Raw genomic sequence first — 230686 nt, forward strand, 5'->3', positions numbered from 1 at the left:
CAGTAGTCAGATTGCTGGGATATGCTTTACTCATATTGCTTTCTCGGTGCTGCGTGCTTTCTATTCGCAGCTTACACTGAGAGAGCTTTTTTACCGACTAGCTGACTTTTCAAACATCCTCTTAGGTCAGCAAAGTATTCCTGCGGCAGAAATCGAATGGATTTAATATCAATGGTGCTAGCGAGGTCAGGCAGAAATAACTCTAGAAACTCAAAAAAGAAAGTTGAGAGGAGTTCTTTGAAGAGGCGATCGTGCTCAATCGTTTTGGTCATGAATCTAGGGTAATATAAACCAGTGTCTAATCAGTTAACTTGTACTACTTCAAAGATGAAGACGTTTTCTTTTTGAAGAGAAGAGTGGTGAGAGCGAAAAGATTATGGATTCACTACTGTCTCATCGCTTGTATCGACTGATTTAATGTTCGAGCAATCTCTTGATTTCCCCTAAAGTTGAAATGAATATGATCGTGATAGAGAGTTTCAGCATTACCCATTTCATTAAACTGGGGCAAAAAATCGATGAAGGGAATTGCTGCGTTCTTTGTAAAATCTTCGAGCCTTTGTCTAGCTTTCGTCTCATAATCACGAGAGCCAGGAGTTCCAACTTCTCGTAACAAAGGAGTCATTGCTAAAAGTAATTGCCCCTGATGTTGAGCCACGAACGTTTGAATCTGTCGAATTGCTTCTAGATTGATTCCTACCCGATCGCCTTCTTCTTTTTGCCATGCCGCCAACTCTGGAATTGGCTGAGCTTTCATAGCATATCGGCTCAAGGCTTCTGAAATAGCGGACGCAGGCTGTTGATTAGGATAATTGCGATCGCGCCCCACAGGAATTGAAGTCGGCGCAACTGCAAACAAATCATCGGTATTGATCAGCAGCACTACAATTTTCGATTCAAAGCTGCCAAAGCGTTGCAAATATGCCAACTCATTTCGCGGTCCCCAAGAATTTGCCGAAGCGTTCAGTACCTCTGCTATTTCAGATCCCGCGAGACGCTCTTGCAACAAGGCAGAAATCGTATGGCGCTGATCCGTCCACCAACCGCCGTTGGCAATAGAATCACCCAACAGCAAAACGCGGAAAGTTTGCGCCGGACAGTGGGCTGTAATTGCACCACTGCGCATGGAATATTGATTAATCCCAATTTCATTGCCAAATCGTCGAGTTTGCTGATTAGGGGCAAGGAGGTAGCCAATTTGGGGATCGGCAATATACAGAAGCGGTTTACCAAAGCCAAGGAGCGATCGCAATCCTATCTCTGTGCCACCCACAGCAAGCACCAAGACCACTACCGTTCCCCCTAAGATCATCAAAACCTGACTCACACGCGTGCCCTCTCAAAATGACATTTTTAGAGTGCCCTCTCTTTTGAGATAGCCCGGCAGTCGGATAGCAACGTGTTGAGCAATACACTTTTTTTAGGACATTAGCCAAAGGGTCGAAAAGAGATTGAGCCAATTCTTTAAAGGAGACTGAAAGTATGCTGATTGACTCAAGATATTCTACTTTCGTGGCTAGAATTAAAGGGGAAAAATTCTCACCCGGTTTTATTTAAGGAGAGGAGACATGAAGTTGAACGAGGCGAATAGTTTGCCTGTGGTAGCTATCTCTGGATTCCTAATCTTGGGGTCGATCGCTTTCCTCATTTTCTGGGCATTACAAACGGCTTATGTGTAGAAACTAATTGGCTTTGGTAAGTTTCTTAATCCAAAATGGGGGCGTTTCTCAAAAGAAACGCCCCCTCAATTATGAGGAAGTGCATTGATATACTACATTTATGCTACACTTTGTAATTGCAGCATTATTTCAGCGTTTCTGAAAATTGTTCAGCAGTGCAGGAAGCCTGTTCTAGCAACAAAAAATTTTCACAAATGCGCCCCTTAGGAGGACGGTCATGGCTCAGTTTCGGCACGTGGTATATTACTACCAAAAATATTGGGCGATCGCTCTATTTAGCATCATTGCCAGCGGCTTATTTGAACTCATCGATCTGGTAGTTCCTTACGCCATTGGACAATTGCTCAACGCGCTGTCGGGGCAAACCCTTGATGCGCCCTTACAAAGCTTCATTGATCGACTAGGCGACATGGCACAGCAACCTGCCAGCCAGTCTCTGACTCTCATCGTTTTACTAGGAATTATCTTCGCCGTAACGGTAGTGCGCGCACCCATTCAACCCTGGATCGGTAACTGGTTCCACTGGGACATTGCTTTCCGCACTCGCCGGGATCATCAGCACAAGACCCTGACCAAAATACTAACGTTACCCATCGAATTTTATGATGAAAATAACGCTGGACGTATTTCCGGGCGGGTGGCAAAGGGATTGTCTAACCATACCTGGACTTATCCTGAAATTGCCGGACAGCTAATTCCTAAAGTGATCCGTGTTGTCGGTATTTTTGTGATGATTTCGTTTGTCGATTGGCGAATTGCATTGCCTTTTATCATCTCTTTTGTCGTTATTTTGACGTTCATTGTGAAAGAATTAAAGCGGTTAATTCAAAAAGAAGTGGTGCTCGATCGCTACATCGAAAATACCGAAAGTCGTACTTCAGAAATTATCAGCAACATTAAAACAGTCAAAGCATTTGCGACTGAAGCAAGTGAACTTAAGCGTCAACAGCAGCGGCTTAGCCGTGAGTTCAAGTTTGTGAACTATGTTATTCACAAAAGATATACCTGGCTGTTCTCTTGGCAAAAGCTCATGATTGAAGGATCAGTGTTTGTTGTCCTTGCCCTAACGTTATGGGCAACTGTTAAAGGACAAATTACGCTGGGTCACTTTGTCACAATCTTAACCATCTCCAGCATGGCGTACTCCGAGCTTGATCCGATTGGTGAATTAGCGTCAGTCTTTGCCCGACGATTTGCCTCAATGCAAAGTCTGCACGAGTTTTTCCAGCAGCCTAGGGGCAATGATGCAGTAGTCCTTGACCACTCCGAAGCTGTGCAAACCTATGAATTTACAGGCAAGGTGCATTTCAACCAAGTTTCCTTCGGCTACGATCGCAGCCGTCCTGTTTTACAAAACATTAACCTGCTAATCGAACCCTGCCAAACGATCGCTCTAGTCGGTCGGTCTGGCTCTGGTAAGTCAACCTTGGTTAAACTGCTATTTCGTTACTTCGAGCCTCATCAAGGACAAATTCTCATTGATGGTCAACCCATTAATGCACTTGATGTCACAGGATACCGACGGCGACTGGCGATCGTTCATCAAGAAGTAGACGTTTTCAACGGCACGCTTCTTGACAACCTGATGTATGGCAACCCTGCCGTTACCCTCACCGAAGTGCAGGAAGCCTGTAATATCGCCAGAGTAGATGAGTTTGTGCGGCAGTTGCCCAGAGGCTATCAAACTGTTGTGGGAGAACGCGGCGTACGGCTATCGGGCGGACAACGACAGCGATTAGGCATTGCCAGAGCGCTACTCATGAACCCCGATGTACTGGTCTTTGACGAAGCGACCTCTAGCTTAGACTACGAATCAGAGCGATCGATTCAACTGGCAATGCGGAGCATTCTGGGCACCCGAACGACGCTGATCATTGCTCACCGTCTTAGCACCGTCCGAGAAGCCGATAAAATCGTAGTGCTCGATCAAGGACAAATTGTAGAAATTGGTAACCACGACGAGTTGCTGACTCAAGGCGGTATTTACCATCGGCTCCATACGCTTCAAGAAACAGGCGAATTGGTGCCTTAAGGTGAAGAGGGGTATCATCTCTAGATACCCTCTTGATGACCTTCAACTGACGGCTCTCGACCGTCCACCAAACCGCTGTGAGTGTTCTACCGCCCCCGTTTCTACTGGTTCCAACAAATACTTTATTCGGAGATATCCGAATCGATATTTGCGTTTTGCTTCTCATGCTGGCTTCTTCTGCCTTTTTCTCTGGCTCTGAAACGGCTATTACTGCCCTCGATAATTTGAAATTGAAGGCACTCATTAAGGAGAAAGGCGATCCGAGTGGTATTTTTACGCTCGTATTGGAACGGCGATCGCGCTTCATCACCACGCTATTAATTGGCAACACGCTGGTTAACAACCTCTCGGCAATTATTACCAGTAATCTATTTGCAATTTGGTTTGGCAGCGGCGAGGCAGTGCTAGGAGCCACGGTCGTTGTCACGGTTTTGGTACTAATTTTTGGAGAAATTACCCCCAAGTCTTTGGCAATCAATAATGTCATGCCAATTTTTCGGGTAGTGGTGCGCCCCGTTTATTGGCTTTCCAGAATATTGTCATGGTCGGGCATGACTTACTTACTAGAGGCGATCGCTCAATCCGCCATCCGTCTCTTCCAAGGCAATGTGGTACAACCCACCGAATCGGTCAAAGACTTGCAATTGATGATCGAAATTCTCGGCGGTAAAGGTCAACTTGACCTCGATCGCCGCCAGTTGCTCAATAAAGCCCTAATGCTCGATCGCCTGACTGCTCACGATGTTGTCAAGCCTCGCGTCGATATGCAAACCATTTCCCACGAGGCAACCCTGCAAAATATGGTCGATCTCTGCTTGGAAACCGGGTATTCTCGCATTCCTGTGCAAGAGGAATCTAAAGACGAAATTATTGGTATTGTTAACCTCAAACGAGTGCTTCAAGAACTCAAGGTACTCCGCCAAGACGGGTTAACCGACGGCTCGGTTACGCGAGCGATCGACCCACCCGTTTACATTCCAGATGTAAAGCGGTTGGCTGACTTGTTGAAGGAAATGTTGCAGCAGCGGTTGCACATGGCGATCGTGGTGGATGAATACGGCGGCACCGTTGGGCTGATTACCCTTGAAGATATCTTGGAGGAACTCGTGGGCGAAATTTACGATGAAAGCGACTCGCTTGCTCGCACTCGAACCCTCAAGTGGAGCCGATCGCTGACTCGTCGGCTCACCTAAAGCGAAGGACAAACCAAGAAGACAAAAAATTATCGAGATTTTTTCGCTATGCTGTCCCCTCCTTGTGCTAACATCTTTACTTGTGGAATGAATGGGTCGATGCCCGAGTGGTTAATGGGGGCGGACTGTAAATCCGCTGGCTACGCCTACGCTGGTTCAAATCCAGCTCGGCCCATTCCACACCTTTATGTTAGGAAATTGCCCGTGTGGCTCAGTGGTAGAGCACACCCTTGGTAAGGGTGAGGTCATCAGTTCAATCCTGATCACGGGCTTAAGATGAAACGTAAATACAATAAGGACTCTATAGCTATGCTACTAGAGTTTTTTGACAGTACATTCTAGGCAACCTAGGGCAACCTAGGACAGCTTTAGCCGATCCCTACCCCTACTGTTGGTATGGATTTGGTATGGAGGTCTGGGCATGATGGCTGGAGCAAGGTCGAAGCGTGGGACGGCTGGGATTGAAAATCTAGAGGGAATGTTAAGACTGCGATGGAGCCATGAAGGTAAGCGCTATTGCCTCACGCTAGGGATGTCTGACACACGGGTTAATCGCATAGTCGCAGAATCTAAGGCGAAGACGATTGAAGGAAACCTGGCGACAGGTAACTTCGACCCCACGCGACGCAAATACCAGACCCAGCGGCAACAGCAATCAGACATTAGGATCGCTGAATTACTTCAACGCTTCACTGAACGTAAGAGCAAGCGGATACAGGGGCGATCGCTCGACAAGTTCAAGGCATTGAAGAAACCACTTGCCGAGTTGGCATTGCTGAAAGAGTAATGCCAAGAGTTTTGTCATGCAAGGGTTATACGTCCGACATACTCTAACCCAAGAAAACCTCCATGAGTGATCAGTAAAAGCATCTCGTTCCACCGTTACCATCGGCTCATTAGTCGTTGAGGGGTTTATACTGCCCAATGGTCAGTACCAGATGAGCCTTACCTCAATGGCTGACTCGGTTGATTTGGGAGTTCAGAACACCTCAGACTTTTTACGCTCAAAGACGCTCAAATCTTTAATGGGTGAAGGTTATACGCTTAAGAAAACATCGTAATAAAGACGTGCATATTAATGTTCATTAATGTATCTTTATTGTTCTTTTTAGCGTTCACAAAGCGGTCCTTTTACACTTTTATTTCCTACTTATTTTTTGCTTCACTAATTCTTCAACTTCCTAACGTTAGAGTTCAAGTCAAATTGCCCATAACTAGAGGTAGCCCCCTTTCAGAGCCTATAGATTTTACTCACTCTCTCCTCTTAATTGATCCTTATGACTAGTTCTCCCATGGTTATTCCATTCGTTGACCTTCAACTTCAGCATCAGCCTATTCAAGATCAGCTTAATCAAGCGATTCAGACTGTTATTCATCAAGGAGACTATGTTTTGGGTCAGGCTTTGAAGGAGTTTGAACTGGAGTTTGCCCAAGCCTGTGGCATTCCGTATGGCATCGGAGTTGCTTGTGGAACTGATGCGATCGCCCTTGGTTTACAAGCCTGTGGCATTGGCAAAGGTGATGAAGTGATTCTGCCTGCCAACACCTTTGTTGCCACGCTCATTGGCGTGTTGCGGAGCGGAGCCACCCCCATTTTTGTAGATTGCGATCCCAAAACTGCCCTCATTAACTTGGACACAGCAGAAAAGGTAATTACGCCAAAAACCCGCGCCCTTGTGCCTGTCCATCTCTACGGTCAAATGGTTTCTCCGCGTCGTTTACTAGAGCTTGCCAGCACCTACAATTTAGTAATTTTTGAAGATGCCGCCCAAGCCCATCTTGCCGAGCGGGAAGGCTATCGCGCCGGGTCAGTGGGAACCGCAGCCGCGTTTAGCTTTTACCCTAGCAAAAACCTGGGCGCTTTTGGAGATGGCGGCATGGTCGTCACACGGGAAGAAATTGTGGCACAAACAATGCGATCGCTCCGTAACTACGGTGCCCCTCGCAAATACTTCCACACCGACTATGGCACCAATAGCCGGTTAGACACTCTGCAAGCCGCTGTACTCAAGACGAAGCTGCCTTATCTGCATGAGTGGAATAGCGATCGCAACCGGATTGCCCAACATTACGATGCCCTCCTGCAACCTCTCGCCAGCTACGGTATCATTCCTCTCGAAAACCAAACTGGCGGTGGTCACGTCTATCATCTTTATGTCGTGCGTGTTACCGCAGACTGTTCACTAGATCGCGATGCACTCCAGGCAGGCATGACTGATTTAGGCATTCAGACTGGCATTCACTACCCCATTCCCTGTCATCTCCAACCTGCATTTCAGCCGCTAGGCTATCCCGACGGCAGCTTTCCCCACGCCGAAGCCCTTAGCCAAGGAATTCTCTCTCTTCCCCTATATCCAGGTTTAAGCAACGCCGCCATTCAACAGGTTGTTGCTAGCATCAAAGCCTTGCTAGGACTGTCTCCAGAAAAAACTCAGATCTATTCAAACACGATTACTATCCAACCTCGACCCGTTGTCGTTAATCAATAGTGCCTGCCTAGTCGCATCAATCTACGGTTCAAAAATTTCCTTCAGCCCAGGATCTTTGAAAAGACTGGGCTGATTTTTAGATGCCTGTTGTCTCCCCATTTTTTTGGGGAATTCTACGGTTGGTTCTTCTGGATTTCCTCGACCAGAACTCCGGTATTCCCATGATGCAAGTCAAATTCAAACGTTTTCCGCTCAGATACTTGCCCGAGATCACTATCCTTGGATTGCTTTTGGCGCTCTACATCCCAGTCCTGCTCCATTGGTATGACGGATGGCTTCACAAAAATATTAGTACTGAACACGAGTACTTTAGTCATGGGCTTATTGGACTACCGTTTGCGGCTTATCTAGGCTGGGGGAGGCGCGATCGCTGGCAGCGACTTCCTAACCAGACTCACTTCTCTGGTTTCATCCTTCTCCTAATCGGAATAGCGCTTTACCTCAGCAACCTTACCGATCTCGTTAACCTATCTTTGCCCATTGTGCTGGCAGGGCTATGCGTTTGGTTCAAAGGTTTACCGGGGTTTCGGCTTCAGATATTCCCTCTGGCGCTAGTTTTGCTCGCGGCTCCCAACGAAATCCCTTATCTCGTTGCGCCCTACACTTTACCGCTGCAAAAGTTTATTGCTGGAATGGCAGGTTTCATCTTGGTGCAATTTGGCATGGAGGTTCGAGTTGAACAAATTTACCTGTTTGTGAATGATCAAATTGTCGAAGTCGCGCCGTACTGTGCAGGATTAAAGATGGTGTTTACCAGTCTTTATGTGGGGTTAATGCTGCTGCAATGGACAGGAACTCAGATTTCTCGCGATCGCCTTTTGCTGTTTTTTTCAGGCATCATTACCTTGAGCGTAGCCGCCAATATTATTCGCAACACTCTCTTGAGTTTCTTTCACGGTACAGGGCAGCAGCAAGCCTTTGAATGGTTGCATGACGGTTGGGGAGGCGATCTTTATTCCACCTGCCTGTTGATTTTGCTGATTCCTCTGTTGAGAGGGGTGGAACGAATCACGGGGAATGATCAGCTAGATGAGTTTGAAGATCTTGAGGACTTAGAAGTAGACCAAGCCTAATCTTTGCCCGATCGTTTTATACAAGCCCAGTTATATAAGCCCAGTTATATAAGCCCAGTTATATAAGCCCAGTTATACAAGCCTAGCCATGATTTCCTCTCCTCCAGCCTTTTCCCGATCGCCTTTATCCAAGCTGCTGCTTGTCTTATTCGTATTGGCGATCGCTACTTTCATTACCTTTCCTAACTACTTTACGGGTCACTGGGCATGGCGAAAAGTGGCACAACTCGAAAACGTGGCAGGACTCAAAGCAATTCAAACTAACGGAGTAGCGCTCCCCGGCTGGCACACCCTAGAGCAAGGCAAATTAGAAATTGGTGGGCATAAATGGTCTGCCCAAGCGATCGTTCCGGCATCTGAAGCCAAAACCGCCACCCTTCAAGACGCAACCCTTTTGATGTTGCGCCCCCAAACTTGGCAAAGAGATATGCCCCAAGTGGACTGGGTCGATATCAACGGCGCACAGCAATGGACAGCCGATTCGATTCAATCTCTCAGGTTTACTGTTCCTAGTACTATTCCTAGCGCCGATCAACCGATTGAAATTGAAACCCGGTTTTTGCGGGGTTGGCATGGGAAAAAAACCTATGCCGTTTTGCAATGGTATGCCTGGAAAACAGGCGGCAGTTCTGCGCCAAGCTCATGGTTTTGGACAGATCAGTTCTCGCAATTGCGCGATCGCCGTCGTACCGCTTGGGTTGCCGTTAGCATTCTCATGCCCATTCAGCCATTAGGCGACATTAATACTCACAAATCCCAAGCCGAAACCCTTGGCAAACTTGTCCAATCCACGCTCACCAGCGCTTTATAAGCTGCTCAATTTTCTATGCGCCTTGCTCTTTCCTCTCTCTCAGTTCTTTCTTTAATGGGGCTTTACGCTGCTTGCCTTACCATTCCTGGCGCAATGGCTTGGACATTTTTTGCAGATATCGCAGTGGGTCAAGCAATTCCTGCCACAGAACAGGATCCCTATCTTCAACTTCTCAATGCAGCCCGACAGCGATTGATCCAACAAGAGTTACTTCATGCCGATCCATCTAATCGCGATGTTAACTCACTGCTATCTCACGAAAACTTTGACATTTACCGCTTAGGGCCCGGCGACTCTGTATATGTCAATGTCCTGCGCTTCCCTGATCTCTCTTTTCAAGGAACCCTTGATCAACAGGGCAATATGATTGTGCCATTAACAGGGGCATTATCGTTTCAAGGATTAACCGTAGAACAGGCGCGAGAACAAATTCGGACTAAGTTAGATCACTATGTCGTTAACCCGCAAGTAGATGTTATTTTAATTGCCCAAAGACCTGTTCAAGTCACGATCGCTGGAGAAGTCGTGAAACCCGGTTTTTACCCGCTGCAAGCGCCCCAACTCGCGACTGCACTGATAGCAGCCGGAGGAACAACAGGATTGGCTGATTTGCGATCGGTGAGAATTCGCCGCATTTTAGTAGATGGGTCTGTTCTAGAACAGGATATTGACCTGTTCTCACCTTTACGAGACTCTCAGTCCATTCCTAATGTTCGTTTGGCGGATGGTGATACGGTCATTATTCCGACTCTCACGGCAGCAACGAATGAAGAATATGATCGTAACCTCATTGCCCGTTCTACCCTGGCTCAGCAGCAAATTAATATTCGGGTGCTTAACCGCGCTACACCCGCCGGGGGAGCTATCGGCAGCCTTCAGATTCCTAATGGCAGCACCTTCCTGGATGCATTAACCACCATTTCTCCTGATCTCAGCAGCGCTAATCTTCGTGAAATTGCGCTTGTTCGTTTTGATGTGCAACAAGGTAAAGCAGTCAGCATTGAGCTAGATGGAAAGAAGGCAATTATGGGCGATATGTCTCAAAACCCGCGACTGGAACAGAACGATGTCATTGTGATTGGGCGCAACTTGATTGCTCGCATTACAAATACGCTCAATACTTTTACGCAGCCTTTTCGGGATGTTTTAGGGTTTCTTTTATTTTTTGATTCTTTGACCAACAGCGCCAGTAACCTTTTTCAACCCACGGGGTCTTCTTCTGAGTCTCGACGATGACGGTCAAGCCGGAGTAGCCACGGATACTTTACTCTAGCGATTTCTTGTCTTTATTTGTTCTTCTACGCATTACTTGTCCTATGGCTTCCCCCTTTATCAAACGCTATCTTCTTGCTCTCGATCGCCACAAATGGGTGGGCGTTGCGGGTTGTGCTGTCGTCATTGGGCTTTCAGGAATTACCGCATTTCTTCAAACGGCTCCCGAAAATGCATACATTACTCAGGGTATTCTAACGTACAGCGCCCCGCCCGATACTTTCTCTGCTACAGGTGCAGTCCTTAAAAAAGAAGGGCAATCCATGACCAAAGAAATGCTGTTATCAACCTTTGTTTTGGGAACAACTTCTGACCGTCTTGCAAAGCAAAATATTCAAGCTAAGCCCAAAGAAATCAAGGAAAAGGCGATCGTTTTAATTACGGGTGGAAGCAGTGGCGAACCCCTTAAGGAAGGTGAAACTGCTGCTACAGGGCCTTTGCGGATTGTTGTAACCTATAAAGATAGGAAAGAAGAAAAATCTAAGTCAGTTTCGATCGCGCTTATAGAATCAATGGTTTTACAAAGCCGTGAATTCAACCGACAGCAACTCAACGATATTATTCAAAACCTCAATCTTATCCTGCCAAAGGTGACAGGAGAACTACAGGCTGCCGAGAAGAACTTGGAAGCATATATCCGGTTGCAAGGTGCCGTAATACAGGCAGCCGAAAGCGGCAGTTTAGTCGGTGCAATTACCAGTAACCAACAGCAGCAACGAGAAATTCGTCTTAACCTGGCAGGGGTCGAAGCCCAAATCCGCAGCTTGCAATCTCGTTTAGGACTCACTCCTGACCAAGCCTATGCAGCTTCAGCCCTCAGTGCCGATCCCATCATTGCTGATTTACGTGCCAGGATTTATCAGGCGCGATCGCAAATGAGCTTACTGTCCAAAACTTTACGCCCCGACCATCCGTCTATGGTTGATTTACAAAGCCAGCTTGACTCGTTCGACCAATTGCTCCAGTCGCGGGTGGTAGAAGTGGCAGGCGGGGGAAGATTAGCAGCACCTTTAGCGGCAAGCAGTCAGATTCTTCAGGCTAGCAGCCTAGACCCTGCCCGTCAGCAGCTTGCTAGTACACTAGTGAGCTTGCAAACTCAATCAGAGACGCTGCGACAGCAATTTGGTAATTTGCTCAAAACCGAACAGGAGTTGAAGCAAGACTACTCCAATATTCCTAACAAGCAGTTGGGGCAGAAACGGCTTGAGCAACAGGTAGCATTGAAACAGGCGTTTTATGATCAAGTTCAGGCAAAGCTAGCCGATGTGACGCTGGCTCAGCAGGAAACAGTGGGCAGTTTGGTGCTGATTCAAGATCCTGAAACCGTGGCAGAGGTCAAGCCAGGAACCAGTAGCTTGGTGATTTTGATCGTGGGTAGCATGATGGGCGTGTTCATTGGTGCAGGCTTGGTGCTGTTGCTTGATGCGATCGACCCCAAAATCTACACACTAGAAGATTTGCAAAATGCCTTACGCCAGCAGGACGTACCTATTTTAGGACTATTGCCCTATTTACCCTGGGAGGAAGAGCATGTTTTACCGATTATTGAGGAAGCAGGTTCACCCTACCTAGAGCCTTTTGAACGGCTACGAAGCAATCTGCGGCGAACGACAGGCGGCGAGACACTGAAGATAGTCATGTTGACTAGCATTGTTGGTGGAGAGGGAAAAACAACGGCTGCTTACAATTTGGCGATCGCTTCTGCTCGAGCAGGCAAACGGACATTGTTGATCGAAGCCGATTTGCGATCGCCCTCCCGTGTCGCCTCCTTCGGCATAATCCTCGACCCTGACAGCTTGGTCGAACCTCTCCATTATTACGGCAACCTCAACGAATGCATCCGTCTCGTTCCCGGTATTGAAAATCTATACATTGTGCCCAGTGTCGGATCTCAGCGCCAAGCCGCCGCCGTTTTAGAATCTAGCGAAATGCGCCGCCTAATTGAAGACGGACGGGGACGATTCGATTGGGTTATTTTAGACGCGCCTCCGCTCAGCCGATGTAATGATGCTTTGCTGCTAGAGCCTTATACCGATGGAATGGTGCTGGTCACTCGCCCCGGACACACAGAGGAAAGTTTGCTGATAGAGACAGCACAGCAGTTTGTAGAGTCTGAAACAGTCCGGTTTTTAGGAGCAATTATCACTGATACAGATATTCCTATTCAGGCTCATGATTTGCTGGCAGACTCATCACTCAATTTAGAAGAAGGCTCAGAACAAGCGGTTGTAACCTGAGGGGAAGAAGACAAACCCAGCCTATGAAAAAGGACACAGTCGTGCTGTGTCCTTACAAGAAGATCTAGACTTGAATGGAGTAGGCTATCAGTTTGTATATTTCAATTTCAAAGCGGCACGTTTAGGAAGTTTTTTCAGAATCATAGAGGGCAAGACTAAGGGCCATGCCAAGGTGCCAATTGAAACAACGAGCCAAGAGGTAACATCTGACTTAGAGGTGGAATTGTCCTTGAGAAATGCGCTCAGCAAGATACCAAAAACTAATGTTGCTCCAGTGAAGTACAGTGTCATAATCTTCTCGCTCGTTATATTCGTTACTCAGTAACCTAATAAAACCATCTGAACCTGCTTTGGGCTATGGCGAAAATCGCTGAAGTTTCGAGATGACTGATTTCGGACTTCAGTATATTTACTGAAGTCCGAAGGAGCATGGCTAAAGGTGATAGTCTAACCGTTACAAGAGAAGGGGCGATCGCTCAGCTTTGCCCTGAGAAAACTGAAGTTTCAGCGAACCCAAAAGCAGCAGAGAGACGGGCGATCGATGCTTTGTGCAAGGTTTAGCCCCTTAAACCAACATCTGCAAAAAAGCTCTCGCTGTAGCACACTGACTTTAAAGCGCCTGTAGCCCTAACTCATCTCATAAATTTCCCCATTGGGCATTGTTGCGCCTTTCAAGCAAGCCCCTTCCAAATTAGCTTCCCAAAGATTGGCTTGCCGTAAGTTGGCATAGCTCAAGTCGGCTCTTGCTAAGTTTGCTCCAGCCAGGTTTGCCATGCTGAGATTAGCTTTCGTTAAGTTTGTGCCTGAAAGGTTGGCTGCTCGTAAGGTTGATTCCCGCAAATCTGCCTCATGCAAAATAGCACGAGTTAGATCAGCACTATGAAGAGTACTGCCAATCAAATTTGCGCCTACTAGGGTTGCCCGCCTTAAGTTGGCATGACTCAAATTTGCCATGCTGAGATTTGCCATGCTGAGATTTGCCATGCTGAGATTTGCATTGTAAAGCGTTGCTCCCACAAAGACAGCAAGGTTCAGCACCGCCACGCTTAAGTCTGCTTCCCGCAAATCGGCTTCTTTAAGATTGGCTTGAGTAAATGTGGCTTCTCGCAAATCAGCCTGATTTAAATCGGCGGCATAGAGATTTGCCTGACTCAAATTAGCGGTGTAAAGCTTGGCATGTTTCAAGTCTGCTTGCGTTAGGTCAGCACCTCGCAGATCTGCCAGACAGCAATCGGCATAGCTTAAGTTGGCATAGCTGAGATTCGCCTCTTTGAGAATGGCTTCACGAAGATTGGTGTTTCGCAAATTTGCCATGCTTAGGGAAGCTGCATAAAGATTTGTTCCCTGGAGTGTGGCAGACCTCAAGTTTGCCTCTCGGAGATCTGCGCCTACCATGTTAGCCAAGGTAAGATCTGCTTTTTCAAGGTTAGCAGTATAAAAAATTGCCTCTTTCAAGTGGGCATGTCTGAGGTTGGCACGACTCAGGTCTGCCATGCAAAAATCGGCATGATTAAGAGAAACTTCCCGAAGGTCAGCATTGTTCAGCACTGCCTCTCGGAGATTCATGTTAGTAAACGTGGCTTGACTCAGATCGGGGGTGATATCTGCGTGTTGTCCTCGCCAGTTATTCCAGTCAGATATCCCTCGCTCAAGCAACGTTAGATGTTCCTGATTTGCCATTGGATTGCACCTGTGCAGCCTAGTCGTGGGATTGTGGCAGCAAATGGGTTGCTGTGTGGGGAAGAGATAAGCCTCTGACAAAGGTGAATCTTGGATGATGCGGTGCAGCCAAGGACAGGAGATTAAATCTAGAGTTAGGCTTTGGCGCAGAATGCATACGGGGGTCTGTACTTACTTGGGTCTAATATTCCCATCCTGTTTAGCGAAACCTCCAAAACTCTGAGTGGGCTTGTTAAGTTGTGAACACGTTGTTTCTATTCTTTATGTAAGACAATTAGAGACACTTGATAAAGTGCCCCTAGAGAAGTGAATGATTTTTTTAGACTAATTCTGGCTGCTTTTTGAGTTCTGCGGGTTCTGCCTGAGGTTCGTCTTGGGGTAAGCCCAATATTCGTTGGTACATTTTGACGTATTCAACTGCTGATTTGTCCCAGCCAAAGTCTTGGGACATTCCCCGTTGCTGAAGTTCTCGCCATTCATCTTTGAACTGGAAGGCTTCCCAAGCTCTGACCATGCAGGTATAGAGGTCGAGAGGTTCGTAGCGATCGAAACAGTAGCCCGTTCCAGTATGCTCCGACGGCACGAAATGCTGGACTGTATCCACTAAGCCGCCTGTGCGGCGGACAATGGGAACGCAGCCATAGCGGAGGGCGAGAAGTTGACTGATGCCACATGGCTCGAACCGAGATGGCATGAGGAATGCATCGGAGCCAGCATAGATGCGGCGGGCAAGGGTATCGTTGTGCAATAGGTAGGAGGAAACGCGACCGGGGTAGCGGGAAGCTATTTGCCAGAGTTGGGTTTCGTAGTAGCGATCGCCTGTCCCTAGCACAATGAACTGAGCATCGGTGTAAGCGATGAAGCGATCCATCATTTGAATCACTAAGTCCAGCCCTTTCTGCTCGACTAAACGAGAAACCATGCCCACCAGGAATGCTTTAGAGTTGACTTCTAGCCCTAACTCCTCCTGCAACGCAATCTTATTGGCAGTGCGTTGATCAAGAGTATCGGCGGTAAAGGGTGTAATGCTGCGATCGGTGGCAGGGTTGTATAAATCGCGATCGATACCGTTTAAGATTCCGGTCAGTTTGCCGCTAATAAATGACAGCAGTCCTTCCATCTGCTCCCCATAGGCAGGGGTCTGAATTTGCTGGGCATAGGTAGGAGATACGGTCGTGACCAGATTGGCAGACTGCACCGCCGCCGCCAAGGTATTATGCCCTTGCATATACCAAGGGCACCAAGTTATCTGCTGCAAGCGCCAACGCCAAGGGCCCTGGTATGCCAAGTTATGAATCGTAAAAACAGTCGCAATGCTGGGATCTTCCTGCATCCAAACCGGAATCATGCCCGTATGCCAGTCGTGGCAATGAACAATATCAGGTTTCCAGTGGTTCCAGCAAAATTCTGCCGCACCATTAGCAAACAGAGTGAACCGCCAATCCTCGCCTTCCCCAGAATAGACGTTGCGAGGGGCAAAGGCAGGGTGCTTAAAGAGATAGAGTGGTACCTCTGCACCTAGCTTCGTTTCGTAAACGCTGAAGCTTTGGAACATGGCAGTGCCTTCCCAAACAGGTTCTTTAGACACCTTAACTTTGTCATCGACAAAGCCATAGTAGGGCATGAAGACGCGCACATCATGACCCATTGCACGTAAGACTTTGGGTAGCGCTCCCACCACATCCCCCATTCCCCCAACCTTGGCAATGGGAGCTGCTTCTGCTGCAACAAACAGAATCCGCATACTAATACCTCTGTCCCCGCGATAGATAAAACTAATGGAGCTGCCGCTCGCTAAGTCTCAATCTACAGTAAACCTGCGACAAAATATCGGCGTATTTTAGAGTGGCAATGCCATTAAGCGCCTCGTTGAACTTCAAGGAAGATAGCTTCAAGGATCTCGGTTGCGCCTTGTTGCCGTAAGCTGCGCGCGAGTTGGATGCCTAAGGCTTCGGCTTCGCTAGCAAGTCCAGTGACCGTATCTTTCACCATTTTTTGACCATCAACGCTGGCGACCAATCCGGTGAGAGTCAGAGATTCGCCGTTGATGACAGTATTGACTCCGATAGGAACTTGGCAGCCGCCCTCTAACTCACGCAGGAAGGCGCGTTCAGCATAGCAACGTTGAGCAGTGGGTTGATGTTCTAGAGCTTTGAGAATTTGTAGGACTTCTTCGTCATCGCTGCGACATTCGATGCCTAGTGCGCCTTGACCGACGGCGTGAAGGGAGATTTCAGGGGAGATGATTTGATGAACCCGGTCTGCCATATCGAGGCGCTGCAGTCCGGCGACTGCCAGAATGATGGCATCGAATTCGCCAGAGTCGAGTTTCTGGAGGCGGGTGTTGAGGTTGCCCCGAATGTCTTTGAAGGTGAAGTGGGGGTAGTGATGGCGAAGCTGTGCCAGCCTCCGTAGAGAGGACGTACCGACGATCGCCCCTGCTGGCAGAGTATCAAGCTGCTTGTCTTTATGCTTAGCATGAACCACTAACCCATCAGCCGGATCTTCGCGCTCGGTGATGCAGCCCAGCATCAGACCTGCGGGTAGGTTGGTGGGCAAATCTTTGAGGGAATGGACGGCAAAATCGGTATCGCCTTGGAGCATTCCATTTTCGAGTTCTTTGGTGAAGAGACCTTTATCGCCAATTTTGGCGAGGGGCACGTCGAGGATTTTGTCGCCCTGCGTACTCATGGTGTGGACTTCAAACTTGCGATCGCCAAAATGTTTCTGCAATTCGGCTTGCACCCAGTGAGTTTGGACTAAGGCGAGCTGACTTTTACGAGAGCCGATCCGGATGGGACGAGGAGGACTTGCGACCATTTGTAAATCAATGTTTAGAAACACTGCGAAAGGTAAATAAGCCTGGGCTTTAAGACACTTAGTCAGTCTACCTTAGTCAGGGACGTTGAGGAGACGAGGGAAAAGTTTGTAGGTTGCCAGGGTAGGATGCGCTATAACTTAAAACGTTTCCCTGCTGTACTCAGGATGCCTTTTCCTGGTTGAATGGGGATATAAAAAATCAATTTTTGTTACGGCAAGGGTAACTATGTATATTGTGCAAATCGCCTCGGAATGTGCCCCGGTCATTAAAGCGGGCGGTTTAGGAGATGTAGTTTATGGACTAAGTCGTGAGTTAGAAGCTCGCGGCAACACTGTAGAACTTGTCCTGCCAATGTACGACTGTATGAGATACGACCACATTTGGGGCATTCATACTGCGTATCAAGATTTGTGGGTGCCTTGGTACGATGGGAGGATTCATTGCACAATATATTGTGGCTGGGTTCATGGGCTACTTTGCTTTTTCATTGAGCCGCATTCTCAGGATAGTTTTTTTCACCGAGGCAAGGTTTACGGCGACTCGGATGATAATATGCGGTTTGCGTTTTTTAGCAAAGCAGCATTGGAGTTTTTGCAGCAGAGTAGTAAAAAACCTGATGTGATTCATTGTCATGACTGGCAGACCGGGTTAGTTCCAGTTTTGCTGTACGAAGTTTATCAGCATCATGGGATGGCGTATCAGCGAGTTTGTTACACCATTCACAACTTCAAGCATCAGGGAATAGCGGGTGCTGAGATGTTGGCAGCAACAGGGTTGAATAATACGGCGTACTATTTTGACTACAGCCGTCTTCAAGATAATTTTAATCCGTTTGCACTAAATTTCATGAAGGCTGGCATTGTTTATTCAAATTATGTCACGACGGTTTCGCCACACCATGCTTGGGAAGCAAGGTTTACAGAAATTGGCTATGGATTAGGGCATACCTTAGAGTTACACCAAAATAAGTTTACTGGTGTATTAAACGGGATTGACTATACGGTGTGGAATTCGGAGGCTGATCATTACATTTCTGATTCTTACACTGCTGAAAATATTGAGGGTAAGGCTAAAAATAAGAAAGCTTTGCGCGATCGCCTTCTCCTAGAAAATTCTGATAAACCGATCGTTGCTTTTATCGGTCGTTTAGATGAACAAAAGGGTGTACACCTGGTTCATCATGCTATCTACTACGTGCTTCAAAAAGGCGCACAGTTCGTCTTACTAGGTTCAGCAACTGAAGCCAGTATTAATGATGTGTTTTGGCACGAGAAACAGTATTTGAACGACAATCCTGACTGTCATTTAGAGTTGGGCTTTAACGAAGAACTATCTCACCTCATCTATGCAGGGGCAGACATGATTATTGTTCCCAGTAATTATGAACCCTGCGGATTGACGCAAATGATTGGGATGCGGTACGGCACGGTGCCAATTGTGCGGGGTGTGGGTGGACTTGTGAGTACGGTATTTGATTGGGATTATGACCCTAATCATCCGGTGGAAGAACGCAATGGGTTTGTGTTTTATCAGACTGACTTTCGTGGGTTGGAGTCGGCAATGGATCGGGCGATCGATTTGTGGAACTTTGCGCCTGAGCAGTTTGAGGCGTTGGCAATTCAGGGGATGAATTGCGATTATTCTTGGAAGCAATCGGCAGAAACCTACAGCAACATTTATGAGTTTATTCGACACAAGTAAACTGATTCATCTGGTCAGTCATCTGCTCAAACCCAACCTGAAGGGGTGCAATTAGAAAGATTTTCAACCATTGCTTGAGCCATTTGAAACAGATCAACTGCGATCGAATCTGTAGTAAATCTGAAAATATGTGGAAAGATTCTAGCTATCAGATTGAGCAGTGTATTCTGCAGAAAGATTCCACCTAAGTACCGAATTTAGGGTGTTATGCCGAGTCATTCTCTCTACTTACCTCCCATGGGATCTGAGGTGGAGACCTTCAGTCTAATAATAGTGATACGGCAAACCTATCTGTAAATACGGCAAACCTATCTGTAAGTATAATAAGGGACTGATGTATGTGCGCTACTGAAATAGCCTCAAATTCTTGTTGAGGAGTTCTTAAGATAGTGTTTACGTGATTAGGTTTAGGTTGGCTAAATTGGTAAGGTATCAGTTAGCCTGCGTCAATACCTTCCCACATTTGAGAAAGTGGGATTCTTTGCCCAGAGGTTGCCTGTTGCAAAGCTCTACGTAAACTTGCTTTTATATCTTCCACTGATGTATCGTCTGGATCTTGCTCACATTCTTCTGTCTGCTCAGAATACAAAATAATCACTCGAACAGTCCCTTGAGCCGTCAAGGGCACAGGCTCATGGAGGGAAAGATTCCCTTGTTCATCTACAACACCTGTGACTTCAACTGCCCTCACCATTACGACCTCAATCCATCTAGATTAAGAATAACTGACTCTCAACAGGATTGCATACCTTCTTCCAGCAGAAATCTAACTCATCTATGCATTTCCATAGAACTCATTCAAAATGTTACGGATTTCCTTAATACTGATATCCTCACGCTCTGACTTTGAGTAAATTGTTAAGAGTAGTACAGACGTTGGTGACTCAACCTGATATACCAAACGGTATCCAGCACTTTTACCCTTCTGGATATCCCGGTTCTTAACTCTTGTTTTGAGCACAACATAGCCTTCACCAATTCCTGTAAGGCGATCACCAACAAAATTGCCTATCTGCAATTCCTGAACCACAGCTTGAATATCAGAACGGATACTACGATAGCGCTTTGCCAAATCGCGAAGACTCTGCTGAAACTCGGGAGTTAGATCCACTCGTACAACAGATTGCTGGCTTTGTGAATTAGATGGAGGATCAAGTTCTTTATCAGGATTTTGCTCACTCTGCATAGTGCTCACTCTGGTTGATAATCAACGGCAATTGTTAACAGAAAAGCTCCTAGCCGTCTTGCTTCGATAGCAGTTAAATCACGAGGTATCACTACTTGGGCAAGAAAATCAGATCGGAGTGGAAAAGAGAGAGTTAAACCACTAGATGCCATTGTCTCAGCCCCCCGTTTCTCTGACGTTTTTGGAGCGCCCTTGCTTAAACGTTCTTGAGGAGTCACCCTTTCATTAGATGGCCTGGCACGGGATTTGCCATTTAATCTTCGTGGCTTGTATGTAGCAGGATCGTCCCGCCAGCTAACGAATTCTTGAATTGCCAGTACTACACGATTGCGGTACGTGTTAAGAGATTCAGGCGACACTGATACTGAATCATGGTTGGCTGTCCTATGCACCGCTAGATCGAGATCTACAGTGCGAATATCTCCTTCCTCAGCCTCAGATAAGTTAGCCATAAGCTTCAAGGCTGCTGAACGCCAGCCCCGAACAGTCTGAAATTTTATCAATCCTTTATCCGACACGTAGTCCAAGAATTTTAGGAAAGCTTCTTTTGAATAATTGGTACTCATGATCCTTACCAGAAACTAAAGATTAGGTGATACGCCTCATTTATATCCAATTTTTCTTAAAAGATTAAGATCAAGATCAAAAATCCGTCTTTTATCCTACAAGTCAAAGCTTGGCTCACTAGATTTCGTTCTGATCTTGTCTGACAACATAGGTATCTCCAATGTCCCGTAGCGGTCTAGCAATTCAAAGACAGCGGACGGATGAAAGCTGCTGGTGCTGAGTTTAAGGCTACTTGCTGTCGCTGACTTGAGCCGTTATGCACAATCTTTCGATAAATGCGATCGCCCTCATCCATCTAAACGTCCTCACCTAAGATCTAGATGCATGGCAACAAACCTCTGTTTCTCGGCATTACAAGACTGAACCGTTGCTTCAAAATTTGTGATATGAGCAATACTGGTAGCTAACTAGCACTTAATTGGGTCATACAGATATGGAAGTACGCGGTATTGGCACACCCCGTCTAGAGTGGGCAGGCGATTGTCTCGTCATTGGCATGTTTGAAGACGCGATCGCATTAACCGAAGATTTGGCAGAACTTGATCAAAAGCTTGTGGGCACTTTAGCAGAACTGATTGCCGAAACAGAGTTCAAGGGCAAAGAAGGCAGCAGCGCGATCGCTAGAGTCGGCGGCGGCAACCCTGTTCGCAAAGTAGCGATCGTAGGATTAGGCAAACCTGAAGCGCTCAACCTAGAAAGCTTGCGGAAAGCAACGGCAGCAGCGATTCGTTTGGGCAAGAAAGAAAAATGCAAAACCCTGGGTCTAAGTCTGCCGATGTGGAACAACGAGCCAGCGCTAACAGCACAGGCATTGGCTGAGGCGATCGAACTGACCCTGCACCAAGACACTCGCTTTAAATCTGACATAGAGAATAAAGAAATAAAGCTAGAGCAAATTGAGCTATTAGGGCTGGCTGGGCAAGAGGCTTCGATCCATCGGGCGCGGCAAATCTGCGCAGGTGTTGTTTTGGCAAGAGAGTTGGTCGCTGCTCCTGCCAACATCGTCACGCCTGCATTTATGGCTGAGACGGCAGAGGCGATCGCTCATGAATATGGACTAGAGCTAACCGTACTGGAAAAAGCTGACTGTGAGAAGCTGGGAATGGGGGCGTTTTTGGGTGTGTCTCTAGGATCGGACCTGCCGCCTAAATTTATTCATCTTGTTTATAGACCGACGGACACGCCTCGTAGAAAGGTAGCGATCGTGGGCAAAGGCGTTACTTTCGACAGTGGCGGCTTGAACATTAAGCCCACAGGCAGCGGCATCGAAATGATGAAAACCGATATGGGCGGAGCGGCTGCAACTCTAGGGGCTGCTAAAGTCGTGGGTTTGCTGAAGCCAGATGTAGAAGTCCATTTTATTAGCGCTGTGGTTGAGAACATGATCAGCGGTCGGGCAATGCATCCGGGCGATATTCTGACCGCTTCTAATGGCAAAACCATTGAGGTCAATAACACCGATGCTGAAGGTCGCCTAACATTGGCAGATGCCTTGGTGTACGCCGATCAGTTGGGGGTCGATGCGATCGTTGACTTGGCAACTTTGACCGGGGCTTGTGTTGTTGCCTTGGGCGAAAACATTGCAGGCATGTGGACTGAAGATGAAGCGATCGCTGCTCAAATCACCCAAGCTTCCAACCTTTCCGGCGAAAAGTTTTGGCGAATGCCCATGGAAGAAAAATACTTCGAGGGCTTGAAATCGGTTGTTGCCGACATGAAGAACACAGGACCTCGTCCCGGTGGAGCCATCACCGCCGCCCTATTCTTAAAGCAGTATGTGAAAGATACGCCGTGGGCGCACTTGGATGTGGCAGGACCCGTTTGGACAGATAAAGAATATGCTTACAATAACGCTGGAGCAACTGGGTTTCCGGTTCGCACCTTGGTTAACTGGGTTTTGAGTGAAGGATAGGCAGCAGTTTAAGCTGAATCAACATCTCTCAAAAATGTCATAAAAGATTCAAGAGGAGTGATACGATCTTCACTTTGGAGTCTAAAATAAGAGACTGACCAGATATTAGAACTGGTTGATAACAGTTCGCTAGCCATTCACAGGAGCAAGATTTTCAGGCATGATTAAACTGCGCTTAAAGCGGTTCGGAAAGAAATTTGAAGCGAGCTACCGCATTGTCGCCATGAACAGCGATACTCGCCGCGACGGTCGCCCCCTTGAAGAACTTGGTTTTTACAACCCCAGAACTGACGAGGTTAAATTAGATGTTCCCGGTATCATCAAGCGCCTTCAACAGGGCGCACAGCCTACCAGAACAGTGCAAAGCATTCTGCGGAAAGCCAATGTGTTTGAACAGTTGAAGGGTGAAGATACGAATTCCGTCGCAGATACGAATTCCGTCGCTTAGTCGTTTAGTTGTTCAGGTAACCGCCTTGTCAGAAACAGAAACTCCCCTCCCTCAGACCATCGTCATCAACCCCGACTACTGCGGATTAGTCACCTATTTGGTGAAGCCGTTCTTAGAATCGCCCGATTCTCTGAAAGTTGACTGCGAAATTTCGCCCCGCTCGTCGCGAGTTCTGGTGCGAGTGGCTTTTGAGGGAGAGGATAAGGGGCGGGTATTTGGACGGGGCGGGCGTAATATTCAAGCCATCCGGACGGTGTTGCAGGCGATCGCTCAGGTCGCAGGGCAAACTGCTCACCTCGAAGTTTTTGGTGGACAGCCTGAGCGTGAAGAAGGTTCAGACGATCGCAGAGATGATTGGCGACCCGACGACCGACCAGAGTCATCCTCGCCTAGAGCGGCTTCACCCCATAGTCCGCCTAAGCCGCGTCCACGTTTCAAAGAATAATGCTTGAGAATAATTTTGAGTTCCCCTCGTAGAAGGTTGAATGGGAACATCCCTCACGATTGAGTTTCCAAACCCTGATAGCGCGATCGCCATGACAGGCTTTCAGGAAGAAAATCTTAAGCTTCTGGCTCAGCAGACCGGGGCAAAGATTGTGTTGCGTGGGCAAGCGCTTGTTATTTCAGGAACCGAGAACCAGGTGGATCAGGTCGATCGGTTAGTGCGATCGCTGGAGTCTTACTGGGGACGAGGGAAAGCGGTCACCGGAGTCGATATTGTTACGGCTCGACATGCGCTCAATCATCAAAGCCAAGACGAACTTCAAGAACTTCAGCGCGATGTGATTGCACGCACTCGTCGAGGAGAGGAAATTCGAGCAAAAACTTTTAAGCAGCGGCAATATATTCAAGCCATCCGCACCCATGAAATGACTTTTTGCTCAGGTCCAGCAGGGACAGGCAAGACTTTTTTGGCAGCAGTAGTTGCCGTTCAAGCACTCATGGCTAACCAATATGAGCGGATTGTTCTAACCCGTCCGGCGGTTGAAGCTGGAGAAAAGCTAGGTTTCCTCCCTGGTGATTTGCAGCAGAAGATTGATCCTTATCTGCGTCCTCTCTACGATGCTCTGAACGAGATGATGGATGCGGAAAAAATTCCTAACCTGATGGAGCGAGGCATTATTGAGGTTGCGCCCCTAGCCTACATGCGAGGTCGGACGTTGAATAACGCCTTTGTGATTTTGGATGAGGCGCAGAATACAACGCCCTCTCAGATGAAGATGGTCTTGACTCGGCTGGGGTTTCGATCGCGTATGGTTGTAACAGGCGATACCACGCAAACTGATTTACCTTCTCATCAACAGTCGGGTCTGGCAGCAGCTAAGCGGATTTTGAAGAATGTAGATGGGATCGCCTTTTGCGAACTAACGAAAGCTGACGTGGTGCGCCATGCCTTAGTACAGCGAATTGTAGCGGCATACGAGGAGCATGAGAACCAGGACTAATTTCTGGAGATCGCCCTACTTTTGTCCTACTGGTCACAGCCCACTACTTCAACGTCAGAAACTTTTCTAGTGCCGTAGACATGGCTGGAGGCCAGCGACGAACCTGGGTCACCCAATCAATTTTCTTATAGCGTCGGTCTAACCCTACTGCCGCCACCCAGTTACTCTCTGCCTCACCCCGATCGCCACTTGCCCACAGTGCTGCAGTCAAAGCTGCTCGCATATCGGCAAAGTTAGGATATTTACGCACCAGGTTTTTCATTTGACGAATCGCTTCGCTGGTTTCACCCAGTTGGTACTGCGCTAAAGCATAGTTGGCGCGGGCAAAAACATATTGGGGTGCCATATCTACTGCTTTTTTATAGTCGGCGATCGCCTCATTCCATTGCCCTAGTCCGCCTTTAGCATTGCCCCGATTGTTGTAGGCTGCCGGATCATTCGGATCTAGTTCAAGGACGTGGTTGTAGTCGGCGATCGCTTCATCCCATTTGCCTAAACCTTCTAAAGCCGCGCCCCGATTCAGATAAGGGTCAGGAGCATTGGGCGCAAGTTCCATCGACTTTTCGTAATCGGCGATCGCAGCTTCGAGCTTGTTCTGGCTGACTCTGGCGTTGCCTCGGTTGCTCCAAACCGCAGGTTCCTCTGGAAGCTGTTGAATTAGATCACTCCAATAATCTTCAGCAGCAGCAAAGTTGCCCTTGTTCGTGGCTTCAAACGCTTTAGAACGTAAATCTTCCACTAATTCCAGATTTACCGGAGAAGTGATAGTCGGGTTGATTGCGGCAGAAGCCATAGCCTGGACAGGCAGAATACTCAACCAGGTCAAAAGAATTAAAAATATAGAGGCTAGAAATGTCATCATGCGCTTATCATGCCAGGTTTTTGAAGGCAGGACAATCAGCATTTAACTTACGAACCTAAGCTAACCCGCTGCTGCTTGACGGTTTGAATCTCCTGTAAAAGCACCTCGGTTTCTGCTTGAAGGTGAAGCAGTTCAACTTGGTGATTCGCTTGGTAGGGAAGTTTCTGAGAATTTTCTAGGGACACGCTATTTGAAGCAAACGTGGAAGCTGAGGGAGAGACAGCAGATGTAGAGAACTGCACTGTACGATCGTTAATCAAAGGTTGACTAGTCATTTTTACTTATTCACACCACGGGTTTATTCTATCTTGTTTACTCGCCTTGATTGTATTGAATCTTTAAATAGGCGATTCTGAAGTTGTGAAGGTTCTTGAACTGGCTTAATTTAAGCCAGTTTTTAGGCACCTTGGCTTAGTTAACTTGAGGAAGGGTGCGGTTATCATCAATCTGTTGGCGGATTTCGCTACTCAGTCTGTGAAGTTCGGATTGAGCGATCGCCCGTTGCTCTCCGGAGTTCAGCCATTTTAACTGTACAGTCAGATTTTCTGCCTCAGCATCTCCCAAAATTAGGCAAGCTGCTGCGCCCTTGCGATCTGCCCGCTTAAACTGTTTACCAAAAGCACTGCCGCTCAGGTCAAGTTCTGCCGAAAACCCCAGTTGTCGCAAAGTGTGGGCAATCTTTAAGGCTTGTGCCTCAGCACGATCGCCCTTCGACACCACATAAAAATCTAGCGTCGGAGCCTTGGGGGGTTGGAGTTGCTGCATCAAAATCACCAGCCGCTCTAGCCCACTTGCCCAGCCCACCGCCGGAGTTTCAGGGCCGCCCAACTCTTTCACCAATCCATCGTAACGTCCGCCTGCACAAACGGTTGCCTGTGCCCCCAGGTCATCGGATTGGATTTCAAAAACGGTGTGAGTGTAGTAATCCAGCCCACGAACTAGCTTGGCATTGATGTTGTAATCAATGCCCAAGTCGGTTAGCAACTGCTGAACTTGTTCAAACCGTTTTTGAGAGGTGGGACTGAGGTGAGCATGAATGCTCGGAACATTTTGTAGAATGTCTTGGGTTTTTTGATCCTTAGTATCCAAAATGCGCAGGGGGTTGCGAGTCAATCGATCTTGGGAGTCGGGATCAAGATCGTTCTGGTAGGGCGTGAGGAAAGCCACGAGGGCTTCACGGTATTGCAGACGATCTTGCCGATCGCCAATGGAATTAAATTCTAAACGCAAGTTCTTTAGCCCAATGGCTTTGAGTAAATCGTTGGCGATCGCAATCACCTCAGCATCGGCACGGGGATCAGCGCTCCCCAGCGCCTCAATGCCTACTTGGTGAAACTGTCGCTGCCGTCCTGCCTGAGGGCGCTCATAGCGAAACATGGGACCTGCATACCAAAGCCGTTGAATTTCGCCCTGGGCATGGAGATTATGCTGCACATAAGACCGGACTAATCCTGCTGTTCCTTCGGGTCGCAGGGTTAGCGAACGATCGCCCCGGTCTTGAAAAGTGTACATTTCTTTGCTGACCACATCAGTCGCTTCGCCAATGCCCCGCTCAAACAAATCAGTTTGCTCAAAAATAGGGGTACGAATTTCTTGATAGGTGGCTTTGCCAAAAACCTCACGGGCGATCGCTTCGATCTGTTGCCAGTACTGGATTTCGTCAGGCAAAAGGTCGCGCGTTCCGCGAGAGACTTGAATCAGACTCATGGTGCTCTTAATCTACAAAAGGCTTATTGAACGGGTTCCCAGGGGGCATAGCGATCGCCATAATAAGCCAAAATCTGCTCGACTCGACGACAAGATTCTTCATTTGCCTCCGGACCATACTGAATTGACAGCCCACCCGCTTGACTTTTAAGATACTCAAACTGCTGAGAAGTTTGGGGTAATACCTCTACCTCTACTCCTGTCACCTGCCGCAAATGAGCCTCTATTTCCCGGTAAATAGCAAGGGGCATTTGGGGCGATGACCATTGGCTAGGTGTCATAATTTATACCTCTAGCTGGGGAGAAACTGGGTGGGGAGCGATCGGTAGAGTGCAGCAGTTGACTTCATCAATGCAAACTTTACCCCATTGCAATGCCCAACGAACCAATGCCACACGATTGCTGGTTGCTGTCTTGGTCAAAATATTACTGATGTGATTATCGACAGTTCGCTTACTAATTTCTAGATCTTCAGCAATTTCCTGGTTGGTCAAGCCTGCGGATACAAGTTCAACAATTTGTAGTTCACGGGCAGAGAGATTCCCACTGACCTGAGCCTCCATCCCCGTTGTCATGTTTTCCATCTGTAATATGTATATTTACCTACCGTCTTTTACCATTCTAAAGGCATGATTGAGATAAAGGCAGTGTTAAGAAAAACGTTTCTCTACACTACTCCTTTCTCTACACTACTCTAAGTACTCGGCAAGGATTGCCTGCGGCGACCACGTTACTAGGGATATCTTGCGTTACAATGCTGCCTGCTCCAATGGTAGTGTTATTTCCAACCTTTACGCCAGGGCAAAGAATAGCACCACCGCCAATCCAAACATCATCTCCAATGGCGATCGGTGCAGCCATTTCTAATCCAGACCTTCTGGTTTCGGCATCTAAAGGATGATATGCCGTGTAAATTTGAACTCTGGGAGCTAGCAGGACGTTGCGACCAAAATAAACAGTGTTGCAATCTAAAATAATGCAGTCGTAGTTAATGTATAAATTCTCTTCTGCGTAAATGTGGCAGCCATAGTCACACTGGAAAGGGGGCTGTACTTCAAAGTTTTGACCGATCGCCCCAAAAAGAGCTTGAATAATGTCCTCTCTTTTTTTAACCTCGTCAGGGTGTGAGGTATTAAAAGCATGGAGGAGATTCTTAGCTTTTTTGTACATGCCCTTAAGTTCAGGATCAGTGGCTAAGTAGGGCTCATTTGCCAGCATTTTTTCTCGCTCTGTCTTTGCCATTTTTCTAATTCCAAAGTTGACGATCGCTGCAATTGAATTTTTAGCCAATTTCTAAGCAGTGGTTCTGTTCCACTCAATCTAACGCACTGGCAGTTCTGAGTTAGCGCCTGAATTAACCTTTCTGTATTGAGCCACCAGAAGGTTATCTTCAAGACATACCTTAACGAGTCAACGTGTTACTGTCACTGTATTGTAGGGCTTTAGTTTTTTGTATGGCATCTTATTTTTTTAACTAAAAGGAGCCTTATGCATCGGTTCCAAATTATTGCTCATACCCAAACGGGCGAATCTATTGGTTTGGTCGGTTCTACTGCTGAACTCGGATTATGGGATGTCGCCAAATGTATTCGGCTTCAAACTACTGTCGATCGCTATCCCCTGTGGTGGACGGAAGCAGAGATCGATCTTCAATATGTTTGCAGTTCGACAGGTGAGATTGCCCCTGAAACTGTTGGATACCCTGAAACCGTTGAGTATAAGTATGTGCGTTTGGGTGCAGAAGGCAGCGTGGAATGGGAGCCTTTTAGCGAACACCGCTGGATTGCGATCGCTCCTGAAAACCAGTCTCAGAATTTGGTAGTCGATGATGGTGCTTGGGGTTATTGGCAGCCCTATCCCTTTGGATATGTGGAAGCGATCGCAGAACCTGCTGCTGAAGTGCGCCCAAATCCTGACTCTAAAGGACTCAAAATTGTAGTGATTGGCAGTTCTGTGGCGTGTGGGCATAAGGCTTGGTTGTTAAACGGCTGGGTAAGCCAGTTAGGGCAGACCTTGCAGCAACAGTATGGTCATCGTCTGGTGAACGTATCAGAAGTAGGGACGAACGTTAGCAGCACGATTGCTCGGTTCGCATCAGTCGTTACACCTGAGCAACCAGATGTTGTGATCATTGCCTTATCTCTAGGCAACGAAGGGTTAGCCGATTGTCCTGCTCACCAATGGCGGGCAGTGCAACGGCGGTTTGAAAGCGGGTTGCAGCAGCTTGTAAAAATGACGCGCGAACTGGGAGCCTATCCAATTTTGGGTGGTGTTTATCCTCATGGCAACTATGCGAGCGAACACAATGAGTTACTTCAAGAAACTCATCGCCGGATGTTAGGTTGGGGCATTCCGGTGCTGGATTGGTTAGCCGCAGTAGACAACGGGCAGGGAGCCTGGAAAGTTGGCACTTCTTTTGATCCGGCACATCCCAATACAATCGGTCATCGCTTGATGTATGAGGCGATCGATCTGCGCTTATTCGAGATGAACCCAGAAGAATTGGTAAAAGAAAAACAGCGCTTTCAGCAACCTGACGAAGTATTGGTATATCAAGATAGCGAAGAGTTTCAGATCTTTGCTTACCCTCAAGAGAACCAGTTGCGAATTCGCAATGCCTCACCCTACGCTTACACCATCACGCCTACCTGGCAGTCATTGCAAACTGCACTGCAACATCAAGCTAGATTAATGTCAGGTCTTTATGTTGCAAATCATCATCAGGCAGGAGTTCTTCCTTTTTTTGCTGTGCAAGCGGATGGAGCGATCGAAACAACGATCTCTATTCCTCCGGGTGCTGACCTAGAATATAGCGCAGCGTTCAATCTCTTTTCGCCTCACAATTCACAGTTACTGTTTTATGACGGAAATTTGGGGATCTTAAAACAAGACGATAATCGCATCCGAGTCATCAATGAATCGACCAACGAATATAACATCCAGCCCATGTGGCAAGAGGTTCGCAATGCACTAAAAGCAATGCCCATGGGTGTGTACGAAGATGCGCTTGACCCTGATGTACCTTTCCGTACTTTAATGATTGGTAACGGTGGTTTGGAAAGTCGAGTTAAATCTCCACCTAGATCTGCCTTGCTGTTCCAATATAAGTGCGAGCTATCAGACATTAGCCGTGTTGCTATTCTTCCCTTAGGCGATCGCTGTGCCGTTCGCATGATGTTGTACAAGATGGAATATGATGGCCCTGCTTTCCCGTTCGATCTAACGCGCACGACTGAAATTAGTGACGTTGCCGACATGGTCGAATCCCGGTTCTATGACATGTGGAACCCGGATTTTTTAAATTACAGTGCTGATGCAGGTCGAATCTATCACCGGAAGTGGACAGGTCTATCTTTTGCCCATGAGATTGACGAAAAGGATGATCCACTCCACGATATGACTCCCGTTCATGAACGAATGCGCGATCGCTATACAGCCCGTGCTGGCAGATTTTGGTATGCAATCCAGGAGTGCGATAAGGTGCTTTTTGTGCGGACAGGCATTAGCGATCGGGGTGGCGTCATAGATCTAGTCAATAAGTTAGGAAAACAGTGCAACGGGAGACCCTTCCACCTCTTGCTCCTTTCTCCCCAATCCTCCGATGAGTTTGCGAACCTACCCCACGTATTGCACCACGACGTTGAGTTTAATCCCGATCGGATGTATGAGGACTTAGGGCATTGGAAATATTGCGCAGAGGTAATGCGCGGCATTCTAGAATCGCTAGGAGTCTCAAGCAAAAACCTGTTTTGGTGTCCGCCTAAGCTTCCAGAGGAATAACTTGATGAATGAACTGGCTCTTCCGTATCTGGACGGCGATCGTACATTATAAATCCAGCCAACCTTGCTAAAGATTGCTCTAGCCGCTTGGCATCCACATCAACCTACTTGCTAGGGGTAGGGGCTGAAGTCTATGCACTAATCAGGTGGCTGATGAAGGGGGCAACTCTTAGGGTATCTGCAAAGCGGCGCGGCAATCACTTTCCCTAAGCCTCCATCAGTTCCCTCACTGCCATTTCTAACCCTGGCAGGTAGTGTTCGACCGCATTCCAAATCTGCTCCAAGTCAATGCCGCCCAGATAATTGTGAACCAACACATTCCGAAAACCCGCCAATGCCCGCCAATCTATGCCTGGCGCTTTTGCCTTCAATTCTTCAGACAGCCGCTGGGTCGATTCCGCCATCGTTTGCAACCGTCGCAACACCGCATCCTGAACCAATGCACTTGCCATAAACTCTGCTTTGCCATTGCGAGTATAGTTCTGAATCAGGGCGACACAATCCAAAATATGCTCTAAATAGATGCGATCGGTTTTGGGAGTCATAAGGGCTTCGCTTCTGCCAACACGCTCTCTCGAATCAACGGACTAATAGCCCGCTCTGTCAGCACATCGACCTTCCGTCCTAATAAATCCTGCCAATCCATCAGCAAGCCACCTGGAAACCAAGGTGTAATTCTTTCCAGATCGTAATCAATCAAAAAATCGATGTCGCTTTCCGAGGTTTCCTCACCCCGTACCACTGACCCAAACACACGAACATTAAACGCTCCATGCTGTGCCGCAACTTGCAAAATCTCTACTCGGTTTTCCCGCAATGTGTCTAGTAACGCCATCATTTTTACCACTTCGACTTGAAAAGATCGTTAATTTAGTCTTGTTCTCGATTTCACATTCCATAGTATTTTGCACTGAAACCTACTGTTAAAGGCGCTCCATCATATATGTGACTAACAAATATACTGACTGTTGTCATCTATGGGGGTACTCCTTCTGAATGATTATGCAGAAACTTCTTATACATTATGCTAATCCAGACAGATTAGAGGGAAAGTTCCCATATCCTCTCTACCATAATCCTCCGCTCTCTACCCCGATCGCCCCTTTCATTTGCATCAAGTGTGTCCAAGTCGATGAATTTGCGGTAAAAATGCTAGAAGCTCAGAAAAAACCTGAGAGAATATCTTACTGACTGTTCCCCAACCTAGTGCGGTTTAAACTCATGCTGGAGAGAAAAAAGAAGCAAGCGGTGGTTACGGGTGTGAGCTTAACCGCACTGACACTAGGTGCAGCAATATTTGTCCTACCCACCACAGGAATGTTGCCTAAACTGCCTATAGTCGGGCAATGGTTCCAAACCTTACCCAGTTCTGTAGTCATAGAAGCTGACCCAGCCGATCGCGCCTCTAAAGTTTTAGCCGCCGCCACATTGCCAATCGTGCAGCGATCGCCCATTCTTCAAGCTGCCACCCAGCAAGGATCAGGACTCGATCGCCAGCGCGCCAAATATTTGTTAGCCAGTGATTTAATCGAGCAAGGTAAAGGCGGTGCTGCCCTTCCGCTGCTTGAGCGCCTGGAAAATAGTTACTCTGTTTTGGCTCCCTACGTTTTGATTAGACGGGCACAGGCTTACACCCAAATGGGGGAGACGGCAAAGGCTGAAGCGACCTGGCAAGCATTGGTCAAAAACTATGGGGACGATCCAGCTTCAGTAGAAGGTTTATTTGTATTAGGCAAAAAGAATCCGCAGTTTTGGAATCAGGCGATCGCCCAGTTTCCCCGTCATCCTCGCACAGTTGAAATTGCCCAAACTCGCCTTAAGCAAAATCCTAAGCAGCCTCAGCTTCTCCTCATTACTGCACAGGCGCTATATGCTCCCGATCTGGTTTCAGCGCTCGATCGCTTAAAAACCGAGTACGCAGCCCAGCTTAAGCCCGAACACTGGGAGGCGATCGGCTTTGGCTATTGGGAAAAACAAGAATACGCTAAAGCCGCCGAAGCCTATGCCAAGGCTCCTAGTACGCCGCTGACTCTTTATCGAGCGGGACGAGGAATGCAGCTAGAAGGCAAAATTACTGCCTCGGTTCTTGCTTACCAGAGGCTCCTTAAAGCGTATCCTGATGCCGACGAATCAGGAACCGCATTGTTAAAGCTAGCAGAAATGAATGCTCTGCCTGAAAATGCCGTGCCCTACCTCGATCAGGCGATTAAGCGCTTTCCCAATAATGCGGCTGAGGCACTGGCAGCTAAGTCGAATATTTTGCAAGAAATTAATAGCCCTAAGTCGTCTATTCAGGCGCGGCAGTCTGTCCTCAGCCAATATAGCTCGTCGGAAGCAGCAGCAGAAATTCGCTGGAAGCAAGCAGAGGCAAATGCTAAAAAAGGCGATGCTAGAGCGGCTTGGGAATGGGCGCGACAGTTGGCACAGGAAAATCCTAGTAGCAAACTTGCTCCTAAAGCTGCTTTTTGGGTAGGCAAGTGGGCAGCCCAAGTGGGGCGCAAGGAAGATGCCGCTGACTCTTTTCGATACGTGTTGGCAAACTATCCCGAGTCTTACTATGCTTGGCGATCGGCGGTTTACCTGGGCTGGGATGTAGGAGACTTTACCACCGTTCGCCAAAAACTCCCCCCAATTACCAAGCCTCAAGTAAACGCCACACCGCCCATTGGCTCTGCTGCCCTGCGCGAGCTTTACCAGTTGGGGCAATACCGCGACGCTTGGACGCTTTGGCAAACTGAATTTAAGAACCGCCAGCAGCCGTCTGTAACTGAGCAATTTACCGATGGATTAATGCGGCTAGGCATCAATGACAACCTGGAGGGGATTTTTATGATCTCTAACCTTGACGAGCGAGAGAAGCCAGCCGATCGCCAGGAACACGAGCAACTTCAGCAACAGCGATCGCATTGGGAGGCGTTGTATCCCTTTCCCTATGAAGCGACGATCGCTCAATGGTCGCAGCAGCGCCAAATTAATCCTCTTCTTGTAACGGGACTAATTCGTCAAGAATCGCGCTTTGAAACTAAAATCCGCTCCGTTGCCGATGCGGTTGGGTTGATGCAAATAATCCCGGATACGGCTGATTTTGTGGCTGAGCAAAACGGCATGAAAAAGTTTAACCTGGAAGACCCCAACGATAACATCAAACTTGGCACCTGGTACTTAGACTATACCCATCAGGAATACGATAATAATTCACTATTTGCGGTTGCCAGCTACAACGCAGGGCCGGGTGCCGTTGCTGGGTGGATTCAAGAGTTTGGTTTTACCGATCCTGATAAGTTTGTCACGCAAATTCCCTATCCTGAAACTCAAGGCTACGTAGAATTTGTGTTTGAAAATTACTGGAATTATTTGCGGCTTTATAACCCAGAGGTTTCGGAAAAACTTGCACAGGTTTCGCAAAAACAAGCAGTGTTAGGAAAAGCACAATAAAAACAGGTGCGATAAACTGCGAGAATGAAGTGGCTGAGCGTCTTGCGATCGCTGAGTTCATTATTTATTAAAAGTCGTATTCTTTGAAAGTTAGCTCGTGCCAAATCCTGCGATCGTCGTCTTGAATCAACAGAGTGTTTCTCTAGCCCACCGAATTAAAGCTGTTCTGCCCCATGCAGTTATTTATGGCTTGTGCGATCGCACCACCGAGGTTGATATCAGCTTTACCCAATTTGGTGAAACCCTGCGCGAACTATTTACTCACGGCACACCGATTATTGGCATTTGCGCCGCCGGAATCTTAATTCGTACCTTAGCGCCTCTACTCTCCGACAAACGACAAGAACCGACCGTTTTAGCCGTTGCCGAAGATGGTAGTGCCGTTGTTCCTCTGTTAGGAGGACTGCACGGAGTAAATGATTTAGCGCGTCAAATAGCTGTTGTTTTTGACGTATCTCCAGCTATTACTACTACAGGTGATATTCGGTTTCGGACTGCGTTACTAGATCCACCTCAAGGATATCATCTTGCTAATCCTGATCAGGCTAAATCATTTATCTCGGATCTGTTGTCTGGAGCAAGCGTAAAGATAGAAGGAATAGCACCTTGGTTGAGTAATAGTCACTTGCCGATCGCCAGTGATGGATCGTTAACAATACAAGTCACAGAGCGATCGCTGCTACCGTCCTCCAACTGTTTAATTTACCATCCGAAAACTATAGCGATCGCCCTTAATAACGCCCTTAGCCCAGATCCCGAAATTGCGATCGCCTTCATTCGTCAAAAGCTGATAGAACTTAGTCTTTCTCCGACTGCGATCGCTGCCATTTTTGCCCTCGAACTTGATGCCGGACACCCTGGAATCGCCGCGATCGCTCAAGCATTTAACGTTTCTACCCGCTTTTTTCAACCGGATCAGCCCGCCTGGACAGTCGAAACGGTAGCGATGACAGCGGTCGGGGCATCAGGTCAACTCGTCTTGAATGAGGCGGAATGCGCGATCGCCCTCGCACCTCTACCGCTCAATGTGAACGCGATCGGACGAGCACAGGGACGACTGGCGATCGTCGGGACAGGGCCCGGCAGCGCTGAGTGGATGTCGCCGCAGGTAAAAGAATTGTTGAAGTCTGCGACCGATTGGGTCGGATATAGCACGTATCTCAACTTGGTGGAACCCTTACGACAAGGACAGCAGCGCCATGAGTCCGACAATCGGGTGGAGTTAGACCGGGCGCGGCAGGCATTGGATTTGGCAGCAGAAGGGCGATCGGTGGCGTTAATTTCATCCGGTGATCCAGGCATTTACGCGATGGCAACAGCAGTTTTTGAAGTGATTGAACAAGACGCGAAACCAGAATGGCAGCGGTTAGAGATTCAGGTTGCTCCCGGCATTTCGGCAATGCAAGCGGCGGCGGCACAAGTGGGCGCACCGATTGGGCATGACTTCTGTACTATTTCCTTATCCGACATTTTGAAGCCCTGGGCAGTCATTGAACAACGCATTCTAGCTGCTGCTCAAGCCGATTTAGTGATTGCTTTTTACAACCCTATTTCCAGCCAACGAACTTGGCAATTGGCAAAAGCAAAAGAACTGCTGTTACAAGTGCGATCGCACCAAACTCCAGTCATTTTGGCGCGTAACTTGGGTAGATCGAAACAGGCGATCGTCGTCACTACGCTCGATCAATTTCAGCCTGAAACTGCGGATATGCGAACCATTATTCTAATAGGTTCAAGCAAAACCCGAATCATTCAACGCCCCTACGGAAAAGTTTGGGTCTACACGCCTCGCTGGTATGAAGGTTAAGATTTAGTCGTTCAAGTGTACTATAATTTCAAGCAGATTCGCTTTGAGGCAAAATAGAGATACGAGGCAAGAGTAGAGATATCCAATGGATTATTCCACCATGAGCCAGCGACCTTATTCCATTCCCCAAACCGATCCGCCGCTTTCTCCGCGAGAAACGCTGCCCACCATGTATGACTTGCCCAGCGAAGACCCGGAGGAACCTGGTTTGCCCGACGAATTTCACGATCTTCAGCCCCAGTTATTAAGCGCAACGCTACGTCTGCAAAATTACGCTAAAGACCAAATCTTTACAGGCACAGATTTAAACCTGTACTACGATGTCCATCATCCTTTGTGGCATAAGCGCCCCGACTGGTTTCTGGCTTTGGGTGTGCCACGGCTTTACGATGGAAAAGATTTGCGGGCTAGCTATGTGGTTTGGCAGGAAGGGGTTAATCCTTTCGTAGTAGTGGAATTGCTATCGCCTGGAACCGAGGATGAAGATTTAGGCAGATTTGCTGAATCAAATGCTGATATACCATTAGGCGAATCCATCCCCGCGCCTGACTCCAGCCCCGCGCCGTCAAATGGGCAATCGACTAAAGCTGTTCCGCCTGGAAAATGGCAGGTCTATGAACAGATTTTACGGATTCCTTACTATGTCGTCTTTAGCCGATACAACAATCGCGTCCGAGCATTTCGTCTCGTGGGCGGTCACTATCAAGAGCAAAATCTTGACACCAGCAATCCTCGCGTCTGGATTCCCGAACTAGATTTAGGTTTAGGCTTATGGGAAGGTGAGTTCGACGGCATTGAGCGATCGTGGCTGCGCTGGTACGATACTGATGGAAACTGGGTTTTAACAGAAGCAGAGCATCAGCAACAGCGAGCAGAACGCCAACGCCAACGGGCAATTCAAGAGCGACAACGGGCGGAGCAAGAGCAACAACGGGCAGAACAACAACGACAAAGGGCAGAGCAAGAGCAACAACGGGCAGAACAACAACAACAAAGGGCAGAGCAAGAGCAACAACGGGCAGAACAACAACGACAAAGGGCAGAGCAAGAGCAACAACGGGCAGAACAACAACGACAAAGGGCAGAGCAAGAGCAACAACGGGCAGATACAGCAGAAGATCAACTGAGGCAGGTGGTGATGAATTTGTTGCAAGCAAACTTATCAGTCGCTCAGGTGGCGAATATGACTGGGCTGACTGAGGATCAAGTCAGACAGATGGGTTGATGATGGCTGTCGATAAGTTTGCGTTTATGCACCAAGCTCTCGAAAAACGATCGCCCACTCAACGACGATCGCTGCAACCACTCATCCCTCAAGATGCTGTGCATATATTGCAGGAGGGGCGATCGCTCCTTAACTTTAGTAATAATGATTATTTAGGTTTATCTAAACATCCAATCTTAATCCAAACGGCTCAGGAATATATCAGTCAATATGGAACGGGTGCAACTGCCTCTCGGTTAGTAACAGGAACTTACGATATTCATGAGCAAGTTGAGCAACAGTTAGCGATGGCTTGTGGACGCGAAGCCTCACTGTTGCTCAATTCTGGATTTCAGGCAAATTCAACGATTCTACCTCTGTTGGTCGATCGCCAGTCGTTGGTATTATGCGATCGGCTAGTTCATAATAGTATTCTTCAAGGGGTTCTTTCTAGTAAAGCTAGACTTGTCCGCTACCATCATAATGACTTGCACCATCTAGAAAAATTGCTTCAACAAGCTCATCAAAAAACATATAGCCGAATCCTAATTGCTTCTGAAACAATTTTTAGTATGGACGGTGATATCAGCGATATAGAGGAACTAATTCGACTTGCAAAAGAATACAACGCTATCCTTTATATTGACGATGCCCACGCTGTTGGCGTGATGGGAATAAATGGCATGGGTTTAGCTAGTCATCGTTCTGATATTGATGTGGTCATTGGCACGTTTGGTAAGGCGTTCGGATCAGCAGGAGCTTATGTTACTTGCTCCCATGTTATTCGGGATTATTTAATTAACTTTTGTCCTGGATTTATCTATACAACGGGTTTGCCGCCCGGAACGGTAGGCGCGATCGCCGCTGCTCTCACTCTCATTCCTACGTTGAATTTAGAACGTCAACACCTCGCTCAAATCGCTGTATCTCTGCGATCGCAATTACAGCAAATCGGTTACGACACTGGAAATTCTTGCTCCCACATTATTCCGCTAATACTTGGTGATGAGGCAAAAACCCTGAGACTAGCGCAATGGCTCAAAGAACACGGAATGCTAGCGATCGCCATTCGTCCGCCCACTGTTGCCCCCGGAACAGCACGAATTCGGTTGGCATTATCAAGCGCTCACACCACGATCCAGATCAATGATTTAATTAATTGCCTGAAATTGTTTGAAGGATGAGGATGCCGACCACTATTATTGCGTATCATGGTTGGGGGTTTGACCAGACTTGCTGGCAGCCGTGGAAAGATTTATTGGCTCAACGAGGAGAAGATTTACTGATAAGCGATCGCGGCTATTTTAATTCTCCAGCCTTGCCCATTGCTGCTAATACAAACCATAGAACCATTCTTTTCGTGCATTCTTATGGGCTACATCTCTGTCCTTCTGAACAACTCCACCGTGCAGATTTATTAGTCGTTTTTAGCAGTTTCCTTTCCTTCCATCCTCAATTAGAGGCAAAAAAAAGGCGATCGCTGTTGATGCTTTCTCAGATGATGACTCAGTTTAAAGCTAATCCTCAAACTGTTCTAGAGGCATTCAGAACGAAGTGTTATCATCCTGTTTTGTGGGAGCGATCGCCTGATTCTAGCAAGGCTATTAATTCTGAATTACTACTGCATGATCTGGAGAGTTTAAGTGCTTGTTTGTTAGATGTTTCTCTTTTGAAGAAAATTCCCAAAATTCTAATTTTGCATGGTGTTCAAGACCGAATAGTTTCAGTTGAAAAAGGGCGAGAACTTTCTGCACATCTGCCCGATAATAGTCAATACATTGAAATTGAACAGGCGGGACACGGTTTGCCATTTACCCATATTGATGTCTGTTGGTCATGGCTTTGTCGAAGGTTGGGCGCAGAATGAACGATAAGTCTGAGAAACTGAAAATTGCCCAAAGTTTTGGACAAGCGGCATTAACGTACCATGCTGAAGCATCGTTACAAAAAAACTGCGCGACAAAACTTTTAGCTCTGCTGGAATCATGGGAAGTGCCTTCAGGAGTGTTGTTAGAGATAGGTTGCGGAACAGGTTTTTTAACTCAGGAATTGTGCGATCGCTTCCCTAATCACCCGTTCCAAGTCACTGATCTCTCAGCCGAGATGTTGCACTTTTGCCAAGCCCATTTACAGATCGCACCCGATCGCGCTCCAGTCTCGTTTCGGCAGATGGATGGTGAAACGCTAGAGGGTAATGAACGCTATGGATTAATTGTGGCGAATTTTGTCATTCAGTGGTTTAAGCATCCTGTAGAAAGTTTATTAGGTTGGCTAGAACGATTGAAGCCTACTGGAATTCTATGCTTAGCATTTCCAACTTGTGATTCTTTTCCAGAGTGGCGGCAGGCTTGTGAATCTCTCCAAATTCCGTTCACGGCAAATTCACTACCCAATTCTCAGTTTTTAATACAAGCGTTATCTAAGGTGTCCCAAGATTCATATTTGCAAGAGGAGATATTCTGTACAACACATCGGAACGCGAGTGATTTTTTTAGAGGGCTAAAATCTATAGGAGCTAGCGTGAATACTTCAAAACAAAAGTCATCTGTCGTTGAGATGAAGAAGTTGATTCGATATTGGGATGGTAACGTTAATAAAATGGGAGAAAATAATGTTTTACAAGTTCATCATCATGTCGCTTTTTTGTTGATTCAACGATAAATTATTACATCTGTTTTTTAGTGAATAGGCGATCGCCCCTTGTAAAATTCTATCTCTCTCCTATGCTCTTCCCTCCCCAATTTTTCATCACCGGAACCGACACTAACATCGGTAAAACCGTCGTCTCTGCTCTGCTCACTTTAGGTTTACGCTATGCCTACTGGAAGCCCGTCCAATCCGGTTTAACCCCCATCACCGACACCGAATTTATCCGCTCTGCCACAGGCTTAGATGCCTCCTACTTTATACCAGAGCGCTACCGCCTTACCCAATCGCTCTCGCCCCACGCTGCCGCAAAAATTGATAGCGTTAAGATTGCCCTCAGCGATTTTCAACTCCCCGCAACCGACAAACCCGGCTTAATCGTCGAAGGCGCTGGCGGATTAATGGTGCCCCTGAATGATCAAGATTTAATGATTGATTTAATTCGATCGCTCAACCTACCTGTGTGTCTCGTCACCCGCAGTACGCTCGGCACAATTAACCACACGTTGATGTCGATCGCTACCCTCCAGCACGCTAAAATTCCAATTCTAGGTGTCATTATTAATGGGCAAAAGAATCAAAGTAATCGAGAGGCGATCGCCCATTATGGTAAAGTTCCCATACTTGCTGAACTAGAGCCACTTGTTACCATCACCCCCGCCACCCTCAAAGTAGCATTCCAGCAATTGTTTTAAAAATGCACAGAGCATACTCTCTACTATTCGTTTCTCTATGTCTCATCCCAACATTTGGTATCCCTTCGCTCAAGCTAAAACCGAACTTGCTCCTATTAAAATTAAGTCGGCACAAGGCATTTGGCTAGAGCTAGAAGATGGCTCTAAAATCATGGATTGTATTTCAAGCTGGTGGGTTAATTTGCACGGTCATGCTCACCCTAAAATTGCCGAAGCGATTTACAAACAAGCGCAACAGTTAGAACACGTTATTTTTGCAGGATTTACCCACGATCCAGCAGAGCAATTAGCAGAGGCTTTAATCGCTAAATTACCTCCAGGTTTTAGCCGAGTTTTTTTTAGTGATAACGGCTCTACGGCGGTGGAAGTTGCGCTAAAAATGGCGTATCAATATTGGGTTAACCATAATCAAAAACGGCAGACTTTTCTTGCGTTTGAAGGCTCCTATCACGGTGATACCATAGGTGCGATGTCGGTGGGAGGGCGATCGCTGTTTTCGGATGTATATCGATCGCTGCTATTTGATGTTGAGTATCTGCCCTTTCCTGATACCTACTTTGGAGACACGCTAATTGAAGAAAAAGAAGAACGTATTTTAGAGCAACTTCGAGGAAAGATAAATCACTCTCCAGAACAATATGCAGGAATAATTGTTGAACCGCTGGTGCAAGGTGCGGGCGGAATGCGGATGTGTAGACCTGAGTTTATTCAAAACCTTAGAAAAATTGCAGATGAATTTAACACTCTATTAATATTTGATGAAGTGATGGTGGGGTTTGGGCGAACAGGAGATTGGTTTGCTTGTCGGAAAGCCAATGTTACACCTGATATCATCTGTTTGTCTAAGGGTTTAACAGGCGGCACATTACCGCTATCAGTGACAGTTTGTTCTGAGAAAATTTATGATGCATTCTACAGCGATGATCCCTTAAAAGCTTTGTATCACGGGCATAGCTATACGGCGAATCCTTTAGGCTGTGCAGTGGCACTCGCTTCGATGGAATTACTGATCGAAAATGAAACAGCTTTTCGCCAAATGGAACAACTGCACTGGACACACCTCCAGCCCTTGCTAGATCATCCTAAGCTAGAGCGTTTGCGAGTGATGGGAACTATTGCCGCGATCGATATTATTTCTGAGCAACCGGGATATTTAAACCCAATTTCGCTGCATATTCGGCAACAGGCGATCGCCCATAAACTCCTGCTGCGACCGCTTGGAAATGTCCTATACTTACTCCCGCCCTACTGCATTACCGCCGATGAATTGGCGCTTGCTTACCAGGGTATTACCGCCATTTTAGAAACGGTGTGAAACGGTATGATGTGTACCGACCTCTCCGCACAATCTCCTCAAACGATTCCCCATGGCTGATATTCGTCACGACTGGACTACCGCAGAAATCCAAGACCTTCTGCACCAACCGCTTTTAGACTTGGTTTATCGCGCCCAAACTTTGCATCGGCAATATAGCGATCGCCAAATTCAGCTTGCTACATTGCTGAGTGTCAAAACTGGTGGGTGTGCTGAAAACTGCGCCTATTGTCCCCAGTCTGCCCACTACGAAACCACTGTCCAAAAGCAGCCGACTCTGCCCGTAGCGGAAGTTTTAGCGTCTGCGCAAAAAGCCAAGGATTTAGGAGCCAGCCGCTTTTGCATGGGCTGGGCATGGCGCGAAATTCGGGACGGCGAAGCGTTCGACCAAATGCTAGAGATGGTGCAAGGTGTCAAGAAGCTGGGTCTGGAGGCGTGCGTCACGGCGGGAATGCTGAATGAATCTCAGGCGCAACGGTTGGCAGCAGCAGGCTTGACGGCATACAACCATAATTTAGATACCAGCCCCGAAAACTACGACAATATTATTACCACACGCACCTATGGCGATCGTCTCCAAACCCTCGACCATGTGCGGCAATCAGGCGTTCAGGTCTGCTGTGGCGGCATTATTGGCTTGGGTGAAACCTGGGGCGATCGCGCTCAAATGCTGCAAGTTCTCGCTACCCTGCAACCCCATCCTGAAAGCGTTCCGATTAATGCCCTCGTTGCCGTTGCCGGAACGCCCCTAGCCGATCAGCCGCCCGTTGATCCGTTTGACTTGGTGCGAATGTGCGCCACTGCCCGTATCCTCATGCCCAAAGCGCGAGTAAGGTTGAGTGCAGGGCGATCGCGGTTATCGGATGAGGCACAAGTTCTTTGTTTTTTGGCAGGGGCAAACTCAATTTTTTACGGCGATAAGCTATTAACCACAGAAAATCCAGATCAAGATAGCGATCGCCAGCTTTTAGAAAAAATTGGAGCGTTAGAAGAGCGGACTCTAGCTTCTGGGTACTCTAAATAGTTACCTAATCGAGTCCAGCAATTCCTTCCTATGGCACAAGATAATAGCTTGGCGAAAGCGCGTAATGTTGCTGCGCTCAGTGGGTTGAACGTATTTCGTGATTCTGTCGGGCGCAAGGATAAAAACGATTTCTATACCTTCACGCTCAATCGCAGCAGTAGCTTTACTCTGAACCTGTCTCAGTTGAAAAACAACGTTAATGTTGAGCTAATTCAAGCGGGTCAGACGCTTCTAAAATCTGCCAGATCTGGGAAGAAACCTGAGGCGATCGCCACCACTTTATCCGCCGGAACTTACCATATCCGGGTTTATCGCGGTCGTAACGACAGCAAATATCGTCTTCAATTAAGCGCATCGCCTATTGCCTCAGCAGTTGACTCTCCCTTATCTGATCCTAATCCGGTAGGAGGTAGCCTTGAGCCACCGCCTATTGTCCCCATTCCGCGTGTTCCCATTCCCCAATTGCTCTCAACCAGTGGATCAGAAATCGGTTCCATTGACCCTACCACTGGTATCTTTTCGCCCTTAGCAAATATCAGCACCTCGTACAACGACATTGCCTCCGCTCCGAACGGTGGGCTGTTTGGGGTTTCATCTAATTCGCTCTACCAAATTGATCCAGCGACAGGTGGGTCATCCCGTGTTGGCAGTCTGGGCACCTTCATAAACATGAATTCTCTGGCGTTTACACCCTCTAACAACCTTTATGCAGCGGGTGGATCAGGGTTCTATTTCATTAATACTGCTACTGGGACAGCTTCACTCGTTGCCAACATTCCAGGCTTCAACAGTAGTGGCGATTTGCTTTACGATGATGCCTCCGGTCGATTTTTAGCCACCTCAAATGCTCCGTTCCCAACCAAAGATTCTCTGTACTCCATCGGGCTAGGTGGTGATGCTACAGTGATTGGTAGCGTTGGGTTTGACAGCGTTTGGGGATTAGCGATCGCCAAGGGCACTCTGTACGGCTATACCTCCAACCGTCTGCAAATTATCATCAATCCCACCACTGGCATGGGAAAATTCGATCGAATGGTTACTGGAACTGTCAATCAAATCTATGGAGCGACTTAATATAGACGGTTCTACAGATACTTAGACTGATACGCTGAGTTTCACCTCGAACCGTTGCCAAGCTTCAGGTTCGAGGACTTGGGTAGAGAGTTGCTTTTGCGCCAAGAGCGATCGCAATTCATCTGCTCCACCCTCAGCTTTTAACACCGACATCAACAGCCCCTCAAACGAAATATCACCGCCCGCCGCTGTCGGCAACATTACTTGAGGTCTTAGCCATTCTGCCGCCTCAACCGCACTAGCGCTCCCCTTAATCACAGAGCCTAGCAGTGGCAGCTTGAGATCAATAATGGGCGTAATCACTATATCAACTGGAGCCACATCTTTAAGCGTAGGAGAATGATAACCATGAGGCTCATAGTAAAGCTTAGTATTCTGCGCCAAATCCGTCAGTAGATAGCCATTTTCCACTAGCGTCGGCCCTACCGGCGATCCAGGGAATGCCCGGATTTGTACCTGATCTGCCAGAGTAAATGTCTCGCCGTGAGCGATCGCCGTAACCTGCGTATAGCCCATTTTCTCAACTACTTTTGCTCCGCCGGGTGAACCCACAACAGGAATAGCGCGATCGAGTTTCTCCAATGTTGGCGGGTGCGCGTGATCGGGTAATCCTTGAGACAGTAGGATTAGATCAATGTCTTGGGGGATGGGGCGAGCGATGTTTTTTTTACCCTCAAATAGCCAGGTTAGGTTGCCGAAGCTGAGAGAACCAACCAGCCAGGGGTCTAACAAGATCCGTTTTCCACCCATTTCAATGAGCCAAGAATTGCTGTCTAGCCAGGTCAGATACATTGCATTTTCCTAAAGCGTATTTGAACATATTGTAACAATTTATAAAGTCCCAAAATTGCAGAAAGGGCGATCGATAAACTATTTACGCAAGGAAAGGAAAAGCGACTCGTAGGCAAATACTCACAAAACCCACTTAATAATTCACCTTTTTGACTAATATTTTTCATAGTTTTATGAATAGGGGGGTTACACCCCTCACCCTATTGGTGCCATAATGTGTCCTGTAGATGCACCCTGATGGTTGGGAGAGTTTGCAAACGCTCTCCCTTTTTTACACCCATTTCTAAAACATTCGCAATCTGTATTAGAAATAGGTCTGGGGTTAGGCACAATTAGCAATGCTCAACATTTATGCTAAAGAAGAATGCTTCATCTACATATCTCGTGAATCAACCGACTGTATTGAACCCGTTCTTTTCACTTTCGTACGAGCCAGCTTTAGAGAGCTTGGGCGAAGATTATGGCGATCGCGTCACTGCCGAAGCTTTTCCCCAGCATACCCTGCGGTTTCGCAACGATGACATTTTTCCTATCCTGGGGCTAGACCCACAGAAGGTTACTGATGATCATTTTACCGAAGCCTTTGGCGCTTTTGCCGGATCGCAGCCCTGCCTTGCCCTCCGCTACCACGGCTATCAGTTTGGGGATTATAACCCTCAACTAGGCGACGGACGAGGATTTCTGTATGGGCAAGTGCGGGGCACAGATGGCGAATTGTACGACTTTGGCACCAAAGGTTCGGGCAGAACGCCCTACTCACGGGGTGGCGATGGGCGGCTAACGTTGAAAGGAGGAGTGCGGGAAGTGCTGGCGGCTGAAATGCTGTACCGCTTGGGGGTGAGAACTTCTCGGTGTCTTAGTCTAGTGGAGACAGGGGAAGGACTTTGGCGGGGAGATGAACCTTCGCCAACTCGCTCTTCAGTCATGGTAAGGTTTTCGCGATCGCACATTCGCTTTGGCACCTTTGAGCGACTGCATTATTTGGGGCGAAAAGATCTGATTAAAACGCTGTTAGATCACGTCATTAAGTATTACTATCCGCATCTGTTGAACAAGGATGATTCCTACGTTCGCTTCTATGCCGAGCTAGTCATGCGCGTTGCAGAACTGGCTGCCCAGTGGATGTCGGTTGGGTTTTGTCATGCCGTTTTGAATACCGACAATATGTCCATTACGGGCGAAAGCTTTGACTATGGCCCCTACGCTTTTATTAACCAATACGATCCACAATTCACTGCTGCCTATTTCGACTATTACGGACGGTACTGCTATGGCAACCAGCCCGGAGTATGCGTTTGGAATTTGCAAATGTTGCAAGTTCCCCTGAAAGCGGTTATTGACCCGATGGAAATGGAGTCGGCTTTGGCAGGGTTTTATTCGCATTTTCAAACGGTTTATCGGCAGCGCATGTTAAGTAAGCTAGGGCTTGAGATTGGCTTTGATGCGGTGTCTGAGGCGATCGCGGATGGGTTGTTGAAGCGAACGTTGCAGCTTTTGGGGGAAAGCAAGGCAGGGTATCACGACTTTTTTATGAGTTTAAGGGAGCAGTTTTCAGCAAGTTGGCGAGAGGATGAGGGAAAGATTTTTGAGCAAATTACTGGGACTTTAAGTGGAGACACTAGTTCTTTTGAGCAATGGCGATCGCTTTATTACCAAGTCTTAAATAGTCTGCCACCCAATGAAATGGAGGCGATTGCTCACCGACTAGCCCAGCATAATCCTACAACGGTGTTGATTAGACCGGAGATTGAAGCGGTGTGGGAGGCGATCGCCCAGGAAGACAATTGGCAACCGTTTCAAGATCTTTTGAGCCGGATTAAGCGATCGGTTGTGGAGTAGTGAAGACCTGATGCGATCGAAGTTCTCTGGTTGTGGTTAGATTCTGCGTTCATAGGTTCGCTGTAATGTCCTTGAATTTGGCATATTTTTCTGGAAAGTTATGCCACTTCTTGGTCTGTATTAGTCTGGCTTTCTAGGTACAAGGTGTGAGCGCTAAAGTCTTGTTCGTGGAGCCATTGCACACCGCCAAAGAAGGGTTTGACCTGTTTAAAGTATTGAATATTCTTCAGCTCTACAAAGATCCCTTTTTCTAAATAGGGACTAACATCGAAGCATTTTACCTCACCATTATCGAAGAATAGCCGTAGTGTGAAATCTGATAATGGTTCAACCTGTATAACTTTTGGAGACATAGGTTTGTTTCCTCCTAGCGCAATGGATCTACTCTAAACACTTGTTGTCCTTCAACTGCTAATTGCCAGTTTGCTATAAGTTCGTCTTGATGAATTTCAATCCATGCTTGAACTAACTTGAGTTTTGAGCTACGGATTTTCCCCTCTAGAAGATTGCCTTCTGGAATCGCCAATACTGCTTCGTCTTCTTGATATTTAACATGGATATGAGGCGTGTGATGCTTTTGGTTGTCAAAGTAGTACATCAAAACGACTATGCCATAAAACATAGAAATAACTGGCATGAGGAAAGAGCTAGAAAGCTTCTGAATCATACTCTATCAAACAGAAGGCTGGCGATCGCTACTCCATGATTTTACAGTGTCCTCAATTCCTGAAGAATGGCTTGGGTAAAGGGATGGTTAGAGAGGCGATCGCTCAGCAGCTAGCGCAACATAATCCCACAACGGTGCTAAGTTAGACCGGAGATTGAAGCAGTGTGGGAGGCGATCGCCCAGGAAGATAACTGGCAACCGTTTCAAGATCTTTTGAGCCGGATTAAGCGATCGATCATGTCGCCATAGCGATCGTCCTCTGCTTCAACGGCTCACATTCAGCCAATCTAACAGTAGCGTTATCTGTTGTGACTGCCGTTCTGACTTGCGGTAAGCTAACCAGATTGAGTTTGTGACGGCTTTAGTGGGCTGCAAAACCAACGTTAATTGGCGATCGCTAATCCACTCTGTGCAGAGATAGTCGGGTAGAATACTGTAGCCAAGTCCTTGGGCGATCGCTTCTCGAATACTGCGCAAATCTGGAATGATAAACTGAGGATTAACATCCAATCGCCTACCAAAAACGACGCGCCAAAACCGCCGAATAATGGGTAAATCTTCGCTGTAGGCGATCCAAGCTTTGGATCTGAGCCATTGTTCAAGAGCCGTCAAATCCATCTGCGTTGGATCTAGTGACTGGGGAACTACTGCGGTAGGAGGTCCGATTAGCCAAAAGTGCTCTTCAAAAATAAGCTGATATTCTAACTCTGGTTTGGCAATTTTTTGAGTGGCGATCGCACAATCAATCTGCTTGGCTAACAGTTGCTCAATCAGATCTTGCACCAGTCCAAACTGCGTTACTAATAAAGTATTTTCCAACTTCGGCAAACGTTCTAAAACATATTCACTAAAAAATTCCGTCGGCGTACCTAACCGAATCATCAAAGGCGCATCGGCGAAAGTTGCTTTAGTCGGAATCGATTCTAAGGCTTCGATCGCCGCCACCACGCGAGTATACAAACGCTTTCCTGCTTCAGTAGGCAGCATCCGTCGGGGCATCCGTTGAAATAGCACCATTCCTAGGGTCGATTCCAGCGCGGCAATATGCTGGCTTACAGCAGGTTGTGTCAGATGCAAGGCTTTCGCAGCGCCCGACACGGTTCCCACCCGATACACATCCACAAAGCTACGATACCATTCCAAATTAACCATAAATATATTTATAGAAAAGTGCAGTGTTCATTATTTGTATTTTAGATAGATTGCTTTTAGCATGAAGTTATTGAGCAAAGAAACGTCAAGCGATTTGCAAAAACTGTCTTCTACTGGAGTTTTTATCATGTCTCAGAAAGTTCTAATTGTTCTGACCAGCCACAATACACTGGGCGACACAGGCAAAGAAACCGGATTTTACCTATCAGAAGTTAGCCATCCGGTTGAGGTTTTCGATCGCGCAGGCTTAACGGTTGAATACGTCAGCCCTAAAGGTGGAAAAGCACCTATGACTGGCAGCGATCGCACTGATCCAATTAATGCAGCATTCCTCGACAATCCTGAAAAAATGGCGCAGGTCGAAAATACCCTGCATCCTACTCAAATTAATCCATCGGAGTATGCCGCAATTTTCTACGCAGGTGGACATGGCACCATGTGGGATTTTCCTGGGAATGGTGATCTTGCTCGGATTGCTGCCACCATCTATGAGCAGGGCGGCATCGTAGGCGCTGTCTGTCATGGCCCTGCTGGATTGGTCAATATTCAACTCTCAAACCAGGAATATTTAGTGGATGGAAAGACCGTTTCTGGCTTTACTAATGAGGAAGAGGCAGCAGTTGGATTGACCACAGTAGTACCGTTTCTGCTAGAGACAATGCTGATAGATCGCGGAGCAACGGTAGAAAAAGCGCCGAATTTTCAGGCAAAAACTGTAGTAAGCGATCGCTTAGTAACAGGACAAAATCCGGCATCCGCAGCAGGTGTGGGTGAACAGATCGTTGCGCTGTTGAAGCAAAAAATCTTCTAACCTTTGGACTTCCGCTTCCGTATAGATCAAGAGATACCTTATTCTCGAAGCTGCCCCATTCCAACCGTTCTAGCCTTACTGTCACTAGCGATCGCCCCTCCATATTCCAGAGTAATACGCTGATTAAACGATCGGCTGACTGCAAAGTGATGAGTACGGGAATGCTATTGAGAATTCCTTCGCATTGATTTTCTATGGTTGCGGTTAATGTCACTGTTTGTTGTCTTGCCTATGTCATGGGGTTGTTACTCACAGGGCTGCCCTGGAAGGTTTTGGGGTTACCTGTGGGCGCAGTGATCATGCTGTTGCTAGGCGCGATTGCCTCAACATATCTGCACAGAATAGGCATAAAGCCACGCACTTGGCTGCTGGCAGGACTATGTGGATGTTTAGCAGTTTTATACTTTCATGGACAATTGCCGCAGCCTGGTCAAAATGACATTAGCCGCCTGGTCAATTCGACAGAAGAGGCACAAGTGTTTACGGTTGAAGGAAAGATTGCCTCTTCGCCCCGAGTCACTCGGAGCCAGCGAGTGCAGTTTGAGTTAGATACGGATTTGGCGACAGGTCAGGTTGGTGAGGGAATAAAGCTCTCGCAGGTGAGTGGAAAGGTGTATGTAACAGTGCCGCGATCGCAAGATTCTCAACTTTATCCTGGGCGAACGGTTCGCATTCAAGGCTCGCTCTACAAACCCAACACAGCCAGCAATCCGGGTGGGTTCAACTTTCAGCAATACTTAGCGCAACAGGGAATTTTTGCTGGATTGAACGGTAAAGAAATTAGCTTTCCAGAGCGGGGAGATTCTGCGCCCTTTCTATGGACAATTCAACAGCGCATTATTCAGTCGCAAGCTTTTTTGATTAATGCAGATGTGGGGCATTTGATTAGCGCCATGGTGATGGGGCGTGGAGGCGTTGATATTGCCTACGAGATTCAAGATCAATTTGCTCGGGTGGGCTTGGCTCATGCGTTGGCAGCATCAGGAACACAGGTGTCTCTACTAGCAGGCATTGTGTTGGCGTTAACTCAAGGACTCAATCGTTGGCTGCGGCTAGGAATTGGGTTAGGAATTTTGGCGATGTATGTGGGATTAACAGGAATTGAGCCTTCGGTAATGCGAGCGGCGCTAATGGGAGCCGTGGTTTTTTTAGCCGTTACGCTAGAGCGTCAGGTTAAGCCGTTATCGCTGTTACTGATGGTGGCAACATTATTGTTGCTGTGGAACCCGATCTGGATTTGGAGTCTAGGCTTTCAGTTAAGTTTTTTGGCAACTTTGGGATTAGTGGTGACTGTGCCGAAGTTAACGCAGTGGTTAGACTGGGTGCCCACCCGAATTACACCTTTAATTGCCGTCCCGATCGCCGCTTATCTCTGGACGCTTCCTTTACAACTTTCTGTTTTCGGTGTGGTTTCGCCCTACTGTATCTTGATCAACATTTTCAGCAGCTTGTTGATCACGCTCATCAGTGTAGGCGGCATGATTAGCGCTTTGTTAGCCCTCATTCATCCGGTTGCAGGAAGTGTTTCAGCGTGGCTCGTGCATTTTCCAGCAGTAGCGTTTCTTAAAATTGCCGAACTGGGCGATCGCCTTCCAGGGAATGCGTTTGCTGTTGGCACAATCAGCCCAGTGCAGGTTCTATTACTGTATGGAATATATTTGCTGGTTTGGTGGCAGCCTCAGTGTAGAAAACAGGCATGGCTTGCTGGAATCATTGGGCTGGGAATCGTTGCGGTACCCGTGGCGTATCTGACAACTCACTTGTCTCAGGTCACAATCTTATCTACGTCTAAAGAGCCTGTTATGGTGCTGCGAGATCAGGGCAAAGTGGGGTTGATTAATGTGGGCAGTGAGTCGGATTTACGCTTTACGGTGCTACCGTTTCTAAAGCAACAGGGGATCAATAGCGTTGATTGGGCGATCGCCCCCCGTTTACAAGCATCTGACACTAATTGTTGGAAGCAAATGGTCGAAGGTATTCCAATTCGCATGTTTTACCCTGTTCCTACAGCAAAACCTAAAGCGATCGCAGAATTCACAACGGCTTACCGAGCCTTACAAAAACAAATTGAAGCGCGTCAAGGTATCGCCTTACAATTATCGAGCCAGCAGAAAATTCAATCAGGCGCAATCACGGCTCAATTGATCAGCAATAACCCGGCAATTCTACAAATTCAGGCATATCAGCAAACCTGGCTGTTGCTTAATCATGGGTCTAACAATGAGCGTGTCATTAACCGCTTGCCTCGTGCTGACGTGTTGTGGTGGTCGGGAGAGGCTTTACGTGCAGAACTATTAGAGCAGGTGCAACCCAAAGTGGCGATCGCTTCTACCCACTCCCTTCCGGTTGAAACACAAACCTGGTTCAAAGCCCATCCAGCTATTACTCTCTACCAAACGGGTCAAGATGGTGCAGTTCAATGGACACCTCAGAATGGATTTAAAGCGACGATAGAAGCAAGACTCTAAATCTACAACTAAATTGAGGTCGAACTAGCTTAAAGTTGAAACTCCCTCATGATCTTGCCTGTCGTTAAGACATTAACCTATTAACTACAACCTATCACCTACAGACTACTGCTTATGATTGACCAGGCTCAATAGCTTTAGCATTGCCTCTTTCGAGGGCTTCACCTTAAGATAAAAGCGCAAAGGCTCGGCAACACAAATTCCATTAATCTCTACATCTACCGCTCCGCTGACATTCATGACCGCAGCCACTAATTTAATGAGAAACTGCTGACTAAGGATATTGCCAAGCAGCACCACTACTGTGCCACGTTGAGCAATCTTCAAATTCTCTAACTCATCAGGTTCAAAAGTTTTGCTAAATTCTAGGGCAACTCGTTTCGCAAGCCCATCATGATCATACTCACCATTCAACCCAATTCGTTCGGGCGGAATGGCTCTAAACAACTGTGGAACAGGCTGACTGATAAACATTCCTTCGCACAGAGTTGGAAGAATACTGGCTGAGAAATCTCGGCGATCGTCTGCTTGAGTGGATACCGTTACTGGATCTATCGTCAAAACTGCCTCCTTCCACCCCTGACAGCTTAAAAAGTTAATGGGGTTCATAAACTTTTTGCAAGGAGTTGATAATGTTTCTATGAAGCTACAGCCAATCTAGCATACAAAAGTGTTTCCGACACTACACGGATCACTTAGACACTAAGGGATTTTAGCAGGGTTTTTTGAGTGTCTTTAAGCACTCAGTAAGTAATAATACACAGAAAACTCCTGATATACAAGACATTCAAAGAACTAGCTAAAGTAGCTCAACTCCTGCACAGAAAAATTACAAGTTCACTTAAAAATGAAAGCATGAAAAAAGATACAAACTTTCTCCGTGTTTTCCGATCGTCCATAGGCATAATTTTATTGAGCTAGGCGTGAATTGAGCCATCTGGCATAATTAGCCCCGCCAAATTTGCGCCTGTCAGCTTCACCATTAGCTTGTCCGACACTCCTACCCTTGCGCCGCGCAGATCGGCTCCGCGTAAGTCGGCTCCGCTTAAGTCGGCTCCGATTAAGTTGGCACCTTGCAAATTTGCGTGGCTAAGGTTGGCTTCGAGTAAATTTGCCCTAAATAAGTTAGCCCCAGTCAAATTTGCCCCTGTCAGATTGATACGATGCAAAAAAGCATCGCTGAGATTAGCATTGTGGAGATTGGCATGGCTAAGGTTACGGCTCGACAAGTCTTTCTCTTTGAGGTCGGCGCCTACTAAATTGGCACCGCTGAGGTCAGGAGGCTGAGGGCGCGGTGTAGCTTGGGGCGATGGAGACGAGTTCCAGGATGCTTGATCGCGCGGGGCGCTTTGGGGAGGCTGGCTGGGGCGCGCACTACTTTGGGCAGATGAACTGTGAGCAGATGAACCGTTTGTAGAATTATGACTGCTTTGGTTTTTGTGAGCTTGGGCAGAACCGCCATTTTGCGAAGGTCCATTTTTAGAGGAGCCTTTCTGAGACGCATCGCCATAGGCAGGTCGAGGGGGCGATTGATAATAGTGGTAGCGAGGCGGAACCGTATGCTTTCCAGATGATGACGGTGGTGACTGAGGTGACGGTGGTGACTGAGGTGACTGCGCAGACGATTGGGGCTGAGCCTTAGGCTGAGTAGTTTGAGGCTGTGTCCTGGGAGAAGCAGCGCTGGCCGCTTTACGATTGGCAATATGCGATCGCAAATGATCCCGCGCTTGGTTCAGTTCTTGCAGCTTCTCGTGAGCTTTTTCTTGAAGCCGAGGATTGTCCTTGGGAAGGCGATCGGGATGCCAAATAAAAGCCAAGTCCCGATATGCCTGGTTAACCTCGTCCAACGAGGCACCAAGCTCTAAACCCAAGACTTTGTAGTAGCGTTCTAAATCACTCATCTACAAAAAATAGCCCACAGTTGTTTACTAACAGCTAAAAAAGAACTCAAGATTCATTTTTACTAACGATCTCTCTCCATGCTACAAGGCTACTCGAACCCCTGATCTGCTGAGATGCTAAAGAATTACTAGGAAATTCCTATAATGAGCATAGCTTCATTGCTGCAAACGCCCGCCTAACGCCAACCAAGGCTGATTCTCATGTCATTACAAATCTGTCTAAATCTCCTCGACAGAAGTGTCATTTCAGAACTAGACTGATATATTCATCAAACTTTTGTACAGCAACGCATACAGAAGAAACCCAAGAAATATTATGACTAAAGTCTTCCCTTTGCCCTCCCCCAGTGCCGTGCTGACCCAACCTGGGTTACCATCTCAAATTCAGACGGTAACTCAGGCAACAGGTGCATACGCACTGATTGATAGCTTGAGACGACATGGTGTTAAGCATATTTTTGGCTACCCTGGTGGTGCCATTCTGCCAATATATGATGAGCTATATCGGGCAGAGTCGGCGGGCTTTGTGAAGCATATTTTAGTCAGGCATGAGCAAGGAGCAGCCCATGCAGCCGATGGTTATGCGCGGGCGACAGGGCAGGTAGGAGTGTGCTTTGGGACTTCGGGACCAGGAGCAACTAACCTGGTGACAGGTATTGCCACCGCTCAGATGGACTCGATCCCCATGGTGATTATTACGGGGCAGGTTGGGCGGGCTTCGATCGGCAGCGATGCGTTTCAAGAGACGGATATCTATGGTATTACGTTGCCCATCGTCAAGCATTCTTATGTGGTGCGTGACCCAAAAGATATGGCGCGGATCGTGGCAGAAGCGTTTCACATTGCTGCTACGGGACGACCAGGGCCAGTTTTGATTGATGTTCCTAAAGATGTAGGACTAGAAAAATTTGATTATGTGCCAGTTGAACCGGGAACAGCGAAGTTACCTGGGTATCGCCCTACTGTAAAGGGCAATCCCCGGCAAGTCGTGCAGGCTTTAAAGTTGATTCGACAGGCGCGCCGACCTTTGTTATACGCCGGGGGTGGAGCGATCGCCGCTGGTGCCCACGCCGAAATCAAAGAGCTAGCGGAGCGCTACAACATTCCGGTTACCACGACCCTCATGGGCATTGGCGCGTTTGATGAACACCATCCTCTTGCCGTGGGCATGTTGGGAATGCACGGCACAGCATACGCTAACTTTGCCGTTACTGAATGCGACTTACTGATTGCAGTCGGCGCACGATTTGATGATCGGGTAACTGGAAAACTGGATGAATTTGCCGCTCGTGCAAAAGTCATTCACATCGACATTGATCCCGCAGAGGTTGGCAAAAACCGCATACCTGATGTGCCTATTGTGGGCGATGTCCGACGAGTGCTGACGGATTTATTGCAGCATGATGCTAAAAGCGACAGCGCCGCTAGTTCCACTCAAACTCAGGATTGGCTGCAAAGAATCGCTCGCTGGAAAGTCGATTATCCTCTGGTGGCACCTAGCTATCCAGGCGTGTTGTCTCCCCAGGAAGTCATCGTTGAAATTGGTCGGCAGGCTCCCCACGCTTGCTACACGACAGACGTAGGGCAGCACCAAATGTGGTCGGCACAGTTCCTCAAGAATGGCCCTCGTCGCTGGATTTCGAGTGCAGGTTTAGGGACAATGGGCTTTGGGATGCCTGCGGCAATGGGTGCAAAGGTTGCGCTTCCTGATGAACAAGTGATTTGTATTAGCGGTGATGCTAGTTTTCAGATGAACCTTCAAGAGTTGGGTACGTTGGCGCAGTACGGCATTAACGTCAAAACTATGATTATCAACAATGGTTGGCAGGGCATGGTGCGCCAGTGGCAGGAAGCGTTTTATGGAGAGCGCTACTCTTCGTCGAACATGGAGCCGTCAATGCCTGACTTTGTGATGCTGGCACAGGCGTATGGCATTAAGGGGATGCTGGTGAAAACGCGGGAAGAGTTGGCAGGGGCGATCGCTGAAATGCTAGCTCATGAGGGCCCTGTGCTGATGGATGTCCAAGTGAAGCGCGACGAAAATTGTTATCCTATGGTCGTTCCGGGTAAGAGTAATGCCCAAATGGTAGGGTTACCCAAGCTGCTAGAGCCGGAAAATCCCAAAGCTCTAACGAATTGTGGCAACTGTGGCGCTGAGAATCAGCCAGGCAATAAGTTTTGCCCAGAGTGTGGAACAAAACTCTAAAGCACTGAGATAAATCCATCTTAAAGCTCTTCTTTGTCTGCGCAGGGAAGGGCTTTAACTGTTGATGCGCTCTACGAAGTAATAAGGCTGTGCATAATAATAAGTCTCAGGTTTAGAACGGAAGCACTCTACATTAGGCAGTGGTTTCCAACAAAATTTGCTGCCATGAGTTAGGGCTTCTTTGGCTAATGTATAAGACTTCAAACCCAACCACTTTACCCTCAGCGTTGTAATCCAATATGATTCCATCACTAACTTCTTCAGACTCGACGATCGCAGAATCATCGAGTCTTAGATACAATGCATCGTTTTCTTTGTGGACAATCAGTTTCATTTCACTCTCCGATCAAAGAAGATTGTTACTACCCGTTTTGGGGTTAGGTAAGGATTCACAACAACCCGTAACCATCGATTACCAAAGTTTTGGATACGTTTAAGGTAGTGAGTATTACCATGAGGATCAGCAAAGGGTAAAAGTCTTTCAGGGTCAGTGAGTGCTTCTTCTATCCATAATTCTAGAATATTGCGCTCTTGCATTTGGTGACGGGCATGTACAGAGAGTTCAAATTCAGGGAATACAGACATGGCTCACGATCGACTTGTTTACCGTGAGGATGACGGATGAAATCTAAGTATAGCGATCGTCCTGCATTATGGATGTTTCTCAAGTGCTGCTAAGAGTTTCTGAATCTTTGAATCTGTCTATATAAAATTGTGGATATGCTAACGGACTTAATATAATGAAAATGATTTTTTTCAATATCGGTTGGATGGAACACTATCAAGGAATCACTTCTACTGAATCCTCTTGATGGAGGGGCAAGTTTCCTGATGAAAATGGGTATGGCTATGAAATCTTTAACTTTCTACCTTTTAGCGATTATATGTATGGTTACGTTCAACCTTCTGGAAAGGGTGACTACTTTGAGCGGACAATTAACATTGATAACCTAGATGCGCCAAAGCATGATGTTGTAAACGATGTATTATCTGTTTGGCTAGCAAGTCATCCAGACAAAAGTGGTACGCGAGTTATAGGTTGGTACAAAAGCTCGACCGTTTATCGGAAGCACCAGCCATCTCCCAACGGCTCTAATAGAACCTTTAAAGATTCCACATCCTCCTTTGGTTATTGTGTGACAGCAAAGGCAGAAAATTGTGTCTGCTTACCCATAGAGGAAAGAACTATTCGAGTTCCAAGAATGGTAAAGGGCGGTGGCGGTTTAGGACGATCAAACGTTTGGTTTGCTGACGGTCAGAAAGAAATTACTCTAAATTGTCGCAAAGAAGTAGAAGAGTTAGTTTTGCAGTATCAAACCTCAGAAATAACCCAGTTAAGTAACATTCGGCAAGAAATGGAGCAAGGAGATTTCTTTAACACTGAGACTTTAAAAGACGCAAGAGAGCGAGTGTTAATCTCTATAGTTCGTCGTCAAGGGCAAAGCCAATTTCGTCAGCAACTTCTTAGAGTTTATAAAGGGAAATGTGCTATTTTGGGCAATGATGTGGAACAAGCCTTAGAGGCAGCACATATTATTCCTTATTGCGGACTCGAAACAAACACCACTTCTAACGGATTATTGCTGAGAGCAGATCTTCATACTTTATTTGATCTCAACCTAATCACCATAGATCCGCAGACTATGAAAGTTTTAATTGCACCTAAATTAACGTGAGTTCGGGTTAAGCCAGAAGCTGGAAAGCTTGCAAAATCTAGCATTAGATCGTTTGTTGGGTAACATTCTATTTGCAATAAGCCTTGCTATTGAGAATACCCTCAATTATTGAGTTTGTTGATAATGCTTTTAGAGGGTATGTGGAGCTAAGCAACGCAAAATCAAGGCTTTCAGCGATTTCTTATTCCGAACTCACGTTAAATTAATGCAAACGCAGTGTCGGGCTTTTTCTAAAAAAGAAATAACCCTTCCTGAAAGCGAAACCAACAGACCTGATAAAACGGTAATGGAAAAACATTATGCTCAGTGCGAGTGGACGAAATAAAAATACTTCTTTTCATCGTTTCGACTTTGCATCCGTTATTACTTGGTAGCCACTAAAACTATTTCTAATGCTATGATGCCCTTGAACTTTTGTGTTGAGGCAAGCTGGAATGACGTCTACCTACACGCCAGAAGAAGCAAAAAAGGTCATTAAAGCCGTTACATTGAGCGGTATTGCAGTCGCCATAGCCGATATGGGTATTGTGTCTACTGCCATTGAAGCCACTGCTTTAGCCAAAGAGGTTGCGGGTGTGGCTAAAAAGTATCCTAACAACACCATCGTTCAAGGTGTGTTTTCTGATGAAGCCATTAAAACTTTCTCTCCTGGTGAACCTCCTAAAGACTTGACACCTGATAATGCAGCGGAACAAGCGATCGCTGCAATTACCGATGCCCTTACCACTTTAGAAACCAAAGCAACACCTGAAGAAATCAGTGAGTACAAGCAGTTTATTTATTCGGCAGCCGAACATGTTGCCAATGCAGCAGGCAGCGGTTTGTTTGGCAGAGGTAATCCTAAAGTGAGTGATACTGAGGCAGCAGTTCTAACGAAGCTGAAGGGCGCTTTGAGCATCTAAACTGTTATTCTCAAATGTTTTTCCTTGGACACTCACTCTGCATTTGATTTTCTCATAAAGCAATTAATAATGGCACCCTGTTCATTGAGCAAGGTGCCATTATCTATATCTCAAGACCTGAGTTTTCACTTTGAAGAGACGATCGCCCCCACAATAATACTTTTGCACAATTTAGGAACGGCTTTCGCGCGATTTAGGAACGCATTATTTTCTAAATACGCTGGTCCAAGAGGCAAGAGGTTGACAAGTTATATCGCCTTCTTGAGAAGCGTTTGCACCGCTGTCCATCGCCCGAATTTTAATAGATAGTAAATATCCTAGTTCCAAAACCCATAGTTTGAGGGAAGGTTATCCCAGTTGCAGCATCATGAAAAATTTGATGGATAGCGATCGCCTCTTAGCTCAGCCCTACTGTTTCATTGCCAAAGAAATCGACATCATTTACTCATCAAATCGTACCAGCTTAACCTTTACTCATGACATGACTTCATCTATTGCCCTTGCCGATCTGCAAACCATTACATGCCATGGCTTTACTTATCCTGTAGCACTCACAAATTGCATTGCCTTCAAAAGCTCCCCTACTTTGAGACAGCAGTCTATACCAGAACCCTTGCTACCTCGATCGCCACATCGGGAAAGGCAAGAGGGTTAATAATCCCTGTCGTGAATTCCTGTCGAGATTGATATTTCCCATCCACAGGATCACGAAACACGATAAGGATATTTTTCTTGAGGTTGTTCACCCAGTACTCAGAAATACCCGCTACTGCATAGATGTCAGCCTTGATTCCCAAATCCTTGTCTAGGCTGCTATTGGAATACTCTATGACCCAAAAAACGTTTTCTGGGTAAGGGTGATGAGTTCTGTATTCCTTTCCTAGTCGCTGCACAACTGCAATGTCTGGCTCTGGCTCTGAGCCACTAGGGAGTGTAATTGGTTTTGCCGGACGCACCTGTGCCCGATCGCCTAGTAGCCTCGTCAAATATTCGCCCATGTCGGTAGAACCGTGAGCATGGGGCATTCCTTCTGGGGACATTTCGACAACGACTCCGTTCAATAGTTCGACATGGCAATCGTCCCAAATCCCCACGTCAACCATGCGGTGATATTGCTCAAGGGTGATTTTTACGGGGACGAGTTCGGGCGTGGTGGGTTGCTGCAACGTCTGGGTCATGGCTACACCTCAAGAGGGTATTTCGATCCTACTTGAGATGTAGCATAACCCCAAGGTTACCTAGCTTGCTCTCTTGCATTTCTGGTTGCTGGGTAAGGTCGCCTGGTAAGCCTCGATCGCCCTCATGTAGGTAGCCCAATCATGCCGATTCACCATCCAATCCTCAATTAGTTCTTTGTTGTAGAGGATTTTCTGGACGGGCTGAACAAAATGAATGCCCAAATAACTAGTGGTCTGCCCTGTAACGGCTTAAGGTTCGGTCTGTGACTTGTAGGAGTGAGCAGGTTTCCGTTTTGCTATGGAACGGGCACTCTGCTTTCAGTGTCGTCGCCTCTACTGCGTTGAGAGAGTCATATTGGCGCCATTTGGTACTTTGTTCACCACTACAACGCATCCTTACCTGTTTAGGACTACCCGAGAAAGATACTTCAATGAACGTTAATCTACACGTCTTTATTACGCTTTTTTCTTAGGTAAAACTTAAAAAAGATACGATATTACCCACTCGGGGAATACCCTGAAGTTCACTGCATTGCTATGGTTTAAAAGCCACTCATTCAGAGAAAAGAAAGGAATTCCTGATTTTTGACGAAGAGTGATGGTTCCCGGAACCAATGCCAAGCTGTCCTCTAAACTGAGTTTGCGTCCTGCTAGGTATAAGGAAATCGATCATCAGTATTTGGTGCTGCTTTACTCATGATCCCTGATTCTGGCGGAGAGGTAAATAGATGTTCTAGATGCAGCTTGGCATTTAAACTGAGTTAGGAGTGAAAATAAGTTGTGCAAAAAAAGGGTAGATAGAATGCCGAGACTTCATGCGTTTCGCGTAGGCGCGGTAAACTGTTGGGGTTGATTTGGCGCTGGTGCGGTATGGTGACGTTCTTGTTGGAAGTTGGAACAGAGGAATTGCCTGCAAGTTTTGTAGGTTCGGCTTTGGAGCAATGGCGATCGCGCATTCCTGCCAGTCTCAGCGATTTGTTTTTGGTGTCAGAATCCATAGAGCTATACGCTACACCCCGACGACTAGCAGTGGTAATCAAAGGTTTGCCTGCGCAACAGCCCGATCGAGAAGAAGAAGTTAAGGGTCCTTCAGCGCAAGCGGCATTCAAAGAAGGTAAGCCAACGAAAGCAGCAGAAGGCTTTGCCCGATCGCGCAATGTTGATGTCAGCGCCTTTGAGATTCGGAGTACCGACAAGGGCGAGTTTGTTTTTGTTAACCAAAAGGTTTCAGGTCGCCCGACCGCCGAAATTTTGATAGAACTGATTCCACAATGGATTTTTGGGCTGGAAGGTAAGCGGTTTATGCGTTGGGGTGATGGCGATTTGCGGTTTCCACGCCCCATTCGGTGGCTGGTGACGTTGCTTGATGACCTCGTGTTACCCATTACATTGGTCAATGGATCAGAAAGTTTTACAAGCGATCGCCTTTCCTATGGGCACCGAGTTCTTCATCCATCGCCTCTTTTAATTCCCCATGCGGCTGAATATGTTGCCTGTCTCAAAGCTGCCTCGGTTGAAGTTGACCCGGCTTTGCGGGAAGCAACCATTGCAGAGCAGGTACAGGCTACGGCTCAGACCGTGGGGGGATACGCTGCTATTTCTCCTAGTCTGCTTGAGGAAGTTCGGGATTTGGTAGAGTTTCCGAGTGCAGTCATCGGGCAATTTGACCCGGAGTTTTTGGATCTGCCGACTGAGGTCATTATTACGGAGATGGAAAGCCATCAGCGGTATTTCCCAGTGCTGAAGGCTGAAGGTTCTTCAGAGCTACTGCCCTACTTTATTACGATCTCTAATGGTGACCCGGCTAAAGCAGATGTCATTTCAACAGGTAATGAACGGGTAATTCGGGCGCGACTATCAGATGGAAAATACTTTTTTGATCTCGATCGCAAGCAGCCTCTTGAAAGCTATCTGCCTCGGCTGGACAAGGTAACTTTTCAAGAAGATTTAGGATCAGTACGAGATAAGGTCGATCGCATCCTCACTATTTCTTGCGTAATTGCCGATCAGCTTCAAGTGACTGCGGCAGAGAAAAGCATTATTGAGCGATCGGCTCTTCTCTGTAAAGCTGATCTGGTGACTCAAATGGTAGGTGAGTTTCCTGAGCTTCAAGGCGTTATGGGACAAAAATATGCGATTCATGAGCCGCCTGCTGTCGCTACCGCAATCTTTGAACATTATTTGCCTCGTGGTGCGGGCGATCGCCTGCCCCAAACGTTAGCAGGTCAAGTCGTAGGGTTGGCAGATCGACTGGATACGCTGGTCGGCATCTTTAGTTTAGGAATGTTGCCCACAGGTTCGTCTGATCCCTTTGCGCTACGACGGGCGGCAAATGGGATGGTGAATGTCATGTGGGCAGCAAATTTATCATTAAACTTGTCTCAACTGCTCCAGCAGGTTTGTGACACTGCTCAACAGGCTGTTCAAAAGAAAACAACGGCATCCTTACAGGAACAGCTTCAGGAATTCTTCTTGCAACGGGTACGAACGCTGTTGCAAGAACAAGGAGTTGATTATGACTTGGTCAATGCGGTGCTAGGGGAGAATGATGCAGAGTACGCTCAGCGAACGCTACAAGACTTGCTAGATGTACGCGATCGTGCCTTGTTTTTGCAATCTATCCGAAAAAACCAAATCATCGATCGCATTTATGAAACTGTGAACCGGGCATCCCGCTTGGCAGTACAAGGAGATTTAGAGACAACTCAGCTTGATCCTACCGCTGTGATTCGTCCTGACTTATTTAAGCAGCCTTCTGAGCAAGCACTCTATGAGGCGCTGATCGATCTCGTTCCGCAAACTGAGGGAGCGCGATCGCAGCGCAACTATCAACAGCTTGTTGAGGCATTGGCGCAGGTTGCACCGACAGTCAGCAATTTCTTTGACGGGGCACAGAGTGTGATGGTGATGGATGCAGACTTAGAAGTGAGACAAAATCGGTTGAATTTGTTGGGATTACTGCGGAACCATGCGCGGGTGCTGGCAGACTTTGGGGCGATCGTGAAACCATAGAAAATCGTGAAGCCATAGAAAAAGGGCTTGGCGATGCCAAGCCTCCAGCCTATTTCAACAGAACCTCAATAACGATCAATGAGAAGAAGTGAAAGCCTTATCAGTGTTTCCAAACTTGAATCGGATTGCCTAGCGATCGCCGTTAGCACCAGGCTCATCATCATAGTGTTGAGGACGTTATAGTGTTGAGGACGTTGCGCGATCGCACTAACCCACCATAAAAGAAGGCAAGTCCAGAGTCATGGGCAAAGGGCTGCGAAAATTAATACGAACGCCGTGTCGCCGCTATTAATCGGTAGGATAGGGGGTGTCCCAGTCTGCAACTCTGTAATTTGATTATGGCTGCCTACGTCATTGGTCTTGGAAAATCTGGAATTGCTGCGGCTCGGTTGCTTAAGCAACAAGGGTTTGAGGTTATAGTCAGCGATCGCAACGCCAAAGCTCTAAATTCAATTGAACAAGACCTAGCTGCTGAAGGAATTAGGGTGGAATTGGGACAGACCTTCGAGCCTAATCCGACGACCATGCAGCAAATTATAGTTAGCCCTGGGGTGCCCTGGGATCTCCCGGGCTTGGTTAAGGCAAGAGAGCAAGGCATTGAGACATTGGGCGAAATGGAGTTGGCATGGCGGACACTTCAAAATAGTTGCGAGGGGTCGCTTTACCCTATACCTTGGGTGGGCATCACAGGCACAAACGGCAAAACCACGACAACGGCACTGATTGCAGCAATTTTTCAGGCAGCGGGATTACAAGCTCCGGCTTGTGGCAATATTGGCTATGCGGCTTGTGAAGTTGCTCTTAAGAAGCAACCCGACTGGGTAATTGCCGAACTCAGCAGCTATCAAATTGAGTCGGCAGCAAGCCTTGCCCCCAAGATTGGCGTGTGGACGACGTTTACGCCTGACCACCTCAGTCGGCACAAAACCTTAGAGAATTACTATCGTATCAAGGCGCATTTGCTGCAAAATTCTGAGCATCAAATCCTTAATGGGGATGATCCGTATCTTCGGAGCAAGGCTGACCAATGGCGGAGGGCTTGCTGGACGAACGTGACCGGAAAAGACAATCTCTTAGGAGAGGTTGAGCAGGGCGCTTATATTGAAGATGGCTGGGCGATCGCTCAAGGTGAGGCAATTGTTCCAGTAGCAGCGCTGCGAATGGTAGGGGCGCACAATCAGCAGAATTTGTTGTTGGCGGTTTTGGTAGCGCGGATTGCTGGAATAAAAAAGGAAGCGATCGCCCAAGCCGTCCTGAATTTTCCTGGAGTTGCCCATCGATTAGAGTCCATTTGCACCTGGAACGGCATCGACTTTATCAACGACAGCAAAGCGACTAACTATGACGCGGCTGAGGTCGGTTTATCTGCGGTGGACGCACCCGTTATTTTAATAGCGGGTGGCGAGGCAAAGGATGGCGATGATACGGGCTGGCTCCGCAGTATTCATGCTAAAGCTGCTCAAGTTTTGCTAATTGGCAGTGCTGCTCAAGCTTTTGCGGCACGCTTAGAGCAAGTAGGTTACGCCCAATACGAAATCGTAGAAACAATGGATCAGGCGGTTAAGCGAGGGGCAGAACTAGGGCAGAAGTTGGGAGCAAAGGTGATATTGCTTTCGCCTGCCTGTGCCAGTTTTGACCAATATGCCAATTTTGAACAGCGCGGGGATCATTTTCGACAGTTGTGTTTAGAGACGCTAAAACAGTATTAATCGGGTTGACCGGGGAGAAGGTCATTGATGGGATCACGAATAGGGTCACTATTTTCACTGTTTAATAAAGTTTGGACAAAATCATACATTTCTGGCTCCGATCGCCCTTCCATTTGCAAGTCCTTCAAAGCAATTAGCCCTTGCGCCAGTTCAGGAGCACTTTTTTTGTAGGTGTTATGGGCAACGACCAAATCCATAAAGACCTCCCGCTCAATTTGCAGACGGCTGGCATCTTCTGCCAAGTGAGAAGCATAGGCAATCGCATCTGCCTGATATTTCAGTAAAAAGATCAGGGCATTACTCATTTCTTGGAGCGGCTGTTGCAGTTTACGAGTATCTAATTCAAGGCGATCGAAACCCACTTGTCCATCAATCCGAAGTTCAACTATTGGCTTAAGGGTCGGGTCAATTTTGCCTTGGGCAATGGCTGCCTGAACAAGATCGATCGCCCCCAGTTCTACTTCTTCTAAGCTTTCTGTTCCACGCAGTGTCAGCTTTAGCCGAACAATCGATCGCTGTTGATAATCTTGTTTAAGTTCTGCCTGCACCGTACCTCGACTAATCTCAACCAAGTAAACGCCCCGGTCAAAACCTGCCTCTTCTACACTGTTTGCCTCCGTCGAACCCGGATTAAAAATCCAGCCCTCGACTTCATAGTTCTTATGAATGTGCCCTAGCGCCAAATAATTGACCCCAGCTGCTTTGAGCGGAGCGACATCGGCATAGCGCAAGGCTCCTTGGTAACGAGAAATTTGTCCTTCCATGCCGTGATGGAACATCAAAATGTTGGGATGCGGCGTGGGCGGCAGTTGAGCGATCGCCTCGGCAATTTGTTCGATCGCTTTAGGAGCAGTAGAGCCATACCAGTAAGAACCCAGCACTCGCACACCGCAATCAAGATCAATATATCCACCTCGCTCACCATCCCAAGGAAAGTAGAACGGCTCACCTGTCGCGGTGTCTCCAGGTTCTAGTAATATCAGCAGACCCCAAGATGCTAGATAGCGTAACCAACTGGTTTTTGTCCCGTAGGGGCGGTTATCATGATTACCCTCGATCGCCAGTACCGGGATGCCAGCTTGCTTAAGGGCTTGCAATGCCAACTGCGCTTGGTTCAGTGTGGCAGGTTGAATATTGCGATGTTCAAATAGATCGCCAGCAATCAAAACAAAATCGACTTGGGGAGCGATCGCATACTTTTCTAGAGCATCGTTAAATGCGTAATAAAAATCTTGGGTGCGCTCCTTGCTGTCATAGCGATCGAACCCTAAATGAATATCAGCCAAGTGAAGGAAGCGTGGCATAGTACAAATACACTAAACTTTAGCTATTGTATGCCATGGATAGCAACCCATTCACGATTGCCCGAACTCGGCTTGCAATGCCTCGTCATTTTCATCAGCGATCGTAGCCACAATCGTAATATTCCGCGATACTTCCGTCGGACTTAACTCTGCTAAGGTTCGCTGGGCACAAACTACCACCTGATCTTCCGAAATCGCAAACCGAGCCTCAAACGTGCTCGACCAGTTCATTTCCATCAGCTTACGCAAAAGCTGCGCTTCGTTTTTGACGGGTAGTTTCAGGACGGCTGCCCAAATCATTAACTCGTCTTCTTCCTGAGTGCCTGCAAGCTGAACAAAAACCTCAACACTGCCATACTTAAATTTCCAGACATAGCCCGGCTCTACATGGCTGACCATGGCGCTTCGGTCTTCTTGAAGGCTAGAAATAACCGTCTCAATAATTTCTACATAGCTTGGAGTGCTTTCGGTTGTAGGAGCGCTGTCAATGTTGTAGGAAGTCATGGGGATCTCTTCGGTTCAGATTGCCTTCCCTAATTTAGCGCTTGTCTGGGCAATGGACATCGCTTTGACAATAAATTTAGGAGTGAAAACCAAGGATGAAGAAAGAACGCCAATGCAAACACAAAGTAAATCCTAGAAGCGACCCTCTTTCCAACCTGTTCGATCGCTCAACCCAACTCCCCATACCCACGTTGCAAACAATAATCTGCTCACCATCTCGCCAAGTCTGTCTGCTCCGACGGGCGTTGAGTTTCACAAGTGGGTAGACTTGTAGATTTTCGTTACACTAATTCATATCCTGTTACTGCTTTAGTCGTTCCCCTACTCGCAATTTATGGCTGACACTCTCACAAAGCTGGCGTATCAAACTTTTCAACAGAGTAAGAGTTATTTTGGACTGGCTCATAAAACTCTTACAACTCAGGTGATGAATCTGGTTTCACCTACAAACTACAAAACTGAACCACTGCCAACCGAGACGCTGTTATTGCTACAAAGTCGACTCAACAAGCTCATTGAGCAAGATTGGCAAGATTCAGAGCAAGGCGTTTATCCATCTGAACTACTGTTCGACAATCCTTGGGAAGACTTTTTTCGCTACTATCCCATGGTTTGGATCGACACAACTCAGACTTGGGAGCGGATTCGAGAAAAGCGCTACCAAGAATTTTCTCCCACTATCAAAACTGACGGATATCCCAAATACTATCTGCAAAACTTTCATTACCAAACGGATGGCTATTTGAGCGATCGCTCTGCTAACCTCTACGACTTACAAGTCGAAATCCTCTTCAATGGTTCAGCCGATGCCATGCGCCGTAGAATTCTGGCTCCTCTTAAGCGAGGCTTAGAAGGCAAGGCCCAGCCAAGAGTACTAGACATTGCTTGCGGCACAGGTCGGACGCTAAAAATGCTGCGTGGCGCATTGCCCAACGCTTCTCTCTACGGCGTTGACTTATCTCCTGCTTATCTTCGCAAGGCAAACCAGTCGCTGTCCGAGGTGTCCGGTGAACTGCCGCAGCTTTTACAAGCAAATGCCGAGGAGTTACCTTACTTAGATGGCTACTTTCAAGCCGTTAGCAACGTGTTTATGTTTCACGAGCTACCTCCTGAAGCCCGTCAGCGAGTGATTGAGCAGTGCTACCGGGTGTTACAACCTGGGGGCGTTTTTGTCATTTGCGACTCTATTCAAGAAGCTGATTCGCCAGAATTTGCACCCATGATGCGAAACTTCCCCACAATGTTTCATGAGCCTTATTACCGTAACTACACCACCGACAATTTAGTAGAGCGATTGGAGCAGGCTGGCTTTGTTTCAGTAGAAACTGAGGTGCATTTTGTCAGCAAGTATTGGGTGGCACGGAAGCCCGCCTAAGGGTTTGCTCAGTTTCTACCAAGATTCATAGGGTAAAACAAAAACGCTGATGAGGGTCTTTAGCAAAAAGGGCACCATCAGCGTTTTTTTCAACGGGCTTAACCTATATCTATCCAACCCTTAATCCATCCAACCCTTAATCCATCCAACCCTTAGTCCATCCAACCAATGTCTATTTCGGAAATCTGCCCTTCCCTTTCCGACGACATAGGGGGAGGAGAACCGGGCTGAGTAGGATGCCGAAAAATTTTGCGGAGCTCAGATTCGTGCTGAGTTTTGTGAGCTACTGCGGCTGGCTCAATTTGTAAAGTTGATTTTGGTTCGGGTTGGGGCACAGCAGCAGACGTATGAATAGGGGCGATCGCTGTCAATGGCTTAGCGTTGACTTCAGATAATTTGAGAATCATTTGCTTTGCTTCTGCTAGCTCTACCTTGAGATGCTCAGCTTGCTTAACTTCTGTTTGTAGCTTCTTTATGAGGCTATCTTTGGCTTCTAAGTCTGCTTTAAGGTCATTAATTTGCTTTAAAAGAATAGAATCCTTGGGTTGAACCGCGTCTAAAGTTGCTTTTAAATCCGAAACTGTGGCTTCTAACCCAACGATTTTCTCCAAAGGAGCCTCTTTTTCAGTTTTAGCTGATGAATTTGGTGAATCTGTTGAACCCGTAGACCGTCTCCTAACCATATCTCCTCCATTCCCAAAGACAGACTAAGGCTTTTAGACGCATCAATGGGATAGACGCAAAGCATTTGTCTCTCATTAAACTTACCATCTTCAGGTGCTTCGTAGGTGTCCCCAAACAGGCTTAAGATGAATTTGAGTTTTTTGGATTTATCTATCGTGGATCAGTTGATTGTTCAAGTGAAACTGCTAATGCGTAGGTGTTTCGCCCTTGGGCTTTAGCTTGATAGAGGGCACGATCTGCTGCGGTAATCAGTGATTCTGGTGGCTGCTGCAAGTTAGGGATTTGGCTACTGATGCCTAGACTCAGGGTGACATTAGAACTGACCGTAGACTGGGCATGAGGTATTTCTAGATGGCAGATTTCTATTTGAATTAGCTGTGCAATGTGAATTGCCCCTTTAAGACTGACATTAGGGAGAATGATAGCGAACTCCTCGCCGCCGTAGCGCGTCACCAAGTCCGCTGCACGTTTCATTACGCGATGCATTGCTTGGGCGATGTCTTTTAGACAAACATCTCCAGCTTGATGACCATAGTGATCGTTATAGCGTTTGAAGTAGTCAATGTCACACAAGATGAGAGAAAGCGGCTCTTGATCTCTGGCAAGGCGCTGCCATTCTTGGCGGAGGTGTAAATCAAAGTGACGACGATTTGCGATCGCGGTCACACTGTCGAAATAAGCAACATACTGCAACTCCTGGTTCACGTCTTCTATGGCTTGTTTTGCCTGTGCCAGTTCGATCGCTTGTCTCTGAAGCTGTTGGTTTTGCTGCTGGAGTTGCTGCGTGAGTGCTTGAATGCGTAAATGGGTTGTAATTCGGGCAAGTAATTCCTCGCGCTGAATCGGCTTAGTTACATAATCCACTGCGCCTACTTCAAATCCTTTAACCTTATCTTCAGTGTCTGACAAAGCCGACATAAAAATTACAGGAATAGCGCAAGTTCTCTCGTTCAGCTTGAGCCGTCGACAGGTTTCAAAGCCGTCCATATTGGGCATCAAGACATCAAGTAAAATCAGGTGCGGTTGGGCATCTTGTGCTCGCTTTAAGCCACTGTTACCGTCTTGAGCCACCAGAACTTTGAAACCTTTTTCTTCTAACGAATAGACTGCAAAACTTAGGTTATCAGGGTTGTCATCAATAATGAGAACCGTGGAAGGAGAAGGAGAAGGCAAGCCGGGGTCAAGCGGGAAGGATGGCTGATTCACAGGCTTCTCTCCGGATAGAGATATCTTTCAACTAGAGGGGCGATCGCCTGCTCTAAGAACTCTTGTACTGAGTCTTTAATCTTACTCGCAAATGAAATACAGCGATCGTTTTGCTGTCCGGGATAGATTGCCCGTTTTTGAATGTTTTGCCTACTGCTCAACATGGCTAATCTAGACAAACTCTCTACAACCTGAGCCGCTAAAGGACAAAACGATTGCGTAGAAAAATGAGTGGGCAGCACTATCGAAGCAACAACCTTGAGAAAAATCTGCTCAAGCCAAAAGATTGATCCCTTGTCGCATCCGCTGGCATGTTGGAGCTTGCTGCTAGAAGGTTTTACCCCTTGCTGTCTCATGACCATGCTCAGGCAAGAATGTTCTGAGCAAACACACGGCTCAGCTTGATCCGGCTCAGTAAGATTGATGATATGACCCAGAAAATTGAGCAAGACTTGGGATAAGACTATCTTCCTAGCGCATATTTCAGTAGACAAACTAGAGAAAATCTTACTCTGGAAGCGCATGGCTTTTTCGATCGCCCGCATTTGAGTAGCAATTATTATATCATCCGCAAAAGTCCGCCGATGAGCAGCGCCAAGAGCAGTGCCAGGATAGATTTCGAGTCTACAGGCTTCAGTTCTAAATATCTCAACGTCGTTAAGCAGCTTCTGCAAATGTAAGCCGAATGGATGAAGAATGCAAAAACTATCAGTTCGGCACTTGAGTATGTCGTCTTTCTCAGACATATCCTTACCAACTCCATGGCGTTCGGTATTGAAATTGAGCCGATAGTTGGGATACTTAATAAATTGCCCCATCTACTAAAAATTTGGAATGACTCAAACTGATTCAGGCTCAAGACGGGTCTTCATCTGTGGTTCTGCACTGAGGGGTCAACCTGATCACCAAAATCTTCAAGCGGCTCAGTTCATCCGCGAAACCAAGACTAGACCGCTCTATCGCTTCCATGCTGTTGCCGATGGCTGGCATCCTGCCATTTACGCAGTCGCAGAAGGAGGGATGTCTATCCCTGGAGAAGTTTATGAACTGACAATGGAACAATATGATCATTTGATTACTACAGAACCGCCCAATATGTATCCTGGCAATATTGTCTTGGAGGATGGTGAAACTGTGACGGCAATTCTTTACCCACGTGCCTTAGTGGAACAATACAACTGGCCCGATATTTCTCACTATGGTGGCTGGGCAGCTTATAAAAAAGCTGTAGCGTTGCTCTAAGCTTAAAGCAGAATGACTTTAGTTGGCTGGACTAGGGGAATCGTGTGAGATTGTAAGAAATTGATTTTACCCACTTCCAACGCTTGGAACATAACACTTGCGAATTTATGATAATGAGAAGAAACATAAGCATTACTTTTGTTCCTAGCTTTTCTCTAGCCCCTTTCGAGCAACGAACAGACATCATTCAGTATGGTTAAAACCATTTGCATTCGTGGCTTTTCCCACGCCTATGAGTTATCAGAACCGACTGACTCTCCTACTGTTTTAGTATTTGTCCATGGTTGGCTTCTCAGTCGTGCTTACTGGCAGCCCGTCATTGAGCGGTTGTCATCCCGGTTTCAATGTCTCTCCTACGATCTGCGGGGGTTTGGTGAGTCTCAGCCTGGAAGCGCAGAGGCAAAATCTGTAGCATCAATGGAGAGAACGATCGCCTCCGAAGCACCCCAAGAAGTCACCACTGTTCCCAGAGTTGCATCGCCCCCTTGCTCCCCATACGCAACCGTAGACCCTACATCATCGTTGCTGCCTACCGAATCCTTTGCTTATTCGCCAGCCGCCTATGCCCAAGACCTTACTTCTCTCTTACACAACCTCAATATCACTCGCGCTTGGTTAATTGGTCACTCTTTGGGCGGAGCGATCGCGCTTTGGGCGGCTGATCAAGCGCCAGGCACAATATTAGGCGTTATCTGCATCAACGCTGGAGGCGGTATCTACATTAAAAAAGAATTTGAGAAGTTTCGGGCGGCAGGTCAACAAATTATCAAGTTTCGCCCTCAGTGGCTTGCTTCCATACCGCTTTTAGACTTGGTGTTAACTGGGGCGCTGGCTCAGATGAGCGTTACCCAACCCCTAACCCGGTTGTGGGGCAAGCAACGTCTGTTAGATTTGCTCAGCGCTCATCCTGAAGCGGCGATCGGTGCCCTACTCGAATCTACTACTGAAACCGAGGTTCACCTGTTACCACAAGTTGTAGCCCGCCTTCAGCAGCCTGTCCATTTCATTGCGGGCGTTAATGACACGGTCATGGAGCCAAAATATGTGCGTCATCTTGCTAGTTTCCACGCCTCTTTTGAATGCTGCGGCAGCAATGTGACTCACATTGCAAACTGTGGACATTTAGCAATGCTAGAGCAACCTGAAACCGTTGCTGACGAGATTTGGCGAATTTTAGCAATGCATCAAGCTTGATTTTCTTTGATATTTCTTCCTAATGTGTCTCACTGTTGATATAACCGCATCACCTCAGAAATTGCCAATCTTGACTGTGCCCCTAGTGTCAACGCTGAAGTGTGTCCACGGTTAAGGTGGTCGGCAGCGGCGCAAGCAATCATGGCAGCATTGTCGCTACAAAATTGAAGGGGCGGAAACAGTACGCGAATATTGTGTGGAGCCGCCGCCGCTTGTAGCTGCTGCCGTAGCCCACTATTAGCCGCCACACCACCGCCTACAGCGATCGCCGTAAACCCATAGTCTAAAGCACAGGCGATCGCCCGTTTCGTCAGCGATCGCGCCACCGTCTCTTGAAAGCTTGCCGCCAAATCATTTACGGGTAGAGGCTCACCCGTCTGCTCTAGCTTTTGAACTAATCGCAAGGTCGCTGTCTTCAACCCACTAAAACTAGAGTCATAGCGGTGATAGCCTCCTTCTGGCAAAGATACCTGACCTTCGGGCAGTGGGAATGCATGGCGATCGCCTGCCCTCGCCAGCCGATCGATGACCGGGCCACCCGGATACCCTAAGTGCATCAGCCGCGCCACTTTATCAAAGGCTTCTCCGGCTGCATCATCGCGGGTTTGCCCCAAAATCTTGTATTCTCCACAATCCTTGACTTCAATCAAGCTCGTATGTCCGCCCGATACCAACAAACACAAAAAAGGCGGCTTTAGATCGGGTGTGCTGAGGTATGAGGCGTAAATATGTCCTTCCAGGTGATGAATGCCCAAAAAAGGCTTTTGGTGCACCATGGCAAGAGTTTTACCTGCGGTCAGCCCGACCAGTAGTGCCCCTACAAGTCCAGGGGCACAAGTAGCGGCAATCCCGTCAATGTCTGCCCAGCTTAATTGGGCTTGCTGAAAGGCTTGGGCGATCGCCCCATTGACCGTTTCCACATGCTGCCGCGAAGCCACTTCCGGCACCACGCCGCCATACTGCTGATGGATTTCAATCTGCGACGAAACGATGTTGCTGAGGATCTGGCGATCGTCTAATTCTGGGTCATGACGAACAATTGCCACCGCAGTTTCATCACAGCTTGTTTCAATGGCTAAGACCGTTGACATGGGAGAGGGTATCAAGAAACGTAAAGATCTTTTAACAGCCTATCTTGTAGGGGCTACTCCTGAGGGTATTATTGCTCTGATAGTCCAAATTTCTTGTACAGATAACTTCAATTTTTGTACGAAAAACTTTGTTTTGTAAAATATGGGAAACAACTCCATGCGAAGATTGTTTGCTCTGATCCTGCTCATGGGTCTTTGGCTCAACTTTGTTCCTCCTGCTGCTGCCGATGTCGCCGGATTAACACCCTGTAATGAGTCCAAAGCCTTCCTGCAGCGTGCCGCGAACGCCCCCAAAACGCCTCAAGCTAAAGCTCGTTTCGAGTCCTATGGTCAACAAGCTCTCTGTGGCACCGAAGGTCTACCTCATTTGATCGTAGACGGTCGGCTTAGTCACGCAGGCGACTTTACTATCCCAAGCCTTCTCTTCCTGTACATTGCAGGCTGGATTGGCTGGGTAGGTCGTGCTTATGTCATTTCGGTTCGGGGTGACAAGAATCCTGAACTGAGCGAAGTGATCATTGATGTTCCTCGCGCCATCAGAATTATGTTGACTGGCTTTACTTGGCCCCTCGCCGCCTTCGGAGAGTACACATCGGGCAAGCTAACTGCGAAGAATGATGAGATTACTGTTTCACCCCGCTAGGCTCAAAAGTCTGCCGTTCACTCTTGGAGTATGTCTATGCAGTATTTTGTGAAATATCTTTCCACTGCCCCAGTGCTGGCAACCGTTTGGATGATTATCACTGCCGGAATTTTGATTGAATTCAATCGATTTTTCCCTGATCTATTATTCCATCCTCTTCCTTAAGAGGCGATCGCGTTAGGGCTAGAAAGCTCTTATCCCAACCTACAAGAGAGAGGCAGACTAAACTCTAGTCTGCCTCTCTCTTGCTTTCTGTAGATCTATTACAAAAGAAACTCTGAGAACCTTTGCCTGGTTCTTCAAGATATAAGCTGCTTAAATGCTCTAGAGGCAGAAAAATCATCCGTAATATTACAGAAGAATTTACAATATCTTCATAGCTACACGTATCCAAAAATATAAGTAGAGTTACGGCAAATAGCTCTATACGTTTGATACTTGCATTCTCCCTAGAATTCTCTGAGAAAATTGCCAAAGCTTTTGAAATCAGGAAATCGCGCTAAAAAACTCTCTTATCTCATCACTTTTATCTGCTTCTTTTAGTCAAATCTCTCCATACTTGCTCTGAGCTATAAAGCGTTCTAAGAGAAAACTAGGTCATTATTTATACTAATTTTGATGAAGTTGGTGCATCCTACTGAGGCATGTAGTTTTTGGGCTGCTTACGTTGGATTTAGCTAAATATTAATGGCTAGTTCCAAGTGAACAGCTCTGATAAATGAACAAACGAATTGGCTACTTTATTCCAGAGTTTCCGGGACAAACTCATATTTTTTTTTGGCGCGAGATTCAGGTTCTTGAGAGCATGGGCATTCAGGTCGATATTATCTCTACCCAACCTCCTGCTGCTAACCTTATGTCTCATACATGGGCTAAGGCAGCTCAGCGCCGAACCACTTATCTAACCCCACCGACCCTTTGTAATTTTTTGGGCATGGGGCTAGCGCTCGTTCAAGGCGGGCTGAAGTCATGGCTTACTTGTTTACAGATAATTCAACAGGCAAAAGATTTATCTGTCGCTGACAAACTGCGTCTATTTGCCTTCATGCTGGTCGGGGCAGAGGTATCTTACATTGCTAAGCAACAGCAGTGGCAGCATTTGCACGTTCACTCTTGTGCAAACTCAGCAAATATAGCCCTGTTTTCTTCTCTTATTTCTGGGCTGCCTTACAGCATCACGCTTCATGGTCCGCTTGAGGATTATGGTTCTAACCAAGCTCAGAAGTGGTCTAAAGCTAAGTTTGGAATTGTCATTACACAAAAGCTTTACGAAGAAGTTCACCAGTTGCTTGCAGATAATCTTCCGGAACAAGTAGCGATCGCCCCTATGGGAGTGAATGCTTCCGTTTTCCAACGCACTCATCCCTATCTACCTTGGGATAAACAAACAAATTTCCGAATTTTTAGCTGTGGACGGCTTAATCACTGTAAAGGACATGCTGATTTAATTGAAGCGATCGCCCTTCTTCGTCAACAAGGCATCCCAGCAACACTAGAAATTGCTGGAGAAGATGAACAGGGTGGAACCGGATATCGTAAAGAACTAGAATCTTTAATTCAGCGTCTTAATCTAGCAGATTCAGTTCGCCTTCTCGGAGCTACTTCAGAAGAGACTATCAAAACCAGCCTCGAAAACGCTCACATATTTGCTTTGGCTAGTCTACACGAACCGCTTGGTGTTGCCATTATGGAGGCGATGGCAATGGAAGTGCCTGTTGTTGTGACTGGGTCAGGTGGGGTAAAAGAGCTAATTGAACAGGGTGTAGATGGATTATTAGTTGAGCCACAAGCACCGCCGCAATTGGCAGATGCCATTCTAAAGTTGTTGGTCGATCGCCAACTCGCTCAACAACTTGGAACCGCAGGTCGAGTAAAAGTTATCCAGCAGTTTCATAGCAAACGCAGTGCAGAAACATTGGTAAATCTGATTTGGGCACCTTCAGAGTTCGATTCTCAGGAGGTTAAAGTACCAGTTGGCATTCGTAGTAGATAACTATGACTTCGAGGAGCCGTTACAGAGGGCGGCGATCGCCGCCCTCTGTGCTTCTGTAAACTCAGCCCCTTACTTGTACTCAATTAATTGGTTTCGTTGTCCTAACAGACGATTCCAATGAAATTTGATCTGACCGACTAAATTTGGAAACTTACCCACTACGCATGAACCTGCGTAAAGCAGAGAATCCTGAGTGCCCCAACCTCGTTGCCGACCATAGCAAAAAATCCGAAAAGCAATCAAGGGATAAGCAGCAAACAAAAGTAAACTCCATCCCCCTGTCAACTTGGCACCACCCAGAGCCAGCAAAGGGACTAGCCCACCCCAAGTCCAAATGCTGCGGCTCTCCTTGACCCAATATCGTTCTGGGTCGCGTCCATGCAGCCAAGCTCCTTCTGCATAGGCATGACCTGCCCGCAAAACCCGCTTCCACCACTGGTCAAACCGCATCATATCCGCATCATGCAGAGTCATTTCAGCATCCACCCGGACGATCTTCCACCCTTGCTGCCGCAACCTTAGACATAGCTCAGGCTCTTCCCCAGCAATCAAGTTTGAAGCAAAGCCCAGAGCCTGCTGAAATGCAGCCACGCGGTACATGGCATCACCGCCGCAGGCATCTGCCTCGCCAATAGGCGTATCCCATTCTAAGTCGCACAGGCGGTTATAAGGCGATCGCTCTGGAAACCTCTCTCGCCTTCGACCACAGACTGCTGCAACTTCTAAATGAGCTTCTAATTCTTGTTGTGCTTGGTCGAGCCAACCTGCAACAATTTCACAGTCTCCATCTACAAACTGAACAAACTTGAGATCCGGTGTCATTTCCAGAAGGCGTGAGAATCCAGCGTTGCGGGCTCGTGCCGCCGTAAATGATAGCGATAGATCAAGCTCTACAACTTCGACTTGAAGCGATCGTGCCAGTTCTACACTGCCATCTGTCGAGCCAGAGTCTACATAAACAATGGTAGAAATCTTGCCAAGGGCAGACTTCAAGCACACTTCCAGCCGTCGCCCCTCATTTCGACCAATTGCTACAAGCCCGACCTGTGCCAAAGTCTCTATCTCCTGTCTATTGATGGGACTGTATCACATAGCCAAGTAAGCTAGTTTGCCGCCTATAAAAGTTAAACTAATTAAGCAACACCTTTTCAAAGACAACACCATCTCCATAGTTACGTGCCGCTAATGAAATTTCATCTAAAGCAGAAGACTTGTCCATACTTCGCCGCTCACCAATAAACTGACTACTTCAGATCTCTAGAGAGCTAACGGTTCTTCCACCAAAGATTCGTGCAAGGCAGGCTGTTGCTGATCCCAGTAATCTGGCTTCATAGGCGATCGTCCTACCATCCAATCGTAAACCTCTAGCATTTTTCGAGCCTTTGCTTCCCAAGAATAATACTTTAGAGCATGTTGATGGGCTGCCAGCCCCAACTGAGAAATCCGCTCAGGATTCTCAACCAGTTGCTCTAGCGCTTCCGTGTAGCTTTGTACCAATTGGTTCAGATCACCCATCGGAACCTTAACTCCCCGGTCTGAATCAATGAAAACACCAGGACCACCATAATCTACCACCACACAGGCTAACCCAGAAGCCATCGCCTCAACTACAACTCCTCCTCCCAGTTCGCGAATTGAGGGAAAGGCGAAAATGTCCGCCTGCTGCATTACAGTTGGAAACTCACTATAAGGGACACTATCAACAAACTCAACACAGTCAGAGAGACTATGCTCTTCTACAATTTTGTCCAACCTAGGACGTTCAGGTCCATCACCAATAATGACTAGTTTGTGTTTTTGCAGTATTGGGCTAGCTGCAAACGCCTTAACAACCACCTCTGGAAGCTTATAAGGCACTAACCTACCTGCAAACAATATCGTTAAGCGCTCACGCCCACTCCGATCTGATAAACCAAACATACTGGGTTCATAGCCAGTATCAGGAAAATTAATTACTTTTGTCCTAGATTCGACAGGTAAATCGTTGATGGTATGGGCATGGGCAGCCAAGATACCTGCTGAATGTTTATAAGTAGAACGATGGTAGGGAAGAAACTTGGAAAACCCTCTTAAGTAAGTCATCCACTCTCGCTCTCGCAAGAGTTCATTCCTAAAAAATTTAGGCCAGGGTAAAGCGCCATTCAAAGGACCCACCAGAAAAGGAACAGGGCAGCGCTCTGCCATGAAACTAGGTAAAGTCGGCGACATTGGGGTAATGCGATGAACCATGTCAAAATGACCATTCTTCAAGTCATTCTTAAAGTGGTTCCAAACTGCCGATTCAAATACTAAATAGCTTGGATAATCCATCGCCATTTGAGTTGTCCAAGCAGAATCTTTACCGCCTCGAATGAGCCATGACAATTGAGAGAGCGGAGCGGCAAACCATTCGGTATCTAGGTAAACGATCTTAGCGTTTCCAATGCCCTTCCGATCGATATTCGGCTTGTTCCGAATTTGGGTCACGACGGTCACATCTGCATACTTGGACATCGTACAAGCAAATTTGTGCGCCAGAATAGGAAGAGACGGCCAGTCCGGATTACAGTAATCAGCCAGCAGTAAAACGCGTATTTTAGGACAATCTTGACTGTTCTCAAAATTATTTGGCTTCATTTCTGTATCCGTCATGTATTAAGCCCTCTTAAACTAGTAAGCTCCAGCAATAAATTGAACAGCTACTGCACCCACTACTTGATTAGATGTTCAGCAAACTAAGACTGGAATCTATCACTAGAAGATGAATTCCTTTGTTGCCTCATCAGTACCTGCGTCATAGATCCCGTAATCTTTATAACTATTATCCCCAAATGCAGAATGCTTGCGCTATGCCAGTAGATGATTTCATACAAAGCTCATGTTTCCCACGATTCTGATTAAAGTTTTGAAGAACGATACGGCTGCATGTCCTAGAGATTTCTACATTAAAAAACTGTAAGTCAACTTGATTTACCCTTATTACGCTCTTTCTGCTATTGTTCTTTATTCTGGTTATTCAAAATGAAAGCTTGGCATAATTCTTTGTTAAAAAGCGGCGCTTAGCTTAATTTACTTGCATCCCTACCTTGTTATATCAGCAGAGTATCAAGAATAAACCCGACGGTAGTATTCTTGATACTCTGCTGATAACAAAGGTTGCCACCAATCCTGGTGGTTCAGGTACCATTGAACCGTGCGGCGTAGACCACCTTCTACAGTTTCTGCTGGGGTCCAGCCTAGTTCAGTCCGAATTTTTGTGGCATCAATGGCATAACGGCGATCGTGTCCCAGACGATCTTTGACAAAGGTGATTAGGCTCTGCGCTGGGCGAACAGGCATCTCTGGAGCCATCTCATTCATGAGTTCACAGAGCATTTCCACAAGCTCAATGTTTTTGACCTCATTATTGCCACCAATGTTATATGTCTCACCCGGCGTACCTTTGTGGATTACTGCCTCTACTGCACTACAGTGGTCTCCTACATAGAGCCAGTCTCTAATGTTTTGCCCATCTCCATAAACTGGGAGTGGTTTTCCCATTAAAATGTTGATGCAGATGAGCGGAATCAACTTTTCTGGGAAGTGATAAGGACCATAGTTGTTGGAACAATTGGTCATTAGGGTAGGTAAGCCGTAGGTGTGATAATATGCCCGAACTAAATGGTCGCTTCCTGCTTTGGAGGCAGAGTAAGGGCTATTGGGGGCATAGGGAGTTTTTTCACTAAAACCTGGTTCATCTGGCTCTAGGCTGCCGTAAACTTCATCTGTAGAGATGTGGTGAAATCGATAGGTATCAGGCTGTTCTGCCAACATCCAATGTTGCCGAAAAGCTTCCAAGAGGGTAAAGGTTCCGACCACATTGGTTTGAACGAAAGCACCGGGCCCCAAAATGGAACGATCGACATGAGATTCGGCTGCAAAGTGAACGAGTAGATCGATCGCCTCTTCCTTTAACAAAGTATCGACTAGAAGACGATCGCAGATATCGCCTTGAACAAATCGTAAGTTCGCCTTGCCTTCTAAATCAGCTAGGGTTTGTCGATCGCCTGCATAGGTTAAGGCATCTAAAACAACAATGCGATCGCCAGGGTATTGACTGTACCAGTGGTGCACAAAATTGGAGCCAATAAAACCAGCTCCTCCAGTCACCAGAAGCTTACGGAGTTCTCTAGACATAGTTCGGCTCCTAACCTTAATTCAATTCAATTTGACAATCATCGCCAATCATAAAGCGCAATGCTTTAGGACGGCGGGGAGCTTCTTTAATATGGGCACGTTGACCAATGACACTATCAACAATGCGCTGATGAATCGCGTCGATTTTAGCACCTTGTAAAATCACACTATGCTCTAGGTCTGCCTGAATCAAGGTGACTTGATCGGCAACGCTGGTGTAAGGGCCAATAAAGCAGTTCTCTAGATGGCAGTCCTCCCCAATAATTACGGGACCCCGAATCGTGCAGTTGATAACCTTTGAGCCTTGCCCAATCTGTACCCGTCCAATGATTTGACTTTGGGCATCAACATCGCCCTGAACTTGATGTTGCAAACACGTATCCAAAATGACTCGATTGGCTTCTAGAAGGTCATCTTTCTTGCCGGTATCCAGCCACCAGCCATGAATCTGACGCGCCTCGACTGCTTTGTTCTGCTCAATTAGTGATTGAATTGCATCTGTGATTTCTAGTTCGCCCCGTGCAGAGGGGTGAATAGAAGCGATCGCATCGTGAATCGTAGTCGCAAAAATATAGATTCCGACCAACGCTAGGTTAGAAGGCGGAACCTTCGGTTTTTCTACCAGTTGTAAAAGCTTTCCATTCTCATCCACCTTAGCTACCCCGAACGCGCTAGGGTTTGCAACTGGACAAAGGAGCGTGAGTGCATCTAAATGATGGTCTCGAAAGGCTTCAATAAAAAGCGCTAAGTCGCTTTGAACCAGGTTATCGCCGAGATACATCACAAAAGGCGAGTCTTCTAAAAAGGTCTGAGCCACTTTAACCGCGTGGGCAAGTCCGGCTGGCTTATCTTGCAAAATGTAAGTAATCTGAGCCCCAAAGCGATCGCCATTTCCAGTTTGGGCTTTGACTTCTTCACCTGTTTCTGGGCTAATAATAATTCCAATTTCGGTGATGCCCGCTTCTACAATGGATTCGATACCGTACCAAAGAATAGGCTTATTAGCAACGGGAACAAGCTGCTTTGCACCTGTATGAGTTAAAGGGCGAAGCCGAGTACCTTTACCACCTGCGAGGATAATTGCTTTCATGAGGGTTGTGAATAAAATTCAGTGAGCATTTGTCTAAGTGCTTGTCGCCAGTGAATTGGGAAAGCTTCTAAAACCGTCGATATTTTTTGACACGAAAGCACTGAATAAGCTGGACGGATTGCCGGAGTGGGGTAATCTTGAGTCGTGATCGGGACAACACGATCACACTTTAGTGAAACCCCTAAAGCTCTAGCTTCTTCAAAAATCGCCACTGCAAAATCGTACCAACTGGCAACGCCACTATTGGTAAAGTGATAGATCCCAGTTGGAACGTCATTTTCAAGCGGACTCAGGAAATGAGTCGAAAGTGTGGCGATCGCCCTAGCAATATCAGAGGCGCTGGTTGGAGAGCCAATCTGATCAGCCACTACCCGCACCTCATCACGCTCAGCCCCCAGTCGTAACATTGTTTTAGCAAAATTGCCTTTACCCCGAGTTCCATAGACCCAAGCCGTTCTAAGAATCGCGTAAGGAAGCTCTGAGGACTGGGCATAAACCTGCGAAATCCCTGCTTCGCCTGCAAGCTTAGTTTTTCCATAAACGCTCACAGGATTCGGAACATCATTTTCAAGATAAGGCGTATTTTTGTGTCCATCAAACACATAATCCGTCGAAATATGAATTAAAGAAGCCCCGATCTGTTGAGCTTCCTCCGCCATCACAATTGGAGCTTCTGCATTGATTGCTGCTGCCAGATCCGGCTCTGATTCAGCCTTGTCAACCGCCGTGTAAGCTGCGGCATTAATAATTAAGCTAGGTTGAACGTCACAAATCATTCGACGAATCAGATCCGCCTGGGATAAGTCAAGACTTTCATGCCCAACACTCGTAATTTTACCGATGTTAGCTAAAGTTCGCTGTAGTTCTTGCCCTACTTGCCCCATCTTTCCAATGAGTAAAATGTCTTTCACCCAAACACCTCAAATGCCGAATACGTACCGCTTATCCTACAAAAATACCCAACTTTGAAAATCCTACACGCGAATATCCTATCCGACGCTTATGAAATATTACAGGAGCGCCGATACTGCCTTCACTTATTCTTTACGGTTTAGTGCTCTGATGAGCGATCGCATGAAGCCCTTGCAGTCACCTGTGATTCATGGGTTCTAATTATTGGTTGAGTTTTGCTCCATCAATATCTCGCTCTGTACGCACCCATTTGGTCTGAGGGTTGACGATAAAGTTCAAGTAGAGTGGTAACTTCCAAAGAATGTAAAACGGCACGACCAGTAAAGATAGTATTGGCAAATCTCGTCCAAACTTTGCCCAAGCGCTCAAGACTGAAATCAAAATCAAGCCTCCCTCTAACGCTAGAAAAGCCATCAAGGAGCCCGTGGAAATTCCAAATGCTCCAGCGAGCAACGTCATGATCAGTCCTAAAGTCCATAGCGTGACGAGCAAAGATAACGGTGGAATACATAAGTCAAAGGCGATCGCCACTAAATCAATTCGCCGTTGCTGAATTGCAGCTTGCAATAATCGAGGAATCTGGGTGAGCGCAGTCTTAAGGTGACCCTGCTCCCAGCGAGTTCTTTGGCTTTTAGCAGCCCGTTCTTGCTGGGGTAAAATTCCATGTACTCTCGCATCGGCGCAAAAGCTAGTGGGGTATCCCGCAATAATGAGATCAACTGCAAGCTGCATATCTTCGACAATATTGCTACTAGCTAGCTTTGCACCTCGAAGCACAGACCAAGGAAATGCCATGCCAGTTCCAGTCAACAGACAGGGAAACCCCAACTTCTCTAAACCCAAGGGACGCACCTGGTTCTTGACCAAGAAGGCTAAAGCTGACACTGAGTCTTTAGGAGTGGGCTGGCTCGGTCGATCCATTAAATAAACTGCTTGAACAGGCTGATTTATCGCGATCGCCTGTTGGGAAATCCGCGCTACAGTCCCTTCTTCAACCCGACAATCTGCATCAACCAAAACCACTACTTCTGGCGGATCAAGCTCCAAAAAATTTATTCCGTAGTCAAGGGCATAGCCTTTCCCTAGTCGCTGTAGGTCATGTCGCTCAATAACAACAGCGCCAACTTCTTTCGCGATCGCTGCTGTATCGTCACTACAATTATCGGCAATCACTACTAGCCTGTCTTGAGGCGAAAGCTGAGGCAGTAGCTTTTCTAACACTAAACGAATCCCTCCTGCTTCATCATGCGCTGGCATCAGCACAGCAATTCGGGGAGTGGGTTGGACGCTCGAGTCGGCAAAGCCTGTAATTTTAGGTGCGCCAAAAATTGCCGCCATACACTCTAAAAATAGAGCGACTACAGGAATAGCAAGAAGTAGCGCGATCGCCAACAGGGCAGAGTAGACCAAAAAAATTACGAACTGGCTAACTGACAAAGCTCTACACCCTTCTTGAGTAAATCGGTTGCTTCAAATCTACCATTGCTTCCGAGAGGTATCTATGTAGATCTTTACCCAAAAGCGTTAAATCTTCATGAACTCCGTATCAGTATGTTCTTCAGACTCCTTAGTGGAAAGATCTTGTATCTGAAAATATCTGGGTAGGGAAATCCGATCTCGCATCATTAGAACCCTGGATAAAATGAAAACGATCGCGCGGCTTATGTCACCTTAAGCTTTAAGCGATCTAAGCTTTGATTCAATAGACCCTTCATTCTTTACTAAACTACAGACCTTATGGCAACTATTCTGGAACAAGGCAACATCAGCATCCATACCGAAAATATTTTCCCTATTATTAAAAAGTGGCTCTACTCAGATCATGAAATCTTTCTGAGAGAGCTAATTTCTAACGCCGTTGATGCCATCCAGAAAATGAAGATGGTGTCGTTCTCAGGTGAGTTTTCAGGCGAGTTGGGCGAACCCGAAGTAAAAATCACCGTTGATAAAGATAATAAGAAGCTGTCAATTACTGATAATGGTATTGGTATGACGGCTGATGAAGTTAAGCAATACATTAATCAAGTCGCATTTTCTAGCGCCGAAGAATTCGTCCAGAAGTATAAGGACAGTAGCGATCGCCAAATTATTGGGCATTTCGGTTTAGGCTTCTACTCCGCCTTCATGGTGGCAACTCAGGTTGAAATTGATACTCTTTCTTACCAAGGAGGCGCTCAGGCAGTCCATTGGTCTTGCGATGGCTCCACTCAATTTGAACTCAGCGATTCTGCCCGAACCGAGCGGGGCACTACAGTCACTCTCACCCTCCAAGACGAAGAACTAGAATACCTAGAGGATCATCGGATCAAGCAGCTTGTCAAAACTTACTGCGACTTTTTGCCCTTCCCCATCAAGCTTGAAGCAGAGCAAATTAACAAGCAAAAAGCTCCCTGGAAAGAATCTGCCAGCAATCTTACTTCGGAAGATTACCTGGAGTTCTACCGCTACCTTCATCCCTTTCAAGAAGAGCCTTTGCTTTGGGTACATTTGAACACTGACTACCCTTTCGTGGTCAACGGCATCCTTTACTTTCCTAAGCTTAAGCCTGATGTAGATGTTACTAAAGGACAAATTAAACTATTCTGCAATCAGGTTTTTGTTAGCGACAACTGCGAAGAAGTTATCCCGCGCTTCCTGCTGCCTTTACGTGGCGTAGTTGATAGCACCGACATTCCTTTGAATGTCTCTCGTAGCTTTTTGCAAAACGATCGCACCGTTCGCCGCATTGCCGACTACATTGCCAAGAAAGTGGGCGATCGCCTCAAAGAACTCTACCGCGACGATCGCACCCAATATATTCGCTGTTGGCAAGACCTCAGCACCTTCGTCAAATTCGGCTCCATGAACGACGACAAGTTCAAAAAGCAAGTCGAAGACATCCTCATTTATCGCACCACTGCCGATCTCAGCGTTCCTAGTGATGCCACGGTAGAAGTCCAACCTGTTGAAGGCGATGCATGGCAGGAAGTTGCTTCTAGCCCCGACAACTCCCTAGACGGCAAATCCTATACGACCCTGAATGAGTATTTAGAGCGCAACAAAACTCGTCACGAAAATCGGGTTTACTACTGCACCGATGCAGCCTCCCAAACCACCTATGTAGAACTTCACAAGAGCCAAGGCTTAGAAGTCCTATTTATGGACTCCTTCATCGACAGCCACTTCATCAGCTTTTTGGAGCAAGAACACTCAGACGTGAAGTTCTCGCGGGTCGATTCCGATTTAGACGAAACCCTCATCGACAAAGATAAAGCCACCGAAATTGTTGACCCTACTACTAACAAAACTCGTAGCGAGCAAATCAAGGATCTGTTTGAAAAATCCTTGGGCAAACCTAGAGTTACCATTCGGACTGAGGCACTTAAGTCTGATGATGCTCAAACATCTCCTCCGGCGATCGTGCTGCTGCCCGAAGCACTTCGACGAATGCAAGAAATGAACGCCCTGATCATGCAGCAAATGGTGGAATTCCCTGAAGAGCATACTCTTCTAGTCAATACTTCCCACCCGCTGATTCAAAACCTCGTCAACCTCAATCAGGGCAGCATCATTGCAGAAGGCGGACAATCACCTTCTGCCGAATTGGCAACGCTCATCTGTCAGCATGTCTATGATTTGGCACTGATTGCTCAAAAAGGTTTTGATGCAGACAGCATGAAGTCTTTTGTAGAACGCTCTAATCAAGTGTTAACCCGCCTAACACAATAGGAGGCTGATGCGGCAGTTTGACCCAGCAGCCCACAGCCATTTTCAAACTTATGGAGCAAAGTCTCTCATCACCCTATATAATGATGGACTGTGACCAAGCACCCCAAGTAATTTTTATGGCTAAATGTTGTGACCTCACGGGTAAACAGGCAAACAATGCCTATGCCGTTTCCCACTCTCACCGACGCACCAAGAAGGTTCAAGAAGCAAATCTTCAAGTTAAGCGCGTTTGGTGGGCGCAAGGCAAACGCTGGGTCAAGCTACGCATTTCCACCAAAGCAATCAAGACTCTAGAGCGTAAAGGTCTTGATGCAATGGCAAAGGAAGCAGGCATTGACCTCAGAAAATATTAATCCTTGCAGCATTTGCACGAATTTAATTTTCTGGGTAATACACAAGCGGAGGAAGCCTTAAGGGTTTGCTCCGCTTTTTTTAATCTAGCTTTTTACCAAGGGTTAACGGTAGCCCTATTGCTTATCTACGTATTTGATAGAGAAGTAAAGGAATCTTTTTTTACATCGATCTGGCGATCGCATGATTGTTTTCCTAATCAAGCTGGGCATCCTAAATTCGATAGGTCTACCAAGAAACAAACCAGGATTTTCCTGTTTGGCTCTAATGTCAACTTCCCAGCTATTCCGTTTGATAGGAAGACAGCGATATGTCAACGCCCAGAATCATCAGAGCCGCTCAAACGCTTCTCAATCAAATCAGCCGAATGGCTCGATCCTTCACTAAAGGATTGATCAGTTGGCTCCTGCGCAGTTTACTGGTACTGGGTAGACAGCCGCGCTGGGCAAAAGCCGGGTTCGTCTTGCCTACCACAATTCTGCTGCTGCTGGTCGTCACCTTGACGGTTGGGGCGATCGGTTTTCGCACGTTCACTAGAACTCAACAAACTATTGGTGAACGCCAGCAACGAGTCATTTACAACGCTGCTACTCCCGCCCTTGACCGAGCTAAGGCAAAGCTAGAATTTCTTTTTGATGTCAACCGTGATCCGCGTGGAAGGGTTGCTGCCCCTGAAAAGGATCTTTTTCATATGATGCTAAACGATGGGGTCGGAGTGGCAGTTCATCCGAGCGGCATTGATCCTTACACCTTTACAGACAGCAATGCAGCCCTAAATGAAAGCCGTCTCGACATTAATGGGGGCGGCGCGGACAATGCTTGGAAATATAGAGCCGACACCAACGGAGACGGGACGCTAGACGCAACTATTGCTTACTCTATTATTTTTCAAACGCCTGCACCTGCAAATATAGGCGAGTTAAAAGACACACGAGACACTGGGGGAGCAGCCAATCGAGCCGCCAAACTCCAAATTCGTAATACTCCGTTAAGCAATGCTACTCAGATCAGTAGTTGTAGACCTTCAACGGGTGAAAATGTAGGCGTTCCTAGTACTGACGGTCAAGGCTGGTTCAAAGATCCAGTCAATACGACTATCCTTCGTAAGAATTTTCAGGTCGATGTTTACGTTCTGCCAGATAACCCCAATGGCGCAATTGCCACCATAGAATTTCAACAAGATCGGCAGGCTAACCAAGGCTTTAAGTGGGCAGCCTGGTTCCGTAATGACCTAGAAATCTTTCCTGGTCCTACGTTCAATTGGAACGGTGCTATGCACAGCGAGGGAAGCTTCTTTGTTAATGGTCCCTTTAAAGGCTACATGATTAGCTCGATCGCATCTTGCCTTTATACCCAAGACGCTTCTGAAATTACCACTAGCAACTCTGAGGGCGATGTCGCTCAAGGCATACCTGCCTTCCAAGGACAATTTCTAGCTGGTACCGTTAGAGACAATAGCTTTGGAGGCTCGCCTAGTTTTGACCTTTGGAACGGTTCTAACATTATGCCTGTGCGCAATAGTGAGATGTCGCCAGGTAAAGATTCTGTTTTAGAGCGAAACGGCTTGAAACCTGCTGACTTTGCACTAGACCCAGTGAAGCTGCATACAGACGACATCTCTGTGAGCCGCAAGCCTTCTATTGCCAATCCTGCTAGTGAGAGAGATCCCAACTGGAAAAACAGAGAGCTAAACCAGAAAAAGCGGATGTACAATCTGGCTCAGGACACCCCTTACGTAGATGACACCTTCCGAGCTGACAACCGCTGGGGGCCTAAACCGCGTTGGGGCCCGGAAAGAGAGCGGATTCCAGCTCTGTCCATGGGTACTCCAATTGTTGGGAAAGTAGAATTGACAGGCGATGACCCGCCTCCAGGTGGAGATAGTACGAACATAGGACTAGACGGTTACTGGGAACGTCGTGCTCGTCGAGAAGGGCTGCGCCTTATTGTAGGTCAGCGGCTGGAACTAGGCGACCCGGCTGGATGGGGTGGCCCTGGAGAAACACCTCTCAACCCAGCCTATGGAATTGACCCTAATGATGGGGCATTCGGGGCTAGTAAAGAGCCTTTACGTCCTTGGTCTGGATGTGCTGGCAGTAACACTCCCCGCTGCAATGAGGCACGCCAGAGAAAAACTCTATGGGATAACCTGGCATCTGTACAAGCTACAGCCGTCTATCATGCTGTTGGTGACGCGGGTGGCAATCTAGATTTTCCCCTTGCCTGCATTGCTACCACGGTGCATCCTGGCACGGCTGGCACCCTTGATAAAAGCGGCACGTTTGAAAACCTGGCGTATGGCTTGCCCGCCAATGCTATTGCGCCTTACACGAGTGCAGCTCAGCCTCTTATTATTAGCGACTTTTTCCGAGGCAGAGGAACCAATGGGTGGGAATATAAAGTGCCTTCCCTCACAGACTTCACCACTTCCACTAGCCCCTTACGAACGGCGCTCCGAAACCTTGCACAGTTTGCTGGTGATCCTCGGGGTGGCACACCGTCCTTTCCACCGCCACCAGAAACCTCGCCCACCACTGCTCCTTATCCAGTGATGTCAATGTGGGGAGACTTTTCAATGCTGCGGCGGGTCATTAACCGGATGGAAGGGAGTGGAATTTCCTATGATGCACTTAGCCCTGCTGATAAGACTACTCTGCATACAGCAGGTTGCACCTTGGGGATGTTGGCATACAACATTGATTACTTAGAGAAGCTTCCTAAAGTTAATGGCGCACCTAGCGAGGACACACTGACTACAAGATTAGGAGGTGCGGCGCTTGACTTACTCGGAACGACTAATACTCCCCTTACGATCGATCCTCTTGGTGATGACAAGAAAGGACTAAGAGGCTATATCCGGCTCATTGATGCTGCCACTAACGACGCTATTCCTGATACCGACCTCAGAATTGCCAAGATCAAACTTGCTGTTCCCGAAATCAGTCGTCTCCAAAGCGATTACATGAGGAAGATGGCTACAGATTCTGGGGCATCTAATAATCCAGAAACCTATGTTCGTTTGATGGAACGTTGGCGTGATAGATTGCTCCCAGTAGATCCTGAACGCGACAAGCTCACCAGAGCTATTTATCTCGCTCAGCTTTTAATCACTAGAGAGCAAGTTGCGCGCGATCGCACCTATGGTTTCTTTGGTACTTATGGTTCACTAAATCCCGATCCGCTCCCATCATCCCCACTTGGAGAATGTGAGGCTTGGAGCGATCCTACCACCTTAGACGAACTGAGACGACTTTGTTCTTCTCGCCCTCGGTATCCTATCCTCTATTCCCTTTTTCCTGCTAGGCTAACTAGCCTCCCCCCTGCCACTGCCACTATTGATACATGGTATTCTTCACCCTCTGGTTTTCAAAATCATGGGGATATCAGATCAGATCGTCCTCTAAACCAGCAATGGAACGTGCGAGGATCAGACGGCGACGACAGCTATATTAGATTCACGGCAAATGCTTCAGCCGAGTACAAGGTAGTTAAACCCGAACTTGTTGCAACCCTTCCTCGCGGAACACAAGGCATGGGAAGCTCCGAAGCTTGGAAACTCCCTGCTGTTGCTGCCACCGATGGCACAACGCCCAATAACAACAGTCAAAACCTGATTAAGGTTTGCGCTACAAGTCCTTGCTCTCAGCCTCAAAGTATTGCTAGACGGGCACCTGCAATGTCGGCTTCTCGATATCGAGTTCCCTTCAAGGATGCAAGTTTATATAGCGGTCGAGAACTTATGAGTGTGCGCACTCTCGATCTAGATCTGGATCTCATGCGAACCAGTACTACTCCTGCTGGTGACTTCTGGTTGCCCAAGAGTGGCATCGTTTACGCTTTCCGCGAAGACGCTGTTTCTGAAGCCCATATTGCTAGACCTAAACAAGGGAACTGGGCAACCTGCGCCAGTGATGCAGCATTACAGGCTGGTTCTCTGCAAAATGATGATAACTGCCGAATGCGCACTAGCGATAGTTACGACGCTAACTTTGATCCTCCTCTTAGCCCGCTAGGTATTACACCTAAACCTGTAGATTTCTTTGCTGATCCCGATCGCCGCCCTCATGGGTTCCGGCTTCGCAATGGCGTTACCGTCAGACGTACAGGAGACAATGGCATAGGGTTATCGTTTATTACAGACAACCCCGCCTATGTTCAAGGGCCCTTTAATTTGCATCAAACCTTTGGTGCAACCGAAACAGAAGGAGGCAGTGGGTTAGAAGAGTTCATTACGCCTGCACAAAGACTAAACACCGCTGACTTCAGCAATTTTTATACCCGGGACACTCTCGACAACACTCAATTCTCCATTCCCACTGCTGACCAGTGGCGACCCAGCGAAGTTCTAGCCGATGCCGTAACGCCATTATCCAGCAACTTCTGTGACGGCAGTATAGAAGATAGCTTCATGACTGCTAGCAATGGATCTTATGTCAATGTGAGTCAACGGTATGGCTGTAGTAACAGTGACAATGAGACCTCCTACGGTAACCAACCTCGCTTAACAGACTCGGTCACCAGTGCAAACGGGGTGAGATGGATGCGCTCTAACGTTATAGATAGCCTATGGGCTGCATTTGACACAGGTAGCAACAAAGCAATTGAAGGAGAATCTCCGATTTTCATTCATCCCCAAGGTAACCCTATGACTATTAGCCCCCCTGGTGACTATAGAGGCGCTTATAGCACCATTGCTGCGGGTCGTAGTCGGATTGATGGTGTTGATGGGACTCAGATGAACATGATTATGATCAGCGGCATTGTGCCTTCGCGCGAGGGGCAATCCTATGGTGGTTTACACAACTTCCCTCGCTTCCTAGAGAATTGGTCAGGCAAAAAACTGTTCCTCTCCGGCGCATTCCTACAGCTAAACTTCAGTACCTACGCAACTGCCCCCTTTGATCAACAAAACTGGCAACCTGGTGAGGCTGCTCCAACTACCGGAACTGGAAGTAATGAATGGATCAGTTACTACCATGCTCCCAACCGTATTTGGGGCTATGACGTGGGTCTTCAGTATGCCCCTGCTGGTCCAGTTGCTCGAAGGTTCAAAGCTTCTGTGCCTGCTCGCAGCGAGTTCTACAGTGAGCCTGCCGCGAACGATCCTTACATCAAAAATCTCTGTCTCAGCATCTCAACGAACTGCTCATAACTTACCTTTGTAGAAGAATCTGAATCATGTCTTCACCCCTTTTCATTTTGCGAGAACTCATATGGATGAGACGAACTACCGTGGCAACGTCTCAAGTGCGCCTGCCAAAATCTTCAGAGCAGGGACTAACTTTACTAGAGTGTTTGATGGCGGTCATGGTCATCGGATTAACTATGGCAATGATTACGCCGCCTCTTGTCATTGCCGCTGCCACACGAGTACAAAACAGACAAGCAGAGCAGGCTATGCAAATTGCTCAAGGCGAGGTTGATCGGGTACGAGCCACACTTGCCAGAGAAAATGGTCAAAATCTAACTCTTGCTCGCCTACCTGCGATCGCCACAGGTAGCGGCAACCTAGAAGCCGTTCCTCCTCCTGCTCGACCTTCAACCAGTTCTCCTCTGAAGTCTTCCGCAGAAACCTGTGGCACAAATTACAACAATGGTCAGCAAGTTGCAGTTAATCAGGGGTTGAGAGTCGATGTGGATGGAGACTGCAAGGCTGATTTCTTTATGCAGACTTTTCGGACAGAAGGAACGATCAGAGGTTCTGCACTTACTCCATCTGATTTTCACCTAGGTGTTCGTGTGTATTCAATTTTGGCGGCAAAAGCTTCACCAGACCCTTTAGAAACTAAACCTGCTTCTTTACAAATAGTCGGCGGCGAGGGTAATCGCAGAACTCGTCCGTTAGCAGTTTTTTATACTCCTTTCTCCCAGAGTGATCAGGGCAATGCACTTTGCTCGTATCACCAACCGTCAGCGCAGACAGGGGCATTAAGCGCTTCTTGCAACTAGGTTTAAGGAACACTTTGGTAAAACTTTGACTGAGTATTAGGCTTTAAAGCAAATGGCTAAACGTAAACTGTTATCTCGGTTTCAACGATTTTGGTTTTCTTCTCGTCGTAGAAACAGTATCAAAGGCTTTACGCTTTTGGAATTGCTGGTGACGACGGCGATCGCTGGAGGCATTGTTTCGGGCTTATTGTTCATTGTGGTTCAATTAATGAGCGTTGACCAACGTGAATCGGCACAGTCTACAACTCAGCAGGAAATGCAGCTTGCGTTGAACTACATCAGTACAGAAATGAGGGATGCGGTCTACGTCTACACTGGCAAGGTACTGGCACCAGAAAATCCACCAAGTACTCCACCTCGTCGGAATGGCCAAAGCCTCATGGATTTTCTCCCTACTAGCCTGAGTACGAACAGCTTTCCGGTGATCGCGTTTTGGAAGCAACAGCCCTTTCCTGATGCAATCAAACTTGCTTGTGCTGGAAGCACGCCCCCCGCAGGAGTTTCTTGCAGCAACGGAAGTTCTTACGCTTTGGTTGTTTACTCACTCAGTACACATGATCCCGATGATACTTGGAAAGGAAATGCTCGAATTACTCGCTATGCCCTGACAGAGTTTAGTTCTACAGGTGCATCGACAGTAGGCTATGTCAATCCAGGAGTTTATAACAATAACTTTGATACTTGGCCTTACGGCACAAATGAAACTGGATTAGTCAATCTTCAAACGGCTCGTCCTAGCAGTGTCACACCTGCTGCGTTGGTTGACTTTGTAGATAACGCTGGATCGGCTGGAGCGTGTCCTAATGCAACAACGACAGGTGTGAGCTATGATATCTCGCCTAAGGCAGGTGTTCGGAGTTTCTATGCTTGCGTCAACGATCGCCAAACCCTTGGAGACAGCCAGGATGTCTTGATTTACTTGCGAGGCAATGTTGCGGGTAGACCTGGCGCTTCCCTTGCTTCTCCCTTCCTACCGACTTTGGAGACGCGGGTTTTAAGTCGGGGTGTGTTAGGAAGGGTGCCCACCAATTAAGTTACTTGATTTATGCATTTGAGGCATGATGAATAGACTACCGCTGAATAGACTACTGCTGAAGCGTTTAGATGATAGTGGTTTCACGTTAATTGAACTATTGGTGGTGGTGGCGATGGTAGGCATTTTGGCGGCGATCGCTGCCCCAAGTTGGCTGTCTTTTTTGAATGGTCGTCGGGTAAGCACTGTCAATGACGAGATTCTACAAGCGCTGAGACAGGCTCAATCACAGTCCGTTCGCACTAAGCGGAGTCAAACCGTCGTTTTTAATACTGCTGCTAATCCACCCACGATTACGGTACTAGGAGCAACCACTGTTTTAGGAAACGGTGCCCTAAAACCTGGTATGGCAGGAATGGCGATCGTCAATGGTGCCACTAGCCTCAACTGCCCAACCACGTCTTGCATTGAGTTCAATGCAAATGGCAGCATTGTTAATAGCATTGGCGCGCAGGGTATTAAAATTGCGGTGACGGCTCCTCCGGCTAGTGGTTCAAAACGTTGTGTCATTGTAGAAACGATTTTGGGGGCAATGCGGACAGCTAAAGATACAGCTTGTAATTAATTAACGAATAATTTAGTCAACAAAACGGCGTTGCTAAACGAGAGTATGAATCCCTTCAAAGCCTCTTTCCTTCAGGAAAGGGTTTGGGGAGAGGTCTCGCTCACTGCGTTGTAAAAACCTAACCCCTTCCCTGAGAGGGCAGGGGGACACGAGTTTCACGCAATTCAGCAATGCCGTGATTTGTTCTTATTTAGTAGCTAAATTGGAGTGTTACAGAGGTTTGGACTTCTTGTTCGTCACCGACTACTGGCGTTGGAGTCGGGGCATCTGCAACTCTAGCTGCTAATGCTTCGCTTCGGTAGAATACAGGCGGTGGAGGCGTTGAACCATTTACTTGAATGCTAACGACTTCTTTGCGGGCGAGTCCTAAGGCGCTTAATGCTGCATCGGCTTGGGCTTGGGCATCTTGGGTTGCCTCTCGGATGGCTTGACGCTGGGCAGTGGCGATCGCGGCTTCATCGGCAATAAAGCTCACGCCATCAATTCGAGTTGCGCCTGCCTTGACGGCATCATCCATAATTGTGCCTGCCCGATCGGTGGGGACTTGGAAGCTAATGCTATTGGTAGCAGTGTAGCCAACAATTTTTTGTTCGCCATTGTTGCTGTAATCATAGCGAGGGTTGAGAGAAATACCGGTTGTTTGCAGCTTAGAAACATTGCGCGATCGCACCAATTCAACAACTGTTGCCGATCGCCGAGCGGCTTCTTGCTGAACTTTTTCTGCGGTATCCCCTTGCACTTCAACACCAAGCTGAACGCGAGATAAAGTAGTGGGAACCATTTCTGTACCTTGACCTGTGACCGTTAAGGTTCTCAGCATTTGTTGTTCTGCCATTGCTGGATTTACCATTGTTAGAGTTAGGAACCCGACGAAAAGAGGGAGAGCCGCGAAAACGCCAATTGAGCGTTTTGAAGACATTAGAGATTTCATAGAGAACTCCTCACAAAGAATTGCATTATTAATGAGTAATGGATAGGACTGAATGGTATCCTGATGCTCCTAATCTGGCATCTCTAAACTGTCTAGCAGAATAGGTTACCGTTTTAGAAACGTACTCCTTATATCGACTGACCCGCAATTCTTATGCCTCCTCAGACTCGTAAACAATTTGGTCAACATTGGTTAAAGAGCGAGGCGGCTCTGGATGCAATTGTGACAGCAGCGGGGATTAAAAAGGGCGATCGCGTTCTTGAAATTGGGCCCGGTACAGGGATTTTGACTCGGCGGCTATTACCTTTAGCGCAAGCTGTTCTGGCAGTGGAAATTGATCGCGACTTATGTAGATTGTTGGTTGAGCAGTTGGGCAAGCGAAATAATTTTCTGTTGCTTCAGGGCGATTTTTTGACGATGAATTTAGCCGATACGCTAGAAAGTTTTCCTAACTTTCAAAATCCTAATAAGGTAGTTGCCAATATTCCATACAATATTACGGGGCCAATTTTAGAGAAGCTGCTAGGGGCGATCGCCCTGCCTAATCCCAGTCCCTTTGATTGCATTGTGCTGTTGGTGCAAAAGGAAGTGGCAGAGCGATTATCTGCGCGTCCTAGCTCCAGGGCTTTTGGTGGTCTTTCGGTACGGGTACAGTATTTAGCAGACTGCGAGTGGATTTGTGAGGTTCCAGCAAGAGCATTTCAGCCACCGCCAAAGGTTGATTCGGCAGTCGTGCGGCTAACGCCTCGCCCTACTGCGCCACCCGCAAATGATCCGAAACGCTTAGATGCTTTGGTAAAGATGGGGTTTGCGACAAAGCGGAAGATGCTGCGAAATAACTTAACTAGTGTGGTGGAGCGCGATCGCCTTGCCCAACTTTTAGAAGAATTGAGTCTAAACTCTCAAGTTAGGGCAGAAGATTTGAGCGTGGCGAATTGGGTAGCGCTTAGTAACCGATTAAATCAAACTGAATTAAATCAAGTCGATTAAATCAAAATATGCACTCTTATTCTCTGATTGCCCCAGCCAAGATTAATTTGTACTTAGAAATCATTGGCGATCGCCCTGATGGTTACCATGAGTTGGCGATGCTGCTGCAAAGCATTGACTTAGCAGATCGGATTACCTTGCGCCCCAATGGCATTCAAACGATTCGAGTTCACTGCGATGATCCACAGGTTCCACTTGATGAAAGTAATCTGGCTTACCAAGCGGCAGCGCTGATGGCGGAACAGTTTTCAGAAGCTTACGGCCGTTATGGGGGAGTGGAAATTTCGATTCAGAAACGAATTCCTATTGGAGCAGGGTTGGCAGGTGGCTCGACGGATGCAGCGGCGGTGCTAGTAGGGTTGAACTTGATGTGGAGCTTGGGGCTAACGCAATCGGAGCTTCAAGAGTTAGGAGGAAGGCTAGGTTCTGATGTGCCGTTTTGTATTGTAGGAGGAACGGCGATCGCGACGGGGCGGGGTGAGCAGCTATCGTCGCTTCGCAGTTTAGACAATCTCTATGCCGTTTTAGCCAAATATCGAAATTTGCCTATTTCGACAGCGTGGGCATACAAAACCTATCGTCAGCAGTTTAAAAATACCTATGCCGCGCTCAACAATTTGGTAGAACGGAAACAGCGTGTGCATTCAGGCTCTATGGTGGCGGCGATCGCCTGTCAGGATAGTCAGCGAATTGGGCAGCTGTTGCACAATGATTTGGAGAAGGTTGTTCTGCCCGCACATCCCCAAGTTGCTGAACTACGAGATAAGCTTAGGCAACTTGAGACGCTGGGAGTGATGATGTCGGGTTCGGGGTCAACGGTGTTTGCGTTGATAGAATCACAGTTTCGAGCAGAGCGAGTTCGGCAGGAATTACGAGATCTGTTGCCCGATCCAAATTTAGAGATGTGGACAACACGGCTAATCAATATGGGAATCCAGGTAGTTCCATAGGGTTCAGATCTATCAGATGAAATCACACTCGCCCCCGAAAAGATCAGCAAGGAAAGGAATCTTTAAAAAAGAAATTAGGATAGTCATGGCAACTTCAACTCCAACCGAAAATTTAGTTCCTGCTACGCCCAGCCGCAAATCTACGCCATTGCGGTGTTTTATAGGGGCTTTGATTTCGGCAAGTTTGGCGATCGCGCTCTATTCTCTCACTGCATCTATTACTCATGCGTTTGCAGCGCAACCGCTCCCCAGGGGTAGTGTCGCTACTGCCAATATTGCCGTTGCAGTGCGCACTTTAGTTGTGGGCATGAGTACGCTGGGTACCACAATTTTTGCCATTTCGACGTTAGGTTTACTGGCACTAGGGATTCAACTGGTAATCTTGAATCTGCGTTCTGGGGCAAAGTTAGATGAATCAGCATAAGGCAATGTAAACCAAAATGTAGATCCTTCTCCAGGAGCACTGCTCACGCCAATTTCGCCGCCATGGGCGGAGATAATTTGGCGACACAAGTATAGTCCTAAACCAATGCCAGGAGAGCGAGAGTTACGGCGGGTATAGCGGTCAAACAAAAAATCACAATCTTCTGCTGCAATGCCACTACCATTGTCTTGAACGCTACATCGAATGGTGGTAGGTTCTAGGAGGGCTTGAACGGTAATAGTAATGCCTTGAAGGTTATGGTTTAAAGCGTTAGTGATTAGGTTCTCGAAGACTCGTCGAAGTTGAACGGGGTCGGCGCTGAAGGTGGGAAAGGTTGGAGAAACTAAGCAGATAAGGGTGGCTTGACTGACCGTAATGAGTGGGGTGAGATCTAGGATGATCTGGGGAACGAGTCTGCCCAGGTGGATGGATTCGTGGTGGAGTTCCATGCCTTGAATTTCGTTGTAATGAGCATCTAGCAACGAGTTGAGAAGACGAAGCTGGCGATCGCTTCCTTCTATCATTCGGGTAACAACAGAGCGAGAGATTGTCACAGAATCTTCAGAGTGACTGAGGATATCTTTGAGGACTAGCAGTGAACCCATGAGGGGAGTACGCAGGTCGTGGGAAACGGCATGGAGGAAGTTGTCTTTAAGCTGGCTGAGTTCCTCCAGTTCCTGCATTTTTTGTTGAAGTTGGGCAGTTCGTTCTTCGACTTGCTGTTCTAAGTTGGCATTGAGCCGTTGGATTTGTTGGTAAAGTTCAGCGAGTGCGGCTTCAGCAACTTTGCGATCGCTAATATCTGTTTCAACGCTGGTAACGATCCAGCAATTAGCAGTTTGGTCACGGCGAGAAGTAATCGCAGAAGAGATCCAGCAGAGAGAGCCATCCTTGTGGAAAAAGCGGTACTCAACGGTTATAGGCGTGATGCCTTGAGAGAGTTTCTGGTAAGCGGGGAAAATAATGCGTTCTAAGTCGTCGGGATGAATGCGCGATCGCCAGAGATCTTTGTTCTCTAGAAGTTCTTGCGGTGGGTAGCCAAATACGCGCTCACAGCCTGCGGAACGGTAGTCATATTCCCATGTGCCTTCAGTAGAAATGCGAAAGCTGGTAATGGAGGCGATCGCGCTATTGACAACATCTTTTAACTTTGCCTCGGACTGCTGCTGAGCTTCTTTCGCTTGCTCAAGCTTACGCACCAGTTGGGCAAGTTCTTGATTAACAGACTGAATTTTGAACCTGTGAGCTTCTAGCTGCTGATCTTTTTCATAGCTTGCCACGGCTTCGCTGACGATTAAGCTTAAATCTTGAAGTTGCCACGGCTTAGCAATGTAACGGTAGAGCTTGGCATCGCGGATGGCATTGCTAACACCGTCTAAGTCTGCCTGTCCACTGAGCATAATAGTCAGGGTTTTGGGCGATCGCTGATGAATCTGTTTTAACAACTCATCGCCCTTCAGCCCTGGCATCAAATAGTCTGCTAGAACCAGAGCAACCTCAGCGCCTGTCTTCTGAAGCTCATTCATCAGATCAAGTGCCTCTTGCCCACCTGCCGCCGTTTCGATAAGACAATGGCTGCCCAAAACCTCTTTCAGCACAATTCGCAGGCTTTCTAAGGCGAGGGGCTCATCATCAACACAAATAATGACAGGCTTATGCATAATGGCGATCGCGATTTCCACTGCTGTGGACAATTGCCTACTCTCATCCTACCCAACCCTAATGCAAATGGAAAATCAAGAGGGTGAGATGAAGCTACGATACTTGCGCGATCGCTAAAAGCCGCTCTGCTACTGTTGCCAGAACTGGAAGGACTGATAGTCGATTGCCCTGCCTCACCACCAAAAGTTCTTCGGGGGTAAAGGTTTGGCGGAGGGCATCTAGGGTAATGATCTCGGCAAACATTTGGTCAAACTCTATGGCTACTGTTTGCCAACGAGGAGCAGTAGGAGATGATTTGGGATCGAAGTATTTGCTGGTCGCTTCAAACTGGCTAGGGTCGATGATTCTGGCTTCTGCTACTTTTGCCAAACCGACAATACCTGGAGGGATTGTGTTGGAGTGGTAGTAAAAGATGCGATCGCCGGGCTGCATTTCCCGAAGAAAGTTACGAGCTTGGTAGTTACGAACGCCATCCCAAATCGTGGTGCGATCGCGCCTTAAATCGGCAATGCCATAGACATCGGGTTCCGATTTCATGAGCCAATAGTTCATGAGTGTTCTGTATCAGAGTTTCCTGTATCAGAGTTTTCCGTATCAGAGTTTAAAAAAATACGGGTAGGGTTTTCTTCGGGTGCAAGGGAATCTTCAGGAGAATCTTTAGGAGTCGGATGCTCAGAGGGTTGGGCGATCGCGGCAAGGTCGCTGCGAGGAATATCTTCCTCCCCTGATTCATCTTGTTCCATTGCAGGCAACTGCCGCCGAATTTGGATTTTGTCGAGACGAGGACCTTCAGCAGTTTCTACCGTCATTTCACAGCCGTTGTAAAGAAATTGTTCCCCGATCACTGGGATTTTCTGCATTTGAAAAATCAAAAAGCCGCCTAGCGTCTGGTACTCATCAGCTAGCGGTAAATCTAGAGTTAGAAACTCATTGACTTCTTCTAAGTTCATCTGGGCTTGCACCAGGAAGGTTTGGTCATCGATCATTTGGACGCTAGGTTCGGCAGGGCTTTCTTCACGCGCTTCTCCAATAATTTCGGCAACCAGGTCTTTTAGCGTGACTAATCCTGCTGTGCCACCAAACTCGTCAATGACTATGACCATTGCTTGTCCACGCTGCTGCATGAAGCTCAGTAGCTCGTTGAGCGGCATGTACTCAGTGACGAATTGGGCAGGTCGAATCCAGGGGTGAATGAGACTGTCTAAGGTTAAAACGCCTTGAACTAGCGGCTCTGCCAATTCTTTGAAGTAAATGATTCCCAAAATTTCATCCAGCGATTCGCCCATGACGGGATAGCGAGAATGACCAGATTCGGCGATTTCATGGAGCAGATCTTGAAAAGTCGCTTCTCTAGAAATTGCCATGAGGCTAGTCCGGGGAACCATGACTTCGCGGGCAGTGACTTCAGCAAATTCTAGAACGTTGGTGAGCAGTTCGCGTTCTTCTTGTTCAAGCTCCGGTGACTCAGAAGTTGTACTAATAATGAGTTGGAGTTCTTCGGGTGTGACCCGGTTATACCAGCCTTGACCAGTGTATTGAATGCCGACTAAGCGCAACAACAGGCGAGTGGACTGGTTTAAGCCCCAAATGAAAGGATTAAAGAACCGAGCGATCGCCAAGCTAGGCGTGCCCAAAAACCGAGCGATTTGCTCAGGATAAAGCAGGGCAAGGGACTTGGGGCAAAGTTCGCCCAACACAATTTGTAGGTAAGCGATCAGGGCAAACGCGGCAGGAATGGCGATCGAGTGAGAGAGAGTTTGGCGAGTTGCTAACGGTAACGGCAGCTTTTGAAATAGCGTTGTCAGCAGCACTGCCATTGTGCTTTCTCCAATCCAACCCAGCGCTAGGCTAGACAATGTAATGCCCAATTGGGTAGTAGAGAGCAGACGACCCAAACCTTGTTGTAAGTGCTGAACCGTTTTTGCCTGAACGTCTCCAACTGCTGCTAGTTGATTGATGCGCGATCGTCGTACCGAAACAATCGAAAATTCAGCTGTGACAAAAAAGGCATTAATGGTAATCAAGAGAAATACTGCAAACAGTCGCATAAACACATCCGACCCAGTTAGGGGAGGCAGTGTATCAGGGGCGATCGCGCCAACGAGGAAAAGAGACGGCATCACTTCTCCACTGGAATGCCCGACAACCGCAGTTGGACTTGCTGCTCAGGATAATCTGTTAGCGACAGAGACAAGCTTTGAGCCCCATCCAACAAGTTTAGCGGCACAGTAATTGTCCCTTTATCGGGTTCGCCATTAGGAGCCAACTCTTCAGGTAGACCTTGAGCAGAGGCACTTAATAACCGCCCTTGGTCGTTGGTAATTTCCATAGAGCTATAAAGAAACTGCACCGCTTTAGCGCTGTTATTCTGCATACTGATGTCCAGCACTAAGGAAGCACCCTGTTTACGAACTGCCTGCACGCCTAACGTCACCGCTCGGCTTTCAGCAAATAAAGGCAACCCAGATGCAGCATTAGTTTTGGGGCTAGCCTTAGCAGGCTCTGTCTTATCTGCTGTGTCTAAACTGGCGGTTCCAGCAGTGCCCCCCATCCGAGCCTTGACATTAGCGAGGATGTCACTCTCCTTTAAAAAAGCGAGACTTCCTTCCCGGCGCAAAGCCTTGCCTTGTGAATCCGTAATATTATTAATGGGGCGAGTATCGGGTTGGGTAATTCCTTTCAAGGCTTCTCTGCCTAGCTTATATCCCCAAGAAGCGCTGGTAATGCCTGCGCCCACCATCAGGGACAACAAAATTAGGGTTAAAGTTACGGTTGGATTAACTTTCACAATCTATAACGTCTAGAACTGCTTACTTATACTGCATCAGGATACAATAGGAGCCGAGCGTTGAAAAATTAAGGTTTGGTCAAAAGATTCTTTTTGAGAAACTCAAGAATCTTTCTGGGTCAAGCGCCGTTGACCGATTGGGGAGGTAGCGAACTCATAATTCGCCTTCAGGCTGGTTCGATTCCAGCACGGCGCACTAAAATTCATAAAATCTGAAGTTTGTCATCTGAAAAACGAGATTCAGAGCTAGGATAGGTCAGAATATTGAATGATCCCTTGATTCATGGGTTCTAATTCCTAGTGATATAGCCATTCTGAGCAGTTGCTCGAATTTTATGACTGATGACTTCAGCCCCGCACCAAAGCCATTTATTAATTATTGAAGATGACAAAGGACGGCGAGAATACACCCTCGATAGTCCCGTTTACTCTATTGGCAGAGATCCTAAATGTGACATCCGTTTGGTTTCTCAGTTTGTCTCGCGCCGCCATGCAACATTGGTACAACTTCCCAACGAAGATGGCAGTTGTTACTACCGCATTGTTGATGGCAATCTAAAAGGCAAGCCTAGTGCCAATGGTCTGCTGATTAATGGGCGTAAGTTTCAGGCTCATGATTTGCATGATCAGGATCGGGTGGTTTTTGGTCCACAGGTTCAAGCAATCTATTACTTGTTGAAGCGAGAAGCCATTACAACGGTTCCTCCTGATGAATACGACATTACGTTAATTAGTCCCAATATGACAGATGACCTAGAAGATCAGGAGGACGAAGACGAGGAGGAAGATGAAGAATTATAGAAGCGGCAAGAAAGTTAACCTTCACTGATGTTGTCTGGTGCTTGAGGAGGAACAGGATCGTAGCCGCCAGCATGGAAGGGATGGCAACGGGTGATGCGGCGGAGAGCAAGCCAACTTCCGCGCCTTGCCCCAAAACGGGCGATCGCTTCCACTGCATACTGTGAGCAAGTGGGCTGAAACCGACAGGTCGGCAAATAAAGCGGCGAGATCAAGGTTCGATAGCCTTTGATTAGTTTAATCAGCGCCCATTTCATGAAGTTGTAAATTTACTAAATAGCAGTTTAACAATCTTAGCCTTTTACACCGCTGCCTGCTTCAGTTGGGACGATGTAGCGCTGCATGATGCTAAAGAAAAACAAAATAGGTGCGATCGAAATGACGGAACCCGCAGCAATTAACCGCCAATCTAACGAGAAGGCTCCGGCAAGTTTGGCAACGCCTAGAGGCAGGGTGTAATACTCTGGACGATCTAAAATAATCAGTGGCCAGAGAAAGTCACTCCAAGAGCCAATAAAAACGAAGATGGCGAGAGTGACCAGTGCTGGACGGATGGAGGGCAGCATAATAAACCACCAGATTCCTAGCTCCGTGCAGCCATCGATTCGGGACGCTTCTTCGAGTTCTTTAGGAACACCTTGAAAGGCTTGGCGTAATAGAAAAATGCCAAAAGCAGAAGCGATCGCCGGGAAAATCAACCCTAAGTAGCTATTCCGTAATCCTAACTGCACCGTTAAAATATACAGCGGAATCATGACGATTTGAAAGGGAATCAGAATGGTAGAAACGACCAACGTAAAGATGAACTCACGCCCCCGAAATTCTAGACGCGCCAAGGGGTATGCCGCCAATGAACAGAATAGAAGATTGAGTCCGACGGTGAGGACTGCAACCAGCGCGCTATTAAAAAGGTACTGCCCAAAAGGATTTGACTGCCAAACCTGAACAAAGTTTTGAAAGGTAGGCTGTGCTGGAATGAGTTGAGGCGGGAAGCTAAAAATATCTTCAGTGGGAGATTTGAAGGCTGTGCTGACAAGCCAGATTAGGGGCAGAAGCATGATTAGGGCGATCGCCCCCAGCACTAAATAACGGGCTAGAGTTCCCCAGAATAATTGGATTTGTGAAGCAGGGGAGCGTTCGGGCATTGTTGAAAGTCGCTGCATTTTTAACACTACTCATTATGTCGTGATTAAGCGGTTCGAACCTGACTCAAAGAATTAGCAGCTTCGGTCGTTCATCTCAATCAGTTGTAAACTCTACATAAATCTTTGCAATTGCAGCCTCCATGCGTCGTCTCAAAAAACTGCGAGTTCTTCTGACTGTTCAAAATGCGATCGCCCTTCTCCTCTTGGTGGTTTGCCTCATTGCGGCGCGGAGATTCTTATCGTTTAATGTCCTCGACCCCTCTGAACTTTTGCGATCGATTCATGATCTAGGACTAATCGGCAAATTAATCTATGCAGCCATCTTAGTTTTAGCAGTTGTCGTTAGTCCCATCCCTGGCACGCCGCTCACAGTGGCGGCAGGCGCAGTCTGGAGTCCTTGGACAGCCGGAATTTACGGCACGTTGGGCGTGTTTGTGGGAAGTTTACTGGCTTATTTTTTAGGACAAACTTTGGGGCGATCGCTCATTCAGGTTTTATCAGGAAAAACAATCCACATTTCTAAGCATCGCGGCGAAACTTACATCGGCTGGCTATTATTTTTTAGCCACCTGTTGCCGATCGTGCCGTTTGACTTAATGAGCTACGGCGCAGGCATGATCCGCCTCTCCTTCCCGCTCTATGCAATGGCGACTTTGCTAGGAACGATTCCGGGCACGTTTCTATTAGCATACCTAGGGGCAAGCTTTACTATCAGTCCGTGGATGGGCGGGGCGATCGCCATTTTCTTTGCCGTCCTTCTCATCGTGGTGCCCTGGAAAATTCATCGGCACAACTGGTTTGGCATTCGGGATGTCATTCGGATTGAGTGATTGCTGTTACTGCGCGCTAGTTATCGTCGTCGCGCCTTACTGACCATTTTTCGAGAAAACCGCAGCTTCAAATCTTCCTGCTCTGCCCAATCTTGCACAATTTTAAAGAACATCTGGCGATCTTCGGCTTTCAGCACCGCAGTTTGGTCTGCTGTTTCAATCACGTAGGGATAGCCGCCGCCAATGATTACTTCGCCGCGCACCCAGTCCAAAACGCGATCGCTAATTCCTGTCTCAAACATCCACAGCGGCATTTCTAAGCGGGCAGGAAAATTTTCTTGGGTGGTTTTGAGATAGGTAAAGGCAATGCGGTGGCGTTGTTCCTGGTATTGTTCTAGAATGCCGTGGCGTTGACAGAGAAATTGAGGCGTGCGATCGCCCCATTCCATATATTTATTCAAAATTTGCGCATCGTGGATTGACTCTACTTCGGGTAATTGAAATAGGTGTTGCAACATATGCGTCAGGTCATCAGCTTGACTGGTGTCAATATATGCCACCAACGGCACCCGATATTTTTCACTGGCGCGCAGCAGTTCTAGGGCGCAATCTACATAAAACTGGCGGCTTTCTTCGTCAAAGCGATCGGCAAACGTCACCACTAGCGACCCGTCCAGAAACACCAGGCAATCTGTTCGATTGGCATTCGCTTTCATGTAATCAATTAGCTTCTGGGTTTCCATTTCAAAGCGGCGCATATTGACCCGCTGATCGGTCACTTCACCAGAAGCATCTCTTAGCTCTGAAGGAGTCATTACATCTAGATCAGTATCCTTTTCATAGCCGCCAGCGGGCAAATGCAGATTTTCAAACCAGCCAATTTGAACGAGGGCGATCGGGATGGAAAGATCTTTGCCGGGATAAATTTGGGAACCATCGACTGCAAAAGTTGTGATCCCGGTGAGGCGATCGCGCACCCAAAACAAACTCTGCTCTCGGCTCTGCCACACCAACTTGGAAGGAATCACCCCATCGCTCGATTCACCCAATGGCTCCAGCAACCTCGCCCCTACATCTAAAGGCAATTCCTGTAACTGCTCACGCAGGGCAGATTCTTCTGGCTCTAAGCGGGTCAACACCGCTCGGTATTGCTGCAATAGATGCCACGTTTCTTGGCTAAAAGTAGAGAATTCTTTGCGCTTACTGTTGAGAATGTCGTGGATTTGAGAAGGCTTCAGCGGCATGGGAAGGACAGAAAAATAGACAGCATGATGTTAGGAGCTTAAGAAGAGCTAGAACTCATTTCTTACATTTTTATATTTTACCGACTAAGGTACGGTTTGAAATTTCGTCTAGATTGCTTAATCGAAGGCAGCCTAATTTTAATCTTCACTTTGTTCTAAGGTTCTATGCGGTCGGTTGCTGCATTAGGGGGAAAAGAGGAAAACTTTATTGCAAAATATTAAGGACTGTTTCAATTGCAGGTTATCTGCAACACAAACTCAGAAACAGCCCCAACCTCCGTGATACCATCCATTTCGTAGCCACAGGAGACTAGGAGAAGACCTTTGACACTACGGGTTGCTGTTGTTGGATCGGGTCCGGCGGGTTCCTCTGCTGCCGAGACTTTGGTAAAAGCTGGAATCGAAACCTATTTATTTGAACGCAAGTTAGACAATGCCAAGCCTTGTGGTGGGGCAATTCCGCTTTGCATGGTGGCAGAATTTGAACTGCCTCCCGAAATCATCGATCGCCAAGTGCGCAAGATGAAAATGATTTCGCCTTCCAACGTTGAGGTCAACATTGGTCAAACCCTCAAAGATGACGAATACATTGGCATGTGTCGTCGGGAAGTGCTAGATGGCTTCCTGCGCGATCGCGCCGCCAAATTAGGCGCAAAGTTAATTAACGGTACGGTACACGGTGTCGATATTCCCTCAAATAATACCGATCCCTACACCCTTCACTACGCCGATCACTCCGATGGCAACGTTGAAGGCACGGCAAAAACCCTGCAAGTAGACTTGATCATTGGCGCAGACGGGGCAAACTCCCGCATTGCCAAAGCGATCGATGCCGGAGATTACAACTACGCGATCGCGTTCCAAGAGCGAATTCGTCTGCCCGATGACAAAATGGCGTACTACCATGACCTCGCAGAAATGTACGTGGGAGATGATGTCTCCACCGATTTCTATGCCTGGGTATTTCCCAAGTACGACCACGTTGCCGTCGGGACAGGCACGATGAAGGTGCACAAAGCCGACATTAAAAAGCTGCAAGCCGGAATTCGCGCCCGTGCTGCCAAACGCTTAGAAGGTGGCAAGATCATTAAGGTCGAAGCCCATCCCATTCCTGAGCATCCCAGACCGCGCCGTGTGGTGGGTCGGGTGGCACTGGTGGGCGATGCGGCGGGCTATGTCACGAAGTCTTCGGGCGAAGGCATTTACTTTGCGGCTAAGTCTGGGCGGATGTGTGCCGAAACCATTGTGGAATATTCCATGAAGGGCGATCGCATTCCTACTGAAAATGACCTCAAGGTTTATCTAAAGCGGTGGGACAAGGCTTATGGCATCACCTACAAGGTTTTGGATATCCTCCAAAGCGTTTTCTATCGATCGGATGCAACTCGTGAAGCCTTTGTAGAAATGTGCGCCGATATTGACGTGCAAAAACTCACGTTTGACAGCTACCTTTACAAAACTGTGGTGCCTGCCAATCCTTTAGTGCAGCTCAAAATTACAGCCAAAACTCTTGCTAGTTTGCTTCGGGGAAATGCGTTAGCGCCTTAATTTTTCAATCCTTAACTTCTAGGGGTAACCTTTGGGTTACCCTTTTTTGCTGTTTAAGCTGTCTCATACTAAAATTAGCGATGCCCGAAATTAGTCGGTTCTTTGGCATCATCATTTCAATGTATTACAGCGATCACCCTCCACCGCATTTTCATGTGCGCTACGGTCAATAAAGGGCAATTGTGTCAATTCAGGATCTCTCAATTTTGGAGGGTAAGCTTTCATCAAGAGTTTGGAGTTTGGTTCTAGACTGGGCAACCTTGCACCAAGCAAAATTGATGGAGAATTGGAATTTAGCTCGCCAAAATATTTCATTAGATGAAATAGAACCACTGGAGTAAGCCATGCTCAAGGATGTTATTGCAGCGCAACCTTTAGACAATCACCACTTGCATCTTCAGTTTGAAGACGGGGTGGAGGGAGTTGTTGATTTAAAGGAATTAGTAGAGTTTTCGGGAGTTTTTACACTCCTCAAAGATCCTGAATATTTTGCCCAGCTTCGAGTCCATCCAGAATTAGGTACTGTGGTCTGGGACAATGGAGCCGATCTTGATCCTGATGTTTTGTATTCGATTGTCTCAGGAGAAGAGATTCCAACTTACTCAACCTATGAGGTTCGAGAGGTTTTTGGAGAATGAGAAGTTTTGAAAGCGATCGCCTCCTGCTTCGCCAATGGAACCCTGACGCTGAAACAGAAGCCGCTTTCGAGATTTACGGTGACTCTGAGGTGATGCAGTGGATTGGTGATGGGACAACAGTGTCTGATATTGGAACATTACGTGAAAAACTTCGCCGACGAAATCAACAATGCCTTGACCTAAACGATGGAACAGGTTTCTGGGCAATTGTGGAGCAGGAAACAGAATATCCGATCGGAACAGTGATTCTGAAGCGGTTACCAGATGGTGATGGACAAATCACCCCTGATTGGGAAGTAGGATGGCATTTACGAAAGGCTTCTTGGGGCAAAGGGTACGCAACAGAGGCGGCGAGAGCGATCGTAGATTATGGATTCAAAGTGCTGAAGTTGCCCTGTATTTATGCGATCGCCTATCCTGAAAACCGTCCTTCTATCCGAGTAATGGAGCGGTTAGGAATGACAGCCGTAGGGCTAACCAGCCAATATTATGGTCGCCATGATTTAGTTCTGTATCAAGCAACTTCGCCAGTTTGATGAAAGCTATTGTTCCTGTACCTCTCCCCACTACCATAGTTTGATAGAATTTAGGGCTGTCGGTAAACACATCACGCTGGTTGGAGAGACGGTATGGCTCGAATGTACTATGACACAGATGCAAATTTAGACCTTTTAGCCGGGAAAACCGTTGCCATCGTTGGTTACGGCTCTCAGGGTCATGCTCACGCCCTCAACTTGAAAGATAGTGGTGTGAATGTGATTGTAGGGCTATATCCTGGTAGCAAATCAACCGCAAAGGCAGAGGCAGCAGGACTAGGAGTAAAATCTGTTGCAGATGCCGCCGCAGCCGCTGACTTCATCATGATTCTGCTGCCGGATGAGGCGCAGAAAACGGTTTACAAAGAAGAAATTGAGCCAAATTTGAAGCCCGGTAAGGTACTGGCGTTCGCCCACGGGTTTAATATCCACTTTGCCCAAGTTGTGCCGCCTGCTGATGTAGACGTAGTGATGATTGCCCCCAAAGGTCCGGGGCATTTGGTGCGCCGAACTTATGAGCAAGGCGAAGGCGTTCCGGCACTGTTTGCGATTTATCAAGATGCTTCGGGTCAAGCCCGCGATCGCGCTATGGCATACGCTAAAGGCATCGGTGGCACTCGCGCTGGGGTCCTGGAAACCACTTTCCGCGAAGAAACCGAAACCGATTTGTTTGGCGAACAAGCAGTTCTGTGTGGCGGCTTGTCGGCGCTAATCAAGGCAGGATTTGAAACGTTGGTGGAGGCAGGCTATCAACCTGAGTTGGCTTACTTTGAATGCTTGCATGAGGTGAAGCTAATTGTTGATTTGGTCGTAGAAGGCGGTTTAGCCCAAATGCGCGACAGCATTTCAAATACGGCTGAATACGGCGACTACACCCGTGGTCCTCGCATTGTTACCGAGTCCACTAAAGCCGAGATGAAGAAAATTCTCACCGAAATTCAGACTGGGCAATTTGCCCGCGAGTTTGTGCTGGAGAACGTTTCAGGCAAAGCAGGTTTCACCGCTATGCGCCGCCGCGAAGCCGAGCATCCCATTGAGGAAGTGGGGAAAGATTTGCGAGCGATGTTTAGCTGGTTGAAAAAGGTTTAGTCGCAAACTCAGGACGATCGCCAATCCAAGGTCTAGCTGCTTCCATTTGGGCAGCTAGAGCAATTAAGGTCACTTCATCGGCAGGTCTGCCTACAAGCTGCACGCCGATGGGTAGACCTTTGGGTGTAAATCCGGCAGGAATGGCGATCGCAGGTTGCCCCGTAGCATTGAACGGTGGACAAGGCGTTACCCAGTAAGCAACTTTATCGAAGATTTTGGGAGGACGCAGCTTGCTCCATTCACCTACTTGAATCGTGGGATACATAAAGATAGGCAGAACCAGAACATCCACATGATTGAAGCTGGCAACTAGTTTTCTGGCTAAGGTCTGCATTTTGGTGACGGCAGTGAGGTACTGACCACCTGATTTTTTGCGCGATCGCTTCAGCAAATATCGATTCATCTTGTCTAAGAAAAACCACGGTACGCCCACATCGACCCCAGCTTGCCAAACAGTAGAAATAGGTTCGAGTAAATCATTAAAATCGATAGAAACTAGCTCTGGATGGTGCCCCAAATCTTCTAAAAGCTGTACGGTACTCATCACTGATTGTTCGCAGACTGGATCGATCGCCCCCATCGGCGGCAGAAATGTGGCATAGCCCACTCGTAATTTCTGGAGCGGCTTACGGGTCGCCTCTAAAAATGAGTGAACGGGATCAGGGAGCCAGTAAGGATCACCTAGCACTTGCCCCGACATCACATCTAAAAGCGCCGCCGCATCTGACACTGTGCGCGCTAAAGGGCCGTGAGTTGCTAATCCACTCAGCACATCGCCCGTAGGCGCATGGGAAACCCGCCCTCTAGAAGGCTTAATACCCACTAAGCCACAGCAGCCAGCAGGGCCTCGAATAGAGCCGCCGCCATCAGAGCCTTGGACGATCGCACATAACCCTGCTGCCAAAGCCGCTGCTGCGCCCCCACTCGATCCGCCCGGTGTATAGTTCAAGTTCCAGGGGTTACGAGTTGGCGCAAAACCCCTAGCCTCGGTATAGGGCGTAGAACCCAGCGCCGAAGTCGCAGTTTTACCCAGCAGAATAAATCCTGCATTTCGCATTCGCCTAACAACCTCTGCATCTTGGGGAGGCTGCCGATCTTTCAGCACTTTCACGCCGTAGCTACAGGGCATGCCTGCCACAGGCGTAAGGTCTTTGATGGCAGTGGGGACACCAAAAAAAGGTGGTAGCTCTTCTGGATGCACAGTAGCTAAAAACTCGGTTTTAGCTTGGGCATCGTCTAAGGCTTGCTCAGCGGCGATCGTCCAGAAGCTACCCAGATGAGGATCAAGCTGCTGAATGCGATCGAGATAAAGCTGCACTAACTCAATGGGCGAAATTTCTTTGTGACGAATCAGCCGGGCTTGATCTAGAGCAGGGGTAAACGCCAAATCTACAGAGTCCATATTTTTACTCTCGGCTTGCTGGAAGGACAACTGCTGCTTGCTAAGCCTATCTAGCTGACTGCATACCTGGCTGAATGTAACAAAAAATGGTAGGGTCTAGCAGACTTTTTTGTCTAGGCTAAAATTCTGCTGGGGGTGTTGGCGGATGGCTAGTAAAGGGTGGCAGCGGTGGCACACTACCAGGCTGGGGCACAGGGCGATCGGGGAAGGCGCACTCTACAGTAATTTTAATATTGCAGCCTGCTGTACCCGTTGCAATATAGGGCACGCCACCCATGCCGCTAACATTAACGCCAAACTCTAGAGATACTTTTTTTACTTCAGCCAAAGACGCATCTCGAAACGCATTAAGCGTGTATTTGGTGTAGGTTTTAATGGTGCTTTCGATCGCCTTAAAACTTTGCGCCATTTGTTCAGCAGAATTAAAAACTCCGCCCTTTTGTCCTCCGCGCCTAACCTCGCCTCCGATTTCTCCGGTACCTACAGTTGGCACTGCAAGGTCTTCGGCAGCTTCAATATAAATAATAGTGTCGGCATCGATCTGAATGGCTTGAAGCTTGCTCATAAAAAATTATCCTGCTGTAGTGCAACTTGAAGGCTACCCTACTCTTTCAATCCTAGATCTGTAAATAAGTCTGTCTTAGTCGAACTTTACACTTATGATTGCCTCTTCTCACTCGCCGCTTGCTGACAGAATTATTGTGCCGCTAGATGTTCCTACCGAGGCAGACGCGATCGCCCTGCTCGATCGCCTTCCCCAAGTTACCTTTTGGAAAGTTGGGCTGGAACTCTTCGTCAGCAGCGGCTCTTACATCTTAGAAGCCCTTAAAACCCGCGAGAAACGCATCTTCCTCGACTTGAAATTCCATGACATCCCTAACACCATGGCAGGAGCCTGTCGTGCTGCTGCTCAATACGGGGTTGATTTAGTCACCGTTCATGCAGCTGCGGGACAAGCAGCTCTCAAAGCAGCGCAAATTGCCGCTGAGGAAGGAGCCACTGCTGCTGGACTGCCCACCCCTAACCTGATTGCCGTAACGCTGCTAACAAGCATCAATTCCAGAGCATTAGCCTTTGAACTCAAAATTCCGCTAGAGCTAGGCGACTATGCTTTGCAAATGGCATTGATGGTAGAAGAAAGCGGATTGGCGGGCATTGTTTGTTCGCCGCAAGAGGTGGCGCAGTTACGAAATGCTTGTCGAAAAGGCTTCGTATTTGTTTGCCCTGGTGTGCGCCCCACTTGGGCAGAAACAGGAGATCAGCAGCGATCGCTGACCCCAGCCGCTGCCATCAAAGCCGGAGCCGATTATTTAGTCATAGGTCGCCCCATCACCGCAGCCGCCGATCCGGCAGCGGCGTTTGCCCAAATTGTTCAAGAAATAGGGCAGAGCGCAAATGAAAAGTGAGAGCAATCGATCAATCACTGCGTTGCAGAAAATAACCGGGGCGATCGCTTGCTTCAGTCTCGTTTCCCTTGCTTCTCCGGCATGGGGAGAACCCCCAAAGAATCTAATTCGCCCACCGATCCAATGCCCTGCTAATCTTCTGACCCTAATGCCTCTGCTGCTGAGAGATTTGCCTAGCTATGCTAACCGCGTCAACCAGCGAGCATACACCAACTTCCGCACCGCCGATGTTCCTGGCTACACCATCCTGGCAGATCATCTAGAATATGCGCCTTTAAGCCTAAATTCGGAAGGAACATTACCTTCCCTAGAAGACCAACCGACTCAAGTGTTTTTTACAACTCTTGAACGGCAATATGTTTCTGGAAAACCTGTTAGTCTTCAGCATTACCATCGTTTGTTTTTAGTGGAGACTCAAGACGGCTGGCAGCTATCGCTGATGTTTTCAACCCTAGGAGATTATCCAGCCGACCAACCGCCCACGCCGCCCCAAGATACTAGCCAGGGAGTTATTGCTCAAGCCATTCGGCTGTGGCTGCGAGATTGTTGGGCTGGGAGTGTGGCGGCTGATAGTTCTGCTGAGGCTCAACCTGCTGATACTCAACTTTAGGGCGACTCTTCCTGAGAAACCTGCAACTGCACGTAAACTAATACCAGTGTGACAGCCAGCAATACGATCGCCGCTGCGGCTGCGTAGCCCATATCAAACTGAGCAAACGCCTGATTGTAGATATAAAACACTAGCAAATTAGTCGAGTTTAAAGGGCCTCCGCCCGTCATCACATAGGGCTGTTCAAAGCTTCGCAGCGTAAAGATTGCCGTAGTCACCCCTGCAAAAATCAGCGTCGGGCGTAATCCGGGCAGCGTAATATGCCAAAACTGCTGCCAACCATCTGCCCCATCTAACTCTGCTGCCTCATAAAGGTTGACCGGGATCGCTTGCAACCCGGCTAAAAATACCACCATGTTGAAGCCTAACTGCTTCCAAGTGCTAAGTAAAATCAGCACGGGCATTGCCCAAGTTGGGCTGCTGAGCCAAGGAATAGATTCTATGCCTAGTCCGTTCAAAAAGTCATTCACAGGGCCGTCATTCTGAAACAACCAGCGAAAGCCTAAACCCGCTGCTACCAATGAAGTAATAGAGGGAAGAAAATAAGCAGTTCGCAGTGCTCCCCGCAGAGCAAAAGACCGATTCAGCAATATGGCTAATCCTAAAGGAATCACTAAACTTGGAATGACTGTTGCTATCGTGAAATATGCAGTATTACTCAACACCTGCCAAAAATCTGGATCGACCAACAGCCGCCAGTAGTTACGTAACCCTACCCAACGAGTCCCCTCACGGGTGAAGTTTCCAGCAGTAAAGCTGAGATAGACTAAGTAGGCGATCGGGTAAAGTAAAAACACGCCTATTAGGATTAGTGCCGGAGAGAGAAACAGCCAGGCTGCCCGCGCTTCTTGTTGCGATCGATCTAAAGTTTTCACAGTAAGAAATTTGACACTGTTCTCATGGAATGGTTCTCATTGAATGGTAGGCTAATCCATCGTCTTTCAGAAATTGTTTTTGAGAAATGGATATCTTGCCGATCGCCACGCCTAATTTAGAAAGTGCTGTCATCATCTCCCCCGAGGTGCCGCTCGTTTCAACCGTTTCCTTGCGCTTAGGAGTCTTAGCTTCGGGAAATGGCAGCAACTTAGAAGCGATCGCCCAATCCATCACTCAGTACCAACTTCCCGCCCAAATTCAAGTGCTGATTTACAATAATCCCAGCGCTTTAGCTGCCAAGAGATCTGATCGCCTTGGCATTCCCAAAGTGCTGCTGAATCACCGCGACTTTGCTTCCCGCGAGGCATTGGATGAGGCGATCGTGACAACTTTGCACCAGCATCAGGTTGATTGGGTGATTATGGCAGGCTGGATGCGAATCGTCACCCCCGTTCTAATCAACGCCTTCCCTAACCAAATACTCAATATTCATCCCAGTTTGCTTCCCAGCTTCCCTGGCATTCGGGCTGTAGAGCAAGCATTAGCGGCAGGGGTAAAAATCGCGGGATGTACGGTGCATCGAGTCATCACGGCGGTAGACAGCGGCTCGATTATTATGCAAGCGGCAGTGCCAGTGTTGCCTCATGACACGCCCGAGACGTTGAGCCAACGGATTCAGGTGCAGGAGCATATTATTTTTCCAAGAGCGATCGCCTTAGTAGCAGCATCAGCTAAACATAGCCCTTAGCTCTCAGGCTCACTGCTAATCTCAATCTCCAGAGTCTCCTCATCAATCTGAATGTATAAAATATTGGGCTGACAGCAAACTTGACAATCTTCCACATAAGACTGCTGTGATCCGGCGCTCAAATCTACAAACGTCGAAATGCTTTCACCACAATAGGCGCAGCTATACTCAGCCATATTTTCCATGATCTTAAACCTGGGTTCGATCGGTCAAGATCTCGTAACCATCTTCAGTCACCAAAACAGTATGCTCGAACTGGGCTGAAAGGGCACGATCGACCGTAATCACTGTCCAGCGATCGGCAAGGGTTTGAGTGTGCCGTGAACCTGCGTTAAGGATAGGTTCGATCGCTAATGTCATCCCAGCCCTGAGCTTGACGTTGGGCATTTCGTGCGTGCGGAAGTTAAACACAGCAGGCTCTTCGTGAAGGTTACGCCCTACGCCGTGCCCCGTAAAATCTTCCACAATTTTGAAGCCACTCGCCTCAGCGTGATCCTGTATGGCTCCGGCAATATCTAGCAAATACTTTCCTGCCTTGACTTGCTCAATGCCTTTGTAGAGCGACTCTTCAGCGACTCGAATCAGCTTGGCAGCAGCAGGCTTGACTTCACCCACAGCGATCGTAATACAAGAGTCGCCATGGAACCCTTCAAAGAATGCGCCCGTATCCACCTTCAGCACATCTCCTTTACGGAGTAGCTTTTTAGCTCTGGGGATACCATGCACCACCTCGTTATTAATGCTGGCGCAGATAGAAGATGGAAAACCGTGGTAGCCCTTAAAACTAGGCGTTGCACCCATCTCCCGAATGCGCTTTTCGGCATGAGCATCCAAATCCTTTGTGGTCATTCCCGGCTGCACTAGCTCAGAGATTTCCTTCAACACCGTTGCCACGATCGCCCCTGCTTGCCGCATAATCTCGATTTCTTGAGGAGTCTTGAGTTCAATTCCTCGGCGCTGCTTTTTGGCACGGGGCTGAGGATTGGTGATTTTGGGCAGGAGATTAGTCAGTATATTCATGAAAGCAAAGGGTCGCCAAAGGCAAGTTTAGAATCGCGTCCTTTATCGTAACAAGTTCTAGATATACTTTTGTTCCTTGCTTTGTTCTGTGGGGGATAAAGGGCTAGGGGATGGAGCACCAAACTCTACATGGGGCAATGTTGCGGGGTGAGGACGCGCTTCGGGACGATCTTCTTGTCGGCAGTAGGGGCGGGAATAACAGAGCGGCATTTCGAGAGAGTGCTTTTCTAAGAAGGCGCGATCGTTCATCACTGTTTCAGTTAAACCGTCAAACACAATTCGTCCACCGCTCAAAACAATCGTTCGGCGACAGAGATCTAACGCCATATCCAAATCATGAGTGGCAATGAGTTGAGTTAAGGGCAAGTTTTGCAAAAGATAGATAAGCTGCCGCCGACTGCGGGGATCAAGCTGGGCGGTGGGTTCATCTAGCACTAAAACTTGGGGCTGCATGGCAAGCACTCCGGCGATCGCCACCCGTTTCTTTTCACCTCCCGATAAGTTGCTAGCAATGCGCCCTCCAAATTTGTCTGGTTCAAGTCCCACCGCCGCCATTGCGTGCCTTGCCCGATGATTTAGGTCGTGCCCTCGGATGCCCTGGTTCATGACTCCGAAGGTAATATCTTCCCAAACAGTCGGCATAAAAATCTGGTCATCGGGGTTCTGAAACACTAGCCCGACAAAATTGCGGATTGCCTTCAAATATTTAGGTTCTACAGGCATCTCGCCAATGACAATTTCGCCTGTTTGGGGCAGCAGAATGCCGTTTAAATGCTGCAAGAACGTAGACTTACCTGAGCCGTTTGCACCCACGATCGCCACTTTTTCACTGGCAGAAATCGACAGATTAATCTCTTGCAACGCCTGCGTACCATCGGCATAGGCATAGCTGAGGTTCTTAATATCAATGGGGTTGTGATGCATTCACGAATGACCTAAATAAATCGATTGTCCAGAAAGCAGTAGCAGCACAGTGAAAGTGATGGCGAAAAAATCTAGCCGCCCACTTTTATACGCCTCTGCAACCGGAGGTAAACCATTGTATCCACGAGACAGCATGGCATGATGAATGCGATCGCCTCGTTCATAAGTCCGAACAAACAGCGATCCCATCATGTTTCCTACTACCAAGCGCTGCCAGCGATTGCTCCCCATCAAATTTCGCGAAGCCGCCGCCCGCTTCATAGTCTCAAACTCTTCCGCCAACACGCCAATATAGCGATACATGGAAGCCATAATTGCTACCAAAAGCGGTGGCGTTCTCAAGGCTGCGAAGGCATGGAGGAGGGCTGCGATCGAAGTCGTCAGAACCAACAAATTCATCATCATCACGCACAGTAGTGACTTTAATGTAACGCTGCCCAACACTATTAATCCAACGGTCGTGATTCTTAGCCAGCCCCACTGCCACAAAACCTCACCGCCATCGCGAAACAAAGTTCCCAACAGCACAACGCTGATAAAAACCATCTCAACCGCTACTCGCTGCAATAAAACAGCCAGTGTCAAGCGACTAAGCAAAATTAAGGTTCCAAGACTGATCCCATAAATTGCCCAAGTTATCCAATGTCCATTTGGCGTGAGGGCAGTGGCAAACACGAATAACAAGGCGCAGAGGAGACGGGTACGAGGAACCAGCTTGTGCCAAAGCGTAGAGCCTTGGCTATTGACATCCAATTGGAACGCGCCAATGTGAAGAAGCATTAAGTCTCGTCTGAATTGAGGAGCATATGAACAGGTGATTATGAATCAGACGTTTGGCTAGAGCCTTTGACTAAGAGCTTGCCTGCGCCCCAAGCCAGTCCAAATGCTGCCAAAGTTCCTGCCAAACCTGCTAATGGGGTGGCGATCGCTTCTGGCACTCCGCGCACGGCATACTCATCGAACATCGAGTAAAACGGCAGATTATGGGAAATGGGATTTTCTGCCGCATTCTTTTCAAAACCAAGATCCTGAGCCGTCCGGTCTAAGCCATCCGGGTCAGAACTTGCAAAGGGCGATACAAAGATTGCAATCAAAAGCGCAATCCCTAAACCTGTAAACACAAATGCACGGGTTTTCATAAAGTATTCCTCTAAAGATCGGGTCATTCAGGGACTAGAAGGTCAGAAACTAAAAGTCAATGAGAGCTTAAAAAGCAATTGTGGGGGGCTTTCGGCGAGGGCGATCGAACATCATATCTGGGCGAGTGCGCCACACGTAACCCACTGCCAATACTGTAATGATTGCTTCGCCAATGCCAATGAAAACGTGCCAGGTCAGCATTGCAGTTAATGCCACTCCTAAGGGCACGGTTCCAGAAAGAGCAAGCTGAAAAGCCGTAACTAAGGCAGCAATGACAACGCTGCTCCAAGCCGCGATCGCCACCGCGATCGCCGTTCCTCGCCAAGCGTCAAATCCAAAGGCAGAACGCAGTGCTTTATAGAGGTAATATCCTGCAAACGTTCCGATCAAGCCCATATTAAAAATGTTGGCTCCAAGTACCGTCAGTCCACCGTCTTGAAACAAGGTGGCCTGCACAATAAACACAACAGTCATCACCAGCGTCCCTGCCCAGGGCCCTAACAAAACCGCAGCTAGCGTGCCGCCTAGCAAGTGCCCCGACGTTCCACCTGGGATGGGAAAGTTGATCATTTGTGCTGCAAAAATGAATGCCGCACAAACTCCCATCAAGGGTACAGTTCGTTCCTGATACTCGGACTGAACACGGTTAAGAGCAATCGCAACTAGGGCGATCGACGCTATCCAAGTTACTAAGCTCACAGGCGCACTTAGAAAACCATCAGGAATATGCAGAGCGAGATGGGGATGGATCGTCCAAGACAACCAACTCGACAATGAGATTTCAGACATCATAAACATCCTAAAATAACAACAAGGAGAATGAGCAAAATGCTAGACGTTCAAAACCAATAGGCGCTTTGTCTTTATGTACCTTAAATGAATTTTCTAAAAGAGGATAGCCCAAGCAGAATATGTATCAAATTTTATGAAATTTATCATCGCCCTTAGGGTAGAGGAGGTTTAGGGGTTCAACAGTCAGAAAATACCTAATTGCAGCAGAAATTAAGAAAATCAACACTTCTATTGGCGATCGAGAGCCGATCGACAGAACCTTCTAGACTTGTTCCCTAATTTTATTCAAGCGACTTTCTAGAAACCCTTCCCTATGTCCTCTCTGATCATGTAGAATTAGCGATCGTGAGTTTTAACAAAATTAAATGAACGCCCAAGCAATTATTAACTCCATTGAATCGGAGCATTTGAAGTCCGATCTCCCCATAATTCACGTCGGTGACACCGTTAAGGTCGGCGTTAAAATTAAGGAAGGAGAGAAAGAGCGAGTCCAGCCCTACGAGGGTACGGTCATCGCCATGCGGAATGGTGGAATTAGCGAAACCATCACCGTTCGGAAGATTTTCCAAGGCGTTGGGGTTGAGCGAGTCTTCTTGCTCCATTCCCCTCTCGTCGCCTCAATTACGATTATTCGTCGAGGCAAAGCTCGACGGGCGAAGCTTTACTACCTGCGCGATCGCGTGGGCAAGTCGGCTCGTTTGAAGCAGCGGTTCGATCGTCCTATCTAAACAAGTCGCTTGCTCAAAGTTTATTAAAGCGAGTGGCAAGCAACCTGTTACACTAGGAAAGGCATTCTAGGAGAGCCGTCTCTTCAGATTGTGCGCTCTTAGTTCAGTTGGTAGAACGTCGGTCTCCAAAACCGGATGTCGGGGGTTCAAGTCCTCCAGGGCGCGCTGATTGTTTTCGTAGGGTGTTTTAAGTGGCTTATTTTAAGCAGATTGCACCTATTGCTTTAAGCCGGAGCGATCGAAATATCATCTAGAGTTACGCGGCGAGGGGACTGTGGCAAAAAAAGACGAAATTGAAGCAAAACAAGAGCCGAAAGATCTGAAAGGTTCTAAAGACTCTAAAGAAGCGAGTAAGTCAACTGCTTCTGGCGGTAATAAGGTTTCTAGCTTTCTTCAAGGCAGTAAGGAAGAACTAGATAAAGTGGTTTGGCCTAGTCGCCAACAACTCATCAGCGAATCTATTGCTGTGGTTCTTATGGTGACCCTCTCTGCAACGTTAATCTACTTGGTTGACAATCTCTTTAGATGGGCTGCTACACAGGTGTTCTAATGGTTTTTGCATCAGATGAATCTGAAAATAGTTTGATGTTGTCTGAGGAGGAAGTTGCAGAACTTACCTCCAAAGGCGCACGTTGGTATGCAGTCCAGGTTGCCTCTGGCTGTGAAAATCGGGTCAAGATGAATTTGGAACAGCGAATTGAAACTCTAGATGTGGCAAATCGCATTTTCCAAATTGAAATTCCCCAAACCCCAATCCTCAAGCCCACTAAGGCGGGTAAGCCCAAGGAAAGCAATGAAAAAGTTTTCCCTGGCTATGTTCTCGTTCGTATGATTATGGACGATGAATCTTGGCAAGTCGTCAAGAACACGCCTAATGTCATTAACTTTGTTGGAGCCGAGCAAAAGCGACGCTATGGCAGAGGTCGAGGACACGTGACTCCCGTTCCCCTGGGTGCAGGTGAGGTCGATCGCATCTTCAAACAAGCATTGGAACAGAAGCCTCTAGTCAAATTTGATATGGCTACGGGTGACAAGGTAATAGTGTTAAACGGTCCCTTTAAGGACTTTGAGGGTGAGGTGATTGAGGTCACTCCTGAGCGCGGCAAGCTCAAGGCACTTCTTTCCATTTTTGGCAGAGACACGCCCGTAGAGTTGGAATTTAACCAGGTTCAGAAACAGAGCTAAATCGGTAATGGCAAAAAAAGTTGTAGCAATTATTAAACTAGCAATCACTGCTGGTAAAGCGAACCCGGCTCCTCCCATTGGTCCTGCCTTGGGTCAGCACGGGGTCAACATCATGATGTTCTGCAAAGAATATAATGCCCGCACCATGGATCAGGCGGGTCTTGTCATTCCAGTAGAAATCTCGGTATTTGAAGACCGCAGTTTCACGTTTATTCTCAAAACACCGCCTGCATCTGTGCTGATTTGCAAAGCAGCAGGCATTGAACGCGGTTCGGGCGAACCCAACAAAACGAAGGTGGGTTCCATTACTCAGGCTCAGCTTCAAGAGATCGCTCAGACCAAGCTGCCTGACCTTAACGCAAACGATATTGAAGCTGCAATGAAAATTGTCGCTGGAACTGCCCGTAACATGGGTGTTTCCATCGTTTAAGCTGTTGTCATTGTATTCAGAATTCATGTTCAACCTATTGTGGGGGAGGGGCAGCGCCTCGCTAATACCCCAGGAGATTAAAAATGGCTAAAAAAGTATCCCGTCGATTGCAAGAATTGCAGAAGAAGGTCGAAGAGCGAACCTATCAGCCTTTAGAAGCTTTAACTTTGCTGAAAGAAACTGCAACGGCCAAGTTTGTAGAATCGGCTGAAGCGCATATCCGTCTTGGTATTGACCCTAAGTACAGCGACCAACAGATCAGAACGACTGTGGCGTTGCCTAAAGGTACAGGGCAGGTGACCCGAGTTGCTGTGATTGCTAGAGGCGAAAAGGTCACAGAAGCGACGAACGCTGGAGCAGATCTCTCAGGCTCGGAAGAGTTGATTGAGGATATTGCTAAAGGCATGATGGATTTTGATGTGCTGATTGCTACGCCCGACATGATGCCTCAGGTGGCAAAGTTGGGTCGTCAACTAGGGCCTCGTGGATTAATGCCTTCTCCTAAGGGTGGTACCGTTACCTTTGATGTGGCGCAAGCTATTTCTGAGTTCAAAGCTGGTAAGCTGGAGTTCCGGGCTGACCGAACAGGTATTGTTCATGTTTTGTTTGGCAAGGCTTCTTTCTCAGAAGATGATTTGCTGACTAACCTGAAGGCGTTGCAGGAAACGATCGATCGCAATCGCCCTTCAGGAGCAAAGGGCCGTTTTTGGCGGACGATGTATATCTCGTCAACTATGGGACCTTCTATTGAGCTAGACATTAATGCTCTCCGCGACCTGAAGACTGACGCTAACTAAGGAGCGCCTAGAATTGCAGATTTTGTCCAAACTAAATCAGTAGAACCCAAGACAGCAGGTGCCATGTGCTTAATTGCCTGCCGAGGTTTGAATTTCAACTTGTCGTGTGTGACGGGTTTAAAGAAATTTGAAAACCTCGGAGTCTGAGCCGAGGTTTTTTATTGAGAATAGTTTTGTCTTAGAAAACAACCTAGAAGTTTGGACGACAAATAGTTTATCCCGGTTTTTCAAGGAGGTGAGATACGTATGGGTAGAACGCTAGAAGAGAAGAAAGGCACTGTGTCTGATCTCAAGGAAACTTTGAGTCATGCTCAGTTGGCAGTGGTTATTGACTATAAAGGTCTAACCGTTGCTGAAATGACCGACTTGCGCAATCGTCTCCGCCCCAAAGGTGGACAATGCAAGATTGCTAAGAACACGCTGATGAAGATTGCGATCGCGGGTGACAAAAAATGGGAAACCATGTCGCCCCTTTGCAAAGATTCTGCCGCATTCTTACTAATCGGCGAAGACATTGGTGGTGCCCTCAAGGCTTACCAAGAGTTCCAAAAAGTCTCCAAAAAATCCACCATTATGGGTGGCGCTATGGAGGGCAAGATTCTGAGCGAAGACCAGGTTAAGGCGATCGCTGACCTGCCTTCTAAAGAGCAACTCATGGCACAAATTGCGGGTGCCCTCAATGCTGTTACCGCCAAGATTGCCATTGGCATCAATCAAGTGCCTTCTGGTTTAGCAAGAGCGCTGCAAGCGGTTGCTGACAAAGAGCAGTAATGCTGGTTTCACTCATCATTCCTCGTTTCAATCTTATTCACTAAGGAGTTTCGTCCATGTCTACTAAAACTGATTCCATTCTTGAAGAACTAAAGACTCTGACTCTACTCGAAGCCTCTGAACTGGTTAAAGGCATCGAAGAAGCCTTCGGCGTTAGTGCTGCGGCTCCTGTTGGCGGCATGATGATGGCTGCGGCTCCAGGTGCTCCGGCTGAAGAAGTTGAAGAGCAGACCGAATTTAATGTTGTCCTTGAAGAAGTGCCTGCTGATAAGAAGATTTCCGTTCTAAAGGCAGTTCGTGAATTAACTGGCTTAGGCTTGAAAGAAGCCAAAGATTTGGTGGAATCCACACCTAAGGCTGTTAAAGAAGGCATTGCTAAAGAGGCGGCTGAGGAAGCTAAGAAAGCCCTCGAAACCGCAGGCGGTAAAGCTTCTATTAAGTAAAATTTCTCCTATTAGCTGAAAGTAGAAATAACTCGGTGAGTTGTCTCTACTTCCCACAGGGAGTATAAAGACCCTCAATCTTTTAGGAAGTTGGGGGTCTTTTTGTCAGTTAGCCCTTACTTCAGATTTAGCAATCCTTCTTCCTTCAATTTTGGATCAAATCGAATTGGCATTCTCACACCTCGCAACTCTAGCCCTAATAAAACTTCAGCTTCTACTCGACGCGCAACCTGCTTTAAAGTTTTGATTTTACCCATCTCATCTGTTGCGGCATAAGCCGCTTGCTCTGCTGCTGTCATTTTCAATTTGGCATCAATGGGTTGATTCCAAGTGGATTCTTCTGCATCATTACCAACTGGAGTTGAGCCGTTTTCAGTAATCCAAGCTGCTCGGATTTCTTCTAAAATAGTGCGGCTAGGGCGATCGATCGTTTGAACTTTCAGCCAGTAACATTTTTCAGGTTGCCGAACCAAATGCTGCTTCAAGCTCAGGGAAACGTCACGAGAATAGCCAATAAACTGTAGGGTTTTCGTTTGATCAAAAATGGCGTAAACTCCAACCTTCCCAAAAAATTGTTCAGTTGTTTCCCCTATCTCGTTGAGGTAAGGAATGTATTCTAAAGACGCAAGTGTCGAAGTTATATCGGTGTTCATAAATGAGTGCGTTTATGGCTCTAGAAAATGGGGCAAGGCAGAGTCAGTTAGATTCTTCTTTCGATAAATGGCACATAACCGACTGGGTTGAAAAACCTTTGCCTGAAACATAAAGTTCGGCGGTACGTTAATAATCACGTAGTCTTCAGAATCATGGTATGGCTCGAACTCTACAGGCATTCCCTTGGTTGCGTTGGGAGCGTAGGGAACGGGTTGAAATAGCAGATCGGTAAACTCAATTTCTTCACAGGTTACCTGGTTTGCAATTTGTTGCAGAAAAGTTTCACCTTTGAGTAAGTCAAACAGGGTCTCTTTGGCTGCGGGTTCGAGGGTAAAGTTGCCGTCATATTGCTGAACAATTTTAAGATTCATCGGGGTTCAGGCATTCCTTAAAGCAATGGGCTGTGGGTTGATAGAGGTTGACTTGAGATAACTCCTCTGATCTCAAGCCTATGGGATTGTGGAACACCTGTCAGTAGGGCAAAACGTTTCAAGCGATTAAGAATTGTGATTATCTTTATAGGTCGGGAATTCTGAGTGCGTGAGCATTCTTTATTGATTCAATGGCAGGACAGATGCGCAACTTCTCGAAATTAAGCCTAGTCGGTATGACGGCGATCGCCCTCACGCTCTTTACTCCTTTAACACTTGATTGGCAAGGTTTATCAAAGCAGGGCTTGGGATTGATTCAGGACGATCGCGCTGAAGCCAAGTCTAGTTCAGGGGGGCGATCGCGTGGCGGCTCTTTTAGCGGCGGTTCTTCTGGCAGCAGTTCCTCCAGTCGTTCATCGTCTCCCTCTAGAAGCAGTGGTTCAAGCAGTGGTTCATCGTCTTCATCTGGAAGCAGCAGTTTTTCGTCTCCCTCTCGAAGTAGTGGTGCTTCGAGTAGCGATCGCCCTAGAAGGTCTGATCCCGTTCCCAATAGCCGTCCTGCTTATGGATACTCGACTGGTGGATACTCGACTGGTGGATACTCGACTGACTATAGCAGTAACTCAACCTCTAGCTCTGAGGATGGTGTCTGGCTTACCTTGATTGTGATGGGCGGAATTATTGTGATTGTGATAGGGGGAACTATTGAGGCGATCGCTTACCTCATTTGGAAAGGCAAAGGTAGCGGCACAGATGAAAAAGACAATGATATAGTCACCGTAACGCAGCTTCAGATAGCTTTATTGGCTCAGGAACGGGAAATTCAAAATCGGTTAAGTGAGCTAACTCTCAATGCCGACATGGAAACTCCGGAGGGGCGCAGTGAAATGCTAAAGGAATCGGTGCTGGCGTTGTTGCGATCGCCTGAAAACTGGAGTCATATTTACAGCCACTCGCAAGTTGCTAAAGACCGAGACTCAGCAGGTCAGGTTTTCGAGCAGATCTCGATGACAGAACGCAGCAAAGTAAAAGCCGAAACTTTGGTTAACGTCGGTGGTAAAGTCCGTCATCAAGCCCTCAAGATTTCTAAGGATGCTGATCCGGGTTCTTACATTATTGTGACGCTGCTAGTTGGCACTGAACACGACCAGCCACTGTTTGACAAAGCACAAACTAGCGAAGGTCTGAAAACCGCTTTACAAAACCTGGGAGCAGTTTCTACAGAAGATTTATTGATTTTGGAGCTACTTTGGAATCCTCAAGACTCTAAGGAAAGTTTGACCTATGACGAAATGCTGGAGGCTTACCCTGAGTTGGAGGCGATCGCATAGTAGAAGAGGATAGTCATAATTTGTTAACCCCTACTGGATTATTAGCCGTGATAAATTTTAGAGGCGTTCAGTCTTTTGGTAGAAACTCCCACCTATATGGCAGTCTAGCCTTTAAACTAAACACTGTAGAACGCTTTGGGGCAGTCAAACTTTGCTAGACGAACAAGCTAAAAAAACAATGCTACGCAAAATTCCGCACGGGCTTTTCGTCTGCGGTGTTAAAGACGGTGAAGAAGTCAATGGCTTTACTGCAAGCTGGGTGATGCAGGCATCTTTTCAGCCGCCTTTAGTGGTGAATTGCGTCAATAAGACTTCTGGCTCCCACGCCATGATTCACTCCAGTCAAGTCTTTGCTCTCAGCGTGTTAGGGGCTGAACAAAAAGACATGGCTCAAAAATTCTTCAAGCCCCAACGTCGAGTAGGCAACAAGTTTGAAGACGTAGAATTTTATACGGGTGAGACGGGTTGTCCCATTATTTCCGACTCGTTGGGATATGTAGAATGTCGAGTTGTTGGCACTGTAGAGCATGGTGACCATACAGTATTTGTAGGGGAAGTCATTGCGGCTGGCGTTCACCGTGAAGGCGACCCGCTACTGCTAGAAAGCACGGGTTGGAACTACGGCGGCTAGAGAAGCCTAGAATTTTGCCAAGCGTACTGCTTTGCAGATACCGTAGAGATCGCCTTTGGGCAAAGTCGTTTTTGATCAGCCCTATTTGCTGCTAGTGAAATATTGGAGCAAATAGAATATTAATTTCTCAGGAGGATAGGGTTGCCCGTTCGTCCTTATTAGGTTGCCTAATCTAATGCTTTGAAATTGTCGAGTAATCTTACTGCGAAGAATGCGAAGAATATTATAAAAATAAAAATCCCCCACCTTACGGCAGGGGATTTTTTCATTTACCGATCGAACTGATTAACCGTAACGGCTAGCAGTCGAAGCAATTAGGAATGCCGCGTAAGTCAAGATATACCCCACTGTGAAGTGAGCTAAACCAACCACACGACCTTGAACAATCGACATCGCTACAGGCTTGTCCTTCCAACGAACCAGGTTTGCTAGAGGCGTGCGCTCATGTGCCCAAACGATCGTTTCAATCAACTCTTGCCAGTACCCTCTCCAGGAGATCAGGAACATGAAGCCCGTTGCCCAAACCAGGTGCCCAAATAGGAACATCCAAGCCCAGACCGCCAGATTGTTCATGCCGTAGGGATTATACCCGTTGATCAGCTGAGCAGAATTAAGCCAGAGGTAATCGCGGAGCCAGCCCATGATAGTGACAGACGACTCGTTGAACTGAGCGACGTTACCACTCCAGATTGCCAGATGCTTCCAGTGCCAGTAGAAGGTGACCCAACCAATGGTATTTAGCATCCAGAACATGGCAAGGTAGAACGAATCCCAGGCTGAGATGTCGCACGTACCACCACGACCAGGACCGTCGCAAGGGAAGGCGTAGCCGAAGTCTTTTTTATCAGGCATCAGCTTAGAGCCACGAGCATCCAACGCGCCTTTGACCAAAATCAAGGTGGTGGTATGCAGTCCGAGGGCGATCGCATGGTGAACCAGGAAGTCGCCAGGACCAATCGTCAAGAAGAGCGAGTTTGTGCCGCTGTTGATCGCATCCAACCAGCCAGGTAGCCAAACGTTACCGTAGTTGGGAAATGCAGTGTAAGCCACACTCTCAGGATTAGACAGCAGCGTATCAAAACCGTACAGCAGCTTACCGTGAGACGCTTGAATCCACTGTGCAAACACAGGTTCAATCAAGATTTGCTTCTCAGGAGTTGCAAAGGCTTGCATCACATCGTTGTGGACATAAATCCCCAGCGTGTGGAAGCCCAAGAATAGAGAGACCCAGCTTAAGTGCGAAATAATCGCTTCTTTATGCTGAAGTACCCGATCCAACACGTTGTTCTTGTTGGCAGCCGTATCATAATCTCGTACCAAGAAGATGGCACCATGAGCGAATGCCCCAACCATGATAAAGCCAGCAATGTACTGGTGGTGGGTGTAAAGCGCCGCACTCGTGGTGTAATCCTTAGCAATGAAGGCATAAGGAGGCATCGCGTACATATGCTGTGCCACCAAAGAGGTAACAACGCCTAATGCAGCCAATGCAAACGCCAGTTGGAAGTGAAGCGAGTTGTTCATAGTGTCGTATAGACCCTTATGACCTTCGCCTAAGCCACCTTTGGGGGGTTTGTGAGCAGCCAAGATTTCCTTGATGCTGTGACCGATTCCAAAGTTGGTGCGGTACATATGTCCCGCAATGATGAAGATGACTGCGATCGCCAAGTGGTGATGCGCAATATCGGTCAACCACAACGACTCAGTTTGAGGATGGAAGCCACCCAAGAACGTAAGCATCGCAGTTCCCGCACCTGTAGCCGAACCAAAGATGTGATCCGCTGTGTCGGGGTCAGCGGCGTAAACGCCCCAGTTACCCGTAAAGAACGGAGCCAATCCAGCTGGGTGAGGCTTCACTGCTAAGAAGTTGTCCCAGCCCACATGGATACCGCGAGATTCGGGAATTGCCACGTGTACCATGTGCCCCGTCCAAGCCAAAGAGCTAACGCCGAACAGACCAGCCAAGTGGTGGTTAAGGCGAGACTCAGCATTCTTGAACCAAGACAAACTGGGGCGGAACTTGGGCTGAAGGTGGAGCCAACCTGCGAACAGGAAGACCGCCGACAGAATCAGCAGGAAGACAGAACCCGTATAGAGTTCGCCGTTGCTACGCATCCCAATGGTGTACCACCAGTGGTACACACCAGAGTAAGCAATGTTTACGGGACCAGAAGCACCAGCCCGTGTAAAAGCATCAACCGCAGCTTGACCGAAGTGAGGATCCCAGATCGCATGGGCGATCGGACGAACATTCAGCGGATCTTTAACCCACTGTTCAAAGTTACCTTGCCAGGCGACGTGGAACAGGTTGCCCGATGTCCATAAGAAGATGATTGCCAGGTGACCGAAGTGGGAAGCAAAAATCTTTTGGTAAAGGTTTTCTTCCGTCATCCCGTCGTGGCTTTCAAAGTCATGGGCGGTGGCAATCCCGTACCAGAGCCGACGTGTAGTCGGATCCTGAGCCAAACCCTGGCTAAATTTTGGGAATTTTGTTGCCATAATTCTTCAATTAACCGCTTATTGCAATGATTCGAGCCAGGAAGAATGCCCAGGTTGTAACAATTCCTCCAAGGAGGTAATGAGCAACTCCAACAGCACGACCCTGAATAATGCTCAGAGCGCGAGGCTGAATTGCAGGAGCAACTCTCAACTTGCTGTGTGCCCAGACGATGGATTCAATCAGCTCTTGCCAGTAGCCGCGACCACTAAACAGGAACATGAGGCTGAATGCCCAGACAAAGTGAGCGCCTAAGAACAGCAAGCCGTAAGCCGACAATGCCGAACCGTAGGAACCAATCACCTGAGACGCTTGCGCCCACAAGAAGTCGCGCAACCAACCATTAATAGTGGTTGCACTAGCCGCAAAGTTACCGCCTGTCAGGTGGGAGATAGAACCGTCTGGAGAAACCGTACCCCATACATCTGACTGCATCTTCCAACTGAAGTGGAAAATCACAATTGAGATGGAGTTGTACATCCAGAACAGACCCAGGAAGACATGATCCCAACCAGAAACCTGGCAGGTGCCGCCCCGACCGGGCCCATCGCAAGGAAAGCGGAAGCCCAAGTTGGCTTTATCTGGAATTAGACGTGAGCTACGAGCGTAAAGAACGCCCTTCAACAGAATCAGCACGGTGACGTGGATTGTGAAGGCGTGAATGTGGTGAACCATGAAGTCTGCCGTGCCTAGAGCGATCGGCATCATGGCGATTTTTCCACCTACTGCTGCAACACCACCGCCAAAAGCAAGGCTTGCAGGGCCCATCGCGTTTGGAGCCGTAGATCCAGGAGCGAGGGTATGGATATTTTGAATCCACTGGGCAAACACGGGCTGAAGTTGAATCGCTGTGTCAGAGAACATGTCTTGAGGGCGACCCAATGCCTGCATCGTGTCGTTGTGAACGTAGAGACCAAAGCTATGGAAGCCCAGGAAAATACAGACCCAGTTGAGGTGAGAGATGATGGCATCCCGATGACGCAGAACCCGATCCAACAAGTTATTCACATTCTTGGCAGGGTCGTAGTCACGCACCATAAAGATGGCACCGTGAGCACCCGCTCCAACAATCAGGAATCCGCCGATCCACATATGGTGAGTGAATATCGAAATCTGAGTGGGGTAGTCGGTTGCAAGGTAGGGATAGGGAGGCATCGAATACATGTGCTGCGCCACAATAATTGTCAACGAACCCAGTAGAGCCAGGTTGATGGACAATTGAGCGTGCCAGGAAGTCGTCAGAATCTCGTAGAGACCTGTGTGACCTTCACCTGTGAAAGGCCCTTTGTGACCTTCCAAGATTTGCTTCATGCTGTGACCAATGCCCCAGTTGGTGCGGTACATGTGACCTGCAATGATAAACAGAACCGCGATCGCCAAGTGATGATGCGCCGAATCTGATAGCCATAGACCACCCGTTACTGGGTTTAAGCCACCCTTAAAGGTGAGAAAGTCAGAATACTCTGCCCAATTCAGCGTGAAGAATGGCGTTAGCCCCTTCGCGAAGCTGGGATAGAGATCCACCATTTTACTGGAGTCGAGGATGAACTCGTGGGGCAAAGGAATATCCTTCGGTGCCACACCAGCATCTAACAACTTATTAATAGGAAGTGCAACGTGGATTTGGTGACCTGCCCAACTTAGAGAACCCAAACCTAGCAATCCTGCCAGGTGGTGGTTCATCATTGATTCCACATTCTGGAACCACTCTAACTTAGGAGCAGCCTTGTGATAGTGGAACCAGCCTGCAAATAGCATCAGAGCCGCCATTACCAAACCGCCGATCGCGGTGCAGTAAAGCTGGAACTCGTTGGTAATACCAGCAGCACGCCAGAGTTGGAAGAAACCAGAGGTAATTTGAATACCGTGGAAACCGCCGCCAACATCAGCATTCAAGATCTCTTGACCCACAATCGGCCAAACCACCTGAGCACTCGGTTTGATGTGCAGGGGATCAGCCAGCCAAGCAGAATAATTAGAAAATTTTGCACCATGAAAATACATGCCGCTTAACCAGACGAACACAACAGCCAGGTGACCGAAGTGTGCGCTGAAAATTTTGCGAGATATATCTTCTAGATCGCTAGTGTGACTATCAAAGTCGTGAGCGTCAGCATGAAGGTTCCAGATCCAAGTTGTAGTCTTAGGACCCTTTGACAAGGTGCGATCGAAGTGACCAGGTTGTGACCACTTCTCAAAAGAAGTAGGCACTGGGTCTCTGTCAACCACAACTTTTACCTTCTTTGCATCCCGCTCCCGTGGGGTAGTTGTCATTCGAGACTCTCCTCTCTTTAGACAAGGAAACGAGTAAATTGTCCTCAATCTCAAGCCTGCGCCGAGACAACAACGTCATGGGCAACAACTTCCTTCCTCCTGATTCAGGGCAAAACCCTTAGTCAGTACAGCCAGACGTGAAAACCTAATGGGAGCGTCATAGTAGGTCTTGAAAAACGCCGTAACCTGTAAGAAGGAACCAGATCAATTTTCAGAGTGAATCTGAAATCAAAGGCTGGTGACTTGGATGGGTATGGTCAGCATTATAGGGCTGGAATCTCAACCTTTTGAGGGATAGTTAACAATAATTCAAATTGAAAAACCCTTTGTGTAGCGGACTTTGGCATGCTATACCAGTAAACAATAGGCTTAACATTTAAGTTTCTTTACGAATTGAAAATATTAAGTAACACCTATAGAGATTTTTGTAGAGAACGATTGAAACCCTCTAGGGTTTGTAAAGTCTAAATTTTTTTGCCGACTTAGGTTCTTTACTAACGCTCTGTTTGGCGATCGAAAGGCGATCGAAATCCTAGCAACATCGCAAGATGGGTTGCTTTATCCGATATAGTTCTGAGCAGGCTTGTTTCGGTTGTAGCTCACTCAGGAGTGTTGGGACGTGTTGAGGAAAAATTGGCAGTACTTAACAAAAAGGCTAGTCGCTTCTATGCTGGCAGCCGCTTTAACAATCGGATTATTAAGCTGTAGTCAGCCCAACGCCAAAAGCTCATTTCGGCGACCTGGCATTGGGGGCAGCAAAATGGCAGAAGTTGCTCCCCCACCAATTATTCAGGAATTGCGACGGGAGCTAGATATTTATCAGCCCCAAGTCAAAATTCTCAGTCCCAATGCTGATGAAGTGCTGCAAGACACAAAAGTTTCTGTGCGCTTGCAAGTTCAGGATCTGCCGACCTTTCAAAATGAAGCATTGGAACTAGGCCCGCACCTTCATTTAATGTTGGATAACCAGCCTTACGGAGCAGTGTACGACCCCAAACAGCCCATTGTCTTCGACAACCTAGAACCTGGAACTCATACAATCCGAGTGTTTGCCGCAAGTCCTTGGGATGAGAGCTTTAAAAACGAAGGCGCATATGCCCAAACGACCTTTCACCTCTTTACTAAAACGCCAGAAAATAAACCCGATCTATCGAAACCTCTCTTAACTTACAGTCGTCCTAAAGAAAGCTATGGGGCAGAACCAATTCTGTTGGACTTTTACATTTCTAATGTGCCGTTGCACTTAGTTGCTCAAGAAGACGAAGAGGATGATATTCCTGATTGGCGAATTCGTTGCACAGTTAATGGCGAAAGCTTTATCTTCGATCGCTGGGAACCCATCTACCTTAAGGGGCTAAAACCTGGCAAGAACTGGATACAGATGGAGCTATTGGATGATCAGGGCAATCCCTTTCCTAATGCTTTTAACAACACGGTGCGTCTAATTAATTATCAACCTGGTGGTCAAGATGCCCTTTCAAAGCTGACTCGTGGAGAGATTTCTGGGACGATCGCCCGTAGCATTATTGATCCAAACTACGAGCCGCCCGTACTAGAGCTAGAACCAATTGAAAAAACTGAGGAGCCATCCTCTGAACTTCTCCCTCAAAAAACTGAGGAGAATTTTAACAAGACTGAAGAGAAGCCTGACGTTGCACCTGCTGAGGAAGACATTAAGACATCGCCTGTTGAAGAAGTCCGTCCTGTCCCCGTACAGCCTATTAAAGTGCAGCCTATTCCTGTACAGCCTAGAGTTAAAAAACCGCTTGACCCTCCTGTCGTTGACCCTCCTAGAGTTGAGCCGTCAATTGTAGAAGAAGTTCCACCTTCGATAGAACCCGTTCTCACCGCGCCCAAGCGACCCGTTCCAGTGAAAGAGCAACCGATCGAAGAATTACTGATCGCCCCACCTGAAGAGCAAGCCCCATCTCTTATTGTTGTGCCGAGAGAAGCTGTCGCACCTAAAGCGATCGCCCCTCAAAAACCTGCTGCACCCCAACCGATCATCATCATAGAACCTGTGGAACCAGTCAATTCTCCTGAACCCCGCAGTTCGGAAGAAGTTCGTCAACGGGCGATGGAGAAAGTTGACGCAGCAGCCGAAAAACTGGATGACACGCTGGATGCTCTGCGAGAGCGATCGGGACAAGTAAGCCAGGACACTCAAGAGTTCTTCAAGCGTTTCCGCAAAGCCCCAGAGGTTTCTGAAGAGCAAAAACGAACGAAAGGACTTCTAAATCGTTTTCAGCAGCCTGTCGGGAAGATGAGTGACTTCCCTGGAAAGTCCTCTGAACGGTTACAAGATTCGGCAGATCTTTTGACCCCTGAGTTAGAGCCAGTTAACCCTTAATCCAATATCTAAGAACCCAAAATTACCGATCGCACTATGAATGATGTTCTACAACGAATCATTGGGGGTTGGAGCCACCTCTCTCTAGTCAACCTGGCTTTAAAGCCCTGGGGAGAGTCGAGCTACTTGCATCGAGGGATTGGCTCGCTGCGAAGTTGGCGGCAAGGGAGTTGGTTTTTACGGTGGGCTGATTCCGTTGGGGCAGGGTTAGCGATCGCCATTTTTGTAACGGCTCCCTTTGTTCCTACTCCTCTCATTGGGCTACTCCTCATTGCCTGTGCCGGATATTGGGCATTATTGACCTTATCAGACGATGCCGAGGCGGGCAGCGGTATTACGCCAGTGCACTTGCTCATCGCTTTGTACTGGTGGATTGCGACAGTTGCAACTGGGCTTTCACCTGTGCGATCGGCGGCTATTGAAGGCTGGACAAAGCTAACGTTATACGTGCTGCTATTTGCTTTGATGGCACGAGTTTTGCGATCGCCCCGTCTCCGCTCTACCCTAATTAGTGTTTACTTACTGGTGGCGCTGGTGGTCAGTGTGGCGGGGATGCGGCAATGGATTTTTGGTGCGGCTGCCCTCGCTACGTGGGTTGATCCTGAATCGACGCTGGCAGGAACCACCCGCGTTTACAGTTTCTTAGGAAATCCCAACCTTCTAGCCGCTTATCTCTTACCTGCGGCTGTGTTTAGTGCCGCCGCAGTCTTTGCTTGGAAGAGTTGGATACCCAAAGCTTTAGCGATTTTAATGTGGGGCATTAACTCTACCTGCCTCATCCTTACCTTTAGCCGAGGCGGATGGATTGGGTTTGTGTTGGCAGGGTTTGTGTTTGTCATGCTGCTAGTACATTGGTTTAGCATTTACTTACCCCGTTTTTGGCAAATTTGGGCGTTGCCCATTGTTTTAGGAGCAACAGCGGCTTTGTTGGTTGTGGCAGTTGTGGCAGTCGATCCCTTGCGCGATCGCGTTGCCAGTATGTTTAGCGGGCGCGACGATAGCAGTAATAACTTCCGCATCAACGTTTGGATGGCAGTTATTGAGATGGTGAAAGACCGTCCTGTGCTAGGAATTGGACCAGGTAATGATGCTTTTAACCAGGTCTATCCTAAGTATCAACAAGCTGGATATACCGCCCTTAGCGCTTACTCTGTTGTTCTAGAAATTTTGGTAGAGACAGGCTTTGTGGGGTTAAGCTGCTTTTTGTGGATTCTGGTGGTGACTCTGACTCAGGGTTGGATGCAAATTCAAAGATTGCGCCAAGCTGCGAGTCGAGAGGGATTCTGGCTCATGGCAGCGATCGCGACGATGGTCGGAATGGTGGGGCACGGCATGTTCGATACAGTCTGGTATCGTCCTCAAGTCAGCACATTATGGTGGCTCATGCTGGCTTTAGTGACAAGCTATCATCAGTCACGGGTTGCCCCTTCAGAGCAAGCTGCCTTAACTGAAGCCACTTAGCACTAAGTCACTTAGCACAAAAAATTAACACAAAAAAGGGACGCAGCTTGCCGCACCCCTAAAAACTTAGTCCTGAGCTAACTTATAGCCCTGCTGAAACCAAGCCACCGAGAAGACCCGGAATAATTCCTGAAACAACTTGCAATAGCAGGATTGCCAGCATAGGGGAAAAATCCATTCCTCCCAAGGGCGGAATAATAGAACGAAACAGGTTGAGGTAAGGATCAGTAATTTGACTTAACCAAGAAAAAGGAGGGGTAGACCAGTCAACAGTAGGAAACCAAGTCAGCAGAATCCGGATGATCAGCAGGACGATGTAGATCTGGAGGAATTGGGCGAGTGAACTGGCAATTAAATACATAAACCTAATCCTTGGTGCATTATTCCTGAATATTTAGAATATCAATTCTGAATATGACTTAGCACTTAGTTTAGCTTATCTGACCAAATTCACTATTTTCTCAATTCTTATCTGCTTAGAATCCCTTTAGGAATAATCTCGTCCTCGCCATTGCTTAGGGCTGCGAAGTGATGACAAAAAGATGCGATAAACAGCTGCCGGATCAGCTAGCGGTGATAGCCAAAATGTCCAAGAAGCTGGTGCTTGGCTGAAGTCGTATGAAGGAGCGATCGCTTTACACAACGCAAACCGCATTGCTACCAAGGCTCCATTGACTCCTAACGCTAGCCAAGCTAACAAGGGCGCATATCCTAGCCCGATACTGACTAGCAGCAGTAAGACTATGACGATTGGTAGCCCTTGAACTGCCAGCAGAAAACCTAAATCTCCCCACTTTTGCCCCACGCTAGAGGCATCTTTCAAATCGAGCGATCGCCCCCACTCACGCCAAGTTTCTGCCATGCCCTCGTACATGCGCACTTTCAAAACATTTGCGCCATCCAAAAAACCAACCTTTGCCCCTTGCCTGGCGGCATACCGTGCCAGCGTCACATCATCGCAGAACGAGCTTTTAGCAACGGTATAGCCGTTAAGGGAAACAAGGAGCGATCGACGGCACAGAAAACACTGCCCATTTGCCATAACCCGCTCCGCCCCATCGGCGATCGCTCCGGTTGCCCCAAAACGATAGACCAGCGTCATCAACAGTGCAGGCTGCAACCAAAGTTCGCCTAAGCCCTCCAAAATAAATTGGGGCGATAGTGAGATTAAGTCATATCCTTCTTGCTCAGCCGTTGCAATCAAGCTTGCTACTAGTCCCGGCTGCGGTTGCGTATCAGCATCAATGCCTAAGACCCATTCACTGCCCTCGGAACTGTGAAGAAAACCCGTATGCAGCGCCCAAGGACGACCCACCCATCCCTGAGGCAGGGGATCATCTATCATGAGCCGAAAGCGTGGATCGGAACGCTGAGCCGTCTTTACTAAAGCTCCTGTGCCATCTTGAGAACGGCTGTCAACCACAATAATTTCGCGGACTTCGTAACTTTGTCGGGTCAGACCTGCCAAACAAGGGCTAATTCTTGCTGCTTCGTTCAGTGTCGGCACAACGATGCTGACCTGCCCCAACTGGTCAGGCGTTGCGGGTTGAGGCTTCAGGGGTGGATGACGACGAGGCGCTTGTAGTAAGCGCGATAAGAGAATGGCGATCGCGGGCATTTGCAGCAGCAGCAGCAATAAGCTGAACGCTCCAACCAAGGTCAATATATTTTGCACAGTAGTAAATCATTCAAAAGGACTGAGAGCCGATCGCCCACAGTCCCCTAAACTTATAACGATTTTGGACGATCCTAAGCAGCAATTCTTTGTTTTGCAGACTGAGCCTCGTCAGTAATAGCCCCTTCAACAACCGCGAGTGGTGCGATCGCACTGAGTTCAACAGTTTGCCCCAACTTCCAACACACGATAGCCGGAGCGACCCCTAGCACAAGACCCAACAGCACCGGAATCCAGAACCCTGCCGCCAGGCTCATCACCATGGCAAAGACAAAATTACCGAGATAGACCACTAAGGGCAAGTTAAGATGAGCCGGCTGTAGAGTAATCGCTTGTTTGCGCCATAGAACAGCCGCCACTGAGATAAAAACGCATCCTGTGCCCATCCAACCAACAAAATTTTGGTAGGGCATTCCAAAAAATGCGCCTGGTTGATGCCAGTACCAGAAAGGCATTGCTGTCTGGCTCATGGCTGGGTCGAGCACAAAGTCCCACGAAGTTAGCATTAATGCGCCAAAGCCGATCGCGCTGACTTGTCCCAGCCAGCCTAGCTTTTTGTCTAAGCCTGCCTTTGCTAACAAGTAAGAGCAAAGACCCAAGTAGAACCAAGATAGCGGAATCGTAAACGGCACTAGTCCAGCAATTTTGTAACCCAGCCCACTGAGATAGCTGTAATTTCCAAAAGGAAACCCAGTGCTAGTTCCCAATAGTTCGCTAGTTAAAGAAATGCCCACCGCAGGCACCATAAATACCAGCCAGTTTCGTAGACCCAATGTGCGATAGGCGTAAAGGGCAACGGCGATCGTTCCTAGCAAAATGTAAACCACTCCGCCACCCGCCATACTCCACCCAAATAAAGTAGAACCCGCAGGCAACAGAGCTAGAAGCTCAGGATGGGGCATCACGACCAAAAGCCCTGCTAAGCCAAAAGCCATCGCAACCAAATGTCCTATCAAACAATAGCGTTCAACTTTAACCCACTGATCCATTACAGATTCTCCAAAAATGGCTGCTTTAAAAATCCTTCTTAACGGTAGGCTCTGTAGAGCCAAAGTTAATGACGTATTGAATACGTTAACCAATGTGCCTTTGCAAAAGGTTACTGCAAAATTATAAGTTTTGTAAATTTATGAAGCAAGAAAATTATCATCTTGATCAAAAATCTGCTGACTCAAACGACGCTATAGGGACACATCACGTATAGACTTTAGGGGATATTCTCTACCTTTTGGCGATCGCAAATGACTGGCGTTGTATTGGCAATCTTGGTGTTACTGATAGCCTTAGGCTGGCTGTTTGTGGAAAAACAGTATCGCAGCCGTCCGGGCAACGCCCTAGAGGCGACCTCTGGAGCATGGGATATTAACACCGATCGCCCTGATCAGTACAGACTAGTCGGCAACCTGGAATTAATCAACCACACCCGCCATTTTGAGATTATGGTGCCTGAGCTAACAGCTGAGGTAAAGTTGCTTTCCAAAGGCAGCTTAGAAGGAATTATGCCAAAGGTTCAAGTCATCTCCAAGCATCCTGATGCAGAAGCCCGTCCTGATGGCTACTGGTTCGGATACATCGTCAAGCGCAAGCCGACCTACTTTCAGGTGGCGATCGAGATAAATGGACAAAACCTTACTGAACTCCAAGCCGCTTGGGTCAAAGTTCACTACATGACCTATGGCCCTGGAGGACGACTCCCCAAAACCCGCCATATTATCATTCCTTTAAAGTTTCCAACTCCCAATGCTGTTCAGCGCTGGCGACCTACTCCAATTGCTGATGTTTTACCCGTCCGCACGCACCTCCTGACGCATTTAGACACTCCGGTCGAAATCGTTAAACGCTACGTTCAGCCCCATGCCCAACCTGGAGATATCATCACCCTTGGTGAAACGCCTGTAGCACTGATGCAGGGGCGATTTCGCCATCCTTCGGATATCAAACCTGGTTGGGTAGCTCGCCGGATTTGCTACTACTTTATGCCTACCTCTAGCCTAGCAACGGCTTGTGGGTTGCAGGCTCTGGTCGATATTGTCGGGGCTAGACGGGTACTAGGAGCGTTTTTGGTAGGAGCGATCGCCAAAAAGCTGCTCAATAAACCCGGCGTTTTTTACCAACTGGCTGGAGAACAAGCTCGTCTGATTGATGATGTCACAGGGACCTTGCCTCCCTACGACCAGTTTATTGTTCTGGGCCCTCACGATCCTCAGGAGGTTGTGAATCAAATTCAGAAGGAAACTGGACTGGCTGCTGCTGTGGTAGACGTGAACGATTTGAAAGCAGTTAAAATACTAGCAGCAACTGCTGATGTTCCTCCAGGCTTCTTAGAACAAGCGCTCATTAGCAACCCAGCAGGCAATGCTGATGAACAAACGCCTTTAGTGCTGATCCGTCCCAACCCCTAGGATTAATCCTCATAAACGCATGACTTCAGCCAATCCTCAAAGTTCGACCGTGACGATTCGCCCTTTCCAGTACCGCGATCTGGAAGATATCGATCGCCTCCTCACTGAAGAAATGGAGCGACAGGGCGGTGATGCCGAACACCTGAAGCAAGAAGCTCAGCAACTCCGGCAGCGCTATGGGTTGCTAAAAATTCTGAGTCTCTTTCCCAATCCTCTTCAGCATTCCTTCTGCGCCTATGTAGCAGAACTCAACGGTCAACTTTGCGGGATGGTTCAAGTCTCGCCCTTTAACCGCACTCGTAGCACTTGGCGGGTCGATCGCGTTTTAGTGGGTTGCGTTAAACTCGCGGCTGGCAGCCCACCGCTGATGCTAGACGTGGGCACTCAACTATTGCGTCACTGTTTCCAAACCATTTGGGAAGCGCGGACTTGGCTCATTGAGGCAGATGTGAATGATAAGGACACCCTGGCGCTCTATCGGCACAATGGGTTTCAGCAATTGGCGCGGATGACCTACTGGGCGATCGCGCCTGATATCCTTCCTGCTCTGGCTGAACGTGAGCCAGATTTGCCTAACCTGCTACCCGTTAGCAATGCCGATGCCAGCCTGCTCCATCAGCTTGATACCGCCTCAATGCCGCCGCTGGTGCGACAAGTATTTGATCGCCACGTGGTAGACTTCAAAACCAGCCTTTTCAGCAAAATTACCGGAGGGATAAAGCCACGGTTTGCGCCCACTCAGCGCATTAGCGGCTACGTTTTTGAACCCCAACGCAAAGCAGCGATCGGGTACTTCAAAATCCAGCTTTGCCGCAACGGTAGCCAACCCCATGTGGCACAACTTACCGTTCATCCGGCATACACCTGGCTCTACCCTGAGCTATTGGCGCAGATGGCAAGGCACACCAAAGACTTACCAGCCCAATCTTTGCGACTCGCTTCCTCGGACTATCAATCAGAGCGCGAGGAATACCTGGAACAAATTGGGGCGGTTCGGATGGAGCACACTTTAATGATGTCGCGATCGGTGTGGCACAAATTACGCGAATCTAAGTTTGTCCTAGATAACTCTTTGTCTGAAGTTCTTCAAGGATTCCAGACGCAGCGCAAACCGATTCCGGGGCGTTTTTCACCCACGTCTCCAGAGTCTCCTAACCGCATTGACATTAAGCCCTCTAAAAGTTCTAAGCCTGATCTTTTCAACGATCCCCTGTAATGTCCTTGCAAGCGAGTCATCTTCGGCAACCTATCCAGATTTCGGCATTAGGGCTGGATGTAGGCAGAAAGCGAATTGGGGTAGCGGGTTGCGACGGCACAGGGTTAATTGCCACTGGACTCACCACCGTGGAGCGACAATCTTTTCAACAAGATGTAGAGGCGCTGCGGCAGTGGGTCGAAGCGCGGCAGGTGCAGATTTTGGTGATTGGCTTGCCTTATCATCTAAACGGTGAATTGGGTTCACAGGCAAGACAGGTACAGAAGTTTGCCAACCGTCTCTCGAAGGCTCTAGATCTTCCTGTCGAGTACGTAGACGAGCGCTTAACCTCAGTCCTTGCCGAAGAGTTAATTCAGGCAGAAAAACTATCGCTTCAACATCATAAAAGCTTGATCGATCGCAAAGCAGCCGCTATTATCCTGCAACAATGGTTAGATCAGCGACGTGCTGCTTCGCAGATACCGCAAGAGTCGCCCTAATCTCTGCAAATTCAGCCTGAAATAAAAAATCGCTTCATTGATCAAAAAAATTCAAAAATGACTTAACCTTATTGCGAGATACTGGGAAATGAATTCCGAGAAACGCGTTGGAAAAAAGAGGAAGTGATGGAAGAAGATTTAGTGACAATGACCTTGAAGGACGAAGACGGGCGATCGATCCTGTGCCAAGTCGAAAATACCTTAAAAGTCCAGGGCAAAGAATATGTCTTGCTTCTACCCATTGACACGCCCATCGAAATTTTTGCATGGGCAGAAGACGAAGAGGATGCAGACGAAGAAGGTGAAATGCTCGTTGATATCGATGAAGAAGAGCTAGAGGATGTTTTCGCTACTGCCAGAGCCGTCTTAGCAGAACAAGATTTAATCCTGAACCGCACTGCCCTTACCTTAACCGCCAGCGGTGAAATTCCTGAGGTTGAAGAAGACGATATCATAGCCCTGGATATTGAAGATCCTGAAGGCAAGTTCAACATGGAGCAGTTTCAACAGCTTGCTGCGTTCTTTTTTGAAGAGCAAGAGTATGTCGTTTGCACACCGCTTGATCCTCTTCTATTTTTTGCCAAAATTAACGCCCAAGGCGAACCCCAACTTCTCTCTCCTGAAGAGTTTCAAGAGCTAGTGGAACTTGATGAATTTAAGGCGCTTCAAGCTCAATTAGAGAGTGAAGCCGAAGATTTTGAAGATGAAAACTAACAAAATTCACGGTTAGCCCCTGATCAATCATGAAGATTGCTTCCCGATTCTCTAAATGGTTCTTTTTCCTAGCTGTATTCCCTGTCACCGTTGGATTCTGTGGTTGGCAGGGTTGGTCGTGGTGGAGTTGGGCAAGCGCACCGCCGATCGCAGGTGCAGTCGCGCCTACCGAAAAAAATGCAGTTCAAATTGAAATTCCTCAAGGTGCAGCCGCCCAAGAAATTGGTGAGACTCTGAAGGCAGCCGGATTAATTCGGTCTATTGATGCTTGGAACCTATGGACTCGCTGGCAAACTTTGCAAAACCGTGAGGGTAGTTTTCAAGCCGGAGCTTATGAACTCTCGCCTAATCAGCCGTTAGAAGCGATCGCCAACACCATTTGGCAAGGCAAAATTACTGAACAAAGCTTTACGATTCCTGAAGGCTGGTCGATGGTGCAAATGGCAGACTACCTGGCTGGGCAAGGGCTATTTTCTAAGGAAGAATTTTTAGCCGCCGTCCAACAGGTGCCGCGCGATCGCTATCCCTGGCTACCCGAAGGCATTCCTCATCTAGAAGGATTCCTCTATCCTGATACTTATAAGCTTCCCACTGGAGAAGTTAGCCCACCCGTCGTCATTAATCAAATGCTCGATCGCTTTGAGCAAACTGCCTTACCCATTTATCAACAGGCACAGGGTAAAACCTCTTATACGCTGCTTCAGTGGGTAATCTTATCTAGCATCGTTGAAAAAGAAGCCGTCGTCAGCACCGAGCGTCCGCAGATTGCCAGCGTCTTTGCCCGCAGGCTGCGAGAGAATATTCCTTTAGGCTCAGACCCTACTGTGGAATACGCTCTAGGAATTCGCCAAACGGTTGAACAGCCCCTGACCTACGCGCAAGTACAAACGCCATCGCCTTACAATACCTACATCAATGCAGGGTTGCCACCTACGCCCATCTCCAGCCCCGGTATCGCAAGTCTTGAAGCTTCTACCGCTCCCGCCAATACTGAGTTCTTGTACTTTGTCGCTCGCTACGATGGCACCCATGTGTTTAGCAAAACTCTGGCTGAACATGAAGCGGCACAGGTAGCGATTCAAGATGGGGTCGCTGCTCAGAATAAAGAAAAGCCTGGAACCATAAACTAGCCATTTATCAAGAAAAATCTTCAACGAGAACTTTCAAGAAGAAAGGTGGTCAGCACATCAGAAAATGATAGCGGCGATCGCCCTTTGGAAGTCTCTAGACAGATTGGAGAGTGTGAGAGAATCTAATAGAGGTTCAGGTATTTCTACCATCAGGTAGGGAACAGTAGGTACATCTCTAGGGATAAGGTTTAATTAAGCACGACCTAACTAGATTTACAACCTGTTTAACTCAAAAGATCTATTGAGCCTTGCCATTAGAGCGCTTCTATCCAACCGTTCATAACCACCTTCAGGCTTTCCTCATTTATTCATGTTGTCTAAACCTTCCCGTATGAACTGGGGTAAACTCTTACAACCAGATTTAATGCTAGGTAATTCAGTTCTTACTCTGACTCCAGAGGTTTTGCAACAGCATAATCTTAAAGGATTGGTTTTGGATGTAGACGATACCCTCGTACCGTTCAGTATGCCTGAAGCCTCTGAGGAACTGCGGCAGTGGGTCGAACTGCTGCGACCTACCGTAGAACTTTGGTTGGTGAGCAACAATCTTAGCCAAAATCGCATTAGTCGAATTGCCCGTTCCCTGAACCTGCCTTATATTTTGGGGGCACGCAAGCCTTCCCGCCGAAAGTTACGACAGGCTACAGAAGCTATGAATTTACCCGTACATCAAATTGCCATGGTGGGCGATCGCTTATTTACTGATGTTCTGGCGGGCAATCGGCTTGGCATGTTTACCGTTTTGGTGGAACCCATGCTCAACCCCGCGCGGAAGAAACAGCGTTACCACATCCGCAACTTTGAGGTATGGCTTTCTCAAATTTTGGGCGCGACTCTGTCTCCTAAAGAAGAGCTTTGATTCTCCTTAAGAAGAGATTTGGCACTCATAAAAGTAATACTTCTCAACATGTTGCAAAATCTAAACACAAATATAAAAATAAAGTTAAGGAAATCTTCGGGATCTGACATCACTGATATTCTAATTTCAGTAAGAGATTAAAGGGGTCAGCCAATTTTAGACCCTTGCCTGTTAAAACTTATTTATTTGTAGAGCGCTAGCCTTCACTGATAGAGGGGTGGCGCTCTATAGCTTTGTCCCTCTTTGTCCTTTGTTCCTCAATCTCTATCAGATCTTTACTTTCAGAGGATGTCTGAGAAGTATCAAGGATTCTTATACTCGCCCCCCAACCCCCCATTCTGGGGGACTTCCGCACCAGTCCTCCTTCAAAGTCCCCCAGAATGGGGAATTTAGGGGGCGGATCGGATAACAATCTAGACTTCTCAGACATCCTCTCAGATAAGATCGAGGAAAATCCGCCGCTTTATGTCTCAAACCCTCGTCATCAAAATTGGCACCTCCAGCCTCACCCAACCCAGCACAGGGTTCCTAGCATTAGCAACTTTAGCCCAACTGGTCGAAACCTTGAGCCAGCTTCGTAGTCAAGGATATCAGGTGATTTTGGTTTCGTCGGGTGCAGTAGGCGTGGGCTGCGCGAGGTTAGGCTTGATCGATCGCCCTCGAACGATCGCCATGAAACAAGCAGTGGCAGCCGTGGGGCAAGGGCGATTAATGCGAGTTTATGATGACTTGTTTTCTATCTTACAGCAGCCCATTGCCCAGGTATTGCTCACCCGCAGCGACTTAGAGCGGCGCAGCAGCTATATCAATGCTTATCGCACGTTTCGCCAGCTGCTTAAGCTGGGAGTCATCCCAATTGTGAATGAGAACGATACGCTGGCGATCGAAGAAATTAAGTTTGGCGACAATGATACCCTGTCGGCACGAGTTGCCAGTTTAGTCAAAGCCGACTGGCTGTTTTTACTGACCGATGTTGCCCAACTTTACTCAGCAGACCCGCGCTCAAATCCTAATGCCCAGCCTATTTCTATCGTGGATAATATCGCTGATTTGGTCGATGTAAAAGTGGGCGATCGCGGTTCTGACTGGGGCACAGGCGGTATGATCACCAAAATTGAGGCAGCGCGAATTGCCACAGCCGCAGGAATTCGCACGGTGATTACAGAAGGGCGATCGCCTCAAAACATTATCAAAATCCTTCAAGGCGAAGCCATTGGTACCCTATTTGAGCCACAGATTGGCAGCATTAATGCTCGTAAGCGCTGGATTGCCCACGGTTTGACCCCTGTAGGCAAGTTATACCTGGATGCTGGAGCGGTTAAAGCATTGCAAAAATCTGGAAAGTCTCTCTTAGCCGCAGGAATTACTGAAGTCATGGGTGAGTTTCATGCCCACGATGCTGTACAGATCTGCGACTCGGCGGGGTTAGAAATTGCCCGTGGCATTGTCAACTACAGCAGCAACGAGCTACAGAAAATTTGCGGCGCACAATCAGAACAGATTGCTGAGATTTTGGGTTATGTGGGTGAAGAAACGATCGTCCATCGGGATAATTTGGTCTTAAGTCTGTAATAATTTTTGCAAGTTTATCATCCCTTCGAGCTTTCCAATTGCAGTATCTTTTATTCTAGGTTCTTCGTCAGTAATTTTTTATAAGCGGAAGGTTGCTAAGTCATCTTCATCTTCTGTAGGAACGAGCGCATCTGGGTTAGGTTCTGCACCAATTTTGACTTGAACGACCAAATCTTTCCAAGACACTTGCTTATTTTGCTCTAAGACTGAAAGCAGATCGATAAATGCTTTAACAGTGTTGCGGGGCGTGCGAAAATACGCTTCGCCAATGCGTTGAGAGCAATGCAACATAAAGCCCTGAATTCCTTCATCGGGTAAAAGGTATTGAGTGCGATCGCCCGAGGCAAAAACGTGACGAATTTTGCTTAATAGAACAAATAGATCCTCCGGGCTGAGGTTGCCGAGTCGAAGGATCGGATTATTGTAATCGACTAAGCCGTTGACCGCAAAAGTATTTTCAGCCAAACGAGATTGTAGAGCCGCGTAGCTGTATAGCCCTCGGCGAGTATCCATCAAAAAGTCAGGGGTGCCGCCCATGACAAAGCCTAAACCTACCGAATGACCTTGTAAACAGTCGTTAAGAATACGTAAGATTTGTTCGTAGTTGCTTTTACGGGCTTGGGTATTGGCGAGTTTATAGAGGTTTACTAATTCATCTAAACTGATGAGTAATCCAGCGTATCCGGAGAGGCGAATCAACTGAGTTAAAAGCTTGAGTTGATCATAGAAATTAGCATCATCAACGATAGTTCTTACTCCGAGTGCTTGCCGTGCATCGGTCTTAGTGGTAAATTCTCCTCTTAGCCAGCGAATTGCATTCATTTTTAGATGTTCATCGCCGTTATCATGACCTTTCCAATAAGCTGCAATAACTTCAGCAAAATCATATCCGCCGACCATCTCTGCCAGATGTTCTAAGCGTTCTCGGATGACAGCCTCTGGACTAAGATCACGATCGCGCCCTTCGCTTACTGCTGATGTCACAAATCGTTCTACAATACTGGGTAACGCGCCGCCTTCAGGCTTAGTTCGGGTCGCTAAGTTTTGCATTAATTCAGCGTAGAGCGATCGCGCTTGTCCACCCGTGGCATGTAAGCGGCGATCGGGCGTGAGGTCAGCATGAGCCGTAACCAGCTTTTTCTCAAGAGCGATCGATCGCACCAGCGACAGAAAAAAAGTCTTCCCCGAACCATATTCTCCAATGACAAACCGGATTGCAGAACCCCCTTCCGCCATGCGATCGAGGTCACGAATGACGGCTTTAATTTCTTCAACCCGCCCCACTTGAATTAAGTGTTGTCCTTTGCGAGGAACTACTCCTGCTTGCAACGATTGAATGACCATATCTCGGTCTTTAGCTTTAATTAAATTTCCGTTCGTCACGCCAATAGCTCCTGCAAAACGTCTGCGTTAACCTCGAAAGGATGATCGCCTTCAATCACTGATTCATCGTACTGATCAAATGCCGCTTCATTGATTACTTCAAGGGCACCGTCTAGCATTAAGTTGAGGGCAAGAGCGATCGCCTCTAACTCTGCTCTCTGCCACTCTGGCTTCTGTGCCAACGCTTGCAAAAGCTGCGAATGTGCGGCATCTAGCCCCGCGATTCCAGTTATAGGTGTAGTTTGAGGCGCAGGCAATTCTTCAACAAAAATATCGGCTAACAAACTAGAAACCTCTTGCGATTCAGATATTTTAGATTCAACAATGCTCATATCTAAAACGAGAGGATTTTGTTGAGGGGGAGCCGGAATCTGATGTCCTTTGGTTGGAAAGGCGGCACGAATGGTAATGGGTTCGGTAGCAGGACGAGAATTTACCGAGTTTGCGCTGATATCGTGAACGTTGCTGTACAAGATTTGAGGATCAAGTTCGAGCAGGGTATAAACCTTGGTGAGGCGATCGATTTCTTTAGGTGAGGCTTGACCATCAGCAACAGCGACGCTGACCAGGAAACGGGCGATCGCTCCTCTCGTCTCTGGCAGCACTGCTTCAACCCGCGTCTTTAAGCCGCGCAAATTTGGTTTTTCCTGAAGCAGTAATTGCAAATGAGCTTGAAAGCGCGATCGCTCACCACGAGTTAAGGGAATCAAGGATTCCAAATGAGTTCTTAAATAATCTTGCTCAACCGAATTAGGTAACTCATCACCACTGGCAACAGCGATCGCTAAATGAACTGTTAAAGTTGCAGTTAAATATTCAGGAGAAAGGTAAGAGAGATTGTCGGTATTTAACCGAAAGATGCCGACCCAACTGGCAAGTTTCGGCACTGCACCGCCCAGCCGAACATCTGGCTCAATGCCGTAGCCCAAACGTTCTAACATTTGCGATAAGCCCTCTGCCTCGCTCTTGCTTAGCTTTTCGGAATTTGCACCTGACCAATATTGGAACAACTCTTTACCAGAAACCGCGATCGCATTTAACGATTGAGAGAACTGAGACGCTAACCAGTTTTTGAGGTTTTGGACAGTTTCGCCGCCGTGAGTTGCCAATAGTTCGGGCGGTAGAAGAGCGATCGCCGCCGATGTATTACGAGCGTTAGGGTTACGTCCTAGCAAGCGTCCTAGCGGTTCTAATTGAGTTGTGGAATCCATCACTAGGCGATCGAGTTGATTAATTTTGCTGGTAAACTTGCTGACATCAGGCAAGTTACCTACATCGACTTGCACAAACCGATTAAAGGTTTGACTGGCAGGGTAATAATCAATTGAGAGGACAGATTTACCTGGCTTTAGCTTCATTCCCTCGCCGTAATTTTCGGTATAGCGCAATGCAAACAGCGCCTGTAACTCTTCCATGCAACGAGTCGCAGCCGATCGCAGTCGATTTTTGGAAAGCCGCACATACCAGGCTAGAGCCCAGTTTGCTGGTATTGGGTGTCGCTGTGCAACCATCTGACCTAAACCAATTTGCAGCAAAATCAGATTAGCCTCAAACGGGTTCAACGTTTCGTAAAGAGCTTCCTTGGAGTAAATAACGCTGCAAAGATCAATAAACAAGTCTGCTTTGTGGGTAAAGGTGCTGTACATCTCAGAGTCTCTATACACTGCCCGCAGTTGCACAACTTCCTCAAGAATCACCTCTAATTCCTGCATGGATGAATTAGGCTGCCGACCCGCGCCCAATAGATCGTAAAAAACCCGACGTTCTAATCCATAGAAAAACAACCACAGATAAGCCACATGCACATCAGGCGTGCGTCGTCCGTCGGAAAGCCATTCTAGATAGGCAGCGCGGCTAGTGGGCGGAATGCGTCCGTAGGTGGGGTAGTAGTCTACGTGTTGACCTGCATAGTCAGGGCGATCGCTCTTAACTTTAAGGCTGGGAATAATCAGGCTAGGCTCAATAAAGTTATAGCTTTTAACACTGGCTAAACTCTCGCCCACGTAAACCATGCCAGGAATGTCGTAGTCGGCGATCGTCACAGTTTTATCAGCCGCAACCCAGCATTGCGCTCTAGAAGAAGACTTAGGACGGTAAGGCTGAAGTTCTCCCTCGCTCAAAAGCTGCTCTAGCGCTGCCATGATATCCATCGGAGTTTCTGGATGTATCTCAGCCTGACGTGCTTTCATGCGCTGACGAGGACTGAGCTTTTCGAGGGATTTCTCAGGCTGAATTCTGCCAGGATTAGGCAACTGAATTCTCAAGTCGGCAAGGAGAGTCCAGAGTGGCATGAATTCCATAGGGAGATGGCGCAAGAGGATTTGATCAGTGTACCGTTTTATGCTGAAGATGATGGTTCTTCCCCTACTAAAGATGAGGGGGCTATCTACAGACGAAGATAAGCCTCGGTTGGGGTGACCCTTGCGGTATCTGCGAAGCGCGCGCTTGTTGCAGCAGTGCAGTCATAGTTCAGGAGCCGTAAATCCCGCAATGTTAGCTAATTTTAGCGGAAGGGCGATCGCTCTAAAAGTCAGAAGTAATGAGTCGCAGATTGAGGATTTCCTGAAAGGCGCTGCTGAATTGCGATATGAAAATCATGTTCCCCTGCCCTCGCAGGGAAGGGGCTAGGGGTTAGGTTTCGACAACGCAGCGAGACAGACCTCTCCCTAAATCCCTCTCTTAAAGGAAAGGGACTTTGAAGGATTCATATTTTGATTCAGCAATGCCTTCCTGAAAATCCCTGAAAATCTTTGATGTTGTGAGTAACTAATCTTTGATGTGCTTCTCATGACCCAAGCCCCCGCGACTGTCGGGAGCCTCCGGGATCTCGCTGCTGACTTCTGACCTGAAGACTCGATCGATGAGTTTCTTGCCTTCGTGCAGCAACAGCGCCAAGAGCCAATTCAACTATTTCATGAGTCTTCTTTTAATTAATACTGATATTCTCCCGCACTGAGAGAGGGATTTATGGTGAGAGGGATTGGGAAAGTTGCACAGCGCGTTAAATAACGACAGGAGCATTAACATCCAAATCTAAAGCGCTGAGCAAAATTGTTGCTAAGGGTTTTCCCAACCCTAAAGTGGCGATCGAACTTTCTAAGGGAACAGTGACATCAACTCCTGCCCAATGCCACTTTAGAGTTCCCTGTCCGCTAAATTGTGCTAACTGGGAATTCAGTAGGCTAAATGCGGGTACTTGGATTGGGTGTTCTATGCCAGATAAATTCCAGTGAGATTTTAATTGACACAGTGGGCGATCGCCTTGCTGAACGCTTACAGATGATGGAGTTTCCCATTCAAACTGAGCCATTTCCTTAGGTAACCCCCAAATAGCTCGTCCACCCGCCCTCGAATCAGGATTATCTACATAGATGTGAGAGATCCAAACTCCTATTTTTCCTTGATGATAAATTAGAGCAGGGACTGCAATCAACTCGCTGTACCGTAATGTAGACCCATCCTCATAAGATCCTACGTAGACACCGCCTAAAGTTTTCCCAGGAAAAAACGAGAAAATTTGGAGTTGGCTAGGAATTAAAGAACGCACGCGATCGGTGTCAATCCAGTGTAAGGATAGAAAGCCGTGACCTTTCAATTTCCAGGGTGCCTGAGGATAAGCCATAAGAATGTTCGTCCGATCGGGTTAGGCTTGTGGAATTTTATCAATTACTGTATTCGCCTTTAGAATCATCTGACCGGGCTGTACTTCAAGCTGGTGGATGGATAGCGACATTCCAGATAGTTCAAAGTTTCGCAAATCTGCTAATGTCATGATTTCTTGCAAGATCATCTGAGTTAACTGAGAACTTGCGCCGCCATCGGTGCCTGATACTTCTTCAAATACAACTTGCTGTCCCTGCTCTTTAACTGAAGGAACTACGATCGCTTCTACTTCCTGCGCTTCCTTCGTTTCACCCATTAAAACATCCGCTTTAAGATGAACTTTCCCCTCATCCAAAAACTGAATGTCTACATTCTGAACCTCAATGGCGATTGGCTCACCATTGGGGCTGATCGTCAGGTTCTGCATCTTGCCGCGAATGTAATCCGAGTTGAATGCTTGATTCACGTCTTCTTGAGTTAGAGTCACATGAGCATCAGCCTCTGCGGATTGAGTCAATTCAATTTTGCCAAAGATTGCACTTGCTGGGTTAATGGCTACTGCTCCAGTATCAACTTGCAGCTTTTCCATCCGTAGGGAGTTCTTCATGACCAGACCTTCTCCCGTTACCGATACCGAGTCAACCTTTCCTTGGATCAATTTCAGAGGATCGGTGCGGATATCAACATTGACTTCCTCAACTTCACCCAACTGTTGAGTAATCCCAACTTCTGCCGCTTTGCTTAACGCCTGTTCCCCTAAATCTGGTTCGCCCAATCCCATTTGCTATCTCCGCTTAATTACCAAGTTGTTAACCTCACTGGTAATAAAGTAGATGATCGAACTTGCTTAAAGAATCTACACATGAGTAGATCAGGCTGAAAACAATGATCTATCTTTAGGAAGAGAAAAAGACACATGCTCAAAATATAAATAGTTTTCTAGAAATTACCGCCCTTGAAAATCATGTAAATGCCTAGAAGAGCAGCGATCGCCCCCAGTGTTGTAGACCAGACCGGGTGTTCACTCCGGATTGTTGTGCCTTGCTTGGTTTGGATCGTTTCTACATCAATCCAGGGCGAAACGCCTCGTCGGAACCAGCCTGTCACCGTCACGACTTCATCCATAAACTTTTGAGGACGAACGGGTTGCGGCATCAAATCTTTCAAGACACCCAAACTAGAAGTGTGGTGTAGCCGAATCAATCCGGTTTTGGTGGAAAGCAGTAAATCTTGATGCAGCCAGTTCCCAAAGCCCTTACGCCCCAAAAGCTTACCCTGTATGCGAATGGGCTGACTATCTACAGGGAGTGCCGTGGGATTACTCAGCAAGGATGATAGATCAGATGTAATTTGAAGATTGCGTTTGATATCTGGAAAGAAAGGGTTGATGCGCCAGAATGTACCAATGCTAAAACCAATCAGTGGAGAGCCAATAAGAATCGAGCGATCGCCCCAAAGCCAACTTAATCCTAGCCAGCCTGCTTTATCTGCAATCCACCCAAAACTCCACAAGGCTAAGGCAATCGCTAGCCCAACGGCAACTCCCAAAAATGGAGCCGCCTGCAATAAAAATCGTCGGTTGTCGTTCTGGTTTTGGCTTATTCCCCAGTCCAACTCGCTCTCTAACCGCCAATGCTTGGCATACATTCCTAACAAATGTAAGCGATCGCCTAATGCCCCATGACTATTATTAATCGCTAACCACCGACGATACGCGTTACTTCGCTCCCACTCCAATAATACCGGGCTAGGAAATTCTGTCAGCGCTTGACTTACGGCTACAGGGGTCAGTAAATCTAAGCCTTCTAATAAAGGACTGGTCTGTCTGTGCCGCAGCGTCTCCTGACCCATGCCGATCGCCATTTTGATCAATCCAAGAGTCAGCGCATTCGGGTTTCCAGTTAACTCAGTGGCGGTGCGATCGCTGTAGTAATGGCGCATTCGAGCTAGTGCCAGCCCTGGTAACCGCAGAAAACGATATAGTCCGTAAGCTAGAGAAGAAACGGCAACAGCAACAGTTTGTAGAACGCGATCGTGTTGGCGATCGCCCCAAGTCGCCACTTGACAGTAAACCCAGTGCGGTACCAGTGCGACTACAGTCATCCAAGACAAAATTGCAAAGTCCCAATGGATAATATGCGCTAATTCAACAGCATAAAGAGCCGCAATTTCATCTTCACTGAACTGCTCTAATAGTCCCTGACTGACAACAATACGAGCGTTCTTTGGGAGATAACCATAGGTAAAGGTCAACGGAGTCGCACCAGGGAGCAAGCTTAAACGCAGGGTCTGCTGCTGCCGCTGTCCACATCGCTTCAACAACCGTGTTGCCTCTGGGCTATGGCGCTCCAACTCTAGCAGCGTCAGTGATTGAAGTTGATAGGTTCTAGCCAGCCATGCATCTAGCAACCACGGAGAAGCCGCCAACAGAATCAGCAGCAGCATGACTAGCCCCACAGTAAAGTTGACGTTAAACGCCGCGAAACGCCGCAAGTCGATCGGCCAGCTAATCTGCCATAACATCCAGTTCAATATGCCCTGCCCAAACCAAGGCAACGCGCACACGCTGCCCAAAAATCCAATAACAGTTAGCCCTTCAACCCCCCAAAGCTTAGAAACATCAACTTTGCCTAAGTTCGTCCATTTTTTTGCTCTGCCTGCCTGTTTCCAAGTTGCTTTGGGTGAAATTGTGTCCGCTTCTGAGGTTCCTAAGGGCGGATAAATTTCTGTTTTGATAGATGCTTCTAAAAGGGGCGATCGCCCGGAAGGATGGACTGTGGGTGTGGGCAACTCTTCGGGTGTAGGCGACTCTTTAGATCCGGGCGATAAGTCGGATTTAGACGACAAGAAAACCGTGCTTCGATTCGTTTCAGCAGGTTTTACCGACGCGAGCACCGATCGCTGTTGAGGTGCAGCATCGGTGAGAGGGACAAATCCTGTTAGATCAGTTGCAGTCGATTGCGCCTCAGATTGCATCTCAGATTGCGTCTCAGACTGTGCCGCCGAATGTGCCGCCAAATGTGCCGCCGAACTCGATCGCTCATTCAACCCTGCCAGGGTTTGCTTTGCCCAACTTTGCACCTGTAAGTTGGCATGACCACAAAGCAACTGACAGAGAGCGATCGCCCGTTCCCGATCGCCCATTTGAGCATAGGCTTTAACCAACCCCATCTCTGCTCTGGCACGGGTAGGCGCGTTAGGAGTCGATTGCTGGACGCTTTCTAAAGTAGCGATCGCTTCGGTATAGTCTTGACGTTTCAGCGCTGCCAATCCTAACTGTAACGAGGAAGATTCGTTCATATCGCCCATAATTGGTTCACCAAAGTTGCCCCAAAGTTGTCAGAGGAAGGATACCCGTATCTATCTCTAACCTTTAACTCTATGCTGACCCCGTGCGCTGTCTTAAAGTAAAAGTAACCGATATAACGAACGGAGGAAACGATGCGTCAGCAAAACCCGACCTGGGATCTGGGAAGATTTGTAAAAACCTTGTCCTATTATGGGGCTGTTCCATTTCTCAGCGATTTAGACTGGTTCCAGCAGTGGTTTAGCAGTCGTCCTCATCCTAAAGTCAACCCTGCGTCCATCATGGCTCCTTTGGCAAATATGACCAATTGTGATGAAAAAATCGTTTTGGTTGGCGGTACAGGTGCGATCGCCCAACAGGTAATGCAGAATCTAACAACAGATGGAAGCGCTTCACAGATGCCTCAAGTTCGCATTCTGCCTTTCACTGTTGATCAATCCCTCACGCCCGACATCCTCCAACACACTACTGCTATCTTGATTGATGCCGCTGACTCAACCCCACAATTTATTCAAGCCCTAGCAGCACTTGACTTTGGACAAACGACTCAACCCCTGTTCGATTTCACCCAGTCTTCCAGCAATCTTAAGGAAGTTTGGGGCGCACTAGATGACGTGGTGATGGGTGGAGTCAGTGAGAGTAATATTCGCTTTAAAGATGGAGTTGCTGAGTTCTCAGGCAATGTTTCGATCGCCAACTCTGGCGGATTTGCTTCAGTTCGGACACGCAACTTTGAACCCGCGATCGATCTTTCCAACTCTGATGGCATTGCTCTGCGCGTTAAAGGCGACGGCAACCGCTACAAATTCATGCTCCGGACTGAAGCCCGTTGGGATGGCGTTGCCCACTGTCATTCTTTCGATACGGTTGCAAACAACTGGATTACTGTTCACGTTCCTTTTACTGAGTTTATTCCCGTTCTACGGGCAAAGACTGTTAGCAATAGTCCGCTTGATACTCAACGGGTTAGTGCTTTTCAGTTAATGTTAAGTAAGTTTGAGTACGATGGAGCGCTGAATCCTCACTTTCAGCCTGGATTATTTCAACTTCAAGTTGAGTCCATTAATGGGTACAGGCAATCTCTTTTGGATTCTAGGAAATCCCATGTTCCTCAACTGCTCGTGGTCAGTGACAGCCCCCAGACAGATGAAATGATTCGTCAGAGCAGCATTCCTCATTTCATTATTTATCCTAGTGAAAAATCTGTGGACTTGTGTATCGAAAAGATAGCATCTTGCCAAGGAAATACTTAAATAAAAATCTTTTTCTGATTAATTTTCTCTCCCTCACAAGTTCCTCAAAGTGTTGCAGTATAGGTAAAGGTATCGCATTAAAGGTTACGCAAAGGTAGGTTTATATGCTTTACAAGATCTTGGTAGCAGTGGATGAATCGTTCATGAACCGAGGGGTATTTGAGGAGGCGTTAGATTTATCTCGTAAAACCGGAGCTAGTCTGATGCTACTGCATGTGCTAACTCCTGAAGAGCGCCATCATCCAGAACTGCCTCGGAGCTATGTTCCCTACTACTACCCGATTGTTACAGATGAGTTATTGCAGCAGTATCAGGCAGAGTGGGAAATTGCTGAAAACCGAGGGCTAAATCTGCTGCGATCGCTAGCCCAAGAAGCAACAGGGGTAACAGTCGAGTTTACTCAAAACATTGGCAACCCAGGTCGCGTCATTTGTGATGTTGCCAAAGATTGGGGGGCAACCCTAATTGTTATGGGGCGGAGAGGCAGAACAGGGTTGAGTGAACTGCTCATGGGAAGCGTGAGTAATTATGTGATTCATCATGCCCCTTGTTCCGTTTTCGTGGTGCAAGGAAAGGTACAAGCTGCGGCAAACGTTACACCTGAGGAAAATACAATCCTTGCGGCATCTGTAAAGTAGGGCGCTGTTTGATTGCACTTAAGCCTGTGCGATCGCAATTCAGTAGGTGGCTGTTGAGTGAGTGTTAGAGCTTCATTGGAACAAATTGTTGATAGCACTTAGAAACAACCTATAGGAGGCGCTAATGTTTAACAGAATTTTAGTCACAATGGACAACTCTGATGCAATGAGTCAGTCTACATTTGAGAAAGCATTGGCTTTGGCAAAGCAAAACCATGCCCGATTGATGCTGCTCCACGTACTGCCCTCTAACTCAGCACAGCATTCTGATATGGATGCGTTGCAATCGCTCCACAAAACTGCAAAAAACCAAGGACTTGCTTCTGATGTTGCGCAACTCCATGGAGAGCATGACCATGTTATTTATGACTTGGCAAATCGTTGGGGTGCTGATCTAATCGTATTAGGTCAGCATGATTCGAAGCAAAATGACTCTGCTCTAAGCGATTGGTTTGCCGAACAAGCCCCCTGCTCGGTGCTGCTAGCTCAGACACCCGATGCGCTTCACTTAAAAGCAAGTCAAGTTGAACAATTTGCCATGATGGCTTAATCCTTTGCTAAGAGCCTCCTGGCAAAGAATCTAGCTCCCTGGAGGAAGCTGTGCTACAAAAAATCGTAGTTGCCTTAGACCGTTCTGAAACCTATCAACACGTTCTAGATGAAGCGTTAGCATTAGCAAAAGCGACACACGCTTCGCTCCTGTTTTTTCATGTGCTTAATCCAGTCGATCGCGGGTATCCATACCCCCTATATCCTAGTGCTGATGCTTATCCTGCCTTATACGAGGAAACAATTCAACTATACAGCGAACAGATCCGACGATTTGAGCAGGAGGGCATGGCATTTCTACGATCGCTGGCGCAACAAGCTACCGCTTTGGGTATTTCTGTCGAATGTTCCCAAAGTACGGGTGACCCAGGCAGAATGATTTGTCAGACTGCTGAGAATTGGAAAGCAGATGCGATTTTGATGGGACGACGAGGGCGATCGGGATTGCGCGAAATGCTGCTAGGCAGTGTCAGTAACTATGTGTTGCACCATGCGTCCTGCTCGGTCATGATGATTCAGGGCGTGTTCTCTGATGCTGAGGCATTGCAAGAATATTTAGATATTTGTTGAAGTGGATAACACGTTCATATATTGATTCAACGCGATCGCCCCGATTCGTTTCCAGTCTAGGTTTTCTACTGCATAATGTCGTCCTTGCAGCCCCATCGTTTTCCACTCGTGACGACGTTGCAGTAATGTGATTAAACCCTTGGCGATCGCTGCTGCTGTTGGCTGAACCACAACTCCGCAACCGCTTGCCTGCACATGAGGCGAAATTCCTGCTACCTCTGAAACAAGCAGCACTCGCCCAGCCATCATCGCCTCTAACGCAGCGAGTCCAAAACCCTCAAAGCGGGAAGGTAGACAGAAAATATCGTAGTTATTCATCACTGCGATTGGAGACTGCTCATACTCTGGTTCTAGAAACGTGACATTGAGGGAAAGCTGCTGGGCTTGGCGCTCTAGGGTAAGGCGATCGCCCTGATCCGCTCCTTGAATCACCAGTTCTACTGGGGTTTCTTTTAAGACTTTATGAACAGCTTCTAAAAGTAAATCTAATCCTTTATGGTGCTTGTCAATGCGCCCAAAAAAGAACAGCTTAGGCATTAGACTTTTATGCCATCGCAACCTAAATTCTGGCTCTGTCGTTGTGCCATTGGGAATAGTCAAGATTTGAGTGTGAACCCCCAAGCGGCGTAACCAGTCTCCCTGCCGAGCTTCCAGAACTTGCACGGCTTCAGCCTGCCGAAGCATGTGTTTCTCCAGCAACCACCAATAAGTCCACTTTAAATGAGGACTCTTCGCAAACATGGATGGACTGTAAACATCATGCGGAGCAATAATGTAGGGCACGTTTGCCTTGCGGCACAAGCGCGACATAGCGTAGATGCTAGCGTGAAAGATGCCGTTGAGAATAACTAGAGAATGGGGCGGTAGGCAGCGGATGTATGCTTTTAGGCGAAGAGAAAGTTGGAAGGATGGGCGGGTTTGAATAGGGTTAGCAAAACATTTAAGGGTATAACCTGCCTCGGTTTTTAGGGAGGTATTGTCTGTTGCAGAACCCTCTGATAGCACAGTAACAGCAGCCCCGGCTGAGACTAAGCCAGATGCCAAGCCGTGTACTGCCTTGACAATGCCATCATGGTGGCGATCGCCCTCGGTCGAAAAATGCCGAACGTAGAGGTAAATATCGATCATTTGCCAGTCTTGACCGCAAGCCCCTCAAGTTACTCTAATGTTCTCCAGTAGTTGTGCGGATAATCCGGATTAAATTTGTGTATTGTTTAAATCAACCTTGCTCGTAATCTGAGGACTCAACGCTGCCGCCGAAACAAGCGCTGCATCCACTGCCACAGCTTTTGCCACCAGGAATGCTGCGATCGCCGAGGACGAGACGGGGCGTTGGGCAGGGAGTTTTCCCACCAGTCAGGGGTAGAAGGTTTTGGTTCACCAATAGTGGGAACTGCACGAGGAACTGCTGCAATAATTTGATGAAGTTCGTAAATGGCTACTTTGCATTGCTTAACCATATACTCTAGTTGGAGTTCTTTATAGATTTGTTGCGCCTGTTGGTAGTTTTTTAAGGCTTGCCAGTGGTTGTCAAGTTTGGCTAATGCTTGAGCATTGTTCAAAAGGGAATTAGCTTCACCGTGGCGATCGCCAATCTGACAGAAGATTTTCAATGATTGTTGATAGAGTTCGATGGCTTGTGGATATTGTCTAAGGGAGTGATAAGCAGTGCCCAAGTTGACTAAAGACTCTGCTTCACTCCTGCGATCGCCAACTTGACGTTTGATTTCCAGCGATTGTTGATGAAACTCAATGGCTTGTGGGTACTGCCCAATTGACTTGTAAGCATTGCCTAGATTCATCAGAGAAATTGCTTCACCTTTAAGGTCGCCAATCTGACGTTTAATTTCCAGCGATTGTTGATGAAACTCAATAGCTTGCGGATATTGTTTCAATTTATCGTAAACATTTCCTAGATTGTTCAAAGAACCAGCTTCACCGTCGCGATTATTGATCTCTCGAAAGATTTCCAACGATTTTCGATTAAATTCAATGGCTTGCGGATACTGTCCGAGTGACTTGTAAGCAATGCCTATATTATTCAGAGAACCTGCCTCGCTGTAGCGATCGCTCAATTCCCTCGCAATCTGTAGCGATTGTTCATGAAGTGCGATCGCCTCATGATACTGCGATTGTGAATCATAAAAAAGTCCTAATCTCGTTAAGGTCTGCATCTGCTCTGCCGCTAACCCAAACTGCTTCTCAAGCTCTAATGCTTTCTGAAAACTAGCGATCGCCAACTCCTTCTCCCGCTCCAAATCTGTCGCCTCTCCCCGCTCAATCCGCTGCATATACGCCTGCCCCAAGCGGTCATACAACGTCGCCAAACTCACTGCATCTTTCCCCTGCTTCGCCTCCGTTTGGGCAATCAACTCCTGCACATCTGCCAGCGCCAACCCAAAATCATCGGACTGATCGGGTAATGCTCTTTCAGGTTCGGGCATTCGTCCCACAGGCTGCATCCCCACCGCCTCATCTCCCACAAACCGATAAACTCCCCGCCGCCAACTCCAAAAATCCGGCGACTTGCGGCTCATCGTGCGCAAAATTCGGCGCGTCACCCAGAGCACGATCGGGTAAGGAAACTCGCGCAATCCTTCCCTTGTCCATTGCAAATAGCCATAAAACTTGTCTAGCTGCGTAGCATCCTCATCATCTGCCCGCAAATTGAGCCACAGCAACTCCTCTGCCCCCGTCACCGTTAGCACAATGTGCCGCTGTTGCTCTTTTACCCAGGGGTTAGCAGTAATCCAGTTATCAATGGCGGCTCTGAGGCTAGGTTCTTTTTGGTTAAGCTGCAACCGCACCGTGTAAATATTAGGGAGCAATTCTTGTTCATAGCGTTCAATAATTTGGGTTCGCAGCGCGCGACTATCGCAGACCGCAATTAATAACGCTAACGTTCCTTTGCTGGATTCAATTACCGTTACCAGTTCTTCATAGGCATCTTCATTTTGCTGATTAGCAGATTCGTTCATGGCTCGGTAAGTTCAGGAAGCACGTCTTCCTGACGCAATAGATCAATGACAATAGGGTTTAAGTCATACCAAAGTTTGGCATTGCGATACTCTAAAATATGCAACCCATGCAACAAATCTAAAAACCGCTGATCCTCCGTGTCTTGAGGTTTCCCCTGGTCATAAATTCCCTTCAGAAGCTCGTAGTCTTTTTGCCCCAACGGTTCGTCATATTCAATCTGAAAGTCTGTTAACACCTGCTCTAAAATTTCCGCATCAATGTTCACAGGTACGATCGCCTCTGCATTCCGCAAAGCTCGCTGGAGCCGCACAGAATACTTGTCACAACAACGACTGGCTAACCGAATCATTTCCCGTAGCACACCGCCGCTTTTAAGAACTAGCTTGCGTTTGGTCTGTGGATCAATTAGGTCTGGCGATAAACGGCGATCGAGAATCTTCTCAAAACTTTCAACGAGTTTAGGTTGTACAGGAGTTGGCTGAAGCTGATGGCTGTCTCCTTTGGCAAAAAACTTTGCCACCCGCATTGTATGAATTTTGTCAGTACTGGCATCAAGCAGCTTTCGCAGTTTGACATCCCGCAATACAAAGATAGGAATTGTGTAGATAATCCGAAATTGTGGTTGGGAGAGAGGCTGAATATTGTTACCGTACACTTTCTCGGCAAGATCTGGATTGAGTTTATCTAAATCATCAATAATGACGAGGATAGGGCGATCGCACCCGGCTTGAATCACTGCTGCGATCTCATTAATCCGACCGATTAAATCAGAAATTTTGCGATCGAATTCAGTTTTAATTTCCTCTCGAATGACTGCATTTGCCTTTATATTGCCTTTGAGCGAGATCCAAAACTTGGCGATCAAGTCTGCCAAGTTCAATCCAGCACCTGCTTCATAACCTGCATCTAGGCTTGCTTCTAGCTGACTCGTCTCCACCTTTGTGTAACGACCGAACCAACGGTAAAAAGCTTTTTTCGTTGAAGGTTTAATTGCAATATTTTTTTGTTCTGCAACTTCCATCATTTGCGTGGCAATGGTGAACAAAATATTCACATGGTTGATATCTGCCATCTCAACCAGATCGGCAACAGAGAATAAGACCACAAAGTATCGCGAATCTAGGCGATAACGCAGTTCCGCCAACAGCGTTGATTTACCGCAGCCTGTATGTCCTGTGAAAAGATGTTTTTCGGTTTCTAAAGAACTCGTAATCGCTTGTTCTAACTCATCTAACAGATCTGGATCATGCTCCACCCAAAAGCGATTCAAGTCTTCGGCCGTTTGTAAGGGTTGAAGGCGCAAATTATAATTTGCAAACCTGAAGGTTTCTAGACGGGTTTGCAGTTCTTCAGGGGTAGTTCCAGGATTAGGCATGGGGGCGATCGCAATCTACATCCCTATATTAGTGAATTGAGAGCAAAACATTGAACAATTGCCAAGAATGTCCTGAATGCTAAAGAAGTTCTTTGAAAGATGAAACTATAAGCTCTCAGGGTCGTTTCATTGGTCACTTCACTATGCCGGATCTATCTCTCCTCATCGCCAGTCTGAATCAGCCAGGAACGGTTCATAAGCCCGTGCTACCGTCCGTTCTTAGATCTGTGTCTACTTCAGTGCCTTTATCGTGCATAGCAATTCCTAAAATATCTGGTTCTCCCGAAAGCGCTGTAGTTGACAGCACTCCTTGTCCAGAGTTTAGTCTGGTTACCGTCTCCACTGTGCCGATCGCTCCGAGCGACCCGCAAGGGATCGCCCTGCCTATTTTTGTCACTGAACCTGCTCTCCCTGCTTTACCGCCTGCTAATCTAGCTGCGAATCCCTACCTGCCTCAGCTTTCAGTCAAGCTTGATCCTCTACAGCCTGGTTGGACGAGCGACCTTCGCCCTAGATCAACCAGTCAACTTTATCAACAGCGCCTAGAGGCATTGCGGCAAGGAAAAACCTATACTCGCTTACCGACTGACAGCTTTTTGAATGCATGGGCGAATGCTGCTAAATCGGTGGCTTACGAACAATGGACGGCTTTGCTGGAACAAGAAGCTGCCGCAATGGCGAAAGGTCAGGGTCAGAATCGGCTTACTGTAATTATTGGTGATTCGATTAGCCAGTGGTTGCCCAATGAGCAACTGTCGAGCGATCGCTTTTATCTTAATCAAGGTATCTCTGGAGACACGACAGGCGGTATCTTACGACGATTATCTGCGCTGGATCAAGTACGCCCCGATACCATTTACGTCATGGCTGGTGTGAATGATTTGAAGAACGGTAAAACGGATCAAGAGATCTTGGCAAATCTTCAAAAAATTATGCAGCGGTTGCGTCAATCCCACCCGCGAGCTCAAGTCATTATTAATTCAGTGTTACCGACTCGTTTGGCAGCTATTCCCAGCGATCGCACCACTTTGCTCAATCAACAAATCGCCCAATTGGTTGAACAAGAAGGAGTTAAATACCTGGCGCTAACTTCTGCCTTTACCGATAGTAATGGCATATTGCACCGCGATTTTACAACTGATGGGTTGCATTTAAGTCCTCAAGGCTACGCGGTTTGGACTAGCGCATTGCGATCGATTGATGCAGTCACCATGGCAAGGCTAACCCCATAAAAAGCGCTGTTGATCCTATTTAATCAGCAGCGCCTAGCCGTCCTAATTCAAAATCCAAACTACTCTAATTGCTTAAGCAGAAAGGGACTTATTAGCCTTCTTTAAGCTGGATAAATCCTCAACCGTCGATTCGGTTCTTCGCCAAAGCTCGACGATTTCAACCGATAATGCTCTACCAACTCATGCTGCATTTTGCGAACTTGGGGCGATCGCGGCAATAACTCCACAGGCTGACCCTTAGGAATCACAATTTGCTCAACTGCTAACCGCGCTTCTTCCAACGCTTCAATCTCATTATCATCGCCGTTGCGAGAAAACAAACCAATGTTAATCGGTTCATCTTCACCCGCAACATCCATATGCAGCATCCGCTGAAGCGCTCGAATGATCTGAGGCACGCTGTTAGACTTAACCGCATGAATCGGAACTTGGCGATTCTGGGCTAGATGACGCAATTTAGAATGGTTTTTGAGATGCGATCGCAACGCCAATACCGCATCTGCATCATCAATATCTTTCGTGAGTGTGACCGGAAGATTTAACGCCCGAATGACCTGATCTAACTGATGACGACTCACAGCATAAGGGTAGACGTGCAATGGTAAGTCTTCACCATTAGCGCCTCGAGTCACACCGACTTCGTCAAACTCAGGGGTGAAGTTCAAGGAGTCGCTGAGAAGTTGATCGAACTGCTGTAGCTCAGGCTGACGATCAAAGGAGCGACCCCTTGCGGTTATCTCGGAGAGATCCGGCTGACGTTCTAAAAAGGCATGAGAAACCCCGTCCGCCCCTAAATCATTACGACGATAAGAAGAAAGCGGTGTCATTTGTCCGGAAGTACGCCAGCCTCCATTGCGACTGCGGCTACCGGGTTGCAAAGCCGCAGCACTTGTCGATGAAGGTCTATTGGGAGGATGAGGAGCGTCAGGAAACTCGTGGGTAATAATCGTTTTACCCTTCTCGTTGACTGCTCTCACTTGAGGGTTAGGTTGTCGTCCCCGCAACAAACTATCGACTGTTTCTGATACATCCTCATGAATGACCCATTTTTGTTGCTCTAGCATCTCTACAGCAATGTCAAATGTGGGTGGAGCTTTGCGCTCTAAGACGCTCTTTTGGCTGCCTCGCCGCCGGGCTTCATCGTCGCCTAGTGTAACCGATTGAATACCACCCACGAGATCGGACAGCGTTGGGTTTTTAATCAAGTTTTCAATTCGGTTACCATGAGCGGTGCCAACCAACTGGACACCGCGTTCCGCGATCGTTCGGGCTGCTAAAGCTTCTAGCTCTGTCCCAATTTCGTCAATGACGATCACTTCTGGCATGTGGTTTTCGACCGCTTCAATCATCACCTGGTGCTGAAGTTCGGGTCTTGCCACCTGCATCCGTCGAGCACGTCCGATCGCCGGATGGGGAATATCGCCATCGCCAGCAATTTCATTAGACGTGTCAATAATAACAACGCGCTTGCCCAAGTCATCGGCTAGAACTCTAGCAATTTCTCGAAGCGCTGTTGTCTTACCTACACCCGGACGACCCAGCATGAGGATCGATCGCCCTGTCTCTACTAAGTCCCTAATCATGCTGATGGTGCCAAAAATAGCACGACCGACGCGGCAGGTTAAACCAATGACTTCGCCAGCCCGGTTCCGCATGGCGCTAATGCGATGTAAAGTTCGCTCAATGCCAGCCCGGTTGTCGCCACTGAACAGACCCACTCGTTCAATGCAGTGATCTAATTCAGCACGGCTTACAGGTGTAGTTGCCAAATACTCAGTTTCACCTGGGAAGCGAGCTTCTGGTAAGCGTCCTAAATCTAGCACGATCTCTACCAGCTTTTGGCGCTTAGGATGCTGTTTGATCTGCTGACAAAGTTCGTCGGGCAATATTTCTAAAAGCTCATCTAAATCATCGGTGACCAAGAAATCTGGGGTGACTTCGTCTTGAATCGTCGTTTGTTCAGATTCAGAAGGCTTGTCAAGTTCGTCGAAAGGATTAGCAGCGTTGAGTGTCATGGGGAGTAATGTCAGGTTCCTGATGGCAGTGGAGCGGTGGTCAGTATTCTGAGTCAGGTCGGAATCTTAGTTGATTAAATGAGTTTAACCAGAGGCAATTCTGGAATGGCAGGTTTTAGGGGCATAGTTTTCAGGGGTGAAATTAAGGTATGGGCGAGGTGAACGCAGTCCCACAGCAGATCTGGAGCATCCTCAAGACGAGTTGATGAATGAACAGATGTTTGAGTGAGTATAGGTGGATGTCTTGATTGATCTTCTAGCTGCTCTAGAACGGGAGACAGTAAAGCTCGGGCATAGCTACCGTAGGCAATTCCAGCGATCGCCTTTTTACCACCGTTTCCTCGCAATAATCCTTGCACCCTTAGTTTTTCAACAGTATGACTATTAGTCCCGCCTGCAAGCTGCACATATCCTGGCAAATCAGCTGCCAGAACCTTCTGTCCTAGCTTTACAGCAGCGCGAGTTGCGCCATCACCTAGGTCACCGCTCATGGGTCTACCATCAGTCTGCCAAATCAATGCACAAGGGAGAGGAGCAATTAGATCATGAAGCGCCCTTAGGTAGCCAATCAAGTCTTCTCCATTAGGGCAGCTAATAGCAATAAGTTTAAGCTTAGGGATTTGAGGCGCGATCGCCTCCCAGAGTTTGGCAAAATCCTCCAATCTTCCTACTTGGGTATGAATTTCTACAGCATCGACCCCCGTCAGCACCAGGGGGGCGATCGCGGCTGGTGTCAGTCGATGCGATCGCGTTCCAATGATATTGATAGGACAAATAGGCAAGCAGCGTCCACAGCCATAGCAACGACTGTCAATAACGCCCGAAAACCCCTCAGAACTAAAGGCGATCGCTTGAGCAGGACAGATCGATTCACACGGACGCAGGCAGTCTGAAGGGCAAAAGGTTGGGTCAAATTCGGCTTTTCGGAAATGAGGGTCTTCCCCATCATTAAGGCTGACCATTAACCATGGATATCCAGGTCGAAAGCCGCGGGATCGGGCTTCATTAGCAAGACTGCCAGCCACTTGTAGCGCTTCACGGGCGGCAAAAATGACTGCGGGATCAGCAGCGACATCAATACAGTCAGCACCCGCCAAGGCGTAGGACAGGGTCAAACTTCGGATTGCAGGGAGGTTCTGAAAGCTGGCTCCGCAAATGAGCTTGAACCAGTTACCGTCCCTTAAGGATTGCAGAGGATGAAGTAAGTAAGTCACTCTTCTATACTAAAGGCTTCCTTTAGAAAAGACGATGACCTACACTACAGTTCTTTAAAAAGCGCAACATGAGTAATAGCTGTGATCCCCAATCAGATCCTAGATGTCTGGAGAAGATGTTCAGTCTTCTAAGAGATCACCGAGTTCATGCTCTATGCTGCCCTTAGGAACTCGCTTAGAGGCTTCCAGTTAAAGCTACGATCGCCGCCCATCTCTACTACTACCTTAATTCTTGGCTCCATTGTCGGTAGCGCGATCAAAAACTGTAGCTCCTGTTGTGAAAGCACTCCTCCTTCCAGCAGCCAAATCACCAGCCCCTTGGATTTAGGCGGCAGGGTTTCTAACTGATATTTGGCGGCAGGCGGTAAGAAATAGGTATATCCAACTGCGCCTTCCTTCCCTGTATTTTTTTTACCCAAGTGGGGTGGACGAACCCCATGCACTCCTAGTAGGTAAGCACCTAAATCACCTAATCCGCGAGCGCTGATGTTCATCATGCCATAGCCCGCAGCCCTGACTCGACGTTGATAGCGTCCTTCAGCACCGCCCTCAAGAGGAATCGTGATCCCAACTGCGCCGGAGGTTTCCAGAGCTTTAATGAACGGTTTACCAGTCGTGATCAACGCCATAAGTCCTGTGTCCTTTCCTGTGGTTCACGTCAGCCTTAGCTGATTATAGTGAGGTGGCGATCGCACTTCAAGCCACTTCTGTCGCTCTTTTTATAGTCAACTGAATAGTATCCCCTGATCCAGAGGTTTCCATAATTTTCTCTCACTGAACCCTACTCTGGATGAAATAAGAAAGGTTGTGTCGTACTAGACATATTTTTAAAGAATTAGTAGACAACCGCATGTTTATTGCTTATGATTGGTAGCTGTTGCCGAAATAAGGCGATCGAATTACCCAGCGTTAAACATTGGTAAAGCGCTTGAGAATAGTTCGCGCTACAGGGATACTGAGCAGTTTACTGTTCAAGTCCTGGCACTTTCAGGCTGAAGCGAACGAGATCTTCTTAGAACTCTTCAAGCCTGCTTGAGCTATTGCAAAGGTTTGACGCAACCCTCTTGCCGAAAGGTAGAGAGTTTTGCGCTGAGCCTCTGCTTTAACCCAACCGGAGATTAACAGACTGGCGTGTTCTGATACAGAGCGCAAGCGCCAGTTTGCTCCAATGCACCGTGTAAAACAGGGGAGACGTACTGTGTCCGTTGGTATTCTAGGCACAAAACTTGGCATGACCCAGATATTCAATGAGGCAGGACTCGCAGTTCCTGTCACCGTTGTTCAAGCGGGGCCATGCACAGTTACACAAATTAAAACCGCTCAGACCGATGGCTACACAGCTATCCAACTCGGCTTCGGTGAGACTAAGGTCAAATCGTTGACTAAGCCTGAGTTGGGTCACTTGGTAAAGTCGAGTGCTGCACCGTTGCGGCATTTACAGGAGTACCGTCTCGGCGATGTTACCCCGTATGAACTTGGTCAAGAAGTGAAAGCAGATGCGTTTGAAGTCGGTCAGCTCGTTGATGTAGTCGGTACCAGTATCGGTAAAGGCTTCGCGGGCTATCAAAAGCGTCATAACTTCAGGCGAGGGCCCATGTCTCACGGTTCTAAGAACCATAGAGAACCTGGATCTACAGGGGCAGGTACCACGCCAGGTCGAGTTTATCCTGGGAAGCGGATGGCGGGGCAGATGGGCAACGTCCGAGTTACGGTTCGGAAGTTGACTGTAATTAGAGTAGATGCAGAACGTAACTTGATTTTGATTAAGGGTGCAGTTCCCGGCAAACCCGGCGCATTGCTAAACATTCTGCCTGCAACAATTGTTGGAAAGTAGCGGGAGCGGAGAGAGACTGCAATGGTTGATTGCACAGTAAAAAATTGGGATGGCGAAGACAGCGGTACAGCATCGCTGGAATTAAAAGTTGCCAAAGAAGAAACTGCTTCCCACGTTGTTCATCGAGCGTTAGTTCGTCAGATGAACAATTCTCGCCAGGGAACGGTTTCGACTAAAACCCGTGCTGAGGTTAGAGGTGGTGGACGTAAGCCTTGGCGGCAGAAGGGAACAGGGCGCGCTCGTGCGGGTTCTAGTCGTTCTCCTCTGTGGAGGGGGGGTGGAGTGATCTTTGGCCCTAAGCCCAGAGATTTCTCGGTCAAAATGAACCGCAAAGAGCGACAGTTGGCACTGCGAACTGCATTCTACGGTCGGGTAGAAGACTTAGTAGTGGTTGCAGATTTTGCGGAGCAGTTATCTCGTCCTAAGACCAAAGACTTGCTGTCGGCAATGTCTCGCTGGGGCGTTGAGCCAGAATCTAAGGTGCTACTAATTGTTGCTGAACGCAATGAGAACGTGTATCTGTCAAGCCGCAACATTGCTAAGCTGCGGATGATTTCTGCCTCAAACCTGAATGTCTTTGACATTTTGGCAGCCGATAAAATCGTGGCGACTGAAGAAGCGATCGCAAAAATTCAGGAGGTATACGGTGGCCAAGTTTGATCCTCGTAATCTTCCAGATTTAGTACGCCGTCCTTTGGTAACAGAGAAAGCGACCTTGCTGTTAGAGCAAAATAAGTACACCTTCGAAGTTGCCCCTAAAGCAACTAAGCCGCAAATTAAGGCAGCGATCGAAGAGTTATTTGAAGTTAAAGTCGTCGATGTAAATACCCAGACTCCTCCTAGAAAGGATCGCCGCGTGGGTAAGTTTTTAGGACACCGCGCTCAATACAAAAGGGCCGTTGTCACCCTGGCATCAGGGGATTCAATCACCCTGTTCCCTGAAGTCTAAAATTCTTTGAGAGCTTGAGATTATGGGTATTCGTTCTTTCAAACCTTATACACCTGGCACCCGACAGCGTGTTGTCTCAGATTTTTCTGAGATTACGAAGTCAACACCTGAGAAGTCGCTAACTTACTCGGTTCACAGCCCCAAGGGGCGGAACAACCGAGGTGTCATCACCTGCCGTCATCGGGGTGGTGGGCACAAACAGCTATACCGGATGGTGGATTTCCGTCGGAACAAGCACAACATTCCTGCTAAAGTAGCCGCTATTGAGTATGACCCTAACCGGAATGCTCGTTTGGCGTTGCTGTTCTACCGCGATGGTGAGAAGCGCTATATTATTCATCCCGCTAATTTGGCAGTAGGGGCGATCGTTATTTCAGGTTCCGATTCGCCTTTTGAAGTCGGGAATGCCTTGCCATTAGGCAATATGCCCTTAGGTACAACCGTTCATAACGTTGAGCTAGTTGCTGGCAAAGGCGGACAAATCGTTCGTGCAGCAGGTACATCTGCTCAGGTAGTTGCGAAAGAGGGTGATTACGTCACGCTGCGTTTGCCTTCTACTGAAGTTCGTCTTGTTCGCAAAGAATGCTACGCCACCATTGGGCAAGTCGGTAACGGCGACGTTCGCAACACTAGCTTTGGTAAAGCTGGACGCAAGCGCTGGAAAGGTCGTAGACCTCAAGTTCGCGGTAGCGTCATGAACCCTGTGGATCACCCCCATGGTGGTGGTGAAGGACGGGCACCGATTGGTCGTCCTGGACCTGTTACGCCTTGGGGTAAGCCAACGTTGGGCTACAAGACTCGGAAGAAGAAGAAGCTGAGCAGTCGGTTAATTGTTCGTCGTCGTCGTCGTACCTCCAAGCGAGGCAGAGGCGGTCGGGAGTCTTAAGGTTCTACACGTTTTTCTGTATGTGAGTTGAAATTATTATGTCTCGCTCTCTTAAAAAAGGTCCGTTTGTTGCAGACCATTTGCTCAGCAAAGTAGAAGCGCTCAATAACAAGGGCGAAAAGCAGTTGATTAAAACCTGGTCAAGAGCTTCTACAATTTTGCCTCAAATGATTGGACATACCATTGCCGTTCACAACGGTCGCCAGCATGTGCCCGTCTATGTGACTGAGCAAATGGTAGGTCACAAGCTAGGGGAATTTGCCCCAACCCGAACCTTCCGGGGTCACGCCAAAAGCGATAAGAAGGCACGTCGATAGGAAGCCGCTAGGAGAAAACGATGGCTCTTGAAAATGGAGAAGTTAAGGCGGTTGCTCGCTTCATTCGGATGTCACCCCACAAGGTACGTCGAGTCCTGGATCAAATTCGGGGGCGTTCTTATCGGGAAGCGCTGATCATTCTGGAATTCATGCCCTATCGAGCGTGTGAACCCATTTTGAAGGTGCTCCGGTCAGCAGTAGCGAACGCCGAGCATAACGAAGGATATACCCCAGCAGATTTGGTGGTTGCTCAAGCATTTGCGGATCAAGGTCCTGTGCTAAAGCGTTTCCGCCCTCGTGCACAAGGTCGGGCATATCAAATCCGTAAGCCGACTTGTCACATCACGATTACCGTTGCCCCTGGCGCGGAAGCATAATCGCATCACATTATTGATCTCAGAGGACGCACCGTGGGACAGAAGATTCATCCAGTCGGCTTCAGGCTCGGTATTACCCAAGAGCATCGCTCTCGTTGGTTTGCCGATTCCGACCGCTATCCAAAACTTCTTCAAGAAGATTACACCATCCGGAACTTCATTGAGAAGAATCCTTATAAGCTGAAAAGCTTAGACAGCCCTGGTATTTCTCAGGTGCGAATTGAGCGCAAAGCCGATCAAATTGATCTCGAAGTCCACACGGCGCGTCCTGGCGTTGTGGTTGGACGGGGCGGTCAGGGCATCGAAGAATTAAGAGTTGGTTTACAAAAGGCGTTGGGTAACACCGATCGCCAAATCCGCATCAACGTCATTGAAGTGGCGCGAGTCGATGCTGATTCTGGCTTGATTGCTGAGTACGTGGGGCAGCAACTCGAGCGTCGGGTTTCCTTCCGCCGAGTGGTTCGCCAAGCAATTCAGCGGGCACAGCGAGCAGGCATTGAAGGGATCAAGATTCAGGTTAGCGGACGACTTAATGGAGCAGAGATTGCTCGGACTGAGTACACGCGTGAAGGTAAGGTGCCGCTCCATACTCTGCGGGCTGATATTGATTACGCTTACCGCACAGCCCAAACTATTTACGGCATTTTGGGCATTAAAGTTTGGGTGTTTAAAGGTGAGATTATTCCTGGTCAGGAAATCGAGGCTCAACCTGCTAACGCTCAACCTCGTCGTCGGCAACAACAGCAGCGCCGTCGTCAGCAGTACGAAGACCGCTCCAACGAGGGATAGAGATTATGTTAAGTCCTAAAAGAACTAAGTTTCGGAAACAGCATCGCGGGCGGATGCGCGGGATGGCAACTGCTGGCAACAAAGTCGACTTTGGCGATTTTGCATTGCAGGCATTAGAGCCATCCTGGATCACTGCTCGCCAGATTGAAGCTAGTCGGCGTGCTATGACTCGCTATATTCGCCGGGGCGGTCAGATCTGGATTCGGATTTTTCCAGATAAATCGGTGACCATGCGTCCTGCTGAAACTCGGATGGGTTCAGGTAAAGGGAACCCTGAGTTTTGGGTAGCCGTTGTGAAGCCGGGTCGAGTGATGTTTGAAATTGGCGGTGTGCCTGAAGAAACTGCCCGTGAGGCGATGCGCCTGGCATCCTTTAAGTTGCCAATCAAGACTAAGTTTATTGTTCGCCCAGCGGAAGGAGAATTTTAATCATGCCTTTACCCAAGGTTGATGAAATTAAAGATTTGAGCGATCAAGAGCTGAGCGATCAAATTACGACGGTTAAGAAGGATCTGTTTCAACTGCGCTTTCAGAAAGCTACCCGTCAGATGGATAAGCCCCATCAGTTCAAGCACAAGCGCCATCGTCTGGCTCAACTCATGACCATTGAACGACAGCGCCAATTAGCGGCTTCCGCCAGTTTAGAGGAGTAGGCTTTATGGCAGTCAAAGAGAGAGTCGGCTTAGTAGTAAGCGACAAAATGCAGAAAACGGTGGTGGTGGCGATCGAAAACCGTGCACCACACCCGAAGTACAAGAAGATCATGGTTCGTACCAAGCGATATAAAGTCCATGATGAAGAAAATAAGTGTCAGATAGGCGATCGCGTTCGCATTCAAGAGACTCGTCCCCTTAGCCGCACCAAGCGCTGGGCTGTGATTGAGATTCTGGGTAATGCCCCCGACGTTTAAGAGCCACATATTTCCGATAACTAGGGGAACAAGGCGATGATTCAACAGGAAAGTTATTTAAACGTAGCGGATAACAGCGGCGCTCGTAAGCTGATGTGTATCCGTGTATTAGGCGGCAACCGTCGCTATGCCGGAGTTGGTGATGTGATCATTGCCGTTGTGAAAGATGCAATTCCCAACATGGCCGTGAAGAAATCTGATGTAGTCCGGGCAGTTGTAGTCCGCACGCGCAAAGGATTACGTCGCGATAGCGGTATGAGCATTCGATTTGATGACAATGCTGCTGTCATTATTAATGCAGACGGAAACCCTAAGGGAACGCGGGTGTTTGGTCCAGTTGCACGGGAACTGCGCGACAAAAGCTTTACTAAAATCGTGTCTCTGGCTCCGGAGGTGCTGTGATGCCAAAACAAACTAAGAAAACTCCTCAACGCACCACTATTCATGTCAAAAAAGGCGATACCGTTCAGGTCATTGCTGGCAGGGATAAAGGCACTATTGGCGAAGTCTTAAAGACTTATCCTGCCAACAGTAAGGTGTTAGTGAAAGGAGTCAACATCAAGACTAAGCACATTAAACCTCAGCAGGAAGGTGAATCCGGTCAGATCACGACGACCGAGTTTCCCATTCATAGCTCTAATGTCATGGTGTATTCCACCCAACAGAAGATTGCTAGCCGTATTTGTTACACCGTCGATGCGGATGGTCGTAAAGTACGAATGCTGAAGAAAACGGGCGAGATTATTGACTAATCATTCTTCCCTGACCAAGTCCAGGGACATTTAAGGATAAACAGATGAACGATACACTGAAGGCTCTTTACCTGGAAAAAGTTGTTCCTAAGCTTATGGAACAATTCCAATACCAAAACATTCACCAGGTGCCCAAGGTTATTAAAGTAACCATGAATAGGGGTTTGGGAGAAGCCGCTCAAAATGCTAAGGCAATGGAAGCTTCGATTAATGAGATTAGTGTGATTACAGGACAAAAACCTGTTGTGACCCGTGCGAAGAAGGCGATCGCCGGATTCAAAATTCGTCAGGGAATGCCTGTAGGTATTATGGTGACGCTGCGTGCAGACCGGATGTACTCCTTTCTTAATCGCCTCATTAACCTGTCTCTCCCTCGGATTCGAGATTTTCGGGGCGTTAGTCCGAAAAGCTTTGATGGGCGTGGGAACTACACGCTGGGCTTGCGTGAACAGTTGATTTTCCCCGAAGTCGAATACGACTCCGTAGACCAAGTCCGAGGCATGGACATCTCCATCATCACAACTGCCCAAACCGATGAAGAGGGTCGAGCCTTGCTAAAAGAACTAGGAATGCCCTTCCGGGATAACTGAGGCATATCTTCACAAAGAGGAAATTATGGCGGCTAATGACACAATTGCAGATATGCTGACGCGCATCCGGAATGCAGGTTTGGCGCGGCATCAGACGACAGACATACCATCCACTAAAATGACCCGCAGTATTGCGGCAGTGTTACAAAACGAAGGCTTTATCGAAGGCTTCTCTGAAACAGAGGACGGCGTTAAGCGGACGTTAGTGGTGGCACTAAAATATAAAGGTAAGGCGCGTCGCCCTTTAATCACAACCCTTAAGCGGGTGAGCAAGCCTGGACTTCGGGTTTATTCCAACCGTAAAGAACTCCCTCGAGTTTTAGGCGGCATTGGGATTGCCATTATTTCGACCTCCAGCGGCATCATGACCGACCGCGATGCTCGGCGGCAAGGGTTAGGGGGCGAAGTCCTCTGTTATGTCTGGTAGGGCATAGAAAAGAATTTATTTGTCCAGGAGAAACGATCATGTCTCGTATTGGTAAGCGCCCTATCCCTGTTCCCCCCAAAGTGACCGTCACGATTAGCGGTCAGCACGTTGCTGTGAAAGGACCCAAAGGTGAGCTATCGCGCACCCTGCCTCCTGAAGTGGAGGTTGTCCAGGAAGGAGATACTGTTCTGGTGAATCGCCGGAATGAGTCCCGACCTGCTCGGCAACGGCATGGACTTTGCCGTACTCTCATTGCCAATATGGTAGAAGGGGTTTCTCAAGGCTTTCAGAAGCGCCTAGAAATTCAAGGTGTGGGCTATCGGGCTCAGGTTCAGGGACGGAATTTGGTGCTAAACGTGGGTTACAGCAACCCGGTTCAAATCGAGCCGCCTGACGGAATTCAGGTAGCGGTTGAGAACAACACCAATGTCATTGTCAGCGGCATTGATAAAGAAATTGTCGGCAACACTACTGCTCGAATTCGGGCAGTTCGTCCGCCTGAGCCTTACAAAGGTAAAGGAATTCGCTATGCCGGAGAAGTGGTCAGACGTAAAGCCGGTAAGGCAGGGAAGAAATAGCTATGAAAATGACGCGCAAGGAATCAACTCGTCGTCGTCACGCTCGGGTTCGCAAAGACGTGACAGGGACGACAGAACGTCCTCGGCTAGCCGTTTATCGTTCCAATCAGCACATCTATGCTCAAGTAATCGACGATACAAACCATCATACGATGGCTTCAGCTTCGACTTTAGAAGCAGATCTCAAGAAAGTGTTAGATTCGGCGAACAACTGCGACGCTTCGGCACAAGTCGGTAAATTGTTGGCAGAACGGGCGATCGCCCAAGGCATTAAGCGGGTAGTGTTCGATCGGGGGGGAAACCTCTACCACGGTCGAGTCAAAGCTTTGGCAGATGCAGCACGTGAAGGCGGACTAGACTTCTAGGAGAAATAAATATGGCTTCTAATACTAAAGGTGGCGGTAAGAAAGGCGGTCGCGCCAAAGAGAAAGAGTCTGAGTGGCAAGAGCGTGTTGTTCAGATCAAGCGAGTCACGAAGGTTGTCAAGGGTGGTAAAAAACTCAGCTTCCGGGCGGTCGTAATTGTTGGTAACGAACGCGGTCAAGTTGGCGTTGGAGTCGGTAAAGCCAGCGACGTAATTGGCGCGGTCAAGAAAGGCGTTGCTGACGGTAAGAAGCATCTTGTCGAAGTGCCTTTAACTAAGTCAAACTCAATTCCTCATCCGGTTAACGGCGATGGCGGTGGGGCAAAAGTGATGATGCGCCCTGCCGCACCTGGTACTGGCGTTATTGCTGGGGGTGCGGTTCGGATGGTTCTGGAACTTGCTGGCATCCGCAACATTTTGGCGAAGCAGTTAGGTTCAGGTAATCCACTCAACAATGCAAGAGCCGCAGCGAATGCTTTAGGTTCCTTGCGAACTTTCTCAGAAGTAGCTGAAGAGCGAGGAATTCCAGTTGAGAACCTCTATGCTTAGACCTGATTAGCCTTAGAGTCACTTGGCAGAACTTACAAGCTTTTTATTGGATACAACCATGAGATTAGAAGACGCTTTACCCCAAAAGGGTTCTCAAAAACGTAAGACCCGCAAGGGTCGGGGCATTGCTGCTGGACAAGGTGCAAGCTGTGGCTTTGGAATGAGGGGTCAAAAGTCTCGGTCGGGTAGCGGCACTCGCCCTGGCTTTGAGGGAGGACAAATGCCTCTGTACCGCCGTATTCCCAAGCTGAAGCATTTTCCTTTAATCAATCGGAAGCAATTTACGATTATCAACGTTAAGGATTTAGCAGGGCTAGATGCGAATAGCGAAGTGACTCTTTCTTCTCTAATGGAAGTCGGAATCATCACGTCTGATGATGGACCTCTGAAGATTTTGGGAACGGGTGAGATTACAGTAGCTTTGAAAGTGAAGGCAGTAGCATTTACTAAATCTGCTCGCGCTAAAATCGAAGCAGCAGGTGGCAGTTGTGATGCACCTGATCAATAGCGCTGGCGATCGAATTTGTGAAGTCGAAAGTTCCGCGCTATAGAATGTATCAAGTACTGAATCTATCCGTCCCACTACCACTACGCATAGAGGGAAACCTGCATGGTTGTCAATCGAGATAAAGCGCCATCTGCACAAGAAACATTCGTGCAGATGGCACAAGCAGCCGGACTCCGAGGTCGGCTGCTTGTTACTGTTGGACTATTGATCTTAGTTCGCCTTGGCATTTATCTGCCTATTCCTGGCATTGATCGAGTTGCATTTCAGTCTGCGCTTCAGGGCAGTGGATTGGGCAGTCTCGTCAGTTTTCTAGACGTGTTAGCAGGGGGCGGTATTTCAGCACTAGGAATTTTTGCGTTAGGCATTTTGCCTTACATTAATGCTTCTATCATTATTCAACTCATGACCGCTGCAGTTCCACAGCTAGAGGATTTGCAAAAGAACGAGGGAGAAGCAGGAAGACGAAAAATTTCTCAAATTACTCGTTTTGTTGCTTTGGGTTGGGCAATTCTCAACAGCATCATGATTACAACTTTGCTGGTTAACCTTAAAGCTCTTAGTCCTGAATTCACATCGATCGCAGAAACGGTCATTGCTCTCACGGCTGGCTCTATGTTTGTCATGTGGATTAGTGAGGTGATTACAGAGCGGGGCATCGGGAATGGCGCATCACTGCTGATTTTTGTCAGCATTGTCTCTACCTTGCCAAAGTCTTTAGGTCAAACCTTAGAACTGGCTCAGAGTGGTGATAGCAGCATTGTGGGTCGAGTTATTATTTTGCTCGTTGTCTTCTTGGTCATGATTGTTAGTATTGTCTTCGTTCAAGAAGGCACTCGACGCATTCCAATCATTTCTGCGCGTCGCCAAGTGGGTAAGCGTACCTATCAAGAAAAGAGCAGCTATCTTCCTCTACGCCTCAATCAGGGTGGAGTTATGCCGATTATTTTTGCTAGTGCAATGTTGTCATTACCCTTTGCTCTAGGTCAAGCATTTTCTAACAACCAAGCCATTGCTACAGTTATTAGTTATATTCAACCGGGTACGTGGCTCTACCCATTGCTTCAAATGGTGTTAATTGTATTTTTCAGCTATTTCTATTCTTCGCTCATTGTTAATCCTGTAGACATGTCGCAAAATTTGAAAAAAATGGGTGCTAGTATTCCTGGCATTCGTCCAGGAAAGGCAACAAGTGAATATATTGGGCGGGTGTTAAATCGTCTAACCTTTTTGGGAGCAGGCTTCTTGGGACTAGTAGCGATTTTGCCGACTGCGGTTGAAGGTGCTACTCAGGTCAGAACGTTCCAAGGATTAGGTGCAACTTCCATTTTGATTCTAGTGGGCGTGGCGATCGACACAGCCAAGCAAATTCAAACCTACGTGATTTCTCAGCGCTATGAGGGGATGGTGAAGCAGTGACGCGGCTAATTTTTTTGGGCCCTCCAGGCGCAGGGAAAGGAACCCAGGCACAAGAGTTAGCAAAAACACATGCGATTCCTCACATTTCAACAGGGGATATTCTACGGATTTCTGTGTCTGAAAGGACAGAGTTAGGTCTGAAGGCAGGGGCTTACATGGATGCTGGGGAGTTAGTTCCTGATTCGTTGATTATGGAAATGGTGCGCGATCGTCTCATCCAGGCTGATACCATTTCTGGGTGGCTCCTAGACGGATTTCCTAGAACCGTTGCCCAGGCTACCTTCTTCGACCAACTCCTTCAGGAGATTAATCAGTCTTGCGACTTAGTGATTAACTTTGACGTGCCTGACGAGATGCTAGTGGAACGACTCTTAGTACGGGGACGAAAAGATGATAGTGAAGACGTGATCCGCAACCGTTTGGAGGTCTATCGACGGCAAACTGCACCCTTGATAGACTTCTACCAAGAGCAACACCTGTTAATCACCATCGACGGTTCTCGATCAATTGAAGAGGTTGCAGCACAATTGGCCACTGCCATTCAGTAATTTTTGGATAGGCAAAGGGACTGACTCGTACAAATATCTTGCTAAGGCAAGTCTTTCGTGGCATCGCCCCTGTCTAAACCGCCACACTTTATAGGAAAGTTTGCTAGGCTAGGTTGTCAAAACTTTTTATAAGAAAACTTTTATAAAACTTGTAATCTTAATTTTTTAGATTGTTCATCAACTTACAGTAGGGAAGGTTCTCTTGTCTAAACAGGATCTCATTGAAATGGAAGGAACAGTGACAGACTCACTGCCTAATGCCATGTTTCGAGTTGACCTAGACAATGGGTTTAATGTCTTGGCCCATATTTCTGGAAAAATTCGCCGGAACTACATCAAAATTTTACCGGGCGATCGTGTCAAGGTAGAACTAACTCCCTACGATCTAACAAAAGGTAGAATTACCTACCGACTTCGTAACAAGAAGTAGGTGAAGTTCTAAGAAATGCAGCCCTTTAAAGTTAAGTCATTTGACAAGTGCTGTAGATATAGATATTATGTTGTGTTTGTAGTCTTTGTGGTAACAAGGGGACATGAAAGTCCGAGCATCTGTACGTAAAATTTGCGAAAAATGTCGCGTCATCCGTCGTCGGGGTCGTGTAATGGTGATTTGCTCAAATCCTAAGCATAAACAACGTCAGGGTTAGAAGCTGTCTGCATCTGTTAGCAGAACTCAGAACGTGCCCAGGCAACTGTTTTAGAGTTGGATTCTAGCTATATTTTTAAGTCTGTCGCTAAAAGCAAAAATCAGAGAGGTTTGAAGCGTGGCACGAATTGCCGGAGTAGACCTTCCACGCGATAAGCGTATTGAGATTGGTCTGACATACATTTATGGAATTGGCTTAACTAGAGCCAAGCAGGTAATCGCCAAAACGGGGGTTAATCCTGATACCCGTGTTAAAGATTTAAGCGATGCTGATGTTTCTCTTCTACGGGAAACAGTTGAAAGTGATTATCAAATTGAGGGTGATCTCAGACGCTGGGAATCAATGAACATTAAGCGATTGATGGACATTGGCACCTACCGTGGTCGTCGTCATCGATTGGGGTTGCCAGTTCGGGGTCAGCGAACTCGGACTAATGCCCGCACTCGCCGGGGCGGTCGTCGGACGGTCGCAGGGAAGAAGAAAGCTCCTGGTAAGAAGTAAGTCATAGAGAATTTCAAGTAAAGGCACGAATATGGCGCGACAACCAACAAAAAGGACTGGAGCTAAAAAATCTAAGCGCAACGTACCCAGCGGTGTAGCTCACATCCAGTCCACGTTTAACAACACGATTGTGACAATCACTGACCCCAACGGTGAGGCAATCTCCTGGGCTTCATCTGGTTCTAGTGGCTTCAAGGGCGCTAAAAAGGGTACTCCTTTTGCTGCCCAAACAGCAGCAGAAAGAGCCGCTCAAGGCGCAACTTCACAAGGAATGCGTCAGGTTGAGGTTTTAGTCAGTGGTCCTGGCTCAGGTCGGGAAACGGCGATTCGGGCACTTCAGGGTGCAGGTTTGGAAATCACCCTTATTCGGGATGTAACACCCATTCCTCACAATGGCTGTCGTCCTCCTAAGCGTCGTCGAGTGTAGGCAGGAGTTGTTGCTTGATTATAGGTCACTCTTGATTCAAGCAATATTTAAGTGAGATGGGTTAGGGAAGTAGGTTGCTTTCCAGGCGGTTAAGGAAAAGGGAGGATCGGCTGTGCCACAATTTCAGGTTGAATGTGTAGAAACTGACATTGCAGATGACCAGAGTTCATACAGCAAGTTTGTTTTAGAACCCCTTGATCGGGGACAAGGCATCACTGTAGGGAATGCTTTACGGCGTGTTCTACTGTCAAACATCGAAGGCGCAGCTGTTGCTGCTGTTCGCATTGCAGGGGTAAGCCATGAGTTCATGACTATTCCGGGTGTGCGGGAGGATGTCTTAGATATTCTGCTGAACATGAAGGAAGTTGTTCTGAAGAGTTACTCGGCTCAGCCTCAAATTGGTCGAATCCGAGTTGAAGGTCCTGTCACTGTGACTGCTGGTATGTTTGATTTGCCTACGGAGGTAGAAGCAATCAATACTGATCAGTACATTGCGACTCTAGCAGCAGGTGCAACTCTAGAAATGGAGTTCCGGATCGAGAGAGGTGTCGGTTACCGAGCGATCGATCGCAACCGTGATGACGCAGGCGCACTGGATTTTCTGCAAATTGATGCAGTATTCATGCCTGTTCGTAAGGTGAATTACACCATTGAGGACGGTCGAGTAGGCAACTCGGTTGAGAAAGATCGTTTAGTCATGGAAATTTGGACAAACGGCAGCTTAACCCCTCAAGAGTCTCTAAGTCAGGCAGCAAATATTTTAGTGGATCTATTTAACCCACTGAAAGAAATTGATTTTCGACAAATTGATATTGAGGATGATGGTGAGATTGATCCTAACAATCAAATTCCCATTGAAGAACTCCAACTCTCCGTCCGGGCATATAACTGTCTGAAACGGGCACAGATTAACTCTGTTGCAGATCTCTTGGATTACACTCAAGAGGATCTGCTTGAAATCAAGAATTTTGGAGCAAAGTCGGCTGAAGAAGTCATTCAAGCTCTCCAAGATCGGTTGGGCATTACCTTGCCCCATGATAAAGCTTCTCGTCCTACGTAGGGCAGGAATATTGCAGGCTAGCCTGTGTTTACTATTAACCTCTAGTTTCTAATTGCTATGCGTCACCGTTGCCGCGTTGCCATGTTGGGGAAACCCGCTGACCAACGCAAAGCGCTTTTAAGAGCGCTCACTACTGAATTAATTCGTCATGGTCGGATCACCACTACCAAAATCCGTGCTAAAGCGGTGCAGGCAGAGGCTGATCGAATGGTCACGCTGGCGAAGGATGGATCGCTTGCAGCTCGTCGTCGAGCTATGGGCTACATTTATGATAAGCAGTTGGTTCACGCCCTGTTTGAGGGAGCACAAGAACGGTATGGTGCCCGTCAAGGTGGCTATACTCGGGTGCTGCGAACCATCAACCGGCGGGGTGATAATGCTGAAATGGCAATTATCGAACTAACTTGATTGTGCTATGTCAGTAAAGCTGTCTCAAACGATGAACTGTTTAGATGCTGAAGTTTCTTTGGCACTTAAACAGCAACGAGTTGCTTTAGTCATTCAGTACTTGGGCACTCATTTTCATGGTTGGCAGCGGCAGCCGCACCACCGTAGCGTTCAAGAAGAAATTGAAGCTGCGCTTCAGTCTGTTCTTCAATGCTCTGTTAAATTGCATGGTGCAGGCAGAACAGATTCGGGAGTTCATGCTGCTGCCCAAGTGGCGCATTTTGATGCTGAAACGCTGATCCCTGCTCATCGCTGGGCTGATATTTTGAATGGGCGTCTATCATCAGACATCGTTATTCGGGCAGCAGCAGTAGTGCAAAACAATTGGCATGCTCGGTTTTCGGCTCTTTGGCGGCGCTATCGGTATACGATTTATACAGAGGCGCGCCCCAACTTGTTTGTTCGACCTTTTGCCTGGCATTATTACCATGCTCCGCTGGACGAGTCGCTGATTCAAGCTGCTTTAGCTCCGCTCCTGGGTCGTCGTCATCTGGCGGCATTTCATCGGACTGGTTCTAGCCGTCCTCACTCTTGGGTGGATGTTCAGGCAGCGGAATGTACGAGGCAGGGAGCGGTAATACAAATCGAAATTCAGGCAAGCGGTTTTCTGTATGGCATGATGCGCTTGTTAGTGGGGATGTTGGTGGAAGTAGGGCAGGGATTGCGATCGCCTGCACAATTCACTGAAATCTGGACAAACCAGCGGCGAGACCTAGTGAAGTATGCGGCACCGCCTCAAGGGCTTTGCCTACTACGGGTTGGTTATCCCGATTTTCCCTTTCCGCCCGAGCTATGGTTTGATAGCCAGCCTCGATTTGTGTTTCCGCCCCTGAGTGAATCTGCTTATTGCCTTATGTAAGCTTCATACCTCGGACAAATCTAACCCTAAGTTTTTGAATGTGTTTAAAGGATATTAAAGCGCTATGAACAAGACCTATCTCCCCTCCCAGGAGTCGATTGAGCGAAATTGGTACATTGTTGATGCTAATCAGCAACGGCTCGGACGACTTGCTAGTGAAGTTGCTACTATTTTACGAGGGAAAAATAAGCCTACTTTCACACCTCACCTTGATGCAGGTGATTTTGTTGTCGTCATCAACGCTGAGAAAGTTGAAGTGACTGGGAAGAAACGTTCCCAAAAACTTTATCGTCGTCACTCGGGTCGTCCGGGGGGGATGAAGACAGAAACCTTTGAGAAATTGCAAGCCCGTATTCCTGAACGGATCATTGAACAAGCTGTTAAAGGAATGCTGCCCAAAAATACCTTGGGTCGCCAGTTATTTACCAAGCTGAAAGTTTATGCAGGTGGTGAGCATCCTCATCAAGCTCAGTCACCTCAAGTATTGACAATTAATACACTTCCTGGAGGGAAAGACTAATGCAAGCGACTGATAAAAGCGATCGCGTCGTTTACCTAGGCACTGGTCGTCGGAAGACATCGGTTGCGCGGGTACGCCTCGTTCCAGGTTCGGGTCAACTGATTATCAACAAGAAACCAGGCGATCTCTATCTTCAGTTTAATCACGGCTATCTAGCAGCAGCGAAAGCTCCTCTAGAGACTCTGGGTCTAGAAGGGGAATACGATATTTTGGTTAACGTCCACGGTGGCGGATTAACTGGGCAAGCAGACTCTATTAAATTGGGTGTGGCACGGGCGCTTTGTCAACTCGATCCCGATAACCGTAAGCCCCTAAAGGTTGAAGGCTATCTTACCCGTGATCCACGGGCAAAGGAACGGAAAAAGTACGGTTTGCACAAAGCGCGTAAAGCTCCTCAGTACTCCAAGCGTTAATCTGAAAAGGGCATTAATCTGGGAAGGTGAGTTATTGCCTCGCCTCTTCAGAAAAATTTCGATAGAATTGTAAAGGCATTACAGGCACAATCATGGCTAAAGATATTCATCCTAAATGGTATCCTGACGCAAAAGTTTACTGCAACGGCGAGGTCGTGATGACCGTGGGTTCTACTCGACCCGAACTGCATGTTGATGTATGGTCAGGTAATCATCCCTTTTACACAGGCACTCAGAAAATTATTGACACCGAGGGTCGTGTTGAGCGCTTCCTCCGTAAGTACGGCATGACAGATGCTTCGCAGGCTGCCCCCGATCAAAAGTAACGGTCTTGCTGAACAAAACTGCGGCGGTTAGCTCAATGATTAAAATCAGAGCTAGCCGCTATTTGTTGTTAATCAGAGACTAGATCCCCTAACTTCCTGATCTTGAGGTAACCTTCCATGGCTGAATCTTATCTAATCGCCAAACTCAATTCCGTTGAGCAAACCTTTAATGAATTAACTCGTCGCTTAGGTGACCCTGATGTGGCGCGTGATCCGACTGAGTTCCAAAGAATTGCCCGTGCCCGTGCGTCGCTGGAAGAAACCGTCAATACTTACGACGAATGGCGAAATACTCAGGCAGGTTGGGAAGAAGCCAGGTTAATTCTAAAGGAATCTGGGAGTGATGCCGAATTGCGAGAAATGGCAGCGCTAGAAGCAGAAGAGTTGGCTGCACACTTAGAAAGTTTAGAGCGGAAGCTGAAAGTACTGCTACTTCCTAGAGATCCGAATGATGACAAGAACATCATGTTGGAAATTCGGGCAGGAACTGGCGGCGATGAAGCAAGTATTTGGGCTGGCGACTTAGTACGTCTCTATTCTCGATATGCTGAAGGGCAGGGTTGGCGCGTCAAACTTGTGAGCGAATCTTTGGCTGAAGGTGGCGGCTTTAAGGAAGCCATTTTGGAAGTGCAAGGCAATATGGTTTATAGCAAGCTTAAGTTTGAGGCGGGTGTTCACCGAGTGCAGCGGGTTCCGGTCACTGAAGCAGGTGGACGGATTCATACTTCAACGGCAACGGTGGCAATTATGCCAGAAGTCGATGATGTAGAAGTGGTGATTGATCCAAAAGATATTGAACTGACGACAGCGCGATCGGGCGGTGCAGGTGGACAAAACGTCAACAAGGTTGAGACGGCTGTTGATTTGATGCACAAACCGACGGGAATTCGGATCTTTTGTACTGAGGAGCGATCGCAGCTTCAAAACCGTGAACGGGCAATGCAAATTCTGCGGGCTAAGTTGTACGAGATTAAGCTGCGGGAGCAACAGGCAGAAGTGACTTCGATGCGGCGATCGCAAGTCGGCACAGGTTCACGCTCTGAAAAAATTCGCACCTACAACTACAAAGATAATCGTGTTACCGATCATCGTCTAGGGCAAAACTTCACCCTGAATCCGGTACTAGAAGGTGAAGTGGAAGATCTTATCCAATCTTGCATTACCCAAGATCAGCAGGAGCGATTAGAAGAACTAGCTTCAGAAGCTTCGACCGCAACGTCGATTTAACGGTTCGGATCAGTGATTGTCAACATCTTAGTATCTCACCCAAGCAGCTTCTGTCAACCCGCTGTACCCAAGTTGTTGGGCAGCAGTTAACTTGCTTTAGGTTGTTTTTGCTGTGGAACAATGGGTTTTAAGGAAGACAATATTACAGATCTATTTGTTTCCATAGCCTGCTTAATAAATTCTGTAATGATGTCTTCGTTTTTTACTTGAGAGCCTACCCAACCGTCCTGAACAAGCCCAATGAACAACGTGTTATTGAAATACCTCCCCACATTATTAAAAGTCATTCTTCTTCCACCTTTAGGTCCTAGAGTTTGATCTGAACAAATTAGGAGTTTCCAGTAATCAAGAGGAATATACATCCCTTGAATCATATCTGTGGAAGTGATATCTATGATTTCTGCTGGACATAACTTAAAATAGAGATTACCTTGATTGAGTCTATAGTCTACGAGTTGATTGTCCAAAGGAAGAGATAGCTGTAAGTTGTCATTAAGTATTTGGTCTAACTTCTCCATTCGACTTAGTTCCTTTTTGTAAGACTCGTCATTCAGTCTATACATAAGTCCATCACTTTCTCGCATCATTCGTTTGTACTGGATTAATATGTAAGACTTGAATTTGTGAAAGTAATAGATTAAATCAACACCCGCTGTTTGCTCTACAACATGTCTATTGACATTCATAATAGTAAGCTGCTCATTGCCCTTTTCAAATATCGCAGTTCCGACCAAGTATCTTTGAATTCTCTTCCAATCACCAAATATCTCTGCATCATGGGCAATCATTTGGTCTTCTATGAGAACTGCACTTCTTAAGCCCTTTAAGAATGGAGCTAATTTCTCTTCAGGTGGTGTCCAATCTGTTAATTCAATTGGATCAAAATCAGCTATTCTTAAAGACAAATTAACAGCATCACGCTCTTGAAGCAGGATTTCTGCACCCGATCTATCTAACAAACTTCGGGTAATTTGCCTTAGACTATATAACCTGTCAAAATCCTCAGAAGCTTCCGGTCTTAGTCTTTTAATAGCACTTGTAACTTCATTCCATGTTTTCGGAGGTACTCGTTGTCCTGTCCCCGTCGAAGACTTGTTAAAATAACGTTTTACAGAAGATGAGAGTAATGTTTCTATTTCTCCAAATGGAATACATGGTGTGAATTGAACAAAATTAGACAGGCGAATTATGTATTTGTCTGTAACTACTTTTTTACTACGACGTGCTATCGCAGCGTAGTGGATATTGTGCGTGTCAAAAGAAATAAGGAATATCTCAGCATACTTTGTTTGCCAATCAGATGCGCTCATTGTATCTGTAAATGTTTTGTCATACTTAATACACCCTTTTAATAAAGATGCGCGGTTTGATTCATCAACAACCCAAATAAAGCCTCCATACTCACTCATATTAATTTAGACTGCGCCGTCCATTAGAAATTACTACATAGCTGTGTGTTCCTAGAGTAACCACACCAGCTAACATTGACCTAGTTATTTGGCAATCTACTCTGATTCAACTCAAACTTAAGTAATAACAAGTAGGTCTCTAGATTGTCCCTGCCAGGGACTCAAGCCGCCCAAGTTCTTTTTAGAGAGAAGTTTATCACATTACCCTAATTTAGGTGGATCAAGAACCTTTCGGTATATTACGCTGATTTAGATAGATCGCAAGAATCTTTCCGCATATTTACTTAAAGAGAGCCGCTGACGGCTCTCTTTTTGCTTAAAAATTACACCAATGCTGGCACTGGGATGTTCAAGTGAGGATACAGCGGATGAAAGTACTTAAAATTAGATGTAGGGTGCCCTGAATCTAATTCTAAGTGCCTTTAATCTAATTTTAAGTACTCTAAATTCAATTCTATGCGCCTTCAATCTAATTCTAAGTGATGTAAATCTAATTCCGATCGCCCTAAATCTAATTCCGATCGCCCTCACTTAAAGAATGGTTAGCTGAATACTTTTACGCGCTTCATTACACCAGATTCTTACCGCATAGCTATGATTTTTTCTCAGTATGCTGAGAAGCAAAAATACCAATCTCAACAGTATCATAGTGAACGATCGCCCTCCGCTATCTATACCGTAGAAAACAACTAAGTTTAACAACAGGAACTATCTACAATACGTGAGGTAGAGATTGGGCGATCGCTTCTGCCATAACCCGATCGCTTCTGACAGTCTGCGGCAATAGCGTTGTTGCGCGGCTGACGTAATGACTGATTCGTCAAGATGAAAGAAACTGGTTTTACAAGACGAGTATATAGGCTCAATTAAGATCTAGCTTCTTAGGAGACTGAATCAGTTTGGCATAATACTCTAGGAGACAATTAGCCCGAATCAATGCGGCACAATACCTCAGCCGGAGGATTAACCAGAATTCTTCGCTTCTTTTGGTAAAGCTTGACTTCTAAGCGATCGCCACTTACCCAAATCAAAACAAACCCTAACTATTTCAATCGCAATTCCAGCGCTGCCCGTGCCTGCTCCCGATCATCAAAATGAACCTTCTCCGTCCCCAAAATTTGATAATCCTCATGCCCTTTTCCAGCAATTAGCACCCCATCTCCCGGCTGCGCTTGCAAAATAGCAGTCCGAATTGCCTCCGCCCGATCACCAATCACCGTCGAGTTTGTCGCATCTGGAATTCCTGCCACCACATCCTGCAAAATCTGCTCAGGGTTTTCGGTGCGCGGATTATCAGAAGTGACGACTGCCCAATCAGATAACGTTGCCGCGATCGCCCCCATCTGCGGACGTTTTGTGCGATCGCGATCGCCTCCGCAGCCAAACACACAAATCATTTGACCCTGAATAAACGGTCGCGCCGCCCGTAGCATGTTTTCCAAGCTGTCCGGCGTGTGGGCATAGTCTACAATCACGCTGATATCTTGATCAGGCTGAATTTGCACCTGCTCCATGCGTCCAGGTACGCCCGTAAAGTAAGGGAGAGATTGGGCGATCGTCTCCAACTCCACGCCCATGTGCAACGCCGCCCCCGTCGCCGCCAACAAGTTCGACAAATTAAATTGTCCAACTAAAGGCGATTGAAATGTTGTCTTTCCTTTTGGAGTATGCAAAATGCCCTTCACCCCTTCCGACTCATACACCAAATCACTCATCCACAAATCAGCCGCCGCATTTTCTACGCTGTAAGACCACACCTCGCCAGCCGCCGAGTCTAACAGCCGTCGCCCATAAGCATCATCCAGATTCACCACAGCCCGCCCCTTCAAATAATCTGTATTGAACAGCAGCGCCTTTGCTTCAAAGTAATCTTCTAAATCTTTGTGATAGTCCAAATGGTCTTGCGTCAGGTTTGTAAATACAGCTACTTCAAAAGGACAAGTGAATACTCGACCCTGTGCCAATGCATGGGAACTCACTTCCATTACCAGAGTTTTACAGCCAGCAGTTACCGCTTCGGAAAGCTGCTGCTGTAGTTCTAGGGCAAAAGGCGTGGTGTGAATGGCGGTCTTTTGGTGCCCTTGCCAACGAGAATAGAGCGTTCCCAGTAACCCCGTAGGCTGTTGCGATCGGGTGAGGAAAAACTCAATGAGGTGCGTCGTAGTCGTTTTGCCATTTGTCCCCGTTACACCCACCAGCTTTAAGGTCTGAGCAGGATTGCCATAAAAAGCTGCTGAGACAAGGGCGCAAGCTTGAACCATGTCAGGACAGGAAATTACGCAGGCGTTGCCAACAGAGAACTTTTGAGCCGCAGTAGGAGAAACCAAAGCCGCGATCGCCCCAGCCGCGATCGCGCTTGTCCAAAAGTCGCCGCCGTCTACCCGCGTTCCTGGCATTCCGATAAACAAATCACCCGGTTTACAGGCATGAGAATTGGTGACAATGCCCGTCACTTCAGCTTCTAATGCTGGATGTTGAGGTAACGCCACAGGCAACACAGCCAGTAATTCTTTTAATTTCATTGCGATCTCCTGATGCCTCTACTGCACGTCGCCTATTTTTAACTCTTTTCAGCGCGATCGGCACAATATTTTGTTAACAATTGGGCAATTTGTGGCACAGACGATCGGGGAGAAAACCGAGGCAGCGGTACAGCAGCAGGCATCATCAGCACGACTGGAACTTCGTACTCATACAATTGAAACCACTCATTACGGGTAGTAATATCTCGAACTTCTAGCTCAACGCCCTGAATCTGTCGCAGCTTTTCTTCCAAGCCTTCACACAAATGACATCCAGGCTTACTGTACAAAACAAGCTGCATATTTTTCTCTTGTATAAATGACGAGACGATCTACTAATCATCTACCCTACGATTATCTAACGGCAAGAAAATAGTTAGCACTTCTCCCTGCTGAGGATGCTGCCGCACAATTAACTTACCGCCTAACGCTTGGAAAAAATTCTTTGTCACAGGCATACTCAAACTCAAATTCCCTGTTTCTGGCTGAAACATTAATAGCTGCCCTAACGACTTAAGCACGGGTGCAAAACCATATTTGTCTTTACCGTCGACACTACAATCAGCTTGTGATTGCGACTTAAATTGCAGCTTCAATTGATGCCCTGCTAACGTTACCTGTACCTCAATATGACTACCCGGCGGCAAGCTATGGGTAATGCGATCGATTAATCCCGTTAACGCCTGGTCTAACATCGTCGGATCAGTCACAACCATCGGCATTTTCTGCGGCAAGATAATGTCTAGCGTATGGCGATGCTGCTGGGCTTGCTGCTGCCAGCGGGGTGTGTTCTGCTGAAAAACCTGTGCCAGACAGATAGGCGCGAGGGGTGAAAGGGGAGTGCTAGTATCGGTAGTTTCTAGCTCCACGGCTTTGAAAATTAGGCTGAACCGATCGATTTGTTCAGTGCATTCTTGATCGATCATTTTTAGACGCTTAATGACATCTGCACCCAGTTCCTTGCGTTTTAGTAATAAGCGGGTCAGGGTACGAATCGTAGTCAGCGGCGTGCGCACTTCGTGGGCGATCGCTTGTAATAATTCTGTATCTGCCCCCCCCTTCTTCTGCGATTTTTTGGCTTGCCAAGGCTTACTGAAAGACGATGCAAACGACATTGCTGCAAACTTAGCTCCCGTTTGAGCCGCTTTGGGCACAATGTGAACCCGCTTCCCCTCTGTTTCCGAGTCAGATAAATTCGCTAGCATTAAGCGGCTAAACTGCATCACGGTACGATAGTCGGGCGCAACTGTAGGGAATTGCTCGACTAATCCATTGAGCAAACTCAGCGGCTGAGGCGCAACCAACATAAGACGAGCTTGCAACGATCGCCAGACTTGCCAGACAACTTCTGGTTCAAAGGAAAATAAGAATGCAGGCGTGCCATCCTCTGTTTCGCCCAACGCCATCGCCAAACTAAAGTGAGACGTTAACACTAAACAAAATGGCTCAGCCGCCAGCGGGTCATCGGGTAGCAAGGGTAGAGTGGGCGGCGCAGTCTCACAACCCTTGCCCCCCATGGCTGCCGGAAGCCGCAGAGAAACCTGACCTGTGTTACCCACGGTAAAAGTCCAAGTCGCCACTTGGTTAACTAAATCAGGTTGAGTTAAGACTGGCAAAGGCCCAGAGAGCAGAATACCCTTCACTGAGCCAGGAGTTTCTGTCGACGCGATCGCCTGTTGCAAAAGCTGATTCAAAGCCGCGATCGCCCCAAACCATTCGCGCTCAGCCTTAACCCGCCGCTGTGCTACAGACCTAGGGCGTGAGCTTAAATTTGGCTTATCAAGAGCCAGAATTTCACTAAAAGTTGGCAGATACCACTTGTACACAGGTTCCATCCGATTGATCGTAAGCGTAGCTTCTTAGAGCGCACCCTTCGAGATACCCACAAGGGGTCGCTCCTCCAACGTTGCTATTACGACAATACTGGCATGGGACAATCACAGCCAACCGACAAACCGAACAAAAGAGTCGCAATCACCGATTGCCCAACCCAGTAACTTAGCAATAAGGCGTGTATCCTCCTAATGAGCAATCCCTCTTTGGGTTACCTGAATCCGCGAAAAGTCATAGACCCAACTTTCCTGTCTTCCATCTCCTCATAAGCTCCTGTGTCGATCGCCACTTGAGGCAGACTTTTGATGAGCAGATCCTGAATTCCCCGATGAATTAAAGTCTCCACTTGTTGACGCTGTTCAGGAGAACAATGCAACGGCTCTTCTAAACGAATTAGTAAAAGGATTCAAAACTCGATTTTTTGAGGGTATTTGAGATCAAGAATTCTTGTGGGAGTTAGATTTCTTAGAGACTGCACCCGTAAATTTCAGCAAAACATACATCTGAACTTTACAAAAGCCCAATCGTTGCTCAAATATAGTTATTGCTCAAATAAAAAATTAAAAATGAGTGTTATTATTTGCCCTGGAGTGCATCCGCCGGAACTAACTCAAGATTTTTTAGAAGGAATCGGCAAATTGCTCAACCTTAAAGAGGTTTATGTCTTTCCAACAAGACAATTTCCAGCATATTCAGCCCTTCACATCTTAAAGTTTTTGAGTGTACAGCCCTCGGCTCAGAGTTCGCAATTACAACATTGCACCTTGCATCCGCTGCTGTTAATCGGGTTTAGTGCCGGAGTGGTGGGAGCCATTGGTGCAGCCCAAATCTTACAAACCCTTGGAGTTCAAGTGAAGGCTGTGATTGCATTTGACGGTTGGGGAGTACCACTACTAGGTAATTTTCCAATTCATCGAATTAGCCACGATCGCTTTACTGATTGGAGTTCTACCCTTTGGGGAAGGAGTGATTCTAGCTTTTATGCCGACCCCGCTGTCACCCATTTAGAACTGTGGCGATCGCCCCAAACCATTTCAGGGTGGACTCATGAAGCCATAGACGCAGCCTCAGCGGCTCGGCTCAGCGGATATGGACAAAAACAGTATTCCACGACCGCTGCTCAGTTTTTGAAACACCTGCTCATTCACTATCAAGAGGCAGAAGCTGCGTCCATCACTTAAAAACACATTATTTTCCACTAGAAACCTTACTTAACAATCGTCTATTGCCACGTTAGTACTGGCTATACGAGAGTATTCGGAAACCGTCCAACATCATTAGGGTAGTCTTACATGGATAATCGACCGGGATCAGGAACAAACGGTAATGGACATACTAATGGGAATGGCAACGGCAACGGTAAGAGCAACGGGTCTATGCATAGCAAAATTTCTTCTAAAAATGGCTCATACCCAGTTTTAGAACGAAGATGGCGGCACATGCCGAAAACGACTCACTCGCGATCGCTACCCCTACTACCCGTAGCCATTTTATGTCTAGCCATTGGGACAGCCGTTGGCATTACTACCCTCAAAGACTCTAACCTGCCTACCCTTAAACCCTCTTCTCAAACCGACACATTTCGTTGGGCAGTCAATCGTGCGATGAGCGCTGCCGACATGACTCAAGTCGCTAAAACCAAAGATGAATGGCTGACTATTGTAGATTGGTGGAAAGACTCAATTCGCCTGATGCAATCGGTGGCTTACACCAGCGAAGACCGCAAGATTGCCCAAGAAAAAATTAAAGAGTATCAACAAAATCTTGCCTACGCCCAACGCAAAAGCCAAGCTAAAGATCCTGATACCTCTGCAACCGTACATCTGTGGACAACGGGATCTCGGAAAGCCGATGTCTTGAGAATTCAAGGCAAACCAACTCAATCAGTGCGATATGATGCTTTGTGTCAAGAAGTTCTGACCTATGGCAGCAGTACTGTAGAACTCAATAACAGCATTGTTGTTAACTTTGAAGACATCGATCGCAACCTCAAAGCCGCCAAAGAATCTATGCCCACGACCGCTATGGCAGATGGTTTGTCTTGGACGCTAGGCTCTACCAAAGAAGAGGTTTTCAGAGTGCAAGGCACACCCGCTCGGGTCGAGCGTTATGATGCGCCTAGCAAAGAAATTTTGCACTATGGCAACAGTACAATTCAAATTACCGATAACCGAGTGACCAGCTATGCCAACTTTAGCGGCAATCTTAAAGTTGCGGTAAGACCCTTGCCCAGCGAAAAGTTTAGTGACCCAAATAGCCAACCGAACTCTTGGTCATTGGGAGCAGACCGCAACGAAATTTTTAGAGTACAGGGCACTCCGACCGAAGTCAGTTTAGATGGGTCGTCATGCCGTGAAGAATTAAGATATGGCAGCAGTGTGGTAGAGCTACAGAACGGCGTAGTTGCTGGGTATAACAACTCAGGTGGCGATCTGAGTGTTCAGGTTAAGTAGCTCTGGATTAAGTAACTAGCGATATTTCAATTTGCATCCCAAAATTACCCCTGTCAATCCTAAGGTCACGGCGTTTGCCAGCACAATGGGTAACTGCCCTAGCAACAAGCCATAAATTAACCAAAGCAAGATACCGCCACTGAATGTTACCAACCAAGTCATAGAAATATCTTTAGCTGACTTCGATCGCCAAACCTTCAAAAGCTGAGGCAAAAAAGCGATCGTCGTCAAAGTCCCAGCGATCATTCCTAACAGTGTGATGCCCACAGATCATCTCCTCAAAACGGGTTTGCACAGTAAACGTTATCAAAAGCAGAATTTGGGGTCTAATGAATGCAGGTCTTTGAATGGTCGTCTGCGGAGTGGCAATGGAGTGGCATATCACCGACGCTCAAAGTTTGAGGGTCATCGATCGGGAAATGGGCGAGAATTCATTCTCTCCGTCTGAATATGAGATTGTGCGTCGGGTCATTTATGCTACCGCCGATTTTGAATACAAGCATTTAATTCAATTTTCTGACCAGGCGCTCCAGGGCGGAGCCGCTGCCCTTGCCGCTCGTAGTACTTTAATTGTGGATGTGCCCATGGTGCAGGTTGGCATTGCTGGTAATATTCAAAACACCTTTGCCAATCCAGTCTATTGCAGTATGGAAACCCTCACCCGTCCACAAAAAGATAGAACGATCGCGGCATGGGGAATTGAAACTTTAGCAAAGCGCTACCCTGAAGGAATTTTTATTGTGGGTGAGTCACAAACGGCTTTGGCGGCTCTAGTTGACCTGATTGTTGCCGAAGAAATTAAGCCAGCTTTAGTGATTGGCACTCCCGCCCAGTTTATTAGCCAAGATAAAATCGTGCAACAGCTTCAAGATTCTTTGGTGCCCCATATTCGGATTGAGGGACGTAAAGGCAGCGCAGTCGTAGCAGCGGCGATCGCCAATGGTCTGATTGAACTCGCATGGCAAGCCTACGGGAAAGAAACTGGAGCGTGATCAGCCTTTACAGCCTTTATAAAAGTTTAAATATAATAAAAGGAGAGGCAATCCTCATCAGTCTGCTCGTGAGATGAGGTTGAGTCGGCAACGCAGCGAGATAGACCTCTCCCCAGCCCCTCTCCTGAAGGAAAGAGGGGCTGAGCAGATTTAATCCTTTCATTCACCCATGCGCCCGATCGCTAATAATCTGTCTCTTCCTCATATTCCACCACCCGTTTGCGCTCAGGAATCTCAACCTTGGGGGCACGGTAAGGCTTAGGGTTCTCATCATCTTCCCAAAGGTCTTTTTCAGTATCTGTATCGAGTTCTAGGGGCGGTGATTCTTCTAGAACTGGATTTGCGGCATTAGCCACAGGGGCATCACTGATGATTTGGTAATCAACGTCTTCGTACTCCTCAAGGTCATCGTCATCACCCCAGTTAGCGGCGGGTTCTTCGTCGTAAGGGAGAGGAGCCTGTTGGCGTAAGGGTTCGCGTTGCCGTTGGGGTTCGTTCCAGTTGTCGTCGTCCCAAGTTTCTTGAGCGGCGATCGGGGTGCGGGTTTTTAGGGGTTCGACAGGAACACGCGCACCCGAAGGCAGCTGGTTTTGCGTAGACATAGGCTTGGGATAGGCATTCATATCGTCTTTTTCCCCAGGCGATTTACCAATGCCGATCCGTTCTAGTAACCCGACGGAAAGTTGGTTCAGTTTTTCTTCCGCCCCTTCAAACACAATGAGGCGATCGGGTCCACTACTGACCACTTCATCCATTGATAGCTCATAGGTACTAATGAGTTGATCGGGAATTTGAGGCAAACCAAAAGAAGCAATAATAATCGTTTCGACTTTTCCACTTAAAGGGGAAAACCGAAAGCCCCGAACTTTGCCCAGCATATCGCCTGTTTCTGTGATCACTTCGCTGTTAATCAGGCTGCTGTAAAGCTCAGTGTTGAAGCTGTCTTCAACGACCGTGTCGGTATCTACTAAAATCACGTCGCCCACTTGGCGAACGCTGCTCAGAAGCATGGTTTGTTGGATGTTGGAGAGAACGCCAGAAAGAATATTCTCGCGCATCCCGATCGCCACGACCTCGCGCTGGTCTACATCAATCCAGAGTTGACTAACCACGCCCAAGCGTTTGCCATTGTCGCGGGTAATGATTTGAGTGCCAATAATATCAGAGCGTTGCCAGGATTGTTCAGATGTCATTTTCGAGTCCTAAATTTCGAGTCCTAAATCTCGAAGTGGGCTAGACGTGCGATCGATTGAGTTTAGAACCAAGAGATCTCTAAATTCAATCGAATTAACCCAACATTATACGGATGCGCATTATAAAGATGCGCTTTGCGGCTGCAAGTCCAGACCCAGCACTTGGGTATAAGCCCCCCGCGCCTGAGTCACCCCAATTGTACGATCTGCTGACTCAATCATGGGACGACGGAGACTTACAACAATAAATTGTGCCTGTTGAGCTTGATGTCTGATCATTTTAGCTAATCGTTCTACGTTTGCTCCATCCAGAAACATATCGACCTCGTCGAAGGCGTAAAACGGCGAAGGACGGTAGCGTTGTAGCGCAAAAATAAAGCTGAGTGCTGTCAGCGATTTTTCACCACCTGACATGGAAGCCAGACGACGAACAGGCTTACCTTTGGGGTGAGCAACTAAGTTTAGGCCGCTGCCAAACGGATCTTGGGGATCATCAAGTTGCAAGTAGCCATCGCCATCAGATAGTTCGGCAAAGATGCCCTGAAAGTTGATGTTGACGGCATCGAAGGCTTCTTTAAAGGCTTTTTGGCGAAGGGTTGTGAAGTTTTCGATGCGGAGCAATAGCTCGGTGCGTTCTTCGTCGAGGGTTTCTAGCTTTTGGGTGAGTTCTTCCAGACGGGTTTGGGTGCGATCGTATTCTTCCAGCGCCATCATATTGACGGGTTCCATTGCCTGCAAACGCTTTTGCAGCGATCGCAATTCCTGCTGTAGTTGCTCTAGTCCCAAGTCTTCTGGAATTTCGGGCAATGGGTCAGGTAACTCTACCCGCTTCGCCTCAATTTGAGCTTCCAGCGTGATCAATTCTTCGCGGCGGGCTTGCTGAGTTTCGATCAGCTTTTGACGCTGCCACTCGACTTGCTGTTGCGAGGTTTGATAATCGCGCAGCAACCGTTCAGCGCGATCGCGGGCTTGCTTCTCGGCGGCTAAGGTTTGTTCTAAGGTTGCTAAGGAAGTTCGATTCTGGGCAATTTGATCCATTAAGACCGTCTGCTGTTGGCTGAGGGTCGCCTGCTGATCTAACTGGGCGGTTTGCTGAGTGCCATATTCTTGAACTCGCTGCTGGAATAGCTCAATTTTTTCTTGAATCCGCAGCCGTTGATTGTCCAAATCTTTTAACCGTTGCTCAGCAGTTTGCAGTGTCAGTTGGCGATCGTTCAACTGCGCTTCTTTCTCACGGATGCTGTTCTGAATCTGTTGCCATTCGCTTTGGGCATAGGATTGCTCTAGGGCTGCTAATGCCTGTCGCTGGTTTTGCAGATGGGTTTCCCGCTGGGGCAGATCGTTCTCCAGAATTTGCAGACGCTCCTGAGCCGTCGTCAACTCTTGCGTGTTCTGCGACAACTGCGCCCGAATATGTCCTTCCTGCGCCACCTGAGTCGCAATTTGATTTTGAATCTGCTCAGCTTGAAGTTGAATTTCTCGGTGCTGTTGGCGCGAATCGTTGAATGCCTGTGAGTTTTCTCTAACTTTGTCAACAGCTTGGGCGATCGCCTCTTGGCAGCGCCTCAAAATTCGATCAAGTTCTTGAAGCCGTTCCCGTAAGGCGATCGCCTCTAAGGATTCCGTAGGCTCCACGCGCCCAAAGTGTAAGGAACTCTGCCGCGAAGAACTGCCCCCAGTCATTGCCCCGCTAGTTTCTAGAAGCTCTCCATCTATCGTCACAATACGATATTGCCCCATTTCCTGCCGCGCTTGCTGTAAGGTGGAGAAAATCACGGTACTGCCGAAAACGTAGGCAAAGACTTGCAAGTAGCGATCGTCGCATTCAATCAAGTTGCGAGCATAGTCGATAAACCCCTCTGGGCGATTCCAAGCGGCGATCGGTGAGAAATGGGGTGCTTTGATTTTATTGAGCGGTAGGAACGTGGCTCGTCCTGCCCGTCTTTGTTTCAATAGGTCGATCGCCCTTGCCCCAACGCCGTCATCATCTACTACCAAATTTGCCAGCCGTGCCCCTGCCGCAATCTCTAGCGCCAGTTGATATTGTGGCTCTACCCGCCCCAACTGCGCCACCAACCCACAGATGCCCTCTAGCTTTGCCTTATGCAGCACCTCAATGATTCCCGTGCCCTGGGTTTCCTGAATTGCTTGGGCTTGCGCCTCTAGTTTGTCTAGCTGCCGCTGCTTGTCGCGTTGTTCGTTGATCAGTCGGTCTTGGGTTTCTTGCTGTACCCTCAGGTCTTGCTCGGCTTGGGCGAACGACTGCTGTGCCGTTTCGGTGCGCTTCTGTGCGCCCCGCAGGTCTGCCGACTGTTGATTATGCTGGGTTTGCTTCGTGGTTATCCCTTCTGCAATGCTTGCTAAAGCACCACTGTGTTCCTGGATTTTCAGCCGCAGCTGCTCTACCCGCTCCTGCAATCTTGCCTGCTCGGTACGCTGAGGCTCAAGAGTCTTCAATAACGCCTCAATTTGATGACGGAGAACAGCCTGCTCCTGAATCCAGGCATCAGAAGCCGCCGCTACAGCCGTCGAATCTTCCCGACTTCGATCCAAGGCTCTCTTCGCTTCGTCTCGCTCTCGCCTAAAAATCGACAGTTCTTTTATTTCTAAATTTTGATGCTCTTGTCCCAACTTTTCTAGGGCTTGCGTTTGTTCCTGAATTTCCTGCTGAGTCTGAGCGATCGCCCCTGCCGCTGCTCTCTCCGCTGTTGCCAATTCTTGCTGCTGCCGCTGCAACTGCCGTAGCTCTGCCTCGCGCGTTGCCAGGGTTGCCTGAATCGCCAACTGTTCATCTTCACCTAAGGCTTTGACGTGGGCATTCAACCGCTCTAGTTCAGCCGTTGCTAATTGAATTTCAACCACAAGCACCTGAAGTTGCTCATTAAGGCTAGTTTGAGAGCGATCGCCCTCCTCCAATTGCCCCACCAGTTTTTTTGCCTGCCGCTCCTGGGCTTTCCAACCTAGAATCGCTTCCCATTGGCTCTTGTTCTCTAGCTCTGCTCGGAGGCGCTGATACTTCTCAGCCTTGATGCGATCTTGCGCCAGGCGATCGCGCTGCACCATCAGTTCCCGCTCAACAATTCGGAATTTTTCTTCTCGTTCTTTAACCGCGTCTAGCTTTTCCTTCGCCTGCCTAATCTTGCGATCGAACGCTCCTACACCTGCCAGCTCATCAATAATTTCTCGCCGTTCCCGTGGGTTCATAGAAATAATACTGGTCACGTCTCCCTGCAAAACGACGTTGTAGCCTTCAGGGTAAATGCGCAGCTTATGCAATTGCTCATGTAAATCGGTCAAGGTACAGGGCAACCCATTGATGGCATAGCTCGAAGTATAAGAACCCTGCTGGGTAACCCGTAGTTTTCGAGTCACGACCCATTCATTTAGCACAGGTAGGGGGGCAACATGACCGCTGCCTAGATGACCATTTTCAGGGCGATCGCTCTCGAAAGGATGCTCCGTAGACTGATTTACAGACAGATCTGCCTCCAACCCTTCCTCTTCGAGGTCATCTCGTATCCAGTCTTCTTCATCTAAGGCAAACGTCGCCGTCACGCTGGCTTCTACAATCGATCGCCCTCGTCCTGCCTGGGTTTGATTGACAAGATCTGGCAATCGCTCTGCCCGCATCCCTTTAGAGCTAGAAAGACCTAAGCAGAACAGTAGGGCATCTAAAATATTTGACTTTCCTGACCCGTTAGGACCAGAAATGACAGTAAACCCTGGCAGCAAAGGCACACCCGTTGTGCCACCAAAGGACTTAAAGTTTGTGAGTTCGACGCGCTTAATGTACACTCGTCAGCCTAATCAGTTTGGTACAAAAATACTATAAATTCCAATATTGATCAACAACATGGGATCATTACCCCGGAATCATATCTGCAAAATTGAAAATTGGCTTGAAACTCTAAAAAGGATTACCACGAGAGAAGCTGCCAGCAGACTATCAACAGGCATTTCAAGTTACGTCTGCTGTTGTGGATGGCTAGTGTTATGGATGACTAAATTAAATTGCTGACTAGTCTAATAGGTTCCTCTGTGCTTTCAGACACAAGCCTTGTCTGGGTAAAAAAACCATAATAGGAGCAGCAATGTGAGGCTAAGAAATGTGAGGCTGAGAAAATCGCAAGCACCCAAGTGAAACGGAAGCTCCGCTACTTCTATTTACGATTCATCCGCTTAAAAGCCACCCCAGAACACCTGGCGCGTGGGTTCGCCATTGGTGTGTTTTGGGGAATGTTCCCTTTGCCTGGAGTGCAAATGCTGACTGCTATTGTAACGGCAGCAGTTTTGCGCGGGAGTAAGGTGGCGGCGATCGCTGGAACTTGGCTGGGTAACCCACTGACGACGCTTCCGCTAACCGCTTTAAACTTCCACGTGGGGCAAACACTGCTAGGACGAACTTGGACTGCTCCTCCTCAAGAAATCTATACCGTTGATGGATTTTTACAGCTAGGAAGAGCCGCGATCGGGGCATACCTTGTAGGATGCTTAACGACAGGCATTGTCGGTGGATTGGGTAGCTACATTCTGGGCATTCCTCTCGTGACCTTCTTTCAGAAACGGGCAAGCGAACAGCGCAGCAAAAAACGCGCAAAGTGACGGTTATCACTTCTTTCATCGCAACAAGAAGTATAAAATAGCACTAACGTCATACTGGACAGTAGCAACCGCCATGAAAGCAAGTGGTATCTCAGGCAAAAAATACCCCGACCCCAGAAACGTCAGCCTCATTCAAAAGCAACAAATCCAGTTGCAGATTTGTTATAAACCGCTGAGGGCTAACCCTTTTACAACCTACCGCGATGAAACCGGACGCTGGGTTGTGGTGAGACAGGCTTAAGATTTTAAGGTATCTTCAGGTTCTAGTAATCCTGCTGAAACCGTCCTACTTTTGTTCCAGGATAGTACTTTCCTAAAATTTGTTGATAGGTAAAACCTTGCTCTGCCAAGCTCAAGGCACCAAGCTGGCTCATTCCTTGTCCCTGAAAAGCTTCCGACACAATGTCTTCTGATGCAGCATACAACGATTCAACGACCTCGCCTTTGTAGCTGACATACTCTCCCGCAGTCGCATCGACGGCTTGGTTAGTGGCACTTGCTTCGCGGGCAATACCGCTGTAGACCTGATAGTACTCGGTTGAGCCTAAGTCAAACAGTGAGCTAATGGGCTTGAAGTGATAGGTGAGAGCATAGGAACGAGCAGCGATCGCCTGTGCCTTGAGCGCATCGGCTTCCCAATCGGGCGAGACTTCGCTGGCAACAACGCTGTAGAGATATTGGCGAAGGTTCACCAGATTTACAGCCCAAAGCTTGCCAGCGTCATTGACAATTACAAATCTGCCTCGGTAAGTGCGATCGCCTAGGGTGATATTTCCTCCAGATGAAGGCTCAATTCTCACCGCAAAGGGCAACGATTGACCATCTAACTGAATGCCGTCCCCACTGGGCTGGAGAGAATAAGCCCCAGAAAGCTCTTGAATTTGGCGACCCGTCTGAGCGTCAATTAAGACTGCTCCTTGGGTGAGGGTCAGAGACAAAGCCAGAACGCCTTGGGCGATCGCCACCCGCATTTCCACTAAACCATCGACTGAAGCTGCCCCCGCTCCAGCAAGCTCTTGCTTTGCCGCTTCGTTCAAGGCTTTTTCTTCAGATGTCAGGGCATTAGGATCAACGGCTACGGCTGAGCTAGGGGAAGGGGTGTAACTTTGGCTAGGGCTTGCAGTTGGCGCCGTCAGGGGCGATGGGAGAACCGCGATCGGGGTAGGCAGCGTTGGGACGGCAGGCGTTGTACTGGAGGGCGAAACGATAGGTGCAGTGAGAGACGTGGCGTTTGGCGTTCTTTGCCTCCACAAGATGCCGCCGATCGCCAAGATTGCCAAGAGCGAAGCGGCTAACCAGATTCGTTGTTTAAAGAACAGAAGTATGCTTTGTCTGGTCATATGACTCAGTAATTGCTCAGTAATTGCTCAGTAATTCCGCAAGATTTTTGTAGAAGCAGTCTTCGTATTGACAGGAGTACTTTGTAATTCCTTCAAATTTCTATGGAAGGGAAGTCGAAATGTAACAGTTTGCAACATATAATGTAATCCTAGTAAACACAAGTATTTCAGAGGGTAGTGACGTTAATGCGAGTTGCGATCGCTGGAGGCGGGCTGGCGGGTTTATCCTGTGCTAAGTATCTTACAGATGCCGGACACACCCCCATTGTCTTAGAGAGTAGGGATGTCTTAGGGGGCTTAGTTGCTGCCTGGAAAGACGAAGATGGCGACTGGTATGAAACGGGTCTACATGCTTTCTTTGGAGCGTATCCTAATATGCTCCAGTTGTTCAAAGAGCTAGGCATTGAGGATCGGCTTCAGTGGAAAGAACACACCCTCATTTTTAACCAACCCGAAAAGCCCGGCACCCTCTCTCGGTTCGATGTTCCTGATATTCCGGCTCCTGTCAACGTCATCATGTCGATTATTCGGAACAACGACATGCTGACCTGGGAACAAAAAATTCGATTTGCGATCGGGCTATTACCGGCGATCGTTCGAGGTCAAAAGTACGTCGAAAACATGGATCAGTACTCCCTGCTGGAGTGGCTGCGGCTGCAAGGCGTGGATGAGCGCGTCAACAGCGATATTTTTATTGCTGCTTCCAAAGCTTTAACGTTTATCAATCCTGATGAAGTCTCTGCCACTATTCCCCTAACCGCTATTAACCGCTTCATGCAAGAGCGCTATGGCTCTAAAATTGCTTTCCTGGACGGTTCTCCGACCGAGCGATTGTGCGAACCTCTAGTGGAATATATTAGCGATCGCGGTGGCGAAGTGCGGATTAGCTCCCCTCTTAAAGAAATTGTTTTGAACAATGACGGCACTGTCAAGCATTTCTTACTGCGTGGACTGAACGGCGCACCCGATGAAGTTTTGACGGCAGACCTTTACGTTTCGGCAATGTCGGTTGATGTCATGAAAGTGCTGATGCCGAAGCCCTGGCAAGAGATGGAGTTTTTTGAGAAGCTCAACGGTTTAGAGGGCGTTCCGGTGATCAATTTGCACTTGTGGTTCGATCGCAAACTATCAAGTATCGATCAGCTTTTGTTCTCTCGTTCAGACTTGCTCAGCGTCTATGCCGACATGAGCAACACCTGCCGAGAGTACGAAAATCCTGATCGCTCGATGCTAGAACTCGTTTTAGCCCCAGCCAAAGATTGGATCGATCGCTCCGACGAAGATATTGTCAGCGCCACGATGAAGGAACTAGAAAAACTTTTTCCTGATCATTTAGGCGGTGAGAATCCGGCAAAGCTGCTAAAGTCGAAAGTGGTCAAAACTCCGCGATCGGTCTACAAAGCGACTCCGGGGCGACAGGCTTGCCGTCCAACTCAAGCAACGCCCATTGCCAACTTCTATTTGGCAGGCAGTTATACGATGCAGCGCTACCTAGGAAGTATGGAAGGTGCAGTCCTTTCTGGTAAGCTTGCGGCACAAGCGATTACTGAACAGCCTGTCATTCCTCCTGCTGTTCCGCCTGTGAAGGATTTACAAACGGCGTAGTCCGGCTGTGATTTCTTGCGATTTTCTGTGATTAGGGCTGCGATCGCTCGATACTGTTTCCTTAGAGTCCCATCTAAGTAGATACTGGAGAGCGTGGCGAACAGCCCAGTCACCTGAAGTTAACCCCCAGTCTGCAATGTAATGCTGCAATTGCCTGAATCTCCCCGCGTCATGACTCTTGTGCCCTTGGAGGAAGCTTACGAACTTTGCCGTCAAGTGACCGCAGAGTACGCCAAAACGTTTTATTTAGGAACTCGGCTCATGTCTGCGGAGAAGCGTCGAGCTATCTGGGCAATCTATGTCTGGTGTCGCCGCACCGATGAATTAGTCGATGGTGCCCAAGCGGCGACCACCACCGATGCAACCCTCGATCACTGGGAACGTAACCTGGAGTCGATTTTTGCGGGGCATCCCGTAGACGATGCAGACGTGGCGCTAGTCGATACCTTAGAGCGATTTCCCATCGACATCCAACCCTTCCGCGACATGATTGCGGGACAGCGTATGGATTTATACCGGAGCCGCTACGAAACTTTTGAGGAGCTAGAGCTTTACTGTTATCGCGTGGCGGGTACAGTCGGCTTAATGTCTACCTCGGTAATGGGTATTGATACGAGTTTAGGGAGTGCTCCCTGGAGTCGGGCGCAGCCGCAGCCTAACCCGGCACCGGAAGCGATCGCTCTGGGCATTGCCAATCAACTGACCAACATCCTCCGAGATGTGGGCGAAGATGCACGGCGCGGCAGAATTTACTTGCCTTTAGAAGATTTAGAGCGGTTTAACTACACCGAAAAAGACCTGATTAAGGGTGTGGTAGACGATCGCTGGCGATCGATCATGCGGTTTCAAATTCAACGAGCCCGTAAGTTTTACGCTGAAGCTGAAAAAGGCATTAGCCAGCTTAGTCCTGACGCGCGTTTCCCAGTTTGGTCGGCGCTGCTGCTCTACAGCCAAATTTTAGATGCGATCGAGCGCAATCAGTACGATGTATTCCGCAAACGAGCTTTTGTACCCAAGTGGCAAAAGTTTTTGAGTTTGCCGATCGCCCGGTTGCGAGCAGATGTGTTGTAGTAAATCATCAATCATTGACGACGGCGCTGCTCTAAACTTCAGCGGTGCTTGCGATAGACTTGATAAATGCCTACAGAAAATGTTTTAAGAACCCATCCAATAATGGAAACCCATGAGTTGAGGCAGTTAGTTAAAGAAAGCGTGCGGGAGGTTCTCCGTGAAGAACGGTTGCGCCTCTGCCAAATTCTTATTCCCTGGGTTAGTGATAAAGAAATGCAGGGAATTCAAGCTAAGTTAGGCGATGCTCTTAACGACAGCCAAACTGAATATATCAATATGACAAATTGGGTCAGGAATGGAGATTGTCCTCAGTAAAACCGCTGTGAAGTTTCTTGAAAAAATTTCTGCCAAGGAAACTGAAAAGATTCGAGAAAAGCTAGCTTTTCTTTTGCAAGTAATTGAAAGAGAAGGCATTATTCCGTCTAATGTAATTGGATATTAAAACCTTAAAAGGCGATTGGAAAGGTTATTTAAGGATGCGTGTTGGTAAAGTTCGGATAGTCTTCACGGTCAATTCTGATCTCGATCGAGTTGAAGTTTACGACATTGATTTTAGAGGCAATGTCTACAAGTCTCTGAAACTCTGTACAGAGGAAAATTACGTTGCGCTCTAGAAGATACCTGTCCTCTAAAGCTGTCCCCGCGCTTTTACCTGCAAATAGCGATCGACCAATCGATCAGTAATTTGGTGAGCGGGCGCATCTAAAATCAACACGCCTTTTTGCTCCAGCGTTGCTAATGCAATTTGCCGCTGAGCCAGTAAATCTAGGGCGACGGCACGGGTGTAGAGGGTGTCTATGTCTGGGGCGATCGCATTTGCCTGAACATCTACTTGGGGGTCGCGCAAAGTGACGCAAAAGGGCAGGTAGCGGGGTGTCAGCCGTGTCATTGCCAGGAGTAGATCGGCAGAGGCAGTTTGGTCGATGATGTCGGTGAGCAGGACAACGAGGGCGCGTCGGGTTTGCTGTTGGTTGACGGTCGTGACTGCACCAATGTAGTCAGGCTCCATTAAAACGGGCTGGATGGGGGTCAGGCGTTCGATCAGTTTGGGTAGATGGGCTTGTCCGCGTTCGGGCGGAATCCAGGCGTGCATTTGCCGATCGAACACGCCCATGCCGACGCGATCGCCCCGACTCAATCCAGCTAGAGCTAGTGATAATGCCGCATTTAGCCCCCAATCAAACCGGGCTAGCCCCTTGACTTGAGCGGTCATTAGCCGTCCGCGATCGAGCAAAATAATCAGGGTTTGCTCTTGCTCGGGTTCTAACACCCGCAGCAAAAGCCGACTTCGCCGAGCCGTAGCTTTCCAGTCAATTAGCCGAGGATCATCGCCTGTGCTGTATTCGCGCAGTTCAGCAAATTCTGTGCCTGTGCCGAGCCGTTTTGCCTGTTTGAGGTTGCCTGTCGTTTGGAGAGAAAGACGGATAGAGAGCGATCGTAGCCCAATCAAATCGGGATAAACCGCTACAGTCTCATTTTGGGGCACTTTCCAGTTGCGCCATCCCAAGCCCCAGGCTCCTAGCTGTCGTATTTGGATAGCCCCCCAGTTGTATTCGCCTCGCTGGGCTGGAAAAACTTTGTAAGTCAGGAGTTCTTGCGTCTGAGGCGGCAGGGTGACTTTTAGAACTTCGGGAGTCGTGGTGAATGCTTGGGGCGAGTAATCGCGGATTTGTAAGATCGCGGTAGTCTTACCCGATTCTACGGTGAGATGCACCGGATTATCTCGACCAATGGAAAGACGGGATAAGGACTGACGGGATACCTTAATACGCTGCACCCGCTGGCTATCTAGAATTGTCAAGCCCAAGAGGATTAGATCCCAGGTCAAAGTCAGCGCCAAACTGGGCATAGAATTATTGCTTAACAGCGCTATCGTTAACCCGCCAACTGTACTCACTAGTAATCCTTGATAAACCCGACTCGAAGGAATCATGCATTACCCTTGTAAAAACTTTGCCATTCTAACAACGGCTGTCTCTAGAATCTTCGGTTCATGGACGAGCGCAAACCGCACGTAGCCCTTTCCCGATTTGCCAAAGCCTGTACCCGGAGAAACGGCAACGCCTGTAGCTTCGACTAGCTCCGAACAGAAGTGAATGAAGTTAGTGAAAGAGTGATCCCCATATTTTGACTACAAGGGTTTAGTATGCAAGTCTTACAAAACCTTAGAGTTCTCTCTAGAATAATCTTGTATATTATGTTGATGTAGTATTTTAATCAAGAATTCTAGAGCTTTTACTGAGTATATATGCTGCGTAAAAACACGAGTGGAAGACAGCACTCTACTAGTGCACCTTGGCTTGGGCTTGAAAGATATTTACCTGAAATTTTGGCTATATTGATTTCAACTATGATCGGTATTTGCTATGGCTTAATTACGTTGCATTTCACCGATAACCAGTTTGATGCTACTACTTATGGTTTGTTCATTTCAGTCATTTTATCTTGCTTGACGCTACTCATTCAGCAAGTAAGAAGAGTTCCTCGTATTCAAGATATCTTACAAAGGATTCAACTTCAACAGGTTGAATTGAAAAGACTCATTGATGTTCTAAGCCTGGATGGGAATAGAGTTCATGAACTTAGGACACATCTATCATTTCTTAATGGTGCTATTAAAGCCGTAGGCTCTGATGTTCTAGATAGCTATCTCGAAAGCATTAAGAAAACTGAGCATGGATTTGCCGTTGATGGTTCATTTTGGGCTTTAAAGAGTTACGAAAAACTATGGAGGTTCCTCGTCGCCGAGCAAAAAAAAATAGGTTCTGATCCCGATAAATGTTTAATCGCAAGAATTACGCATACAAACGATATAAATTTATGGATCCCTGAAAAGGAAATGAGATCTCGTGCTCTGCTGAGATATCAGAAGGAATTCATTGAAGCAGGCGGAAAAATTGTGAGAATTCTGATTGGCTCAGCAAAAGACATACGTCATCTAGAAGCAGAGGACTATAGACATGCTAAAAGGCTTATGGAAGAGAGTGGCGTAGAAGTGAAATATATTCCAAAAATGGGAGAGGATTACTCCTATGATTTTATGTGGATCTCTAACAAGGATTATGTAGTTAAATGGTACTCTGGCGTGGGCGGACAAGCTCTGGATAAGTGTGAAATTCTTGACCAAGTTGATGAAACGATTATTGATATGTGGCGTTCACTGGCAGACAGAGCGGAGCATGAAGATAGCAAGATTTGGTCAATACCACCGGGAAGGTCGATTGACCAATATGAAGATGAGAGAGAACTTTTGGATCAGTACAGCCAAGACTCAATATGAAGTTTTCTTTTCCTGCCCTAATTGACTAAGTAACATCGATCTGCCCCCTCAACCTCTTGGCCAAAGTGGGAAAGGAGCCTTAAACTCAAATCAATCTTAGATTAAAGTTTCAAAGCCCCTCTCCAATGAGCAGGGCTGATCTATTGATTAGAGGAAAACCTCATAACCCGCATTCTTGGGTTTGAGCTTATATGGGTGTCTACCGATACTCAACAGAAGGATAAGGAGCAGAGGTATTTTCCTTCTTTCAATAGATCAGCCCTGCTCTCCAATGAGGGGTCTGAGGAAGAGGATGGGAAGATTTATCAGTCAACCGACTTTCTAAATTCCTGTCCAGATTCTCCTGCCCTGGCTTCTCCCTGATCCATATCAGCAAACACATTGGACTGCACAAGTTGGAGGCGCTGGGCAAACTGGAGCATAGTGACCTGATTTTACAAAAGCGGAGGTTTCAGTAGAATAGATTGATAGACTGCTCGATCAGCATAGGCTTAAGCAGGTAAATGAGTTGTCAAAAAGCTGCCAAGTTTGTCCTTATTCAAGGCTCCTTCTGAAGCTGCGAGGAGTTCTCCAGCTTTAATCAGGCGAAGAGCAGGAACGCCTTCTACTTGATATTTGGCGACGGTTTCAGGGTTAGGATCAATTTCCATTTTAACAATCTTGAGGCGATCGCCATATTCTGCCGCCGCCCAATCTACAGAAGGAGCCATCAGGCGGCAAGGACCACACCAAGAAGCCCAAAAATAAACCAAAACGGGTGGGTTAGCGCTGAGTACCTCGTTAGTGAACTCGGCATCGGTGATAGTCAGCACTTTACTCATGGTTAAAATTAGGACAAAAATTACTACCTCCTAGTTTAAAGCAGAAGCCCCCCGGCTCTTAAAAAAGTCGGAGGGCTTTGATGTGAGATTGAGGTTTAAATTCTGAAATCCAAAATTGCTAGAGTTGGTCAAGCTGCCGCTTCAAATCTTCTAATTCGGCATCCACAACCGCATCTTTGGGCGCAGCAGGTGTACTAGTTGTCGATGCACCAGATGCACCCGCAGTCGCACCCGCAGGCAGCGCTTGGTTAGAGGAAGATGAACCCGTCAAAAGCTGTGCTTTCATAGCTTCTAGCTCGTCATCCACATCCCCACCCGACTCTAATGCTGCAAACTGGCTTTCCAAATCAGCTCCTGCAATTTCAGCCGCTGCTTGTCCACGGGCTTCCATTTGCAAGACTTTTTCTTCCATGCGCTCGAACGCACCCATTGCCGTACTAGTGCCCAATGCGCCAACAGCCGACTGAAGCTGTTCATTAGCTTTAGCGGCTTGCGCTCTGGCTTTGAGCATATCTTTCTTGGTCTTTGCCTCAGAAATCTTGCTTTCTAAACCTATTAAGTTGCGCTTGAGGGTATCGACTGTGCCAGATTGTTGGTCAAGCTGGGCTTTGATGGCAGCAGCGGTTTCCGACTGAACTTTTTTGCGGCTAAGGGCTTCTCGTGCCAGGTTCTCGTCGCCTTTTTGGAGGGCTAACTGCGCCCGTTGTTGCCAGTTGTTTGCTTCGGTTTGCGCTTGGTTTGACTGCTGCTGCATTCGCTTTTGACTGGCGATCGCGCTGGCAACTGCCATCCGCAATTGCACCAAGTCTTCCTGCATATCAATAATGGCTTGATCGAGAATTTTGGCTGGATCTTCAGCAGCACTGACGGCAGCGTTAAGATTCGATCGGACGACGCGGCTAACACGGTCAAATAATCCCATGACTATCTTCCTTTTAAGGGTGTGAAGTGAGAGGGTTTAAGCTTTGTCCTTAGTCTTAGCATAGGTTTTGCTAGCCAGAGAACAAGTTTAAAGGTTGTGGCGCTTTGCCTTACCTGAACATTCTACGAATTTAAAGGGGCGATCGCTGCAAACCAAAGATTGACTCTACCAATAAGTCAATGATTTCAGGGCAAACTGGGGCAGCGCCATCATTCGCCGCCAGCGCCAAGGCTCTTGATAAAGTCGGTAAGTCCACTCTAGGTTATTGTTACGGAGCCAGCCGGGGGCGCGATCTTTGCTGCCTGCCCAAATATCAAAACTGCCGCCTACGCCAATCCAAATGGCATTGGGGCAAATGTGGCGGTGTTCAGCAATCCAAAATTCTTGCCGAGGTACGCCTAGCCCTACGAGGATAATGCGGGGCTGAAGCTCGGCTAGGGTTTGTAGAAGCTGGGGTTGTTCGGCGGGGGTGATATAGCCGTTTTGGGTACCTACGATCGCTACTCCCGGCGCTCGTCTTTGCCATTCTACTGCTGCTGCCTCGCTGACTCCGGGCGCACCACCGTAGAAGAAAATAGGACAAGGCGCAAGTTCGGGCGACCCTTGCGGTATCTGCGAAGCAGCGCGCGTTAACAGCATTTCGGCTAACTCAATTCCAGGACATCGGTTTACCAATTTGCCGCGCAACCTCAGGTAAAACACTACGCCTGCCCCATCAGGAATGACCAACTCGGCTTGACGAATCACAGTTGCCAGGGCTTCGTCTTGTTCTGCTTGCATCGCCATTTCAGCATTGAGCGTGACAATATGCACACCCTTTTTTTGCTGCAATTGGGATAGGAGCCAGTCTACATAGTTGGATTGTAGATGCACAGGCAGCCCCATGACAGAGGCTTGGGGTGGTAGTGAAGGGAGCGATCGGGGCATGGCTTTCTTTAACATCACATAACGCCATTCATTATAAAGAGCGAGTGTTCTCTATAAACCAATTCTTAGTAGACTCGCTTATTAGAGACTCTTTACTGTCACTGTTTACCAAATTGTTTCAACACTAGACATTTGAATTTTGCGATCGCGACTAATCAGCGGCAACCTCAAAAAAAGCGCTGTCGCCGCGATAATCCGATCAGGCAAGTCTGGAACCTGCGATCGCTCCACCTGTTGCATCGCCTGAGCAACATATTTGTCAAATGGGATCTCCACGAATAAGCCATATTCACTGTCTACCTCGCTCAATAGCCGTGTCAGTGTAGTCCTATCAATTCGTTCCTTTTCGCCAAGATAAACAATTTCTGCCAAGGTGATGGATGAGAAAGCAACTTGGTTACCCTCGAACGCAATTTGCTCAATTAGATTACGAGCAGTTATAGAAAGACGCGGGTCTGCAAATAGGTACCAAATAACAGCATGAGTATCAAGAACAAGTCGTGGCATCAAAAATCTTCCCTCGGAAAGTTCGCCCACTCTTCCTGCCGAACTTGCTCAATCTCATCCGCTGAGGGTGCACCTCCTAAGTCGGCACACAGTCCCCACAGAGATTTCCGAGGACTAACCTTATCTGTCGTTAGCTCTCGCTCAATTTCAGGGGCAACTCGCTCAATTAACCGGACTTTATCTATTAAGGAAAGCTGCTTGACCTGGTTTAGCACTTCTTCCAAAGTCACAGATTTTGTCCCAATTCATAAGGTTTCAACAACTTCTATCATTATGGTGTAGAGATTAAGTATTTCCATAGCCTCTTTGCCATGCCCCTCGACTCTTCTGCCCCCAAGCTCATTCTGATTGATGGGCATTCTCTTGCTTTTCGCTCGTATTATGCCCATGCCAAAGGGCGAGACGGTGGGCTGAGAACTTCGACGGGTATTCCTACGAGCGTTTCCTACGGTTTTCTCAAATCTTTGCTCGATACGTTGGATCAAGAAAAGCCGGAATATGTGGCGATCGCTTTCGACCTGAGCGACCCAACATTTCGTCACGAAGCCGACGAAACCTACAAGGCAGGCAGGGCAGAAACGCCAGAGGATTTTATTCCCGATATTCTGAACCTTCAGGAAATTTTGACGGCGCTCAATTTGCCTGTGTTGAAGCTGTCGGGCTATGAGGCAGACGATATTATTGGCACGTTGGCAACCCAGGCTAAAGCGATCGGGATGCGGGTGCAGATTTTATCGGGCGATCGGGATTTGTTTCAACTGGTCGATCCTGAAGGACTGGTGACGGTGCTTTATCTCAGCACTAGCTATGGCAAAGGCACACCCCCACCCAAGGAATTTGGGACTGAGGAAGTGACCCTGAAGATGAGCGTTTCGCCGTCTCAAATTGTGGATTACAAAGCATTATGTGGCGATGCATCGGATAATATTCCGGGCGTGCGCGGCATTGGTGACAAAACAGCGGTGCAGTTGTTGAAGACCTACGGCTCGTTGGAGAAAATTTATGAGTCGTTGGATAAAATCAAGGGCGCTGTTAAAACCAAGCTGGAAGACGGCAAGGACATGGCGCGGCATTCACAATACATGGCGCAAATTCATTTAGATGTGCCGATCGCTGCCAACATAGAAGACTTTCGACTCAAGGGTTTTGATGCCGATGCCGTAGTGCCGCTGTTGGAGAAACTAGAGTTCAAGCTTTTCCTCAGCAAAATTAATCAGTTGCAGCATCAATTTGGGGGCGAAGTTGCCCCAGAGCTTCTGACTCCTGCTCCTCAGCCCGATCGCCAGAAAGTTGTGCCGATTTTTGAAGGGGGCGACACCTGGTTTTTTAGTGCAGAAGAGACTAAAACCAGCCAGCGGATGACTGAAGCGGCGATCGTGCCTCAAATTATTGATACGCCTACCAAGCTGGCTGAACTGGTAGAACGCCTGAAAACTCATCGAGATGCAGTTTCGCCTGTGGCGTGGGACACGGAGACAACTGCTCTAGAGCCGCGAAATGCTGCTTTGGTGGGCATTGGTTGCTGCTGGGGAGCAGGCTTAAGCGATATGGCGTATATTCCTACGGGGCATCAGGTTGGAAAAAATCTAGAACTGGCGATCGTGCTGGAAGCGCTGCGCCCCATTTTAGAAAGTACGGACTATCCCAAATCACTGCAAAATGCCAAGTTCGATCGCCGAGTCTTGCATTTTCAAGGCATTGAGCTTCAGGGCGTGGTGTTCGACACGATGCTGGCTAGCTATGTGCTGAATCCTGAGGCAAAGCATGGCTTGAGCGAACTAGGATTGCGCTATTTAGAGTTTTCGTCCCAAAGCTATGTAGACTTAGTGCCCAAGGGTAAAAACATTGCAGATATTGCTATCTCGGCTGTGGCACATTACTGCGGCATGGATGTGCATTTTACTTACCAACTGGTCGGCAAAATGCTGGCAGAGCTAGAAGAGGCACCAGAACTCTATGCCTTGCTGTTAGAGGTAGAGCTTGCTTTGGAGCCCGTTTTGGCGGCAATGGAAAATCGGGGCATTCGGATAGATCAGGCATATTTAAAGGAATTTTCTAAGCGGTTAGAGATTGATTTGCAGGCGATCGAGAAACGGGCATATGGGGCGGCAGGGAAAGAATTTAACCTTAGCTCACCCAAGCAACTGAGCGAACTATTATTCGACACGCTGAAACTTGATCTGGGAAAATCTCGCAAAACTAAAACGGGCTATTCCACCGATGCGGCTGTCTTAGAAAAACTACAGGGCGATCATCCCGTCATTGATGAAATTTTAGAGCACCGCACGCTGACTAAACTGAAATCTACCTACGTCGATGCCTTGCCCCAGTTAGTGCGTTCAGACACAGTACGGGTTCATACTGACTTCAACCAGGCGGTTACCTCAACAGGGCGGCTGTCATCCTCTGACCCTAACTTACAAAATATTCCGATTCGCACAGCATTTAGCCGCCAAATTCGGGCTGCCTTTATTCCAGAATCAGGTTGGCTGATGGTGGCTGCCGATTATTCCCAAATTGAACTGCGCATCTTAGCGCATCTGAGCCAAGAGCCTGTGTTGTTGGAGGCATATCGCAACCATGATGATGTCCATGCCATTACCGCCAAGCTGATCTTCGAGAAGGACGAGATTACTGCCGAGGAGCGACGGTTTGGTAAGGTCATCAACTTTGGCGTGATTTATGGCATGGGGGCACAGCGGTTTGCGCGGGAAGTAGGAGTTGGGAAAAACGAGGCAAAGATCTTTATCGATCGCTTCAACGAGCGTTACTCTGGTATTTTTCACTATCTCCAGCGAATGCAGCAAGAGGCGATCGCGTTGGGCTACGTCACCACGATCAAAGGACGGCGGCGGTATTTCAACTTCAACAGCGAAAGCCTCAGACAACTTAAAGGCTCTGACCCTAATAGCATTAATCTCGAGCGCTTAAAACTGCGCGACCAGTACGATGCCCAAATGCTGCGCCAAGCCGCCAACGCTCCTATTCAAGGCTCCAGCGCCGACATTATTAAGATCGCCATGGTGCGGCTGCACGAAATCCTCAAGCCGTACCAGGCAAAGCTCTTGCTGCAAGTGCATGATGAACTGGTGTTTGAAGTGCCGTCCGATGAATGGGAAATCTTACAACCTCAAATTAAAACCACCATGGAAGCGGCGGCAGAATTGAGTGTACCGCTGTTAGTCGAGATAGGTGCTGGAGAGAATTGGATGGTAGCAAAGTAGAATTTCAAAAACAGTTGAGACTTCTGAAAGCGATCGAGATTCACTTCCCTTTGGCACAAGTCTGATGAATCCCGTCGTACTTTATTAAATCAGATCGCTAGGATTGACCCGATCGCGACGATGGACTCACCACTTTTTGTAGGGTAGAAATTTACCATTCATAGTAACTTTGACCCGATCGCCCTTGGGGTCTTCTTCCTTCTCAATATCCAAGGTGAAGTCGATCGCGCTCATGATCCCATCACCAAACTTTTCATGAATGATTGCCTTCATCGGCATTCCATAGACTTGCATGATTTCATAAAATCGGTAAAGGAGCGGGTCTGTGGGCACTACTCCCCCCAAGCCTTTAACCCCAGAAGTCATTAAAGGCTCCACCAGTTCAGCGCCTAAGCCTAGGAACGACAGCAGCTTAGTGGCTTCATCTTCTGAAGCGATCGCTTGCCCATAAAACAAAGCTGCAATCCAAACCTCATCTCGCCCTATCACCGTTTCAAGATCAGCAAAACTCAGCCCCTTAGCTTTTTTTGCATCTAAAAGCGTTTGGGTCATTTCTAAAGTGTTCATAACCAACCTAAAGCACATCGGCTTCAGTGTGCCAGAAGTTTAGCGTTTCGATTTGTTGCTAATGAACAAATTTTTTGGAATCAACCGGAGAGAAGAATGCTTCAGCGAAAAGCATACTGAGAGGCTTGAGCCTAAAGCTCCTTAGCCCGAAGATCTTTTGCAAAAAAAACAAATGTATCAAGACCTTGCCGGAAACACCCCCACCCAAGCCTATAACTTGGGTAGCCCGATAACTGCCCAATTTAGAAGTACAGTAAAAACCGCGTTCGTCGGCACGAATGATCCAGTAGATTTCTATCGCTTTACCTTAACGAGATCCAGCAGTATTTCCCTTTCCCTGCGCAACCGAAATCAAGGAAACGCTGATCTTCAGCTTTTAAACCAGCCAAGGAAAGTACTTTTCTCTTCGCAAAAAGGTAGCCAGCAGCGCGATACTATTACGGCTGAACTGGCAGAGGGAACGTACTATATTCGCGTTTTTCCTCGAAAAGGCGATGTAACATATCAGTTAATTTTGGCGATCGCCCAGAAGTTTTTGCCAACCTAGCCTGCTAAGACTCTGGGGCGTGTTTTATTTCTGATCCTGCTTAGCAAGGGCGATTTGAAGCCTGTCTCTTCAAATTCCGCTAACCGACCAAGTCCTGTTAACCTGAGAATAATCAGCACTTTTGTTTGCCCCATGACTGCTACCTCCAACTCTGCCACCCCCAATTCTGCCAAGCATAAGAAAGCTAAAGCACTTCAGCCTAATAGCCGCCGTCCTGCCAAAGAACTTTGCAGCGAATGCGGATTGTGCGATACCTACTACGTTCATTATGTCAAAGAAGCCTGTGCGTTCATTAATCAGCAAATTGCGCCGTTAGAGGAGCAGACCCACGGACGCAGCCGCAACTTAGAGGATCAGAACGATTGGTATTTTGGGGTAAACCAGGAAATGATGGCAGCCCGAAAGCTGGAGCCGATCGCCGGGGCACAGTGGACAGGCATTGTCAGCACGATCGCCATTGAAATGCTCAATCGGGGCTGGGTCGAAGGAGTCGTTTGCGTTCAAAATACCCAGGAAGATCGCTTCCAGCCAATGCCCATCATCGCCCGCACAGCCGAAGAAATTTTGGCAGCACGAGTTAATAAACCCACCCTATCTCCCAATTTGTCGGTGCTAGAGCAAATTGAGAAATCTGGCATGAAGCGGCTGCTGGTCATTGGCGTGGGCTGTCAGATTCAAGCATTACGGGCAGTAGAAAAAGAGTTAGGGCTAGAAAAGCTCTATGTGTTGGGTACGCCCTGCGTCGATAACGTGACTCGCGCCGGATTGCAGAAGTTTTTAGACACAACTAGCCGATCGCCTGATACCGTGGTTTCCTACGAGTTTATGCAAGATTTTCGGGTGCATTTTAAGCACGAAGATGGCTCAACTGAAACCGTTCCTTTCTTTGGCTTAAAAACGAATCAGCTTAAGGATGTCTTTGCGCCCTCCTGCATGAGTTGTTTCGACTACGTGAATTCTCTTGCCGATTTGGTGGTGGGATACATGGGCGCACCCTTTGGCTGGCAGTGGATTGTAGTTCGCAATCAGCAAGGGCGAGAGATGTTGGACTTGGTGCAAGATTTAATTGAAACCCAGGCTGTGATGTCGGTGGGCGATCGCCATAATGCCGTTCAACAAAGCATTCCTGCCTATGATAAAGGGGTAACCCTGCCAATGTGGGCAGCCAAAATCATGGGCGTTGTCATTGAAAAGATTGGACCCAAAGGTTTGGAATACGCCCGTTTCTCTATCGACTCGCACTTTACCCGCAATTACCTTTACGTCAAGCGGAACCATCCTGAAAAGCTAGAAGCCCATGTGCCTGAGTACGCGAAACGGATTGTAGCGCAATATAAACTGCCCGAGTAGCAAAAGCGAATCGTCTGATATTGTGTACCTGTAGCGTTTGCTTGCTAGCGATATCGGCAACATCCTGGCAATATCTGCAAAGTTCATCGTTACCTGTGTATTGCTCGTCAGCTTCGATTCACTTTTATTACCACAGCAGTAAAAATATGCTTAAACAATCTGTTCTTAAATCTCTAATGCCCGCTTGCGCAGTGACTGCACTTCTGAGCATTGGTGCCTTGTCTATAGCCTCTGCTCAGACTCAAACCCGCCCACAAATTCAACCTCCTCGCCCACAACCCGGTACCACCTGTAGTTTTGATGCCAATTCAGGAAAACAAAATCCGCTGGGCATGAGAGCCTTTGTGACAATCCGTGAGGCTGAAGGCAACACAACGTTTATTTATGAACAACTTCCCTCTCCAGTAAGTGGAAGCCAAACGGCTGTGACGATCGCCCAACGTCGAGAACTGACTTTTTACAACACCAATGTTGCTGCTGCCCGTCAGTTAATGTTGAACACGCCTACTTATTACACAACCTTACTGGGGAATGATGATCCTGAAGGTTTTGCACCTGTAAATGCAGTTTTAACCTGCCAAACCAGGGCGATACCGTCGCCCTCTCCCACTCCAATACCCTCTCCTACCCTGACGCCCTCTCCTACCCCAACCTCCTCCCCTAACGCAACAAGACCACCTGCCACGCTTATTTCCAATCTGCCAGATGGTAACTATCGATATTGGACAGGTCGTCCTAGCGGTGCGATCGTCAGCGATGAGGAATTGTTGCAGAATGGCGGCATTCTGTTTGTGTTTCGTAAGCAAGGCAACCAAGTTACCGGGAATTATGGGCAAATTGACAACGTAGGAATTTGTCTGAATGGTCAAGTTAGAGAAAATACCTTAACTGGAATTGCAGTTGAGCAGGGAGATGCATCGGTCATTAGCGCAGGCGATCGCTTTGCGGTTTGGGATGCTGCGGGTTTCTTGCGAGTACGGCGAGGCGTGAAAACGGGCGATCGCATTCAATATAACAGCGCGATCGTTAACTTAAATAATTTCACCCGCATTAACGCTGGAACCAGAGAACCCGTGACTCGCTGTCCTTAGTTTTTAATTCTCGTAGAAATTCTTGTGGGGTGGGTATCGTTCAAAATGCCCACTCCAACCCTTTGGTGAGTTTAGCCTTGAATAGTAAGGGTATAAACTAAGTTGTCAGAAAAACCTCGTCGATCAACGCTCAAGAAATACGTCCCCGCATCTAGAGTACGGCTAATAGTTTGAGCTACGCTACCGCTAGAAAAGATGCGAGAGGTAACTCGCTCCCCGCTATCTATAAGATTATTAGTATTATTATCTTTGAATAAAGTAACGTCTACAGAATTCTCAGAGATGCTACCAACGTTGATATTAGCGGTTACAACTGTGTTCACAGTAAATCGATAAACGTCTACGTTATCGAGTTCACCAATATAGTCTTTCGCAACTAATGTATTTGGCAGGCTACCTAAGGCAAAAGCAGTTGGTGCCTCGCTGCCTGGATCAGGCGAGATGTTGCCAGGATTTTGGGTGGTTGAGAGGATCAAATCATAACCTACTGAGTTATTGAAACTATTAGATTTGACCTGAAGAATGTAATTACCCGCAGGCAAAGCTGTCGCCGAGACAGGCGAACTTGCTCCATTGGAACCACTCCCAGACAAAAAGGATTCCGAACTGTCTGCTACACCATTACCGTTAGAGTCAAGGTAAAGTTGCATAGCAGCATTGCCAATGACATTGCTCACTGTCGCATTAAAGCTGCCAATTTGAGACAAAGTGAATCGATATGAATCGGTAGGATTGGCGCTACCTCCAACAGCCTGCCTTGGAAGGATCTGTGTACCTGTAAGAATTCCGACATCAACAGTGGATGGGACAGGTGCTGGGGGAACACCTGAACCTGAAGGCATACCTGGGACTGAAGGAATTGTAGTGGGAACCGAAGCTTCGCTAACAAGGCTGTAGCGGACTGGTTTATTACTAGCAGACCGTACTCGGATGTAGTAAATGCCAGTTTGAAGCGTTGTGTTGATAGGCTTAGTGCGACCATTCGAGCGATCGCCCTTGCCAATTGTGGCTCCACTGCTATTGAGTAGTGAAAAGTTAATATCAGAGAACCGTGGCGATTTCAACTTGAGCGATAAGGTCTGTTGTCCGGATATATTAAATTGATAGAAGTCAAGTTTATCCGTTCTTCCAACTGCGTTTCGTACTCGATTTTTTCCACTTAAAAGCCCAAAATCACGAGCCTTAGCTAAAGAGTTATCTGCCACTGATATAAGCTCCTTACGTTTACATAAACTGGTTAGAGTTTATCGTCGCATGAGAGAAAGGTCTGAGAGATTACTCAGAAGTTTTTAGCCTATTTGCCTGCTGGATGCTGCTTCAACACTTGCTTCAAATACTGCCCCGTATACGATCGCTCATTCTTCGCCACTTCTTCCGGTGTGCCGATCGCCACAATTTCGCCGCCGCGATCGCCCCCTTCAGGGCCCAGATCAATCACCCAATCGCTACAGCGAATCACGTCCAAATTATGCTCAATCACTAAGATTGAGTTGCCCATATCTGCCAGCCTTTGCAATACATCCAGCAGCTTGTGAACATCGTAAAATGAAAGCCCAGTTGTCGGTTCGTCAATCAAATACAGCGTTTTGCCTGTTGCCCGCCGCGAAAGTTCCGTTGCCAGCTTTAAGCGCTGTGCCTCTCCACCAGAAAGAGTGGGCGCAGTTTGCCCAAGTCGGACATAGCCCAAACCCACATCTACCATGGTTTGCAGGCGGGCAGCGGCTTTAGGGATGTTTTGGAAAAAGTCTTGCGCCTCTTCTGCAGTCATGCTAAGAACATCGGCGATCGACTTGCCCTTGTACTTCACTTGTAGCGTATCTCGGTTGTACCGTGCGCCTCTACACACTTCGCATTGAACATACACATCAGGTAAGAAGTTCATCTCAATGACGTTCACACCCTGTCCGCTGCAAGCTTCACAGCGTCCGCCCTTAACGTTGAACGAAAACTGTCCTGGCTTATAACCTCTAGCTTTCGCCTCAATGGTTTCACAAAAGAGATCACGAATAACATCAAAGACACCTGTATAGGTCGCAGGATTCGATCGGGGTGTGCGTCCAATGGGTGACTGATCAATCACAATTACTTTATCAAGCGCGTTCAGTCCACCAATCTCCTCCATGTCTTTGGGATGGGGAATTTTGTGTCCAAAATGGTGCTGGAGTGCTGGATAAAGTAATTCACTCACCAGAGTTGATTTGCCTGAGCCAGATACGCCTGTGACGCACACCAGTTTGCCTAGGGGAATATCAACATCAATGTGTTGCAAGTTATTGCGGTAGGCATCCCGAATGCGCAAACTGCGACCGTTACCTTCCCGGCGTTCAGCGGGAGTACCAATCACTTGCCGCCCAGAAAGGTAAGCCCCAGTCAGCGATTCTTCACAGTTCAACAAATCTTCGAGTGAACCCGAAGAAACGATCCGCCCACCATGAACCCCTGCACCAGGGCCAATATCAACGATGTAGTCTGCTGCCCGCATGGTGTCTTCGTCATGCTCCACGACGATTAGTGTATTACCCAAGTCTCGCAATTTCGTTAGGGTGTTGAGTAGCCGTGCATTATCGCGCTGATGCAGTCCAATGCTGGGTTCATCCAAAACGTACAAAACTCCGGTTAAGCCTGCCCCAATTTGGGTGGCTAGGCGAATCCGCTGTGCCTCGCCGCCAGAGAGCGTCATGGCAGTACGATCGAGTGTTAGATAATCTAGCCCGACATCCAGCAAAAACTGGAGACGCGCTTTGATTTCTTTGAGTACCAGTTCACCGATTTGTGCCTGACGAGCGGTGAGGTTGGCATCGTTGACCCGCTCTAAACATTCCCGGATTGAGGCACCTGTAAAGTCTTTGATGCCGTACTGCCCAATCCGAACCGAGAGCGCTTCAGGCTTGAGGCGATCGCCCTGACACACTTCGCAAGGTTGATCGACCAAATACTGCTCTAGCTTCTGCTTGTATAAATCTGAGGTAGTGTCTTTATACTGCCGATCTAACATCGGCAAAACGCCTTCATACTTACGCGAATAGCCCTTCGTGTCGCGGTAGCGGGAGTCGGATTCGATGTAGATTTTCTCATCTGAGCCGTGCAAAATAATCTGATGCTGATCGGGTGTGAGTTGATTCCAGGGGGTTTGGATCTCGAACCCGAAAGCTTGCCCGACGCTGTAAAGAAGTGAGAAGTAATAGGTGTTGTCTTTTTCTGACCAGGGGGCGATCGCGGCGTACACAGGCAAACTAGGATCGGGCACCACCAATTCTGCTGAAAAAGTTCTCAGCGTGCCTAAGCCGTGGCAGTTAGGGCAAGCGCCATAGGGCGAGTTGAAAGAAAACAATCGCGGCGATAGCTCCTCCATGACTGCCCCGTGTTCTGGACAAGCAAAGTTTTCTGAGAAAACCAAATCGACAGATTTTAGATCAGTGTCTTTTTCTCTACCGTATTTGCCTGCTGGTTCTGCCGCCATAGCTGGCAATACCGCCAATTGCAGGTCAGGATTTTTGAGTTCCACCACATTGTTCTCAGCGTCGGGCATGACTTCGACAATCACAATCCCTTCCGATCGCTTCAAACAGGTGCCTAGCGAATCGACAATGCGGTCTTGAATACCTTCTTTTTTGACTAAGCGATCGACCACAATTTCAACATTGTGAAACTGATTTTTCTCTAATTCGATCGAATCGCTCAGTTCCCGCACCTCGCCATCAATCCGCACCCGCACAAAGCCCTCCGAGGCAAGACTCGAAATGAGCTTTTTGTGCGTTCCCTTCTTGCCCCGCACCACAGGTGCAAGAATTTGAAACCGAGTCCGATCGGGCAGTAGCATGATGCGATCGTACATTTGATCAATCGTCTGCGGCACGATGGAACGATCGCATTGAGGACAGTGGGGTTCGCCTGCTCGCCCATATAACAATCGCATATAGTCATAAATTTCTGTCACCGTGCCGACAGTCGATCGCGGGTTGTGAGAGGTTGATTTTTGATCAATCGAGATCGCTGGACTTAACCCCTCAATGGCATCGACATCCGGTTTATCAACCTGTCCCAAAAACTGACGGGCGTAGGCACTTAAAGATTCAACATAGCGCCGCTGTCCCTCTGCAAAAATTGTGTCGAAGGCAAGGGAAGACTTGCCTGAGCCAGAAACTCCAGTCAGGACAACGAGGCGATCGCGAGGAATTTCCAGATCAATATTCTTGAGGTTGTGCTGCCGTGCTCCCCGAATGCGAATTGTATTTTGGGGGTTGGCTGGCGAGTATTTGCCATTGCCATTCTGAAGTTCAGCACTAGGAGGATGATCAGCACTGGAAATATCAGCGGTGCGGGTGCGCTTGGGCATAGGGGGCGGCTAGAGGAGGACAGGGACTAAAGAAAACTAGGGGCAAGGCAGGAAATAGTTCTTAACAATTCTATCGTTAACTCTCCAGGGAGTTGATCCGATCCCATAAAGTTTCTAACCTCTAAGGTTAAAGTCAGTTTGCTAAGAGAGTTGCATGAAAATACAACCCCAGTGAGATGCATTGACTTTTCAGCCCCCTAAATCCCCCATTCTGGGGGACTTCCGAACCACCTTTCAAAGTCCCCCAGAATGGGGAATTTAGGGGGCGATTCAGGGTGTTATTTAATTGCAACTCCCTAACGTGAATCGATCCTAGCGTGATTTGACTAATTAGTTTCTCTGTACTAATCAAAAAAGTACCTGCTCTTCGTCTCTGCATAACGTGCTGATCCCGACTTCTGATAGACTTTCTTACTAGGGCATAGTCCAGGTCAGAGTCCACAGAACAGCGTTAAATCAATAGTTATAGAGGGTATCCCGGTGGAAAGTACATTAGGTTTAGAAATTATTGAAGTCGTTGAGCAAGCGGCGATCGCGTCGGCTCGGTGGATGGGAAAAGGCGATAAGAACATGGCTGACCATGTGGCAGTAGAAGCCATGCGGGAACGGATGAATAAAATTCATATGCGCGGTCGGATCGTGATTGGTGAAGGCGAACGAGACGATGCGCCCATGCTCTACATCGGTGAAGAAGTGGGAGTTTGTACCCAGCCCGATGCCAAGGACTTTTGTAACCCTGAAGAACTGGTAGAAATTGACATCGCTGTTGACCCTTGCGAAGGCACAAACCTCTGCGCCTATGGTCAACCTGGCTCTATGGCGGTTCTGGCGATCGCTGAGAAAGGTGGCTTATTTGCCGCCCCCGACTTTTATATGAAGAAACTGGCTGCGCCCCAAGCTGCTAAAGGTCATGTTGACATTAATAAGTCAGCCACCGAAAACCTCAAAATTCTAGCTGAGTGCCTTGATCGGGCGATCGAAGAACTCGTGATTGTGGTGATGAAGCGCGATCGTCACACTGACTTAATTCAAGAAATTCGGGATGCAGGCGCTAGAGTTCGCCTAATTTCAGATGGTGATGTCTCAGCAGCTATTTCCTGTGGTTTCTCTGGAACCAACATTCACGCCCTGATGGGAATCGGTGCTGCTCCTGAAGGCGTTATTTCAGCGGCGGCAATGGTCTGCTTGGACGCACATTTCCAAGGTCAATTGATTTACGATCCTGCCATTGTTAAGACGGGTCTGATTGGCGAGAGTCGCGAAAGCAACGTCGATCGCCTCAAGTCTATGAACATCACTGACCCTGACAAAGTTTATGAGGCAAATGAGCTAGCTTCAGGCAAAACCCTCTTGTTTGCGGGTTGTGGCATTACCTCTGGCACATTAATGGAAGGTGTACGCTTCTTTAACGGCGGCGCTCGTACTGAAAGCTTAGTTATCTCCAATCAGTCCAAAACTGCTCGGTTTGTAGATTCTGTCCACATGTGGAACAAGCCCAAGCACATCGAATTGAAGTAAGAGGTTGTCTGAGAAGTCTAGGTTGCTATCCAATCCACCCCCTAAATCCCCCATTTTGGGGGACTTTGAAGAAGGACTGGCTCGGAAGTCCTGCCCCAAAATGGGGGGTTGGGGGGCGAGTGTCAGAATCTTTGATACTTCTCAGACATCCTCTAAGGAACTGAGTTATTTTCAAATCTAATGTTGACGAGTGAAAGTATGAGCCGATATCAAAGCCCCTCTCCTGAAGGAAAGGGGTTTAGGGAGAGGTTTCTCTCGCTGCACTTAACCCTTTAGCCTCTTCCTTAAGAGAGCAGAGGAAGCGGAGTTCACGCTGCGATTCACTAATGACGAGCCGTTCTAGTAGAGTGGCTCGTCTGTCTTTCACTGTCTCTTGCATTCACAAAAGTCTCTTGTATTCGCAGTCTCTTGCATTCACAAAAATTTACGTTGTCTGTCCTCTCTAACGCAAACATTGCTGCTCTAAGGATTACAGAGAATTGGTAAACTTTCTGTTAATTGGTGTTTGAGTGATGTTCGCACTCACGTATTTGTTTAAAACACGCAAACTATAAGAAACGCTCGTTTTTTAGCCTGTTAGATTTGCCCTAATTAGCGATGCTAACAGACAGTCAGATAAAATTTTGGGAGGAAGGATGAACATAATTGTCGTGGGACTGAGCCATAAAACAGCCCCTGTAGAAGTGCGCGAAAAACTGAGCATTCCCACCCCGCAAATGGAAGCGGCGATCGCTCACCTTTGCAGCTACCCCCACATTGAAGAAGCAACTATCCTTAGCACTTGCAACCGCTTCGAAGTTTATCTAGTCGTCCGCGAAACTGAGCAAGGAGTCCGGGAAGTCTGCCAGTTTTTAGCAGAATACAGCAAGCTTGCTCTGCTCCAACTTCGTCCCTACCTATTTACTCTGCTCCACCAAGATGCTGTCAGCCATCTGATGCGTGTCTCTGCCGGACTCGACAGCCTAGTCCTGGGTGAGGGGCAAATTCTAGCCCAAGTCAAGCACACTCACAAAGTAGGGCAACAGTGCGAAGGCATTGGGCGCGTCCTTAACCAACTTTTTAAGCAAGCTCTAACCGCCGGCAAACGAGTCCGCACCGAAACCAGCATTGGTACAGGTGCTGTTTCCATTAGCTCGGCAGCCGTCGAACTGGCACAAATGAAGGTGAAAAACCTTGCTGCTAGTCAAATTGCCGTTATTGGCGCAGGCAAGATGTCGCGCCTTGTGGTGCAACATCTATTATCTAAAGGCGCGACGCAAATCACGATCGTCAACCGCTCTATGCAAGGCGCTGAAGAACTGGCGCAGCAGTTTAAGGATGCAGATTTGAAGCTTTGCATCCTAGCAGATCTCATCCCCGTCGTTGCTGCATCAGATCTGGTATTTACTGCCGCCACAACTAGCGAACCCCTGCTCGATCGCACTAGCTTAGAAGCTGTCCTAGAACCTCATCAAACCCTTATGCTGTTCGATATCGCCGTGCCGCGCAACGTTGCCGCCGATGCCAACGAACTGCCCCATGTTTGGGTGTTTAACGTGGATGACCTGAAGGCAGTAGTGGCGCAAAATCAGGAAAGTCGCCGCCAAATGGCGTTGGAAGCAGAAGGAATTTTGGAAGAAGAAGTAGAAGCATTTGATATTTGGTGGCGATCGCTCGACACGATTTCCACCATTAGCAGCCTTCGCAACAAAATCGAAACTATCCGTAGTCAGGAAATGGAAAAAGCACTCTCGCGCCTAGGCTCCGAGTTTGGCGAAAAGCATCAAGAAGTTATTGAAGCCTTAACACGCGGCATTGTTAACAAAATTCTCCACGACCCAATGGTACAACTTCGCGCTCAACAAGACATTGAGGCACGCCGGAAAGCCATGCAGACGTTGCAGGTATTGTTCAATCTCGAGACTCAACAAATAATTTAGAAACCCCAGACATCTGGCTGGCTAGCGAAGTCAGATGTCTTGACAGTCGGATTCTATACGACAGTATCCTATAGCTTGACCGATTTCAACTGACTACGAGGGTCAAACACTCGACTCGCTCGTACCTTTTCGTACAACTCTCGCTCCACCTCGGTTAAATCAGTCGGCGGCACAATGATGACCTTGACAAGCTGATCCCCTCTGCCATCTTTAACTTTCCGCCATCCCTTGCCCCGCAGCCGCAAAGTTTGCCCTGAGCGAATGCCTGCGGGAATATTCATCGTGACAGAACCCTCGGGGGTCGGCACTTCAATCGAGGCACCTAAGACCGCTTCATCAGGGGCGATCGCGACCTCGCACAACAAATTATCCCCATCAAACTGAAAGAACGGATGGGGCTGCGTTTCCATCACTAAATATAAATCGCCCCGCTGCTGATTGTAAGGATTAATCTGTCCCTTACCCTTCACCCGAATCCGACTCCCTGGCTTTGCCCCAGCTGGAATCCGTACCGTTACCATTTCGCCATTCAAACTTAGGCGCTTTTGCACGCCATGAAACGCTTCAGCCAGTGTCAGGGCGATCGGCGACTCAATATCCTGTCCTGCCCCTGCCGGATCGCCACCATAGCCAGAAAAATCTCCATACCCTGACCCTGGTGCGCCCGGACGATAGGTATAGCTACTGCTACTGCTGCTTCTGCGCTGCGCTCCTGGAGGAGTGCTCCCAAAGCGACCCAACAGTTCATCAATAAACTCATCAAAATTGTTGTATTTACCAAAGTCAACGCTATTTGCACCCACTCCGCCACCATAAGGTGAGCCAGATGTGCCCGCCTGCTTCCAATACTGACCAAACTGGTCATACTTCCGCCGCTTATCTGGATCTGACAGCACCTCGTAAGCTTCACCGACTTCTTTAAATTTTGCTTCTGCCGACTTGTCTCCAGGGTTTACGTCCGGGTGGTATTTCCGCGCCTGTTTGCGATAGCTCTGCTTAATCTCATCAGCAGTGGCGCTTTTCCCTACACCCAGCGTCGCATAATAATCTTTGAAATCAGTCGCAGCCATTCCGGTTTCCCTATGGATTTTACATAAAACACCTATCCTTAACCTATCAGGACTTTGAGTGATTTAGGTTCGGTTCCAAAGCTGGAAATAGGGAAATTGCCGTACCTAGCTCAAAATGCCTAACTCGACTTTATTCTTCAGGTAGGTCAGAATTATAGCCTTCACCATCAATCCAATCTAAAAGGCTAATCCAAAGCTCATGGAAAGCATAGGTCAACCAACTAAGTTGCTGAATGTTGTTATGAACTGCGTCTAATTCTTGAGGATATTGATCCAATAACCATTGTTGTAGCTCTCCATTATGAACAGTTTCCAAATGGGCAAAAATATTTTCTTGCTCAACATCAATCAATTCTCTAAAGGATTCATGCTCCTGATCAAATTGACAGGGATCAGTCAGAGCCAGCTTGGGATGATCTTGAACCGCGACCTTAACAAACTCAATGATTCTTCGGAAGGCTTGCAAGGCTTCGTTCAAGTCATCATAACGTCGCGTAATGTTATCTTTGGCTTCGTTGATTTGACACAAGGTTTCTAACTCAGTTTGACCCAGTATTGCTGGATATAGATAACGAGGAATCAGCATGACGATCGCCCCTCTCTGGCTCAGATCATCTCTTAGTCTTTCATCAATCCCCAAACTTCCTTCAAACCGAGTTGCAATAACATGGGCACCCTGCAAATTGACTCTGGTTAAGTTGGCGCTGCTCAGGTTTGCATCATTCAAAGTTGCTCCACTCAAATCAGCTTCGTTTAAATATGCCCGATTGAGTAAAGCGTGACAGAGTTCTGCCCCTTGCAAGCACGCACGCAGCAAAATCACCTCAGTCATTTCAGCCCGATTCAAGGTCGTATTTTTAAGATTGGCACCGCTTAAGTAAGCGCGGCTTAATTTTGCATCATCAAGGTTACAGCCTTCTAGAATGGCATCACTTAAATTAGCCCGAAACAGCTTAGCATTTTGCAGGTTGGCACCCTGCAAATTTGCTGCTACTAAAAGAGCACCGCTCAAGTCTGCGTTGGCTAACTGGGCATTGCTTAAGTTGATGCCTCGCATGTCTGCCCCAATAAGCCTTGCACCCTGAAGATTGGCTTGGTGGAGGGTGGCAAAGGTCAAGTTGGCTCGGTTCAGCGACACTGCCTGAAGATCAGCATGGCTTAAATCTGTTCCTCTTAATCTAGCGCCATCCAGTCTGGCACAGGTTAATTGAGCACTATTTAGCTTGGCGCGCCGCAAGCGCGTTCCCAAGAGTTGGGCTTCGATCAGAAAAGCATGATTCAAATCAGCGCGTTCCAGGTTAGCGCGCTGTAAATCGGTACGGTATAGGCTGGCGTTGCTCAAATTCGCATTAATTAAATCGGCACCTGTGAGGTTTGTGTCACTTAGATTTGCATGGCACAGGTTGGCATTATTAAGGTCAACGCGCCGTAGGTCTGCACCTGAGAGGTCGGCACCCGAAAGATTAGCGCTTGAAAGATTAGCGCCGGAAAGATTAGCTCCCCTTAAGTTAGCGCTACTTAAGTCGCAGCCTCGTAAGTCAAAACCTTGTAGGTCAGCCCCTTGTAAATCAGTTCCGGGGCAATTTCCATAAGCACACAAATCAGCAGGTAAGTTTGTCATGGGCTTTTGTCCATCACGACTAGTTTTCAATCATTCAGTTAATGTTTTGGATAAATTTAACGAGGATCAGCGCCGATCGGGAAATCAAAGCGATCGCCCCGTCAGAGCAGTTTAAGCCAGATCAACCGTTATTTTTGTACAGATGGACACATATGTACGCATTGTGCGCATGTCATTTCTAAGAGAATCCAGAGCCAGTGCTTATCTACAAATCAGTTTACAAACGTATGATTCACGACAAATCAAATAACAATGCGCATATAAAATAAGCCCTATCACTTTAAGTTGGATGAGACAAATGACAAGCTTGGATCAAACCTTAAACAGCCGTCATCGTGGCAGACCCATGCTCTCCAAAGCTGAACGAAAGCGGGCAAGAAACTTATCAGTCTCTGATGAAGCTTGGAAAAAATTAGAAGAACAAATTCAGAGCTTATCGGTCAAAACGGCTTCTGAACTGGTTGAGAAAATTGGGCTAGGTCAGATTCAGTTAATCACAGCAGAATCATCAACCTTAGGAGATATCCCCATTTGCCGTCGGCTGAAGGCGTTGATGGAAAAGCCTATTGCTGCGTTTGGATCAATTTTGGCATTTGTGCGCCGTACCTGTTGGCAACTCAATCTTGAACCCTCTGATGCACGGGTTTATGACATTACGTTGAAGGCAAGCACCATCGTTTTCTATGCGGGTTATACCCATCCTGATGTTCTCATTAATAATCCCAGCGCTTTGACCAAGTGGCTGTGCTATGAAATTTTGCAAGCTGAAGCCGATCGCCAACCCCCGCAACAATCGCCCCTGGCTTGCACAAGGGGTGAACTCTCTGAAATTGAACCGTCTGAAGTTGAACGAATTTTTTGGCAAATTAACCACGCCTTCGATCGCCTAGAAATGGCAGCGCGATCGCCTGAATACAAAGCTCTCAAAATGAAAACCATGGACGGCTTAACTATCAAACAAATTAGCCGCATCTTCAAGCTGCAAAAACACGAAGTCAGCAAAGTTGAAGTGAGCCGCATGATTAAGCAAGGCTTGGTAAATTTTCGAGAGTTATTCTACGATGTCCAAGAAGACGTGTCGCACACCCTTGATGTAGCCCCTTCTCAAAACAGGCAACAGGTACAACAAACTGCCCAAAATTACCTAGAACTAGCACTGCAAAAAACTTTGACCGATAAAGCGTTAGGACAATTGCAGGATATTCTCTTGGCAACCAGCCATGACCCCTATTTAGATTTCTGGTTAAACGAAATTGATTACTGTCTGCGCGATCGCATCCCTTTTCTACAAAAGCACAACAGTAAAACGCTCGAACCTGATGCAGCCGTCGGAGACTTACTAGCAGAAAACCTCGAAGAACATCTTCTACAGAAAAAGAAAGAGATCGATCGAGAGTTAGCGTTTTGTCAGACTGCCCAACAGATCCAACAGGTGCTAGAAACCTATGCTGAAAAGGAGGCGATCGCCAAGCTATCCATTAAGCACCTGCTTAGCTAAACGACCCATTGGGGTTCATGAAGGAATGAGAATGAGAATTAAATGATTGTGTTGTCGGCGATCGTCGCTCCTTTAATCGTGACAATAATGCCACTGCGAATATAGAAGCCCAAATCTTCACGCTCCGCCTCTTGAACATTGTCCTTATTGATGATTTGGACATTTCGACCGATGCGCCCGTTCTTATCAATAATGGCCCGCCGAATAGTTGTATTCATACCAATGCCAATTGGCACACTGCCCCGCGCGATATCAGCTTCTCGGTCTGGAAGAGGCTGATAGAAATCTGCCCCCATCAACAAGGAATCTTGAATGGTGCAGCCCGACTCAATCCGAGTCCGAATTCCTAAAATTGAATGGTGAATTTGACAGTCTTTCATAATTGAGCCATCGCCAATCATGGAATCTGTCACTCGACAGTTTTGCATCTTGCTAGGTGGCAAGGCACGACCTCTAGTATAAATAGGAGCCTTTTCGTCGTAGAAGCTGAACGCAGGATGGGGATGCTGGGTCAGCGCCAAGTTGGCATCATAGAATGCTTCAATGGTTCCAATGTCTTCCCAGTAGCCATTGAATAAATACGCCTGAATATTATGGTCTATGGAAGCCGCCGGAATAATCTCTTTACCAAAGTCTGTTTGATCAGGATATTTCTTGAGAAGATCAACCAAAACCTGAGTGCTAAATACATAGATGCCCATTGAGGCAATATAAGGGCTGGCGATCGCCTGCTCAGGCGTTAGTCCCAAGGTTGTTGTATCGACCTGCATCTCATGAAGGGCATCGCCTTTAGGCTTCTCACTAAAGTCAATGATCTTTCCGTGGTCATCAATTTTCACGAGTCCAAAGTCAGAGGCGCGCTTCTCATCTACGGGCAACACCGAAATTGTAATGTCGGCTCCAGTATCTCGGTGGCGCTGCACAAACTTGGCATAGTCCATGCGATAGAGATGATCGCCTGAGAGAATTAAAAACTCGCTCACGTCCCATTCTTTGAACAAGGGAAGATACTGACGCACTGCATCTGCTGTGCCTTGAAACCAGTTGGGGTTTTCGGGAGTTCGTTGAGCCGCTAAAACTTCTACAAAACCCTCATGGAAGCCAGAAAAGCTGTAAGTACGAGAAAGATGTCGATTAAGAGAGGCTGAGTTGAACTGAGTTAGAACGTAAATCTTATAGATGTCTGAGTTAATGCAATTACTAACTGGAATATCGATCAAGCGATACTTCCCGGCAAGAGGCACGGCAGGTTTTGCTCGTAGCTTCGTTAAAGGATATAAACGGGTGCCAGCACCGCCGCCCAAAATGATTGCTAATACTTTTTTCACAAAGACCTCTTAACCGTTTCTTTATACTTCACGTACTCCCAAACTTTAGTGTCTGATGGTATGTGGAAGTTGGCAAGAGGTTATAGATACAAGATCATGAGGTCGCTAGAAGTTTGATCCCCATTTAGTCCGCTAGAGGATTGAGATCAGTTCACAGAACTAACTTAGGGGAGATCAGATTTACTAGAGTGATGAGTGTTGTTCTAGTGATCTGATTTCATTTTTACAGAGGGATCAGGATGGACAGAGAAGGTGAGGACAGTCTCGTCAACGCCTTTTAGTTGCAGCGGGCTGAACTTGGTAATGGTGTCTTCTTCTAGTTCTAAGTAATCTGCGACAGCCGCGGAAACGAGGATAGAGCTAGGTTCGGCAGCTTCTTGAATCCGGGCGGCAATGTTGACGCTAGGACCGATCGCCGTATAGTCCGATCGCACCGGACCGCCAAACATGCCTACAACAGCAGTGCCCTGATGAATGCCGCAGCGAAACTGCACCCTAGGGATGCCTTGAGCTTCCCACCGATCGTTGAGAGCCGCGAGGGAGCGATACATTTGGCGGGCAGCGGCGATCGCGCGTTTCACCTGCTCGTTAGGGCTAAGTTCTTCGGGGGCACCAAAAATTGCCAGAATTGCATCTCCCATAAACTTGTCTACTGTGCCGCCATTCTCAAAAATAGCGTGGGTCATTTCGGTCAAATATTCGTTGAGTAGTTCGGCAACCCGGCGCGATCGCAAATTGTTCGAGAGCTGCGTAAACCCAATAATGTCGCTAAACAAAATAGTAATCATCCGCGGTTCTGGACGTAAATCCAACGTCAGGTTGCCCTCAGCCGCTTTCTTCACTAACGATGGCGGCAAGAAGCGCCCTAAAACCGATTCGGTCAGGTAGGTATTCAACGCAGCGACCCGTTGCTCGTTTTCTTTGAGGGCAAGCAGGTTGCGCACCTCTGCCACTAGCTCCCGGTTATTAAAAGGCTTTGACAGGTAAGCATCTGCTCCTTTTTCGGCTCCTTCTAGTCGCGTGTCTTCATCCGCTTTAGCCGTTAACAGAATGATTGGAGTTCCTCTTAACGCCTCGTCTTGACGAATCATGCCGATCATTTCTAGCCCAGATACCATTGGCATCATCAGATCAGTAATGATGAGGTTAGGGCGATGGGATTGGACAACCTGGAAACCCTCAGCGCCATTCCGAGCAGTCAAAATCCGATGTCCCATCTGTTGCAGCACACCAGAAACATAGTTCCGCATATCGGCATTGTCTTCTACCACCAAAATTGTGGCGGTTTTTGCCAGTTCTGCCTCACCTGGCGCAGTGGGCAACGGGGAAGTTGGGGCGACTGCCAAAGCAGAGGGCAGCGGATTTTCGGTTTGTTGATGTGGGTCAGTGTCTACATCTGCCAGTTCAACCTGTGCCCGACTTTGTTCAATCTCTACTGGAATCTCAATGATCTGAGCCGTTGGTAAGTGAGTCGTCCCTGTTTGTAACCACACAGAAAAGCTCGTACCTTCGCCGTAAATTGATTCAACCGTAACTTGCCCACTATGCATTTCCACCAATTCTTTCACTAGAGACAGCCCTAAGCCGCTGCCTTCATGGCTGCGACTTGCTGAGCCGTCGGCTTGGCGAAAGCGATCGAACAAATGAGGAATTTGGTCAGGACGAATGCCAATGCCCGTATCTTTAACCTGCATTAAGCAATGATCGCCCTCCTGCCTGAGGATGATCTCAATTTTGCCGCCTGCTTCGGTAAACTTAATGGCATTGGATAGCAAGTTGTAGAGAACTTTATCAAATTTTTCTAGATCTAAATAAACTGCTGGACATTCTTCTAAATGAGGCAATAGGCGGATTTGCTTCTTTTCGCAGTAGGAGGCGAAGGAGCCGACCACTTGGTTGACAAACTCCAAGAGATTGCAAGGACGGAACTTGGGCTGCATCAGTCCTGCATCTAGGCGCTGCAAATCGAGCAGTTGGTTAACCAAGCGGAGTAAGCGGCGGGAGTTACGAAGGGCAATGACAGACTGGTCGTAGGAAAGTCCTTCTTCTTGGGCAACCGCAGATTCTAGAGGCCCAATTGTTAACGTTAAGGGTGTGCGGAACTCGTGGGAGACGTTTTGAAAAAACTCGGTTTTTTGTTTGTCGAGTTCAAGCAATTGCTCTGCCTGCTGCCGCATGGTTTGGTACAGCCGAGACTGCTGCACGGCGATCGCTGCTTGAGCGGCTACAGCCTGAGCCAGACCTATTTCAGCCGTTTCCCAGCGCCGAGGCTGGCGAGTTTGGCGCAAGGAAATGCTGCCAATGATCTTGCCATCGTATAGCAGGGGCACGACTAAGAGGGCACGAGCAGGCGATCGGAGCAGCATATCAGTCACATTCAGTTCTAACTGATCGCTCACATCATCAATCACGACTGGAGCCTGCGTCTCCAGTAATTGCTTCAGAACAGGATTTCCCTCAATAGGAGCTTTAGACTGCGGTAACAGTGGCTGTTGCTCTTCGTTGGCATCATGTAAACCCACGCACTGGACAAACTCATCTTCTTCAGTCCACAAAGACAAAGCACAGCCATCGGCATGAAGCGCTTGCCCAAGCTGCTGAGTAATAGCAGCAAAAATTTCCTGAGGATCGAGGCTAGAGCGAATCGCCGCCGTAATGGTGTTAACTAATGCCTCTCGTTTCGCCAAAGCTCGGACTTGCTCATAGGCTCTTGCCTGAGACAAAGCCAGGGCAGCTTGATCTGCCACCATCCTAATCAGCTGAACTTCGTCGTCTTCCCAGGTGCGCGGCTTACCGCATTGGTGCAACGCCAGAACTGCCATCAAATCTTGCTGAAGGACAAGGGGGACAATCAAGCTAGAGACGATTCCAGCCGCCTGGTATGCCTGCCGACGGAGATCTTTTACATCTCCCTGGATTCGTTCGTCAGTTTGAGCCTCATTAATGACCTGAACTTGACGGGTTTCCCAAAGGGTATGCGCCAGGCTGCTGGAG

Annotated in this window: 221 protein-coding genes, 4 tRNA genes, 1 pseudogene and 1 other annotated feature (1 of these 227 cut by a window edge); of the genes and pseudogenes, 132 read left to right on the forward strand and 94 right to left on the reverse strand. The window is 47.7% G+C overall.

Annotated features, from left to right (window positions below):
* Window positions 1–71: 71 nt before the first annotated feature.
* Together KME11_08280 and KME11_08285 are read right to left on the reverse strand one after the other, a co-directional pair.
* Window positions 72–272 (reverse strand): hypothetical protein, encoded by a 201-nt coding sequence (locus tag KME11_08280; protein ID MBW4515208.1) that lies wholly within the window; start codon window positions 270–272, stop codon window positions 72–74.
* Between the two features lie 113 nt (window positions 273–385).
* Window positions 386–1312: an SGNH/GDSL hydrolase family protein gene (locus KME11_08285; GenBank protein MBW4515209.1), complete on the reverse strand. Its 927-nt coding sequence runs from the start codon at window positions 1310–1312 to the stop codon at window positions 386–388.
* Between the two features lie 256 nt (window positions 1313–1568).
* On the opposite strand from KME11_08285, the gene KME11_08290 reads away from it, so the two are divergent.
* The 11 genes from KME11_08290 to KME11_08340 all read left to right on the forward strand — a co-directional run bounded on the left by KME11_08290 (window position 1569) and on the right by KME11_08340 (window position 12786).
* Complete coding sequence (locus KME11_08290) at window positions 1569–1679, forward strand: RNA polymerase subunit sigma (GenBank protein MBW4515210.1); 111 nt, start codon at window positions 1569–1571, stop codon at window positions 1677–1679.
* Window positions 1680–1896: 217 nt separating this feature from the next.
* Window positions 1897–3711, forward strand: coding sequence for an ABC transporter ATP-binding protein/permease (locus tag KME11_08295; protein ID MBW4515211.1), 1815 nt, complete (start codon window positions 1897–1899; stop codon window positions 3709–3711).
* Between the two features lie 164 nt (window positions 3712–3875).
* Window positions 3876–4904: a hemolysin family protein gene (locus tag KME11_08300; protein ID MBW4515212.1), complete on the forward strand. Its 1029-nt coding sequence runs from the start codon at window positions 3876–3878 to the stop codon at window positions 4902–4904.
* 93 nt (window positions 4905–4997) lie between these two features.
* A tRNA-Tyr gene (locus tag KME11_08305) sits at window positions 4998–5079 on the forward strand.
* A 25-nt stretch (window positions 5080–5104) separates the two neighbouring features.
* Window positions 5105–5176, forward strand: a tRNA-Thr gene (locus tag KME11_08310).
* A gap of 149 nt (window positions 5177–5325) precedes the next feature.
* Window positions 5326–5691 carry a DUF3596 domain-containing protein gene (locus KME11_08315; GenBank protein MBW4515213.1) on the forward strand — a complete coding sequence of 122 codons (366 nt, stop codon included), beginning with the start codon at window positions 5326–5328 and terminating at the stop codon, window positions 5689–5691.
* Between the two features lie 490 nt (window positions 5692–6181).
* The gene (locus KME11_08320; GenBank protein ID MBW4515214.1) at window positions 6182–7393 is read left to right on the forward strand and encodes a DegT/DnrJ/EryC1/StrS aminotransferase family protein; all 1212 of its coding nucleotides are present in this window, start codon (window positions 6182–6184) and stop codon (window positions 7391–7393) included.
* Window positions 7394–7557: 164 nt separating this feature from the next.
* On the forward strand, window positions 7558–8466 hold the full coding sequence (crtB, locus tag KME11_08325) for a cyanoexosortase B (protein MBW4515215.1): 909 nt from the start codon (window positions 7558–7560) through the stop codon (window positions 8464–8466).
* An 88-nt stretch (window positions 8467–8554) separates the two neighbouring features.
* On the forward strand, window positions 8555–9277 hold the full coding sequence (locus tag KME11_08330; GenBank protein MBW4515216.1) for a cyanoexosortase B system-associated protein: 723 nt from the start codon (window positions 8555–8557) through the stop codon (window positions 9275–9277).
* 15 nt (window positions 9278–9292) lie between these two features.
* Window positions 9293–10513, forward strand: coding sequence for a polysaccharide export protein (locus tag KME11_08335; GenBank protein ID MBW4515217.1), 1221 nt, complete (start codon window positions 9293–9295; stop codon window positions 10511–10513).
* An 80-nt stretch (window positions 10514–10593) separates the two neighbouring features.
* Window positions 10594–12786 carry an AAA family ATPase gene (locus tag KME11_08340; GenBank protein MBW4515218.1) on the forward strand — a complete coding sequence of 731 codons (2193 nt, stop codon included), beginning with the start codon at window positions 10594–10596 and terminating at the stop codon, window positions 12784–12786.
* Window positions 12787–13413: 627 nt separating this feature from the next.
* Here the strand turns inward: KME11_08340 and KME11_08345 are convergent.
* From KME11_08345 to hemC, 3 genes are all read right to left on the reverse strand, one after another.
* Window positions 13414–14466 carry a pentapeptide repeat-containing protein gene (locus tag KME11_08345; GenBank protein ID MBW4515219.1) on the reverse strand — a complete coding sequence of 351 codons (1053 nt, stop codon included), beginning with the start codon at window positions 14464–14466 and terminating at the stop codon, window positions 13414–13416.
* Between the two features lie 319 nt (window positions 14467–14785).
* Window positions 14786–16210, reverse strand: coding sequence for a glycogen synthase GlgA (gene glgA, locus KME11_08350; GenBank protein MBW4515220.1), 1425 nt, complete (start codon window positions 16208–16210; stop codon window positions 14786–14788).
* A gap of 113 nt (window positions 16211–16323) precedes the next feature.
* Window positions 16324–17286, reverse strand: a complete 963-nt coding sequence (gene hemC / locus KME11_08355; protein ID MBW4515221.1) for a hydroxymethylbilane synthase — start codon at window positions 17284–17286, stop codon at window positions 16324–16326.
* 226 nt (window positions 17287–17512) lie between these two features.
* Here hemC and glgA (KME11_08360) point away from each other — a divergent pair, with 226 nt between their 5' ends.
* The gene (gene glgA / locus KME11_08360) at window positions 17513–18988 is read left to right on the forward strand and encodes a glycogen synthase GlgA (protein MBW4515222.1); all 1476 of its coding nucleotides are present in this window, start codon (window positions 17513–17515) and stop codon (window positions 18986–18988) included.
* 436 nt (window positions 18989–19424) lie between these two features.
* Here glgA (KME11_08360) and KME11_08365 read toward each other — a convergent pair whose 3' ends face one another.
* The 3 genes from KME11_08365 to KME11_08375 all read right to left on the reverse strand — a co-directional run bounded on the left by KME11_08365 (window position 19425) and on the right by KME11_08375 (window position 20740).
* Window positions 19425–19679, reverse strand: coding sequence for a hypothetical protein (locus tag KME11_08365; protein MBW4515223.1), 255 nt, complete (start codon window positions 19677–19679; stop codon window positions 19425–19427).
* 84 nt (window positions 19680–19763) lie between these two features.
* Window positions 19764–20174 (reverse strand): type II toxin-antitoxin system RelE/ParE family toxin, encoded by a 411-nt coding sequence (locus KME11_08370; protein MBW4515224.1) that lies wholly within the window; start codon window positions 20172–20174, stop codon window positions 19764–19766.
* Window positions 20175–20179: 5 nt separating this feature from the next.
* Complete coding sequence (locus tag KME11_08375; GenBank protein ID MBW4515225.1) at window positions 20180–20740, reverse strand: hypothetical protein; 561 nt, start codon at window positions 20738–20740, stop codon at window positions 20180–20182.
* Between the two features lie 434 nt (window positions 20741–21174).
* Between KME11_08375 and KME11_08380 the strand changes: the two genes are divergently transcribed.
* The 4 genes from KME11_08380 (at window position 21175) to KME11_08395 (ending at window position 24546) form a co-directional block, all read left to right on the forward strand.
* Window positions 21175–22653: a leucyl aminopeptidase gene (locus KME11_08380; protein ID MBW4515226.1), complete on the forward strand. Its 1479-nt coding sequence runs from the start codon at window positions 21175–21177 to the stop codon at window positions 22651–22653.
* Window positions 22654–22813: 160 nt separating this feature from the next.
* On the forward strand, window positions 22814–23101 hold the full coding sequence (rpsP, locus tag KME11_08385; protein MBW4515227.1) for a 30S ribosomal protein S16: 288 nt from the start codon (window positions 22814–22816) through the stop codon (window positions 23099–23101).
* A 58-nt stretch (window positions 23102–23159) separates the two neighbouring features.
* Complete coding sequence (locus KME11_08390; protein ID MBW4515228.1) at window positions 23160–23546, forward strand: KH domain-containing protein; 387 nt, start codon at window positions 23160–23162, stop codon at window positions 23544–23546.
* Between the two features lie 40 nt (window positions 23547–23586).
* Window positions 23587–24546, forward strand: coding sequence for a PhoH family protein (locus KME11_08395; GenBank protein ID MBW4515229.1), 960 nt, complete (start codon window positions 23587–23589; stop codon window positions 24544–24546).
* A gap of 43 nt (window positions 24547–24589) precedes the next feature.
* On the opposite strand, the gene KME11_08400 is transcribed toward KME11_08395, so the two are convergent.
* The 6 genes from KME11_08400 to KME11_08425 all read right to left on the reverse strand — a co-directional run bounded on the left by KME11_08400 (window position 24590) and on the right by KME11_08425 (window position 28357).
* On the reverse strand, window positions 24590–25408 hold the full coding sequence (locus tag KME11_08400; GenBank protein ID MBW4515230.1) for a tetratricopeptide repeat protein: 819 nt from the start codon (window positions 25406–25408) through the stop codon (window positions 24590–24592).
* 47 nt (window positions 25409–25455) lie between these two features.
* A complete protein-coding gene (locus KME11_08405) occupies window positions 25456–25683 on the reverse strand; it encodes a hypothetical protein (protein ID MBW4515231.1) in 228 nt (75 codons plus the stop codon).
* A 136-nt stretch (window positions 25684–25819) separates the two neighbouring features.
* A complete protein-coding gene (hisS, locus tag KME11_08410) occupies window positions 25820–27115 on the reverse strand; it encodes a histidine--tRNA ligase (protein ID MBW4515232.1) in 1296 nt (431 codons plus the stop codon).
* 23 nt (window positions 27116–27138) lie between these two features.
* On the reverse strand, window positions 27139–27396 hold the full coding sequence (locus tag KME11_08415; GenBank protein ID MBW4515233.1) for a hypothetical protein: 258 nt from the start codon (window positions 27394–27396) through the stop codon (window positions 27139–27141).
* A gap of 3 nt (window positions 27397–27399) precedes the next feature.
* Window positions 27400–27690 carry a helix-turn-helix domain-containing protein gene (locus tag KME11_08420; protein ID MBW4515234.1) on the reverse strand — a complete coding sequence of 97 codons (291 nt, stop codon included), beginning with the start codon at window positions 27688–27690 and terminating at the stop codon, window positions 27400–27402.
* 109 nt (window positions 27691–27799) lie between these two features.
* Window positions 27800–28357 (reverse strand): sugar O-acetyltransferase, encoded by a 558-nt coding sequence (locus KME11_08425; protein ID MBW4515235.1) that lies wholly within the window; start codon window positions 28355–28357, stop codon window positions 27800–27802.
* A gap of 246 nt (window positions 28358–28603) precedes the next feature.
* On the opposite strand from KME11_08425, the gene KME11_08430 reads away from it, so the two are divergent.
* Window positions 28604–30895, forward strand: a complete 2292-nt coding sequence (locus KME11_08430) for a lipase (GenBank protein MBW4515236.1) — start codon at window positions 28604–28606, stop codon at window positions 30893–30895.
* A gap of 206 nt (window positions 30896–31101) precedes the next feature.
* On the opposite strand, the gene KME11_08435 is transcribed toward KME11_08430, so the two are convergent.
* Both KME11_08435 and KME11_08440 read right to left on the reverse strand, forming a co-directional pair.
* The gene (locus KME11_08435; GenBank protein MBW4515237.1) at window positions 31102–31440 is read right to left on the reverse strand and encodes a DUF86 domain-containing protein; all 339 of its coding nucleotides are present in this window, start codon (window positions 31438–31440) and stop codon (window positions 31102–31104) included.
* On the reverse strand, window positions 31437–31730 hold the full coding sequence (locus tag KME11_08440; protein MBW4515238.1) for a nucleotidyltransferase family protein: 294 nt from the start codon (window positions 31728–31730) through the stop codon (window positions 31437–31439). Before KME11_08440 ends, KME11_08435 begins: the two co-directional genes overlap by 4 nt.
* A 386-nt stretch (window positions 31731–32116) precedes the next feature.
* Here KME11_08440 and KME11_08445 point away from each other — a divergent pair, with 386 nt between their 5' ends.
* The 10 genes from KME11_08445 (at window position 32117) to KME11_08490 (ending at window position 44095) form a co-directional block, all read left to right on the forward strand.
* Complete coding sequence (locus KME11_08445) at window positions 32117–34330, forward strand: transglycosylase SLT domain-containing protein (GenBank protein MBW4515239.1); 2214 nt, start codon at window positions 32117–32119, stop codon at window positions 34328–34330.
* Window positions 34331–34427: 97 nt separating this feature from the next.
* The gene (gene cobJ, locus KME11_08450; protein MBW4515240.1) at window positions 34428–36137 is read left to right on the forward strand and encodes a precorrin-3B C(17)-methyltransferase; all 1710 of its coding nucleotides are present in this window, start codon (window positions 34428–34430) and stop codon (window positions 36135–36137) included.
* An 85-nt stretch (window positions 36138–36222) separates the two neighbouring features.
* A complete protein-coding gene (locus KME11_08455) occupies window positions 36223–37362 on the forward strand; it encodes a Uma2 family endonuclease (GenBank protein MBW4515241.1) in 1140 nt (379 codons plus the stop codon).
* Window positions 37362–38525: an 8-amino-7-oxononanoate synthase gene (locus KME11_08460; GenBank protein MBW4515242.1), complete on the forward strand. Its 1164-nt coding sequence runs from the start codon at window positions 37362–37364 to the stop codon at window positions 38523–38525. The genes KME11_08455 and KME11_08460 overlap by 1 nt, the downstream gene beginning before the upstream one ends.
* A gap of 2 nt (window positions 38526–38527) precedes the next feature.
* Entirely contained in the window at window positions 38528–39208 is a 681-nt protein-coding gene (locus tag KME11_08465) for an alpha/beta hydrolase (protein MBW4515243.1), read from the forward strand.
* Window positions 39205–40002 carry a methyltransferase gene (locus tag KME11_08470; protein ID MBW4515244.1) on the forward strand — a complete coding sequence of 266 codons (798 nt, stop codon included), beginning with the start codon at window positions 39205–39207 and terminating at the stop codon, window positions 40000–40002. The genes KME11_08465 and KME11_08470 overlap by 4 nt, the downstream gene beginning before the upstream one ends.
* A gap of 62 nt (window positions 40003–40064) precedes the next feature.
* On the forward strand, window positions 40065–40682 hold the full coding sequence (bioD, locus tag KME11_08475) for a dethiobiotin synthase (GenBank protein MBW4515245.1): 618 nt from the start codon (window positions 40065–40067) through the stop codon (window positions 40680–40682).
* A gap of 37 nt (window positions 40683–40719) precedes the next feature.
* Entirely contained in the window at window positions 40720–41997 is a 1278-nt protein-coding gene (gene bioA / locus KME11_08480; GenBank protein MBW4515246.1) for an adenosylmethionine--8-amino-7-oxononanoate transaminase, read from the forward strand.
* A gap of 52 nt (window positions 41998–42049) precedes the next feature.
* A complete protein-coding gene (gene bioB / locus KME11_08485; protein MBW4515247.1) occupies window positions 42050–43021 on the forward strand; it encodes a biotin synthase BioB in 972 nt (323 codons plus the stop codon).
* Between the two features lie 30 nt (window positions 43022–43051).
* On the forward strand, window positions 43052–44095 hold the full coding sequence (locus tag KME11_08490) for a pre-peptidase C-terminal domain-containing protein (protein ID MBW4515248.1): 1044 nt from the start codon (window positions 43052–43054) through the stop codon (window positions 44093–44095).
* A gap of 21 nt (window positions 44096–44116) precedes the next feature.
* Here the strand turns inward: KME11_08490 and KME11_08495 are convergent, their stop codons facing one another.
* The gene (locus tag KME11_08495) at window positions 44117–44887 is read right to left on the reverse strand and encodes an MBL fold metallo-hydrolase (GenBank protein ID MBW4515249.1); all 771 of its coding nucleotides are present in this window, start codon (window positions 44885–44887) and stop codon (window positions 44117–44119) included.
* A 351-nt stretch (window positions 44888–45238) separates the two neighbouring features.
* Here KME11_08495 and KME11_08500 point away from each other — a divergent pair, with 351 nt between their 5' ends.
* The gene (locus KME11_08500) at window positions 45239–46726 is read left to right on the forward strand and encodes a YdiU family protein (protein MBW4515250.1); all 1488 of its coding nucleotides are present in this window, start codon (window positions 45239–45241) and stop codon (window positions 46724–46726) included.
* Between the two features lie 98 nt (window positions 46727–46824).
* On the opposite strand, the gene KME11_08505 is transcribed toward KME11_08500, so the two are convergent.
* The 3 genes from KME11_08505 to KME11_08515 form a co-directional block, all read right to left on the reverse strand.
* Entirely contained in the window at window positions 46825–47079 is a 255-nt protein-coding gene (locus tag KME11_08505; GenBank protein ID MBW4515251.1) for a DUF2442 domain-containing protein, read from the reverse strand.
* 14 nt (window positions 47080–47093) lie between these two features.
* Entirely contained in the window at window positions 47094–47363 is a 270-nt protein-coding gene (locus KME11_08510; GenBank protein ID MBW4515252.1) for a DUF4160 domain-containing protein, read from the reverse strand.
* A gap of 294 nt (window positions 47364–47657) precedes the next feature.
* Window positions 47658–48545, reverse strand: a complete 888-nt coding sequence (locus KME11_08515; protein ID MBW4515253.1) for a LysR family transcriptional regulator — start codon at window positions 48543–48545, stop codon at window positions 47658–47660.
* Window positions 48546–48672: 127 nt separating this feature from the next.
* On the opposite strand from KME11_08515, the gene KME11_08520 reads away from it, so the two are divergent.
* Both KME11_08520 and KME11_08525 read left to right on the forward strand, forming a co-directional pair.
* Window positions 48673–49356, forward strand: coding sequence for a type 1 glutamine amidotransferase domain-containing protein (locus KME11_08520; protein MBW4515254.1), 684 nt, complete (start codon window positions 48673–48675; stop codon window positions 49354–49356).
* Window positions 49357–49550: 194 nt separating this feature from the next.
* Window positions 49551–51824: a ComEC/Rec2 family competence protein gene (locus KME11_08525; GenBank protein ID MBW4515255.1), complete on the forward strand. Its 2274-nt coding sequence runs from the start codon at window positions 49551–49553 to the stop codon at window positions 51822–51824.
* 105 nt (window positions 51825–51929) lie between these two features.
* On the opposite strand, the gene KME11_08530 is transcribed toward KME11_08525, so the two are convergent.
* Together KME11_08530 and KME11_08535 are read right to left on the reverse strand one after the other, a co-directional pair.
* Window positions 51930–52433, reverse strand: a complete 504-nt coding sequence (locus tag KME11_08530; GenBank protein ID MBW4515256.1) for a hypothetical protein — start codon at window positions 52431–52433, stop codon at window positions 51930–51932.
* A 308-nt stretch (window positions 52434–52741) separates the two neighbouring features.
* On the reverse strand, window positions 52742–53725 hold the full coding sequence (locus KME11_08535) for a pentapeptide repeat-containing protein (GenBank protein ID MBW4515257.1): 984 nt from the start codon (window positions 53723–53725) through the stop codon (window positions 52742–52744).
* Between the two features lie 316 nt (window positions 53726–54041).
* On the opposite strand from KME11_08535, the gene ilvB reads away from it, so the two are divergent.
* Window positions 54042–55931: a biosynthetic-type acetolactate synthase large subunit gene (ilvB, locus tag KME11_08540; GenBank protein ID MBW4515258.1), complete on the forward strand. Its 1890-nt coding sequence runs from the start codon at window positions 54042–54044 to the stop codon at window positions 55929–55931.
* A gap of 133 nt (window positions 55932–56064) precedes the next feature.
* Here ilvB and KME11_08545 read toward each other — a convergent pair whose 3' ends face one another.
* Window positions 56065–56265 carry a DUF2283 domain-containing protein gene (locus KME11_08545; GenBank protein MBW4515259.1) on the reverse strand — a complete coding sequence of 67 codons (201 nt, stop codon included), beginning with the start codon at window positions 56263–56265 and terminating at the stop codon, window positions 56065–56067.
* Window positions 56262–56516 carry a DUF4258 domain-containing protein gene (locus tag KME11_08550; protein MBW4515260.1) on the reverse strand — a complete coding sequence of 85 codons (255 nt, stop codon included), beginning with the start codon at window positions 56514–56516 and terminating at the stop codon, window positions 56262–56264. The genes KME11_08545 and KME11_08550 overlap by 4 nt, the downstream gene beginning before the upstream one ends.
* A gap of 299 nt (window positions 56517–56815) precedes the next feature.
* Here KME11_08550 and KME11_08555 point away from each other — a divergent pair, with 299 nt between their 5' ends.
* Together KME11_08555 and KME11_08560 are read left to right on the forward strand one after the other, a co-directional pair.
* Window positions 56816–57607 carry an HNH endonuclease gene (locus tag KME11_08555; GenBank protein ID MBW4515261.1) on the forward strand — a complete coding sequence of 264 codons (792 nt, stop codon included), beginning with the start codon at window positions 56816–56818 and terminating at the stop codon, window positions 57605–57607.
* A 434-nt stretch (window positions 57608–58041) separates the two neighbouring features.
* Complete coding sequence (locus tag KME11_08560) at window positions 58042–58509, forward strand: hypothetical protein (GenBank protein MBW4515262.1); 468 nt, start codon at window positions 58042–58044, stop codon at window positions 58507–58509.
* A 599-nt stretch (window positions 58510–59108) separates the two neighbouring features.
* Here the strand turns inward: KME11_08560 and KME11_08565 are convergent.
* Complete coding sequence (locus KME11_08565; GenBank protein MBW4515263.1) at window positions 59109–59687, reverse strand: Uma2 family endonuclease; 579 nt, start codon at window positions 59685–59687, stop codon at window positions 59109–59111.
* An 870-nt stretch (window positions 59688–60557) separates the two neighbouring features.
* Here KME11_08565 and glyS point away from each other — a divergent pair.
* Together glyS and KME11_08575 are read left to right on the forward strand one after the other, a co-directional pair.
* Window positions 60558–62699 (forward strand): glycine--tRNA ligase subunit beta, encoded by a 2142-nt coding sequence (gene glyS / locus KME11_08570; protein MBW4515264.1) that lies wholly within the window; start codon window positions 60558–60560, stop codon window positions 62697–62699.
* Window positions 62700–63034: 335 nt separating this feature from the next.
* Window positions 63035–64408, forward strand: a complete 1374-nt coding sequence (locus KME11_08575; GenBank protein MBW4515265.1) for a UDP-N-acetylmuramoyl-L-alanine--D-glutamate ligase — start codon at window positions 63035–63037, stop codon at window positions 64406–64408.
* Here the strand turns inward: KME11_08575 and KME11_08580 are convergent.
* Together KME11_08580 and KME11_08585 are read right to left on the reverse strand one after the other, a co-directional pair.
* Window positions 64405–65712, reverse strand: coding sequence for an exonuclease SbcCD subunit D (locus KME11_08580; GenBank protein MBW4515266.1), 1308 nt, complete (start codon window positions 65710–65712; stop codon window positions 64405–64407). The two genes, KME11_08575 and KME11_08580, sit on opposite strands and share 4 nt — an antisense overlap.
* Window positions 65713–65763: 51 nt before the next feature.
* Window positions 65764–66216 carry a YbjN domain-containing protein gene (locus KME11_08585; GenBank protein ID MBW4515267.1) on the reverse strand — a complete coding sequence of 151 codons (453 nt, stop codon included), beginning with the start codon at window positions 66214–66216 and terminating at the stop codon, window positions 65764–65766.
* 334 nt (window positions 66217–66550) lie between these two features.
* On the opposite strand from KME11_08585, the gene KME11_08590 reads away from it, so the two are divergent.
* Window positions 66551–67591 carry a class I SAM-dependent methyltransferase gene (locus KME11_08590; GenBank protein ID MBW4515268.1) on the forward strand — a complete coding sequence of 347 codons (1041 nt, stop codon included), beginning with the start codon at window positions 66551–66553 and terminating at the stop codon, window positions 67589–67591.
* 152 nt (window positions 67592–67743) lie between these two features.
* On the opposite strand, the gene KME11_08595 is transcribed toward KME11_08590, so the two are convergent.
* The 3 genes from KME11_08595 to KME11_08605 form a co-directional block, all read right to left on the reverse strand.
* Window positions 67744–68274, reverse strand: a complete 531-nt coding sequence (locus KME11_08595) for a hypothetical protein (GenBank protein ID MBW4515269.1) — start codon at window positions 68272–68274, stop codon at window positions 67744–67746.
* 151 nt (window positions 68275–68425) lie between these two features.
* Window positions 68426–69481, reverse strand: a complete 1056-nt coding sequence (locus KME11_08600; GenBank protein MBW4515270.1) for a PleD family two-component system response regulator — start codon at window positions 69479–69481, stop codon at window positions 68426–68428.
* Entirely contained in the window at window positions 69478–70299 is an 822-nt protein-coding gene (locus KME11_08605; protein MBW4515271.1) for a hypothetical protein, read from the reverse strand. The genes KME11_08600 and KME11_08605 overlap by 4 nt, the downstream gene beginning before the upstream one ends.
* A 16-nt stretch (window positions 70300–70315) precedes the next feature.
* Here KME11_08605 and KME11_08610 point away from each other — a divergent pair, with 16 nt between their 5' ends.
* Both KME11_08610 and KME11_08615 read left to right on the forward strand, forming a co-directional pair.
* Window positions 70316–70723, forward strand: a complete 408-nt coding sequence (locus KME11_08610; protein MBW4515272.1) for a gamma-glutamylcyclotransferase — start codon at window positions 70316–70318, stop codon at window positions 70721–70723.
* A 192-nt stretch (window positions 70724–70915) separates the two neighbouring features.
* Entirely contained in the window at window positions 70916–71917 is a 1002-nt protein-coding gene (locus KME11_08615; GenBank protein MBW4515273.1) for an alpha/beta hydrolase, read from the forward strand.
* 29 nt (window positions 71918–71946) lie between these two features.
* Here the strand turns inward: KME11_08615 and tsaD are convergent, their stop codons facing one another.
* The gene (tsaD, locus tag KME11_08620) at window positions 71947–73008 is read right to left on the reverse strand and encodes a tRNA (adenosine(37)-N6)-threonylcarbamoyltransferase complex transferase subunit TsaD (protein MBW4515274.1); all 1062 of its coding nucleotides are present in this window, start codon (window positions 73006–73008) and stop codon (window positions 71947–71949) included.
* 157 nt (window positions 73009–73165) lie between these two features.
* Between tsaD and KME11_08625 the strand changes: the two genes are divergently transcribed.
* The 3 genes from KME11_08625 to KME11_08635 all read left to right on the forward strand — a co-directional run bounded on the left by KME11_08625 (window position 73166) and on the right by KME11_08635 (window position 75644).
* A complete protein-coding gene (locus tag KME11_08625) occupies window positions 73166–73651 on the forward strand; it encodes a Photosystem I reaction center subunit III (protein MBW4515275.1) in 486 nt (161 codons plus the stop codon).
* 36 nt (window positions 73652–73687) lie between these two features.
* Window positions 73688–73816, forward strand: coding sequence for a photosystem I reaction center subunit IX (psaJ, locus tag KME11_08630; protein ID MBW4515276.1), 129 nt, complete (start codon window positions 73688–73690; stop codon window positions 73814–73816).
* Window positions 73817–74369: 553 nt separating this feature from the next.
* A complete protein-coding gene (locus KME11_08635; GenBank protein MBW4515277.1) occupies window positions 74370–75644 on the forward strand; it encodes a glycosyltransferase family 4 protein in 1275 nt (424 codons plus the stop codon).
* 69 nt (window positions 75645–75713) lie between these two features.
* Here KME11_08635 and KME11_08640 read toward each other — a convergent pair whose 3' ends face one another.
* From KME11_08640 to KME11_08665, 6 genes are all read right to left on the reverse strand, one after another.
* The gene (locus KME11_08640) at window positions 75714–76697 is read right to left on the reverse strand and encodes a glycosyltransferase (GenBank protein MBW4515278.1); all 984 of its coding nucleotides are present in this window, start codon (window positions 76695–76697) and stop codon (window positions 75714–75716) included.
* 204 nt (window positions 76698–76901) lie between these two features.
* Window positions 76902–78137 (reverse strand): glycosyltransferase family 4 protein, encoded by a 1236-nt coding sequence (locus KME11_08645; GenBank protein MBW4515279.1) that lies wholly within the window; start codon window positions 78135–78137, stop codon window positions 76902–76904.
* 591 nt (window positions 78138–78728) lie between these two features.
* Window positions 78729–79799 (reverse strand): dTDP-glucose 4,6-dehydratase, encoded by a 1071-nt coding sequence (rfbB, locus tag KME11_08650; GenBank protein MBW4515280.1) that lies wholly within the window; start codon window positions 79797–79799, stop codon window positions 78729–78731.
* A gap of 16 nt (window positions 79800–79815) precedes the next feature.
* Complete coding sequence (locus tag KME11_08655) at window positions 79816–80889, reverse strand: glucose-1-phosphate thymidylyltransferase (GenBank protein ID MBW4515281.1); 1074 nt, start codon at window positions 80887–80889, stop codon at window positions 79816–79818.
* Window positions 80886–81800 carry a dTDP-4-dehydrorhamnose reductase gene (gene rfbD / locus KME11_08660; GenBank protein MBW4515282.1) on the reverse strand — a complete coding sequence of 305 codons (915 nt, stop codon included), beginning with the start codon at window positions 81798–81800 and terminating at the stop codon, window positions 80886–80888. Before rfbD ends, KME11_08655 begins: the two co-directional genes overlap by 4 nt.
* 202 nt (window positions 81801–82002) lie before the next feature.
* Entirely contained in the window at window positions 82003–83139 is a 1137-nt protein-coding gene (locus KME11_08665; protein ID MBW4515283.1) for a glycosyltransferase, read from the reverse strand.
* Between the two features lie 399 nt (window positions 83140–83538).
* Between KME11_08665 and htpG the strand changes: the two genes are divergently transcribed.
* The 6 genes from htpG to KME11_08695 all read left to right on the forward strand — a co-directional run bounded on the left by htpG (window position 83539) and on the right by KME11_08695 (window position 93407).
* Window positions 83539–85509 (forward strand): molecular chaperone HtpG, encoded by a 1971-nt coding sequence (gene htpG / locus KME11_08670; GenBank protein MBW4515284.1) that lies wholly within the window; start codon window positions 83539–83541, stop codon window positions 85507–85509.
* Between the two features lie 116 nt (window positions 85510–85625).
* The gene (gene rpmB / locus KME11_08675) at window positions 85626–85862 is read left to right on the forward strand and encodes a 50S ribosomal protein L28 (GenBank protein ID MBW4515285.1); all 237 of its coding nucleotides are present in this window, start codon (window positions 85626–85628) and stop codon (window positions 85860–85862) included.
* Window positions 85863–86170: 308 nt separating this feature from the next.
* Window positions 86171–91012 (forward strand): hormogonium polysaccharide biosynthesis protein HpsA, encoded by a 4842-nt coding sequence (gene hpsA, locus KME11_08680; GenBank protein MBW4515286.1) that lies wholly within the window; start codon window positions 86171–86173, stop codon window positions 91010–91012.
* Between the two features lie 80 nt (window positions 91013–91092).
* Window positions 91093–91809 carry a type II secretion system GspH family protein gene (locus KME11_08685; protein ID MBW4515287.1) on the forward strand — a complete coding sequence of 239 codons (717 nt, stop codon included), beginning with the start codon at window positions 91093–91095 and terminating at the stop codon, window positions 91807–91809.
* Between the two features lie 52 nt (window positions 91810–91861).
* Window positions 91862–92842, forward strand: coding sequence for a type II secretion system GspH family protein (locus tag KME11_08690; GenBank protein MBW4515288.1), 981 nt, complete (start codon window positions 91862–91864; stop codon window positions 92840–92842).
* Between the two features lie 58 nt (window positions 92843–92900).
* Window positions 92901–93407: a prepilin-type N-terminal cleavage/methylation domain-containing protein gene (locus KME11_08695; protein ID MBW4515289.1), complete on the forward strand. Its 507-nt coding sequence runs from the start codon at window positions 92901–92903 to the stop codon at window positions 93405–93407.
* 190 nt (window positions 93408–93597) lie between these two features.
* Here KME11_08695 and KME11_08700 read toward each other — a convergent pair whose 3' ends face one another.
* Window positions 93598–94326 (reverse strand): SIMPL domain-containing protein, encoded by a 729-nt coding sequence (locus tag KME11_08700; GenBank protein ID MBW4515290.1) that lies wholly within the window; start codon window positions 94324–94326, stop codon window positions 93598–93600.
* A gap of 165 nt (window positions 94327–94491) precedes the next feature.
* Here KME11_08700 and rsmA point away from each other — a divergent pair, with 165 nt between their 5' ends.
* From rsmA to KME11_08715, 3 genes are all read left to right on the forward strand, one after another.
* Window positions 94492–95328, forward strand: coding sequence for a 16S rRNA (adenine(1518)-N(6)/adenine(1519)-N(6))-dimethyltransferase RsmA (rsmA, locus tag KME11_08705; GenBank protein ID MBW4515291.1), 837 nt, complete (start codon window positions 94492–94494; stop codon window positions 95326–95328).
* An 8-nt stretch (window positions 95329–95336) separates the two neighbouring features.
* Window positions 95337–96278 (forward strand): 4-(cytidine 5'-diphospho)-2-C-methyl-D-erythritol kinase, encoded by a 942-nt coding sequence (locus KME11_08710; GenBank protein ID MBW4515292.1) that lies wholly within the window; start codon window positions 95337–95339, stop codon window positions 96276–96278.
* 85 nt (window positions 96279–96363) lie between these two features.
* A complete protein-coding gene (locus KME11_08715) occupies window positions 96364–96702 on the forward strand; it encodes a DUF3082 domain-containing protein (protein ID MBW4515293.1) in 339 nt (112 codons plus the stop codon).
* Here the strand turns inward: KME11_08715 and KME11_08720 are convergent.
* The 4 genes from KME11_08720 to KME11_08735 form a co-directional block, all read right to left on the reverse strand.
* Window positions 96648–98396: a PAS domain-containing protein gene (locus KME11_08720; GenBank protein MBW4515294.1), complete on the reverse strand. Its 1749-nt coding sequence runs from the start codon at window positions 98394–98396 to the stop codon at window positions 96648–96650. The two genes, KME11_08715 and KME11_08720, sit on opposite strands and share 55 nt — an antisense overlap.
* 61 nt (window positions 98397–98457) lie before the next feature.
* A complete protein-coding gene (locus KME11_08725; protein ID MBW4515295.1) occupies window positions 98458–98916 on the reverse strand; it encodes an EVE domain-containing protein in 459 nt (152 codons plus the stop codon).
* Window positions 98913–100484 (reverse strand): hemolysin family protein, encoded by a 1572-nt coding sequence (locus tag KME11_08730; protein MBW4515296.1) that lies wholly within the window; start codon window positions 100482–100484, stop codon window positions 98913–98915. Before KME11_08730 ends, KME11_08725 begins: the two co-directional genes overlap by 4 nt.
* Entirely contained in the window at window positions 100484–101152 is a 669-nt protein-coding gene (locus tag KME11_08735; GenBank protein MBW4515297.1) for a hypothetical protein, read from the reverse strand. Before KME11_08735 ends, KME11_08730 begins: the two co-directional genes overlap by 1 nt.
* Window positions 101153–101275: 123 nt before the next feature.
* Here KME11_08735 and KME11_08740 point away from each other — a divergent pair.
* A tRNA-Ile gene (locus tag KME11_08740) sits at window positions 101276–101348 on the forward strand.
* A 146-nt stretch (window positions 101349–101494) separates the two neighbouring features.
* Window positions 101495–101953 (forward strand): FHA domain-containing protein, encoded by a 459-nt coding sequence (locus tag KME11_08745; protein MBW4515298.1) that lies wholly within the window; start codon window positions 101495–101497, stop codon window positions 101951–101953.
* 14 nt (window positions 101954–101967) lie between these two features.
* Here KME11_08745 and yidD read toward each other — a convergent pair whose 3' ends face one another.
* The gene (gene yidD, locus KME11_08750; protein ID MBW4515299.1) at window positions 101968–102207 is read right to left on the reverse strand and encodes a membrane protein insertion efficiency factor YidD; all 240 of its coding nucleotides are present in this window, start codon (window positions 102205–102207) and stop codon (window positions 101968–101970) included.
* Between the two features lie 36 nt (window positions 102208–102243).
* A complete protein-coding gene (locus tag KME11_08755; protein MBW4515300.1) occupies window positions 102244–103095 on the reverse strand; it encodes a carbohydrate ABC transporter permease in 852 nt (283 codons plus the stop codon).
* A 158-nt stretch (window positions 103096–103253) separates the two neighbouring features.
* Here KME11_08755 and KME11_08760 point away from each other — a divergent pair, with 158 nt between their 5' ends.
* On the forward strand, window positions 103254–103925 hold the full coding sequence (locus tag KME11_08760; GenBank protein MBW4515301.1) for a TVP38/TMEM64 family protein: 672 nt from the start codon (window positions 103254–103256) through the stop codon (window positions 103923–103925).
* A 20-nt stretch (window positions 103926–103945) separates the two neighbouring features.
* On the opposite strand, the gene KME11_08765 is transcribed toward KME11_08760, so the two are convergent.
* The gene (locus tag KME11_08765) at window positions 103946–105109 is read right to left on the reverse strand and encodes a DNA double-strand break repair nuclease NurA (protein ID MBW4515302.1); all 1164 of its coding nucleotides are present in this window, start codon (window positions 105107–105109) and stop codon (window positions 103946–103948) included.
* Between the two features lie 324 nt (window positions 105110–105433).
* Between KME11_08765 and chlP the strand changes: the two genes are divergently transcribed.
* From chlP to ilvC, 5 genes and pseudogenes are all read left to right on the forward strand, one after another.
* A complete protein-coding gene (gene chlP / locus KME11_08770; GenBank protein MBW4515303.1) occupies window positions 105434–106657 on the forward strand; it encodes a geranylgeranyl reductase in 1224 nt (407 codons plus the stop codon).
* A gap of 80 nt (window positions 106658–106737) precedes the next feature.
* A pseudogene (locus KME11_08775) lies at window positions 106738–106998 on the forward strand (DUF4160 domain-containing protein).
* A 3-nt stretch (window positions 106999–107001) separates the two neighbouring features.
* The gene (locus KME11_08780; GenBank protein MBW4515304.1) at window positions 107002–107295 is read left to right on the forward strand and encodes a DUF2442 domain-containing protein; all 294 of its coding nucleotides are present in this window, start codon (window positions 107002–107004) and stop codon (window positions 107293–107295) included.
* Complete coding sequence (locus KME11_08785) at window positions 107292–107831, forward strand: GNAT family N-acetyltransferase (protein MBW4515305.1); 540 nt, start codon at window positions 107292–107294, stop codon at window positions 107829–107831. The genes KME11_08780 and KME11_08785 overlap by 4 nt, the downstream gene beginning before the upstream one ends.
* A gap of 93 nt (window positions 107832–107924) precedes the next feature.
* A complete protein-coding gene (gene ilvC / locus KME11_08790) occupies window positions 107925–108920 on the forward strand; it encodes a ketol-acid reductoisomerase (GenBank protein ID MBW4515306.1) in 996 nt (331 codons plus the stop codon).
* Here ilvC and KME11_08795 read toward each other — a convergent pair.
* Both KME11_08795 and KME11_08800 read right to left on the reverse strand, forming a co-directional pair.
* The gene (locus KME11_08795; protein ID MBW4515307.1) at window positions 108898–110322 is read right to left on the reverse strand and encodes an amidase; all 1425 of its coding nucleotides are present in this window, start codon (window positions 110320–110322) and stop codon (window positions 108898–108900) included. The genes ilvC and KME11_08795 overlap by 23 nt on opposite strands.
* Window positions 110323–110440: 118 nt before the next feature.
* On the reverse strand, window positions 110441–110887 hold the full coding sequence (locus KME11_08800) for a hypothetical protein (protein MBW4515308.1): 447 nt from the start codon (window positions 110885–110887) through the stop codon (window positions 110441–110443).
* Between the two features lie 94 nt (window positions 110888–110981).
* Here KME11_08800 and pyrF point away from each other — a divergent pair, with 94 nt between their 5' ends.
* On the forward strand, window positions 110982–111728 hold the full coding sequence (pyrF, locus tag KME11_08805) for an orotidine-5'-phosphate decarboxylase (protein MBW4515309.1): 747 nt from the start codon (window positions 110982–110984) through the stop codon (window positions 111726–111728).
* Complete coding sequence (locus tag KME11_08810; protein MBW4515310.1) at window positions 111718–112338, forward strand: hypothetical protein; 621 nt, start codon at window positions 111718–111720, stop codon at window positions 112336–112338. Before pyrF ends, KME11_08810 begins: the two co-directional genes overlap by 11 nt.
* Here KME11_08810 and KME11_08815 read toward each other — a convergent pair.
* The gene (locus KME11_08815; protein ID MBW4515311.1) at window positions 112335–113213 is read right to left on the reverse strand and encodes a sugar ABC transporter permease; all 879 of its coding nucleotides are present in this window, start codon (window positions 113211–113213) and stop codon (window positions 112335–112337) included. The two genes, KME11_08810 and KME11_08815, sit on opposite strands and share 4 nt — an antisense overlap.
* A gap of 86 nt (window positions 113214–113299) precedes the next feature.
* Here KME11_08815 and KME11_08820 point away from each other — a divergent pair, with 86 nt between their 5' ends.
* Window positions 113300–113962: a phosphoribosylglycinamide formyltransferase gene (locus KME11_08820; GenBank protein MBW4515312.1), complete on the forward strand. Its 663-nt coding sequence runs from the start codon at window positions 113300–113302 to the stop codon at window positions 113960–113962.
* Here KME11_08820 and KME11_08825 read toward each other — a convergent pair.
* Genes KME11_08825 through cbiM form a run of 6 tightly spaced genes read right to left on the reverse strand, consistent with a single transcriptional unit; the run spans window position 113959 to window position 117838 of the window.
* Window positions 113959–114147: a CPXCG motif-containing cysteine-rich protein gene (locus KME11_08825; GenBank protein ID MBW4515313.1), complete on the reverse strand. Its 189-nt coding sequence runs from the start codon at window positions 114145–114147 to the stop codon at window positions 113959–113961. The two genes, KME11_08820 and KME11_08825, sit on opposite strands and share 4 nt — an antisense overlap.
* A gap of 4 nt (window positions 114148–114151) precedes the next feature.
* A complete protein-coding gene (gene map / locus KME11_08830) occupies window positions 114152–114982 on the reverse strand; it encodes a type I methionyl aminopeptidase (GenBank protein MBW4515314.1) in 831 nt (276 codons plus the stop codon).
* 57 nt (window positions 114983–115039) lie between these two features.
* Window positions 115040–115906: an energy-coupling factor ABC transporter ATP-binding protein gene (locus KME11_08835; GenBank protein ID MBW4515315.1), complete on the reverse strand. Its 867-nt coding sequence runs from the start codon at window positions 115904–115906 to the stop codon at window positions 115040–115042.
* On the reverse strand, window positions 115907–116686 hold the full coding sequence (gene cbiQ, locus KME11_08840; GenBank protein ID MBW4515316.1) for a cobalt ECF transporter T component CbiQ: 780 nt from the start codon (window positions 116684–116686) through the stop codon (window positions 115907–115909).
* 38 nt (window positions 116687–116724) lie between these two features.
* Window positions 116725–117072, reverse strand: a complete 348-nt coding sequence (locus KME11_08845) for a PDGLE domain-containing protein (GenBank protein ID MBW4515317.1) — start codon at window positions 117070–117072, stop codon at window positions 116725–116727.
* Window positions 117073–117112: 40 nt separating this feature from the next.
* The gene (cbiM, locus tag KME11_08850; GenBank protein MBW4515318.1) at window positions 117113–117838 is read right to left on the reverse strand and encodes a cobalt transporter CbiM; all 726 of its coding nucleotides are present in this window, start codon (window positions 117836–117838) and stop codon (window positions 117113–117115) included.
* 365 nt (window positions 117839–118203) lie between these two features.
* Here cbiM and rplS point away from each other — a divergent pair, with 365 nt between their 5' ends.
* The 8 genes from rplS (at window position 118204) to rplL (ending at window position 122192) form a co-directional block, all read left to right on the forward strand.
* On the forward strand, window positions 118204–118566 hold the full coding sequence (rplS, locus tag KME11_08855) for a 50S ribosomal protein L19 (GenBank protein ID MBW4515319.1): 363 nt from the start codon (window positions 118204–118206) through the stop codon (window positions 118564–118566).
* Window positions 118567–118658: 92 nt separating this feature from the next.
* Window positions 118659–118731: transfer RNA gene (locus KME11_08860), tRNA-Trp, on the forward strand.
* Window positions 118732–118840: 109 nt separating this feature from the next.
* Window positions 118841–119116 carry a preprotein translocase subunit SecE gene (gene secE, locus KME11_08865; protein ID MBW4515320.1) on the forward strand — a complete coding sequence of 92 codons (276 nt, stop codon included), beginning with the start codon at window positions 118841–118843 and terminating at the stop codon, window positions 119114–119116.
* A complete protein-coding gene (gene nusG, locus KME11_08870) occupies window positions 119116–119751 on the forward strand; it encodes a transcription termination/antitermination protein NusG (GenBank protein MBW4515321.1) in 636 nt (211 codons plus the stop codon). Before secE ends, nusG begins: the two co-directional genes overlap by 1 nt.
* Window positions 119752–119758: 7 nt before the next feature.
* Window positions 119759–120181 (forward strand): 50S ribosomal protein L11, encoded by a 423-nt coding sequence (gene rplK, locus KME11_08875; GenBank protein ID MBW4515322.1) that lies wholly within the window; start codon window positions 119759–119761, stop codon window positions 120179–120181.
* An 83-nt stretch (window positions 120182–120264) separates the two neighbouring features.
* Window positions 120265–120978, forward strand: a complete 714-nt coding sequence (gene rplA, locus KME11_08880; protein ID MBW4515323.1) for a 50S ribosomal protein L1 — start codon at window positions 120265–120267, stop codon at window positions 120976–120978.
* Between the two features lie 27 nt (window positions 120979–121005).
* Window positions 121006–121148, forward strand: a sequence feature (ribosomal protein L10 leader region).
* A gap of 76 nt (window positions 121149–121224) precedes the next feature.
* A complete protein-coding gene (gene rplJ, locus KME11_08885; GenBank protein MBW4515324.1) occupies window positions 121225–121749 on the forward strand; it encodes a 50S ribosomal protein L10 in 525 nt (174 codons plus the stop codon).
* Between the two features lie 56 nt (window positions 121750–121805).
* Entirely contained in the window at window positions 121806–122192 is a 387-nt protein-coding gene (gene rplL / locus KME11_08890; GenBank protein ID MBW4515325.1) for a 50S ribosomal protein L7/L12, read from the forward strand.
* Between the two features lie 116 nt (window positions 122193–122308).
* On the opposite strand, the gene KME11_08895 is transcribed toward rplL, so the two are convergent.
* Together KME11_08895 and KME11_08900 are read right to left on the reverse strand one after the other, a co-directional pair.
* The gene (locus tag KME11_08895) at window positions 122309–122845 is read right to left on the reverse strand and encodes a GIY-YIG nuclease family protein (GenBank protein ID MBW4515326.1); all 537 of its coding nucleotides are present in this window, start codon (window positions 122843–122845) and stop codon (window positions 122309–122311) included.
* 12 nt (window positions 122846–122857) lie between these two features.
* A complete protein-coding gene (locus tag KME11_08900) occupies window positions 122858–123217 on the reverse strand; it encodes a hypothetical protein (protein MBW4515327.1) in 360 nt (119 codons plus the stop codon).
* A 191-nt stretch (window positions 123218–123408) separates the two neighbouring features.
* Between KME11_08900 and KME11_08905 the strand changes: the two genes are divergently transcribed.
* Entirely contained in the window at window positions 123409–124548 is a 1140-nt protein-coding gene (locus KME11_08905) for a DUF1517 domain-containing protein (protein ID MBW4515328.1), read from the forward strand.
* A 151-nt stretch (window positions 124549–124699) separates the two neighbouring features.
* A complete protein-coding gene (locus KME11_08910; GenBank protein ID MBW4515329.1) occupies window positions 124700–125179 on the forward strand; it encodes a flavin reductase family protein in 480 nt (159 codons plus the stop codon).
* A 285-nt stretch (window positions 125180–125464) separates the two neighbouring features.
* Here the strand turns inward: KME11_08910 and psaB are convergent, their stop codons facing one another.
* Both psaB and psaA read right to left on the reverse strand, forming a co-directional pair.
* Window positions 125465–127678 carry a photosystem I core protein PsaB gene (psaB, locus tag KME11_08915; GenBank protein MBW4515330.1) on the reverse strand — a complete coding sequence of 738 codons (2214 nt, stop codon included), beginning with the start codon at window positions 127676–127678 and terminating at the stop codon, window positions 125465–125467.
* A 10-nt stretch (window positions 127679–127688) separates the two neighbouring features.
* Complete coding sequence (gene psaA, locus KME11_08920) at window positions 127689–129950, reverse strand: photosystem I core protein PsaA (GenBank protein ID MBW4515331.1); 2262 nt, start codon at window positions 129948–129950, stop codon at window positions 127689–127691.
* 619 nt (window positions 129951–130569) lie between these two features.
* On the opposite strand from psaA, the gene KME11_08925 reads away from it, so the two are divergent.
* Together KME11_08925 and KME11_08930 are read left to right on the forward strand one after the other, a co-directional pair.
* Entirely contained in the window at window positions 130570–132300 is a 1731-nt protein-coding gene (locus tag KME11_08925; protein MBW4515332.1) for a hypothetical protein, read from the forward strand.
* Window positions 132301–132336: 36 nt separating this feature from the next.
* Window positions 132337–133761 carry an IctB family putative bicarbonate transporter gene (locus tag KME11_08930; GenBank protein MBW4515333.1) on the forward strand — a complete coding sequence of 475 codons (1425 nt, stop codon included), beginning with the start codon at window positions 132337–132339 and terminating at the stop codon, window positions 133759–133761.
* 82 nt (window positions 133762–133843) lie between these two features.
* On the opposite strand, the gene KME11_08935 is transcribed toward KME11_08930, so the two are convergent.
* The 3 genes from KME11_08935 to KME11_08945 all read right to left on the reverse strand — a co-directional run bounded on the left by KME11_08935 (window position 133844) and on the right by KME11_08945 (window position 136425).
* Complete coding sequence (locus KME11_08935; GenBank protein ID MBW4515334.1) at window positions 133844–134122, reverse strand: YggT family protein; 279 nt, start codon at window positions 134120–134122, stop codon at window positions 133844–133846.
* A 126-nt stretch (window positions 134123–134248) separates the two neighbouring features.
* Complete coding sequence (locus KME11_08940) at window positions 134249–135379, reverse strand: glycosyltransferase (protein ID MBW4515335.1); 1131 nt, start codon at window positions 135377–135379, stop codon at window positions 134249–134251.
* Window positions 135380–135510: 131 nt separating this feature from the next.
* The gene (locus tag KME11_08945) at window positions 135511–136425 is read right to left on the reverse strand and encodes a carotenoid biosynthesis protein (GenBank protein MBW4515336.1); all 915 of its coding nucleotides are present in this window, start codon (window positions 136423–136425) and stop codon (window positions 135511–135513) included.
* 252 nt (window positions 136426–136677) lie between these two features.
* Here KME11_08945 and KME11_08950 point away from each other — a divergent pair, with 252 nt between their 5' ends.
* From KME11_08950 to proB, 7 genes are all read left to right on the forward strand, one after another.
* Complete coding sequence (locus KME11_08950) at window positions 136678–137838, forward strand: coenzyme F420-0:L-glutamate ligase (protein ID MBW4515337.1); 1161 nt, start codon at window positions 136678–136680, stop codon at window positions 137836–137838.
* A 19-nt stretch (window positions 137839–137857) separates the two neighbouring features.
* On the forward strand, window positions 137858–139054 hold the full coding sequence (locus tag KME11_08955) for a GNAT family N-acetyltransferase (GenBank protein ID MBW4515338.1): 1197 nt from the start codon (window positions 137858–137860) through the stop codon (window positions 139052–139054).
* Window positions 139054–139533 carry a Holliday junction resolvase RuvX gene (gene ruvX / locus KME11_08960; GenBank protein MBW4515339.1) on the forward strand — a complete coding sequence of 160 codons (480 nt, stop codon included), beginning with the start codon at window positions 139054–139056 and terminating at the stop codon, window positions 139531–139533. The genes KME11_08955 and ruvX overlap by 1 nt, the downstream gene beginning before the upstream one ends.
* 126 nt (window positions 139534–139659) lie before the next feature.
* On the forward strand, window positions 139660–140247 hold the full coding sequence (locus tag KME11_08965; protein ID MBW4515340.1) for a DUF3727 domain-containing protein: 588 nt from the start codon (window positions 139660–139662) through the stop codon (window positions 140245–140247).
* Window positions 140248–140276: 29 nt separating this feature from the next.
* Window positions 140277–141377: an endolytic transglycosylase MltG gene (gene mltG, locus KME11_08970; GenBank protein ID MBW4515341.1), complete on the forward strand. Its 1101-nt coding sequence runs from the start codon at window positions 140277–140279 to the stop codon at window positions 141375–141377.
* Window positions 141378–141708: 331 nt separating this feature from the next.
* Window positions 141709–142236, forward strand: coding sequence for a YqeG family HAD IIIA-type phosphatase (locus tag KME11_08975; GenBank protein MBW4515342.1), 528 nt, complete (start codon window positions 141709–141711; stop codon window positions 142234–142236).
* A 465-nt stretch (window positions 142237–142701) separates the two neighbouring features.
* The gene (proB, locus tag KME11_08980; protein MBW4515343.1) at window positions 142702–143808 is read left to right on the forward strand and encodes a glutamate 5-kinase; all 1107 of its coding nucleotides are present in this window, start codon (window positions 142702–142704) and stop codon (window positions 143806–143808) included.
* Between the two features lie 78 nt (window positions 143809–143886).
* Here the strand turns inward: proB and KME11_08985 are convergent, their stop codons facing one another.
* The 5 genes from KME11_08985 to KME11_09005 all read right to left on the reverse strand — a co-directional run bounded on the left by KME11_08985 (window position 143887) and on the right by KME11_09005 (window position 152094).
* Window positions 143887–145152: an ATP-binding protein gene (locus KME11_08985; protein MBW4515344.1), complete on the reverse strand. Its 1266-nt coding sequence runs from the start codon at window positions 145150–145152 to the stop codon at window positions 143887–143889.
* A gap of 35 nt (window positions 145153–145187) precedes the next feature.
* Complete coding sequence (locus tag KME11_08990; GenBank protein ID MBW4515345.1) at window positions 145188–147482, reverse strand: TerB N-terminal domain-containing protein; 2295 nt, start codon at window positions 147480–147482, stop codon at window positions 145188–145190.
* A gap of 710 nt (window positions 147483–148192) precedes the next feature.
* The gene (locus tag KME11_08995) at window positions 148193–148813 is read right to left on the reverse strand and encodes an acetoacetate decarboxylase family protein (protein ID MBW4515346.1); all 621 of its coding nucleotides are present in this window, start codon (window positions 148811–148813) and stop codon (window positions 148193–148195) included.
* Between the two features lie 21 nt (window positions 148814–148834).
* A complete protein-coding gene (locus KME11_09000; GenBank protein ID MBW4515347.1) occupies window positions 148835–149575 on the reverse strand; it encodes a DUF2993 domain-containing protein in 741 nt (246 codons plus the stop codon).
* 158 nt (window positions 149576–149733) lie between these two features.
* The gene (locus tag KME11_09005; GenBank protein ID MBW4515348.1) at window positions 149734–152094 is read right to left on the reverse strand and encodes a M48 family metalloprotease; all 2361 of its coding nucleotides are present in this window, start codon (window positions 152092–152094) and stop codon (window positions 149734–149736) included.
* Window positions 152095–152463: 369 nt separating this feature from the next.
* Here KME11_09005 and KME11_09010 point away from each other — a divergent pair, with 369 nt between their 5' ends.
* The 4 genes from KME11_09010 (at window position 152464) to KME11_09025 (ending at window position 155111) form a co-directional block, all read left to right on the forward strand.
* Window positions 152464–153354: a CIA30 family protein gene (locus KME11_09010; GenBank protein ID MBW4515349.1), complete on the forward strand. Its 891-nt coding sequence runs from the start codon at window positions 152464–152466 to the stop codon at window positions 153352–153354.
* Window positions 153355–153458: 104 nt separating this feature from the next.
* Window positions 153459–153992, forward strand: a complete 534-nt coding sequence (locus tag KME11_09015) for a universal stress protein (protein ID MBW4515350.1) — start codon at window positions 153459–153461, stop codon at window positions 153990–153992.
* Between the two features lie 124 nt (window positions 153993–154116).
* Window positions 154117–154542 carry a universal stress protein gene (locus KME11_09020; protein MBW4515351.1) on the forward strand — a complete coding sequence of 142 codons (426 nt, stop codon included), beginning with the start codon at window positions 154117–154119 and terminating at the stop codon, window positions 154540–154542.
* A gap of 50 nt (window positions 154543–154592) precedes the next feature.
* On the forward strand, window positions 154593–155111 hold the full coding sequence (locus KME11_09025) for a universal stress protein (protein MBW4515352.1): 519 nt from the start codon (window positions 154593–154595) through the stop codon (window positions 155109–155111).
* Here KME11_09025 and KME11_09030 read toward each other — a convergent pair.
* The 3 genes from KME11_09030 to KME11_09040 all read right to left on the reverse strand — a co-directional run bounded on the left by KME11_09030 (window position 155097) and on the right by KME11_09040 (window position 159465).
* Window positions 155097–156239, reverse strand: coding sequence for a glycosyltransferase (locus KME11_09030; GenBank protein MBW4515353.1), 1143 nt, complete (start codon window positions 156237–156239; stop codon window positions 155097–155099). The genes KME11_09025 and KME11_09030 overlap by 15 nt on opposite strands.
* Window positions 156240–156355: 116 nt before the next feature.
* A complete protein-coding gene (locus tag KME11_09035; GenBank protein ID MBW4515354.1) occupies window positions 156356–158089 on the reverse strand; it encodes a tetratricopeptide repeat protein in 1734 nt (577 codons plus the stop codon).
* Entirely contained in the window at window positions 158086–159465 is a 1380-nt protein-coding gene (locus KME11_09040) for an ATP-binding protein (protein ID MBW4515355.1), read from the reverse strand. The genes KME11_09035 and KME11_09040 overlap by 4 nt, the downstream gene beginning before the upstream one ends.
* A 143-nt stretch (window positions 159466–159608) precedes the next feature.
* On the opposite strand from KME11_09040, the gene KME11_09045 reads away from it, so the two are divergent.
* On the forward strand, window positions 159609–160697 hold the full coding sequence (locus KME11_09045; protein ID MBW4515356.1) for a lysophospholipase: 1089 nt from the start codon (window positions 159609–159611) through the stop codon (window positions 160695–160697).
* A gap of 101 nt (window positions 160698–160798) precedes the next feature.
* On the opposite strand, the gene KME11_09050 is transcribed toward KME11_09045, so the two are convergent.
* From KME11_09050 to KME11_09060, 3 genes are all read right to left on the reverse strand, one after another.
* Entirely contained in the window at window positions 160799–162712 is a 1914-nt protein-coding gene (locus KME11_09050) for an AAA family ATPase (GenBank protein ID MBW4515357.1), read from the reverse strand.
* A gap of 74 nt (window positions 162713–162786) precedes the next feature.
* Window positions 162787–163926 carry a 4Fe-4S ferredoxin gene (locus KME11_09055; GenBank protein MBW4515358.1) on the reverse strand — a complete coding sequence of 380 codons (1140 nt, stop codon included), beginning with the start codon at window positions 163924–163926 and terminating at the stop codon, window positions 162787–162789.
* Window positions 163927–164078: 152 nt separating this feature from the next.
* Window positions 164079–164555, reverse strand: coding sequence for an NAD(P)H-quinone oxidoreductase subunit N (locus KME11_09060; protein MBW4515359.1), 477 nt, complete (start codon window positions 164553–164555; stop codon window positions 164079–164081).
* Window positions 164556–165124: 569 nt separating this feature from the next.
* Here KME11_09060 and rplC point away from each other — a divergent pair.
* From rplC to prfA, 31 genes are all read left to right on the forward strand, one after another.
* Entirely contained in the window at window positions 165125–165760 is a 636-nt protein-coding gene (gene rplC / locus KME11_09065; GenBank protein MBW4515360.1) for a 50S ribosomal protein L3, read from the forward strand.
* Window positions 165761–165781: 21 nt separating this feature from the next.
* Window positions 165782–166420, forward strand: a complete 639-nt coding sequence (gene rplD / locus KME11_09070) for a 50S ribosomal protein L4 (protein MBW4515361.1) — start codon at window positions 165782–165784, stop codon at window positions 166418–166420.
* Window positions 166332–166709 carry a 50S ribosomal protein L23 gene (locus tag KME11_09075; protein MBW4515362.1) on the forward strand — a complete coding sequence of 126 codons (378 nt, stop codon included), beginning with the start codon at window positions 166332–166334 and terminating at the stop codon, window positions 166707–166709. Before rplD ends, KME11_09075 begins: the two co-directional genes overlap by 89 nt.
* A gap of 22 nt (window positions 166710–166731) precedes the next feature.
* Window positions 166732–167595 (forward strand): 50S ribosomal protein L2, encoded by an 864-nt coding sequence (gene rplB / locus KME11_09080; GenBank protein MBW4515363.1) that lies wholly within the window; start codon window positions 166732–166734, stop codon window positions 167593–167595.
* Between the two features lie 38 nt (window positions 167596–167633).
* Complete coding sequence (gene rpsS, locus KME11_09085) at window positions 167634–167912, forward strand: 30S ribosomal protein S19 (protein MBW4515364.1); 279 nt, start codon at window positions 167634–167636, stop codon at window positions 167910–167912.
* A 20-nt stretch (window positions 167913–167932) separates the two neighbouring features.
* Complete coding sequence (rplV, locus tag KME11_09090) at window positions 167933–168289, forward strand: 50S ribosomal protein L22 (GenBank protein MBW4515365.1); 357 nt, start codon at window positions 167933–167935, stop codon at window positions 168287–168289.
* A 33-nt stretch (window positions 168290–168322) separates the two neighbouring features.
* A complete protein-coding gene (gene rpsC / locus KME11_09095; protein MBW4515366.1) occupies window positions 168323–169078 on the forward strand; it encodes a 30S ribosomal protein S3 in 756 nt (251 codons plus the stop codon).
* A gap of 5 nt (window positions 169079–169083) precedes the next feature.
* The gene (rplP, locus tag KME11_09100) at window positions 169084–169506 is read left to right on the forward strand and encodes a 50S ribosomal protein L16 (protein ID MBW4515367.1); all 423 of its coding nucleotides are present in this window, start codon (window positions 169084–169086) and stop codon (window positions 169504–169506) included.
* Window positions 169507–169508: 2 nt separating this feature from the next.
* Window positions 169509–169730 (forward strand): 50S ribosomal protein L29, encoded by a 222-nt coding sequence (rpmC, locus tag KME11_09105; protein ID MBW4515368.1) that lies wholly within the window; start codon window positions 169509–169511, stop codon window positions 169728–169730.
* A 5-nt stretch (window positions 169731–169735) separates the two neighbouring features.
* Window positions 169736–169987, forward strand: a complete 252-nt coding sequence (rpsQ, locus tag KME11_09110; GenBank protein MBW4515369.1) for a 30S ribosomal protein S17 — start codon at window positions 169736–169738, stop codon at window positions 169985–169987.
* A 36-nt stretch (window positions 169988–170023) separates the two neighbouring features.
* Window positions 170024–170389, forward strand: a complete 366-nt coding sequence (gene rplN / locus KME11_09115) for a 50S ribosomal protein L14 (protein ID MBW4515370.1) — start codon at window positions 170024–170026, stop codon at window positions 170387–170389.
* Entirely contained in the window at window positions 170389–170739 is a 351-nt protein-coding gene (gene rplX / locus KME11_09120; protein MBW4515371.1) for a 50S ribosomal protein L24, read from the forward strand. Before rplN ends, rplX begins: the two co-directional genes overlap by 1 nt.
* 44 nt (window positions 170740–170783) lie before the next feature.
* The gene (gene rplE / locus KME11_09125) at window positions 170784–171329 is read left to right on the forward strand and encodes a 50S ribosomal protein L5 (protein MBW4515372.1); all 546 of its coding nucleotides are present in this window, start codon (window positions 170784–170786) and stop codon (window positions 171327–171329) included.
* Window positions 171330–171354: 25 nt separating this feature from the next.
* Complete coding sequence (gene rpsH, locus KME11_09130) at window positions 171355–171756, forward strand: 30S ribosomal protein S8 (GenBank protein ID MBW4515373.1); 402 nt, start codon at window positions 171355–171357, stop codon at window positions 171754–171756.
* 38 nt (window positions 171757–171794) lie between these two features.
* Entirely contained in the window at window positions 171795–172334 is a 540-nt protein-coding gene (rplF, locus tag KME11_09135; protein ID MBW4515374.1) for a 50S ribosomal protein L6, read from the forward strand.
* Between the two features lie 2 nt (window positions 172335–172336).
* Complete coding sequence (rplR, locus tag KME11_09140) at window positions 172337–172699, forward strand: 50S ribosomal protein L18 (GenBank protein ID MBW4515375.1); 363 nt, start codon at window positions 172337–172339, stop codon at window positions 172697–172699.
* Window positions 172700–172710: 11 nt separating this feature from the next.
* Window positions 172711–173247, forward strand: a complete 537-nt coding sequence (gene rpsE, locus KME11_09145) for a 30S ribosomal protein S5 (protein MBW4515376.1) — start codon at window positions 172711–172713, stop codon at window positions 173245–173247.
* A 58-nt stretch (window positions 173248–173305) separates the two neighbouring features.
* Window positions 173306–173755, forward strand: coding sequence for a 50S ribosomal protein L15 (gene rplO / locus KME11_09150; protein MBW4515377.1), 450 nt, complete (start codon window positions 173306–173308; stop codon window positions 173753–173755).
* 102 nt (window positions 173756–173857) lie between these two features.
* The gene (gene secY / locus KME11_09155) at window positions 173858–175171 is read left to right on the forward strand and encodes a preprotein translocase subunit SecY (GenBank protein MBW4515378.1); all 1314 of its coding nucleotides are present in this window, start codon (window positions 173858–173860) and stop codon (window positions 175169–175171) included.
* On the forward strand, window positions 175168–175719 hold the full coding sequence (locus tag KME11_09160) for an adenylate kinase (protein MBW4515379.1): 552 nt from the start codon (window positions 175168–175170) through the stop codon (window positions 175717–175719). Before secY ends, KME11_09160 begins: the two co-directional genes overlap by 4 nt.
* Before the next feature lie 202 nt (window positions 175720–175921).
* On the forward strand, window positions 175922–176149 hold the full coding sequence (gene infA / locus KME11_09165) for a translation initiation factor IF-1 (protein ID MBW4515380.1): 228 nt from the start codon (window positions 175922–175924) through the stop codon (window positions 176147–176149).
* Window positions 176150–176252: 103 nt separating this feature from the next.
* Entirely contained in the window at window positions 176253–176366 is a 114-nt protein-coding gene (gene rpmJ, locus KME11_09170) for a 50S ribosomal protein L36 (protein ID MBW4515381.1), read from the forward strand.
* A gap of 117 nt (window positions 176367–176483) precedes the next feature.
* Window positions 176484–176867, forward strand: coding sequence for a 30S ribosomal protein S13 (gene rpsM / locus KME11_09175; protein MBW4515382.1), 384 nt, complete (start codon window positions 176484–176486; stop codon window positions 176865–176867).
* 31 nt (window positions 176868–176898) lie between these two features.
* On the forward strand, window positions 176899–177294 hold the full coding sequence (gene rpsK / locus KME11_09180) for a 30S ribosomal protein S11 (GenBank protein MBW4515383.1): 396 nt from the start codon (window positions 176899–176901) through the stop codon (window positions 177292–177294).
* A 112-nt stretch (window positions 177295–177406) separates the two neighbouring features.
* Window positions 177407–178354, forward strand: a complete 948-nt coding sequence (locus KME11_09185; GenBank protein MBW4515384.1) for a DNA-directed RNA polymerase subunit alpha — start codon at window positions 177407–177409, stop codon at window positions 178352–178354.
* 57 nt (window positions 178355–178411) lie between these two features.
* Complete coding sequence (rplQ, locus tag KME11_09190) at window positions 178412–178762, forward strand: 50S ribosomal protein L17 (protein MBW4515385.1); 351 nt, start codon at window positions 178412–178414, stop codon at window positions 178760–178762.
* A 31-nt stretch (window positions 178763–178793) separates the two neighbouring features.
* On the forward strand, window positions 178794–179660 hold the full coding sequence (gene truA, locus KME11_09195; GenBank protein ID MBW4515386.1) for a tRNA pseudouridine(38-40) synthase TruA: 867 nt from the start codon (window positions 178794–178796) through the stop codon (window positions 179658–179660).
* A 64-nt stretch (window positions 179661–179724) separates the two neighbouring features.
* Complete coding sequence (gene rplM, locus KME11_09200) at window positions 179725–180180, forward strand: 50S ribosomal protein L13 (protein MBW4515387.1); 456 nt, start codon at window positions 179725–179727, stop codon at window positions 180178–180180.
* On the forward strand, window positions 180180–180593 hold the full coding sequence (gene rpsI / locus KME11_09205) for a 30S ribosomal protein S9 (GenBank protein ID MBW4515388.1): 414 nt from the start codon (window positions 180180–180182) through the stop codon (window positions 180591–180593). The genes rplM and rpsI overlap by 1 nt, the downstream gene beginning before the upstream one ends.
* Before the next feature lie 92 nt (window positions 180594–180685).
* Window positions 180686–180919, forward strand: coding sequence for a 50S ribosomal protein L31 (gene rpmE, locus KME11_09210; GenBank protein ID MBW4515389.1), 234 nt, complete (start codon window positions 180686–180688; stop codon window positions 180917–180919).
* 117 nt (window positions 180920–181036) lie between these two features.
* Window positions 181037–182146, forward strand: coding sequence for a peptide chain release factor 1 (gene prfA / locus KME11_09215; GenBank protein MBW4515390.1), 1110 nt, complete (start codon window positions 181037–181039; stop codon window positions 182144–182146).
* An 86-nt stretch (window positions 182147–182232) separates the two neighbouring features.
* On the opposite strand, the gene KME11_09220 is transcribed toward prfA, so the two are convergent.
* From KME11_09220 to KME11_09235, 4 genes are all read right to left on the reverse strand, one after another.
* Window positions 182233–183555 carry a hypothetical protein gene (locus KME11_09220; GenBank protein ID MBW4515391.1) on the reverse strand — a complete coding sequence of 441 codons (1323 nt, stop codon included), beginning with the start codon at window positions 183553–183555 and terminating at the stop codon, window positions 182233–182235.
* Window positions 183556–184598: 1043 nt separating this feature from the next.
* Window positions 184599–186077: a UDP-N-acetylmuramoyl-L-alanyl-D-glutamate--2,6-diaminopimelate ligase gene (locus KME11_09225; protein ID MBW4515392.1), complete on the reverse strand. Its 1479-nt coding sequence runs from the start codon at window positions 186075–186077 to the stop codon at window positions 184599–184601.
* Between the two features lie 38 nt (window positions 186078–186115).
* Window positions 186116–186379, reverse strand: a complete 264-nt coding sequence (locus KME11_09230) for a glutaredoxin family protein (protein MBW4515393.1) — start codon at window positions 186377–186379, stop codon at window positions 186116–186118.
* A gap of 33 nt (window positions 186380–186412) precedes the next feature.
* Entirely contained in the window at window positions 186413–187903 is a 1491-nt protein-coding gene (locus KME11_09235) for a HAMP domain-containing histidine kinase (protein ID MBW4515394.1), read from the reverse strand.
* Between the two features lie 573 nt (window positions 187904–188476).
* Between KME11_09235 and KME11_09240 the strand changes: the two genes are divergently transcribed.
* Together KME11_09240 and KME11_09245 are read left to right on the forward strand one after the other, a co-directional pair.
* Entirely contained in the window at window positions 188477–189091 is a 615-nt protein-coding gene (locus KME11_09240) for a hypothetical protein (GenBank protein MBW4515395.1), read from the forward strand.
* 111 nt (window positions 189092–189202) lie between these two features.
* Complete coding sequence (locus KME11_09245) at window positions 189203–190363, forward strand: hypothetical protein (protein ID MBW4515396.1); 1161 nt, start codon at window positions 189203–189205, stop codon at window positions 190361–190363.
* A 15-nt stretch (window positions 190364–190378) separates the two neighbouring features.
* Here the strand turns inward: KME11_09245 and KME11_09250 are convergent, their stop codons facing one another.
* Window positions 190379–190609 (reverse strand): SemiSWEET transporter, encoded by a 231-nt coding sequence (locus tag KME11_09250; GenBank protein MBW4515397.1) that lies wholly within the window; start codon window positions 190607–190609, stop codon window positions 190379–190381.
* Between the two features lie 122 nt (window positions 190610–190731).
* On the opposite strand from KME11_09250, the gene KME11_09255 reads away from it, so the two are divergent.
* Window positions 190732–191355, forward strand: a complete 624-nt coding sequence (locus KME11_09255) for a precorrin-8X methylmutase (GenBank protein ID MBW4515398.1) — start codon at window positions 190732–190734, stop codon at window positions 191353–191355.
* Between the two features lie 182 nt (window positions 191356–191537).
* Here the strand turns inward: KME11_09255 and KME11_09260 are convergent, their stop codons facing one another.
* Together KME11_09260 and smc are read right to left on the reverse strand one after the other, a co-directional pair.
* Window positions 191538–192548 carry a PRC-barrel domain-containing protein gene (locus KME11_09260; protein ID MBW4515399.1) on the reverse strand — a complete coding sequence of 337 codons (1011 nt, stop codon included), beginning with the start codon at window positions 192546–192548 and terminating at the stop codon, window positions 191538–191540.
* A gap of 120 nt (window positions 192549–192668) precedes the next feature.
* Window positions 192669–196343 carry a chromosome segregation protein SMC gene (gene smc, locus KME11_09265; GenBank protein ID MBW4515400.1) on the reverse strand — a complete coding sequence of 1225 codons (3675 nt, stop codon included), beginning with the start codon at window positions 196341–196343 and terminating at the stop codon, window positions 192669–192671.
* Between the two features lie 342 nt (window positions 196344–196685).
* Between smc and KME11_09270 the strand changes: the two genes are divergently transcribed.
* The gene (locus tag KME11_09270) at window positions 196686–197150 is read left to right on the forward strand and encodes a DUF2062 domain-containing protein (protein ID MBW4515401.1); all 465 of its coding nucleotides are present in this window, start codon (window positions 196686–196688) and stop codon (window positions 197148–197150) included.
* A 73-nt stretch (window positions 197151–197223) separates the two neighbouring features.
* Window positions 197224–197391: a hypothetical protein gene (locus KME11_09275; GenBank protein MBW4515402.1), complete on the forward strand. Its 168-nt coding sequence runs from the start codon at window positions 197224–197226 to the stop codon at window positions 197389–197391.
* A gap of 22 nt (window positions 197392–197413) precedes the next feature.
* Here the strand turns inward: KME11_09275 and KME11_09280 are convergent, their stop codons facing one another.
* Window positions 197414–198490, reverse strand: coding sequence for a SpoIID/LytB domain-containing protein (locus KME11_09280; GenBank protein ID MBW4515403.1), 1077 nt, complete (start codon window positions 198488–198490; stop codon window positions 197414–197416).
* A gap of 186 nt (window positions 198491–198676) precedes the next feature.
* Here KME11_09280 and pds point away from each other — a divergent pair, with 186 nt between their 5' ends.
* From pds to KME11_09295, 3 genes are all read left to right on the forward strand, one after another.
* Complete coding sequence (pds, locus tag KME11_09285) at window positions 198677–200095, forward strand: 15-cis-phytoene desaturase (GenBank protein ID MBW4515404.1); 1419 nt, start codon at window positions 198677–198679, stop codon at window positions 200093–200095.
* Window positions 200096–200236: 141 nt separating this feature from the next.
* Window positions 200237–201166: a phytoene synthase gene (locus KME11_09290; GenBank protein ID MBW4515405.1), complete on the forward strand. Its 930-nt coding sequence runs from the start codon at window positions 200237–200239 to the stop codon at window positions 201164–201166.
* A 102-nt stretch (window positions 201167–201268) separates the two neighbouring features.
* On the forward strand, window positions 201269–201481 hold the full coding sequence (locus KME11_09295) for a hypothetical protein (GenBank protein MBW4515406.1): 213 nt from the start codon (window positions 201269–201271) through the stop codon (window positions 201479–201481).
* A 313-nt stretch (window positions 201482–201794) separates the two neighbouring features.
* Here KME11_09295 and KME11_09300 read toward each other — a convergent pair whose 3' ends face one another.
* Window positions 201795–203099 (reverse strand): DUF58 domain-containing protein, encoded by a 1305-nt coding sequence (locus tag KME11_09300; protein ID MBW4515407.1) that lies wholly within the window; start codon window positions 203097–203099, stop codon window positions 201795–201797.
* A 315-nt stretch (window positions 203100–203414) separates the two neighbouring features.
* Between KME11_09300 and KME11_09305 the strand changes: the two genes are divergently transcribed.
* Complete coding sequence (locus tag KME11_09305) at window positions 203415–204446, forward strand: hypothetical protein (GenBank protein MBW4515408.1); 1032 nt, start codon at window positions 203415–203417, stop codon at window positions 204444–204446.
* A gap of 491 nt (window positions 204447–204937) precedes the next feature.
* Here KME11_09305 and KME11_09310 read toward each other — a convergent pair whose 3' ends face one another.
* From KME11_09310 to KME11_09330, 5 genes are all read right to left on the reverse strand, one after another.
* Window positions 204938–205267 carry a thioredoxin gene (locus KME11_09310; GenBank protein ID MBW4515409.1) on the reverse strand — a complete coding sequence of 110 codons (330 nt, stop codon included), beginning with the start codon at window positions 205265–205267 and terminating at the stop codon, window positions 204938–204940.
* Window positions 205268–205385: 118 nt separating this feature from the next.
* A complete protein-coding gene (locus tag KME11_09315; GenBank protein ID MBW4515410.1) occupies window positions 205386–206189 on the reverse strand; it encodes a PspA/IM30 family protein in 804 nt (267 codons plus the stop codon).
* A 165-nt stretch (window positions 206190–206354) separates the two neighbouring features.
* Window positions 206355–207116 carry a WecB/TagA/CpsF family glycosyltransferase gene (locus KME11_09320; protein ID MBW4515411.1) on the reverse strand — a complete coding sequence of 254 codons (762 nt, stop codon included), beginning with the start codon at window positions 207114–207116 and terminating at the stop codon, window positions 206355–206357.
* 105 nt (window positions 207117–207221) lie between these two features.
* Complete coding sequence (locus KME11_09325; GenBank protein ID MBW4515412.1) at window positions 207222–207623, reverse strand: type II toxin-antitoxin system VapC family toxin; 402 nt, start codon at window positions 207621–207623, stop codon at window positions 207222–207224.
* Window positions 207623–207853 carry a hypothetical protein gene (locus KME11_09330; GenBank protein ID MBW4515413.1) on the reverse strand — a complete coding sequence of 77 codons (231 nt, stop codon included), beginning with the start codon at window positions 207851–207853 and terminating at the stop codon, window positions 207623–207625. Before KME11_09330 ends, KME11_09325 begins: the two co-directional genes overlap by 1 nt.
* Before the next feature lie 81 nt (window positions 207854–207934).
* Between KME11_09330 and polA the strand changes: the two genes are divergently transcribed.
* Window positions 207935–210847 (forward strand): DNA polymerase I, encoded by a 2913-nt coding sequence (polA, locus tag KME11_09335; protein MBW4515414.1) that lies wholly within the window; start codon window positions 207935–207937, stop codon window positions 210845–210847.
* A gap of 126 nt (window positions 210848–210973) precedes the next feature.
* Here the strand turns inward: polA and cynS are convergent, their stop codons facing one another.
* The gene (gene cynS, locus KME11_09340; protein ID MBW4515415.1) at window positions 210974–211414 is read right to left on the reverse strand and encodes a cyanase; all 441 of its coding nucleotides are present in this window, start codon (window positions 211412–211414) and stop codon (window positions 210974–210976) included.
* A 172-nt stretch (window positions 211415–211586) separates the two neighbouring features.
* Between cynS and KME11_09345 the strand changes: the two genes are divergently transcribed.
* The 3 genes from KME11_09345 (at window position 211587) to KME11_09355 (ending at window position 214402) form a co-directional block, all read left to right on the forward strand.
* Complete coding sequence (locus KME11_09345; protein ID MBW4515416.1) at window positions 211587–211961, forward strand: pre-peptidase C-terminal domain-containing protein; 375 nt, start codon at window positions 211587–211589, stop codon at window positions 211959–211961.
* Window positions 211962–212093: 132 nt separating this feature from the next.
* Window positions 212094–213311: a Coenzyme F420 hydrogenase/dehydrogenase, beta subunit C-terminal domain gene (locus KME11_09350; GenBank protein ID MBW4515417.1), complete on the forward strand. Its 1218-nt coding sequence runs from the start codon at window positions 212094–212096 to the stop codon at window positions 213309–213311.
* A 191-nt stretch (window positions 213312–213502) separates the two neighbouring features.
* Window positions 213503–214402, forward strand: a complete 900-nt coding sequence (locus KME11_09355) for a hypothetical protein (protein MBW4515418.1) — start codon at window positions 213503–213505, stop codon at window positions 214400–214402.
* Between the two features lie 71 nt (window positions 214403–214473).
* Here the strand turns inward: KME11_09355 and KME11_09360 are convergent, their stop codons facing one another.
* Both KME11_09360 and uvrA read right to left on the reverse strand, forming a co-directional pair.
* Window positions 214474–215607 (reverse strand): hypothetical protein, encoded by a 1134-nt coding sequence (locus KME11_09360; GenBank protein ID MBW4515419.1) that lies wholly within the window; start codon window positions 215605–215607, stop codon window positions 214474–214476.
* 89 nt (window positions 215608–215696) lie between these two features.
* Complete coding sequence (gene uvrA, locus KME11_09365) at window positions 215697–218738, reverse strand: excinuclease ABC subunit UvrA (protein ID MBW4515420.1); 3042 nt, start codon at window positions 218736–218738, stop codon at window positions 215697–215699.
* Between the two features lie 480 nt (window positions 218739–219218).
* Between uvrA and glpX the strand changes: the two genes are divergently transcribed.
* Window positions 219219–220256, forward strand: a complete 1038-nt coding sequence (glpX, locus tag KME11_09370) for a class II fructose-bisphosphatase (protein MBW4515421.1) — start codon at window positions 219219–219221, stop codon at window positions 220254–220256.
* Between the two features lie 238 nt (window positions 220257–220494).
* Here glpX and KME11_09375 read toward each other — a convergent pair whose 3' ends face one another.
* Complete coding sequence (locus KME11_09375) at window positions 220495–220635, reverse strand: hypothetical protein (protein MBW4515422.1); 141 nt, start codon at window positions 220633–220635, stop codon at window positions 220495–220497.
* Window positions 220636–220891: 256 nt separating this feature from the next.
* Here KME11_09375 and KME11_09380 point away from each other — a divergent pair, with 256 nt between their 5' ends.
* Entirely contained in the window at window positions 220892–222175 is a 1284-nt protein-coding gene (locus KME11_09380) for a glutamyl-tRNA reductase (protein MBW4515423.1), read from the forward strand.
* A 68-nt stretch (window positions 222176–222243) separates the two neighbouring features.
* Here KME11_09380 and KME11_09385 read toward each other — a convergent pair whose 3' ends face one another.
* Window positions 222244–223245: a DnaJ domain-containing protein gene (locus KME11_09385; GenBank protein MBW4515424.1), complete on the reverse strand. Its 1002-nt coding sequence runs from the start codon at window positions 223243–223245 to the stop codon at window positions 222244–222246.
* Between the two features lie 130 nt (window positions 223246–223375).
* Entirely contained in the window at window positions 223376–224866 is a 1491-nt protein-coding gene (locus KME11_09390; protein ID MBW4515425.1) for a pentapeptide repeat-containing protein, read from the reverse strand.
* Between the two features lie 298 nt (window positions 224867–225164).
* Here KME11_09390 and KME11_09395 point away from each other — a divergent pair, with 298 nt between their 5' ends.
* On the forward strand, window positions 225165–226364 hold the full coding sequence (locus KME11_09395; GenBank protein MBW4515426.1) for a hypothetical protein: 1200 nt from the start codon (window positions 225165–225167) through the stop codon (window positions 226362–226364).
* A 38-nt stretch (window positions 226365–226402) separates the two neighbouring features.
* On the opposite strand, the gene KME11_09400 is transcribed toward KME11_09395, so the two are convergent.
* On the reverse strand, window positions 226403–227692 hold the full coding sequence (locus tag KME11_09400) for a glucose-1-phosphate adenylyltransferase (protein MBW4515427.1): 1290 nt from the start codon (window positions 227690–227692) through the stop codon (window positions 226403–226405).
* A 203-nt stretch (window positions 227693–227895) separates the two neighbouring features.
* A protein-coding gene (locus KME11_09405) for a response regulator (protein ID MBW4515428.1) crosses the window boundary here: on the reverse strand, window positions 227896–230686 show its 3' portion. It continues 659 nt past the right edge of the window; the window shows 2791 of its 3450 coding nt (coding positions 660–3450); its start codon lies beyond the right edge, outside the window; its stop codon occupies window positions 227896–227898.

Origin of the sequence: Timaviella obliquedivisa GSE-PSE-MK23-08B, from assembly GCA_019358855.1 — a bacterium.
Lineage (GTDB): Bacteria > Cyanobacteriota > Cyanobacteriia > Elainellales > Elainellaceae > Timaviella > Timaviella obliquedivisa.

Coding starts and splice junctions, on each gene's coding strand:
- KME11_09225 (MBW4515392.1), bottom strand. CDS start 186,077: ATGAAATTAAAAGAATTACTGGCTGTGTTGCCTGTGGCGTTACCTCAA.
- KME11_09295 (MBW4515406.1), top strand. CDS start 201,269: ATGGAAACCCATGAGTTGAGGCAGTTAGTTAAAGAAAGCGTGCGGGAG.
- KME11_08645 (MBW4515279.1), bottom strand. CDS start 78,137: ATGTCCAAGTATGCAGATGTGACCGTCGTGACCCAAATTCGGAACAAG.
- rpsH (MBW4515373.1), top strand. CDS start 171,355: ATGGCGGCTAATGACACAATTGCAGATATGCTGACGCGCATCCGGAAT.
- KME11_09230 (MBW4515393.1), bottom strand. CDS start 186,379: ATGCAGCTTGTTTTGTACAGTAAGCCTGGATGTCATTTGTGTGAAGGC.
- KME11_08950 (MBW4515337.1), top strand. CDS start 136,678: ATGACTGGCGTTGTATTGGCAATCTTGGTGTTACTGATAGCCTTAGGC.
- rplF (MBW4515374.1), top strand. CDS start 171,795: ATGTCTCGTATTGGTAAGCGCCCTATCCCTGTTCCCCCCAAAGTGACC.
- KME11_09280 (MBW4515403.1), bottom strand. CDS start 198,490: ATGACCAGACAAAGCATACTTCTGTTCTTTAAACAACGAATCTGGTTA.
- KME11_08635 (MBW4515277.1), top strand. CDS start 74,370: ATGAACAAACGAATTGGCTACTTTATTCCAGAGTTTCCGGGACAAACT.
- uvrA (MBW4515420.1), bottom strand. CDS start 218,738: ATGCCCAAGCGCACCCGCACCGCTGATATTTCCAGTGCTGATCATCCT.
- KME11_08470 (MBW4515244.1), top strand. CDS start 39,205: ATGAACGATAAGTCTGAGAAACTGAAAATTGCCCAAAGTTTTGGACAA.
- KME11_09385 (MBW4515424.1), bottom strand. CDS start 223,245: ATGGCTGCGACTGATTTCAAAGATTATTATGCGACGCTGGGTGTAGGG.
- KME11_08710 (MBW4515292.1), top strand. CDS start 95,337: ATGCACTCTTATTCTCTGATTGCCCCAGCCAAGATTAATTTGTACTTA.
- KME11_08550 (MBW4515260.1), bottom strand. CDS start 56,516: ATGTCTGTATTCCCTGAATTTGAACTCTCTGTACATGCCCGTCACCAA.
- psaJ (MBW4515276.1), top strand. CDS start 73,688: ATGCAGTATTTTGTGAAATATCTTTCCACTGCCCCAGTGCTGGCAACC.
- rplA (MBW4515323.1), top strand. CDS start 120,265: ATGGCTAAAAAAGTATCCCGTCGATTGCAAGAATTGCAGAAGAAGGTC.
- bioA (MBW4515246.1), top strand. CDS start 40,720: ATGTCTCATCCCAACATTTGGTATCCCTTCGCTCAAGCTAAAACCGAA.
- rpmE (MBW4515389.1), top strand. CDS start 180,686: ATGGCTAAAGATATTCATCCTAAATGGTATCCTGACGCAAAAGTTTAC.
- KME11_08795 (MBW4515307.1), bottom strand. CDS start 110,322: ATGGACTCTGTAGATTTGGCGTTTACCCCTGCTCTAGATCAAGCCCGG.
- KME11_08455 (MBW4515241.1), top strand. CDS start 36,223: ATGGATTATTCCACCATGAGCCAGCGACCTTATTCCATTCCCCAAACC.
- rplL (MBW4515325.1), top strand. CDS start 121,806: ATGTCTACTAAAACTGATTCCATTCTTGAAGAACTAAAGACTCTGACT.
- rplP (MBW4515367.1), top strand. CDS start 169,084: ATGTTAAGTCCTAAAAGAACTAAGTTTCGGAAACAGCATCGCGGGCGG.
- KME11_08290 (MBW4515210.1), top strand. CDS start 1,569: ATGAAGTTGAACGAGGCGAATAGTTTGCCTGTGGTAGCTATCTCTGGA.
- KME11_08380 (MBW4515226.1), top strand. CDS start 21,175: ATGGAAGTACGCGGTATTGGCACACCCCGTCTAGAGTGGGCAGGCGAT.
- KME11_09255 (MBW4515398.1), top strand. CDS start 190,732: ATGGAGTGGCATATCACCGACGCTCAAAGTTTGAGGGTCATCGATCGG.
- KME11_08590 (MBW4515268.1), top strand. CDS start 66,551: ATGGCTGACACTCTCACAAAGCTGGCGTATCAAACTTTTCAACAGAGT.
- KME11_08610 (MBW4515272.1), top strand. CDS start 70,316: ATGACTCAAACTGATTCAGGCTCAAGACGGGTCTTCATCTGTGGTTCT.
- KME11_08420 (MBW4515234.1), bottom strand. CDS start 27,690: ATGACAACGGGGATGGAGGCTCAGGTCAGTGGGAATCTCTCTGCCCGT.
- KME11_09010 (MBW4515349.1), top strand. CDS start 152,464: ATGCAGAATCTAACAACAGATGGAAGCGCTTCACAGATGCCTCAAGTT.
- KME11_09005 (MBW4515348.1), bottom strand. CDS start 152,094: ATGAACGAATCTTCCTCGTTACAGTTAGGATTGGCAGCGCTGAAACGT.
- KME11_09380 (MBW4515423.1), top strand. CDS start 220,892: ATGAACATAATTGTCGTGGGACTGAGCCATAAAACAGCCCCTGTAGAA.
- KME11_08765 (MBW4515302.1), bottom strand. CDS start 105,109: ATGCCGCTGAAGCCTTCTCAAATCCACGACATTCTCAACAGTAAGCGC.
- psaB (MBW4515330.1), bottom strand. CDS start 127,678: ATGGCAACAAAATTCCCAAAATTTAGCCAGGGTTTGGCTCAGGATCCG.
- KME11_08460 (MBW4515242.1), top strand. CDS start 37,362: ATGATGGCTGTCGATAAGTTTGCGTTTATGCACCAAGCTCTCGAAAAA.
- rpmJ (MBW4515381.1), top strand. CDS start 176,253: ATGAAAGTCCGAGCATCTGTACGTAAAATTTGCGAAAAATGTCGCGTC.
- nusG (MBW4515321.1), top strand. CDS start 119,116: ATGGTTTTTGCATCAGATGAATCTGAAAATAGTTTGATGTTGTCTGAG.
- KME11_09305 (MBW4515408.1), top strand. CDS start 203,415: ATGCTGCGTAAAAACACGAGTGGAAGACAGCACTCTACTAGTGCACCT.
- KME11_08330 (MBW4515216.1), top strand. CDS start 8,555: ATGATTTCCTCTCCTCCAGCCTTTTCCCGATCGCCTTTATCCAAGCTG.
- KME11_08820 (MBW4515312.1), top strand. CDS start 113,300: ATGGATATCTTGCCGATCGCCACGCCTAATTTAGAAAGTGCTGTCATC.
- KME11_08935 (MBW4515334.1), bottom strand. CDS start 134,122: ATGTATTTAATTGCCAGTTCACTCGCCCAATTCCTCCAGATCTACATC.
- KME11_08525 (MBW4515255.1), top strand. CDS start 49,551: ATGGTTGCGGTTAATGTCACTGTTTGTTGTCTTGCCTATGTCATGGGG.
- glgA (MBW4515220.1), bottom strand. CDS start 16,210: ATGCGGATTCTGTTTGTTGCAGCAGAAGCAGCTCCCATTGCCAAGGTT.
- KME11_08585 (MBW4515267.1), bottom strand. CDS start 66,216: ATGACTTCCTACAACATTGACAGCGCTCCTACAACCGAAAGCACTCCA.
- rplO (MBW4515377.1), top strand. CDS start 173,306: ATGAGATTAGAAGACGCTTTACCCCAAAAGGGTTCTCAAAAACGTAAG.
- rfbB (MBW4515280.1), bottom strand. CDS start 79,799: ATGTCTAGAGAACTCCGTAAGCTTCTGGTGACTGGAGGAGCTGGTTTT.
- rplK (MBW4515322.1), top strand. CDS start 119,759: ATGGCAAAAAAAGTTGTAGCAATTATTAAACTAGCAATCACTGCTGGT.
- truA (MBW4515386.1), top strand. CDS start 178,794: ATGAACTGTTTAGATGCTGAAGTTTCTTTGGCACTTAAACAGCAACGA.
- KME11_08730 (MBW4515296.1), bottom strand. CDS start 100,484: ATGCCGTCTCTTTTCCTCGTTGGCGCGATCGCCCCTGATACACTGCCT.
- rplB (MBW4515363.1), top strand. CDS start 166,732: ATGGGTATTCGTTCTTTCAAACCTTATACACCTGGCACCCGACAGCGT.
- KME11_09050 (MBW4515357.1), bottom strand. CDS start 162,712: ATGACACTCAACGCTGCTAATCCTTTCGACGAACTTGACAAGCCTTCT.
- KME11_08425 (MBW4515235.1), bottom strand. CDS start 28,357: ATGGCAAAGACAGAGCGAGAAAAAATGCTGGCAAATGAGCCCTACTTA.
- KME11_08745 (MBW4515298.1), top strand. CDS start 101,495: ATGACTTCAGCCCCGCACCAAAGCCATTTATTAATTATTGAAGATGAC.
- KME11_08345 (MBW4515219.1), bottom strand. CDS start 14,466: ATGGCAAATCAGGAACATCTAACGTTGCTTGAGCGAGGGATATCTGAC.
- pyrF (MBW4515309.1), top strand. CDS start 110,982: ATGATTGCCTCTTCTCACTCGCCGCTTGCTGACAGAATTATTGTGCCG.
- ilvC (MBW4515306.1), top strand. CDS start 107,925: ATGGCTCGAATGTACTATGACACAGATGCAAATTTAGACCTTTTAGCC.
- proB (MBW4515343.1), top strand. CDS start 142,702: ATGTCTCAAACCCTCGTCATCAAAATTGGCACCTCCAGCCTCACCCAA.
- KME11_08370 (MBW4515224.1), bottom strand. CDS start 20,174: ATGCAGAGTGAGCAAAATCCTGATAAAGAACTTGATCCTCCATCTAAT.
- KME11_08940 (MBW4515335.1), bottom strand. CDS start 135,379: ATGCCCGCGATCGCCATTCTCTTATCGCGCTTACTACAAGCGCCTCGT.
- KME11_08990 (MBW4515345.1), bottom strand. CDS start 147,482: ATGCCACTCTGGACTCTCCTTGCCGACTTGAGAATTCAGTTGCCTAAT.
- rpsS (MBW4515364.1), top strand. CDS start 167,634: ATGTCTCGCTCTCTTAAAAAAGGTCCGTTTGTTGCAGACCATTTGCTC.
- KME11_09000 (MBW4515347.1), bottom strand. CDS start 149,575: ATGGGATTGGGCGAACCAGATTTAGGGGAACAGGCGTTAAGCAAAGCG.
- KME11_08295 (MBW4515211.1), top strand. CDS start 1,897: ATGGCTCAGTTTCGGCACGTGGTATATTACTACCAAAAATATTGGGCG.
- cbiQ (MBW4515316.1), bottom strand. CDS start 116,686: ATGCTTCTTCACATTGGCGCGTTCCAATTGGATGTCAATAGCCAAGGC.
- prfA (MBW4515390.1), top strand. CDS start 181,037: ATGGCTGAATCTTATCTAATCGCCAAACTCAATTCCGTTGAGCAAACC.
- KME11_08825 (MBW4515313.1), bottom strand. CDS start 114,147: ATGGAAAATATGGCTGAGTATAGCTGCGCCTATTGTGGTGAAAGCATT.
- KME11_08900 (MBW4515327.1), bottom strand. CDS start 123,217: ATGAATCTTAAAATTGTTCAGCAATATGACGGCAACTTTACCCTCGAA.
- ruvX (MBW4515339.1), top strand. CDS start 139,054: ATGTCCTTGCAAGCGAGTCATCTTCGGCAACCTATCCAGATTTCGGCA.
- KME11_08520 (MBW4515254.1), top strand. CDS start 48,673: ATGTCTCAGAAAGTTCTAATTGTTCTGACCAGCCACAATACACTGGGC.
- KME11_08510 (MBW4515252.1), bottom strand. CDS start 47,363: ATGCCAGTTATTTCTATGTTTTATGGCATAGTCGTTTTGATGTACTAC.
- KME11_08495 (MBW4515249.1), bottom strand. CDS start 44,887: ATGTATCTGACCTGGCTAGACAGCAATTCTTGGCTCATTGAAATGGGT.
- tsaD (MBW4515274.1), bottom strand. CDS start 73,008: ATGTCAACGGTCTTAGCCATTGAAACAAGCTGTGATGAAACTGCGGTG.
- cynS (MBW4515415.1), bottom strand. CDS start 211,414: ATGAACACTTTAGAAATGACCCAAACGCTTTTAGATGCAAAAAAAGCT.
- bioB (MBW4515247.1), top strand. CDS start 42,050: ATGGCTGATATTCGTCACGACTGGACTACCGCAGAAATCCAAGACCTT.
- KME11_08320 (MBW4515214.1), top strand. CDS start 6,182: ATGACTAGTTCTCCCATGGTTATTCCATTCGTTGACCTTCAACTTCAG.
- KME11_08905 (MBW4515328.1), top strand. CDS start 123,409: ATGGCAGGACAGATGCGCAACTTCTCGAAATTAAGCCTAGTCGGTATG.
- KME11_09060 (MBW4515359.1), bottom strand. CDS start 164,555: ATGGCGTTGATCACGACTGGTAAACCGTTCATTAAAGCTCTGGAAACC.
- KME11_08580 (MBW4515266.1), bottom strand. CDS start 65,712: ATGCCACGCTTCCTTCACTTGGCTGATATTCATTTAGGGTTCGATCGC.
- KME11_09075 (MBW4515362.1), top strand. CDS start 166,332: ATGTCTTTGACATTTTGGCAGCCGATAAAATCGTGGCGACTGAAGAAG.
- KME11_09245 (MBW4515396.1), top strand. CDS start 189,203: ATGGATAATCGACCGGGATCAGGAACAAACGGTAATGGACATACTAAT.
- KME11_08595 (MBW4515269.1), bottom strand. CDS start 68,274: ATGGTTAGGAGACGGTCTACGGGTTCAACAGATTCACCAAATTCATCA.
- KME11_08700 (MBW4515290.1), bottom strand. CDS start 94,326: ATGTCTTCAAAACGCTCAATTGGCGTTTTCGCGGCTCTCCCTCTTTTC.
- KME11_09045 (MBW4515356.1), top strand. CDS start 159,609: ATGCCGGATCTATCTCTCCTCATCGCCAGTCTGAATCAGCCAGGAACG.
- KME11_08435 (MBW4515237.1), bottom strand. CDS start 31,440: ATGACTCCCAAAACCGATCGCATCTATTTAGAGCATATTTTGGATTGT.
- KME11_09345 (MBW4515416.1), top strand. CDS start 211,587: ATGTATCAAGACCTTGCCGGAAACACCCCCACCCAAGCCTATAACTTG.
- rsmA (MBW4515291.1), top strand. CDS start 94,492: ATGCCTCCTCAGACTCGTAAACAATTTGGTCAACATTGGTTAAAGAGC.
- KME11_08605 (MBW4515271.1), bottom strand. CDS start 70,299: ATGGGGCAATTTATTAAGTATCCCAACTATCGGCTCAATTTCAATACC.
- rpsQ (MBW4515369.1), top strand. CDS start 169,736: ATGGCAGTCAAAGAGAGAGTCGGCTTAGTAGTAAGCGACAAAATGCAG.
- rplS (MBW4515319.1), top strand. CDS start 118,204: ATGAACGCCCAAGCAATTATTAACTCCATTGAATCGGAGCATTTGAAG.
- KME11_08505 (MBW4515251.1), bottom strand. CDS start 47,079: ATGTCTCCAAAAGTTATACAGGTTGAACCATTATCAGATTTCACACTA.
- KME11_08780 (MBW4515304.1), top strand. CDS start 107,002: ATGCTCAAGGATGTTATTGCAGCGCAACCTTTAGACAATCACCACTTG.
- KME11_08515 (MBW4515253.1), bottom strand. CDS start 48,545: ATGGTTAATTTGGAATGGTATCGTAGCTTTGTGGATGTGTATCGGGTG.
- KME11_08975 (MBW4515342.1), top strand. CDS start 141,709: ATGAACTGGGGTAAACTCTTACAACCAGATTTAATGCTAGGTAATTCA.
- map (MBW4515314.1), bottom strand. CDS start 114,982: ATGAATATACTGACTAATCTCCTGCCCAAAATCACCAATCCTCAGCCC.
- KME11_08785 (MBW4515305.1), top strand. CDS start 107,292: ATGAGAAGTTTTGAAAGCGATCGCCTCCTGCTTCGCCAATGGAACCCT.
- KME11_08985 (MBW4515344.1), bottom strand. CDS start 145,152: ATGGTCATTCAATCGTTGCAAGCAGGAGTAGTTCCTCGCAAAGGACAA.
- KME11_08395 (MBW4515229.1), top strand. CDS start 23,587: ATGGGAACATCCCTCACGATTGAGTTTCCAAACCCTGATAGCGCGATC.
- KME11_09035 (MBW4515354.1), bottom strand. CDS start 158,089: ATGAACGAATCTGCTAATCAGCAAAATGAAGATGCCTATGAAGAACTG.
- KME11_09350 (MBW4515417.1), top strand. CDS start 212,094: ATGACTGCTACCTCCAACTCTGCCACCCCCAATTCTGCCAAGCATAAG.
- KME11_08430 (MBW4515236.1), top strand. CDS start 28,604: ATGCATCGGTTCCAAATTATTGCTCATACCCAAACGGGCGAATCTATT.
- KME11_09220 (MBW4515391.1), bottom strand. CDS start 183,555: ATGAGTGAGTATGGAGGCTTTATTTGGGTTGTTGATGAATCAAACCGC.
- KME11_09310 (MBW4515409.1), bottom strand. CDS start 205,267: ATGAGTAAAGTGCTGACTATCACCGATGCCGAGTTCACTAACGAGGTA.
- KME11_08715 (MBW4515293.1), top strand. CDS start 96,364: ATGGCAACTTCAACTCCAACCGAAAATTTAGTTCCTGCTACGCCCAGC.
- KME11_08625 (MBW4515275.1), top strand. CDS start 73,166: ATGCGAAGATTGTTTGCTCTGATCCTGCTCATGGGTCTTTGGCTCAAC.
- psaA (MBW4515331.1), bottom strand. CDS start 129,950: ATGACAACTACCCCACGGGAGCGGGATGCAAAGAAGGTAAAAGTTGTG.
- ilvB (MBW4515258.1), top strand. CDS start 54,042: ATGACTAAAGTCTTCCCTTTGCCCTCCCCCAGTGCCGTGCTGACCCAA.
- KME11_08845 (MBW4515317.1), bottom strand. CDS start 117,072: ATGACCCGATCTTTAGAGGAATACTTTATGAAAACCCGTGCATTTGTG.
- rplV (MBW4515365.1), top strand. CDS start 167,933: ATGGCTCTTGAAAATGGAGAAGTTAAGGCGGTTGCTCGCTTCATTCGG.
- rplR (MBW4515375.1), top strand. CDS start 172,337: ATGAAAATGACGCGCAAGGAATCAACTCGTCGTCGTCACGCTCGGGTT.
- KME11_09300 (MBW4515407.1), bottom strand. CDS start 203,099: ATGATTCCTTCGAGTCGGGTTTATCAAGGATTACTAGTGAGTACAGTT.
- KME11_09250 (MBW4515397.1), bottom strand. CDS start 190,609: ATGATCGCTGGGACTTTGACGACGATCGCTTTTTTGCCTCAGCTTTTG.
- KME11_08560 (MBW4515262.1), top strand. CDS start 58,042: ATGACGTCTACCTACACGCCAGAAGAAGCAAAAAAGGTCATTAAAGCC.
- KME11_08755 (MBW4515300.1), bottom strand. CDS start 103,095: ATGCCCGAACGCTCCCCTGCTTCACAAATCCAATTATTCTGGGGAACT.
- KME11_08895 (MBW4515326.1), bottom strand. CDS start 122,845: ATGAACACCGATATAACTTCGACACTTGCGTCTTTAGAATACATTCCT.
- bioD (MBW4515245.1), top strand. CDS start 40,065: ATGCTCTTCCCTCCCCAATTTTTCATCACCGGAACCGACACTAACATC.
- KME11_08930 (MBW4515333.1), top strand. CDS start 132,337: ATGAATGATGTTCTACAACGAATCATTGGGGGTTGGAGCCACCTCTCT.
- rplD (MBW4515361.1), top strand. CDS start 165,782: ATGGTTGATTGCACAGTAAAAAATTGGGATGGCGAAGACAGCGGTACA.
- KME11_08655 (MBW4515281.1), bottom strand. CDS start 80,889: ATGAAAGCAATTATCCTCGCAGGTGGTAAAGGTACTCGGCTTCGCCCT.
- KME11_08535 (MBW4515257.1), bottom strand. CDS start 53,725: ATGAGTGATTTAGAACGCTACTACAAAGTCTTGGGTTTAGAGCTTGGT.
- KME11_08280 (MBW4515208.1), bottom strand. CDS start 272: ATGACCAAAACGATTGAGCACGATCGCCTCTTCAAAGAACTCCTCTCA.
- hemC (MBW4515221.1), bottom strand. CDS start 17,286: ATGGTCGCAAGTCCTCCTCGTCCCATCCGGATCGGCTCTCGTAAAAGT.
- KME11_08440 (MBW4515238.1), bottom strand. CDS start 31,730: ATGGCGTTACTAGACACATTGCGGGAAAACCGAGTAGAGATTTTGCAA.
- rpsK (MBW4515383.1), top strand. CDS start 176,899: ATGGCGCGACAACCAACAAAAAGGACTGGAGCTAAAAAATCTAAGCGC.
- KME11_09275 (MBW4515402.1), top strand. CDS start 197,224: ATGAAAGCAAGTGGTATCTCAGGCAAAAAATACCCCGACCCCAGAAAC.
- KME11_08415 (MBW4515233.1), bottom strand. CDS start 27,396: ATGACACCTAGCCAATGGTCATCGCCCCAAATGCCCCTTGCTATTTAC.
- KME11_08465 (MBW4515243.1), top strand. CDS start 38,528: ATGCCGACCACTATTATTGCGTATCATGGTTGGGGGTTTGACCAGACT.
- mltG (MBW4515341.1), top strand. CDS start 140,277: ATGAAGATTGCTTCCCGATTCTCTAAATGGTTCTTTTTCCTAGCTGTA.
- KME11_08945 (MBW4515336.1), bottom strand. CDS start 136,425: ATGGATCAGTGGGTTAAAGTTGAACGCTATTGTTTGATAGGACATTTG.
- rpsP (MBW4515227.1), top strand. CDS start 22,814: ATGATTAAACTGCGCTTAAAGCGGTTCGGAAAGAAATTTGAAGCGAGC.
- rplE (MBW4515372.1), top strand. CDS start 170,784: ATGAACGATACACTGAAGGCTCTTTACCTGGAAAAAGTTGTTCCTAAG.
- KME11_09240 (MBW4515395.1), top strand. CDS start 188,477: ATGAGTGTTATTATTTGCCCTGGAGTGCATCCGCCGGAACTAACTCAA.
- glyS (MBW4515264.1), top strand. CDS start 60,558: ATGGTGACGTTCTTGTTGGAAGTTGGAACAGAGGAATTGCCTGCAAGT.
- KME11_09040 (MBW4515355.1), bottom strand. CDS start 159,465: ATGCCTAATCCTGGAACTACCCCTGAAGAACTGCAAACCCGTCTAGAA.
- KME11_09390 (MBW4515425.1), bottom strand. CDS start 224,866: ATGACAAACTTACCTGCTGATTTGTGTGCTTATGGAAATTGCCCCGGA.
- rpsI (MBW4515388.1), top strand. CDS start 180,180: ATGCAAGCGACTGATAAAAGCGATCGCGTCGTTTACCTAGGCACTGGT.
- rplM (MBW4515387.1), top strand. CDS start 179,725: ATGAACAAGACCTATCTCCCCTCCCAGGAGTCGATTGAGCGAAATTGG.
- KME11_08800 (MBW4515308.1), bottom strand. CDS start 110,887: ATGAGCAAGCTTCAAGCCATTCAGATCGATGCCGACACTATTATTTAT.
- KME11_08565 (MBW4515263.1), bottom strand. CDS start 59,687: ATGACCCAGACGTTGCAGCAACCCACCACGCCCGAACTCGTCCCCGTA.
- KME11_09315 (MBW4515410.1), bottom strand. CDS start 206,189: ATGGGATTATTTGACCGTGTTAGCCGCGTCGTCCGATCGAATCTTAAC.
- KME11_08490 (MBW4515248.1), top strand. CDS start 43,052: ATGGCACAAGATAATAGCTTGGCGAAAGCGCGTAATGTTGCTGCGCTC.
- secY (MBW4515378.1), top strand. CDS start 173,858: ATGGTTGTCAATCGAGATAAAGCGCCATCTGCACAAGAAACATTCGTG.
- rplX (MBW4515371.1), top strand. CDS start 170,389: ATGCCAAAACAAACTAAGAAAACTCCTCAACGCACCACTATTCATGTC.
- hisS (MBW4515232.1), bottom strand. CDS start 27,115: ATGAGTCTGATTCAAGTCTCTCGCGGAACGCGCGACCTTTTGCCTGAC.
- KME11_08725 (MBW4515295.1), bottom strand. CDS start 98,916: ATGAACTATTGGCTCATGAAATCGGAACCCGATGTCTATGGCATTGCC.
- rpsE (MBW4515376.1), top strand. CDS start 172,711: ATGGCTTCTAATACTAAAGGTGGCGGTAAGAAAGGCGGTCGCGCCAAA.
- rpmB (MBW4515285.1), top strand. CDS start 85,626: ATGGCTAAATGTTGTGACCTCACGGGTAAACAGGCAAACAATGCCTAT.
- KME11_08400 (MBW4515230.1), bottom strand. CDS start 25,408: ATGATGACATTTCTAGCCTCTATATTTTTAATTCTTTTGACCTGGTTG.
- KME11_08530 (MBW4515256.1), bottom strand. CDS start 52,433: ATGAACCCCATTAACTTTTTAAGCTGTCAGGGGTGGAAGGAGGCAGTT.
- KME11_08285 (MBW4515209.1), bottom strand. CDS start 1,312: ATGATCTTAGGGGGAACGGTAGTGGTCTTGGTGCTTGCTGTGGGTGGC.
- KME11_08555 (MBW4515261.1), top strand. CDS start 56,816: ATGTATGGTTACGTTCAACCTTCTGGAAAGGGTGACTACTTTGAGCGG.
- glgA (MBW4515222.1), top strand. CDS start 17,513: ATGTATATTGTGCAAATCGCCTCGGAATGTGCCCCGGTCATTAAAGCG.
- KME11_08445 (MBW4515239.1), top strand. CDS start 32,117: ATGCTGGAGAGAAAAAAGAAGCAAGCGGTGGTTACGGGTGTGAGCTTA.
- KME11_09395 (MBW4515426.1), top strand. CDS start 225,165: ATGACAAGCTTGGATCAAACCTTAAACAGCCGTCATCGTGGCAGACCC.
- rpmC (MBW4515368.1), top strand. CDS start 169,509: ATGCCTTTACCCAAGGTTGATGAAATTAAAGATTTGAGCGATCAAGAG.
- KME11_08335 (MBW4515217.1), top strand. CDS start 9,293: ATGCGCCTTGCTCTTTCCTCTCTCTCAGTTCTTTCTTTAATGGGGCTT.
- KME11_08690 (MBW4515288.1), top strand. CDS start 91,862: ATGGCTAAACGTAAACTGTTATCTCGGTTTCAACGATTTTGGTTTTCT.
- KME11_09325 (MBW4515412.1), bottom strand. CDS start 207,623: ATGCCACGACTTGTTCTTGATACTCATGCTGTTATTTGGTACCTATTT.
- htpG (MBW4515284.1), top strand. CDS start 83,539: ATGGCAACTATTCTGGAACAAGGCAACATCAGCATCCATACCGAAAAT.
- rplQ (MBW4515385.1), top strand. CDS start 178,412: ATGCGTCACCGTTGCCGCGTTGCCATGTTGGGGAAACCCGCTGACCAA.
- pds (MBW4515404.1), top strand. CDS start 198,677: ATGCGAGTTGCGATCGCTGGAGGCGGGCTGGCGGGTTTATCCTGTGCT.
- KME11_08615 (MBW4515273.1), top strand. CDS start 70,916: ATGGTTAAAACCATTTGCATTCGTGGCTTTTCCCACGCCTATGAGTTA.
- KME11_08545 (MBW4515259.1), bottom strand. CDS start 56,265: ATGAAACTGATTGTCCACAAAGAAAACGATGCATTGTATCTAAGACTC.
- yidD (MBW4515299.1), bottom strand. CDS start 102,207: ATGAAATGGGCGCTGATTAAACTAATCAAAGGCTATCGAACCTTGATC.
- KME11_08665 (MBW4515283.1), bottom strand. CDS start 83,139: ATGGCGGCAATTTTTGGCGCACCTAAAATTACAGGCTTTGCCGACTCG.
- KME11_08810 (MBW4515310.1), top strand. CDS start 111,718: ATGAAAAGTGAGAGCAATCGATCAATCACTGCGTTGCAGAAAATAACC.
- KME11_08955 (MBW4515338.1), top strand. CDS start 137,858: ATGACTTCAGCCAATCCTCAAAGTTCGACCGTGACGATTCGCCCTTTC.
- KME11_08500 (MBW4515250.1), top strand. CDS start 45,239: ATGCTAAAGAAGAATGCTTCATCTACATATCTCGTGAATCAACCGACT.
- KME11_08300 (MBW4515212.1), top strand. CDS start 3,876: ATGCTGGCTTCTTCTGCCTTTTTCTCTGGCTCTGAAACGGCTATTACT.
- rplJ (MBW4515324.1), top strand. CDS start 121,225: ATGGGTAGAACGCTAGAAGAGAAGAAAGGCACTGTGTCTGATCTCAAG.
- cbiM (MBW4515318.1), bottom strand. CDS start 117,838: ATGATGTCTGAAATCTCATTGTCGAGTTGGTTGTCTTGGACGATCCAT.
- KME11_09030 (MBW4515353.1), bottom strand. CDS start 156,239: ATGATCGATATTTACCTCTACGTTCGGCATTTTTCGACCGAGGGCGAT.
- KME11_08965 (MBW4515340.1), top strand. CDS start 139,660: ATGGAAGAAGATTTAGTGACAATGACCTTGAAGGACGAAGACGGGCGA.
- crtB (MBW4515215.1), top strand. CDS start 7,558: ATGCAAGTCAAATTCAAACGTTTTCCGCTCAGATACTTGCCCGAGATC.
- polA (MBW4515414.1), top strand. CDS start 207,935: ATGCCCCTCGACTCTTCTGCCCCCAAGCTCATTCTGATTGATGGGCAT.
- KME11_08835 (MBW4515315.1), bottom strand. CDS start 115,906: ATGCATCACAACCCCATTGATATTAAGAACCTCAGCTATGCCTATGCC.
- hpsA (MBW4515286.1), top strand. CDS start 86,171: ATGTCAACGCCCAGAATCATCAGAGCCGCTCAAACGCTTCTCAATCAA.
- KME11_08340 (MBW4515218.1), top strand. CDS start 10,594: ATGGCTTCCCCCTTTATCAAACGCTATCTTCTTGCTCTCGATCGCCAC.
- KME11_08995 (MBW4515346.1), bottom strand. CDS start 148,813: ATGGCTTATCCTCAGGCACCCTGGAAATTGAAAGGTCACGGCTTTCTA.
- KME11_08375 (MBW4515225.1), bottom strand. CDS start 20,740: ATGAGTACCAATTATTCAAAAGAAGCTTTCCTAAAATTCTTGGACTAC.
- KME11_09260 (MBW4515399.1), bottom strand. CDS start 192,548: ATGACATCTGAACAATCCTGGCAACGCTCTGATATTATTGGCACTCAA.
- KME11_09375 (MBW4515422.1), bottom strand. CDS start 220,635: ATGCAAGAGACAGTGAAAGACAGACGAGCCACTCTACTAGAACGGCTC.
- rplN (MBW4515370.1), top strand. CDS start 170,024: ATGATTCAACAGGAAAGTTATTTAAACGTAGCGGATAACAGCGGCGCT.
- KME11_09015 (MBW4515350.1), top strand. CDS start 153,459: ATGCTTTACAAGATCTTGGTAGCAGTGGATGAATCGTTCATGAACCGA.
- KME11_09020 (MBW4515351.1), top strand. CDS start 154,117: ATGTTTAACAGAATTTTAGTCACAATGGACAACTCTGATGCAATGAGT.
- KME11_08315 (MBW4515213.1), top strand. CDS start 5,326: ATGATGGCTGGAGCAAGGTCGAAGCGTGGGACGGCTGGGATTGAAAAT.
- KME11_09320 (MBW4515411.1), bottom strand. CDS start 207,116: ATGCCCCGATCGCTCCCTTCACTACCACCCCAAGCCTCTGTCATGGGG.
- KME11_08405 (MBW4515231.1), bottom strand. CDS start 25,683: ATGACTAGTCAACCTTTGATTAACGATCGTACAGTGCAGTTCTCTACA.
- KME11_09290 (MBW4515405.1), top strand. CDS start 200,237: ATGCTGCAATTGCCTGAATCTCCCCGCGTCATGACTCTTGTGCCCTTG.